Below are 225,529 nucleotides of genomic sequence, written 5' to 3'. Positions count from 1 at the left end.
CTCGCCCTTTCCGCGTTTCCTTCTCATGTCGGCGCGCCGGATCCGCGAAGCGGCATTCGCTGGTCGGCCAGGGCTAGTTCAGCGATCGAGTGTCGATGGCGAGGGCGTCGGGGTTCAATTCCTCGACCAAACGGTAGAGCAGACGGTGAATCGCGTCCTTGTCATCCGGGGAGAGTGGCGACGTCGTCTCCCGTTCGATCCGCCTAGCGATCGACGCGGCACGAGCGGCCGCCGAGTCTCCCTCGGCGGTCGCGAACAGGCGCATGCTGCGGCGGCTGGTCGGATGCGGCTCACGTCGCAGCAGTCCTCGCTCGACCAGCTGACTCACCGCGGCTCCCATGGACTGGGCCGTGATGCCAGAGCGGCGCGCGATCTCCGCGGCGGACACCCCCGGCGTCCAGAGGACCTGTTGCAGAGCGTTGTGCTGAGCCAACGTGAGATCCTCCGCGCGCAGCGCCCGCTCCAGTCGTCCCGCGATGATCTGGGAGAACTGCCAGGCTAGGTATCCGGTGGTGGGGAACGCGGCGTCGGTCACGGTCGCAGTCTACGAGGGCGAGGTGTGCTGCTACAGCGGGCGTGGGGGCACGGCGCTCGGCAGACTGACAGGTCAGTCGGCGGTCGCGCGCCGTGGTCCGCGGGCATCAAGCCAGAGAAGCACCATGGCGGCGGCGAGGGTCCACGCCACCAGGAGGACGACTCCCGCAGTGAGGCCGTCGTTGTTGAAGTGGGACAGTCCTTGGACGGCTCGTACGCCGACTCCCACCGGGAGGATCTCCGAGAGCGGATGCAGCCAAACCGGCAGGTAGGCGGTGGGCAGCGTGCCACCGCTCGTGCTGTTGCCGAAGGTCAGCAGGACCACGGCGGCCAGAGACATCCCGGCGCGGCCGAAGAGGCGCATGAACATCATGGTCGCGCTGCCGACGGCCGCGGCCATCAGTGCGATGACCCCCGCGATGCCCAGGAAGGGGCCAGGCAGCGCCGAGAAGCCCAGGCTGCCGGCCATCGCCGCCACGAGGACGCCGGCGAGGACGCTGAAGGAGGCCAGGCTGGCCAACCTCCACCGGTACTCCAGTCGCGGAGCCATCTGGTAGGTCATCATGCCGAACAGGAATCCAGCCAGCACGACGCCGAACCCGGCGTAGAACACAGACATACCTCGGGTGTCGCCCGCCGAGGCCGGCACCACGTCCTGCACGGTCAGCCGGTCTCCGCTCGCCTTGGCGACACCGGAGAAGGCACCGGTGACCGTCGAGGTCACCGAAGGGCCGTTGGCTCCGGCATACAGCAGCTTGGCGGATTTCCCGGGGCCGGCGACATAGGCGGCGTACACCTTTCGGTCCTGTAGCGCGTGGCGGGCCGCATTCGTGTCGGGGTAACGCTTCACCTCGAACCCGCCGGGGAGCCCGAGTTCCAGCCCGCCGGTGATCTGTTCGAGCCGTTGGGCCGTCCCGACTACGGCGACCGGTAGGTCGTGAGGCCGCGGGGCGTGAAATGCGGCCAGGAACACGCTGACGAAGATCGAGCCGATGGCCAGCACGATCGCTACGGGGAGCAGAACCCCCTTCACCCCGGTGGCGCCCTGCGGCGCTGGAGCGGCGTCCATCGCGTGGTGATGGTGCGCATGGCGCGGCTCGGCGGAAGTGGTCGGTGGCGTGGACATGGGAAGGGGCCCTCTCGCAGTTCTCTTTGTAAGGCACCTTCTAAGTTACCTTCTATTTGTATCATGTGAGTATCAGGTACCTTATTTTTGGAGTTGCTGATGGGGCGTCCTGACGCACAACCCTCGACGCGCATGGGCTACCTGGCGTGGCAGGTGGTGCACGTGATGGGGACGCGTCTTGAGAGAGCGTTGCGCTCGCTCAACCTCACGGCCGCCCAGCACAACGCTCTGCAGCACGTCGTCTGGACCCCGGGCATCTCCGCTGCGGAGATCGCGCGTCGGACCGGCTTCACTCCCCAGTCCATGGGCGCCGCTGTCAACGCGCTGGTCGACCGCGGCCTTCTGGCTCGCCGCGACCACCCTTCGAGCCGCAGGACCGTGCAGCTGACCATCACCGACAGCGGCGCGAAGCTCGCCGATCGGGCGCGGGGTGTGGTGGAACGTCTCGACGAGGACGCGCTTGCGGTCCTCGCCCCCGCCGAGCGGGCAGTCGTACACACCCTGCTGCTCCGGATGCTTGCCGAGCTCAATCCCGATGCTTTGCCGACGACGGATCTGCGTGGCACGAGCTGAGCGCGCCGTGCCCACATCCGGGTGAGGGTCAGGCAACGAAATCCCGCGGCAGGCGAAGGCATGATCGTCACCGTGCAAGCTTCCAGGGGGCGGCGGCCTTCGCGGCGACGCACGAAGTGCGCCGAGGTGTACTCGCGGGGGTCCATGAGACCCGCGCTGGAGGCTGGTGGCTACTCCCCGGCAAGGGCGGTGTCCGCGGTGAGCAAGGTGCCTCCAGGAGATCAGGGAGCTGGGCAACCCGCTGGTCCGCTATATCGACCAGGGCCGTGTCGAGGCCGACCGGCCCGCCCTCTCGCCCAGGGCCTGGCCCGCCACCTGCTCACCCGTCCCGACCGCCTCAAGGACCACCAGCGGGAACGTATCGAGGCCGCCCGCACTGCCTGCGACGAGATGACCGCTCTGGCCGACCTCATCCACCACTTCGCCGTGCTGCTGGATCCCGCCGACGCAATGCCACCCTGCTGAGCACCTGGATCTCCCCGAGGATCTGGTGGACATGGACACCGGTGCGGTGGGCAGTGCGTTCGGCGCCTCCCGGCTGCTGCACGGGGAGGTGCGCGCAACCGGGGCCGTTCAGGCTTCGCTCCCGTGCGGGGACTTGGCAGGTGCTGGCCGGTGTGCGAGTTCCCACAGCCTTGGCAGCGTTCAGTGCCGGCAACGCCGAAGCCCTTCTGGGACTGGCCTGATCATCGGGGTGCGCTGACGAGAGCAGCCGGGGCCGACAGGACAGCGGTGGCCGCATGTCAGGCCGGGATGGGGGTGGGACCGGCGGACGCCGTCGGTCCCACCCCCATCCCGTGGAGCAGGAAGCACCGGCCTTGGTCGGCCGGTTCCTGCGCGACGCTGACGCGAACAAGCGCACAGTGTTGTACCGCGGTACCACCTGATGGAGCGGGGTTCCTCCCGCGGTACCACGGTCTGCTCGACTGCCGCACCTAGCGTCCTCGAAGGGCACCGAACGGCGGTGGCCTGGTTCGAAGGATGAACAGATGATCAAGGCACGGCGACTTGCGAAACGCTTCGGGGACAGGACAGCCGTCGGCCGGCTGGACTTCTCGGTAAGGATGGTGACCGGGTTCCTCGGGCCGAGCGGTGCGGGCAGGTCGGTTCCCGGCGGTTTCACCTCTGCTGTCCCCGGCGGGCGTTCATGACCGAGACCAGCCAGGCGCGCCGTACCGGATACCCCTACGCCAAGGTTCCCGCGCTCACCGCGGTCTTCTGGGTCGCCAAGTTGCTCACGACCGGTCTGGGGGAGTCGGCCTCGGACTTCATGTTTCTGGGCGGGCACTGGATCACGCTGATCGTCGCCGCTGTCGCGGTCGTCGGGGCTTTCGTGTGGCAGTTCCGGACATCCCGGTACCGGGCGGTCCCGTATTGGACCGCGGTCCTGGGCGTCGCCGTGTTCGGCACCGCCGAAGCCGACATCGTGGCCTTCGTCGTCGGCGTACCTCTGCCGCTGGTGGCCGCCGGCTACGCCGCTGCCACCGCTGCCGTACTCGCACTCTGGTACCGGTCAGAAGGGACGCTCTCGGTTCACAGCATCACCACGCGGCGTCGCGAGACCTTCTACTGGCTGACCGTCATGTGCACCTTCGCTCTGGGCACCGCGGCGGGTGACCTGACAGCCAGCACCCTGGGACTCGGCTTTGTGGGCTCAATGGCGTTGTTCGGCGCCGCCATCGTGGTGCCGTGGATCCTCCACCGCCGCAGAACCCTCCATTCGGTCACGGCTTTCTGGGCGGCATACGTCCTCACCCGGCCGCTGGGTGCCTCGGTGGCCGACTGGCTCCTCAAGCCTGTCCACGACGACGGTGAAGGGGGCGGTGGTATCGGCCTCGGGTCAGGCTCTGTCACCTTCGGAGGGCTCCTGCTGTTCGTGGTCCTGGTCGCCTATCTCGCGATCAAGCGCCCTGACGTGCAGGATTCGATCGAGAGTGTCCACACCCAACGCGTCGCCTCTCCTACCGGGACGCCGAACGCCTGAGGGAAGTGCGGGACCAGCCGGCGCCGCTCGTGGTCATCGGTCCCATTGCCCAGGTGATCCGGGCGTCGCAGGCCAGGGTCCTGCGGGACGCCGACCGTATCGCTCGCCGCGATAGCCGCCCGCGCCCTCTCCGTCTCCGGAGTGGGCGACACTCACTGAGCGCACGGCTCGGCGTCCTTCGCGACCGCGCCCTGCTCATCACCACCGCTCCGGGGGATCGATGGAGTCAGCGGGAGGCCGGAGGCCTGCCGGCTCCGGGGACGTCTGCCTGCGGTAGGCGCAAGGTGAACGCCGCTCCCTTGTCCAGGCCGGCGGATTCCGCGGTGATGTCTCGGCCGTGGGCTTGGGCGATGCCCCGGGCGGTGGTCAGGCCGATGCCGCTGCCGCCGGCGGCAGCGGGTCGCCCGGGATGGTCAAGGCGCTCGAAGCGGTGGAAGATACGCTCCCGGTCGTGTTCGGCGATGCCGATGCCGTCGTCCGTGACGCGGACGATCACGTGGTGCGCGGGAGACGGTTCAGCGTGCACGGACAACGCCACATGTCCCTGCCGGTCGCACGCGGCCAGTGCGTTGCCGAGCAGGTTCACCAGGACCTGGGTGATCCGGTCCGGGTCGCAGGCCGGCGATCACCGGTCGGCTAGTGGAGCGGACCCGCGAGCAACGCCGCCGGCCCCGCCGCCGCGGCCCCCGCCCAGGTGAGCAGGCCGGCGGTTCCTCCATGCAGCGCGTCATCGTCGAGGTCGTGTCCAGAGGGCTCCACGTGCCTGGCCGACCCCAAGCCAAGGAACGCGCCGGTCATGACGGAACCGGACAGCGCGGTGCCGACCGCCGAAGTCAGGTGCCGCACAGCAGGGTGGTCAACGTTGTCCACCGGCGGGACGAGGAGTACGTGCATGACCGCCAGACAACAGCCGCCTCATAAAGCGCGTACCACTCAGCACATGAAGCCTCTATGAAGCCGATCGCCGGAGCGACGCCCGTACCTTCGAGAGCTTCGCACCGGTGCAGAGCCTCGCTCAGGTCGGTGGTCGACCACACCGGCTCGGCCAACCAGGGGTTGGGTGTGGAGTGGTGCCCGACAGCAGGCGGCGAGGCTCACTCGGCGGGGGTGGCGATGACGGGTTGACAGGAGTCCGGGTTCGCTGCCTGAACGCGGTTGTTCCCCTCCGTCAGGAGCTTTCGGTGACTGCTACCGGGAGTCCTGCGGTGTGTCGGCAGGCTGCAGCGTGGTGAGCCATTGGGCGACGACGGCGTCGATGAAGGCGTCGGTGACCTGGCCGCGGTCGAGGAAGAGCCGGGCGAGGACGGGCCCGTAGAGCAGGGTGAACTCGTCGTCGCTGATCTGGATGCCCGAAGGCTCCAGCAGCTTGTTGAAGCCGACGTAACGGTCTTCGCCGATGCGGACGAGCGCCCGCGCGCTGTCGGGGTCGTGGTCGGCCTGGGCGGTGACGGCCAGGGCAGCGGCTCGCACGGCCGGCACAGTGACGCCGGCGCGCAGGCTCTTCAGCCACGCGGTGGCCACCTCACGCACGTCGCTGCCCGGTTGGGGGTAGGTGCCGAGGTCGGGGCCTTCGAGGACGAGGTCGAAGAGCAGCGCGGCTCGGGTGGGCCAGTGCCGGTAGAGGGTCTGGCGGGTGACGTCCGACCGCTCGGCCAGCAGGGCGTAGGTCAGTCCGGCCGGTCCGACCTCAGGCAGCAGTTCCCGCGCGACCGCCAGCACGCGATTGCGGGTGCGCTGTACGCGTGGGTTGCCCGGAGTCGGCTGACGGCGGTGGAGGGGCTGCTTCATGCCGCCACCCTACCCGCACATCATACGACGTGTGTGATTGATGTCACAGGCGGCAATCATACGCACCGTGTGATAGATCTGAGGAAGTAAATCACACGCACTGGATGATTCTTGCGTGTCGACGATTCGAAAGGCAGACGCCCATGTCACCCCGCAACCTCACCGCACCCACATTCGCCCGCACTCGTCTCGGCTCCGGCCCCGGCCTGCTCCTCGCCCACGGCGCCGGCAGCAGCCTGGCCGGCACCTACGGCCCCGTCCTGGAAGCCCTCGCCGCCCGCCACACCGTCGTCGGCATCGACTACCCCGGCAGTGGCGACACCCCCCGCTCCACCGCCCCGCTGTCCGTCGACGACCTCGCCGACCAGCTCGTCGCCGCCGCCGATGCGGAGGGCCTCGACCGCTTCGCCGTGTCCGGTTACTCCCTCGGCGGCCCGGTCGCCATCCGCGCCGCCACCCGCCACCCCGAGCGCGTCACCTCACTCGTCCTGACCGCCGCCTTCCCGCACCGCGACAACCGGCTCGCTCTCGCCTCCTCGATCCAGAGCAAGATCGCCGCGTCCGGCGACCGCGAGCTGCTCGCCGAGTTCCAGCTCATGGTGGCCCTCGGCACCCAGGCGCTGGAGTCGATGCCGGCCGAGCAACTGCAGCAGACTCTTGGCTACGTCGCCGCCAGTACGGTCGACGGCAGCTCCGAACAGACCGACCTCGTCGGCCAGGTCGACGTCCGGGACGACCTCGCCGGCATCACGGTCCCCACCCTGGTCGTCTCGACCACCGACGACCGGCTCGTCTCCAGCGACCTGCACCGCCGGCTCGCCGAGACCATCCCCGGCGCCCAACTCGCGGAAATCGCCACCGGCCACCTGCCGATGCTGGAGCGGACCGAGGAGTGGCTGCAGCTCATCACCGACTTCCTCGACAAGCACCACGCCTGAACGCACACCACTGGCGGTGCCCCAGGGGCCAGGCCCCTCACCCGGACCGCCCCTTGATCACAACTCACCACACGCGTGTATATGGAGGAACCATGCTCAGTTTCGGCCAGCTCGACGAGTCCACCCACTTCCACGACCAGCAGAAGGAGGAGGCCGGCCCGGTCACCATCATCAACACCTTTGTTGCCCCGGAGGGCAAGGAGGACGAGGTGGTGGCCGCTTGGAAGGACGACGCGGAGTACATGAAGAGGTCGGGGAGCCTCCTCTCGGTGCAGCTGTACCGGGGCATAGCCGGCAGCCGGCTCTTCACCAACGTCGCGGTCTGGAAATCCACCGAGCACCTCCGTGCAGCGCTCGGCACGCCGGAGTTCGCCTCGCATCTGGCGAGCTACCCTGCCGGTACCGTGGCCTACCCGCACCTCTACCAGAAGTTCGCTGTAGAGGGCGTCTGCGACGGGGAATGACGACCGCCAGCCGAGTCCACGCCGCCGTTCGCCACGCGCGGACGTGGTAGCGACGTTCGGTTCCTGGTCAGCCGCGGGCTCGCGCCGACGCCGCCGATCCGCGTCCTCTGACCGACCGACTGGTGCTCGCAGTACTCGGCCGGGTCCGCGCAGAGAAGGGCTCAGCGGCGGGACGTACGAGAGGACGAATGCCGCTGGTCACCGGGTCGGGGGAGATCCCGCCGCTGGTCGGACGGTCGGGACACGGGGCGACGGCGATGGCGGTACCAGGAGCTGTTTCCCAGGTACCGCCAGAAGGCCGGCAAAGCCGATTGACTCCCTCCGGGGAAGGGAAGGTCACCGTGACGACGCCGGCCCGTTCGCCGCCGCGGCGAGCGCCGTCACACCGCCCCGACGGAGTCCGCCTTGCCACGGACGACATCCCGCAGACGCTTCTTGTCGATCTTGCCGACCTTTGTCAGCGGCAACTCCTCCACGACCAGCAGGTCTTCCGGAAGCTTGTATCGCGCCACCTGCATGGTGGTGAGGGCGGCACGGACCGATTCGAGGCTCAAGTGGGTCCCCGGCTCGACGACCACGACCGCGCACACCCGCTCCCCCAGGTCGGGGTCGGCCTTCGCGACGGCCGCGACGCGGGCGACACCGGGCAGGCGGTAGATCAGGTTCTCGACCTCCTCGGCGGAGATCTTCTCACCGCCCCGGTTGATGAGGTCCTTGTCTCGTCCTTCGACGACGAGATTGCCCGACGGGTGCAGCCGGACGACGTCACCGGTGCGGTACCAGCCGTCGGGGGTGAACGCTCGGGCGTTGTGTTCGGCGGCCCGGTAGTAGCCGCGTGGGGTGTACGGGCCACGGGTGAGCAGCGCGCCCATCTCGCCGGGCCGAACCGGCTCGTCGGAGGCGTCGACGACGAGGATCTCGTCGTCCGGGGACATGGGGCGCCCCTGCGTCTCGATCTTGATCTCGTCGGGGTCGTCAGGGCGCGTGTAGTTCAACAGTCCCTCTGCCATGCCGAACACCTGCTGGAGCGTGCCACCGAGCACGGGTTCGGCGCGGCGGGCGACCTCCGGCGCAAGGCGGGCGCCACCCACCTGCAACAGCCTGAGTGCGGGCGGGGCGGGGTGGCGGCCCGAGGCCACCGCGTCGATCCAGCGCTGGACGACGGCCGGTACGGCGGCGGTGACCGTCACGCCCTCGGCGGCCATCAGCGGCAGCACCTTGCCGGGTTCCGGGGTGCGGGCCAGGACGACCCGGCCGCCGTTCATGAGGGTGCCCAGGATGCCGGGACAGGCCAGGGGGAAGTTGTGTCCGGCGGGCAGCGCCACCAGGTAGACGGAGTCGGAGTCGAGGCCGCAGACCTCAGCGCTGCGCCGCGCGTTGTACTCGTAGTCGTCATGGGTGCGGGTAATGAGCTTCGGCAGTCCGGTTGTACCGCCGGAGAGCAGGAAGACGGCGATGTCGCCGCTGTCCGGAGAGATGTCGTCGAGCCGGGCCCGTGCGCCGGCCGGGTCGTCGGCCGGTTCGGCCAGGGCGCGCAGGTCCGTGGCGTCGGTACCGGCCGTGCCACCCGCAACGAGCAACAACCTTACACTTGGGGTGCCTTCGGCGACCTCCCGCCCCAGGGCCTTGTGGTCGAAGTCGCCGAGTCGGTCCGGTACGGCGATCGAGGTGACCTCGGCATGGGCGGCCAGGTAGCGCAGTTCGTGACCGCGGTGCGCGGGCATCGCCATCACGGGAGCGATTCCAGCCCGCAGGCAGGCGAGCGTGAGTGTGACGAACTCCCAGCCGTTGGGCAGCTGGACGAGCATCGCGTCCCCGGATCTGAGACCACTGTCCAGCAGGCGGCATGCCAATCCGTCTGCCCTGTCGACGAGTTGACGATAGGTCAGACGCGTATCGCCGTCCACTACAGCCACCGCGTCGCCGTAGGTCTCCGCCCATTCATGAAGGTATGAGCCGAGCGGCCTGCCACGCCAGTACCCGGCCTCGCGGTAGCGGTCGCCCGCCTCCTTGGGCCAGCGCACGAATCCCTCACGCGTCATCGGATCCTCCTTGATCCCGGGGGTCACGCAGCAGCAGTACGGCGTCGAGCGCGACGACGTCGCCGTCGGGCAGGACGCGCAAAGGGTTGATCTCGCACTCGGCCACGGTGTCGTCGGCGGCGAGGGAGGCCAGGGCGAGCAGCACGTGGGTGAGTCGCGCGCGGTCGACCGGGGTGGCGCCGCGCGCGCCGAGGAACAGCTGGCGGGTGGCGAGCTCGTCGAGCATCCCATGGGCCTCGTTCGCGGACAGAGGCGCGAGGCGCAGGGAGACGTCGCCGAGGATTTCGGCAGCCGTTCCCCCGGCGCCCAGAGCAAGCACGGGGCCGAAGACCGGGTCCCGGCGTACGCCGACGATGAGTTCGGGACCCGCGGGGGCCATCTGTTCCACCAGCAGCGCGGGGCTCGCGGGCATGCGGGCGAGGGCTTCGTCGAGCTCCTCGTGCGTGCGGATGCCGACCTGGACTCCGCCCACTTCCGTCTTGTGCAGGATGTCCGCGTCGAGGATCTTCACGACGACCGAGCCGCCGAGCTCGTCGAGAGCCGCGTGAGCCGCGGCGGGGTCGGCGCACACGCGCCGTACGGGCGTGTGGATGCCCAAGTCCGCGAGGACACCCTTGGCCGTGTGCTCGTCGACCGACCCCGGCGGGGGCAGGGTGGGGGCATCGGAGGCGGTGAGGACGGCCTCCAGTCGAGTGCGCGCAGCCGCGTCCTCGACGAGCGCGCGCACCATCGCCGATCCGGAGGCCGGCGTGGCCGCGCAGGGAATGCCGGCGTCGCCGAGTTCACGGCGGGTCCGTCGCGCCTGCTCCACGGGTCCGCCGACGACGGCGACGAGCGGGGTGGCCGTACGGGCGGCGGTCAGCGCGGCCGGGAGGTCCACGGTGGTGGGTTCCAACAGCCCGTAGACGGCGGTGACGTCGATACCAGGGTCCTCCGAGACCCGCTCCACGATCTGCGTGATCGTGGGCGAGGGCCGACCGGTGTCGACGGGGTTGTTCAGATAAGTGAGGGCCGGGAGCAGCTCGCGCAGCTCCTTCACCGTCCGTTCGACCATCGGGGGAACCTGGATGCCGTGGGAGCGCAGGTCGTCCGTGAGCAGCAGTCCGGGTCCAGCCTGGGCGGTGACCAGGCCGACGCCTGCACGGGGATGCGCGGGGAGTCGTACGCGGCTGAGCGCGGTGACAGCGTCGACGAGGTCGCGCTCGTCGTCGACGAGAACGGCTCCGGCCTGGCGCAGGGCCGTCCTGGTCACGCGCCAGGAGGTTGCCAGGGCACCGGTGTGGGAGCGGGCGAAGTCGCCGATGTCGCTGCGGCCCACGACCAGGGCCACCACGGGGACACGATCGGTCAGACGCCGTACCGCCTCGGTGAGGCGCCGGCCTTCCGCGGCGGTCTCCACGTGCAGGGCGACGGCCCGTACGCCGTCGTCCTCGGCAAGGTGGTCGAGGACGTCCGCCTGGGTGACATCCAGGCTGTTGCCCAGCCCGACCCCGAGGCGCAGGCCGACGCCGGCCTCGGCCAGGGCGAACGCCAACGCATGGTTCACGCCACCGCTCGCGGCTACGACCGCCACCGGACCCGGTTCCAGGCCGGGCGCGCCTGGTACGAAACTGGCCGTGAGCCGTCGGTGGGGGGCGAGGAAGCCCGAGGTGTTCGGCCCGAGGACACGGATGCCGGTGTCTCCAACCGCCTCGGCCAACGCCTGCTGGTGCAGCACCCCTTCGCCGCCGGATTCTGCGAAACCGCCCGCGCACACGAGCGCGGCGCGGGCGCCGACAGCTGCCGCCTCGCGTAGGGCGTCCGCGGTCACGGCGGCCGGAATGCAGGAGACGACCAGGTCGGGTGTGATGCCGTGGGCTGCGGCGGCCTCGCCGACGGTGGGGAAGAAGCCCCGGTCGGGGTCCGGGCGGCCGGAGTTGACCTTCATCACCGGCCCCGGGAAGGAAGCCAGGGAGTCGGCCATCGCCGCGCCGAGCTTCCCAGGCGTGGCCGATGCGCCGAGCACGGCAATGGCTCGGGGGGCGAACAGCGGTTCCAGGGTGGTCACTTGGTGCCTCCGACGAGGTCGGCCCGGCCGGAGAGGACGAGCGTGGTCGCGGTGTCGTCGTCGTACGCGCCGACGATCGCGGCGGGCAGGCTGTGCACGAGCCGGGCCTCCTCCGCGACCAGTACGCGGGTCAGCGCCGTACCGCCGCGTACACCGACGAGCAAGGCGCCAGCCTCTGCCGTCTCACGCACCTGATCAAGGGCGAGCGGCAGACCCTCCTCAGTGTCCGGGGCTTCGATCCATACGCCCGCCCCCGACGACTGACCGCTGAAGGGGACCATCGGGATGTCGGTGCCGTCGATGCCGGTCAGGACGTCGTCGTCGACCGTCACCCGCCGCGAGGGAAGTCGGTACGGCCCGCGCGGGAAAGGCGTCTGCAGGGGCCCCGCATCGTGACGGCCCCGCCACCATCCGTCGACGCGGTCCACGTACAACGCGTCGCGCACGGCGAGTTTGCCCCGCGGGATGCTGCGGGTGAGGAAGTGGAAGGCGAACTGCGTCGGGTCGTCGAGCGTACGGACGTAGCGGCCGAAGTGCTCCCACCAGGACAGGCTGGGCCGCGCCGAGTTCTGGATCTTCTCGACCTTGGGGCGGCGGCGCTCCTCGTAGATCTCCAGTGCCTCCGGCACGCTGTGCGACGCCTCCCCCAGGGCCTCGGCCAGCGCGACCGCGTCCTCCATGGCCATCTTGGTTCCGGACCCGACGGAGAAGTGCGCGGTGTGCGCGGCGTCGCCCAACAGCACCCACTTGCCCCGTCGCCACGAACGGGCCCTGCGGGTGGCGAAGTTGGCCCAGCGGGAGTTGTTGCCGACCAGCGGGTGCCCGTCGATCTGCTCGCGGAACAGGTCTTCCAGGTAGCTCTTGGTCGTCTCGTCGCTCATGCCCGGCGGGGTCGACGGATCGAAGGCGTCGAGACCGGCCCTGGTCCAGGAGTCCGCGTCGGTCTCGACGATGAAGGTGCTCAGCGAGTCACTGATCGGATAGGCGTGGGCGGCGAAGACACCGTGGGGGCCGTCCTGGTGGACGAACGTGAGCCCGTCGAACGCGTAGGTGGTGCCGAACCAGATGAACTTCGCGCTCGCCACCTCGGCGGTCGGTCCGAAGTCGTCGGCGAACAGGGTGCGGAAGCGGCTGTTGGCGCCGTCGCACACCACGACCAGGTCGAAGTCGTCCAGCTCGGAAGGGTCGCGGACCTCGTGCTGGAAGCGCATCTGCACGCCCTCGGCGCGGGCCCGCTCCTGCAGCAGGCTCAGCAGCGTCTTGCGTACGACAGCCGCCATGCCCATGCCGCCGACGCGCTCCCGAGCTCCGTGCACGCGGACCTCGATGTCGTCCCAGTGCCGACCGTGCTTCTCCAGCGCCTCGCTGAGGACGGGATCGGCGGCGTCAATGGCGTCGAGTGTGGCGTCCGAGAAGACCACTCCGAAGCCGAACGTGTCGTCCGGGCGGTTGCGTTCGAAGACCACGACCTCGGCGCCGGGCCGGCTCCGCTTGAGCAGTGTGGCGAAGAACAGTCCTCCGGGACCTGCGCCGATGCAGGCAACTTTCATCGTCTTTCCTTCGTGCTCACAGCCACGCGGGCAGCTTCGGCAGGGATCCCCCGCCGGTCGGGTACAACGGGCTGGGGACGGGGCGCCCGGTCGCGTAGGCGGCCAGGCTGGGCAGGTCACCGCTCACCACGACCGGCTTGACGTCGGCCGAGTCACCCAGCAGCCAGGTGTGCGCACTGTCCTCGGACCTCAGCCGGACGGAAAGATGGTCCGGCCGACCGGGGGAGGAGGCCGCCACGTCGTCGACGAGGCCCGCGCACACGTCGTGCGGCACGTCGTCGAAGCTGGTGTCGATGTTCAGGTCGACGGTGTGGACCCATACCTCGCGCACCCGCATCCAGGGCACCTGAGAGACGGGCACCTCACGGCCTCGCGCGGTGCGTACGGTCACCGCCCAGCACTCGTCGGGCAGCGCGGCGAACTCCTCGGCGAGACGGCCGTCGGCCGCGAGCAGCTCGGCACGCAGCTTCTCGGCCGGCTGCCGGGCGCCCTCCTCGATCTCGCGCGCACGCTGGTCGCCACTTGCGTACATGGGTGTCTCGACACCGGTACGCGCCCAGATCAGCAGGTTGACGAGTGCGTCGGCGTTGCGGGCGACGTGGGCGACGACGTGGGCGCGGCTCCAGCCCGGCAGGTACGAGGTCCTGGTGAATCCCGGATCGGTCAGCCGGTGCACGGCGGCTTCGAACGCCGCCGTGCCCTTGGTCACCCGCCCCAGCATCGCGGCCGGGCGTTCGCTCACCGTGTCTCCCGACGGCAGGTGTTGCGGGTCTCGCCGATCCCCTCGATCCGGGTGACGAGGAGTGATCCGTCCTGCAGATAGCGGGCGGGCTTGCGGGCATGGCCGACCCCGCCCGGAGTGCCCGTGGCGATCACGTCGCCGGGCACGAGGGTGACGACCTCGGACAGGTATGCGACCAGCGCGGCCGGGTCGAAGACGAGGTCACCGGTGTCGGCCTTCTGGACGGTGTCGCCGTCGACCTCACACGTCAGGTTCAGACCCTGTGCGGAGACCGCGGGGTCGTCGGCGGTCACCAGCCACGGTCCGATGGGCGTGGTGGCCTCGAAGTTCTTGCCCTGGTCCCACTGGGTGGTGCGGTACTGCCAGTCGCGGGCGGTGACATCGTTGAGCACGGTGTACCCGGCGATCGCGGCCCGCGCCTGCTCCGTGTCGGCGTGCCGGACCTCGGCACCGATGACGACGCCGAGCTCGGCCTCCCAGTCCATCTGCGTGGACCCGGCCGGCAGGGTCACGTCGTCGTACGCGCCGACCAGCACCCGCGCGAACTTGGAGAACAGCGTCGGGTGCGAGGGGAGTTCGCGGCCCATCTCAAGAATGTGGGTGCGGTAGTTGAGACCGACGCACACGACCTTCTCCGGGGCGACGACCACGGGGGCGTAGTCCAGTGGGCCTTCGTACGTCTCACCGTCGGCGTCCGCGGCACGCGTCGCCCAGTCACCGTGGCGCAGGAAGACCACCAGGTCGCTCTCGCCCAGGTCCACCGCCTTGTCGTCATCGATACGGACGGCGCGCGTGGTGCCGTTGACCCGGATGGTGGCGAGCTTCACTTGTGTTCTCCTCGGGAGGTACGGGCGAGGCCGAGCGCCTCGTAAACGGGCTCGTCACTGAAACGGAACAGGTCGACCTGGGTGCGGGCGGACAGCGAGACCTCGCACCAGGACGGGACCACGAACAGGTCGCCCTTGGCGATCTCGAAGACCTTGTCACCGACCTGCGCGACCGCCTCACCCTCGAACACCTGCCAGACCGCGGAGCCGACCGTGCGCACCGGGGTGGTCCGGGTGCCGGCCCTCAGACGGCGCATCTCGGTGCGCATCGTGACCAGGGCGTCCCTGCCAGTGGTGGGGTTCGAGAAGCGGACTCCGGCATGCCCGGGCTCGAGCACGCCGGGAACGCCCTCGTCCTCCAGTTCCAGCTGGGCGGTAAGAGCGGCATCGGTGTGCTCCCAGCGGTACGCGTTCAGCGGGGAGTTGGGCTGGTCAGGCCGGCTGATCGGGCGCAGCCCGGGGTGGCCCCACAGTCGCTGGCCGCGCGAGCGCTCGGGGGTTTCGCGGGTGGAGAGCTCGTCGGGACCGAATTCGAAGAAGCCGGCGTCCAGCTTGGAGACGAGCGGGATGTCGAGGCCGTCGAGCCAGGCCATCGGCTCATCGGTGACGTTCTGGTGCTCGTGGAAGGCCCAGCTCGGCGTGAGCAGCAGGTCACCCCGCCGCATCGCCACCGCGTCCCCGTCGACGTTGGTCCACACGCCCTCGCCTTCGACCACGAACCGGAAGGCTCCCTGGCTGTGCCGGTGCGAGGGTGCGACCTCGCGGGGTCCCAGGTACTGGATCGCGGTCCACAGGGTCGGGGTGGCGTAAGGCAGGCCCGGAAGGCCAGGGTTGGACAGGGCCATGGCGCGGCGCTCGCCGCCACGCCCCACCGGTACGAGCTCTCCTGAGCGCTGTGCGATGGGCAGCAGCTCCGCCCACCGCCACAGGTGCGGCACCGCAGCGGGCTGCGGCACCATCGGCATGAGGCCGTCCACCTGGGTCCACAGCGGGATCAGGCCCGCGTCCTCGAAATCCGCGTACAGCGCGTCGAGCAGCTTGCGCTCGGTCTGTTCGCTGGTGGTGTCGGTCACGGAAAACCTCCACGTCGTTTTGTACGGCGACCGCCGGAAGAAGCGCGCATCGTTCCGCGCCGTCTTTGACGCTACGCCGCGATTTCCCCTCTTCGGAATCCATGAGGGTTAGGATTCCGCTATGGAGAATTCAGGCAGTCTCTCGCCGAGCCCCTCGTATCCGGTGAGCGCCGCCGGCAACGCCCTGCACGTCGTCCGTCTGCTGCACGAGCTCGACGAGCTTCGGGTGATGGACGTCGCCGACCGGCTCGGCGTCGCGCGTTCGACCGCGCACCGCATCCTCGCGATGCTCGTCTTCGAGGGATTCGCCGTGCAGGACCGTCACAAGGTGTACCGGCCGGGGCCGGCTCTGCAGGCGATCAGGGGAAGCCAGGCGGCCCCTCCTCCGGACCTGATCACCATCGCCCACCCCCACCTGCAACGGCTGGCGGACGCGGTCCGAGAGACGACCCACCTGATGGTGCTCGAGGGCAACGGCAGCCGCTTCCTCGACGGCGTGGAAGGCCCACAGGCGCTGCGCGTCAGCTACCGCACCGGCACACTGCTGCCCGCCCACGTGACCTCGGGCGGCAAGGCCCTGCTCGCCGCACTGCCGGCTGACCGGCTCCGGGCCCTCTACCCCAACGGGCTCCCCGAGGACCGGGCCAAAGCTCCCAAGGACTTCGAGAGCCTGGTGAACGAGCTGGTGTCCGTGCGCCGCCACGGCTACGCCCTCAATTTTCAGGAGAGCGAGCGCGGAGTGCACGCCGTCGGCGCGTGTGTGCGCGACCGTACGGGCGCCGCCGTAGCCGCCGTGGTCGTGGCGGCTCCGTCCGTCCGCTGCACCCGCGCAAGGCTCGCTGAACTGTCCCAACCTCTGCTCGCGACCGCGCGGGACATCGGTCAGGGTCTGTGAACGGCAGCGGCGCACGCCACCGTCAAACCGCATGGTGGCGTGCGCCGTGGCGTCTTCGCGGCATGCCGTACGACCTCTGCGAAGGGCCTCCCGGTTCGGCAGGCAGCTGTAGTCGTCCTCCAGAGCGGCCCCGGCCCGCGCCGCCGACTCACCGGCTGGGCGCGAACGTCGTGCATCAGCGGGGGTGAGAGTTCGTCAGCGCTTGAGGTTCGTGACTCGTCATAGTCCCAGAACGCGCTCGGCGTTGCCGTGCGCGATGCTCGCGAGGTCGGTCGGCGCGTACGGTGCGGAGCGCAGGAATTCCACCGCCGCAGCGCTGGACTCGAACGGGTAGTCGATGGAGAACAGAACCCGGTCGACACCCACGGCATGAACGGCTCCCAGCAGCGCGGCATGCGACATGACCCCGCTGGTGGTGACGTACACGTTGTTCCGCAGGTAGTACGAGGGCAGGTGTTGCACCCTGTGCTCGGGGGGCACCTGGTCGTAGCGGCTGTCGAGCCTGGCCATCTGGAACGGCAGCAGCTCGCCCATGTGGCCCAACATCACCGACGCGCGCGGGAACTCGTCGAACACTCCGCCGTAGATCAGCCGGAGCGCATGGGCGCCCGTCGTCGCGGTCCATCCCCAGGAGGGTCCGACCAGCACGGGATACCCGTCGAAGACATGCCAGTTGTCGGCCGGAACGACAGCCGGATGCAGATACAACGTCACACCGAGACGCTCCAGTTCGGCCCATACGGGCCTGAACTGCGGCTCGTCAAGGTAGTGGCCGCGCACATGGTCGTTGTACAGCACGCCCTTGAAACCGAGCTCGGTCACCGCCCGGCGCAGCTCCACGACCGCGGCCTTGGGATCCTGCAGCGGAAGGGTGGCGAAGCCAGCGAAGCGGGTCGGGTGGGCGGCGATGGCCTGGGCGAGACAGTCGTTGATCCGCCGCGCGGCCGCCACGGCCTCCGCGGGATCCTCTATCACCTCCACGCCCGGTGTGGAGTACGAGAGGACCTGGACGTCGACGCCGTTCGCGTCCATGTCCGCCAGTCGCAGTTCGGTCAGATCGTCCAGGCGCCGGAACCACTCCTGTTTGATCGCCGCCGGCACGGCCATGTGCTGACGGATCTCTTCCTCCTGCCGGATGGCTCCGGGAACGGAGAACGCCTCTTCCACGGCCACAATGCGCATCTTGTCCTCCGAAGTGTTCCGATGGTCCTTCGAGCGGCCGCCTGCGGGCCGGGGCGGTGGACCTGACGTCGAGTGCTTGGGGTTGGCCCCACGGGGCCCGGTGACCCCAGTGGAGACACCGCTGTCGGACGCGGCCTCGGCGGCCCGCGCGGGCGACCCCGCGACCAGACCGCCGACCACAGCGGCTCCTGAAGCAGCGGCGGTCGCGGCGATGAATCTTCGTCGGGTGGCCTCAGCAGCAGGCTTGATGCGGAGCTCGGCGGGCGGAGTCACGGGTTGGAAGGGACGGTCGTCGGGCATGTCCACTCTCCCTCGAGGGCGCGCGGGTGATTGCCGGGGTCCTGTCATTGGCTGTTGCGCTCCGCGAGGGTGCGCGTCGTTCACGAGCGGTCCGACGGCCCTTCCAACCGCGGCCGCTGAAGGCATGGCGTCAGTCAGGGGGCTGGACCAGCCCGAAAGAGGTCAGGCTGGTTCTTGGCAAGTCGCTGGTGCTCATCCCTGCGTGCCACTTGACCATCAGCGTCTGAGCAGAGGAGGTGCTGGCTCATGCCGCTACAGAGCGCTCCTGCGTGGCGTGGGACTGCCGTCGTCCCTCTCTTGAACTGGAGCCAAGCTAGTTCTAGGGTACTTTCCAGTCAAGGCCAGTAAGAAAGCTGCGTAGGCTCGGCTTTTTCTCATGACCCGTAGCCAAGAATGTGGGCGGACTGTCAACGTGTGGCGGCTGCCTATGTGGCTGCGTCGGAGTGTCGAGCGTCGGGTGCGTCGGACTCGGTCGCTGTCGCGTTCGTGGTCCGGACCTGGTGAGCCGCCTGGCCGGGATCCGTTCGCTCACGGTGTCGCCGGGTCGGGTGAGGTGCGGGCGGCTGTGTGGAGCCTGCGGTGAATTGCGTAACGATCTGAAGGAACGTGAAGTGGAACAGACCATGATGGCGGTTCGCCTGTTCGAACACGGCGGCCCCGAGGTGCTCCAGTACATCAAGACGCCGATTCCCGAGATCGGACCGGACGACGTCTTGATGCGCGTACACGCCACGGCCGTCAACAGCTGGGACCTGCGCTACCGCTCGGGCAACCTGCCGCAGCCTCTCCCGGGACGCCCGCCGTGGCCCCTGCCCTTCCAGCTCGGCCGGGACGCGGCCGGTGAAATCGTCGCCACCGGCGAGAACGTCACCCGCTGGCGCCCCGGGGACAGGGCGGTACAGCTCCCGCACCCCCCGTGCCGCAACTGCGCCCTGTGCCTACGCGGACTCGAAAACCTGTGCATCGACACCGCCTACCCAGGACACCAGGTCTTCGGCGGATACGCCCAGTACGTCGCCCGCCGCCAGGACGCCATCCTGCCCATCCCCGACGGCGTCGACTACGAGACAGCCGCAGCCACCATGTGGACCTACACCACCCCCCTCAACTGCGCGCGCCAAGCACCCGTCGGCCCCGGCGACACCGTGGTCATCACCGGCGCCAGCGGCGGAATGGCCATCGCCTGCGCACAACTGGCAAAACTGAGCGGAGCCACCGTCATCGGCACCACCACCAAGGCGGACCGCGACGAAGCGCTCACCAAACTCGGCTACGACCACATCGTGCACTCCATCGATCCCCGAATGCCCGCACAGGTACGAGAGCTGACCCACGGCCTGGGCGCCGACGCCGTCTGGGACTGCGTCGGCGGCAACGACTTCTTCCAGCTCTCCCTCGCCTGCACACGACTCGGCGGCACCGTCATCGTCCTGGGCACACCGACCGACCAGGGATCCCGCCTCGAACTGGACGCACTCGCCCTCATCGGCCAGCAGGTGACCATCGCCAGCGTCCGCGGCGCCACCCTGCGCGACCAGCAACTATGCCTTCAACTGCTGGCAGACGAAAAGATCACCCCGATCATCGACCGCGCCTACCCCCTCGAACAAGCCGCCGAAGCCCACACCTACCTCGAAAGCCACCGACAGACCGGCAAAGTACTTCTCCTGCCCTAACACCCCGGAGCCGATCACTGACGAGGTGAAGGCGGCAGAACCCTGCCAGAGGTCGGTGGGACCGCTGTGGTCGTCCCACTTGCAGGCGTCCCGCTCGGTGACCGAGAGCTTGTCGACCCACCCCGGACCCGCGCGCCGGGGAGCCGGCTCACAGCGGGTGATGTCTCCTTGAACAGCGACGCCCAAGCCGCCATGTGCCCTCGCCGAATCCGGAATCCGCCCCCTTCTCTCTCCCCTCTTCCCTCCACGATTGAGGAACGCCTTCATGCGCATCGACACACACGCGCACGTCTACCCCAGCGACTACCTGGACTTCCTGGCCGACTCGGGCGTCACCACCACCGGCGGCCAGCGTGGGCTCGGGGCCGACGACACCGACAAGGAACTCGAGGCCCGCTTCTCCCTGATGGACCGGGCCGGTGTGGACCGGCAGGTGATCTCCGCTTCACCGCTGACGGGCGCCCTTCCGGATCCGGATCGGGCCGCTGCCGCCGCCCGCCTGATCAACGACCGGTACGTCTCCCTGGTGGACCGCCACCCCGACCGCTTCCTGGCCTTCGTCGTGCTTCCTCTGCCGCACGTCGACGCGGCCCTGGCGGAACTCGACCGCGTCCTCGACGCGCCGGGGGTGGTGGGCGTGGCCCTGACCACCTCGGCCGCGGGCCGGGCGCTGACCGACCCGGCCTTTGCCCCGGTGTGGCAGGAACTCGACCGCCGCGGCACCGTGATGTACCTCCACCCCGCAGGCGACGGCGTCGCCTCCCCGCAGATCACCGACCACCACCTCACCTGGATGGTCGGCGCGCCCGTGGAGGACACCGTCGTAGCGGCCCAGCTCATCACCCGCGGCTTCGTGACGCGCTACCCCCATGTGCGCATCCTCAACTCCCATTTCGGAGGGGCGTTGCCCATGCTGCTGGAGCGGTGGGACAACCTTGCCCACTTCGAGGCACCTGAGGCCCCCCTCCCGCCGAGCCAGGCGGCGCGCCGAATGTGGTACGACACGGTCGCCCACAGTTCCCAGACCGCGCTGCGGGCCGCGGTCCAGGCCGTCGGCGCAGACCGACTCGTCCTCGGCAGTGACTTCCCGTACCAGGGCGGCGAGCACTACCTCGACACCGTCGCCTACATCGAACGCGCAGGTCTCGACGCAGAGGACACCCAGGGCATCCTGGCCGGCAACGCCGAAGCCCTTCTGGGACTGGCCTGATCATCGGGGTGCGCTGACGAGGCCATCCGGGGCCGACAGGACAGCGGTGGCCGGATGTCAGGACGGCGTGGTGGTGGGCCCGGTGACGTCCGCCGGGCCCACCACCACACCTTGGAGCGGAAATCAGGCGCGCAGCATCCGGTCGGAGTGCGTCCCGGCTCCTCCTCCGTGGCGGAGACGTCCGGCAGGGTCTGGCCCCGCTCGCCGCTGCGCTCAGGTCACGTCACGCGGTTGGCCGATCATGGCCAGGGCGTTGTTTCCGGTGGCTGCCGACGGGAGGCTGGACGGTCTCTGCCTGTGCCGAGGCTGATCGCAAGGCGCTGTCCGCCGTGCACAGCCCGACGATGATCCTTTGGCTGCCTCCGTCGTCGCCGCTCAGCTTGGTCGCGCGCTCGCGCTGGGTGAGCGAAGGGGCGACTGGGGCGCCTGTCAGCGCGCGCTGAGAGGATGGGGGAGTGGCAGGTTATGTGTGCAGGGTGCGGGGTGAGCGTGTCGCCGCTGGAGATCTGATCGCGCAGGCCGCCGAAGCGTTCCGAGCGGGCGATGACGACGTGGTCATGGATGCAGGGCGACTTCGTCAGGGAGCCTTGGCGCTTCCCGCTGTCGTCGCAGCGGCAGGGTCAGGGTCGTCTTGGGAGAGCCGGCGCTGGTAAGACTTCCGTGCTGAAGCAGGTCACCCCGTGTCTTCGACACCTGGAGCGGAGACTCCGACTTCGTGGTCTTCGGTAGCTCGTGGACGTCGGCAGGCCCGTTCTCGCCGTGAGGAGCCTTCGCTCGCGATACGGATTCGTTCAGGGCGGCCATGAGGTTGAAGAGGTCTCCCAGTGTGGCCGGCGGTCCGGGCGCTGCTCACGGGCACGCGCGGGTCGCTGCGCTCATGAGCCGGCGGCTCGTGGGTTGATGTCCCTCGGCGCTATTTGGTCCGCGACTGGTCCGGCGGGATCTCCCTCGGATGCCAGACAGTAATGCGAAGAACCCAATCAATTACAGGGGGTACCTATAATGTCGGGTTGCCCGGAGCGCAACGATGCCTCCAGGCACCCGACTTCAGGCTCTAGAAGAAACCAAGCTTCTGAGGGCTGTAAGAACAAAGAATGTTCTTCGTCTGCTGGTAGTGCTCCAGCATCATCTTGTGTGTCTCGCGGCCGATTCCGGACTGCTTGTAGCCGCCGAACGCCGCGTGCGCCGGGTACGCGTGGTAGCAGTTCGTCCAGACGCGGCCCGCCTGGATCGCGCGGCCCGCACGGTACGCGATGGTGGCGTCGCGGGTCCACACGCCGGCACCGAGGCCGTACAGGGTGTCGTTGGCGATCTTGATGGCGTCGTCGAAGTCGTCGAAGGAGGTGACGGAGACGACCGGGCCGAAGATCTCCTCCTGGAAGATCCGCATGCGGTTGTCACCCTCGAAGATGGTCGGCTGGACGTAGTAGCCGCCCTTCAACTCCCCGTCATGCTCGATGCGTTCACCGCCGGTGAGGACCTTGGCGCCCTCCTGCCGGCCGACGTCGAGGTAGGAGAGGATCTTCTCCAGCTGGTCGTTGGAGGCCTGGGCGCCGATCATCGTGTCGGTGTCGAGGGGATGGCCGGGCTTGATCTGCCGGGTGCGGGCGACGGCGGCGTCGAGGAACTCGGCGTAGTTGCCGCGCTGGACGAGGGCGCGGGACGGGCAGGTGCACACCTCGCCCTGGTTGAGCGCGAACATGGTGAAGCCCTCGAGGGCCTTGTCCCGGAAGTCGTCGTCGTGGGCCCAGACGTCGTCGAAGAAGATGTTCGGTGACTTGCCGCCGAGTTCGAGTGTGACCGGTTTGATGTTCTCGGAGGCGTACTGCATGATCAGCCGCCCCGTGGTGGTCTCCCCGGTGAACGCGACCTTCGCCACGCGCGGGCTGGACGCGAGGGGCTTGCCCGCCTCCACGCCGAAGCCGTTGACGATGTTGACCACGCCCGCTGGCAGCAGGTCCGCGATCAGGCTCATCCAGTAGTGGATGGAGGCCGGGGTCTGTTCGGCGGGCTTGATGACGACCGCGTTGCCCGCCGTGAGCGCCGGGGCCAGCTTCCAGACCGCCATCAGGATCGGGAAGTTCCAGGGGATGATCTGTGCGACGACGCCGAGGGGCTCGTGGAAGTGGTACGCCACCGTGTCCTCGTCGATCTCGCCCAGCGAACCCTCCTGCGCGCGGATCGCACCGGCGAAGTACCGGAAGTGGTCGATGGCCAGCGGGATGTCGGCGGCCAGCGTCTCACGCACCGGCTTGCCGTTCTCCCAGCTCTCGGCGACCGCCAGCGGCTCGAGGTGGGCCTCCATACGGTCGGCGATCTTCAGCAGGATGTCGGAGCGCTCCGTGACCGACGTGCGCCCCCAGCCGGGCGCGGCCGCGTGCGCCGCGTCGAGTGCCCGCTCCACGTCCTCCGCGGTGCCGCGGGCGATCTCGGTGAACGGCTGCCCGTTGACCGGCGAGGGGTTCTCGAAGTACTGACCCCGGGCGGGCGGCACGTACTCGCCGCCGATGAAGTGGTCGTAGCGCGCCTGGTAGGAGACGATCGCGCCCTCGGTTCCGGGCGCCGCGTAACGGGTCATGCTGGTCTGCCTCCCGATGAAGCGCTGCCCGCCGTTGGGCAGCTTCCGGCGCGAGGTTAGGAACCGGAACGTTGCGATGACGTTGCGCGGCCGGTCAGCGCGCCGCCCGATGGGCCGGAGCCGCCGGTTCCGCCGTCAGTTCCGACTCCAGCGCCGTGAGCCGCGCCCGTACCGCAGCCGTCGGCCGCACCGCCGCGAGCGCCCGCCACACCTCGAGGTCCTCCTCGCCCCAGGGGGCGTGCGCCCAGTCGGCCAGCAGGTCGGGGTCGCGGCGGGCGACCAGCGCGGCCCGCAGCCCGTCGGCCAGGCGCCGCCTCAGCCGTACCACCGCAGGCGCCTGCGAGGCGGGCAGCAGCGGGCCCGCGTAGGCCGCCGCGGCCGCCGTCACCGAGCCCGCCCGCAGCCGCCGTTCGACGACGGTGACGTCCGACTCGACCGGCGCCGTCAGCCGGTACGGCCGGGACGCGAGCAGGCCTGGGCCGAGCAGCCTGCGCAGCCGGGCCAGTTCGGCGCGCAGTGTCACCGGCGGCACCGACTCGTCCTCGTACAGCGCGCACAGCAGTTCGTCACCGGTCAGCCCCTCTGGATGACGGGCCAGCAGCACCAGCAGTTCGCTGTGCCGGCGGGTGAGGACGATCCGGCGGCCGTCCAGCCGGAGCGCGGCCTCGTCCCGGCCCAGCGCGGTCAGCGCGGGCGCCTCGTCGGCGGGCCCGGGCGGCACGAGCAGGGCGAGCTGCGACTCGGCGGCGCGCGCCACCGCCTGTACGAAGCCCAGGCTGTGCGGATGTGCCAGCCCGTCCCCACCGGTGATGTCCACCGCGCCGAGCACCCGGCCGGTGTGCGGATCGTGCACCGGCGCGGCCGCGCAGGTCCACGGCTGGACCCGCCGGATGAAGTGCTCCGCCGCGAACACCTGCACCGGCCGGTCCACGGCGACCGCCGTGCCCGGCGCGTTCGTCCCGACCGCGGTCTCCGCCCAGCGCGCGCCCGGCACGAAGTTCATCCGGTCCGCCCGGCGCCGGGTCGCCGGGTGGCCCTCGACCCACAGCAGCCGGCCATGCGCGTCGCACACCGCCAGCAGATGCTCGCCGTCCGCGGCGAACGGCCCCATCAGCTCACGGACCAGCGGCATCACCCGGGCCAGCGGATGCTCCGCCCGGTAGGCGCCCAGGTCCCCGTCGGTCAGTTCGACACTGGCGGTGCCGTCCGGGCCGACGCCGGCCCGCGCGCTGCGCCGCCACGAGTCCGCCACCACCGACCGCACCGGCCGCGGCACGGTGCCCGCCGTGGTGAACGTCTCGTGCGCCCGGCGCAGCACCCGGACGCGCTCGGCGGGGTCGGCCCCCGGCTCGAGGGCCATCCACGGTTCGGTCAAGGGGGCCTCCCGGAACGATGCGGCTGGGGACATCGTCACTCGGGGTGGTGACCCGGACAACCGGTCAGGCGAAGTTGACCAGTCTGATGTAGCGGACCCAGTCCCAGTTCGGCCCCGGATCGGTGTGGTCGCTCCCCGGTACCTGGTAGTGACCGATGATGTGGGCCCGGTCCTTCGGGATGTCGTAGGTGTCGCAGACCGCCGCGGTCAGTTTCGCCGACTGCTCGTACAGGGCGTCGGTGAAGTAGGCGGGCTGGTCCACCCAGCCCTCGTGCTCGATGCCGATGCTGCGGGTGTTGTAGTCCCAGTTCCCGGCGTGCCAGGCGACGTTCGCCTCGCGCACGCACTGCGCGACGTGCCCGTCGGCGGAGCGCACCAGGTAGTGCGCGGACACCGCCTTCTGCGGGTTCTGGAAGATGGACAGGGTGTCGGTGTACGTCTCCTGGGTGACGTGGATGATCACGCGGTCGATCGTGTAGGTGCCGGGCCGGCCGGACACCGTGTAGTTGGAGCTGGTCGCCGGCTGCCACTCGGCGCTCGGATAGTCGACGGCCTCGGCCGCGGCACCGGCCTGCGCGGTGGGCAGCAGCGCGTAGGGGACGACGGCGAGGGCCGCGCCCTTGAGCAGGAGTCGTCTGGTGGGCAGTGGTCTGGTGGGCAGTGATCTGTGCCGGTCCATGCTGGGGTTGCCTTCCGGAGTGGGGGGGTGAGGGTGGGGGAGTGGGGCCGTGCGCGAACTGCGGCGCGTCCAGCTCAGCGAACCCGTAGTCAGGTACGGTACGGCGCTTGCCGGTTGGGCAGAAGGACGCCGGGCGGTTCCGTGGACGACGGGGGAATTGGGGACAACTCCGCCACTCGATCGAGTGAACTCGAACCAGGACTGCCAGGACTGCCAGGATCGTCAGGACTGGGCCGGTTCCGGCCCTGTGACGATCCTGTGACCGGAGGAGTGGCTTCCACCACAGCTCGCCGCGGCCGCCTACTGATCCACTCGGCGGATGCGCGCCGCCCCCGTCATCGTGTCGACCGCCGTCGCCGGAGTCCTGCTGCTGGCCACCTCGTGCTCCCGAGTCACCGGTCTCGCGGTCCCCTCCGACAGTCCCGCGTGCGGTGCGCAACCCTCCTGGCCCGCCGCGACCGCCGAGCCCTCCGCCGGGACGGCGGGCGATGTCCGGATCGCCGTCCCGAGCGGCGACGGCACGCACGACTGCGGCTGGTTCCAGGTCACCAACCACGCGACGAAACCGTTCACCTACACCCTCAGCTTCGCCTTCGCCTCCGACTTCGGGGCACCGTCGGCCGAGACCCAGCGGATCGTGCCGAACGTCGGGCCCGGCCGGACGCTGACCGGCACGGTCGGCACGAGCGACCTGCCGCCGGGTGTGCGGGGCTGGTCGGGGGTGCGTATCACGAAGGTGCGCAGTGTCCCCGTCGACGAGGCACCCGCTCCGGGCGGTCCCTGCCCGTCCTCAGGGCTGCGCTTGTACGCCGACGAGGGCGACGCCGCCATGGGCCTCCGCGCGGTGGGCCTGCACCTGGTGAACTGCGGGGCCCGGTCCCAACGCCTCACCGGCTACCCCCGGCTGAGCCTCCTGGACGAGGGCCACCGCCCGGTCGACGGGGTGCGCATTCTGCGGGGCGGTTCGGCCATCGCCTCCGGCACCGGCGCGGACGGCCCGGCCCACCCGCTCTCCCTGAAGCCGGGCCAGAGCGCGCACGCGGGGCTGGTGTGGCGCAACACCGTCCTGTCCGGCACCGCGGTGAACGTCCCCTACGTCAGGGTCTGGGCGAAGCCGGGTGCCTCGCCGGTGATGGTCACACCGGAGCTGGACCTGGGTACCACGGGGAAGGTCGCCGTCGGCCCTTGGAAGCGGGACGACTAGACGAGGGGCTCACCCCGGCGTGAGCGGCGTCCCGGCCAATTCGTCGACGGTGAACAGGCCGTAGCCGTCATGACTGTCGTCCGGCCGGGCCCGTACCGCGGGAGCCGCACGCGGTCGCGTCCGTCCGGTATCTCCTCAGCTTCGCTCCGCCACCGTCGCCGGATCGTCGAGGACGCCGCGTATCACCGAGTGCGCGGCGCCCAGCAGCGGCCCTTCCGGGCCCAGGCGGGACACCGACACCGGGCAGGCGGGGCCCGCGGTGCGGCTCGCCAGCTCGGCCTCCAGGGACGGCAGGAGCCAGGGCGACAGCCCCGCCAGCGCGCCGCCCAGGACGACGGAATCGGGATCGAGCAGGTTGACGGCCCCGGTCAGGGCTATGCCGAGGGCCGTACCGGCGTCGCGGAGCGCCCGCCGTACGTCCGCGTCCCCCTCCTCGGCCCGCCGGGCGAGCAGTCCGACCAGGTCCTCACCCGGTTCGAGTCCGGCCGCGCGCAGAACCGCTTCCTCACCGGCGTACTGCTCCAGGCAGCCCCGCCCGCCGCACGGGCACCGGGGTCCGTCCGGGCGGACCGGCACATGCCCCAGCTCACCCGCGAACCCCCGGGTCCCGCGCAGCAGCCCGCCGTCCACGACGACCGCGGCACCGATGCCGATCTCCGCCGACACGTGCAGGAAGTCGCCGGGGGTGTCCGCCCCGAGCCACAGCTCCGCCAGCGCACCGAAGTTGGCCTCGTTGTCCACGGTCAGCGGTATATCCGTGGGGAACAGGGCCCCGAGGTCGGTGTCGTGCCAGTCGAGGTTCGGGGCGCGTACGACCGTGCGGGCGTCCCGTGCCACCAGGCCGGGCACGGCGACCGCCAGCCCGGCGGGCCACAGCCCTTCCCCCTCCGCCTCCGTGACGACCCGGCGGACGAGCGCGTAGAGCTCCTCGAGCACGGGTTCGGGCGCTCGGCCACGGTTCGCGCGGTGCCGGACGGCCCGGGCCCGTACCTCGCCGCGCAGGTCGACCGCGCACACCGCGAGGTGGTCGACGCCGACCTCCGCCCCGATCCCGGCCGGTCCCCGCCCGCTCACCGCGAGCGCCGATCCCGGCCGGCCCACCCGGCCGGGGCGCTCGGGGCCCAGCTCGTGCAGCAGTCCCCACCGGACCAGCTCGTCCACCAGCGTCGACACCGCCGCCCGCGTGAGCCCGATGCGCGAGGCGACCGCGGCGCGCGAGAGCGGTCCCTCGGCGTTGACGGCGTGCATCACCCGGGCGAGGTTGCGGCGGCGCATGCCCTGCTGGGTGTCCGGCAGAGTCCGGCCAGGGCCGGCCGGGCGGGCCTCGTGCAGCGGTGCGCTCATGCCTCCCCCAGTCCTCGGTCCGTCATTCCGGTCAGTGCGTCAGTGCGTCGGTGCGTCATTGCTTCGGTGCGTCGAGCGGGCGGCCCGTCCTCGAGCCGTCGCGCTCCGGACGGCGGACGGTCAGCGGCCGTCCGTCCCCCGCTCCAGCAACGGCGCCGCGTCGGAGAGTACCCCGGCGATCCGGGCCAGCGTCTCCTCGTCCCGCTCCACGGCGTCCAGCACCGGTCCGGCCGTGGTGTTCCAGCGGCGGGCGACCGCGGCCGGGTCCTCGCCGGTCAGCAGCCCGGCCGCCTGCGCCGCGGCGCCGAGCGCGACCAGCTCCCTGGCCTCGGGCACCTGCACCGGCCGCCCCGACAGGCGCCGTACCGTCTGCTGCCAGGCCGCGCCCCGGGCCCCGCCGCCGATCAGCAGCAGCGGCGCCGTGCGGTCCGCATCCTGGTCGAGCACCAGGTCGAGCGCGCCCAGCAGGGAGTGCACGGCACCGTCGTACGCCGCCTGCAGGAGCTGTCCGGCGGTCGTGTCGTGGCGCAGGCCGTGCAGCAGGCCGGAGGCGTTCGGCAGGTTCGGGGTGCGCTCGCCGTCCAGGTAGGGCAGGAGCGTCACGGAGGTGCCGGGCTCCACGGCCTCACGGTCCAGGCCCAGCAGGGCCGCCACGCGGTCGACCGCGAGGGTGCAGTTCAGGGTGCAGGCCAGTGGCAGCCAGTCCCCGCGGGCGTCGGCGAATCCGGCGACGGTGCCGCTCGGGTCGGCCGGGCGGTGCCTGGAGACGGCGTACACCGTGCCCGACGTGCCCAGGCTGAGTACCGGCGTGCCCGGGCGCAGCCCCAGGCCCAGCGCCGCCGCCGCGTTGTCGCCGGTACCGGCGGCGACCAGGGTCCCCTTGGAGAACGGCAGGTCGTGGCTGTCGCGGACCGTCCCGGCCACCTCGCCCGGCCGCACCACCCGCGGCAGGAAGGCCGGGTCGAGGCCCACGCGCGCGAGGATCTCCTCGTCGTACGCCTCGGTCCCGGACGCCCACCAGCCCGTCCCCGAGGCGTCGCCGCGGTCGGTGGTGCCCTGCCCGGTCAGGTGCCCGGTGAGGTAGTCGTGGGGCAGCCGTACGGCCGCGGTGGCGCGGACCGCGTCCGGCTCGTGCTCGGCGAGCCAGGCCCACTTCGTGACCGTGAAGGAGGCGCCGGGCACGCTGCCGGTCCGCTCCGCCCAGGCCTTCGGACCGCCGAGCTCCTCCACGAGCCGGCGGGCCTGCGGCGCCGAGCGCACGTCGTTCCACAGCAGCGCCGGACGCACCGGCTCACCCCGGGCGTCCAGGGTGACCAGGCCGTGCTGCTGGCCGCCGATCGACACCGCGGCCGCCTCGTGGGCCGCGTCCCCGCACTGGTGCAGCGCCGTGCACAGGGCCTCCCACCACTGACGGGGATCGCTCTCCCGGCCGGCGCCGGAGGAGACCGTGTGCGGCGCCTGGCCGCTCGCCACGATCCGCCCGGTGGCCGCGTCGACGACCAGGACCTTGGTGGACTGGGTGGACGAGTCCACCCCGACGACGAGCGGACCCTCGGCTGCTGACATCGGGCTCTCCCTCTTTCCGCGGCTCGCGGGATCTGGTCTCGAGATCCGACCTCGAGAACATCTTGTCCCTTCCCAGGGACGCGCGTGCATACTAATTTGTAAATCGCCATGACGAAATAGTCGCAAGCGAGCCAAGCGAGCAAGGAGCCGCGGCATGAGCTACCAGCCCACCCCCGAGCACAGGTTCACCTTCGGCCTGTGGACCGTCGGCTGGCAGGGACGGGACCCGTTCGGCGACGCCACGCGCCGCGCCCTCGACCCGGTCGAGACGGTGCAGCGCCTGGCCGAACTGGGCGCCTACGGCGTGACGTTCCACGACGACGACCTGATCCCCTTCGGGTCCTTGGACACCGAGCGTGAGTCGCACATCAAGCGCTTCCGTCAGGCCCTGGACACGACCGGCATGACCGTGCCGATGGCCACCACCAACCTCTTCACGCACCCCGTCTTCAAGGACGGCGCGTTCACCGCCAACGACCGCGACGTGCGCCGTTACGCGCTGCGCAAGACCATCCGCAACATCGACCTGGCGGTCGAGCTGGGCGCGAAGACGTACGTGGCCTGGGGCGGCCGGGAGGGCGCCGAGTCCGGCGCCGCCAAGGACGTGCGCGTCGCCCTCGACCGTATGAAGGAGGCCTTCGACCTCCTCGGTGAGTACGTCACCTCGCAGGGCTACGACCTGCGCTTCGCCATCGAGCCCAAGCCGAACGAGCCGCGCGGCGACATCCTGCTGCCCACCGTCGGTCACGCGCTGGCGTTCATCGAGCGCCTGGAGCGCCCGGAGCTGTACGGCGTCAACCCCGAGGTCGGCCACGAGCAGATGGCCGGGCTGAACTTCCCGCACGGCATCGCGCAGGCCCTGTGGGCGGGCAAGCTCTTCCACATCGACCTCAACGGCCAGTCCGGCATCAAGTACGACCAGGACCTCCGCTTCGGCGCCGGTGACCTGCGAGCCGCGTTCTGGCTGGTCGACCTCCTGGAAAGCGCCGGTTACGACGGTCCCCGCCACTTCGACTTCAAGCCGCCGCGGACCGAGGACCTCGACGGCGTGTGGGCGTCGGCAGCCGGCTGCATGCGCAACTACCTCATCCTGAAGGAGCGTGCGGCGGCCTTCCGCGCCGACCCGGAGGTCCAGGAGGCCCTGCGCGCCTCGCGTCTGGACCAGCTGGCACAGCCCACCGCCGCGGACGGCCTGCAGGCGCTGCTCGCCGACCGTACGGCCTTCGAGGACTTCGACGCGGAGTCGGCCGCCGCGCGCGGGATGGCCTTCGAGCGTCTCGACCAGCTGGCCATGGACCACCTGCTGGGGGCGCGCGGCTGAACGCACGCACGCACGCACGCGCGCGTGCCGGTGAGGCGTACGCGCGCGTGGTGCCGACCTGCCCGCGCGCGGAATGCTCCGGAATCGTGCGGTCCACGGAGTGAGCCGGTATCAACTTCCGTGCGCCGGTCGCCCGATGAACCGCATGACGCGATGGTGGACGGTATGACCACACCATCCGTACCGCCTCCGCCGCCCGGACCACCGGGCGGCGGTTTCGGACCGCCTGCCGACGGGCCGGGCCCCGGCCCGCTGCGGCGCCGGGGTCCGCTCTTCGCCGTCCTGGTCGTGCTCGTGGCGGCCGTGGCCGTCCTGGTCGTGGTCGTGATGGCCTCCGGGGGTGACGGTTCCCCGGACGACCAGCGGCCGGAGAGCACCGCCAGTTCCAGCGGTTCCGCGCGGTCCTCGTTCGGTCTCCCGACCGAACTGCCCAGCAGTCTGCCGTCGGGCCTGCCCTCCGGTCTGCCGAGCGGTCTGCCGTCGGAGTTCCCCAGCGCGCTGCCGAGCGAGGTGCCGAGCGATCTGGAGTCGCTGATCACCTCGCTCCCGGAGCTGCCCTGAGACCGGCGCCGCCCGTCAGATGCCTTCGGGCAGCCGGACGTACGTCACCGTCGTCTCGACACCGCTGTCCACCAGCCGGCCCTGCGCGTCGAAGGCGCCCGCGCCGTCCGTCATCCCGAAGTCGTTGTCGTTGATGAGCGCCAGCGTGTCGTCGTCCACGCGCGCGATGCCCTCGATCTTCCCGGGCACCCCGGCGACCTTGCCCAGGTCGACGACGAGGCGCTTGGCGAGCACCGGGACGCCCTCGGCGGCCGGGTCGTCGAGCTGCTCCAGGGACGGAGACGTCGTGTCGTCGTCCCAGGGGCCACCGAGGATGTCCGACCTGCGCTGCAGTTTCACCAGCTGGAGCCGGGCCGCCTTGTCGGTGCGCTCCTCGACCAGGAGCCGGTCACGGCCCACGGCCACCACGGAGGAGATCTTGAGCTCCGAGGTGTCGTCCTCGCTCGGGTCGACCACGTTCACCGGGTCGAACCGGTAGGCGTACTCGGCGGTGACCGCCTTCCTCTTCGGCGAGAACCGCAGCAACCGGGTCGTCCGCGACGCGTCCCCGGCGCCCGCGTCCGGCAGCGAGAGCGGGCTCTGCAGCGCCATCACCAGATCGCCGCCGGGCAGCTGGGCCAGCCCCTCGAAGCCGCGGTTGGTCTTCCGGTGCAGCAGTACCGGCGGGAGCGCCTCCACGACCGGGTAGTCCGTGCCGGTGAGACCGAGCCCCCGGGGGACGTAGCGTGCGAGCACCTTCCCGCGCGCGGAGACGTGGACCAGGGACGGGCCGTACTCGTCGACGAGCCAGAAGGTGCCGTCCTCGGCCCGCACGATTCCCTCGGCGTCCAGGCCGTTCGGGTTGTACGGCAGCTGCGTGGCGGCGTTGTAGGTGTACGGCGCCTCGTCGCGGCCCTGCTGGTTCGGCAGCCCGGTGACGGGCTTCCCGGATGATGTGGTGATCGGGACGGAGTCGATCACCTTGACGGTGTCGCCGGACACCCGGATCTTCACGATCGCCGGGTCGAAGCCCGGCACCGGGAAGGTGCGGCGCTTCTGGCCGCTCACCTTGATCTGGCCGTTGGGGCCCCGGTCGGTCACCGTCCAGTACTCGCCCTTGCGGCCCGCCGGACAGATGTCGCTGCCGATGCCGCCGAGGTCGATGCCCCGGTCGTCGTCCACACTGCCGGGCAGCAGCCCGTTGCTGAAAGCGCCGAGGGGGAGGTCGCCGAGCGTGGCCGTGCGGGTGACGTGCGCATCCCCCGAGGGCGCCGCCGCGGCCGTACCGGCCGCCACGAGAGCGGCCGCCAGGGCCAGCGGCAGACCGGTCGCGGCAGTGCGGTGGACGCGGCGCCGACTGGTGGTGTGCGGGGACATCGTGCCTCCTGGTGGGCAATTTCGCTGACGCGGCCAGATTTGGGCCCACGGCGGAACCCTGCGCGGCCGAAAGGTGAACGCGGGGCGTCGCCCACTCGTCGGCTTCAGCGAGAAGGCACCGGCCAGGGGCTTTCCGGGGGCAGACACCGGTCCTCAGGGGTATGTAAGGGTCGAACCTCAGGGACGTCTCAGGGTCGCGGCTCGGAACCACGCGAGGCGCGGGCCCGTTTTCAGATCAGAGAGCGGCAGTGGCCGCGAAGGAGGCGACGCTCATGTCGAACAACGCGAAGATCGCCGCAGGAGGTGTGGCGGTCGGGCTCATCCTGCTGATTTGGCTGCCGTGGTGGGTCTCGTTCCTGATCGTCCTGGGAGTGCCGGCGGCCGCGTACCTCACGCTGGACCCCTCACAGCGACGCAGGCTGCGCCGCGTCGCGCGCAAGGAAGTCGGCCGCTGAGGCGGGTCGGCCACCGTGCCGCCCGCGGACCGGCCGACGGTCCGGTCCCGCGGGCGGCGATGGGCCCGCGGCCGTAAATTCGCTTGCGCCGTTGATCACCGGAGGACCACGATGACGGCCATGACGTATGGAAAGGAGGCCCAGCGACTCCACGGTGAGCGCTGATGGCCGGACACGAGGCGTCGCAGACGCCGTCCCGACAGCCCCTTGCCCCGCAGGCGCCGCTGACGCCCGCCTGGCTGAGGGCCCGCTTCGACCCCCTCCCGTTCCCGGAACGCATGAGTGCCCTGGCGCGCTACGCCCGCACTCTCACCCCGGACGCCTACACAACCCTGCACCACGCCCTCGACACCGGCGACCGCGACGAACGGCACACCGCGCTGTTCCTGGCCGTCGTACGACGTGACCTCGAACGAGTGGCCGATGCCCTCACGGATCCGCTGCTCGGGCGCCGGGCCCGTGCGGCCGCCATCCGGCTGCCGGTACCAGAACACGCCCTGGAACGACTGGCCCTGAGCGAGATCAGGGCCATCCGTCACGACACCTTCCGGCTGCTCAGGCTCAGCCGTCGGCACGCACTCGCCGCCCGGCTGCTCCCGAGCGTGCACGAGCGGCACGGGGTGCGTGACGCGGCCGCGTTGCTGCCCGCGTGCCCCGCCGAGACCGCGACGGCCTGGCTGAGCCGGCTCGACCCCTCCCAGGGGGTCCTCAACTCCCTAGCCCGCACCGCACCGAGAGCCCTGGCCGGGTATCTCGCCGCACAGTTCGAAGGGTGTCCGCAGCAGGCGAGGCACCGCTTCATGACGCGGTACCGCGCCGCCGCCTCGATCGCCGCCCACCGCGATCCCGGCACGGCACTCCTGCTCCTGGAACGGGCCCCGGCCCTGCTCACCCCCCGCGGGGTCCTCTCGGCGCTCCGACGGCCCGCCGAAGCGGCCGTCATCCTGCGCGCGGCGGAACCCGACGACGACGGCCGGATGCCCCACCATTCCGTACCCGCCGGGCCACTGCCGCCCTCCGTACGGCGAGCACTGCGCGAACTGCCCGCCGAGGAACTCGCGTTCCTGGCCGAGCGCTGCCCCGCCACCGGCAGCCGCATGCGCGGCCCGGAACGGCGTGAGGTCGCCCCCGACGGGCTGCTGGCGCTGCTGCCGGCGGCGGACCGGCGCAGTGTCGCCGAGCGCCGGTTCACCGGCGGCAGACGACTGTGGAGCGCCCCGCTCAGTCTGTTCGCCGCCCTCACCCCCGCCGACCGCGCGGAGATGATCAGGCCCCGGCTGGACCGCCACCGCAACCGACCCTGGACCCAGGCCAGGCTGGTCGCGGCCCTGCCGTTGGCCGAAGCCGAACCGGTGCTGCGGGAACTGACATCGAACCACCGGTCCCACCACCGGGCCCCGGCCTGGCCGGCGCTGCTGGCCTGCGCGGAACTCGAAGGGGATCCCGATGAGTTCGCCCGGATCGCGGCCGACTGCGAACGCGCCTGGCACGACCAGGCGGACGTACGCCGCTGGACCCTGGAGCAACTCGCCGGTGCCGCACCGCCCCTGCTGGCCGCCCTGCCCGAACGCGTACTGCGCGACGCCGTGCTCACCACCGTCCAGTCCCGGGACACGACACCGGCCTGCCTGGCCGCCGCCGAGCGGCTGCTGCGCCGCGTCGTCGATCAGGCCGCACGGACCGGCCGGCGCGACCGTGCCATTCACGTGGCCGGACTGCTGGGCCAGGTCGTGCTCGCGTCGCCGCACACCCGCGCGGCGGCCCCACTGAGCGTCGACGAGGAGGCGGCCCAGGCCATCTGGGCGGCCACCGAAGGGCTGGCGCGGAACCGGCCCGACGTCACCACGGCGCTCGCCGAACTCCTCGCCCACCGCCTCACCGCCCTGCCCGCCCTGGACTCCGCGGTCCGGGAGGCCGCGCTCACCTGCGACGACCCGGAACTCGCCGCCCGTGCCGCGGCGATCTGGGTCCGGCCGCCGCACCTGCGGGAGAGGCGCTGCGCCGAACTCGTCGCCCTGGACGCCACCTTCGCGACCCTGCCGGTCGTCCTGCGGACCCTCGCCGTCCGGCGCACGGATGTCCTGGACACCGTCCTCGCTGCCGCACGAGAACGGTTCACCGGGCGGCTGCGGCCCCGCCCGGTGCCCTGGGCGCCCAAGGTGCACCCCGGGTCCATGGGCCGGTGGCTGCCCGGCCAGCGGGACGCGTGGGCCGAGCACCTCGCCGGCGTCGCCACCGACGAAACCGCACCCCTGCGCACCCGGGCCGATGCCGCCGCCCTGCTGAGGGGCCCCCGGCGGCTGACCGCACTGGCGCGGGAGGCCCCGCAGCCCGTGGCCGCGGCGGCACTCACGGCCCTCGGGGAAGCCTCCGGCCAAGCCGGCGCGCCGGAGGCCGCCCGCGCAGAGCTGCGGGATCTCCTGCTGCGGCACGCCGCGACCGGAGGAGTGCGCGGACGGGCCGCCCTGGCCGCGCTGCGGCGGCTCCTTGAGCGGGTCCCCGACCGCGACGCCGTGGCCCTGCTGGCGCCCGTCGCGGCGGCCACCCAGGCGCCCGTGGGCATACGCAAGGAGGCCGTCCGCGCGCTGGGCGCCCTGGACGGCGCGTTCGAGGCTCTCCTGGCCGCCTGGGACGCTCCCGGACAGCACCCGGACGTACGGGCCGTGCTGGCCCGCGTGCTGCTGCCCGACATCGACCGCGCCGGCGTCTCGGACCGGCTGCGCTCGGCGGCCGACGAACCCGCCGTACGGGACGCCGTCGTACACGCGCGCGGGCAGGCGGTCCCCGGCACCAAGGACGAGCCGTACAGGGCGTTTCTCGTGCGGCTCGTCGAGGAGGGCGCCGAGGACACCGCGGTGGCCGCCTGCCAGGCGCTCGCGGGCCGGCTCACTCCGGAGGCCACCGACGCCCTCCGCGTGCTGTCCGAGGTGATGGCGGACCCGGACCGGCCCCACCGGGTCTGGCAGGCGGCGGCACAGCAGCTGACGTCCTTCCCGCCGGGGCCGGTCGCCGAAGCAGCCGCCCGCACCGCCTTCGACGCCATGGCCGAGCGGGCCCGCGCCGACGATCCGGAGGCACGCGTAGAGGCCTTGCGGCGCCTGCACCAGTGGTGCGAGGCCATACGGCCGGGCCTCGGACGCGGCAAGACCCTGCATCTCCTGGACGGTCTGGCCGGCACGCTGGAGTCCGTCGGGCTGCACGCCGACGCCGCACGCCTCAGCTGGGAGGCCGCACTGGAGGCCGTGCGCCACGGACTCCATGAGGAGCACCGGTGGAACCGCCTGGCGCGGCTGTGCGAAACGGGCCCGGGACGCGTCCCCGGCACCACCCACTACGTACCCGTGCACCTGGACCGGCCGCCCACGCGCGCGGCCCTGCTCGCCGCCGCTCGCAGCCTGCGCACACGTGCGACGGCCGCGTCCGGAGTGCTGGCCCTGGCCCTGGTCCGGGCCGGCGGCCACGGAACGGACTGGACGCAGCCGTGGCGGGCCGAACTGGAAGCGCTCAGAGCCCACGAGGACCCGGACATCGCGACGGAGGCACTCCTGATCGACCCGGACAGGAGCGGCTGACCCGCACCGCCGCCGGCGCCCGGCACGGCGCCGGCGGCGTCAGCTCGGCCGTACCGCCAGCTTGTCGAGCGCCTCCAGCAGGCCGGGCAGCTCCGGTCCCCGGCCCACCGGCAGCACCTCGCCCGGTTCCTCGTCGAGCAGTACGAACGCCATGTCGTCGGTGCGGGCCACCATCGACCAGCCCGGGCCGTCCGCGCGCAGCGTGCGGGCGTCCCCCGGGGCGAACGACGAACGGACCCTGCCGAGCGGCGGTGGCGTGTCCACGTACGCGCGAGCCTCGGCCAGGACGCGCCGGATGCCGCGGTGGCCTGGGGACGACGTGCCCGTCCCGCCGTCCTGCCGGTCCGCTCCGCCGTCCCGCGCGTCCGTCGAAACGTCCCTCTGGTCCGTCCCGCCGTCCTGCGCCGGGGCCGAGCCGCCCGGCGCACGGAAGTCGTCCTCGTTGATCTGCCCCCGCCACGTGGCCCACTGCGAGGCGATCTCGTCGGCGCCCAGACGCCGCTGGGCCGGACCCCAGGAGGTCGTGTCCGGCGGGGTCAGCGCCGGCCGGTCCGCCGCGTCGGGGCCGGGGTCGTGCGGCGCGGGCACGTTCGGAGCGGCGACGGCGACCGCCAGAGGCCAGCCGGGCAGGGCGGCGACGACCGTGCGCTCGTCGGGCGACAGCTCGTACTCCATGCCGCAGTCCCAGGACGCGATCGCGACGGCGACCAGCGAGACGTCGTCGATGACGACCGTCCAGCGAGCGCCGTCGCCGTCCTGGCCGAGCACCAGGCCGTAGCCGTCCGCGTACGGCGCGAGGCCGAGCGCGGCGCACGCCTCCGGATAGTCGTCGCCCAGCACGCTCGGAAACTGCGCCGGTGTCAGCAGCACAGCCGTGAGCACGTACAGCGCATCGTCCGCGGCGGCGACGGCCTCCTCTTCCGTCTCAGGCATCCCAGCCTCCCCAGTGGTTCGTCCAACGGCGCGCACCTTAGTGCGAGCGGAACACCGTTGTCACGACCGCCACCACGCGGAGCTGCAGGTATCCACCTGGACGGGGCGAAATGCCGCTCGCCGGAACCGGGTCAGGCCACGGGCAGCCCCAGGAGGTCACGGGCCACCTTCCGCGGTGACTCGTCACGTTCCCTGGCCAGCGCTATGACAGCCCGGCACGCCAGCTCGCTCACCCCGAACGACAGCGCTTCCGGCGACACCCAGGACGCGGCCTCGTCGATCCGGTCCTGGTCGTCCTCCGCGCGGGCCGACACATAGGAGGCCGCGGCATCGAACAAATTGTGCGTGCGCTTTTCACCGTCCCCGCCTGTCTCCCCGCGCCCCGAGACGGCCGGCCGGGCGATCTTCTCGCGGATCCTGCCCCACATACGGACCACCTTCCCCTTCGTGGCATCCCTCGTGATCGTCCATGTGTCGTTGCTCAACGTAGAGTTGAAGCCCCGGTGACAAAAGAGGGACGACGCGTGAAGCCGCCTTCCCCTCCCGGCGCACCCCGTTACGCGCGGCAGCCGCCGAGCTCGTCGAGTGACGCCAGGGTCTCGCGCAGCCAGGTGAGTTCCGCCCAGCTCGTGGCCCGGGCGACGGTGAGGATGCCGCGCCGGAACGGGTCGTCCAGCTCCTCCGCGCGCAGCGGCCGGTCGCCGTCGTAGAAGAAGCTGGCCGGCTCCTCCAGGAAGGCCAGCCGGCGCCGCAGCACCGCCGCCTGCGCGGCAGGGTCCTCGAGGTGCCGGAGAAAGGCGAGCACCGTGAACCAGCGGTTCTCGTCGGTGATGTCACGCGGGGCCGGTTCGGCGAGCCTGCGCCGCAGCTCACGCCTGCCCTCCTCGGTCAGCGTCAGCACATGGCGCGGCGCGGCCACGGAGCCCGGCTCGGTGGCACGGGCCAGCAGGCCGGCCTTCTCCAGGCGCTTGATCGCGGGGTACAGCGTGCTCTCGGCGATGGGCCGCACATGGCCCGTCAGTGCCGCGATGTGCTTGCGCAGGACGTAGCCGTGCAGTGGGGCGTCGTACAGGAATCCGAGGATGGCGAGCTCCAGCATGCCCGCATTCTCTCCCAGGCTCGCTGTACGTCGTAGCGCTCGTATATCGAGTTACATGTATATCTGTTCCGCAATACATCGTTGTCGAGGTATTGTCGGGTGTGCCGACCGCCGCCACGGCTGTGACCAAGGAGGACGTGATGAAGCACGCCGAGTTCGACGGCAAGGGAAGCCGCATCCGCTGGACCGAGACCCCGGGCGCCGAACCCGCGCGCGTGTACGTGCACGGGCTGGGGGCGGCCTCGACCGTGTACCACGCGCACATCGCGGCCCGGCCCGAAATCGCCGGCCGGCGCAGCCTGTTCGTCGACCTGCCGGGGCACGGTGTGAGCGACCGACCCGAGGACTTCGGTTACACCCTGGAGGAGCACGCCGACGCCGTGGCGGCCGCGCTGGACGCGTCGGGCGTGACCGGAGCCGAGCTGATCGCGCACAGCATGGGCGGCGCCGTCGCCATCGTGCTCGCCCACCGGCGGCCCGACCTGGTCTCCCGGCTCGTCCTCACGGAGGCCAATCTCGACGCCTTCCCCCCGGCCACCGCGGGCAGCAGCGGTATCGCCTCCTACAAGGAGGAAGAGTTCGTCGCGGGCGGGTACGCGCGCGTGCTGGAGACGGTCGGCCCCCTGTGGGCGTCGACCATGCGGCTGGCCGACCCGCGCGGACTGCACCGCAGTGCCGTCGGCCTCAGGAGGGGCTCGGACCCCGTCATGCGCACCATCCTGGAGGGACTGGAGATCGAGCGCGTGTACCTCCAGGGTGAGCTGAGCGGTGAACTGCCCGACGCGGAGCGCCTGGAGGCGTCCGGGGTTCGCGTGCGGACCGTGCCGGCCGCCGGACACAACATCATGTTCGACAACCCCGACGCGTTCGTGGCGGCCGTCGCGGGGGCGGACCGGTCCCGCGCCGCGGACTGAAGTCCGTCGGCAGCGGCTACCCCTCCCGGACCGCCAGCGCCAGGAAACGGGCGTCCTCGTCGACGTACGACGTCATGCGCCATCCGGAACCGGCCAGCAGTGGCCTCAGGTTGCCCTCTGCGCGCAGATTGTCCGGGGTGACGCGACGGCCCTGGCGGGCTGCCAGCGCGGCCCGCCCGATCGGGTGGAACAGCGCCAGGGTGCCGCCGGGCCGCACCACGCGTGCCAGCTCCCGGAGGTTCTCCGACGGGTGCGGCAGGTGCGCGATCAGGCCCGCGGCGAACACGGCGTCGAACGACCGGGGCCGCAAGGGCAGCGCGGCGACGTCGGCCAGGAGCAGCCGCCCGTGACGATCCCGGCCCGCCCGTACGGCGGCCTCCAGCATCGCCGGTGTCACGTCGGCCCCGATGACGATGCCGGACGGCCCCACGGCCGCGCGCAGCGGCGGCAGGGCGCGTCCCGTGCCGCAGCCGGCGTCGAGCACGCGGTCGCCGGGGCGCAGCCCGAGATCGGCCACGGCGGCCTCGAAGACCGGGCCGTCCTCCGGGAACTTGCTGTCCCAGTCGTCCGCCCGGGCGGTGAAGAACTCCTGGACGTGTGTGTGATCGTCGCTCATGGTGCGCATAATCTCTCACTCGTATGGGAGGGACGCCCTGCGCGCACGTTCGAACATGACGCGATCGTTCCAGCGCACGTCTGTGCCAGATTCCGACAGCTTTCGAAATGCGCCCCCTTGGCACGCCCTTGCCGGGGCTAGCGTCCCGGGGCCATGGGACACCTGGACCACGCCTCCCTGGGCTGGCTGACCCCCGCGCTGTCGTACGTGATGGCCTGCATCGGCGCCGCCCTGGGGCTGCGCTGCACCGTCCGCGCGCTCGGCACCACCGGCCGGGCACGCCGCAACTGGCTCGTCACCGCGGCCTCCGCGATCGGCACCGGCATCTGGACCATGCACTTCGTGGCCATGCTCGGCTTCAGCGTCAGCGGTACCGACATCCGCTACGACGTGCCGCTGACCATCCTCAGCCTCCTGGTCGCCATGGTCGTCGTCTGCGCCGGCGTCTTCGCAGTCGCCCACAGCCGTGATCGCGCCCGCGCCCTCCTGCTCGGCGGCCTCACGACCGGGCTGGGCGTGGCGAGCATGCACTACCTCGGTATGGCCGCGGTGCGGCTGCACGGTGACGTGACCTACGACCCGGTACTCGTCGGGGTCTCCGTCCTGATCGCAGTGGTGGCCGCGACCGCTGCCCTGTGGGCCGGTCTCAACATCAAGTCGCCCATCGCGGTCACCGTCGCCTCGCTCGTCATGGGAGCGGCCGTCAGCAGCATGCACTACACCGGCATGTTCGCGGTCCGCGTGCACGTCAACCCCTCCGGCGAGGTCCTGCCCGGGGCCACGGCGATGCAGTTCATCTTCCCCCTCGCCGTCGGCCTCGGGTCCTACCTGTTCATCACCTCGGCCTTCGTCGCCCTCTCGCCGACCGCGGGGGAACGCGAGGCATCCGCCTCAGCGCAGCGTCCGGTGCGGAACCCGGCCGGCTGACCCGCCTCCCGCCGCAGAGCGTGCCACGACCCACTTCCGAGCGAAGAAGGCCATGAGTACACCCCGTAGGACCACCCCAGGCGCTCAGACGCCGTCCCCGCCGCCCGCGCGCGGCCGTCGCGCCCATGCCGGACGACCCGCCGACGAGGACTCCGACGACACCCCCGGCCAGGCCCAGGACGGCACACCCACACGCGTGGGATGCCGTCGGCTCCGGCCCCGGACCGTACGGGCCAAGGTCGTCTGCCTGCTGATGGTGCCCGTCGTCTCCCTGCTCGCCCTGTGGGCGTACGCCACCGTCAGCACCGCCCAGGACGTGTCACGACTGCGCCGGTCGCAGCGCGTGGACGCCGAACTGCGCACCCCGCTCGCGGGCGCCGTCACCGCCCTCCAGGCCGAGCGCGCGGCCGCCGTGCGCTACGCGACCGATCCGGGCTCCGGACAGGGCGGCGACCTGCGAACCCTCGCCGGCCGCACCGACCGGTCCGTGGCCCGGCTGCGGCTCGGCGACGACAACACCGTCGCGGACAGCGAGGAACTGCCCCCCGGTGTCGCACAGCGCCTGAACGCCTTTGTCACCGGGGCCGAGCACCTGAGCACACTCCGCACGGCGGTGCTCGACCGGCGCGCCGGCTGGGAGGAGGTGTACGGGCAGTACACGCGGACCATCGGCACCGCCTTCGGGGTGGACGGCGCCCTCACCGGCATCCAGCAGGCCGACCTGGGCTCCGACGCGCGCGTACTCCTCGAGTTCTCCCGCGCGCAGGAGGCACTGGCGCAGGAGGACGTCGTGCTCGCCGGCGCCCGTCTCGCGGGCGGCCTCTCGGGCGAACGGCTGCGGCTGTTCACCGGCGCCGTCGACACGCGCCGCACGCTCACCGACACCGCCGTCGCCGATCTGCCCGACGCCCAGCGTGCCGCCTGGCAGAACCTCGCCGCGAGCGGCGCCTACACCGGCGTCGGCAACCTCGAGGACAAGGTCCTGGCCGCCGGCCCGGGCGTCCGCGCGGTCGACGCGGCCCCGGCAGCCACCTGGGAGACCGCCCACGCGCGCGTGCGGGACGGAATGCGGGCCATCGGAACCGACGCCGCGAGCACCGTCGCGGGCCGGGCCGAGCCGTACAGCCGCGGCCTGCTCACCCCGGCCGGCGCCGCCGTCCTCTTCGGCCTCGCCGCCGTCGCCGCCTCGCTCGTCATCTCCGTACGCATCGGACGCGCCCTCGTGGTCGAGCTGGTCAGCCTGCGCAACGGCGCACTGGACATCGCCCGCCGCAAACTTCCCGAGGCGATGCGGAGACTGCGTGCCGGAGAGGACATCGACATCCGGACCGAGGCCCCTTCGGAGCCGCCCGCCGAGGACGAGACCGGCCAGGTCGCCGAGGCCCTCAGGACAGTGCACCGCGCCGCCCTGCGCGCCGCCGTGGAGCGCGCCGAACTCGCCAGTGGCATCTCCGGGGTCTTCGTCAACCTCGCCCGCCGCAGCCAGATCCTGGTGCACCGCCAACTGAACCTGCTGGACAGCATGGAACGCCGCTCGGACGACCCCGGCGAACTCGGCGACCTCTTCCGGCTCGACCACCTCACCACCCGCATGCGACGCCACGCGGAAAGCCTGATCATCCTCTCCGGGGCGGCGCCGGGCCGGGCCTGGCGCATGCCCGTCTCCCTCACCGATGTCGTACGCGCGGCCGTCTCCGAAGTCGAGGACTACGCGCGCGTGGAGGTGAGGCAGCTCCCCGAGGCATCCGTGGTCGGCGCCGCCGTCGCCGACCTCACCCATCTGGTGGCCGAACTCGTGGAGAACGCCGCCCAGTTCTCACCGCCCCACACGCGCGTACGCGTCACGGGCGAACCCGTCGGCAACGGCTACGCCCTGGAGATCGAGGACCGCGGCCTGGGCATGGGCCCCGACACACTCGCCGAGGCCAACCGGCGCATCGAGCAGTCCGAGGCGCTCGACCTGTTCGACAGCGACCGCCTGGGCCTCTTCGTGGTCAGCAGGCTCGCGGCGCGCCACAGCATCAAGGTGCACCTGCGTACCTCCCCCTACGGTGGCACCACCGCCGTGGTCCTGTTGCCCACCGCCCTGCTGCACAGCGGCGCCGCGGAAGCCGCCGACCGCTCGGCGGCGGACCCGGAACGGGCCGAGCACCCGGCGTACGCGCGGGTGTCCGGTGCTCGCTCACCCCAGGAGGCCGTGGCCGCGTCCGCCGACCGCCCGGCCCTCGCGGCCACTGGCCGGCTCTCGGCAGAACCCGTGTCCGAAACCTCACCCCCGGGAGTCACCACCTTGCGGCTGCACCGCCCCCCGAACGACCCCGAGGGCTCCGACGAGCTCCCGCGCCGGATACGGCAGGCGAGTCTGGCGCCCCAACTGCGCGAACACCGCCCCGAGAAGCCGTCCCCGCCACCGGACGCGCACAGCGACGACCGGCGCACGCCCGAACTGGTGCGGGACCGCATGGCGGCCTACCGCGACGGCTGGACGCGCGGCGGCGGCAGGCGACCCGGCCGCGGCGCCACCCCTGATCCCGAAGCGGACAGCGACAGCAGTGAAGGAGACCCCGCATGATCGAGGACCCGAACATGAGGGCCGCCATGGGGATCCCCCCGCTCGAGCGAAGCCGAGAGCGGGGGAGGTCCGGCGAACTCGACTGGCTGCTGGACGACCTGGTGACCCGCGTGGGCGACGTACGGCACGCCGTGGTGCTGTCCAACGACGGCCTGGCCGTGGGCGCCTCCACCGGCCTCGAGCGCGCGGACGCCGAGCACCTCTCCGCCGTCGCCTCCGGCTTCCACAGCCTCGCCAAGGGCACCGGGCGGCACTTCGGGGCCGGCGGCGTCCGCCAGACCATGGTGGAGATGGACGACGCCTTCCTCTTCGTGGCCGCCGCCGGAGACGGTTCCTGCCTCGCCCTCCTCACCGCGGTCACGGCCGACATCGGACTCGTCGCGTACGAGATGGCACGGCTGGTAAGGCGCGTCGGCGAGCACCTCTACACGGCCCCCCGGGGCGCCGCGCGGCCGCCTGCCGCCGGGTGAACCGAGAGGGCGGCCGGCACAGATGACCGAGAACACCACAGACGCCCCGCGGGAGCAGGGCAGCCAGTGGTACGACGGCGAGGCCGGACCTCTCGTCCGTCCCTACGCCATGACCGGCGGCCGCACCAGACCCGGCCCCACCGGAGTGCGTTTCGACCTGATCGCACTCGTCACCCTCGCCCCCGGCGGCCTTCCCGCAGACGGTGATCCAGCGCTCGGCCCCGAGCACCACACGCTCGTCGACCTGTGCCGCACGGAAACCCAGTCGGTCGCCGAACTCGCCGCGGGCGCGGACCTTGCCGTGGGCGTGATCAGGGTGCTGCTGGGCGACCTGCTGGACCTGGGCTGCGTCACGATCAGCCGCCCGGTGCCCCCTGCGCAGCTGCCCGACGAACGCATTCTGCGCGAGGTCATCGCGGGATTGCGGGCGCTGTAGATGACATTCACCACCCCCGAGAGAAGTGATCATGGCCTCCGAGCAGTCCGACGCCACGGACGACGACACGTCCGCCCTGGCGCTGAAGATTCTGATCGCCGGCGGATTCGGCGTGGGCAAGACCACCCTGGTCGGCGCGGTCAGTGAGATCCGTCCGCTGCGCACCGAGGAACTGCTCAGCGAAGCCGGGCAGTTGGTCGACGACACCGACGGCGTGGACCAGAAGGTCACCACCACCGTGGCCATGGACTTCGGCCGCATCACCATCCGCTCCGGCCTGTCCCTGTACCTCTTCGGCACACCGGGCCAGGACCGCTTCTGGTTCCTGTGGGACGAGCTGTCACAGGGCGCCCTCGGAGCGGTGGTCCTGGCGGACACCCGGCGGCTGGAGGACTGCTTCCCGGCCGTGGACTACTTCGAGCACCGGCACATCCCGTTCGTCGTGGCCGTCAACTGCTTCGCCGGCGCCCGCGCCTACGGCGCCCACGACGTCTGCCGCGCCCTCGACCTCGACCAGGGCACGCCCGTCGTCCTCTGCGACGCCCGCGACCGGGACTCGGGAAAGGAGGTGCTGATCCGGCTCATCGAGTACGCCGGGCGGATGCACACCGCCCGGCTGCTCGACTCGGTGGGCTGACCCGCTGACGGCGGCCTCAGCCCGCCAGGTCCTTCACCGCCACCACGTGGTCCACGGTGACGCGCACCAGGAGCTCGCCCGGAACGCCGTTGCGGGCGCCGAACTCCTCGGCACGTTCCTCACCCATGTACCGTGCGGCGATCCGGGTCGCCCAGTCCCGGACCTCACCGAGATCCTCGGACAGCCGGGCGCGGCCGCTCAGCGTCACGAAGTGGAAGGGCGGCCGGTCGTCGTCCACGCAGAGCGCGACGCGCCCGTCACGGGCCAGGCTGCGCCCCTTCACGGTCTCCTTGCCCGTGTTGAAGACCACTTCGTCGCCGTCCAGCAGGAACCAGATCGGCGCCACGTGCGGGCTGCCGTCGGCGCGCACAGTGGACAGTTTGCCGGTGCGGGTGCCCTCCGAGACGAACGCCCGCCATTCCTCATCGGTCATCTTCTGTGCCATACCCCCATCCTCCTTGCCCGGACGGCGGTCGTGGGGAAGGCTGGCGGGAAGTTCCTCCAGCCAGGGGGAGACGTCACACGGGGAGAGACGGAAGATGGCGCAGAACCAGGGACTCGGGTGGCTCCTGGACGACCTGACCGGGCGCGTGGAACAGGTACGGCACGCGCTGGTCCTGTCGAACGACGGCCTGGTGACGGGCGCGAGCACCGGCCTCCGCCGCGAGGACGCGGAGCACCTGGCCGCCGTCGCGTCCGGACTGCACAGCCTGGCCAAGGGTTCCGGACGCCACTTCGGCGCGGGCAGAGTCCGCCAGACGATGATCGAGTACGACGACGCCGTACTGTTCGTCACCGCCGCCGGCAGCGGCAGCTGTCTGTGCGTGCTCAGCGGCGCCGAGGCCGACATCGGCCAGATCGCCTACGAGATGACACTGCTCGTCAACCGCGTCGGCGAGCACCTCGGCGTGGACGCCCGACAGCCCGGGCGTGAACCCAAAGAAGACCTCTGACCTGCGAGTTCGCTAGCCCGTACGGAGTTATCCACAGGCTCGCCCGGAAAATCGCCGGACCGGCTACGGTTTTTTTCACGGCGAGCGCGGACGGCGTGAGCCACCGGACTCCACGGGGGAGACGACCATGTCGGGCAACACCATCGAGGCACCGCATCACCTGACCTGCGCACCGAGCCGTGCCGCTCGCGAACTCGGCCTCAAACGCAGTGAATTCGAGCTCGCGGTACACCTCGGCCGGATCCGTACCGTGCCCGACGAGGGCGGAGGCGGGCGCCGCCGCGTGGACCGGGCCGAGATCGAGCGCCTGCGCGGCCAGGACGGATTCCCGGAATCACTTCGGGAGAGCGTCAGGGCCGTGGGCACCACGGAGGGCGCGGCTCTGATGGAGGTGTCAGCCGCCAGGTTCACCCGGCTCGCGCGCCTCGGCCTGGTCGTACCGGTCACGTTCTATCTGAACCGGTACCGCGCCGTGGTCTGGCTCTATCTGGCCGAGGAACTGCGGAAGTTCGCGGCGGACGAGCAGAACGCCCGCCTGCTGACCGGCCGTACCCCTCAGGCTCTGCGCGACCGACTGGGGGAGGGGCTGGACCTGCGGGCCCGCACCTGGCGCGGGCGTCACCTGGGCTTCCTGCTGCGCCAGGCCGGCGACCCCTGGGAGCGCGCGGGTGCCATGGCCGCCTTCCTGGACCCCGTGCACATCTCGGACGTGGTCAAGGACCCCTACGAACGGGCTCATGTGAACCGGTTCCGGCCGGGGCCGCCCGCACAGGGCGCCCCGGGCACGCCCTCGGCGGATCTCGCCGAGCGGATCATGACGGCGGACGACCCGGACGAGGTCGGCTGGCTCCGCGGCGATCTGGCGCAGACGGTGGACGAGGCCCGCGCTCACCGGCCCGCCCCGCGCCCGACGCCACGCGAGGCGACCGTGCCCGCACAACCCCCGGCCCCGCCCGCACCGGACGCGGCGTGCTCGCCGAAGCCCGTACGCGGCCCACGGAGCTGGCTGCGCCGCAGGAACACCCGGCCCGCGGATCACTGAGCAGTGGCTACCTCGGCTACAGCGACTGCAAGGACCTGAACAGCCCTTCCTGGACGACCGACACGAGGAGGCGCCCCCGCAGGTCGTAGATCCGCCCGCGGGCCAGACCCCGGCCTCCTATCGCGATCGGGGACTCCTGGTCGTACAGGAACCACTCGTCCGCGCGGAACGGCCGGTGGAACCACATCGCGTGATCCAGCGAGGCCATGTCGAAGTTCCGCGAACCCCACAGTGGCTCGACCGGGATGCGGACCGCGTCCAGGAGGGTCATGTCGCTGGCGTAGGTGAGCGCGCAGGTGTGCACCAGCGGGTCGTCGCCCAGCGGGCCGACCGCCCGCATCCACACCGCGCTGCGCGGCTCGGCGCCCTCGATCTCCTCGGCGTGCCAGCGCAGCCCGTCGGCGTAACGGATGTCGAAGGGCTGGCGGCGCGCCATCCGCTCCAGTCGCTCGGGCAGTGCGCCCAGGTGCTTGCGGATCTCCTCCGTCACCGTCGGCAGGGAATCGGGGTGCGGCACATCCCGGGCCGGCGGCAGCTGGTGCTCGAACGGTCCTTCCTCAGGCTTGTGAAAGGAGGCGGTCAGATTGAAGATCGTGCGGCCCTGCTGCACCGCGGTGACCCGGCGCGTCGTGAACGACCGGCCGTCCCGTACCCGTTCCACCTGGTACACGATCGGCACGCCCGGGCGGCCAGGGCGCAGGAAGTACGCGTGCAGCGAGTGCACCGGACGGTCGCCGTCCGTGGTGCGCCCGGCGGCGACCAGCGCCTGGCCCGCCACCTGCCCGCCGAAGACCCGCTGCAGGGACTCCTGCGGGCTCAGTCCACGGAAGATGTTGACCTCGATCTGCTCCAGGTCGAGCAGGTCGACGAGTCTCTCGGCCGGATTCGTCATGGGTGTCAGTCTCCCGTGCTCACAGCTGGCCGACATCGGTGACCCGGACGACCGCACGGCCCTCCGCGTCGGAGGCCGCGAGGTCGACCTCCGCGCTGATGCCCCAGTCGTGGTCGTCATTGGGGTCGTCGAAGATCTGGCGGACGCGCCAGAGCTTGTTCTGCGGCTCTTCCCGGATCACGAGCAGCTTCGGACCGCGGGCGTCGGGGCCGGTGCCGAGGTCGTCGTACTCGTCCCAGTACTTGTCCATCGACTCGCCCCAGGCCTGGGCGTCCCAGCCGGACTCGGCGTCCAGCTCGCCCAGTTCGTCGACCTGGTCGAGGGCGGCGAGCTCCACGCGGCGGAACATCGCGTTGCGGACCAGCACCCGGAAGGCACGCGCGTTGGTGGTGACGGGCTTGACCTCGTCGGCCTTCTCCTGAGCCTCCTCAGCGGTCATCTCCTCCGGGTTGGCCAGCTGCTCCCACTCGTCCAGCAGGCTGGAGTCGACCTGGCGCACCATCTCGCCGAGCCATTCGATCAGATCCTGCAAGTCCTCCGACTTGAGGTCGTCCGGAATGGTGTGGTCCAGGGTCTTGTAGGCACTCGCCAGGTAGCGCAGCACGATGCCCTCGGTGCGAGCCAGCTCGTAGAAGGACACCAACTCCGTGAAGGACATCGCCCGTTCGTACATGTCACGGATCACGGACTTCGGCGACAGCGGATGGTCGCCGACCCAGGGATGGCTCTTGCGGTACGTGTTGTACGCGTGGAAGAGCAACTCCTCCAGGGGCTTGGGGTAGGTGACGTCCTGGAGGCGCTCCATGCGCTCCTCGTACTCGACACCGTCCGCCTTCATCGCGGCCACGGCCTCGCCGCGCGCCTTGTTCTGCTGCGCGACGAGGATCTGCCGCGGATCGTCCAGGGTGGACTCCACGACCGACACCATGTCGAGGGCGTAGGACGGCGACTCCGGGTCCAGCAGTTCGAACGAGGCGAGCGCGAACGTGGACAGTGGCTGGTTGAGCGCGAAGTCCTGCTGGAGATCGACCGTGAGGCGGACGATGCGGCCCGTGGGGTCCGGCTCGTCCAGCTTCTCGACGATGCCGCCGTCCAGCAGCGAGCGGTAGATCGCGATCGCCCGCCGGATGTGCCTGAGCTGCTGCTTGCGCGGCTCGTGGTTGTCCTCCAGGAGGTGGCGCATCGCCTCGAAGGCATTGCCGGGCCGGGCGATCACCGACAGCAGCATCGTGTGCGTGACCCGGAACCGGGACGTCAGCGGCTCCGGCTCGGAGGAGATCAGCTTCTCGAAGGTGTTCTCCGTCCAGCCGACGAAGCCCTCCGGTGCCTTCTTGCGCACCACCTTGCGGCGCTTCTTCGGGTCGTCGCCCGCCTTGGCGAGTGCCTTCTCGTTCTCGATGACGTGCTCGGGTGCCTGCGCGACCACGAGCCCCGCCGTGTCGAAGCCGGCCCGGCCGGCCCGGCCCGCGATCTGGTGGAACTCACGGGCGCGCAGGGTACGCACACGGCTGCCGTCGTACTTGGTCAGAGCCGTGAACAGCACCGTGCGGATGGGCACGTTCACGCCGACACCGAGCGTGTCCGTGCCGCAGATGACCTTCAGCAGACCGGCCTGTGCCAGCTTCTCCACCAGCCGCCGGTACTTGGGCAGCATGCCGGCGTGGTGGACGCCGATCCCGTGGCGGACGTACCGGGAGAGGTTGCGGCCGAACTTCGTGGTGAAGCGGAAGTTGCCGATCAGCTCGGCGATCTGCTCCTTCTCCTCACGCGAGCACATGTTGATGCTCATCAGCGCCTGCGCCCGCTCCACGGCCTGCGCCTGGGTGAAGTGCACGATGTACACCGGCGCCTGCCTGGTCTGCAGCAGGTCGGTGAGCGTCTCCGTGAGCGGGGTGAACTTGTACTCGTAGGACAGGGGGACCGGGCGGGTCGCCGAGCGGACCACCGACGTGGGGCGGCCGGTGCGACGGGTGAGGTCCTTCTCGAAGAAGGAGACGTCGCCGAGCGTGGCGGACATCAGGACGAACTGCGCCTGCGGCAGTTCGAGCAGCGGGATCTGCCAGGCCCAGCCGCGGTCGCCCTCCGCGTAGAAGTGGAACTCGTCCATGACGACCTGGCCGACGTCCGCGTTCTTGCCGTCGCGCAGCGCGATGGAGGCGAGCACCTCGGCGGTGCAGCAGATGACGGGCGCGTCGGCGTTCACGGAGGCGTCGCCGGTGAGCATGCCGACGTTCTCGGTGCCGAACAGCTTGCACAGCTCGAAGAACTTCTCCGACACCAGCGCCTTGATCGGAGCTGTGTAGAAGGTGACCTCGTCCCGGGCCAGCGCGGCGAAGTGGGCGCCCGCGGCGATCATGGACTTGCCCGAGCCGGTGGGCGTCGACACGATCACGTTCGCACCCGAGACCGCCTCGATCAGCGCCTCCTCCTGGTGGGGGTAGAGCGTGAGACCGCGCTCCTGGGCCCACGACTCGAAGGCTTCGTACAGGGCGTCGGGGTCGGCGGTCGGCGGCAGCTGATCGATGAGGGTCACGCACCCATCTTGCCTGGCCTCCCGGCCGATGGGGGAATCGGCTGCGAGCAGGAAGATCACGGCAGCTACGCTGTGTCGCCGACGGAGCGTCAACGCACCCGGTCAACTGGACAGCGGCACACGAGGAATGGGGCGGGCAACGGCCATGATGGGACCAGCACACTCACTGTCGGGGGCCGCCGCCTGGCTCGGCGTCGGAGCGGCAGCCGCCGCGGCGGGCCACCCGATGCCCTGGCCGGTGCTCCTGGTCGGCGCGCTGATCTGCGCCGGCGCCGCGCTCGCCCCCGACCTCGACCACAAGGCGGCGACCATCTCGCGCGCCTTCGGACCGCTCTCCCGGTGGGTCTGCGAGATCGTGGACAAGCTGTCGTACGCCGTCTACAGGGCGACCAGAAAGCAGGGCGACCCGCGGCGCTCCGGCGGGCACCGGACGCTGACGCACACCTGGCTGTGGGCGGTCCTGATCGGCGGGGGCTGCTCGGCGGCGGCGATCACCGGGGGCCGGTGGGCGGTGCTGGCGATCCTGTTCGCGCACATGGTGCTGGCCATCGAGGGCCTGCTGTGGCGGGCGGCCCGCGGCTCGAGCAGCGATGTCCTGGTCTGGCTGCTGGCCGCGACCAGCGCGTGGATCCTGGCCGGCATCCTGGACAAGCCGGGCAACGGTTCCGGCTGGCTGTTCACCGCTCCCGGGCAGGAGTACCTGTGGCTGGGGCTGCCCGTCGTGCTGGGGGCGCTGGTGCACGACATCGGGGACGCGCTGACCGTCTCCGGCTGCCCGATCCTGTGGCCGATCCCCGTGGGCCGCAAGCGCTGGTACCCGCTGGGGCCGCCGAAGGCGATGCGGTTCCGGGCGGGCAGCTGGGTCGAGCTCAAGGTGCTGATGCCGGTGTTCATGCTGCTCGGCGGAGTGGGCTGCGCGGCGGCGCTCAACGTCATCTGACGGGCTCAGGTCATCCGACGGGCTCAGGCCGGCTCGCCACCCCCGCCCGGAGCGGATCCGCCGGTGGGCCCGCCGGTGGACCCGGCGTCCGCCCCGCCATACCGGCGCTCGAAACGCGCGACGCGCCCCTCGGTGTCGACCGTGCGGGCCTGGCCGGTGTAGAAGGGGTGGCTCTCCGAGGAGATCTCCACGTCGACGACGGGGTACGTCTCACCGTCGTCCCACTCGATGGTCCGGTCGCTGGTCGCGGTGGACCGGGTCAGGAAGGCGTACCCGGCGGCGCGGTCGCGGAAGACCACGGGGTGGTAGTCGGGGTGCTTGTCCTGCTGCATGGCGGCTCCTCGCACGGGGCGGTCGGCAGGCGTGCTGCGTCGGGCTCAGCCGTAGGTGTCCTCGTCCACGATGTGCATCGCGGCCTCCTCGGCGGAGGCGGCCGCGCCGTCGATGCCGACATCGGTGGCGACGAGGGCGGCCTCCTCGTCCTCGTGCGCCCCTTCGTCGGGGGCCACCAGACGGCCGGAGCGGAGGTCGCCGACCTCGTTGTCCAGGGGTTCGCCGTCGGTGTCCTCGGCGTCGCCGATACCGTCGCCGTCGGGGGCGGTGAGGTCGGGCAGCTCCTCGGCCAGGCGCTCGTCCAGGGACTCGCCCCGCCGGCGCTCGCCCGCCGTCACACCCGCGTGCTCCACCGCCCACGGCCGCTCGGGAGGGGACCAGCCGCGGTCCAGGGGGTCGTCGACACCGTCGTCGACGAGTGTGTCCTCCGCATCGAGCAGTCCCGCGTCGTCCTGGATCTCGGACGCATCGGGCTGGTATACGTCATCTCCCCATCCGTCGGTGCTGTCCACGGGTACCTCCAGCTGCTGGGCACGGCCCGTTCTCACCGCGTCCGTCGGCGGACCGCCGGGACGCGGGGCACAGGACTCACCCGGCGCGAACCGGACGGTGACCCGACGGTTCCCGGGCGCTCCCCAAGCCGGTGCCAGTCTCCAGCCTTCCACCCCGGTTCGGCACCGCGCAACGGCACGGGACCTGGCCCGGGAGTGCACACCCCGGCCCCGGCCCCGCACCGTCCGTCGGCAGCGCGCACGGCCCTTCCGGCCCCGCCCCAGGCCGCCCTGGCTCCCGCGGGATCACCCGTGCCAGGAACGCCACAGCGCCGCGTACGCGCCGTCCGCCCCGACCAGCTGATCGTGGCTGCCCAGCTCGCTGATGCGGCCGTTCTCCACGACGGCGATCACGTCGGCGTCGTGCGCGGTGTGCAGACGGTGGGCGATGGCCACCACGGTGCGACCGTCGAGGACGCGGGCCAGGGAGCGCTCGAGGTGCCGTGCCGCGCGCGGGTCCAGGAGCGAGGTCGCCTCGTCCAGGACCAGCGTGTGCGGGTCGGCCAGCACCAGCCGGGCCAGCGCGATCTGCTGGGCCTGGGCCGGGGTGAGCGCCAGCCCGCCCGAGCCGACCTCGGTGTCCAGGCCGTCGTCCAGCGCCCGCGCCCAGCCGTCGGCGTCGACCGCGCCCAGGGCGGCCCACAGCTCGGCGTCGGTGGCCCCGGTGCTGGCCAGCAGGAGGTTGTCGCGCAGGGAACCGACGAACACGTGGTGCTCCTGGTTGACCAGGGCGACGTGCGAGCGAACCTGCTCGGCGGGCATCCGGGAGAGTTCGGCACCGCCCAGGGTGATCCGGCCCTCCCGGGGAGCGTAGATACCGGCGAGCAGCCTGCCGAGCGTGGACTTGCCGGCCCCCGAGGGACCCACGAGAGCCAGCCGGGTGCCGGGCGCCACCTCCAGCGACACCCTGCGCAGGACGTCGACGCCCTCGCGGTAGCCGAAGTGCACCCGGTCCGCCTGAACGTCGCGCCCGTCCGGGCCCTGAGTGGCGTCCCCGGCGGCCGGCTCGATCTCGCGCACGCCGACCAGGCGGGCCAGCGACACCTGGGCGACCTGCACCTCGTCGTACCAGCGCAGGATGAGGTTGACCGGGTCGACGAGCATCTGCGCGATGAGAGCCCCCGTGGTGAGCTGCCCCACCCCGATCCAGCCGTGCAGCACGAAGAACCCGCCGACCATGAGGACCGAGCCGAGGACCGTGACATGAGTGGCGTTGATGACCGGGAAGAGCACGGACCGCAGCCAGAGCGTGTAGCGTTCCCAGGCCGTCCATTCCTTGATCCGGCGCTCCGACAGGGCGATGCGGCGCTCGCCGAGCCGGTGGGCCTCGACGGTGCGGCCGGCGTCCACGGTCTCGGCGAGCGCGGCGGCCACGGCGGCGTATCCGGCGGCCTCCGAGCGGTAGCCGGACGGAGCCCGCTTGAAGTACCAGCGGCACCCCGCCACCAGCAGCGGCACGGCCAGCAGCACGGCGGCCGCCAGCGGCGGTGCGGTGACCACGAGCCCGCCGAGCAGCAGCGCGGCCCACACGACCCCGATCGCCAGCTGCGGCACCGCCTCGCGCATGGCGTTGGCGAGCCGGTCGATGTCCGTGGTGATACGGGAGAGCAGGTCACCGGTGCCGGCCCGCTCCAGTACCCCCGGCGGCAGCCCGACCGACCGGACGAGGAAGTCCTCGCGCAGGTCGGCCAGCATCCGCTCGCCGAGCATCGCCCCGCGCAGCCGTACTTCGCGTACGAACACCGCCTGGACGATCAGCGCGAGCACGAACAGGCCGGTGGTCAGGCCCAGGTGCAGTTCGCGTGCCCCGTCGGAGACCCGCTCCACCAGCCCGCCCACCAGGTAGGGACCCGCCATGGAGGCCACCACGGCGACGGTGTTGACCGTGATCAGGATCCCGAAGGCACGGCGGTGCCGGCGGAACAGTTCGGCCACGTAGGCGCGTACGGTCGCCGAGGCGCCGACGGGCAGGGTGGTGGCCGTCGTCGGGGCCGCCGGGTCGTACGCCGGTGGCGCGACGCCGATCATGCGCTCTCCTCGATCTCTTCCAGCGCGCCCCGGAGGGCGGAGTGGTCGTCTTCCAGTGGTCCGGTCACGCGAGCCTCGTCGTCGGTCTCGCGGGTCACGACAGCCCGGTACCGGGGCTCGGTGTGCACCAGCTCGCGGTGCACGCCGACCGCCACGGCCTCGCCGTCGTGGACGAGGACGACCCGGTCCGCGCGGTCCAGGAGCAGTGGCGAGGAGGTGAACACCACCGTCGTGCGGCCGGTCCGCAGCGCGTGCACCCCGTCCGCGATCCGTGCCTCCGTGTGGGAGTCGACGGCGGACGTCGGCTCGTCCAGGACCAGTACCTCGGGGTCGGTGATCAGCGACCGGGCCAGTGCGAGCCGCTGGCGCTGGCCGCCCGAGAGCGAGCGACCGCGTTCGGTGATGCGGGCGTCCATCGGGTCGTTGGCGTCCAGCGAACCCTGGACGAGGGCCTCCAGGACATCCGCGCACTGCGCGGCTGCCAGCGCCGCCTCCGCCGCGACGGCACCGGACGCGGGCACGTCGAGCAGCTCACGCAGCGAACCGGACAGCAGTACCGGGTCCTTGTCCTGCACGAGGACGGCGGTGCGGGCGCTGTCCAGGGGCAGCTCGTCCAGCGGAACCCCGCCGAGCAGCACCGAGGGGCCCGGCTCGGTGGCGTGTCCGCCCAGCCGTTCGGCGAGCCGCCCGGCCGTGTCCGGGTCCCCGCAGACCACGGCGGTCAGCCGGCCGGAGGGAGCGAGCAGACCGGTCTCCGGGTCGTACAGCTCGCCGCCCGGCGTCTGCGCCGCGCGCGAGCCCCCGGCGTCCGTGGCGCGTTCCAGGGACAGCACGCGCGCGGCCCGTTTGGCGGACGGGCGCGAGAAGGAGTACGCCATGGCGATCTCCTCGAAGTGCCGCAGCGGATAGGCGAGGATCATCACCGAGCTGTAGGCGGTGACGAGTTCGCCGACGGTGATCCGGCCCGCGCGGGCCAGGTGGACGCCGTGCCAGACGACCGCGATCAGCAGCAGCCCGGGCAGCAGTACCTGGATCGCGGCGATCAGGGACCACATCCGGGCGCTGCGCACCGCCGCCCGCCGTACCTCCTGGGAGGCGCTGCGATAGCGGTCGAGGAACAACTCCTCGCCGCCGATGCCACGCAGCACGCGCAGACCGGCGACGGTGTCCGAGGCGAGTTCGGTGGCCCGGCCCGCCTTCTCGCGCTGCACGTCGGCGCGCCGCGTCGCGCGGGGCAGGAGCGGCAGCACGGCGAGCGCCACCACGGGCAGCCCCACCGCGAGCAGCACGCCGAGCGCGGGCTGGTAGACGAGCAGGGCGACGCAGACCACGACCACCGTCACCGCGGCCGCGGTGAAGCGCGAGACCGCCTCCACGAACCAGCCGATCTTCTCCACGTCACCCGTGGAGACGGCCACCACCTCGCCGGCGGCGACCCGCCGGGTCAGCGCGGAGCCCAGCTGTGCGGCCTTTCGGGCCAGCAGTTGCTGCACGCGGGCGGCCGCCGTGATCCAGTTGGTGACGGCGGTCCGGTGCAGGAAGGTGTCGCCGACGGCGATGCCCGCACCGCACAGCGCCATCAGCCCGCCGGTCAGGGCGAGGCGCGTGCCCGAGCGGTCGACGACGGCCTGCACGGCGAGCCCGACGCAGAACGGCAGTGCGGAGACGGAGACGAAGTGCAGCAGGCCCCAGGCCAGAGACTTCATCTGCCCGCCCAACTGGTTCCGCCCGAGCCACCACAGCAATCGGGGACCCGAACGCGCGTCGGGGACGCCCGGGTCGGGATACGGAAGGTCTTGAATCTGCATGGCGTATGACGTCCCAGGGGCTTGTGTCGGGGGGAGTCGGGAGTCCGGGGGAGTGAGACGGGGCAACAAACCGTGAAAGGTTCGCGTCGCAGCGTGGTCGAAAGCAAACGGTTTTCCAGGAGGGCGATGCGGGTGTGATGTCCGGAACCTTGTGCAATCAGACGGTACGGAGTGTCACCATGACCCGGTGCGGACGAACGGCGTACGGCGCGCGACGGCCCTGGCGGCGGCGCTCGGAACCCTGCTGACGGCCCTGACTGCCCTGGCTGCGCTGTCAGGGTGTGACTCGGCGGAGAACGGCGGAGCCCGGACCGCCGGGGAGCGCGGAGCCCCCGCCCGGGACCGGCACGGCAGCCCGGCCGCTGTCGGCACCACCCGCCTACCGGGCGTCGGCGAGGCCCTGCACCGGCGGATCCCCGCGGACTCCGGCCAGGTCGTGGTCGTCTACGGCCGGGGCGGCAACTCGGCCGACGCCACGCTGGTGCTGTACACCGAGCGGGGCACCGGCTGGGAACGGACCCGTAGTTGGCCGGCGCACAACGGAAAGAAGGGCTGGACCGTCGACCACCACATGGGGGACAACCGCAGCCCCGTCGGCGTGTACACGCTCTCCGACGCGGGCGGCGTGCTCGACGACCCCGGTGCCCGACTGCCGTACACCCGGGACGAGTCGTTCGCGGCCCCGCGCCAGTGGGCCGCGTCGCACTGGCACGACTTCGACTACGTCATCGCCATCGACTACAACCGGCTCAGGGGCACCCCGCCGAACGATCCGACCCGTCCCGAGGGCGAACACAGGGGCGGCGGCATCTGGTTGCACATGGACCACGGCAGCGGCACGTCGGCCTGCGTCAGCGTCTCGAAGGAGGCCATGGAGTACCTGCTGCGCACGCTCGACCCGGCCCGGCATCCGGTCATCGTCATGGGGGACCGGGCGCACCTGACGGCCTGATCCGCCCGGGCCTCATTGCGGCCGGGCCCAACTCCCCGTAGAACACCGGCCATGAGAAGCCGGATAGTCATGTCCATGCTCGCCGGACTCGCCCTCCTGGCGGGCGTCCTCCTGGGAGCGGCTCCCGCCCGGTCCGCCGACGTCCCCGCCGAGTTCGGCACCGACTGGCACGACCCCGTGACCGCCGCCCCGCCGGTCACCGCACCGCACACCAGGTCCTGCCGCGTCACCCTCGCCGAGGCGCAGTTCCGGGACTTCACCCCGTACAAGGGCACCTACACGCCCCCCGAGGGATGCGGCGACCGCTGGAGCAAGATCGTGCTGCGGCTCGACGGCAAGGTGAAGGGCCGCCAGTACGACCGGCTCGGCTATCTGCACGTCGGCGGCGTGGAGATCCTGCGCACCTCCACGCCGGAGCCGTCGCCGGACGGCATCGAATGGTCCGTGGCGAAGGACGTCACGCGCTACAGCTCCACCTTCCGCGACCCGCAGGCCGTCGACATGCTCATCGGAAACGTCGTCGACGACACGTACACGGGCGTCATCGACGTCAAGGTCACGCTGACCTTCTACGCGGGCCGTCCCGCCGCCACCGTCCCCGACCGCGTCCTCACCCTCACCGACACGGCCGCCGGGACCACTCTCACCACCCCGCGCAACAGCGAGCGGGTCGTCGCCGAGGTGTACGCCACCGGATCCGGCGGCGGTTGCGAGGAGTTCTGGTACCTCGCCGCCCCCGACCCGGCGCCGTACTCCTGCAAGGCGGCAGGCGGCCCGTACCGCGAGGTGCAGGTCAGGGTCGACGGCCAACTGGCCGGAATCGCCGCGCCGTTCCCGAACGTGTGGACCGGCGGCTGGTCCAACCCCTTCCTCTGGTACGTCGTCCCGGGCCCGCGCGCCTTCGACGTGCGGCCGGTCGAGTACGACCTCACGCCCTACGCGGGCATCCTCGACGACGGCCGTCCGCACCGCGTCGAGGTCTCCGTGGTCGGCGTCCCCGCGGGACAGACGGGCTGGAGCACTCCCGTCAACGTCCTGGTCTGGCAGGACGCGGGCCGGGCGCACGTCACCGGCGGGCTCACCGTGCACAAGGAGGGTGACGTCAGGAACTCCTCGACCTACACGCCCGGTTCGGACCACCGCGTGGACACCGGCGCCGGTCACCGGCTCACCGTCGCCGGATACGTCGACACCTCGCACGGCCGCGTGACGACCACCGTCAGCCGGACGCTGGCCAACACCTCCGCGCACCGGTGGACCGACGGCGAGACGACCGACGGACTCTACGCCACCTGGACGGACGACGAGTCGGTCACGATCGACGGTCGCGGACCCGCCCGGACGACGCACACGCACCGGACGTACACGATGAACGGCACCACCGCGATCGGTGCCGACGACCGGCTGCGTACCGTGCTCACGCTCGGCGACAGGGCTGCGGTGACCGAGATCCGCGGCGGCAGGCGCACGGCGTGGTCACGGCTCGACGACACGTACACCGGCGACGCCACGTACACCCTCGACGTCCCGCGCGACCAGCGCCACGCGGTCGCCACGACGAGCGAGCGCTACCGGCTCCGCGGCTCGGACGGCTGCTACGACCGCTCCCTGACGACCGTCCAGGGGGTGCTGACCGAGGACATCAGCCGCTGCTGAGCCACCGCCGGAGAACCGCGTTCAGCAACGCCCGGCCGTCGCCCCGTCCACGAGCGTGTCCAGCAGGTCGCCGAGCACCTCGCGCTGTTCGTCCGTCAACGGCGCGAGAATCTCCCGCGCGGCCGACCGGCGGGCGCCGCGCAACTCATCGAGGGCCTTGTGGCCGGCCTCCGTCAGCTCTATCCGGGTCACCCGCCGGTTCGTCGGGTCGGCCACCCGGCGCACCCTGCCGCTCGCCTCCAGCCCGTCGACCAGGGTGGTCACCGCGCGCGGTACCACCTCGAGGCGCTCGGCGAGGTCCGCCATCCGCGGCGGAGAGCCGTAGTGCGCCAGGGTGCGCAGCAGCCGCGACTGGGCCGGGGTGATGCCCAGGTCACGCTGTTCCAGATGGTGCTTCTGGATGCGGTGCACCCGTCGCGTCAGCCGCAGCAACTGCTCGGCGAGCAGGCCCTCGGGGTCGGGGGTGGTCATGCGGGAACAATATCAGGATGCCGTTCATTGTGAGTATAGGTAACAATGGCCCGAGACCCGATCCGCCGGCCGTCGTCGGCCGGTCCTGACCCGGTCTCGACACCGACGCCCGCTCACCTCCGTAGGAGCCCATGCATCCCGACCGTGAAGCCTCCTGGACCCCACCTGCCGACGCCAGGGAACAGCCCCGGCAGGTGCGCCGCATTCTGAAACTCTTCCGCCCCTACCGCGGCCGGCTCGCGGTCGTCGGCCTGCTGGTCGGCGCCTCGTCGCTGGTCTCGGTCGCCACGCCGTTCCTCCTCAAGGAGACCCTCGACGTCGCGATTCCCGACCGCCGCACCGGACTGCTGAGCCTGCTCGCGCTCGGCATGATCCTCAGCGCTGTTCTCAGCAGCGTCTTCGGCGTGCTGCAGACCCTGATCTCCACGACCGTCGGCCAGCGCGTCATGCACGACCTGCGCACCGCCGTCTACGGCCGTCTGCAGCGCATGTCGCTGGCCTTCTTCACCCGCACCCGCACCGGCGAGGTGCAGTCCCGCATAGCCAACGACATCGGCGGCATGCAGGCCACCGTGACCTCCACCGCCACCTCGCTGGTCTCCAACCTCACCAGCGTGGTCGCCACGATCGTCGCGATGGCCGCCCTCGACTGGCGCCTGACCCTCGTCTCGCTGCTCCTGCTGCCGGTGTTCGTGTGGATCAGCCGCCGCGTCGGCAACGAACGCAAGAAGATCACCACCCAGCGCCAGAAGCAGATGGCCGCGATGGCGGCCACGGTCACCGAGTCGCTCTCCGTCAGCGGCATCCTGCTCGGCCGCACGATGGGCCGCGCCGACTCTCTGACGGCCTCCTTCGCCGAGGAGTCCGAGCGGCTGGTCGACCTGGAGGTGAGGTCCAACATGGCCGGCCGCTGGCGGATGGCCGTCATCACCATCGTCATGGCCGCCATGCCCGCCGTCATCTACTGGACCGCCGGGGTGGCCCTCCAGATGGGCGGCCCGCAGACCTCGCTCGGCACGATCGTCGCCTTCGTCTCCCTCCAGCAGGGCCTGTTCCGCCCGGCCGTGAGCCTGCTGTCGACCGGCGTGCAGATCCAGACCTCGCTGGCGCTGTTCCAGCGCATCTTCGAGTACCTCGACCTGCCGATCGACATCACCGAACGGGAGCGGCCCGTCCACCTCGACCAGGTCAAGGGCGAGGTCCGCCTCGAAGACGTCGAGTTCCGCTACGACGGCAAGGGCAGCCCCGTCCTCGACGGCGTCGACATCACCGTCCCGGCCGGCGGCAGCCTGGCGATCGTCGGCCCGACCGGCGCGGGCAAGTCCTCGCTCGGCTACCTGGTGCCCCGGCTCTATGACGTCACCGGCGGCCGCGTGACCCTGGACGGCGTCGACGTCCGCGACCTCGACTTCGACACCCTGGCCCGCGCGGTCGGCGTCGTCTCCCAGGAGACCTATCTCTTCCACGCCTCGGTCGCCGACAACCTCCGCTTCGCCAAGCCGGACGCCACCGACGAGGAACTGCACGCGGCGGCGAAGGCGGCCCAGATCCACGACCACATAGCCGCGCTGCCGGACGGCTACGACACGGTCGTCGGCGAGCGCGGCCACCGCTTCTCCGGCGGCGAGAAGCAGCGGCTGGCCATCGCCCGCACCATCCTGCGCGACCCGCCGGTGCTCATCCTCGACGAGGCGACCAGCGCACTGGACACCCGTACGGAGGCCGCCGTCCAGGACGCCATCGACGCCCTCTCGGCCAATCGGACGACGCTCACCATCGCCCACCGCCTGTCCACCGTCCGGGCCGCCGACCAGATCGTGGTGCTGGACTCCGGACATGTGGCCGAGCGGGGAACGCACGAGGAACTGCTGGAGCTGGACGGCCGGTACGCGGCCCTGGTCCGCCGGGACGCGCAGTTGGAACCGACTAGCTGAAGATATGCCCGTATTAACCCATATATGCCGGGATTGTGACGGTATGCAAGCTACCGTGCCCGCATGCAGACGAACACTCCGCCACGGAGAACCACCCGACTGACACGCCGGGGCCGTATCGCCCTCGTCGTGACCGGCGCCGTCCTGGCCGGCACCGCCGTGGCGGTGCCGCTGCTCGTTCTGGACGACGAAGTCCCCGCCCGGACCATGACCCTGGTGATCCCGGAAGGCTCGCGCGCGAACCAGGTCTACGAGGCCGTCGACAAGGCCTTCGCCCTGCCCACAGGCACCACCAGGAAGTCCCTCGGCAAAGCCGGACTGAAGCTGCCGAACCAGGCCCAGGGCAACCCGGAGGGGTACCTCTACCCGGCGACCTACCCGATCGGCGAGAAGGCGACCCCGCAGTCACTGCTGCAGTCCATGGTCGACACCGCCAACCAGAAGTTCAACAGGGCGCCGGTCGCCGCCGGTGCGCAGCACCACGCCATGAACGTCTACCAGACGGTCGTCATCGCGAGCATCGTCCAGGCCGAGGCCGCCTCCAAGGCCGAGATGGGCAAGGTGGCCCGGGTCATCTTCAACCGGCTCCAGCGCGGCATGCCACTGCAGATGGACTCCACCATCAACTACGCCCTGGACCGCAGATGGGTCCGGCCGAGCACGGACGACACCCGTATCGAGAGCCCTTACAACTCCTACCAGCGCATGGGTCTGCCGCCCACCCCGATCGACAACCCCGGCCCGGAGGCGATGCGCGCGGCCACCAACCCGGTGCCGGGCGACTGGCTGTACTTCGTCACCGTCAAACCCGGCGACACCCGCTTCACCACCGACTACACCGAACACCAGCGCAATGTGGCCGAGTTCAACGCGATGCAGGAGGGCAAGGCGCAGCCATCGAGTCCGGGCCGCACCCCTCAGCCCTCGCCGAGCGTCCCCGCGCAGCAGCAGCAGCAGCAGCAGCAGCAGCAGCAGCAGCCCCAGCCCCAGCCCCAGCTTTCGCAGTCCCCCCAGTGAGCGGGCGCGCGTTCACGCGGCGACGGGCTCCGCGGTCAGCAGCCGCCTGATGTCCCGCACCGCCGCGCGTCCCGCCCGGTTGGCGCCGATGGTGCTGGCCGACGGCCCGTACCCGACCAGGTGAATACGCCGGTCACCGACCGCGCGCGTCCCCTCGACCCGGATCCCGCCGCCCGGCTCGCGCAGCCGCAGCGGCGCCAGATGCTCGAGGGCGGCGCGGAAGCCGGTCGCCCACAGGATGACGTCGGCGGCCACCTTCCGTCCGTCCCGCCACTCCACACCCTCGGGAGTGAAGCGGTCGAACATCGGCAGCCGGTCCAGGACGCCGTCCCGCAGCCCCTGCCGGATCGCGTCGTTGAGCGGCAGCCCCGTGACCGAGACCACGCTCCTGGGCGCCAGCCCCTGCCGCACCCGCTCCTCCACCAGCGCGACCGCGGCCCGGCCCGCTTCCTCTCCGAACGGCCCCTCACGGAAGACGGGCGGCCGACGGGTCACCCAGGTGGTGGCGGCCGCGTACGGCGCGATCTCCAGCAGGTGCTGGGTGCCAGAGGCGCCCCCGCCCACCACGACCACCCGCTGCCCGGCGAACTCCTCGGGTCCCGCGTACTGCGCGGTGTGCAACTGCCGTCCCCGGAAGCTCTCCTGACCGGGGTAGCGCGGCCAGAACGGCCGGTCCCAGGTGCCGGTGGCGTTGATCAGCGCCCGCGTCGACCACGTACCGTCCGAGGTCTCCACCAGCAGCCGCCCGCCCTCGCCCTCGCGCACGGCGCGTACGTGGACGGGCCGCCGCACCCGCAGGTCGAACATCCGCTCGTACCTGTCGAAGTACTCCCCGACGACGTCGGCCGACGGCCGCGCCGGATCGGCCTCCGTCAGCTCCATCCCCGGCAGGGAGTGCATCCCGTGCACCTTGCCGTACGTCAGCGACGGCCAACGGAACTGCCAGGCACCGCCCGGAGCGGGGGAGTGGTCGAGCACGACGAAGTCGCGGTCCGGCTCGAAGCCCGTGCGCCGCAGGTGATAGGCGCCGGCCAGACCAGCCTGGCCGGCGCCTATGACGACCACGTCGACCTCACGCGTGTTGTTCACGGTTGTACGAACATCGAGGCGGCCGGGGATCTTCCCGGGCGGGTGAGGTGGCGACCGGTGACGTGTGAAACCCGGCGTACGGGTCAGGATGGGGGCATGCCAGCCGCCTTCACCACACGAGTGCAGCACGTCGCCACCGGTTCCCGGGAGCGGGTCGTGGACCTCACCCGCGACTGCGAGGCCTTCCTCGCGGAGGTGGCGGCCGGCCGCGACGGCCTTCTGAACCTCTTCGTCCCGCACGCCACCGCCGGCATCGCCATCATCGAGACGGGTGCTGGCAGTGACGACGACCTCCTGGCCGCCCTGCACACCCTGCTCCCCGCCGACGACCGCTGGCAGCACCGCCACGGCAGCCCCGGCCATGGCCGCGACCACGTCCTCCCCGCGATCGTCCCCCCGCACGCGACCCTGCCGGTGATCGGCGGACGACTGGAACTGGGCACGTGGCAGTCGGTGTGCCTGGTGGACACCAACCGGGACAATCCAGACAGGAAGGTCCGCCTGTCGTTCCTGGGTTGAGGCGGTGGCAGACGTGCTCGTCCTGTGGATTGAAACAAATCGTGCTAAACTTACCGGCAGTTGCAGTTGTGGTTCCCGAAACTTCAAGTGCCTCGGCGACCGTATGTCGTCGGGCATTTTTGTATCTCCGGTGCTTATCCGGACGGGCTTCATTGTGGCAACGCAGGGGTCCGCATGGTGTGGGCCCGCGGGCACTGCCCCAAGGGGATATCGAAATGGCTACTGGCACTGTCAAGTGGTTCAACTCGGAAAAGGGCTTCGGTTTCATCGAGCAGGACGGCGGCGGCCCGGACGTCTTCGCCCACTACTCGAACATCGCCACCCAGGGCTACCGTGAGCTCCAGGAAGGTCAGAAGGTGAACTTCGACATCACGCAGGGCCAGAAGGGTCCGCAGGCGGAGAACATCACCCCCGCCTGACGTCGAAGCGTACGAGATATCTGGGGTCCTGCCTTGCGGCGGGGCCCCAGATATTTGTTTCTGTATTCCGCTGGAATTATTTCTGTCCTACATCTGGCTCGTTCTTGCGATTCATCCGGCTCGTTCCTGTCGGAAATTCCTCGATGCGCGCCCTGTCGAGGAAGGTTCTCCATGAGCCGCTCAGCTCGCACGAATGACCGCTTCCGTCCCCAGCAGGAGTTCGCGCTGCCGGACACCGTCACCCCGGCCCTGCCCGCGGTCGCGACCTTCGGTGAACTGGACATGCCGGTCGAGTTGCTGAAGATGCTCACCGGTCACGGCCTGAACGAGCCGTTCCCGATCCAGGCCGCCACGTTGCCGAACTCTCTCGCAGGGCGCGACGTCCTGGGCCGTGGGCGCACCGGATCGGGCAAGACGCTCGCCTTCGGCCTGGCGCTCCTCGTGCGCACGAGCGGGCAACGTGCCGAGGCGCGGAAGCCGCTGGCCCTGATCCTCGTCCCCACGCGCGAGCTGGCCCAGCAGGTCACCGAGGTGCTCGCCCCGTACGCCCGGTTGCTCAAGCTCCGGCTGGCCACCGTGGTCGGCGGCATGTCGATCGGCAGGCAGGCCGGCGCACTGCGTACGGGGGCCGAGGTGGTCGTCGCGACCCCCGGCCGCCTCGCGGATCTCGTCGAGCGCAAGGACTGCCGCCTGGACCGGGTGAAGATCACCGTCCTGGACGAGGCCGACCAGATGGCGGACATGGGTTTCCTGCCGCAGGTCACCGAGCTGCTGGACCAGGTGCGTCCGGACGGCCAGCGCATGCTGTTCTCGGCCACGCTGGACCGCAACATCGATCTCCTGGTCCGTCGTTACCTCCATGACCCGGTCGTCCATTCGGTCGACCCGTCGGCGGGCGCGGTCACCACGATGGAGCATCACGTGCTGCAGGTGCACGGCGCCGACAAGTACGCCACCGCCACAGAGATCGCTGCTCGCGAGGGGCGCGTGCTCATGTTCCTGGACACCAAGCACGCTGTCGACCAGTTCACCAAGCACCTGCTGAGCAGCGGCGTGAAGGCCGCGGCGCTGCACGGCGGCAAGTCGCAGCCCCAGCGCACCCGCACCCTGGAACAGTTCAGAACCGGCGACGTCACGACGCTGGTGGCCACCAACGTCGCGGCTCGGGGCATTCACGTCGACGACCTCGATCTCGTCGTCAACGTCGACCCGCCCAACGACCACAAGGACTACCTGCACCGCGGTGGCCGGACGGCCCGCGCCGGCGAGTCCGGCAGCGTCGTCACGCTGGTCCTGCCCGGCCAGCGCCGGGACATGGCCCGGCTCATGTCCGACGCGGGCATCAGGCCGCAGATCACGCGGGTCCGCTCCGGCGAGGCCGAGCTGAGCCGCATCACCGGCGCCCAGGCTCCCTCCGGTGTCCCCGTCGCCGGCAGCGGGCCGGCCGCGGAGCGCCCGAAGCGCGGCGGTGCTCCGTTCCGTGGCCTCGGCACCCGTCCGGGACGGGCCGACGGCGGTGGCGGGTCCCGCCGCTCCGCCGAGGCCCGCCAGATCGCCGAGGCCCGCAAGGCCGCCCGGGTCCGCCGTGGCGCGTAGGCCGGCCCGGCCCGTCCGACCGGGGCCGTACAGGAACGGCGTCGTCAGCGGCGCGGACGCTCCAGAGTGAGCAGCAGGCCCTCGACCGCACCAGGCCCTATGCGGCCCTTGACGTCCGCGGACGTGATCGCCTTGAGGGCCCAGCCGTCCTCGGCGTGCTTGTTCAGAACCTTCTCCAGCTTGTCGCTGTCCAGCGCGTCTCCGATCAGTGACTCGCGGAAGGTGACGACCTTGTATTCGAGTGCGTAGGGGTTGCTCATGGCTGGGGCCTTCCCGTGGATGGATCGCCTGACGGAACCGTTGCCTGACGGAACCGGGGACAGCCAATCACCGTTCGGCGGTGCCCCACACGGCGGGGTGGGGGTCATGTCGGGGAGGTGGGCCGGTACCGCGTCAGCCCTGCGCCGGCACGTCCCAGCGGACGCGCACAGCCGGGGGCTTGCGGAAGACCAGGCCGCTGGGCGCGGTGGGCGAGGCCGGATCGAGCCGCAGGCCCGGGAGGCGGTCGAGGAGCGCGCCGAGGCAGGCGCGGGTTTCCAGGCGGGCGAGGTGGGCGCCCAGACAGAAGTGCGGGCCGTGCGCGAAGGCCAGCTGGAGGCGGGAGTTGCCCCGTCGCAGGTCGAAGCTGTCGGGGTCCTGGAAGATCTCTGGGTCGCGGTTCGCGCCGGCGAGCGAGACGACCACCAGATCACCGCGCCGCACGTCGGCCCCGCCGATCGTCACATCGGCCGTCGCGTAGCGGTCCACGACCGCCGCGGCGGGTTCCAGGCGGAGCGATTCCTCGATCGCCGCGTCGATCAGGTCCGGATCGGCACGCACGAGGGCGAGTTGACCAGGGTGTGCCAGCAAGTGCAGTACGGCGTTCGCGATCATGCCCTCGGTGGTCTCGATGCCGCCGAACATCAGCACGGCGGCGTTGGCGACCACCTCCGGCAGTTTCAGGCGCTTGCTCTCGGCCGCCGTGACCAGCAGCGACGTGTCGCCTCCCGCCGCGACCGTCGCCTCGACGCTTCCTCGCAGCTGCTTGAACGCCGTGGCCCCGGCGGGGTTCGCCGGCAGCCCGGCGGTGATGTCGGAGACGGCACTCACGATGGCGTCGTACCAGGAGAGCACCGCCTCGGCGTCCGCGCCGACCAGGCCCAGCGACTCGGCGACGACGGCGACGGCCAGCGGCCCGGCCACCTCCCGGCGCAGTTCGGCGCTGCCACGGGGCTGGATGCCTGCCACGAGCCGGGCGGCCTCCTGTTCCACGAACCCGGTGAACCGGTCGTGTACATCGTGCGCGCGGAACGGGTCGGTGAAGGGGGCGCGGTGCCGCTTGTGCTCGGCGCCCTCCAGGGAGAGCATGCTCGGACCGACCACCCGGGCGGTGGAGAAGCGGGGATCGTCCACCGTGAAGGTCGCCGCGTCGCGCATCACGCGCAGTGCGAGATCACGCCGGGTCACCAGCCAGCCGCCCAGCACGGGCAGCCACGAAACCGGTTCGCGGGCGCGCAGCAGGGCCAGCCGCGGGTGGGGGTCGTCCGCCAGCTCCGTGAGCGTGGTCGCGGAGCCGAGCGGAAACCGGCGCGCCGTCACCATGGAAGCTCCCCCTGTCCCCGTTCCTGGAATTCCGGTCTCCCCGGAGCCCACTCAGAGCGTATGCGTCCGCGGCTGTCCCTGGTGTGGGCGAAGCGACCCCCGGTGTTATTCAATGAGGTGTGCGGTCAGGGATCTCGGGGCCCCGTCGCACGAGTCCGAGTACGGTCCCGGCGCTGTGCCGGGGACTGCTGAGAGAACCGCATGGACTCCACACCCTCCCCTTCGTCCTCCTCGCCGTTCGACCTGGTCAGCAGCGCCCTGGGGCGCTACATACCGCGCGGTGGAGCGGCGGCGGCCGCCGGTCCCGCCGAGGCGCAGGGCGACCGCGCCCCCCGCCGGCGCATACCCGACGACCTGGCGGTCGGCCGTCAGGACCAGATTCTCGGCGCGGTCAACCTGGACAGGGATCTGAGGATCACCCGCCGTAATCTGGACGCCCCTGTGTTCGCGGGTCTGGACCCCGTGGTCGGGAGTCCCTTCGTCGATCTCCTGCCCCCCAGGGACGTACCGCCGGTCACACGGCGGTTGCGGCAGGTCCTGGAGACCGGTGAGGCGCACGTCGCCCGGATCCAGCGCCTGCGGCGCGGCGACGGGTCGGAGCTGGTGGTCTCGCTGAGCATCCTGCCCGCCGCGGTGCCTCAGGAGGGCCTGACCGTCTCCGTGATCGCCATGGCCAGGAGGCTGCACCTGTACGCCGCCGAGACCGCGATCGGCACCTCGCTGGACATCGGCGAGACCGCGCAGTCGCTGGCGCAGTCCCTGCTGGCCTGGGGAGACGTGGCCGCCGTCGATCTCGACTTCGCCGTGTGGACGGGCGAGGGAGTCTCCGGGCGGGGGCAGGGGCGCATCCGGCTGCGGCGGGCGGCCCTGGTGCCGGACCGGGCGTGGCCCGAGGGCTACGTGACTCCGGGCGGCGATCTTCCCAGCGACGCGAGTCGCCTGCTGGCGCAGGCGGTACGGCGGGACGACGCCCCGCAGGCCATCGTCATACCCGACCGGGAGGCGGTCGAGCGGGTGCTCGGCAGTGCACGGGTGACGCGTGCCCTGGTGCCCGGTGACCCGTCGGCGGGTGTGGCGTGCATACCGCTGGTCCTGGACGGCGCGCCGCCCGTCGTGCTGGGCCTGGCGGAGGTGTGGCGGCGGGCGGACTGCCCCTTCCGCGACAACGAACTGTTCGACCTCCAGGAACTGGTGGCCAGGACCGCCCATCACGTCGACCTGGCCCGTCAGCACCAGCGGGAGCACACACAGGTGCTGGCGTTGCAGCGCCGGCTGCTGCCCCGGACCGGCGGCGACACCGTCGAGATCGCCAGCGTCTACCAGCCCGCCACGCCCGACAGCGCGGGCGTCGGCGGCGACTGGGTGAACAGCTTTCCGCTGCCGGACGGCCGTACCGCGCTGGTGGTCGGTGACGTCGTCGGGCACGGCCTGGGAGCCGCGGCGACCATGGGCCAGCTGAGTATGGAGGCCCGCGCGCTGCTGTCCGCGGGGCTGGCGCCCGACGAGGTGCTGGAGCACCTGGACGAGACCGTGACGCTGCTGGACGACGCGGAGTCCGGGCTGGCGGCCGGCTACAGCGCCCTCGGATCGACCTGCTGTATCGCCCTCTACGACCCCGTCGGCCACCATGTGACGCTGTCCAGCGCCGGCCACCTCCCCCCGGTCCTGGTCTCCCCGGACGGGCACGCGGGGCCGCTCCCGGTCCGCCCTCATCCCGGCCTGGGAGCCGAGTTCGCGCTGCGGGAGCCGTTCGACGTGTACACGTTCGGCGCACCCCCGGGCTCGCTGCTCGCCCTCTTCACCGACGGCCTGGTGGAGGATCCGGCCGTGTCGATCGACGAGGGCATCGGCGGGCTGGCGGACGCCGTGTCCACGGTGCACCCCTGGGACTCCCTGCAGCAGGCGGCACGGCACGTCGTCTCCGCGCTGGCACCGGTGCCCCAGCGCGACGATGTGACCTTGCTGCTCGCGCGGATGATCGGCTACCGCAAGGGGGACACCGCGACCTGGCGGCTGCCCGCCCGCGACGACGCCCCCGCCCGTGCCCGCGCGCACGTCTCCGCGCTGCTGCGGCACTGGCGCATCAGGGACGCCACCCGGGACAACGTGCTCCTGCTGGTCAGCGAGCTGGTCACGAACGCCGTGCGCTTCGCCACCGGTCCCATCACGGTACGGCTGATCAGGTCCGGTCACGGCCTGCTGTGCGAGGTGGGCGACACCGGCAACGGCAGGCCGCGTCTGGGCCAGGGCGGCCTCCTCGACGACGGCGGCCGTGGCCTGCACATCGTGCACAGGCTCACCACCCGGTGGGGGGTGCGGTGGACGGACACCGGCAAGGTGGTCTGGGCGGAAGTCGCGAGGTGACGCGGCTGCGGGCGGGGGCGCGGCGGCGTGGGGGAGCGGCGCGTTCGCCGGCACGGGTTAGAGCCACTCCCCTTCCAGGGCGGTGGCGGTCAGGCCCGGTGCCGCCGCGTACAGGACGGCGCGACTGCCCGGCTTCTGCCCGGCGTCGTGCGCCCGGCGCATGATGTCGAACACGGCGGCGCCTCCGCGGTTGCCGCTGGTGTAGCTGTCCCGGCTGTGGTCCAGCAGCCCCGACGGCCACGCCTCGGGCATCGTCTGCTCCATGTACTCCAGCACCCGGGTCCCGCCGGGGTGCGCGAGCAGCACGTCGGGGTGCCAGGAGTCGGGGTCGTCCTGGTATCGGACGCGCAGCCACTCCCACATCGCGGTGACCGTCTCCTGTACGGCGCGCGGCCCGCGCCGGTCCATCACGAAATGGGTGCCGTCCGCCCGCGTCTCCAAACGGTGCAGGTCCTGGGTGCCGGGCAGGGTGTGGTGCCAGGCGGAGTCCAGCCGCAGTACCGACTCGCGCCGCGGGCGGCCCGTGACCACCGCGGCGACCGCGGTGTCCGCGAACAGCAACCGGACGATCAGGGACTCGAGGGTGTCGTCCGCGGGCTGGTAGGTCGTGCTCAGCGCCTCCGCGATCACGACCAGGACCACCCGGTCGGGATCCGAGGCCACGAGATCCGCCGCCAGTGCCAGGGAGCGGGTCCCCGCTATGCAGGCCCACTGCGTGGCCGGCAGCAGCATCACGTCGCTGCGGAGCGGAAGCCTGTTGGCCAGGGCGATGTCCAGACCCGGCAGTGCCGGGGTGGTGGAGTGACTGGTGATCAGGCAGTCGACGTCCGCGACGTCCAGCCCGGCGATCTGCAGGGCCCCGCGCGCCGCGTGCTCCCCGTAGGCCTGTACGGCCTCCCAGGCCGGCGCGGTGCGCTCCTGGACGGTCTGCGGCGCGGGTATCGCCTCAAGTGCGGCGATCACGCGGTCCGTATCCTGCTGGGTGAACCCGTCGCGCGCCAACGCCTCTTGGGCCGCCCCGATGCCGACAGCCCGCAGGCCACCGCCGTCGCCGGGTGCCACGGCGGCCTCCAGCGGCAGCATCCACCCGCGGGTCTCGATGCCCGTGCCGGCCGCGATGCCGTCGATCCGCGGCGCCCACGCCGCATGCGGATGCCGGTCGCGCACCTCCGCCACGATCTGGCTTGTCTCCACGGCGTGCTTGCCGTGTATCACGGCAGGAGGACAGAGGTAAGCGGCCATAGTGTGGCACCTTTCCGGAGGAAATAAGCAGGAATGTCACGAGTGATGTGGCATGGGTCACTCTGGGACGTCGAACCCAAGGGGTTGCCGACGGACTCCACTTCGGGAGCCGGTATGCGCGTCGAGCATGGACGCTAAATGGACATTTCCGCTGTGATGCAGACAACTTAGGCGCACTTTGGGGCGCGTGACACGGCACACACCACCGAGGCAGCGCTCCGCAGAGCGGCTACGCAAGCCTTACCTGACTTACGGTCAGCCAGGACGTGTCTCCCCGGGAGTGCGGCTCAGCGGCCCGATGTCGTCTTCGGGCCGGGCCGTGGTTCAGTCGCTGAGGTAGGCCAGTTCGGGGAAGTGGTGCTGGTAGGCGTCCAGCAGGCGTTTCGCGACGGTGTACGAGTCGATCAGTGGGTGGATCGTCAGTGCCCTGAGCGCGTGGGCGCGGTCGGTGGTGGTGGCGGCGTGGATCACCGCTCGCTCGGCGGCTTTGACCGCGTGGACCAGGCCCTGGCCGTGGTCCGGCAGGGGGGCTCCGGTGATGGGCCGGGCGCCGTTGGCGTCCACGTGGCAGGGGACCTCGATGACGGCGTCGTCGTCCAGGGCGGGGATCCGGCCGCAGTTGCGGACGTTGAGCACCAGGGTGGTGCGCTCGTCCAGGGCGATGGCCCGCATGAGCGAGAGGGCGACCTGCTCGTATCCGCCGGATTCCAGGTCGCACGAGTCCCGTTCGCCCATGCCGACGGCGTCGCGGTTCTCGGCCATGTAGGTGGTTTCGCGCTCCAGGCGGGTGGCGTCCCACGCGTTCCAGGCGGCGCGGGGAGCGGGCGAGCCGACGGCGACGGTGCCCAGGGACTCGTAGAAGCGCTGCTGCTGTGAGTGGAGGAAGGCTCCGCGCGTCTGGTCGGCGGCCCGCGCGGAGCCGACCGACTCCCGGTGGAAGTAGTAGTAGTGCAGGTACTCGTTGGGCAGCGCGCCCAGCGTGCGCAGCAGGTCGGCGCCGAAGAGCTTGCCCTCCTCGAACGAGGTCAGCGCGGCCTCGTCCGCGAACAGGGACGGCAGCAGATCCCGGCCGTCGGCGTACAGGCCGCACAGCCAGCCCAGGTGGTTCAGGCCCACGTAGTCCAGGCGGGTGCGGGCCGGGTCGACGCCGAGCGCGCCGGCCACGCGCCGGCCGAGGCCCACGGGAGAGTCGCAGATCCCGATCACACGGTCGCCCAGGCGGGCGGTCATCGCCTCGGTGACCATGCCGGCGGGGTTGGTGAAGTTGATGACCCAGGCGTCGGGCGCCAGGGCGGCGATGCGACGGGCGATCCCGAGCGCCACCGGGATGGTGCGCAGCCCGTAGGAGATACCGCCCGCGCCGACGGTCTCCTGGCCCAGCACGCCTTCCGCCAGGGCGATCCGCTCGTCCGCCGCCCGGCCGGCGAGCCCGCCCACGCGGATGGCGGAGAACACGAAGTCGGCCCCGGTGACCGCCTCGTCCAGGTCGGTGGTGACGGTGACCGCGGGCGGGTCGGGGCACCCGGCCGCCTGGTCGGTGAGGACCCTGCTGATGGTCGTCAGCCGGGAGGCGTGCAGGTCGTACAGGGTCACCTCGGTGACGCGTCCTTCACCACGGTCGCCCAGCAGCGCCCGGTAGACGAGCGGGACCCTAAAGCCCCCGCCGCCCAGGATCGTGAGTCTCATACTTCGACCACCTCAACTCCCGCCTCGCGCAGCCGATTGCAGGTCTTCTCGTCCCCCGGGGCGTTGGTCACCACGATGTCGAGCTCCTCCGGACCGCACACCCGGGCCATGCCGGTGCCGGGGAACTTGCCCGCGTCCGCCAGCAGGACCACCTGGGCGCTGGCGGCGATCATCGCCCGCTTGACGGGGACCTCGACGGCGGTGGTGTCCAGTACCTGTCCGTCGGGCCGTATCCCGCTGGTGCCGAGGAACAGCCGGTCGGCGTGCACCTGACGCAGGTTGTCCTCGGTGAGGAAGCCGACCAGCGAGCGGTACTCGCGCCGGACCACGCCGCCCAGCAGGATCAACTGGACGTCCTTGTCGTCCTGGAGTTCCTCGTAGACGGCCAGGTTGCTGGTCAGCACCGTCAGGGACCGGCCGTGCAGATGGCGGGCCACGCGGTGGGCCGTGGTGCCGATGTCGAGCAGCACGGTCTCCCCGTCCATGACGAGTTCTGCGCACCAGGCGGCCAGGGCGTCCTTCGCCTCGACGCGGATGCCGGCCACGTCGGCGAACGGGTCGTCCTCACCCACGGCGGGGGCGGCGCCGCCGTAGACCCGCTTGAGCAGCCCCTCGTCCTCCAGTTGCGCCAGGTCCCGCCGGATCGTGGCCTGACTGGCCCCGACCCGCTCGGCCAGGGCGACCACCGTGGTGGGCCCGTCCGCGCGCAGGACACGCAGGATCAGCTGATGTCTCCGGTCAGCGAGCATGCGGCTGACCATACTCGCGAACTCGCCAAACTCAAGCAAAGTCGCGCATGAATGTCTCGATACCTGCTTGACCCTTGTCAAACCCGCGCACCGGGTGCACTCTCTTGCGTAATTCGGAACCCAGGTCCGGACCCCACTCCGGTCAACCGAAGCGGACGAACGGCGCATTGCGCCGGAGCGGACGCGTCGGCACCGTCCGGGAGGACCAGGTCACACACCCCGGGTGGCTGAAGAGTTCCCACCACGCCGATGCTCTTCAGCCACCCGGCCCCCGCCGCGCCCCCTCCGCGGCCCACGACTCACAGGTCCTGTCGGACATGCCGGACACGCCGAACCCGCCGAAATCTAGGAGAAGATCGTGGACCTTTCCCGCAGACGATTCCTTCAGGCCGCCGCGCTGACAGCCGCCGCGGCGGGCGCCACCGCGGCGTGCGGCGGCGCCTCCGGATCCAGCGGCAGCAAGCACAGCAAGAACCTGACCCTCTGGTACTGGTCCGGAGGCCTGAGCGACAAGGTCGTCGCCGACGCCAAGAAGCACTTCTCCGACATCACCCTCAAGGCGGCCGTGGTCGGCGGCGACTTCAAGACCAAGCTGCTCACCGGCCTGCGGGCCGCTCAGTCAGCCCCGGACATCACCGGCATCAAGGGCGAGGACATCGCCTCCTTCCTGCCCAACGCCAACCGCTTCATCGACCTGAACACCCTCGGCGCGGACAAGGTGGCCCCGCAGTACCTGTCATGGAAGCTGAAGCAGGCCACCACGCAGGACGGCAAGCTCATCGGCTTCCCGATCGACATCGGCCCGTGCGCCACGTTCTACCGCGAGGACCTCTTCAAGAAGGCGGGACTGCCCACCGACCCGGCCAAGGTCTCCTCCGAACTGTCCACCTGGGAGGACTACTTCAAGGCCGGTGTCGAACTGCACAAGGCCGTGCCCAAGACCTACCTGATCAACAACATCGGCTCGGTGTTCTCGATGATCATCGGCCAGGGCACCCAGCGGTTCATCGACGAGAACGACAAGTTCATCGGCGACCAGGACCACATCCGCACCGCCTGGACCACAGCCGTGAAGCCCTACACCCTCGGCATCGACGCCAAGATCAACGACAACACCTGGAACGCGGCCATCAGCGGCGGCACCCTGGGCACCGAGCTCGGCGCCGCCTGGCACGCCCTGGACATCAGCAACGCCGCGCCGGGCGGCAAGGGCAAGTGGCGGGTGGCGACCCTGCCCGGCGGGCCGTCCAACCTCGGCGGGTCCTTCCTGGCCATCCCCGCGACCAGCGGCAACCCCGAAGAGGCCTTCAAGATCATCAGCTGGATCCTCAGCCCCGAGAACGAGGCCAGGGGCTTCACCGACGCGGCCCTCTTCCCGACCGCCCCGGCCGCGTACAAGCTGCCGGCGCTGACCGGAGGCGACCCCTACTTCGGCGGCCAGAAGACCATCGAGATCTTCGGCCCGGCGGCGCAGAAGATCCCCTCCGCCTACGAGGCCCCGGCCGACGCGGCGGTGTCCGCGCCCTACTTCAGCGAGCTGACCAGCATCGAGGCCAAGGGCAAGGACCCGGACAAGGCCTGGAAGGACGCGGTCAGCCAGGCCAAGCAGATCGCCCAGCGGCAGGGAGTGAAGTGAGATGTCGTCAAGCCCGGTAGCCGGCCCGGCCCCCACCGGACCGACCTCCGGATCCGGCACCGGAACCGCCGGAGTCAGCGGAGTGGCCCGAGCCGTCGGAGTCACCGGCCGATCGGTTTCCGACCGCCGCACGGGCGGTCCGGGGCGGCACCGCCGCCGGATCCGCCCGGTATCGGCCGGAACCCGGCCCGGGCCGCGGCGGCGGGTCGCCAGGCACTGGCCGCAGTACCTGGCCATCTCGCCGTACTACCTGATCTTCACGGTCTTCATGCTCTTCCCGGTGATCTACACCGTGTATCTGGCGTTCCAGAAGTGGGACGGCATCGGGGAGATGCACTTCGTCGGGTTCCAGCAGTTCCGCTTCCTCTGGGACGACCCGGTGTTCTGGCTGTCCGTCCGCAACACCCTCGTCATCTGGGTGCTGTCCACGGTGCCGATGCTCTTCCTCGCGCTGGTGCTGGCGGTGCTGGTGAACTCCACCAAGCGGTTCACCGCCTTCTACCGGGTCGCTCTGTTCATCCCCAGCATCACCTCGCTGGTGGCCATCGCGATCTTCTTCGGCGCGATCTTCAGCAACAACTTCGGCCTGATCAACGCCATCCTCAGGAGCCTGCACCTGTCGGCCGTGCCCTGGATGAGCAACGAGTGGACGATCAAGCTGGTGATCGCTGCGCTGATGACCTGGCAGTGGACCGGCTACAACGCCATCATCTACCTCGCCGGCCTGCAGGCGATCCCCTCGGAGGTCTACGAGGCCGCCACGATGGACGGGGCCGGCCCGGCGAGGGTCTTCTTCTCCATCACGATCCCGCTGCTGCGGCCCATCATCCTGTTCACCGTGGTGATCTCCACGGTGACCGGCCTGCAGAGCTTCACCGAACCGCAGGTGCTGTTCGGCAGCGAGGCGGCGACCAACCCCAACTCCGGCGGCCCTGGCCAGGCCGGTCTGACCACGCTGCTGTACTTCTACCACCAGGCCTTCGACAACAACGACTTCGGCTACGGGGCCGCGATCGTCTGGGCCTTCTTCCTGCTGATCCTGCTCATCGTCGTCATCAACTGGCGCCTGGTGCAGCGTAAGGAGCGACGGTCGTGAAAAGCCTGAACAGCTTGAACCGGAAGCGCCTGCGAGGGCTCAGCCTCCATGCCGTCCTGATGACCGGTGTTCTCGTCTCGGTGTTCCCGTTCTACTGGATCGTCGTCATGGCCACGAACACCTCGCAGGACATCTACCGCTATCCCCCCAAGCTGTGGTTCGGCGACAACCTGCTGACCAACCTCCATCACCTGTTCGACAGGATGAACTTCTTCGGATCGCTGTTCAACACGGTGATCGTCGCGGTCTGTACGACGGTGCTGGTGCTGTTCTTCGACTCCCTCGCGGCCTTCGCCTTCGCCAAGTACGACTTCCCCGCCAAGAAGTTCCTGTTCGCTGTCCTGCTGTCGATGTACATTCTGCCGACCCAGCTGGCGATCATCCCGCAGTACGAGATCATGGCGCAGCTGGGCTGGCTGGGCACGCTCAAGGCGCTCATCGTGCCGGCCGCCGCCAACGCCTTCGGCATCTTCTGGATGCGCCAGTACACCGGCAGCTCAGTCCCCGACGAACTGCTGGACGCCGCCCGTATCGAGGGCGCCGGGTTCTTCCGCCTCTACTGGCACGTGGTGCTGCCGTGCGTCCGGCCGGCCCTGGCGTTCCTCGGCATCTACACCTTCATCGCCGCCTGGAACGACTACATCCTGCCGTTGGTGATGCTCGTCAACCCCGACCGCCTCACCCTCCAGGTGGCGCTGGCCCAGCTGTACGCCGGGCACTCCACCGACTACAGCATGGTGATGTCCGGGGTGCTCCTGTCGGTCATCCCGCTGGTGCTGGTGTTCACCTTCTTCGCCCGCGGTTTCATCGCGGACGCCACCAAGGGCGCCTTGCGCTGAGGCGGGACCAGTGCCCGGTCTCACGCACCCCACGCGGCGGCGCACAGTGCCCGGTCCACCTCCTCGGTGTAGAGGGCGGCGGCCAGCCAGGCGCGGGCGAAGCGGGCCGTGTCGGCCGGGAGGAGGCGGCCGAACGGGTCGCGGGTGCGGTCCGCGGCGGCGGACCGGAGCTCGTCGAGCAGGTCGCCCGCGGTCGGCAGGCCGTGGCGGCTCAGGCGTCGCCCGTCGCCGTCGCCTTCCCCTGGGAAGGCCAGCACGCGGCGCCCACCGGAGGCCGCCTGGTGGACACGGCGGCGCAGCAGGTGGAGGGGGGCTTCGTCCGGGGCGGGGACGCCGGGTCCGGCGGACGGGGGCGCCCCTGCGGGCAGGTCGGCCTGCTGGAGGCGGTCGAGGCCGAGGTCCACGTGTGTGCCCGGACGCGTGGGGTGTTCGGCGGCGAGCAGCAGGGCGCGGGGCTGCGGGGACGGCGTGAGGCGGGCGACGATCCGAAGGCGGCTGCCCCGGGCCGCGGCCAGCAGGCGGAGGTTGTCGCGGTGGGGGAGCGCGGGGTGGTCGTGGGCGGCGGCCAGCCGGAGCACGCGGCCGTCGCAGTCGGCCAGCAGGCAGTCGCCCGCGGCCTCGCGGACCGTTCCTTCGAGGGTGACGTCGAGGAAGAGCAGGCCGTGTTCGTCGTTCAGGGCCCGCTCGACCTGTTCGGAGACGGGCACGGTCCAGAGCCGGTTCAAGGGCTCGTCGCTCCAGCCGGCGCCGGACGCGCGGACCGCCCGTACTCCGGCACCCGCGCCCAGCCGTCCCGTCGGCGAGACGGTGGCCCCGGAGACCGCGAGGCCCGCCCGTGACAGCTCGCGGTGGGTCAGGGCCGTGTCGCCGATGCGCACGGTACGGTCCGCCGCGCCCACGGCCCGCCCCGAACCGCCCGGGGCGACGTCCGGCACCGTGTAGAGACGGCCGTCGGCGTCGGCGGTCCAGGTGACGGCGCCCGCGTAGCCGGTCGCGGTCAGGACGGGTTCGGAGAAGAGGCCGTACAGGCGCAGCGAACCGTCCGGCACGTACGGCTGTCGTACGGTGCCGCGCAGGGCCACCAGGTCCGGGCCGGTGGCGGACGGCAGGCGGTGTGCGACGGACAGCGCCTCGCGCAGCGCGGCGACGAGGTCGGTGAGCCGGTACGCGGGATCGGCCGAGCGGGCCGCGCGCACCGCCGTGACCGCGGAGACCGCCGAGGCGGCGGCCCGGGGCAGGCCCGCCAGCCGTGCGGTGTGCGCGGCGCGCAGCAGTTCCGCCTGGAGTACCGCGCCCGCGCCGTCCGTGCCCGCGTCCAGCACGGCCGCGGACGCGTCGTGCACCGCGCGAGCGGCGGCGCGTTGGCCGGCGGTGGCCGTTTCCGGTTCGGCGAGAGTGTCCGATCCGGCGAGAGTGTCCGATCCGGCGGGGACGTTCGGTGCGGCGGTGACGGAGGCCGGTTCTTCAGCGAGGTCGGCCGAGTCGGTGGCGCCGGCGACAGGTGCCGCCGACGCCGCCGCGGCGCGGTGCAGGCAGTCGGGAGCCAGCAGGCATCCGCAGCGGATCGCGTCCGCGTTGGTCACCGAGCCGCCGGGGGCGTGGAGTTCGAGGTGTGTGTCGTCGTCGACGGCGATGCGCACGGTGTCGCCGTCGACGACGGTGGGCCGGGCGGCGAGCTTGGTGACGCCCGCGTCGAGCCGCTTGCGCAGCCGGGGCGACAGCGCACCGACGAGCTCGGCGGTCACGGCCGGGGCGACCGGCGGGAGGTCCGGGTTCATGCGATCTTCTCCCCTACCCAGCGGGCGAGTTCGAGCGGGCTGAGGGCGGCGACGGGCATCCCCGCGGCGACGAGCTGTCCCGCGACACCGGTGGAGTACCTGGGCCGGCCGGTGTCGTCGAGGCTCGCGCAGCCCAGGACGTGGCAGCCGGCCCCGACCAGGGCGCGGACCTCGGCGAGCAGTCCGCCGAGCGGGTAGCCCTCCTCGAAGTCGCTGACGACCACGACGAGGGTGCGGGACGGCACGGTCACCAGTTCGCGGGCGTGCCGGAGCCCCGCCGCGATGTGCGTGCCGCCGCCCACGCTCACCTCGAGCAGCAGCGACAGCGGGTCCTCGACCCGGTCGGTGAGGTCGATGACCTCGGTGGAGAACGCCAGGAAGTGCGTGGACAGGGTGGGCACCCCGGCCAGCACGGAGGCCGTGAGGGCGGCCCAGACCGTGGACGCCTCCATGGACCCGGACACGTCGGTGACCAGGATCAGCCGCCAGTCGGCGGCCCGCCGGGCGCGCGTGCGGAATACGGGCCGCTCAGGGACGACCCGCACCGTGCCGTCCGGTCCGCGCCGCGCGGTCGCCAGGTTGGCCCGCAGCGTACGGGGCAGGTCGAGACCGCCGCCCGGGCGCCGGCTGGGCCGGGGCAGGGCCGTGCCGTGCAGGGCGGGGCGCAGCCGCGTGGCCAGCTGCCGGGTCAGGGCGTCGACCAGGCGCCGCACGAGCGGACGCAGCGCGGCCAGCCGGGCCTCGGGCAGCCCGCCCGCATGCCGCAGCACACTGCGCAACAGATCGACCGAGGGCCGTACGGCGTCGGGGTCGAGCTCGGCGAACACGTCCCGTCGGCCCGCCGCGGCGGCCGCCGCCAGCACCTCCTCCCGGATGCCCGGCCCGAACAGCGCCGCCAGTTCCTCCGACCACTCCCGCACCCCGGGATACGGCGTCTCCCGTCCGCCCCGGCTCCCGCCGCCGGTGAGATCGCCCCGGCTGCCCTCGCCGCGTCCGCTGCCGTACAGCTCGTCCAGCGCGGTGGCCAGGGCGGCGGCCTCTCGGGGCAGTCGGTCCTTGGCGCGGCCCAGCAGCAGGCGCCAGCGGTCGGCGGGGGCGAGCCGGTTCGGCTCACCGGACGTGTCGGGGGAGGCGGCCGTTGCGGTGACGGGCCCGCCCTCCTCCCGTCGGCTCGCGGGCGGCGGAAGCAGGCCCGTCGTCCGCAGCAGCTCGCGGGCCGCCAGGTCCGCGCGGGTCCAGGTGGCGAGGGCAGCGGGGTCGATGTCGCCGGTGTCCGCCAGGTGGCCGGTGTCCAGCCGCTCTTCGACGGCGGCCAGCAGGCGGTCGCGGGCGGCCGGGCCGAGCGTGTCGAACCCGCCCCGCAGCGCGGGCAGCCGGTCGAGGAAGTCCTGGTCGCCGAGGTCCGACACACGGGCGAGCAGGGGCTCCAGAGCGGGCGGCGCGGCCTCCAGCAGCTGGCCGGCGGCGGTCAGCAGCCCGGTGAGCCGGGCGGCCAGCGCGGACCGGGACTCCGGATCGCAGGCGGTGTTCACCCAGGAGGCCACGCGCCCGCCGAGCGCCCGCGCGTCTTCGTACCCGAGAAGCACGCGTACGGCGCCGGCGGCGCCGCGCATCAGCGGGGAACCGTCCGCGGCCAGGCGGGCGAGGGCGTCGGTGAGCCGGATTCCGCCCAACTGGTCGGCGCGGTGTGCCAGGGCCAGCAGGGCGTGGGCGTCGGCGGGGTCCTCCGAGCCGGTGAGCCCGTCCACCTGGCGCACCGCGGCGGCGGTGAGCAGCTCGGCCACGGCCGCCGCCCGGGCCGTGCGCCCCTCGTCAGTGCCGAGCCCGGCGATGTGCCCGGATCGCCACCGGTCCAACAGGGCGAGGCCGGCGAGGAGTTCGGGCAGGGTGCCGGTCTGCGGCAGCACCTCGGCGGTGTCGGCGAGCCGCTCGTCCGCGAGGCCGGGCAGCCCGCATTCCGCCGCCTGCTCCAGACCGTGCAGGGCCTGCGCGGCGGTGGGCCCGCCCTCGTCCCGCTCGGCGTGCCGCCGCTCGCGCAGCAGACCTTCGGCGGCCTGGGCCGGGGTGACCCCGCGCACTCCGGCCGTGGCCAGCATGGCCGCGGTGGCAGGCGTCCAGCGCACCTCCCAGCGGGAGGTCAGCGCCTCGGCGCCGCCCGCGCCGACGACGTCCTTCGGCTCCGCGTACGGCACACGGCACACCGTCAGGCGGCGCAGCAGGAGTTCGCGGCGGCGGTCCAGATCGGAGCGCAGCGGGTCGAGGCGCAGATCCCGGGGCGCGCCGGACGCGCCGGCCTCCGGCCCGGGCAGGCCCAGCGCCGACAGCTCCGCCTCCACGGCGGGGGCGAGTCCGCTGCGCGGCGCGCCGGGCGCGGGGCGCCCGCCGCGCGTGCCGACGAGCACCCGCTCCATCGCCCGGGCGACGGCCCGGCCCCTGCCGTACGGCTCGCCCTGCGCCAGCACCGTCTGCACCGCCTCGACCAGCTCGCCCCGGCCCGCGGCGGGCAGACCGCGCAACCGCGCGAGGTCTCCGGCGAGCCGGCTGATCTCCCGCGCGTCGGCGGGCCCCGACGGATGACCGAGGGCACGCAGCTCGGCGCACACCCGTACGGCCGCCCGGGTCAGCGCCTCCTCCAGTGCGGCCGGGTCGCCCGCCGCCCCGAGGACCATGTGCTGCCACTCCGGATCGCGGATGCCGGCCGGGTAGCCGGAGCGTTCGTCCAGCAGGGCGTAGGTGTAGGGGATGAGCGAGGTGGTCCAGGCGGGCCCGTCACCGCTCTCGACCGGGGCGCTGGGGTCCGGGCCGGTCTCCTCCAGCGAGGGCGCCAACGCCGGTGCGTGGAAGGCACCGACGACCACGGCCGCCCGCTCGCCCCGCGCCGTGGCCTCGGCCAGCCGGGCACGCATCCACCGCTCGCGCCGCAGGTCCACCTGGGGGACCCCGCCCGAGGCCGCCGCGTCCTCGCGCAGCGCCCACCCCGTGAGCAGTGCGGCCCGGCGCACCGCCTCGGGCGGCGAGCCCGGCGCGGTGGCCTCGACGAGACGGTCCCACAGGTCGTCGCCGGGGCGGCCGGTCAGCCGCGACCGCAGGGCCACGGCGAGGCCCGGCCCGCCGGCCGCCGGTCCCGGGCCACGCCGTTCCTCGCCCCACGCCCGGTCGGCCAGCGGCAGATCGCAGGCGAGGACCGGGATCTCGTGGCGGGCCGCCCAGCGGACGGCGGCCAGCTCGGGGGAGAAGTCGGCGAAGGGGTAGAAGGCCGGCCCGCCGCCTCCGCCGCCGGGCGCGGCGGCGAGGGCGACCGGGGCCCGGGTCTCCTCATGGCCGAGCCAGGGCAGCCACTCCTGGAGCTCGGCGGGGAGTTCGACGAGCAGCACGTCCGGCTTCGCGGCGTCCAGCAGCGCCGGCACGACCGCGGCGAGGGAGGGCGCGTGGTGCCTTACACCGATGAGGTAGGGCGCCGCCGGGTCGGTGAGAGCCGCGACGGCCTCATCGGGGGAGACGGCCGCACCGGGGGCGGGGGAGACGGGCACGGCTGTCAGCCCTCCAGGACCGTGCGCAGGTCCCACAGGGTGCGCCAGGTGGCGGAGCCCTGCTCGGCGCGGCGCCGCACGGGGCCGTCCCAGTAACCGCGCAGCCGGGCCGCGTCGGCCGGGTCGTCCTTGCGGACCACGCCGAGCAGATGTCCGGGCAGCAGTCCGAGCACGTCGCGGTCCCCCGGGAAGTAGGCGGCGGCCAGCCCCAGCGCGCCCGCGACGGACACCGCTTCGGCGGTGCTCATCACCGTGGAGGGCCGCTCCACCTCCCAGCCCTCCGCCGACCGGCCCTCGCGCAGGTCACGGAAGGCGGTGACGAGGGCCTCCAGGACGGCGTCGTCCACCTGGAAGGGCGCACCGGCCCGCTCGACGGCGGCCCGCGCCTGCCTTCGCACCAGCGCGGTCTCGGCGTCGAGGTCCGGGATCGGGCCCACCGTCTCGAAGTTGAAACGCCGCTTGAGCGCGGCGGACATCTCGGAGACGCCCTTGTCCCGCAGGTTGGCGGTGGCGATGAGGTTGAAGCCCGGCGCGGCGTGCGCGAGGGCGTCCTCGGTGCCCGTCAGCTCGGGGACCGCGATGCGCCGCTCGGAGAGCAACGACACCAGCGAGTCCTGTACTTCGGGCAGGCACCGGGTGACCTCCTCGACCCGTCCGATGGCGCCCCGGCGCATCGCGGCAAGCACGGGCGAGGGCACGAGCGCCTCCCGGCTGGGCCCCTTGGCGAGCAACAGGGCATAGTTCCAGCCGTACTTGAGCTGGTCCTCGGTCGTGCCCGCGGTGCCCTGCACGACCAGGCCGCTGGTGCCGCACACAGCGGCGGACAGCAGCTCCGACAGCATGGACTTGGCGGTGCCGGGCTCGCCGACGAGCAGCAGGCCGCGCTCACCGGCGAGCGTGACCACGCACCGCTCGACCAGCGCGCGGTCGCCGACGAACTTGCCCTCCACCACCAGCCGGCGCGGCACGCCCGCGGGCGCCTCCGCGTCGTCGGGCAGCCGCAGCGCCCGCCCGTCGCTGCCCATGACGAACGTGACGACGGCACGCGGGGTGAGCCGCCAGGCGGGCGGGCGCGGCCCGTCGTCGTACGCGGTGAGGAAGGCCAGCTCGGTGGCGTACCGCTCCTCGGGCGGGACGATCTGCCGGGTGGTGTCGGGGACGAGGGTGGTGGTCATCGGCGGCGGTCCTCAGGTGCGGTGGTCGAGGGAGTCGTGGTGCTGGGGCTGCTCATCGGCGGCGCCCCCTGCGCGTCGCCCGCGTGGTCAGCTCCTCGTACGTCGGAGCGTCTCCGGCGCGTACGCGGTCCCAGGCGCGGGCGAACAGCTCGGGTACCGGCAGCGGAGGTACGGCACGGCCGTGGCGGGAGACCGGGTAGAGGCCTTCCTTCCAGGTCTCCACCGGCAGCGCTGGGGACTTGAGGTCGTGCCAGCCGCACGGCAGGAACAGGGTGCGTCCGGCGCGCGGCCGCTTGGCCTCCACCACCAGGTCGGTCCCGGCCAGTTCGGCGCGGGCCTTCCGCAGCCGGGCGGGCTTCCAGCCGGTCCAGCGGGCGCAGTCGCGGTCCGTGGGGTCGGGCAGGGCCAGCAGTTGCAGGTAGAGCGCCGCCGCGTCCTCGCTCAGCCCCTGTGCCCGGGCGACCTCGGCGACCAGCGCGGGCACGCTGAGGGTGGGGTCCTGGGCGTGGCCGGCCGGTCCGTCCGCCGCGACACCGGCCTTGAGCGCCCGGTCGAGCTCGTCGCCGAGGATCGTCCGCAAGGTCCGCAGGCCGTCGCCCCGCCCGGCGCCGACCAGGCCTTCGAGGAGCAGCAGGACGTCGTCGTCCGGGCCGGTGAGCCCGGCCGGGCGGACCAGGACGCTCTCGCTGTCGCCGTACCAGGGGCGCAGGACGAGTGCCTCGCCGACCCGGGTGCGCCCGTACGCGTCCGCGCCGCCGGTGGCGGGCAGCCCGTACGCCTTGCGGAGTTCGACGGCGGTCGGACCGCCCTTCTCCGCCCAGGCGACGTCCAGATCGAGCAGCAGCTCCGGGTCGGTGAGCCGGCGGCGCAGCGCGGCCAGGGCGTCCGGCAGGGCGGCGCGCAGCGGATGACCGTACGGCAGGTGGTAGGCGAGCGTGGCCAGGGCGGCGACGGCGCCGGTCAGGTCGTACCGGCTCGGGATCGCCGTCGGGTCGGCCCAGGCCGGCTGGCCGTCCTTGTCGGGGCGCAGGACGGTGGTGCGGCTCAGCCAGGGCGTGCGCCCGGGGTTGAGCACCGCCTCGGCGGCGCCGGCGCCCACGGGAAGCTCGGCGGCGAGCTCCTCGGTCAGGCGGACGAGCGAGCCGTGGCGCTCGGCCCACACCCGGCCGACGGCCTCGATGTCCGGGCCCGAAGTCCACAGGTCGGCCGGGTCCTCGGGCAGCAGCGCGGCGACGAGCGCGGCACGGCCGTCCGCGCCGAGCGGGGCCAGCATGCGGTTGCCGAAGTCCACCTGACGCGACTTCAGCCCCATGATGGCCAGCACCTCGGTGTCGGGATGGTCCGGCAGACCGGCGAGCAGCACGGTGGCCTGCACGGGGCCCAGACCCTGGCGCGTGGCGGCGGCGAGCGCGGCGGGTGCCTCGGGCCGCCAGGGCGCGGCGCCCTTGTCCCGGATCAGCCGGGTGACGCCGGCCAGCCGATCGGTGGAGATCTCCGGCGTGTGCCGGGTCTCCCTGTCCAGCGCGAAGTGGGCGACGGCGCCGAACGCGCCGGTCGGGTCGTGGTCGAGGGCCAGCCAGTTGACCCGGTCGTGCTGGGCGTCGATGCTCTGGCAGCCGAGGACGACCACGGTGCGGCCCTCGCGGCGCAGCACCTGCCCGGCCCGCTGCTGCTTCTCGTGCGGTTCGCTCAGCACGACCTCGCGGAGCGTGTCCCCGCAGGCGGTGACGAGCGGGCCCTCGGTCATCGCCTCGAACAGCAGGAGCAGCGCCTCCCGCTCGGTGCCGGGCAGGGCGGTCGAGGCGGCGCGGTGGGCGAGGGGGCGCAGCGCGGACAGCAGAGGTGTCCACACCATGCCGATGCCGGGGATGGTGTGCTCGTCGCCGCGCCAGCCGTCGCCGAGCGCGGCCGTCTTTTCGCGGTCGGGCAGCGGCTTGCCGTCGGCGGGCTTGCCGGACAGCACGTGGTTCACGGACCGGACCTGACGGAGCACGCTCCACCGCTGTCCGCCCCACCACGAGCCCAGGCGGGCGAGGCCGGCGGTGGCCGTGTGCAGCGCCTGGTCGTCGCCGAGTTCGGGGCCGTAGTCGGCGAACATGCCCTCGGTCCGCCGGATGTCCGGCCGCGTCCGCTCCACGGGTGGGGCCGCGAAGGCGGCGGCCGACTCGGCGATCCGCAGCGCGGTACGGACGAGGGCGGCGACGCCGATGAGCATCCGCTCGTCGGCGAGGCCGGGCAGGGCGCGGGACACGGCCTCGCGGGCGACCTCTTCGGCGCTCGGCACGCCGAGGCCGCCGCCGGTGTCCGGGCCATGGATGATGCTCTTCCGGGCCGCGGCCTCCCGCTCCCGCCGCTCGGCCAGCGCCGTGGCCGTGACCCGCTGCACCTCGGCGACCTGCTCGTCGGTCAGCGCGCGCAGCACGGCCGACGACCGTTCGTCGCGGGGGCGCAGGGCGTGCCAGAAGGCGACCGGCGGCACGAACCGGGTGCCGGCGGCGTACTCACCGCCCTGCTCGTTCACGGTCACCCGGCCGAGCGACCCCGCTTCCGACGTGTCCTCACCCGAGCACAACCCGACGATCAGGTGAGTCCGGGTGACCACGGGCTCGGCGCCGCCGGGCAGCCGCAGCGTGCCGAGCGGAAGGCGGCGCCCGAGCCCGGAGCCGGTGGTGGGCAGCGTGACGGTCCGGCCGTCCGGGGTGCCCGCGGTCGTCACCTGCTCCGGGCCCTGGCCCTCGCTGCGCACCCAGCGGCCGAGTACCGTCCCGTCCGTGCCGAACGGGCTGTTCTCCAGGCCCGGTTGCAGTGGCAGGACCTCGCAGTGGTCGACGAGCAGGGACGCGTCCTCGCGGATGCCCGACTGGAGGAAGGCGGGCAGCGAGGCCCGGCCGTGGTCGCCGGTGGCGGGGTCGTACTCGAGCCACACCGTCTTCCGGCCCTGCCTGCCCTGCCGCCAGTACGTGGTGCCGTCTCCGATGACGGCACGGCCGGCCGGCAGAACGGTGTCTCCGGCGTGCAGCGTGCGCCCTCCGGTGGCCCGGCCGCCGCCGGGCAGCGGGATCGAGGCCGTGCCGGTGTCGTGGACGGACCAGTAGCCGGGCAGCTGCTCGCCGGCGAGCGGGAACACCTCGGACGGCCTGGCGGACCAGTAGCCGAACTGCTTGCTGCCCTGCCGCCACATCACCAGCAGTTCGCCGTCGGTGTAGCGGAAGCGGGGGCGCTGCCAGCGGTCGAGGTCGCCGGGCAGGCGCAGCTCGTGCTCGAGCAGGATCCCCTCGGGGCCGACGACGACCGCCTTGTGCTTACGGGCGAGGATCAGCCCGGGCCAGGCCTCGGTGACGGACAGCGTGTTGTCCTCGCCCTTCCTGGGCTTGCCGTCGAGCAGCCGCAGCCCCTCCTCCAGGGCGGGCCACCCGAGTTCGTCGAGGATGCCCGTGCGCAGCGTCCGGCCGAGCAGCGGCGCGACCGCGTGGCGCGCGATCCGGGCGACGGCCTCGGGGCTGACCTCGCGGGCGACCACGCGGAAGGGGCGCATCCGGTCGAGGGCCGCGCGGGCGCCGGGCAGGCCCACCGCGCGGGTGAACTCACCGGTCGCCTCGTCCAGCCACTCACGCAGCACGTCACGGAGCACGGGGTGGGCGGCGAGGGCGGCCAGCACCTCGGGCGTCGCCCGCTGCCCGTTTCCCAGCGTGCCGACGGCCCGGTGCAACAGGTCCCGCAGGCGCGGGTCCGCGGCGGCGGCGACCAGATCGCGCCGGCCCGGCAGGGTGGTGTCGGGCAGCCAGCGTTCCAGGGCGAGGTACACGTTCACGTCGGCGCCGGGCACGGCGAGCGCGATGCCCTCCGCCGCGCACAGGTCCAGCAGGTCGAGGTCGGCACCGGCGGACCAGCGCCCGGCGAACAGGTCGACGGGCCGCCCGGCGGCGCGCAGCCTAGGCGCCATCCGCTCGACGAGCGCCAGGGTGGCCGGGGAGCGGCGGGAGTAGGCGCTGCCGTGCTTGCGGTGCAGCGCCCAGCGGCTCAGCCAGTCGGCGGCGTCGACACCGGGCCCCGCGTCGACATCGAGCCCGGCGCCGGCCGTGTCAGCGGTGTCAGCCGTGTCATCGGCATCTCCGGTCAGCAACCGGTCCGCGCCGCTCTCCGCCAGCAGCGTCAGCCAGAACTCGTCGTCCTCCACATCCCGGCCCAGCCCGGCCGGCATGATCTCCAGGAGCCGGGCCCGGATCGCCGGCCGCTGTTCGGCGAGGACCGGCAGGGTGGCGCGGTAGGCGGTCCAGAAGGAGGCGGGTGCGCGGACGGCGGCGGGCGAGGCGATCAGGTCGGCGAGGAGGGCGCACTCCTCGGTGACGCGGGGCAGCCCGGCCGCCTTGATCAGAACGCGCGCGTCCTGCGGCAGCGAGGCGTACGGCGGCATCCCGGCCGCGCAGCGCTCGACCGTCAGCTGCCGGAACTGCGCCCACGCCTCGGCCGGGTCGAGCCGCCGCGCGAGGTCCTTCACATGCTCCTTGAGTGCCTTGACGGTCAGCGCCCCGGCGAAGGCGAACTCCAGGAACACCGCCCGCTGCCGCTCCTCGTCGACGGTCAGCGCGTGCACCCGCTCGGCCTCGCGGGCCTTGCCGAAGAAGGCGGCGGCGTACGTGGTGTTCTCGTGCTGGAGGAAGACCCGGGCGGCCTGCTCGTAGAAGGTCGGCAGGAAGTGCGGCACGGCCCGGCCGAGCCGTACGCCGAGCGCCTCGAAGCCGTCCTTGGCGTTGCCCGGGCGGGACTTGGCCTGGCGGGCGAGCCGCTCCACGTCCTTGACCAGGGCCAGCGCGTGGTGCCCGTTCGCCGGGTCGTTGACCAGCGCCCAGGCGGGGAAGCCCAGCGTCTCCCGGCGCACCTGCCCGACCTCGGGCGTCTCCGGCTCCCGGGTCAGGCCGAGGAACTCGAGCGCCAGGTCCTCGGCCTCGCCGAGGGTGCCCGGCACGAGCCGGACCACCTGACGGTCGTCCAGGGCGGGGTGGATGTACGTGCGGACGGTCAGGGTGTCGGCGTCCTCGCGGACGGTGCTGCCCGGGGGCAGGACGGCGCCGGAGTCCAGCAGCGCGGCGACGGTGGTCTCGTCGTAGGTCGTCATGCCGCCCGCTCCTCGTCCTCGATGTCGCGTCCGGCGTACAGCGCGGCCGCCATGCGCATGCCCTCCGACCAGGCGACCGGCCCGACCTGACCGAGCTTCAGTGCCCGGCCGCCGGTGCCGGTCCACATCAGCGGTCCGGTCTCGGTCTCCTGGTAGCCGTCGTAGTCGCCGATCCACACCCGGGCCTCGGTCCCGCGGCCGTCCTCCAGCACGGAGCACACGGCGTTGCCCCCGCGGACGCGGTAGCCGAGCTGGGTGGCCCGGCCGTGCAGGAAGCGCAGCTCCTTGAACGATCCGCCCGCGTACGTCTCGACCTGCGTCCCCTCGGCGTCGACGACGACCGGGCGGGGGAACACCTCGCGGAAGAGCTGCTGGGCCCGCTGCTCCACGCCGAGTTCGACGGCGAACTCGCGCAGCTCCTCGAGGTCGTCGAGGAGCACGGGGTGCGGGACGCGGACGAGGCCGGGGGCCATGCGCACGGTGTCGCCGTCGAGGTCGACGAGGCCGAGGCCGCGCTCGGGGTCGGCGTCCCGCAGGAATCCCGCGACCGTGCCGTCGGCGCCGGTGACCACCAGGTCGCGCAGGGCGGCCTGCCAGGCGGGGTCGGGCCACACCCGGGCGATGACGGCGAGCGGCACGGGAAGCGAGCGCACCATCCACTTCTCGACGTCGGCCAGGCACTGCCGCTCGTGCCGCTCGAGCCACTCGACGAGCTGCCGCAGCCCCACCACCGCCGGCTCGTCGGCGAGCTTGGCGGGGACGGACTTCAGCCGCCGGCCGGACGCGTTGCGGCACACCACCTTTCCGGCTTCCAGGGCGACCTCGTAGTCGCCCGCCCGCACCCACCCCATACGTGCCTCCCCGCACCGCAGTGATCAAGTGACGGGAACTCTAGGACAGGCCACTGACAACGCCGCGCGGGTGGAGAGGCGGGGAGGCGGAGAGCGGGGAGGCGGGGAGTCACCAGCGCGGCAGCAGCAGCTCGTACTCCGGGTGGAACCTGCGCATGTACCCGGTGTCGTCACGGCTGCGTACGCCGGAGTCCACGTACAGCCGGTGCAGCCGGTCCAGGGCGTCGTGGTCGAGCTCCACCCCGAGGCCCGGGCCGGTGGGGACCTTGATCTCGCCGTCGCGCAGTTCCAGGGCGCCGGGGAGGATCACGTCGTCGGCCGAGTTCCACGGGTAGTGCGTGTCGCAGGAGTGGTCCAGGTTGGGGATCGCGGCGGCGACGTGGGTCATGGCGGCGAGGCTGATGCCCAGGTGCGAGTTGGAGTGCATGGACAGGGCGATGCCGAACGCCTCGCAGACGGCGGCCAGTTCGCGGGTGCGGCGCAGTCCGCCCCAGTAGTGGTGGTCGGTGAGCAGGACCTGGACCGCGTCCTGTTCGATGGCCGGCCTGAGGTGCTCCCAGGCGATCACGCACATGTTGGTGGCGAGCGGCAGCGGCGACTCACGCGCGACCTCGGCCATGCCCGGGATGCCGCGGGTCGGGTCCTCCAAGTACTCCAGGACGCCGTCGAGTTCGCGGGCGACGTACTTCGAGGTCTCCACCGTCCAGGCCACGTTGGGGTCGAGGCGCAGCGGCTGCCGGGGGAAGGCCTGAGCCAGCGCCCTGATCGCGGCGATCTCCTCGTCGGGCGGGAAGACACCGCCCTTCAGCTTGAACGAGCGGAACCCGTACCGCTGTTGCATCAGCCGGGCCTGCTCGACGATCCCCGCCGGGTCGAGGGCCTCGCCCCAGTCGTCCCGGACGGCGGGGCGGCCGTCGAGGGCGGGATGTTCGCCCCACTTGTAGAAGAGGTAAGCGGCGAAGGGCACGGAGTCGCGGACCGTGCCGCCGAGCAGGTCGACGACCGGGCGTCCGAGGAGCTTGCCCTGCGCGTCCAGGCAGGCCACCTCGACGGCCGAGGTGGTCCAGCCGCGCTCGTGGGAGCTGGGCACGGTGGGCAGCAGGGCGGTGTCGATCGCGGCGGCCACGGCGGTCGTGTCGAAGACGTCCATGCCGACGACGGTCTTCGCGGCTGCCTGCAGCCGCTCCAGGCGGGCCTCGCCGCCCGGGGACTCGCCGAGTCCCACGGTGCCGTCCTCCAGCACCAGTTGGAGGATGATGCGCAACGCCAGGGGTTCGTGCACCCCGTTGGAGTTGAGCAGCGGCGGGTCGCGGAAGGCGATCGGGGTGACGATCAGTTCGCGGATGCGGGTCGTCCCAGTGGTCATGCCCGCACCACCTCCAGTCCGTGGTCGATGAGTTTCGCGAGCCGGGCGACGTGCTCGGGGGTGGGGTCCAGCAGAGGGGCCCGTACGCCGCCGACGTCGAGTCCGCGGAGGGTCACTCCGGCCTTGACGAGAGACACGGCGTATCCGGGTACCTCGTCGCGGAGTTCGACGAGCGGCCCGTAGAACTCGTCGAGGAGCGTGTGCACCAGCGGCGTCCGGTTCTCGGCGAGCGCCTGGTGGAACGCGAGGGCGATCTCGGGCGCGAACGCGAACACCGCGGAGGAGTAGAGCTCGACGCCGATGCCCCGGTAGGCGGGCGCGGTCATCTCGGCGGTGGGCAGGCCGTTGAAGAACTGGAAGTCCGCGCGTACGGCCCGCACGGCACGGACCACGCGGTGCATCCGCTCGATGTCGCCGGTGCCGTCCTTGAGGCCGACCACCCCGGGCAGCGCGGCGAGTTCGGCGGCCGTGGACTCGGTGAGCCGTGCGGTGCCGCGCTGGTAGAAGACGACCGGCAGCGAGGTCGCGGCGGTGACCTCCCCGACGTACCGCAGCAGGCCCTGCTGCGGCGCGCTCACGAGATAGGGCGGCAGCAGCAGGATGCCGTCGGCGCCCGCCCGTTCGACGCGTCCGGCCTGGTCGCGGGCGACCGGTACCGGACCGCCGGCCGCGGCGAACACCGGTACCCGGCCGGCGGTCGTCTCCACCGCGACCCGCGTGGCCCGTTCGATCTCCCCGGCCGTCAGCGCGTGGAACTCACCGGTGCCGCAGGCGACGAACACGCCGCCCGCGCCCGCGGCGACCCCCGACTCGATGTGCCGGGCCAGCCGTTCCTCGTCCAGCGAGCCGTCCGCGGTGAACGGCGTGACCGGGAAGAACAGCACTCCTTGGAACTTCATGTCTCCCTCGTACTTACGGTTCAGCCCTTGGTGGCCCCGGCCGCGATGCCGGTGACCAGCGAGCGCTGGAGGAGCAGATAGACGATCAGGCTCGGGACGAGCGCGATGACCGCACCGGCCAGCACCACCCCGGAGCCGACCTCGGGGTCGGTGCGCAGGATGGACAGGGCGACGGTGACCGTGTAGTCGGTGGGGTCCTTGGCGGCGATCAGGGGCAGCAGGTACTGGTCCCAGATCATGATGAAGCCGAGCACACCGGCCACGCCGAGCGCAGGCTTGCACAGCGGCAGGACGACCTGCCACAGCATCCGCAGTTCGCCGACGCCGTCGAGCCGGGCCGCCTCCTCGATCTCGGACGGGATGTCCTTCATGAACTCGGTCAGCAGCATCACCGAGAAGCCCCAGGCGCCGAGCGGCAGGATCACCGCCCAGACGGTTCCCTTCAAGTCCACGCCCACGACCGGGACATGGCCGAGGACCAGGGACAGCGGGATGGCGATGACCTCCTCGGGCAGCATCATCGTCAGCATGAACAGGGTCAGCACCAGGGCCTGGCCGCGGAACCGGTGCCGGGCCAGGGCGTACGCGGCGAGCACCGAGACGGCCAGCTGGAGCAGCAGCCCGCCGCCCGCGATGACCAGCGAGTTGCCGAAGTAGTCCCAGATGCCGCGCTCGCCCGCCACCCGTATGTTCAGCAGGGTCGGGTGGTGCGGGAGGAACGACAGGGACGAGCCGCTGGGGTTGGTGCTCAGGGCGCCGGCGAGGATCGTCAGGAACGGCGCGGCGAACAGCGCCAGGGCGATCACGCAGAGCAGGATCCTCAGGGCCCAGGCCGGACCCGGCCTGTCGCTCCAGCCGAGCGCGGTGTCGAAGCGGGCCGGAGTGGTACGGGTCTGCCGGCCGCGCGGCTTCGTGGGGGAGGCGGCGACCTTGCCGGACGGGGTGTGGACGGGGTCGAGGGCGGGGGCGCTCATCACACGTCTCCCCTCTTGCGGAGGTAGTTGACCGTGACGGTGAGCAGCAGCGTCACGCAGAGCAGGACGACGGAGGCCGCGGAGGCACCGCCGATGTCGTTGCGGGTGAAGCCGAGGGTGTAGGCGCGGGTCATCCAGACGTCCGTGGAACCGGCCGGGCCGCCGCCGGTGAGGACGTACACCTCCGTGAACACACGCAGTCCGCGGATGGCGGCGAGCGTGAGGACGATGCCCATGGCGGGCCGGATCGCGGGCAGGGTCACATGCCGCAGCCGCTGCCACAGCGAGACGCCGTCCATCGCGGCGGCCTCGTACAGGGTGCGGTCCACGCCGGCCAGTCCGGCGAGGATGATGACCATGTTGTAGGGGGCGGCCATCCAGATGCCCATGACCATCGTCGACCACAGGGCGGTGCCGGGGTTGTCGAGGAACGGCACGGGGCCGATGCCGAGCAGGCTCAGGGCGTGGTTGATCAGGCCGTCGGAGGTCGGGTAGTACATCAGCCGCCACAGCTCGCCGACCACCGCGGTCGCGGTGACGACGGGCAGGAAGACGGCGGTCCGTACGATCCGTAGCGAACGGGCCTGGCCCTCGAGGAGCAGGGCGAGGGCGAAGCCGACGACGATGGCGCCCAGCGACTGCCCGATGCCGAGCACCAGCGTGTGCCCGATCGCGTCCTGGAAGCGGTGGTCGGTCAGCACCCGGGTGTAGTTGTCGAGGCCGACCCACTTGTCGCCGAGGAAGGGCCGCACCTTGAAGAAGCTGAGCCAGACGCCCTTGCCCATCGGCAGGAACTTGAAGACGAGGGCGAGCAGCAGGCCGGGGGCGAGGAACAGCCAGGGCAGGACGGCCTTCCGGCCGGTCCCTCTGCGCCGCGCGGGCGCGGTGACGGTAGCGGTCATTTCAACAGGTCCTGGTCCTTGAGGTCACCGGCGAGGGTGTCGCCCAGCTCCTTCAGGCCGGAGCGGACGTCACTGCCGCAGTACGTGAACAGCGCGTTGAGGCTGTCGGCCGTGTCCTGCTTGATCGGGGCGAAGTCGGGGGCGTTGGGGAACTGCTGGGAGGCGGTCTCGTACGCCTTCTGCACGACGCTCCAGCGCGCGTCGCCCCGTACCTCGGCCGCGTCCAGCGTGGTGTTGGTGGGGATGCGGACGACGGGCTGGTGGCCGCCGGCGCTGGTCATGGCGATCTTCTGGCCCTGGCGGGAGACCAGGAACGCGGCGAGTGCCTGTTCCTGCTCGGCCTTCCCGGTCCTGGCGCCGAAGTAGACGTTCTCGCCGTCGGCCAGCACGTCCGGGCCGGCCGGGCCCGCGGGGGCGGGCACGACCTCGTACTTGTTCTTGCCGAGGGTCCCGTCGTAGGTGGTCATGTTGTACGGGCCGGTCATGTACATACCGGCGTTGCCGTCCTGGAAGTTGGTGGCGGTACCGGTGACAGCGGTGACGGCCCCGGGCTGGACGACACCCTTCACGCCGCAGAAGAGGTTGTCCTTCATCCAGGTGACGGTGCGTACGGCGGCCGCCGAGTCCATGGTGGGGCGGTAGCCGCCCTTGCCGTCCGGCTCGATGATCTTCGCGCCGCCCTGCCACAGGAAGCTGGACCCCCACATCGCCGCGTAGCCGTTCTGCGCGCTGGCCGGCGCGACGATGCCGTAGGTGTCCTTCTTGCCGTCCCCGTCCGGGTCGCGGGTCGCGAAGGCCTCGGCGACGTCGAGCATCTGCTGCCAGGTCGTCGGCGCCTTCAGCCCGAGCTTCTTCAGCCAGTCCTTGCGGATCATCAGGGTCTGCGCCTGGCGGGAGTAAGGGATGCCGTAGTGCCTGCCGTCCAGGCCCACGGTGGAGGACCAGGACTGCTTGCTGATCTGATCGTGGTCCGCGATGGAGCCGGGATCGATCGGCTTGAGCAGCCCCTGGCTCTGGTAACTGCCCATCAGAGCCGTGTCGTTGATCATGACGTCGGGCAGGTCCTTGGTGGAGGCCCGGGCCTGCAACTGCTGGTCGAAGTTGATGACCGGCTGATAGTCGATCTTGATGCCGGTCTTCTTGGTGAAGGCGGCGAACACGCGGTCGTAGGTGGCGGCGTCATCCGGATCGCTCCGGGTCCACACCTCCAGGGTGTTCGGGTCACCTGCCGTGGCGCTGCCGGAACCGGCGCCGCAGGCGGCCGTCACGGACATCAGCGCTGCGACGAGGAGCGCGGCGGCCGGGCGGTGACTTCGTCGGCGGACCCCCATGGGCACCTCCATTCATGTGCGTGAACGAGCTTCACACATCTAAATGATCGGCCAAGCTACGGATTGCTTCATCCGTATGTCAAGACATGGCCGGAAGGTTTCACGGGGGTCACACGGACAGCACGACGCCCCCACCGCCGGGTGATCGGCGATGGGGGCGTCGGTGAGCGGGAGAGCCGCAGCGCCCGGTCTCAGGGGCGCGGGCGCTCGGCGTCAGGGGCGCTCGGCGTGTCCGGTGTCAGGGGCGCTCGGCGCGTTCGGCGTTCTTCTTCTTGATCCGCGTCGTCTCCTTGCGGACCTCGGCCTGGGTGGCGCGCTCCTTCTCCAGCCACTCGGGGCCGGCCTGCTTCAGCGCCTCGATCTGCTCGGTGGTGAGTGCCTCGGTGACCCCGCCGCGCGCGAGACCCGCGATGGACACGCCCAGCTTCGCCGCGACCACCGGGCGCGGGTGCGGGCCGGTGCGGCGCAGCTCCCGCAGCCACTCGGGCGGATCGGCCTGGAGCTGGTTCAGCTCGGCGCGCGTGACCACACCCTCCTGGAACTCGGCGGGGGTGGCGGGGAGGTACACACCCAGCTTCTTCGCCGCCGTGGCGGGCTTCATCGTCTGGGTGGTCTGCTGCGACTTCATGAGGTCAAGGGTATCGGCCGGGTGGGGGACGTCCGAACACGGCCGGTAACCTGGCGGACGTGACAGACTCGCAGGAATCACCGTCGTTCCGGCTCGCGTACGTCCCCGGAGTGACCCCCGCCAAATGGGTGCGGATCTGGAACGAGCGCCTGCCCGACGTCCCGCTCGACCTCCTCCAGGTGACGGCCACCGAGGCGTCCGACGCGCTGCGGACGGGCGCGGCGGACGCGGGATTCGTACGGCTGCCGGTGGACCGTACGGTCTTCAGCGCGATCCCCCTCTACACCGAGACCACGGTGGTCGTGGTCCCGAAGGACCACCTGATCACGGCGGCGGAGGAGGTGACCCTGGCCGACCTCGCCGACGAGGTCCTCTTCCACCCCCTCGACGACGTGTTCGACTGGGACAGCCCGCCCGGCGAGCCCGCCTTCGAGCGCCCCGCGACGACCGAGGACGCCGTCGAACTCGTCGCCGCCGGCGTCGGCCTCCTCGTCGTCCCCCAGTCGCTGGCCCGCCTGCACCACCGCCGTGACCTCACCTACCGGCCGGTCGTGGACGCCCCCCGGTCGAGCATCGCCCTGTCCTGGCCGGAGGAGGCCACCACCGACCTCGTCGAGGACTTCATCGGCATCGTCCGCGGCCGCACCGTGAACAGCACCCGCGGCCGCACCGCGCAGCCCGAGACCCCGCCGGGGCGCAAGCGCCCGGACCCGGCCGCCGCCCGGCAGAAGCCCGCCGCCGGCAAGGCGGCCGGCCGCAACCCGAAGAGCCGCTCCGGCGGTGCGAAGACCCCGAAACGGGGGAAGCCACGACGGCGGTCGTGACCGGCGAGCCCCACAGCCGTTCGTCCGCGCGAGCGGCTCAACGGCCCGCGGAACGCTCGCCCTCCCACAGATCCGCCATGGCCAGCACCAGCGCGATCAGCACGAACCCGAGAGCGGTGGCAAGACCCAGCTCCAGCGCCCCGGCGACCGGCCCGTGGCCCGCGAGGTGGGCGAAGTACACCGCGCCCACGGCGGCGATACCGGCCGCGGAGCCGATCCGCTGGCCCGTCTGCAGCACACCCCCGGCGGCCCCGGCGCGGCGGACCGGGACGCGGCCGAGGGTGAGCGTGGTGTTGGGGGAGACGGTCAGCCCCGAACCGACCCCGGCGACGAGCAGCGGCAGCGCGGCGGCCCAGGCCACGTCCCGTTCCGGGAGGAACTCCACGGCGGCGACGGCCCCGAGCAGCCCCAGCGCCACGGCGCACAACCCGTGGACCACCAGCATGCGGCCGTAACGGACGACCAGCCGCCCACCGGCGAGGGCCGCGACCGCCGAGCCGGCCGCGAACGGCGTCGCCGCCGCCCCGGCCGCGAGCGCGCTGTATCCGAGGCTGTTCTGCAGGAACAGTGTGTAGACGAAGAAGACCGAGGTGAAGCCCGCGAAGTACACGAGGCTGAGCAGCGCCCCCAGGGAGAACGACCGCCGGTTGAACAGCCGCAGATCCACCAGCGGCGCCCGCCCGAGCCGCCCCTGCCGCCGCTCCCACGCCCAGAACGCCAGCAGCAGGAGCACGGCCACGGGCACCAACGCCCACTTGCGCCGTCCGGGCCACTGCTGTTCCTGCACCAGGGGCAGCATCAGCGCGAGCGCACCGGAACCCAGCAGCAGCACGCCGGGCATGTCGAACCCCTCCTGCGGGCCCACCCGCGGCGGGGTCCGGGGCAGCAGCCGCAGCGCCGCGGCGAACACCGCCACGCCGATGGGCAGGTTGACGTAGAACACCCAGCGCCAGGCGTCGTCGCCGCCGGACGCCTGGATCAGCAGACCGCCCGTCAGCGGACCGACCGCGGTGGAGACGGCGACGACACTGCCGAACATGGCGAACGCCCGGGCCCGCTCGGCGCCCTGGAACATCTGCTGGATCAGCCCCGAGCTCTGCGGCGCGATCATGCCCCCGGCCATGCCCTGGAGCAGCCGGAACACCACCAGCCAGTCGGCGGCCGAGGACAGCCCGCACGCGGCCGAGGCCAGCGTGAACAGCGCCACCCCGACGAGGAAGGTCTCCCTGCGGCCCCGCAGGTCACCCAGCCGGCCCGCCGGCACCAGCATCAGCCCGTACGTCAGCGCGTACCCGGAGGCCACCCACGACAGGTCGGCCTGATCGGCCCCCAGCCCCCGCTGCATCGATGGCAGGGCCACGTTCACGATCGACGTGTCCAGGAGGGTCATGAACCCGGCGGTGAGGCACACCCCGAGCGCCAGCCAGCGCCGGTCATCGACGCTCGGCTCGGACGACCGTGCCTGGACTGTGGTCATGGCGCCACGCTGGCATGCCCGGCCGTCCACCGCACGAGGAGCGCGGCCGGTCAGGCGGTCATGGCCCGCCTCGCGAGCCACGCGTAGGCGGACCGCGCCGTGAACTCCGCCTGGCCGCCACGCACGAGCAGCGCGGCGGTGGCGAACTCCGGCGCGTCGGCCTGCGCGGCGACGTAGGGGACCGCGACGCACCGCATCCCGGCCGCGTGGGCGGCGGCCGCGCCGGGCGCCGAGTCCTCCACGACCACACAGTCCGCCGGGGCCGACCCGAGCCGCCGGGCCGCCTCCAGGAAGACGTCCGGGGCGGGCTTGCCGCGGGACACCTCGTCGGCCGAGACGACGGTACGCAGCCGGCCGTCCAGGCCCGTGCCCGCCAGGATCGCCTCGATCGCCTCGGGGGAGGAGCCGGAGGCCACGGCCATCGGGACGCCCTCGGCGGCCAGCAGCTCCACGAACTCCCGCATCTCGGGATACACGCGCGTGCGGGTCCGGGCCAGCTCCAGATAGCGCCGGTCGGTCGCGGCGAACAGCTCCGTCACCGGGGCGCTCAGGCCGTACCGCTCCCGCCAGAGGGCGACCGTCTCCAGGGTGCTGACACCGACATAGCTCTCGTGGTCCGCCCAGGTGAAGTCCCGGACGCCGTGCTCGGCCAGGGTCAGCCGGCCCGCTTCGTAGTAGTTCGGCTCGCTGTCCACGAGCGTTCCGTCGAGATCGAAGATGACCGAGAGATTTCCGCCGATGCTCATGGCGTCCAGGATGCCGCGCCGCAACAGGCCCTAGGCGCGGGTGGCCCTGCCGACCGCCTCCACCAGCGGCAGCAGCCGGTGCGGGACGCGCTCGCGCAGGGCCACCTCCGTGCGGGTGCGCACCACACCGGGCAGGCTGATCAGCTTCTGGATCACGTCCTCCAGGTGCTCGTTGTCCCGCGCCACGACCCGGGTCAGCAGGTCCCCGCCGCCCGTGATCGAGAACGCCTCCACGATCTCCGGTACGGCGGCCAGCGCGTCCCCGACATCGTCCAGATGCCCCTGGGTGACCTCGATGTGCACGAACGCCAGCACCGGGTGGCCGAGCGCGGCGGGGGAGAGGGACGGGCCCGTCCCGGTGATCACGCCGTCCCGCTCCAGACGGTCCAGGCGGGCCTGGAGCGTGCCGCGGGCGACACCGAGGACGCGGGCGTACTCGCGCACACTGGTGCGCGGCTGCTCCAGCAGCAGCCGCAGGATCCGGGTGTCGAGTTCGTCCACGGTCATGACGTACGACTGTACCAATGGCTCAGCGATGCTCGATCGGCGTGTACCGCGCGACCTGCGCCGTTGGCCTCCCGGCGAGCGCATTCAAGGAATCCGTGGTGTGCCAATGGCTCAGTGATGCGGTCGACACTTGAGCCAGTGACCTGGTTGATGCTCTCATGGACGCGTCGATGGCGCTGCGGATCCCCGCGGCGCCTTTTGTGTGCCGGTGCGTCATGGGGTGGGAAGCAGTGCTGAAGAGGGTGTTCATGGCTCCGGACCCGGGGCGGTCGCGGCTCAGGTTCGCCGCGCGGGCCGTGCTCGGCATCGGACTGGCGGTCGTGGTCTGCGGCCTCGCCGGACACTCCCTCGTGGGCGCGGTCACCGGCGGGTTGGCCGCGCTGCTCGCCCTGTTCACCGTCACCGACGCCACCGTGCGGGGGCAGGCGGTCACGACGGCGCTGCTGCCCGCCGTGGGCCTGCCGGTGCTCGCCGCGGCGGCCGGGCTGCACGACCACCCCGTGGCGCGGGACCTGGCCTTCCTCGCCGTGGTCGGGGCGGGCGTGTACGCGCGCCGCTGGGGGCCGCGCGGCCACAGCCTCGGCGTGTTCGCCTTCATGACGTTCTTCGTGGCCCAGTTCCTGCACGCGACCGCGGCGCAGCTGCCCGAGCTGTACGCCGCCGTCCTGCTGTCCGTGCTCACCGCGGCGGCGGTGCGCTTCGGGCTGTGGTGCTACGAGCGGCGGCGGCCCCCGGCCCCGGTGCCCGCCGCGCCCGCCGGCGGCGGACTGGCCCGTGTGACCACCCGGCAGGCGATCCAGGCGACCGCCGGCTCCGCCTTCGCCCTCGTCCTGGGCCAGCTGGTGTCCGGGCAGCGCTGGTACTGGGCCGTCGGCGCCACCTGGTGGATCTTCGTGAACACCGCCTCGCGCGGTGAGACGCTGGTCCGCGGCTTCCGCCGGGTCCTCGGCACGGTCATCGGCATCGCCCTGGGGCTGCTGGTCGTCGTCCCGCTGCACGGGGCGCCGCTCGCCACCGCCGTCCTCGTCGCCGCGTCGGTCTTCGGCATCTTCTACACCGCCGCCGTGTCCTACACCTGGATGATGCTCTGGGTGACACTGCTCGCCGAGCTCCTCTACGGCCTCCTCGGCGTCCTCAGCCCCGGCCTGCTCGCCCTGCGGCTGGCGGAGACCGGCGTCGGCGCCGTCGGTGCCGCGCTGGCCGTCCTGCTCGTGCTGCCCGTCACCACCCACACGACCACCGACGCCTGGATCCAGCGCGCCCTGCGCTGCGTGCACGCCTGCACGGCTCAGGCCGCGGCCCGCCTCGCGGGTGACGGGACGGCCGACCCGGCACTCCGCGTGGCCGAACTGGAGCAGCTCCTCGGCCGGGTACGGCTCTCCGTCGCGCCGCTCGTGCACCCCCTGAACCCCATGCTCGGCCGCAAGCGGCGCGCCCGCCGGGTGCTCGCCCTGCTCGACGACTGCGCCCGGGAGATCCGCGGCCTGGTCGCGGTCGCCGCGGACCCGGAGGCCTCCCACGACGCCCGGCTGGCCGCCGCCTGCTGGCGTGTGGAGGCGGCCGTCGAGGCGCTCACCGAGGGCGGCACCGGCCACGTCACCCACCCCGCCGAACCGCCCGCCGAGCCCGCCCTGGCCCACCTGCACGGCCTGGAACGCGCCCTGTCCGACCTGGCCGAGCCCCTGCGGAACCCTCCGGGGGCGGGGCTGGCAAGGGCCTGAAGGCTGCTTCGGGGCTGGGCGGCGCGGGGTGCGGGGGCCCAGCCCCGCAAGGGGGGCAGAACGGAACCCCGCGGGGGTCCTGGGGGCGGTGTGCCCCGGCGGGGTGCGGGGGCCCGCGGGGTCCCTGGGGGCGGTAGCCCCTGGTGGGGTTCCTGAGCGGAGCCCCGGCGGGGGTCCTCGGGGTGGCAGCCTCCGGCGGGGCGCAGGGCGGCAGCCTCCGGTGGGGTTCCTGGGCGGAGCCCCGTGGGGGTCCTGGGGCGATAGCCCCGGTGGGGGTGCAGGGGCGGAGCCTCGGTGGGGGTCCTGGGGGCGGCAGCCCCCGGCGGGGTACAGGGGCGGAGCCCCGTGGGGGTTCGGGGGCGCAGCCCCCGGCGGGGCTGAAGGGGCGGAGCCCCTGGGGACGGGAAGGGTAGGGGCGGCGGGGGCGAGGAAACGGTTCGCCGGCACCCCCCGTGCCATGCCTGGTCTAGACCGACCTTGATCGCTGCTACCGTCGGGCCGAGGCACGCGCGGACGCGGCGAGAAAGGGGCAGCGGTGGCAGAGGGCGGCGGCACGCGGCGGCGGAGGGCGTTCATCGGGTCGTTCACGGCGGCGGGCGGCCCCGGGATCGTGATGGCGGCGGTTCATCCGGAGAGCGGCGCGCTGAGCCTGCTCGGCAGCATCGGCGGCGTTCCCGACCCGTCGTACCTGGCTCTCTCACCGGGCGGGGACACGCTCTACGCGGTCAGCGAGACCGCCGACGGCGCGGTTGCCGCCTACCGGGTGCACGGCGAGCGGCCCGAACTCGCGGGTTCCCCGGTGCCGGTCGGCGGCAGCGGGCCCACGCACCTCAGCGTCCACGACGGGCACGTCCTGACCGCGAACTACGGTTCGGGCAGTGTCACCGTCGTCCCCCTGCGCGCCGACGGCAGCCTCGAGGCCGCGCCCTCCGGCCACCTCCAGCACACCGGTTCCGGCCCGCACCACAAGCGCCAGCGGGGACCGCACGTCCACCAGGTGCAGCCCGCCCCCGGCGGCCGCTGGGCCCTCAGCGTCGACCTCGGCACGGACTCGGTCCGGGTGTGCACGCTTCGGCGGGGCACCCCGGCCGTGCACCGCGAGTTCGCGCTGCGCCCCGGATCCGGCCCCCGCCACCTGGCCTTCCACCCGGACGGCCGGTACGCCTACGTCGTCAACGAACTCACCCCGACCGTCACCGTCTGCCGCTGGGAGGGCGACAGCGGTTCCCTGCAGCCGCTGGCCGAGACCCCGGTCCTGCCGGGCGCCCCGGCCGGGGACGCCTACCCCTCCGGCATCGTCGTCTCGCCCGACGGCCGCTACGTGTGGATCGCCACGCGCGGCGAGGACGTACTGACCGTGTTCGCCGTCGACGGCGAGGTCCTGCGGCTGATCGGCACGGTCCCGTGCGGCGGCCACTGGCCGCGCGCGCTCGCCGAGTCCCGAGGGGTCCTCTACGCGGCCAACGAACGCTCCGGGGACGTCACCTGGTTCGCGGTCGACCAGGCGACCGGGATGCCGCGCTACGAGGGCGTGGTCGAGGTTCCCGCGGCCTCCTGCGTGGTCCTCGACTGACGCGGTCCCGCCCGGGCACGGCAATGGGCCCGCACCCCGGGAGGTGCGGGCCCTTCGCCGTCCGTCCGGTGTTTCCCGGGGCGGTGGCCGGTGCCTCAGCGGACCGGCGTGCCCTGCGCCTGCTGGGGGGCGATCCCGAGCGCCGTCGTGTACTTGGCCAGCGCCAGCTTGCCGATCGCCGGGTACGGGCCGAGCGGCTCCGCGATGGCGCAGTCCGCCTCCGTGGCGGCCGCCTCCAGCAGGCCGGCGTCGATCTCGGGGCCGATCAGGTACGGCGCCAGCGCCAGCTGCTGCGAGCCCGAGTTGCGCAGCTGGTCGGCGACGGACGAGATCGAGCCCTCCTGGTCCAGGGCCGCCGCCATCACCGGCACGGCGAGGCGCGCGGCGAGCAGCATGCCGGTGATCCCGGCCGCCTGCACGGCCTCGTCGCCGCCGACGGAGGCCAGGATGATGCCGTCCGCGGCGGTCGCCACGGTGAACAGCCGGGCCCGGTCGGCGCGGGCCAGACCCGCCTCGGACAGACGCACGTGCAGCGCCTCCGCGAGCAGCGGGTGCGGGCCGAGGACGTCGGTCAGCTCGGCGGCGACCCGGCTGTCCATGAGGGCCTGCCGGACCCGGCGCAGCAGCGCGCTGTCCGGGCCGGCCAGCAGCGGAACGACGACGGCCACCGGGCCGTCGGGCGCCTTGACGTCGACCCCCGCGGCGCGGGCCTGCTCGAAGCGGGCCGTGCGCTCGTCGGCGGCGTAGGCGAGGACGGACCTCAGGGTCGGGAACTCCGCGTCGTCCCCGTCCAGGTAGCCGATCAGGGCATCCAGGCCGGGCAGCTCGGAGCGGGCGATGCTCACGACCTCCTCGGCGAGGCTACGCGTGGCGGCGCTGGGCGTGCCGGGCACAGCGAGGACGAGCGCGGGCGCGCCCTCGGGAGCCACCAGCGGTTCAGGGCGGCGGTGCCGCCCGGGCTGGCGGGGTCGCGGCATTCGTACTGGCAGGCCGGACGCGGGCCCAGTGGGGGAGCTCATGGCGCCGCATGTTACTGGTTTCCTGGGCTTCTCTGTTCGGGGAGGGTGCAGGTGAGCGGTATCCGTCCTGTTTTGTCTGATGAGTTACGGACGGATCGGAAGTGATCACTTCACGTTTCGGTCACTTACTGGACACTTCCTTCACCGACGGGATCAATCCCGTTTTGTGGTCACCACGTACAACATCGCCTCCGCACCCGGAAGTGTGAGCCGCCCTGCCGCCAACTCGGCCGCCAGCCGCACCGCGCCGTGCAGCGGATCCCCGTCGGGCGGGACATGACGGGCGTGCGGCAGCCGCCGCGCCAACTCCTCGGCCAGCGGTACGAGAAGTGGCGCGCCCAGCTTGACCAGACCCCCGGTCACAGCCACTTGGGGCTCCTCTCCGGTCGGGCAGACCGCGGCGGCGGATTCGGCCATGTGCCGGGCCGCGGCGCGCAGGATGCCGGCCGCGACGGGATCGCTCGCGGCACAGGCGGCCACCTGGGGTGCGAAGGAGGCGAGGACGGCGGGGCGGTCGGAGCGCGGGTAGAGCGCGCCGGGCAGCCCCGCGGCCGGCCCGAACCGCTCCTCGGCGCACGCCAGCAGCGGGGCGGAGCCGCCGTCGCGTCCGTCATGGGCGCGCAGCGCCGCCTCGAGCCCGGCCCGCCCGATCCAGGCGCCGCCGCCGCAGTCGCCCAGCAGATGGCCCCAGCCGTCCGCCCGCCGCCAGCTCGTCAGATCGGTACCGAGCGCGATCAGTCCCGTGCCCCCGGCGACCACGGCCCCGGCCCGTGGTCCCAGCGCACCCACGTACGCGGTGACGGCGTCGGCGGCGAGCGCGACGGCCCGCACCCCCAGCTCCCGGGCAAGGGCGCCCGGCAGCTCGGCACGCAGCGCCCCGCCCAGGGACGCGAACCCGGCGGCACCGACCACGGCCGTGTCCAACCCACCGACCCCGGCCTCCGTCACCAACGACCGGACCATGGGGACGAGTTGCTCCATCAGATGGACGGGGTCGATCCCCCGCGTCCCCGTACGCACCGGCTCCCGCGACTGCCCCTGCGCGGACGGACCGCGCCCGGCCGTCCCGACGACGACCCGCAGGCCGGAGCCTCCCGAGTCGACGGCCAGGAAGCCGGGTCCGGCCCCCACGCCGGTCACGGCAGGCGCCGGTCCACGCGATGGCCATGGCGGAGTGGCCTGATCACTGGTCGCAACGGGCTCTTCTCCTTCGCGGTGACCGGCCGCACGAGCCGCTGGACCGGCTCGATGGCCTTGATGAGGAGGAAGGGTAGCGCCGGGGACGGCGTGCGCGCGGGCTTCCGCGTTTGTGCGGAACGTCGGTGTGTGCCAGTAGGGTGACGCGCTGTGGCACCACGACCCTTGTATGAACTTGTCGAAGCAGGCTGGGCGAAGGCCCTTGAACCCGCGGCCGAACGTATCGCCGCGATGGGGGACTTCCTCCGGGCCGAGATCGCGGCCGGCCGGACCTACCTTCCCTCCGGAGCGAATGTCCTGCGGGCTTTCCAGCAGCCCTTCGACGACGTTCGCGTCCTGATCGTCGGCCAGGATCCCTATCCCACGCCGGGGATGGCCATCGGGTTGAGCTTCGCGGTCTCGCCCGAGGTGCGTTCGTTGCCGGGGAGCCTGGAGAACATCTTCCGGGAGATGCACTCCGACCTGGGGCTGTCCAGGCCGTCGAACGGCGATCTGACGCCGTGGACCCAGCAGGGGGTGCTGCTGTTGAACAGGGCGCTGACGACGGCGCCCCGCAAGCCGGCGGCGCATCGTGGCAAGGGCTGGGAAGAGGTCACCGAGCAGGCCATCCGGGCGCTGGCGGCGCGCGGCAAGCCGCTGGTGTCCATCCTGTGGGGGCGGGACGCCCGTAATCTGCGGCCGCTGCTCGGGGATCTCCCGGCGATCGAGTCCGCTCACCCCTCGCCGATGTCGGCGGATCGCGGCTTCTTCGGCTCGCGCCCGTTCAGCCGTGCCAACGACCTGCTCGTCCAGCAGGGTGCCCAGCCGGTGGACTGGCGCCTGCCCTGAAGCCTGTCGTGAAGGTCCCGGCGTCCGCCCGAAGGGCGGGCCCGGCGTCCGGTGCGGCGAGAGCACCTGCTGGGCGTCGCCGGGCTGGGGGAGGGACTTTCGCAGGCCCTGGAGCACGGCCGTGGCAACAGCGGGTTTCCTTGTCCGGATCTCGCCGGGGATCTTGTTGCATCCCCCGACTCACCGTCCCGCGTTCCGGACTCCGCAGGTCGCGCAGATTCCCGCCCGCCTCGCCGAATCGGTGAAGCACCGGTGAAAACTCTGTGGAACCGGTGTCGGTGGGGCCGTTTACGCTGCCCCGGACGATCACGCGGGACCAGGGGAGGGCGCGGCATGTTACGCAAGCTGTTCGGCAGGGGTGCGGAGAGACCGGCGGCGCATCCGTATGCCCTGCCCGTGCCGCGCAGACAGAGGAACGGGACGTACCCGCTGTACGCGCTCGGGGACACGCGGGTGCTCGCGCTGGTGCACGCCGCCGAGGCCGGTGACTGGGAAGCGGTCAGGGCGGGGCTGGCCCCCTTCGATCTCGGCCGCGAACACCAGGTCCTCGGTGAGCTGGCCGAGGTGGACGGTGTGCAGGACTGGATCGGCCGGGCCGTGGAGGAGGACAAGGACCACCGGGCGACCGCCCTGCTGATATCCGGGACGCGCCACATCATCTGGGGCTGGGAGGCCCGCACCGCCGCGCGTGCCGTGAACGTCACGCGGGAGCAGTGGCGGGTCTTCCACGAGCGGCTCCACATCGCCGAAGAACAGCTGCTCGAGGCCGCCGAGCTGCGGCCGGACTGGGTCGCTCCGTGGCGCCGTCTCCTCACCTCGGGCCGTGGCATGTCGCTCGGCCGCGCCGTCAACGAGGCCCGGCTCGACGCCGCCCTGCGCCGCGACCCCCTCGACCTGGAGACCCACATCGAGTGGGTGTCGCATTTGCAGCCCCGCTGGAGCGGCGAGCCGGGGCAGGCCCTGGCGTTCGCCCAGGACGCGTTCTCCCGCGCCCCGCAGGGACACCGGCTCGGCTGTGTGATCGCCATGGCGTACATCGAGGAGTGGGTCGAGTCGGATCGCCAGGACTACCTCGAAACCGCCGAGATCCAGGCGCGGTTGCGGGAAGCGGCCGAGCACAGCATCCTGCACCCCGCCTACTCCCGGCGCCCGGGCTGGCAGAAGGACTTCAACATGTTCGCCATGGCCCTGTCGCTGGCCGGCGAACGCCACACGGCCCGGCGCGTCTTCCACACGCTGGACGGCGCCTGCACCGAGCGGCCATGGGACTACCTCGGTGAGCCCGAGAAGCAGTTCGCCCGCTGTCACAGCCGTGCCTGAGCACCCGCCGGCCCCGGTACCGCCCGCCCGCCACCCTTCGTCTCCTCAACTCCGGACTGCCCGATGACGCTTCCCGACACCGCCGTCGACCCGGCCGGCGCCGACCGCACCTTCCAGGTGGATCTGCGCGGCCTCGTCGACCTCCTCTCCCACCACCTCTACTCCAGCCCTCGCGTCTACCTGCGGGAACTGATGCAGAACGCGGTGGACGCGCTGACCGCCCGGCGAGACCTCGAACCCGCCGCACCCGCCGACGCCTTCGGCATCCGCCTCCACGCCGACGGTTCCGTGGTCCGCGTCGAGGACGACGGCGTCGGCCTCACCGAGGCCGACGTGCACACCTTCCTCGCCACGATCGGCCGCAGCAGCAAACGCGCCGAGGGCATCGCCGAGCAACGCGGCGACTTCATCGGCCAGTTCGGCATCGGCCTGCTCTCCTGCTTCCTGGTCGCGGACGAGATCCACGTCCTGAGCCGCTCCGCCCGCACCCCCGACGCCCCCGCGGTGGAGTGGCGGGGACGCGGCGACGGCAGCTACACGGTCCGCACCCTGCCCGCCTCCGCCCGCCGCCGGCCCGGCACCACCGTCACTCTGACGCCGCGCGCCGACGCGGGCGAATGGACCCGCCCGGCGCAGGTGCACGCACTGGCCCGGCACTTCGGCTCCCTGCTGCGCCACCCCGTGACCTTCGACGACGGCACCGGCGGCCCGGGCGCGGCCGTCAACCCCGAGAGCGCACCCTGGGCGCGTACGTACCCCACGCCGGGAGCCCGTTCCCGTGCGCTGGCCGCGTACGGCGCGGACGTCTTCGGATTCACACCGCTGGACACCATCGAGCTGGACCTGCCGGCCGTGGGCCTCAAGGGCATCGCGTGTGTGCTCCCCGAGGCGGTGCCGGCCGGGCGCCGCCACGGGCACCGCGTGCACGTCAAGGGGATGCTGCTGTCCGAGCAGGCCGAGGAGATCCTGCCCGAGTGGGCCTTCTTCGTCCGCTGCGTCGTCGACGCCGAGAGCCTGCGCCCGACGGCGTCCCGGGAGTCCCTGTACGAGGACGACACCCTCGCCGCGGTCCGCGACGCCCTCGCCGAGCGGCTGCGCGCGTGGATGGCCCGGGCCGCCGCCAGCGACCCGGACCTGCTCGCCCGCTTCCTCCAGGCCCACCACCTGGCCGTGAAGTCGCTCGCGGTGCACGACGACGAGATAATGCGGATGCTGCTGCCCTGGCTGCCGTTCGAGACCACCGACGGACACGCCACCCTCGACGAGTTCGCGCGCACCCACCGCACCGTCCTCGTGACGTCGAGCGTGGAGGAGTTCCGGCAGGTCGCGGCGATCGCCTCGGCCGCCGGGCTCGGCGTCGTCAACGGCGGCTACACCTACGACCGTGAACTGGTCCACCGACTGCCCGAGATCAGGCCCGAGACCGTCGTCGCCGACCTCGACCCGGCGACCCTCACCGCCCACCTCGACCCCGTCGACCGGGAGACGGAACTCGCCGCAGCCGCCTACCTCGCCCTGGCCCGCGACGCCCTCGCCGTCTTCGACTGCGATGTCGCGCTGCGCACCTTCCAGCCCGCGTCCGCCCCCGCCCTCCTCGTCGACAGCCGCGAGGCCCGGCACGAGCGCACCCGCTCCCAGCTCGCCCGTGAGCAGGACGGCGGCCTGTGGGGCGACATCCTCGGCGCCCTGCGCCAGGAGGCGCCACGGGCCCAGCTGATCCTCAACCAGCTCAACCCGCTGGTCCGCACCGCCGTCACCATCGACGAGCCCGAACTCGCCCGCACCAGCGCCGAAGCCCTCTACGGGCAGGCCGCGATGCTGTCCCGGCGACCGCTGAGGCCGGCCGAATCGAGCCTCATCAACCGCTCCTTCCTCGACCTGCTCGCCCACGCCCTCCGCAAGGACAGCTGACGATGCCGACCGCACCCGCACCCCGGACCACCGACGAGTTGTTCCAGGCGCTCCAGGAGAACGACCGGCGTCCCTACGGCCGCACCCGCACCCTCACCGCCGAGGAACTCGTCGACGCCGCCGAGCAGTTCGCGGAGCCCGCCCCCCTCGTCCACGCGCTCCTCGAACTCCAGGAGGCGTACACCTACGGCTCCGAACCCCGCAAGTCACCCGTCGTCTTCGCCCGCCTGCTGACCCTTTTCGACGAGCAGCCCGATGTTTTCGACGAGCGCTTGCGGCACATGCTGTTCTGGCGGTTCAAGTGGGTGGCCAACGCCCTGCGCGCGCTGCCCGAGATGCCGCTGGCGAGCCTGCGCCAGTGGCTGACGGAGATGCGTGACCGGTACGAGAAGGCCGGTCAGGGCCTCCAGCCCTACTACGGACAGGCGTACCAGCTGGCCGCCCACGTCGGCGAGGACACCACCCCCGCCTACGAGCTCTGGGCGGGCCGCACCCGCACCCGGCTCAGCGACTGCGAGGCCTGCGAAACCTGCGAGCGCGCTCTGTACCACCTCATGGCGGGCGACGACGAGCGGGCGCTGCGGACCTGGGAGCCCGTCCTGGCCGGGAAGGAATCCTGCCAGGAGGAGCCGGCCCGCTCCGTCTCGTACGCGCTGCTGCCCCTGCTGCGCGCCGGCCACACCGAACGGGCCCGTGAACTGCACCTCGCCGGCTACCGCAGCTGCCGCCGCAACCCCTCGATGTCCCAGGAGGCCGGCCGGCACCTGGAGTTCTGCGCGCTCACCGGCAACGAGGCACGCGGCCTGGAACTGCTCGCCGAGAACCGGAGCCTGTTCGACGAGGTCGACTCGCCGCTGGACCTGCTCGGCTTCCTCACCGGCGTGGAGGTCCTCCTCCAGCGCGTCGAGCTCCTCGGCCACGGCGAACTGCCCGCCGCCGGGTACGCGGGCCGCACCTGGACGGTGGCCGGCCTGCGCGCCGAGGTGCGCGTCCGCGCCGACGACCTCGCCGCCCGCTTCGACGCCCGCAACGGAACCACGGCCCACACCGACCGCCGCAGGGCCCGCCTCGACCGTGCCCCGCTCGTGGACGCACTGGAGCTGACCCTGCGCACCCGCAGCCTCGACGAAGCGGTTCCGGCGGCGCCGGTCGCCGCGCCCCCCGCGCGGGCAGCCGACGCCGTCCCCGACCCGCTGCCCGAACTCATCCTCCGGGCAAGGGCCTTGGGCGAGCAGGGGCACCCGGACGCACTGGCCTGCTGGGCGCGGCTGCGCACCCTCGTCGCAGCCCGCGACTACGTCCACCCCGACGACCCGGCCGTGGGCCCGCTCGGACAACTGCGCGCGGACCTGCTGGAGGAGGAGGCCAGCCGGGCGGGCGAGAAGGACGAGTTCGCCGACGCCGCCGCCCTCCACGAGGAGGCCGCGGCCCTGTACGACGACGCCGGACTGCCCGCACACGCGGCGCTCGCCCGGGCCTGCGCCCTGTTCCCCGCCGCCGAGGCCCTCGCGCAGGGCGCCGGCGGAGTCGAGGCGAAGGCCGCCGCCCTCACCGCCGCCCACGCGGCCACGGTCCGCCTGCACGAGGAGACGGCCGGCCTCGCGCCGTTCCAGGAGGCCCGCCTGCTGCGGTTGCGGGCGACCGCCCTCGGCCTGTACCTGCAGACGTCGGGGAGCGAGGCGCACGTCGCGAAGGTCCTCGCCGAGGTGGATCTGCTGCACGCGTTCGCCACCCGGCACGACCTCGACGGGCAGATCTCCGGTGCCCTGCTGCTGCGGGCCAGCACGTACGCCGTCTCCGGCGACCTGCCCGCGGCGGTCACGGAGACCGACGCCCTCCTCGACCGGCTCAAGGCACACGGCCCCGCCTGGCACCTGCCCCGCACACTCGGACTGCGCGGCCGGCTTCAGCTCCTCCTCCAGGACGCGCAGACCGCGCACGCGAACCTGGCCGAAGCGCTGCGACTGGCCGCCGACTGGCCGGCCGACGCGGTCGACACCGCCCGGCTGCACGGCGATCTGGCCGAGGCATGCCTGCACCTGGGCCGACCCGACGAGGCACTGCGGCACCTGACGCGCTCCGCGGAGCGGGAACTTCGCCGCGGCAGCCGGACCGACGGGTTCCGCACGTACAGCGGCGTGGCCCGGCTCAGCCTCGACCTGGGACGCGTCGAGGACTGCATCGCTCTGCTCGACTCCCTGCTGGCGGAACCGGACGTCGGCGCCGGAGAGCTGGGCGACCGGCTCGTCGCCCAGCTGCGGCTGACCCGCGCCCGCGCGCTGCACACGGGGGACGACCTCAAGGCCGCCACCGCGGAGTTCGTCGCCCTCGCGGCCGAGTCGGCAGGCTGGGACGACGACCCGGAAAGCCATGTCATGATCGCTGCGGAGACGGCCGCCCTCCTGGGCGAGTCGGGCGAGTTCGGCCGGGCCCGAGAGGCAGTGGACCAGGCACTCGCCGCCCACGCCACGGCGCCGGGCTACGAGCAGCTCAGCACCTGCCTGCGCGAACTCGCCCGTCTCCAGGCCCAGCAGCAGGGCCCCGACGGCCTGGCCCACGCCCTCGCCTTCCTCGCCGACGCCGGCCGGATCGCCGACGAGGCCCGCGCCGCCGGGCACGAGGCCCACGGCCGCCCCCTGGACACCGCTCTGGCCTACGAACACGGACGGGTCAACGCCCACGCCGGCGAGTACGAGGCCGCCCTGACCGCCCTGGAGAAGGCCCTCACACTGCTCGGCGAGCCGGGACCGGACGACGACCGCGCCGGCGAGTGGGCCGAGTGCGTCCGCCTCGCGGGTGCCGTGGAGGGCCTCTACCTGGAACGCCCCGCACCCGCCCTCACCCGCCTCGACGCGGCGGTCTCCCACCTGACCGCCTTGGGCCACACCGAGGAGACCGAGCCGCTGGTCTCCCTGGCGGCCCGGCTGCGCGACGAGGAGTGACACGTCGGTGCCGGGGCGACGACTCGCCCCGGCACCGGAGCCCGTTCCTTTCGCGCCTCCTCAGCCCACGACCGCCGCCCGCACGCACAGCACGTCCGGCAGATGGGAGGCCAGCAGCTGCCAGCTGTCGCCGTCGTCGCCCGAGGCGTACACCTCGCCGTTGCGATTGCCGAAGTAGACGCCGGCCGGGTCCGCGTCGTCCGTGCGGAGCGCGTCGCGCAGCACCGTGCCGTAGTGGTCCTCCTGGGGGAGCCCGGCGGTCAGCGGCTCCCAGGTCCTGCCCGCGTCCTCCGTGCGAAAGACCCGGCAGCGACGGTCGGCGGGCACCCGGTCGGCGTCGGCGTTGATCGGGAAGACGTACGCTGTGTCGCCGCGGTGCGGGTGGGCGGCCACCGCGAAGCCGAAGGTGGACGGCAGGTCCGCGCCGATGTCCGTCCAGTGCGCGCCCGTGTCGTCGCTGCGGTACACACCCCAGTGGTTCTGGAGGTAGAGCCGGTCCGGGTTCGCCGAATCCTGCGCGACCTTGTGCACGCACTGGCCGAACTCCGGGTTCGGGTCCGGCAGGAACACCGCGGACACACCGGAGTTGGACGGTGTCCAGCTCGCGCCGCCGTCCGTGGTGCGGAACACCCCGGCCGTCGAGACCGCGACGGTCACCGCCCGCGGGTCGCGGTGGTCGGTCACCACGGTGTGCAGCCCCTCACCGCCGCCGCCGGGCACCCACCGCGAGCGCGTGGGGTGCTCCCACAGCGGGCGCACCAGCTCGAAGCTCTCCCCGCGGTCCTCCGAGCGGTACAGCGCGGCCGGCTCCGTGCCCGCGTACACCACGTCCGGCTCGGCGGCGGCCGGGTGCAGCTGCCAGACCCGCTCCAGGGAGGCGCCCGTGTCCTTGGGGAACTTCACGGCCGGCCGGGCCGGTTCGGTCCAGGTGCGGCCCAGGTCGTCGGAGTGGAACACCGACGGGCCCCAGTGCGCGCTGTCGCCTCCGGCCAGCAGCCGCGGGGTGCCGCCGCGAGTGTCCACGGCGACCGAGTACACCGCCTGGGCATTGAAACAGGGACTTTCGTCGAACTCCCAGGCGCCACCTCGCCGCCGCCCGATGAACAAACCCTTCCGGGTACCCACGGCGAGCAGGACCTCGCTCATGCCGACCACCTCCGGGACATCTTCGTCACGTGAGTTTTCAGACATCGGCCAGTCTGCACCCCGGCACTGACAGTCACCTATGGACATGGCATCGCCGCAGGTCAGGATGGCTGTGTCGGCTTGCCTCGAAGATCGGTGGGGCGTCTTCCCGTCAGACGCCTGCGCGAACCGGCGCTGTCGTGCGACCGTCGAGTCGGGGGCTCGCCCTGAGCAGGACGGGGACATCCCCCGTATGGGAAGGCGGTCGGGAAGGCGGCCGGTCTGTCCGTGCGCTCGTGAGGAGGATGCCTTTGAAGGCGTTCCGTGGTCCGAAGGTCTGGCTGTGGCGCTGGCGGCGCAACCCGCTCAAACGCCGTGCCGACACGGTGGAGGCCTGGCTGGTGCTGGGCGTCTGGCTGCTCACCGTACTGACCGGGGTCCTGTCGGGACTCGCGGCGGCCGACTCCGTCGAGCACGGGCTGGCCCGGGAGCGCGTCGAGTGGCGCCCGACCGTGGCCCAGGTCACCGAGAAGGCCCCGGGGACGGCGAACTCCGGCGAGCGGGTGTGGGCCAAGGTCCGCTGGACCACGGTGGACGGCGCCACGCACACCGGCCAGGCCCGCGTCGAGCCCGGCAGCAAGGCGGGCAGCCCGGTCACCGTGTGGACCGACCCGCAGGGCCAGCTGGTCAGCCGTCCCGCTTCGGTCTCCCAGGCCCACCTGCGCGCCGACCTGATCGGCACCCTGGTGGGCCTCAGCGCCGCCGCCGTCCCCCTCGTCTCCGGCCTGGCCCTGCGCGGCCGGCTGGAACGCCGCCGCATGGCCGACTGGGACGCCGAGTGGGCCCGGCTGGGCCCGCAGTGGGGGCGCATGACCGGCTGACGCGGCCGGCCGCGGAGCGCGGGGGCCGCCGCCACCGGCAAGTGGCCGGACGGCCCCTCACCCTCCCGCCAGCACCCTCCGGCACACCCGGAGCAGTTCCTCGTCCTTCTGTATGTCATGGCTCCCGTACCCGCCCACCCGTGCGGTGTGGCGCCGGGGGCCGGTCACCTCGGCCCGCAGGAGGTCCCGCAGCGGGTCGCCCGCCGGTCCCATGCGGGCGAGGCAGGCGGCGATCGTGCCGCGGGTGTGGGGATTGCCGGCCCAGGCCGCGCGGAACACCGGCAGGACGTCTTCCGGGTCCTGGGCGATCCGCCACAGCGCCGCCGCGGCCGAGACCCGTTCCCACACCCCGCTCGCCCCCCTCATACGGCGCAGCGCGGGCAGCGCGGGACGGCCCGCGGGCCCCAGCCGGGCCAGCTCCAGGGCGGCCGGACGGCGGCGCCCGGACTGTACATGCGTCAACTCCCGCAGCAGTACGGGAAGTACGACGGACACGTCCTCGCCCGTCGACCACAGTGCCCCCGCGGCCGCCGCCGCGTGCGCGGTGTCCAGCAGCCCCCGCAGCACCGGCGCGGCCTCCCGCGCGGCGGGTCCGAACGCGTCCAGAGCGCGGATCGCGCCCCCGACGGCGGTGCCGCACGGCCCAGGGGCACCCGTTACGGCACCCAGCAGGCGCAGGACCTCCGGCAGGGCCGCCACATCGGCCAGGACCGTGAGCGCCGACAGGAGCGGCACGGCACGGTCGGCGGTCTCGGGCGAGTCGAGGCGTATCTGCCCGAGCCGGCGCCGCAGCGCCGGGGCGAGCGGGGCCGCGGCAGACCCGAGGTGCACGACCGCATGCCCCAGGTCGTCCGGCGGAAGCGGTCCGGCCAGCAGTTGGGCGAGAACGGGCACCGCCCTGGCGTCCCCGCTGCGGGCGAGGGCCTTGAGCGGGCCGCCCAGCGCCGGCGCCCCGCGCTCCCACCGGCGCACCCACAGGTCGGGCCGTGCGGTCACCAGGGCGTGGAGGTGACCGGCGGCGGGGGCGGCCAGGCCGAACAACTCGGCCAGCACCGACACCGCCGCGTCCCGTAACGGGTCCTGCTCCTGGGCGACCTGGGTGCCGAGCAGCGCCACGAGCCCGGCGTAGTCGGCGCGCCACTCGCGCAGCAGCCCCGCCGCCATCCACACCGCGTTGCGCCGGTCCACCGGGGCCGGGCTGGTCAACTGCCCGCTGAGCAGGGTGATCCGGTCCGCTGTCCGGCCGTCCAGGGCGGTGTGGAGGGTCCGCAGCAGGTACGCGCCCTCCTCGTCCGAGGGGCGCAGCCGCCGTATCCGGCCGACCAGCGTGTCCGTGCCCGGGCGGTCCGGCTCGTCCGGCCGCCCGCCGGCCAGCTGCTCGGACCTGTCCCGGAGCAACCGGACCGCCGTGGGCACCAGATCGGCCGGGAGCCGGTCGGGCGCCCCCAGCGCGAGCTGACCGAGGGCCGCGAGCCGCAGCCCGGGCCCGTACGGCGGCACGCTCTGCGCGGCCAGGAGGTCCACCGCCGCGGCGGCGTGCGCCGGATGCCGCCGTACGAAGAGGCCCAGGCTCTCGGTGAGGGCCAGCAGGACCCGGTCGTCCCGCTCGACCGTGATCCGGTCCCGCAACAGACCCAGCACACGCCCCGGATCGTCGAGGAACCGCACCAGCGCGGCCGGCGCCGCGCGCCGCACCCAGGGATCCGGATCCGCGGCCAGCCCGACGAACGCCCCGGCACCCGACCGCACCGCGGCGCCCTCGCCCTCCATCCCGATGCTCACCAGCAACTCGACTATGCCGCCCCGGTCCGGAACCTCCGCGCGGGCCGCGAGCGCGAACAGGAACGGAACGCAGGCGAGCGTCGAGTCGTACACGTTCCCCTGGTGGTGCACCGAGCCGTACATCCCGTCCAGCGCGCCCTCCCGCTCGTCCCGGTCCGCGGACGCCAGCCCCCGCAGCAGTCCGGGCACGTCCTCGGCGCTGCCGTACGCATGCCGCAGCGAGGCCCAGTCGACATCGTCGATCCCCGTGAACACGTTGTCCTCCCCAGGCGATTGCCACCTGATCGCGAGTCTGCACCACGGCACTGACAACGAAGCGGAATCGCACGGCGACTGTGTGCGATCCGTCGGCACGGACCGGCCACGAACCGCGCCCACGGTCCGGAGGGATCAATTCCCCCCGGATGGCGTGCGCATGCCGCCCCGGCGAACCACAAAGACAGCCCGTCCGGCGTTTGAGGGCACGGCAGTTCAGGCCGATGGGGCCGGGGGCGGAGCCCCGGCAGGCAGGGGCCCGCCGGGGGTGCAGGAGGCGGTAGCCCCGGGCGGGGGTGCAGGGGCGGGCCCCCGTGGAGGTTCTGGGGCGCGGTAGCCCCTGGCGGGTCGCAGGGGCCGGAGCCCTGTGAGGGTTCTGGGGGCGGTAGCCCCCGGCGGGGTGCAGGGGCGGAGCCCCGTAGGGGGTTCAGGGGGCGGAGCCCCCTGGCGGGGTCGAAGGGGCGGAGCCCCTGGAGGTCGGGAAGGGTAGGGGCGGCGGGGGCGAGCACCCCCCACCGCCAACCCCGGCGTAGCCGCCCGCACGGCCGGACGTCAGTTCGCGACAGGCACCGCCCGCCCCAGGATCCCGTCCACGTCCGCCGACCCCGGCAGCGTGCCGAACGCATGCCCCCAGTCCCCGCCGAGCCGCGTGGCGCAGAAGGCGTCGGCGACCGCCGGCGGCGCGTGCCGGACCAGGAGGGAGGCCTGCAGGGCCAGAGCCATCTCCTCCACCAGACGCCGGGCCCCCGCCGGTTCGGCCGCGGCCAGGCGGTCCTTCAGCCGGCCCACGGCCGCGTCCAGCCGGGCGTCCGCCCCGCGGGCCAGGGCGAACTCGGCGAACAGAGCCTCGGCCGTGTCCGGCTCCCGCCCCAACGCCCGCAGTACATCGAGCGCGTTGACGTTCCCCGAGCCCTCCCAGATCGACAGCAGAGGCGCCTCCCGGTAATGGCGGGGCATCCCCGACTCCTCCACGTACCCGTTGCCGCCGAGGCACTCCAGCGCCTCCGCAGTGAAGGCCGGCCCCCGCTTGGTCACCCAGTACTTGCCGGCGGCGGTCGCGATCCGCCGGAACGCCTGTTCCCCGGCGTCCCCGCGCACCGCCCGGTCCGCCGCCCCCGCCAGCCGGAGGGTCAGCGTCGTCGCGGCTTCCGACTCCAGCGCGAGATCGGCCAGCACATTGCGCATCAGCGGCTGGTCGACGAGCCGCGCGCCGAACGCGCTGCGGTGCCGCACGTGGTGGCCGGCCTCGACGAGCGTCTTGCGCATCAGCGCCGCCGACATCATCACGCAGTCCAGCCGGGTGCAGTTGACCATCTCGATGATCGTCTTCACACCCCGCCCCTCCGCCCCGACCAGCCAGGCCACGGTCCCGTCGAACTCCGGCTCGGAGGAGGCGTTGGACCGGTTGCCCAGCTTGTCCTTCAGCCGCTGGACACGGAAGGTGTTGCGGGTGCCGTCGGGCAGCACACGGGGGACGAGGAAGCAGGACAGGCCGCCCGGAGCCTGGGCCAGCACCAGGAACACGTCACACATCGGCGCCGACGTGAACCACTTGTGCCCGCGCAGCGTGTACACGCCCGGTTCGGCGGTGGGCGTGGCCGCGGTCGTGTTCGTCCGGACGTCGGAGCCGCCCTGCTTCTCGGTCATGCCCATCCCGGCCAGCAGCCCCGGCTTCTCGGTGGGGACGCGCAACTCCGGGTCGTACTCCCTGCCGGTGAGCAGCGGCTCGTAGACCTTCGCCAGCTCCGGCTGGGCGCGCAGCGCGGGGACGGCGGCGTACGTCATCGACGTCGGGCAGCCGTGCCCGGCCTCCGTGTGCCCCCAGACCAGCCCGCCAGCGCTGCGGGCGACATGCGCGCCGGGCCGGCCGTCGGCCCAGGGCGCGCCCGCCAGCCCCGCGGCGACCGCTGCCCGCATCAGATGGTGCCAGCTCGGGTGGAACTCGACCTCGTCGATCCGGTTGCCGTACCGGTCATGCGTACGCAGCTCCGGCTCGTGCCGGTTGGCCAGTGCGGCCCACTCCTGCGCCTCCGCGCTCCCCGCCCGCGCTCCCAGCCGCCGGATGTCCTCCTCGGCCCAGCCCGCGCCCTCCCGGCGCAGCCCCTCCAGCAGGGCGACGTCCTCGGACGCGTCGTAGGGGGCCAGGGGAGGGGGCTGGTTGGTGACGTCGTGCGTGGTGTGCCGTGGCGGCTGCGGGTGCGCGAAGGTGTCGGCCATACCAGCAGTGTTGCACTATTTCTACGAACGCAGCAATATTGCAACAACGCCCGGCCCCCGTACAGTACGTCCCCATGCACGAAGACACGGCCGGGAACGCGGCCGGGAACACGGCCGGAAACGCGACGGCCCGCCCCCCGGAGCCAGAGCTGCGCCCCCTGTCCGCCCGGTCGGTGGTCCTCAGCCTGCTGCTGGGCGCGCACCCGCCCGAGCTGCCGGTGAAGGACCTGGTGCGCGCGGTCGAGCCGCTCGGCGTCGGCGGATCCACCCTGCGGGCCGCGCTCAGCCGGATGGTGGCCGCCGGTGATCTGCGGCGCACGGACGCCGTCTACCGGCTCAGCGACCGCCTGCTCAGCCGCCGGCGGCGGCAGGACGAGGCCGTGCATCCGGAGACCCGCCCCTGGGACGGTGACTGGGAGATGGTGGTCGTCACCACGACCGGCCGCGGCCCCGCCGAACGCGCCGAACTCCGTGCCCGGCTGGCCGCCCGCAGACTCGCCGAACTCCGCGAGGGCGTCTGGCTGCGGCCCGCCAATCTGCGCCGCGCGGACCCCGACGGCCTCGGCGAGGTGGTCCGGCGCTTCACCGCGCGGCCCGAGGAACCGGCCCGTGACCTGGCCGCGGGGCTGTGGCCGCTGGACGTCTGGGCGGACACCGCCAGGGCGCTGCTCGCCCACGTCGCGGCGACCGCGGCCGACCGCCCGGCCGACCGCTTCACCGCCCTCGCGGCCGTCGTGCGCCACCTCCTGGCCGACCCCGTGCTGCCCGCCGAACTCCTGCCCGCCGACTGGCCGGGCCCGGACCTGCGCGCCGCCTACACCGGCTATCAGCGGGAGTTGACGGATGCGATGCTCGGCAGGACGACGTAGACAGTCGTGGACAGTGGTGAGCGGTCGTACGAAGCACCGTCAGGTGCGCCTCGTACGACCGCTGTCGTGGGGGAGTGGGGGGAGTGTTCCCTTACCTGTAGGTGATGTCGGAGGTCGCGTACTTGCAGTTGGTCCCGTCAGGGCCGCTGCCGTTCTTGGGCGGCTCCGCGCCCGTGTTGTTGCCGATGTACTTCTGGCAGGGCACGATCTTCTTGCTGCTGTCCCCGACGATCGTGATCTTCTTCAGCGTCGCGCTGTCGCCGTAGTTGGTGTTGATACCGACGAGCGCGCTGCCCTTGTAGGTCGCCTCGATGGTGTTGAGGTTGATCGTCCGCTTGTACTGTGTCCTGCAGTTGCCGCAGGAACGGACCAGCTTGCCGAAGTTCTTGACCGCGAAGTTCGAGACGTTGAGCGTTCCGGCGCCGTTGAACTGGAACACCTTGTCGCTGGCCTCCTTCGCGCCACCGCCGGAGACGGTGTACACGTTGGACGACGAGGAGCCGAGGAACGTCGCCGCGTCCTCGCCGACGTCCTCCCACCAGACGTTCTGGAGCGTGCAACTGCCCAGACAGTGGATGCCGTCCGCCGCGGGGGCGCCGATGATGACGTTCTTCACCACGGCGCCGGGGGCCAGTTCGAGGATCGGGTCCTGGTCCTCGTTCTGTCCGCCGGTGCCCAGGTCTCCGCTGCCGTACAGGCGCTTCATCCCGTAATCCTTGGTGCCGGAGACGGAGATGGTCGAGGTGACCGCCTGGCTGCCGTTGGGGGTGGGCCAGGTGGCCGCGCTCGCCGGCGTCAGCGCCCCGTCTGTCATGATCATGACAGCCGAGAGCCCGACGGCGGCCAGTGCGCCGGTCAGGGCGCGCCTGCGGGCGCGCGGTCGTGCCGAAGAAGTCATGTCCCGATTCCTTCTTCCTTGTCGGGGTGTACCTGCGGGTGCGCCCCTTCGTGGGGGTGTGATGCCGCGCATGGGGTCATTGACATGAACGGCATACGCGATGTTGAACCATGTGCGCGAGAAGATGCCCATATAGGGGGCAATATCAGCCCCCTCGGTCATGTGTCTGAACGGGACCGTAGGATGCAAGCGCTTTCTAGTCAACGCTTCGCGCAGAACCCGGCAGGGCTTGTTCAAGCCATCGGGAAGTCGCGTGGGAGCGCTTCCATGGGGACCATGTCCATGCCACGATGCCCCACATGCCCCCCACAGTGCCTTTACGACGCCCCCTGACCGCACTCCTCGCGGCGCTGCTCCCGCTGCTCGCGGCGGTGTTCCTCACCGCGCCGCCGGCCGCCGCCCGCACCGGTGCTCCCGCCGCCCTGCCCACGGCGACGCTCACCGAGGTCACCGGCTTCGGCGACAACCCCAGCAACCTCCAGATGTACATGTACGTACCGAGCGCCGTCACCGCGCACCCGGCGGTCGTGGTGGCCGTCCACTGGTGCGGCGGCTCCGCGTCCGCCATGTACTCCGGCACCGAATGGGCCCAACTGGCCGACCAGTACGGGTTCGTCGTCGTGTACCCGTCGGTGACCCGGGCCAGCAAGTGCTTCGACGTCTCTTCCGCACAGGCCCTGCGCCACGGCGGCGGCAGCGATCCGGTCGGTATCAGGTCGATGGTGGACTGGGCGACCCGCACCTACTCGGCCGACACCGGCAAGGTGTTCGTCACCGGCATCTCCTCCGGCGCGATGATGACGAACGTCCTGCTCGGTGACTACCCGGACGTGTTCGCCGCGGGCGCCGCGTTCTCCGGTGTGCCCTTCGGCTGCTTCGCCACCACCGACGGCTCCGAGTGGAACAGCACCTGCTCCGGCGGCAACCTCACCCACACCCCGCAGGAGTGGGGCGACCTGGTCCGCGCCGCCTACCCCGGCTACAGCGGCCCCCGGCCACGGATGCAGCTGTGGCACGGCACCGAGGACGACGTGCTGCGCTACCCCAACTTCGGGGAGGCGATCAAGCAGTGGACCAATGTCCTCGGCGTGAGCCAGACACCCGCCGCCACCGACTCGCCCCAGTCCGGCTGGACCCGCACCCGCTACGGCTCCACCGGTGACCAGGCGCCCGTCGAGGCCATCAGCCTCCAGGGCGTCGGCCACAACCTGTACACCTACGGCATGGCGGCCCGCGCGCTGCACTTCTTCGGCCTCGACGGCGGCGGCACCGTGCCCCCGACCCCCGCCGGGGCCTGCAAGGTGACGGTCACCACCAACGCCTGGAGCACCGGCCTGACCGCCTCCGTGACCATCACCAACACCGGGACGACAACGGTCAACGGCTGGAAAGTGGGCTTCACCCTGCCCTCCGGCCAGACCATCACCAACGGCTGGAACGCCACCTACAGCCCGTCCTCCGGAGCGGTGACGGCCACCAACGCCTCCTACAACGGCACCATCGCGCCGAACACGAGCGTCAGCATCGGCTACCAGGCCACGCACACCGGCAACAGTGCCGCCCCCACCGCCTACACCCTCAACGGAACGGCCTGCACGGTCAGTTGACAGACCCGGGTGCGCGCCGGAGGGGAGTCCGCCGCGCACCCGCCTCCCGACCCCTCGTTCAGGAAGGGCCCTGTGAAGCCGCACAGACGTGTCCCGCTCGCCACCCTGATCAGCACCTGCGTCCTCGCGCTCGCCCTCGTGGTGACCTCGTCGGCGCTCACAGCCCTGGTCAGGAACTCCAGGCCCACCGCACCGGGGGCCTTGGCACACAAGCCCTCCGGCCGGCACTGGGTGAACACCTGGACCGCGATGCCGCAGCTCACCGAACCCGCCAACCTGCCGCCCGCGCCCTTCACCGGCGCCAAGTCCGTCCTGGCCGACACCACCCTGCGGCAGACCCTGCGTGTGTCCACCGGCGGCCACCGCATCCGGCTGCGCTTCTCCAACGCCTACGGCGACACCCCGCTGCCCCTCACCGCGGTGACGGTGGCGCTGCCGCAGGGCGGACAGGCCGGAGCCGCCGCGGTCGAGCTCGGCAGCACCCACCCGGTGACCTTCTCCGGGCGCGCCTGGGCGACCGTCCCGGTCGGCGCCGAAGTGGTCTCCGATCCCCTGGACTTCGACCTGGCGACAGGATCCACCCTGACCGTCACGGCGTACCTCGCACAGGGCCAGCCGTCCCTCGCGCTCACCTCGCACCCGGGCTCGCGCACGACCTCGTACCTGATCAGCGGCGACCACACCCAGGACCAGGACCTTCCGGGCGCGACCCCGGTCAACCACTGGTACCTGCTGAGCGACGTGGAGGTCCTGTCACCCGGGGCCGCCGAGGCCCTCGCGATCCTGGGCGACTCGCTGACCGACGGCCGCGGCTCCACCACCAACGGCAACGACCGCTGGCCCGACCAGTTCTTCGACCGCCTCCAGACCCGGGCCGCCACCTCCGGCATCGCCGTCCTCAACCAGGCGGCGGGCGGCAACCGGGTCCTCAACGACGGGCTCGGCCCCAACGTCCTCGCCCGCCTCGACCGCGACGTCCTCTCCCGCAGCGGCGTTTCCCGGCTGATCGTCTTCGAGGGCGTCAACGACATCGGCACCGCCGACGCCACCCCCGACGCCCAGCGCCGGCTCACCGACGACCTGATCGCCGCCTACCGGCAGATCATCGTCCGCGCCCACGCCCAGGACATCCGCGTCTACGGCGCCACCCTGACACCCTTCGGCGGCAGCACCCTCTACGACGACCCCGCAGGCGAGCGCGAGGCCTCCCGGCAGCGCGTCAACGCCTGGATCCGCACCCCCGGCCACTTCGACGCGGTCATCGACTTCGACGGCGCGGTACGGGACCCGGACAACCCCCGCCGCCTCCGCCCTGACCTGCACGACGGTGACTGGCTGCACCTGAACCCGACGGGGTACGGGAAGCTGGCCGCGGCGGTGCCCACGGGGCTGTTCCGCGGGAAGTGAACCCCCGAAGACGAACGGAACGACCCAGCCGCCGCTAAGGGGCCGCCGTCCGTGCCGCCGTCCGTGCCGCCGTCAACAGGGAATCCCAGTCGGCCAGTTTGACCACGCTCCGCCCGAGCGAGGCCCCGAGTTCCGCCTCGGCCCGCTCGATCGCCTGCCAGCCCGCCCAGGGCACCGGATCGATCCCGGCGGCCCGCAGTGCCGTGACGGGATCGTCCGGGGCGGGCCTTCGGGCGAGCACCGGGGCGTCGGCGAGCAGGGAGGTAGCCGTCTCCTTGGCGCACGGGCGGTTGGTGCCGATGACACCCGTCGGGCCGCGCTTGATCCAGCCGGCCACGTACTCGCCCGCCGACACGGCGGAGCCGCGCACCACCCGGCCCTCGACGTTCGGCACCGTGCCGCTCGCCGCGTCGAACGGCAACCCCTCCAGCGGCACTCCGCGATAGCCGACCGAGCGCAGCACCAACTGCGCCTCGACGTCCTCGAACCGGCCGGTGCCCGTGACGCCGCCCTGCCCGTCCGGCACGGTCCGTTCGAAGCGCACCGCGCCCACGCGCCCGCCTTCGGCGAGGAGTTCGACGGGGCGCAGAAAGAAGTGCAGCCGGATGTGGTGCGACGCCTCCGCGGACGGCTGCGCCGCCCAGCCGCGCAGCACCTCCACATTGCGCCGCCGCGGGGCGGGCAGCCCGGACGGGTCGACGTACTCCGGGTCGAGCGCCAGTTCGGCCGGGTCCACGGTGACCTCGGTGCCGGGCAGTCCGCCCAGCTCGCGCAGCTCCTTGGTGGTGAAACGGGCCTGCGAGGGGCCGCGCCGGCCCACCATCCTGACCTCCCGCACCCCGCTCGCCGCCAGTGTGGTGAGCGCCGCCTGCGGCATGTCGGTCGGGCTCAGCTCCGCCGCGCCGCGGGCCAGCATCCGGGTGACGTCCACGGCGACATTGCCGACGCCGATGACCACGGCCGACCGGGCGCCGACCAGGAAACCGGCCTCGACCGCGTCGGGATGCGCGCTGTACCAGGACACGAACTCGGTCGCCGACCAGCTGCCCGGCAGCTCCTCACCCGGAATGCCGAGGTGGCGGTCGGTCGCGGCGCCCACGCAGTACACGACCGCGTGGTACAGCTGCCTCAGCCGCTCGACGGACACCCCGCCGGGGCCGCCGACCCGCACGCCCCCGAGGAACCGCACCCGGTCGTGCTCCAGCACCGTGCGCAGGCTGCCCTGCAGCGACTTGATCTTCTCGTGGTCCGGGGCCACGCCGTAGCGCACCAGGCCGTACGGGCACGGCAGTCGGTCCACTACGTCGACGACCACCTCGGAATCCAGCTGGACCAGGCTCTGGGCGGTGTAACACCCGCTCGGCCCGGAGCCGACGACGGCGACACGCATGACTCCAGCATCGCACCGCGGCGGCTCCGCTGACAGGGGCCGGAGGGGTGACGTGCCGCCGCTACCGGGCGCCCCGCTGGTCCCCCGACCGCTCCTCCGTGGCGAAGAACCGCGACAGGTCCTTCTCGCACTGCTCCTGAGCCGCTCCCGTCCCGGGCGGGACGCCCAGCTCCCAGTCGAGGCCGTAGCGCCGGAACAGTTCGTCCCGCAGCTTCGGGACCGGCATCGGCACGCCGGGCACCAGCGCCGCGTACACCGCGCCCATCAGCACGGCGCGCAGCAGGGGGTAGTCGGCCTGGACGTCCTGCGAGCCGTACCTGGCGACCGTGTCGCCGAGCAGCTCGGACAGGCGGCGCTGCTCCGGGCACTGGACGAAGCCCTCGGCCTGGAGGAGCCCGGCCATGTGCTGGCGCATCAGCACGGGCCGGTCCCGGGCCAGGCCCAGGATCGCGTCGATGGCCCGGGCCAGCCGCTCCCGCCCGTCGTCGGTGCGCGGCTCGCGCTCCAGTGCCTCCTCCAGCGTGCGGTGCATCAGCCGGTGCACGGCGGACTGCACGAGCTGGCGTTTGCCGGGGAAGTAGTACGACACCAGGCCGCGCGCCGAGCCGGCCCGGTCCGCGATGTCACCCAAGGTCGTGGCCTCGTACCCGTGCTCGCCCACCAGCTCCACCGCGGCTTGCAGGAGCCGCTCCCGGGAACGCCGCCGCAACTCTTCATTGACCGAGGCGCTGCGCGGGGACATCCTGTAACTCCTGCGTTGACTGGCTGCCAGCCAACTATAATCGACGCGCCAGGCACCGCTTCGACCGGGGCCTGCTCAGGGCTGCCGTCCGTCTGGGGCGACGCGGGGGATCGTCTCAGACGGGCGGCTTCGCGGAAGAGTGGCGCAGGGGCTCCGGCGGGCTCAGCCCACCAGGTCCAGCACCGGCAGCAGCGCGTCCGGCCGCTCGGACACCGGCAGGTGGTCCACGAAGTGCACCCGGCACCCCAGGGCCGCCGCACCCCCGTCCGCGGGCCGGCTGTCGCCGACCATCAGCGCGTCCCGGGGCTCGACGCCGAGCGCCGCGCAGGCCGTGGCGAACAGGCGGGGGTCCGGCTTCTGGACGCCGTGTTCGTACGACAGCACGTACGCGTCCACATACTCGTCGAGCCCGTGCGCGCGGAAGACCGGGCGCAGGTCCCAGCCGATGTTGCTGACCACGCCCACCCCGATCCCGCGCTCGCGCAGGGTGCCGAGCACCTTCGCGGCGTCGGGGTACGGGGACCAGGCCCGCGGGGACATGTGCCGCTCGTACAGCGCCTCGTGCAGCCCCGGATCGGGCAGCGGAACCCGGCGGGACAGCCCGGTGTACGCGGCCCGGTGCAACGCGGCGCTCTCGTCCCGGACCGCCCACACCTCCGCCAGCTCCGCGGGCAGCTCGACCGGCGCAGCCCCGCCGGGCAGTGCCCCGGCGGCCTCCAGCGCGCATGCCGCCTCGGTCAGTTCCCGCTCGGACAGCTCCAGCACCGACTCGGCCAGTACGGCCCGCAGCCAGGACTCGGTGGACTCGATCCGGAACAGGGTCCCGGAGAAGTCGAAGAGGACGGCAGCCATGCGCTGGACTGTACCCGGCGCTCTGCCCGGCGCGGGGCCGCCACCGGCGGGCATCAGTTCAGCGGGGAGGGGCGGGGTGCCGTAGAAGGTGACGGAGGGCCGGCCCCGCTTGACGAAGAAGTCGTTGAGCAGGTTGGCGATCTGCTCAAGGAGCGATGCGGCCGGCCACCGGGGCGACCTCCAGGAAGCGTCGACGTCGGCGATGCCGGAGTGCCCGCTGGGTGGACACCGTCTCCGCCCGCGCCTCCTGGGCCTGGGCCGCCTGCTTCGAGGTTCGGGTGGGGCTGAACGGGACCGTCCGTCAGTGAGAGCGTGCCCGGGCGCCCCACGGCGACTCGTACGCCATGACCGCCACCGCGACCACCAGCCCCCCGAGCAGCCAGCCACCGACCACGTCCGACAGCCAGTGCACGCCCAGCCACACCCTGGTCAGGCCGACGCCCAGCACGGACACGACGGCCACCGCCAGGGCCGTACGCCGCAGGACGCGACCGGCGCCGAAGCGGGGGAGCAGCCACAGCAGGAGGCCGCACACCACCGTGGCGGTCATGGCGTGGCCCGAGGGGAAGGCCGCGTAGTGCGCGGAGTCGACCGGGTCCGGCCAGACCGGGCGCGGGCGGTCGACGGCCGCCTTCAGCACCTGCTGCACGATCGTGGTCACCGCGACGGTCACCGCCAGCCACACGGCCGTCCACCACGCCGACCGGCGCCACACCAGCCACACCGCGGCCGCCGCGCACACCAGGCGCATCGTCAGCGGGTCCCAGACCCAGTCGGTGAGGATGCGGAAGGTGTGCGTCAGGCCGTGTTCCCCGACCGCCCAGCGGTGGGTCGTGCGGGACACGTCGCCGTCCACGGTGATCAGGGGGTGCCATCTGGTCGCGACCAGCGCCAGCAGCAGCGCGGCACACAGCGCGAGGAGCGCGGCCGCGACTGCTGCCGCGCGGGACTGCTTCGGGCGGGGCGGCGAGTCGACGGACGGGTGGCGCATGATGCGATCTTCGCCGAAGCATGGGGCGGGAGGCCAGCCCCGGGCCTGAAGGGGCGGCCCCTACCCCAGTGCCCGCAGCCCCGGCACCAGCGCCACCAGCACCGGGATCACCGGCACCACCGCCGCCGCGGCGGTCAGGCGCAGGCGGTGCATCGCGGTCAGGCGGTCCGGGGGTGTGAGCAGCCGGTGTACACGTTGGGGGACGTGGGCGTGCGGGGTGGAGCCGGGGCCGAAGACGCCGCGGTCCTCGTTGAGTTCCACCAGCGCCAGCGCGGTCGTCAGCCGGCCGAAGCGGCGGGAGGCCATGTCGTCGGCGGCCAGTTCGACCAGCCGGTGCATCTCGTCGCGGAACGCGGCGAACACCGGCACCTGCGGAAAGCCACCCGCCAGCGCGGCGGAGCAGTGCAGCAACCAGTCGTGGCGCGCCTGCGCGTGTCCCTGCTCGTGGGCCAGGACCGCATCCAGCTGCCGTCCCTTCAGACGGCTCAACGCAGCGGTGGTGACGACGAGTCGGGGCGTGGCCCCGGACAGCCACCAGGCGTCAGGCCGCCCGCCCTCCAGTACGACCAGACGGCCGCCCGCGGGCTCCTCCCCGGGCAACAGCGGTGCCCGCACCAGGAGTTCGGCCCGCCGACGGCGCCGTCGCGAGCGGGCCCGGGCCACCTCGCGGACCAGCATCGCCACGCTCCACAACCCGCCGCAGGCCAGCGTCACCGCGGTCGTCGCCGCCCAGGGCCCGGCCGTGCCGAGGGCGTACGCGTCCACGACCGCCCGTGGTGCCGAGCCGAACACATGCCCGCGCACCGCCTGCCAGGCCGCCGCCGCGCTGAGTGTCATCGACAGCGCGCAGCACATCAGGACGGCCGCGACGACGCACTGCCACGCCCACAGGGCGACCACCGGTTCACGGTCCGGCCAGTCGGCCCGGGCGAGCAGCCGGGGAGCGACGACGGCGGTCAGGGCGCCGAGCAGCAGCAGTGCCGCGGGGACCATCATGGGCAGCACCCTATGAGCGGTGGCTACCGAGGGGTACGGTCTGCCGCGGCAAAGTGACGCAGGCAACGCCCCCGCCCGGCATGTCCGGGGCACCCCGCCCGCCGGCCGGCTTCTCAGAGCGTCAGCAGCATCGCCACCATGCCGATCCCCATCGACAGCCGGCACGCCCGCGCCAGCTCCGGCCGGTCACCCCACCGGACGGCGCCCGTGCCGGCCGCGACGGCGGCGGGGACCAGCCGGACGCCGGAGAGCAGCACGTACCCGGTGAAGTAGAGGAGCAGCGCGCCCGTCAGCGGCGGCGCCCCCGCGCCGCCGTGGGCGTGGTGCGTTCCGGTTCCGGGGGAGGCGGCCATCACGACCGCCATATAGACCATGGCCGCACTGCCCACCAGATGGTGCAGGTGGTGCGGGCTGTCGCGCGCGCCCCACAGGGCACGCAGTGCCGCCGCGCCGAACACGGCGGCGTAGAGCGGCCAGGTCCACGGCGGCGGGCTGAACACCGTGCCGGGCACCGCCATCGCGGCCATGCCGAAGCCCATGAGCGCCTCGCCGCCCGCGGCGCGCCGCTGCTCCTCGACCCTGCTGCGCATCCGCAGCAGGCAGTACGCCCCGGTCCCGGCGCACAGCGCGACCAGCAGCCAGCCGGGCGAAGTCGGTCCGTGCACGCGAAGTTCCCCCCTCCACGGTGGGTCGAGGGATGCGATGCCCGGTCCGTGCGGTGCGCACGCGAGCGCAAGGGGGTGCACGGGAGCATTTGGTGGTGCACGGCAGGTGGGAGATCCCGCGAGGGCTCCTCCCCGGAATGATTTACGAGTAAAACACATGCTAAGTTTATTGGTATGAGCCGTGCGACCCCTCACCGCCTTCCCCTCACCGGCGTCCTCCGCCTCGGCCGACCGTCCGACATCTGGTTCAAGCCCGCGCTGAGCGTGGTCGCCGCGGTCGCCCCGCCCAATCTGGCCCTGCTCGCGCTCGGCCGTCTGGACCTCGCGATGTACACGATGGCCGGATCGCTGTGCGCGCTCTACGGCCACAACCGTCCGTACGCCGCCCGGGCCCGCACCCTGGCGTGGGTGGTGCTCGGCATGGTCGCCGGGCTCGCCGTCGCCCTGCTCACGGCCTCGCTCACCACCGACGCCGTCGTCCTGGTCACCGTCGGCGCCCTCCTGGCCGCCGCACAGAAGGCGGTGTGCGACGCCACCCGCGTCGGCCCGCCCGGAAACGTGGTGCCGGCCTTCATCAGCTCCGCGTCCCTGTTCGTGCCGCAGACCCTCGGCCAGGTCCCCGGCCACCTGGCGCTGGCCGTGGGCGCGGGCGCCTGGGCCTGGCTGGTCGGCATGGCGCCCGGCCTGCTGCGCCCGCACGGCCCCGAGCGCCGCGCCACCGCCCAGGCCCTGAACGCCGCCGCCGCGTACGCCGCCACGCGCGGCACCGGCGACGGCCACACCCGCACCCGTGCCGCCGCGGCCGCCGCCGTGCACGCCGCCTGGCAGTCGCTGCTGTCCACCGGCGCCCGCACCGACCGCACCCGCCGCGCCCTCGAACGCCTGCTCGTCCGCGCCGAGGTCGCCCTCGCCGCCCCCGCCGACACCGACCCGGAGCGGCTGCGCGGCTGGGCCCGGGCCCTGCGCGGCACCGGCCGCGTCCCTGGGACCGGCCTCCCGGACGCCGGCCCCGACGAACTCCTCGGTGTGGATGCCGAACGCGCCGCCCCGCACCCCGCCTGGTGGCGCGCCCTCGGCCCGCTCGCCCCGATCGCCGCCCGCACCGCGATCGGCTGCGCGCTCGCCGGATACGCCTCCCTCGCCCTCGGGATCGGCAGGCCCTACTGGGCCGTCGTCACCGCCGCCTCCCTGTACCAGGCCAACGTCACCCTCACCTGGAGCCGGGGCGTGCAGCGCGTCGTCGGCAACCTGGTCGGCGTCATGCTCTTCGCCGCGCTCGTCCCGGTGGCCCACCTGCACCCCGTGGCACTGGTGCTGTGCTGCCTGGCCCTCAACTTCGGCGCCGAGGCGCTGATGGGCCGCAACTACTGGCTCGGCAGTGTCTGCGTCACCCCGATGGCGCTGCTGATCACCGAGTTCGCCCGGACGCAGGACTCCTCCGCGCTGATCACCGAGCGGGTCGTGGACACCCTGGTCGGCGCGCTCACCGGGTTCGTCGCCGCCGTCGCCGTCACCAACCGGCGGGCAGGCGACCGCCTCGGACACGCCCTGACCACGGCCGAACGGGCCCGCGAACGCGCCGCCCGCCTGCTCGCCGAGCCCCGCCCGGAGCCCCGCGCCCTGGAAACGGCCCGCCGTTCGCTGGCCGCCGCCCTGGTCGAACTGCGCGCCACGGCCGACGCCGCGTCCGGCGAGTGGTGGCAACGCGCCCTGCCCGAGGAGCGGGTCGTGCTCGCCGAGCAGTCCGGACACCGTACGCTCGCCGCGACGGTACGACGCCAGGGGCCGCGCCCCTCGGCAGGGACGAGGACTACGGAGGACGTACGGCCATGACGGGGACGAACGGACGACCGGCGGCCGACGGCGACGCGGCGCGGGGGGACACGGTCGCCGCGGTGGTCCGGCAGTGGCGGGACGTCCACCCCGAGCTGGACACCGGGCCCATGGAGGTCATCGGCCGCATCAACCGCTGCGCGGCCCTCCTGCAACAGGCCGAGGACGCCCCGCTGCGCCGCGCCGGGCTCAGCCGCGCCGAGTTCGACCTGCTGGGCGCCCTGCGCCGCACCGGCCACGAACTGACCCCGAGCGAGCTGGCCCGCGAGACCTTCTCCTCCGGCGCGGCCGTCACCAAGCGCCTCAAGCAGCTCACCGAGCGCGGCCTGGTCGAGCGCCGCGGCGACTCCCGTGACCGCCGGGTCGCCCATCTGCGCCTCACCGAAGCGGGCCGCGCCCTCGTGGACGGCATCCTCCCCGAGCAGCTCGCCTACGAGACGGCCGTCCTGTCCGTCCTGGCCCCGAAGGGCCAGGGCGAGCTGGCCGGCCTGCTCGCCGAGCTGCTGACCCGGCTGGAGGGACGGATGGGCGCCCTGCGCGGGTGAGCGGCGCCCGCCGCCACCGTTGACGGGGACCGGAGGTGATCCTTACGGTCATCCCGTTCGGCTTGCCGACTGTTCTACGAAATCACGAACAACGAACAGGGATGGTGTCGTGACCGCCGCAGACCCCGCCGCCCAGACGCTCACCGTCGATCTCGGCACCGACACCGGTCCCGTCCACGGCGGCGCGAGCGGCACGCTGTACGGGCTCTACGGCGACGGCGTGCCCAGCCGCAACGTCGTCGAGGGCATGTACGTCCGTACGGTCTCCACCAAGGCACAGGACGGCACCCAGCACCCGGGCGCCGACGCCCTGGAGATCCTGCCCTCCTTCGTCGAGGCGGGCGGCCGGGACGTGTACGTCTACATGACCGACATCTACCGCGGCTTCCCCTACGAGTGGCCCGGCGCCACGGGCGAGGAACGGCTCGCCGGCTTCCGGGCCCGGGTCCGCCGCCAGGTCGAGCAGGTGCTCACGCTCGGCCCGCTCGCGTCCCATGTCGTGTACGTGCCCTTCAACGAGCCCGAGGGCAACATGTTCGGCACGGGGGAGTTCAGCTACGACACCGTCTCCTGGCGGGACGACCCGGCCCGCTACTTCGCCGCCTGGCAGGACCTGACCGGCCTCATCCGGGAACTGCACCCCGGCGCGCGCATCGCCGGGCCCAACACCTGCATCCTGTACGAGGAGGTCCGGGGCTTCCTGGAGTTCGCCCGCGACCACGGCGTCCTCCCCGACGTGGTCACCTGGCACGAGCTGTCGTCACCGGACGAGATCCGCCGGAATGTCGCCAAGTACCGCGTTCTGGAGCGGGAGCTGGGGATCGGTCCGCTGCCGGTCAACATCAACGAGTACGCGCACAACTTCCATCTGTCCGTGCCCGGCCAGATGATCCAGTGGATCGCCGCCCTGGAGGAGTGCAAGGTCGACGCCGACATGGCGTACTGGAACATCGACGGCAACCTCAACGACTCCGCGGTGGAGGCCAACAAGGGCAACGGCCAGTGGTGGCTGTTCAACGCCTACGGACAGCTGACCGGCAACACCGTGCGGGTCACCGCGCCGCATCCCAACGTGCAGTACACCCTCCAGGGTGTCGCCGCCCTCGACCGGGACAAACGCCAGGCACGGGTGCTCCTCGGCGGCGGTGGCGGCGGCGCCGGCCTCGTCCTCGAGGGCGTCGACCCGGAGGTGTTCGGCACCGTCGTGCACGTACGGGTGCAGGAGATTCCCTGGACGGGTCAACTCGGCGCCTCCGCCGAGCCGTTGCGGCTGGCCGACCTGGAACTGCCTGTCGTGGACGGCAAGGTGACGGTGCGCCTGCCCGGTCTCGAGGAGATGTCCGCCTACCAGGTGATCATGTCGCCCGGCGGCAACGGGGCCGCTCCGGTGCCGCCCTCGGTCGGCTGGCGGTGGACGTACGAGGCCGAGGACGCGGCGTACACCGGGGAGGCGTACGTCGTGCACGGGCCCGAGGGATCCCCGGCCGACGTGGAGAAGTTCGCCACCTCCGGCGGCCATCACGTCGGCGGCCTGCGCACCGGCTCCGACCTGGTCCTCGCCTTCGACGTCGAGGTCCCGCGCGACGGGACGTACGACGTCGCCGTCTTCGCGAACTCCCACAACCTCGCCGAGGGCGTGCGCGAACAGGGCCCCGCCAACGTCTTCCTCCGCGTCGACGGCGAACGGCCGCGGGAACTGCGGCTGCCCCTCGGCTACAAGTGGGCGGTCTGGGGCCGCACCGACACCCGGGTGGAGCTGACCGCCGGCCGCCACACACTCACCCTGGCGGCCCACGACGCCGACCTGGGCGTGACCCGCGGCGACGCGGTCGTCGACCGGCTCGACCTCGCCCTGCGCGACGAGCACGTGAGCGCGCCCGCGCTGTACGACGCCGAGTACGCCTCGCTCGGGAACGGTGCGCGGGTGAGCTACGCGCATCGCGGTTCCTCCGGACCCGGCGCGGTCGTCCTGCCGCGCGGTGGCACCGCCACCTTCTGGGTACACGCGTCCGCCGACGGCGAGGCGAGCGTCACCGTCGACCTCATCGGACCGGGCGAGGGCCTGCTCACGGTCAACGGCGAGGAGCTCGGGCCCGTGGAGCGCGACGCCGTACCCGTATTCCTGGCCGGCGGCATCAACAAGATCACGGTCACCGGGGCGTCGGACCGCCTCGTCCTGGACCGGCTGCTGACCGGACCGCCCCGCGGCCTGCTGCCCTCCGCCACGTACCAGGCGGAGGACGGCGTCCTGACCGGCCGGGCACACGTCACCGGCGCCCATACCTTCGCCACCGGCGGCAAGGCGGTGGACGGCATCGGAGCCGGACCGGCGAACGCGCTCACCCTGACCGTCCAGGCCGAGCGCGCCGGACGGCACGCTCTGACCATCCGCTACTCCAACGGCGAACAGGCGCCCGCCACCCACTACAACCCCGACCCGGTCTGCCGCCACGCCGACATCTCCGTCAACGGAGCCGGCCCGCGCCGTGTGCTGTTCCCGACCACCTTCCACTTCAACAACTTCTTCGAGCTCTCCGTCCCCGTCACCCTCCGCCGCGGCGCCAACACGGTCGCCCTCACCGCCGACGAACTTCCCGACTTCGACGGCACCGGCCGCAACGCCCACGGCCAGCGCTCGGCGCACGCCCCGGTCATCGACCGCGTGACGGTGACACCGCTGAGGTGACCGGTCCGCAGGGGCTCAGCTCGCCTCGCCCGGCCGGTACACCCCGAAGGCCGCCCCCTGCGGATCCCGCAGCACCGCGAGACGCCGGCCGCCGGGCATGGAGGACGGCTCCATGACGACATCGCCGCCCGCCCGCCCCGTCACCTCCGCCGTCGCGTCCACGTCCGCCACGGCGAAGTACGGCATCCAGTGCGCGGGCAGCTCCGGCGGGAACCGGTCGCCCATCGCCGCCATCCCGCCGAAGTCGGCGCCGTCGACGCCCCACTGCGTGTACCACTCGGAGGCGTTGATGCTCCAGCCGAAGACCGTGGTGTAGAAGTCCTGGGCCCGATCGGTGTCACGGGTCGCCAGCTCCACCCAGCCCAGTGAGCCCGGCGCGTTGAACAGCCCGGCGCCCGGGAAGGCGCGCGCCTGCCACAGCTGGAAGGCCGCTCCGGTCGGGTCGAGGGCGACGGCGAAGCGGCCGGCGTCGAAGACGTCCATCGGGCCGAGGATCACCGTCCCGCCCGCCTCCTCCACGCGCCGTGCCGACGCGTCGGCGTCGGACACCGCGAACGACACGTTCCAGGCGACCGGTTGGGACTCCTGGTACAGCGGGGTGAGCGCGGCCACCGCCGCGTCCCCCAGGTGCGCGACCGTGTAGCCGCCCGCCTCCTGCCGCGGGTCCGTCTCGGGACGCCAGCCGAACAGTTCGGCGTAGAACCGCTTGGCCCCCTCCAGGTCGCTGGTCCCCAGCTCCGTCCAGCAGGGTCCGCCGGTCACCGGCCCGTCGAGCTTCATGGCAGCACGCTAGCCCCGCCAACGGTGCGCGGCCATCCGAAAGCCTCTCGCTTACGCCGCCGGCACCGGCGTACGCTGCTGCCGTACCGCATCGCATGGCGGCCTTCCGATCACGCTCCGGACCGGAGGTCACGCATGTCCCAGGTACGCCCCTTCCACCGCGACGACCGCGACCAGCTGACCGAGCTGGTCAACGCCCATGTCGCCGCCGTCGTCCCCGGTGTCTCCGTCTCCGTGAACACCGTGCTCGGCAGCCTGGAGCGGCAGCCCGACGAGTTCGTCACCGACCCATGGGTGACGGAGCGGGTCACACTCGTCGCCGAGCTGCGCCGGCACGTCGTGGCCGCGGCCCATCTCCTGCGCTACCGGGCCGACGCCGAGGTCGGCGCCGGTTACCGGGACGCCGGTGAGATCGCCTGGTTCCTGTGGCATCCGCCGGCCCCGTTCCGGCCGGACACCGACAAGGCCGCCGATCTGCTCATGGCCGCCTGCCTCGCCCAGTTCGCCCGCTGGCAGGTCCGCGTCCGGCTCGCATCAGGCGATCTGCCCGCCCCCGCCGTATACGGACTGCCCCGTAACTGGCCCCATGTGCGCTCCGTCTACGAGCGCGCCGGTTTCCGGCACACCGGGCGCACCGAGGTGATCCTCCTCGCCCAGGTGTCCGACCTGCCCCGCCCCGAGCCCCGGCCCGGCCTCACCGTCGAGCGCACGCTCGGACAGTGCGGCACCCGCCTCACCGCGTACGCGGACGGACAGCGCGTCGGCTTCGTCGAGGTCGACACCGTCCTGGCCCGCCCCGAGCGCCACGCCCGTCCCGCCGGGCTCGCCGACATCGGCAACCTGCGCATCGACCCCGAGTGGCACCCGGGCGGCTGGGAGCACCGGCTCCTGGCCCACGCCGCCGACTGGCTCGTGCTGTCCGGCGTCGACCGCCTCCTCGCCTACGAACTCGCCGACGACCACGGCGCTCTCGACACGCTGCGCACCGCGGGCTTTTGCGAACTGACCCGTACGGACCGCGGCTGGGAGCACCGGCCGGAGACCTGAAGCCGTCGTCAGATACCCGGCCGGTACCGCATCGGATGATCGGCCGGTACCTCCACCAGCACGATCGGCACCCCGTCCGGATCCGCGACCCACATCTCCACCAGTCCCCAGGGCTCCTTCACCGGCGGCCGGACGATCTCGACGTCCCGCGCGAGGAGTTCCTCGTGGGCCGCGGCCAGGTCCGGGACCTGGAGCCACAGCCGCAGCGCCGGGGACGGCGGGGTCTCGGACCGGCCGGAGAGCTCGAGGAAACCGCCGCCGAGGAAGTAGACGGTGCCCCGGTCCGGGCCCGTGCCGAACTCGCGGTAGACGGCGAGCCCGAGCCGCTCGCCGTAGAAGGACCGGGACCGTTCGGGGTCGGTGGGGCGCAGGAGTGTCCGGCTGCTGAGTACGTGCACCATGCACCCGGAGGGTAGTGGCAGGGTTAGCCTCGTGCTGCCCTGCCGCGCCAGAGAAGAGATCGGAGACGTTTCCTCCATGGACACCGCCGCTGCCGTACCGACCGCTGCCACACCGACCTTCCGCGACGCCACCGACGCCGACGTGGACGCCCTGGTCGCGCTGATCGAGTCGGCCTACCGGGGCGACGACAGCCGGGCCGGATGGACCACCGAGGCGGACATCCTTCAGGGGCAGCGGACGGACCCGGAGGGCGTGCTGCAGGTCATCGAGTCGCCGGACAGCCGGCTGCTGACGGTCGAGCGGGGCGGCCGGATCGTCGCCTGCTGCCAGCTCGAACACCGCGGCGACCACGCCTACTTCGGCATGTTCGCGGTCAGCCCCGCGCTCCAGGGCGCCGGCCTCGGCAAGGTGATCATCGCGGAGGCGGAGCGGCAGGCCCGCGAGAGCTGGGGTGTCACGGAGATGCACATGACAGTGATCTCCGTACGCGACGACCTGATCGCCTGGTACGAGCGCCGCGGCTACCGCCGTACGGGACGGATGACGCCCTTCCCGTACGGCGACGAGCGCTTCGGCATCCCGCAGCGCGACGACCTCCAGTTCGAGCTGCTGGTCAAGCCGCTCGCCTGACCGTCACGGCGCGGCCGTCACGCCGTGAAGCGGCCGGTGCGCTTGATCTCGGGGTAGTCGGTGGTCGCCCCGTCCAGACCGAGGGCCCGCACGAGCCGCAGGTGGTCCTGGGTGTTGACCACCCAGCCGATGATCCGCAGGTCCGCCTTGCGGGCGTGCTCGACGACCTCCAGGGTGAGGCGGCGGATGTTGAGGCAGACGGTCGCGGCGCCGGCCGCCACGGCCCGGTCCACCACGTCGGGGCCGTAGCGGCTGGCGATGAGTGCCGTCCGGACACCGGGGATCAGCCGGGCGATCTCGACGATCGCCTCGTCGTGGAAGGAGGACACCTCCACCCGGGAGACCAGGTCCCGCTGTCGCATCACCTCGGCCAGCGCCCGGGCCGCGGCGACATCCTTGATCTCGGCCTGGAGCGGCGCCTTCACGGCGTCCAGGACCTCCTCGAACACCGGCACCCGTTCGCCCCGGCCCGCGTCCAGGGCGCGCAGCTCGGCGAGGGTCTTCTCGGCGATCGCACCGTTGCCGTCGGTCGTGCGGTCCACGTCCGCGTCGTGCATGACGACCAGGGCGCCGTCCTTGCTCAGGTGCAGATCGAGTTCGATCAGGTCGAGGCCGGCCTGCTGGGCGGCGACGAAGGAACGGAGGGTGTTCTCGGGCTCCACACCCATGATCCCGCGGTGACCGATGGTAAGGAAGTTCAAGGTTCAACTCTCTTCCGTCGACGGCGGCTCGGCACGCGCGCGGACCGGACGGACGTCGCTGTCCACGCGGCAGGCTCGCAGCCTAATGGCCGGGTCTCGGGTTGAACCCGCACGTACACGCGCGTTTGGGGTGATGGCCGGTCCTGACGATTGACCGGCTGGATCCGTACGGCTGTTCCTCCTACCCCCGTCCGCGCCGCCCATGCCTGTGACTAAAGCGGAAGTGTGCGTCCATGCGATGCTGGGCAGGAAAAAGAGCGGTGACCATGGCGTCACGCAGGATAATTTTCGGAGACGCTACTTGCTGGGAGAAACGCCGTATGCCTACGGTGTGCCTACGCGAGGTTTTGCTGTGAAGGATGGGACATGACGGAGATTCTTGTGCAGGTGGGTTCGGAGGAGCAGGTTCCTCCTGCGGTCAGGGTCGTTGAGCACCCTGCGTGGCCTGCGCTCAAGGATGCCGTGGAGCAGATCCGGCCATGGCAGTCCAAGGACGGATCGATCGACTTCGACGCCGACGGCGCCCCGGACCCGGCCGAGGCCGAGTTCGCCGTCCGCCGCGTGGTCGACGCCGTCGTCGAGCTGTCCCCGCTGCTGCCGCACGACGCCGCCTACCACGAGGCCCTCGTGGCCGACCTGCGCCGCTGGGCCGACGCCGGCTTCCAGGTGCCGGACTTCCTGGACTCGCTGCTCGCCTTCCAGCCCGCCGCGCACCGCGCCGACGGCCTGCAGCACCTGGTCGTCTTCCCGATGTACACGCAGAACGGCAACCCCGACCGCAACCTCGAGGCGGTCGTGCTGCGCATGGTCTGGCCGGACTGGCTGGCCGAGCTGGAGCGCACCCGCTACGACAACCCGCTGTTCTGCGGCATCACCTTCGAGGACTTCACGGCCGGGTACGACACCAACTCCGCCGTCCTGTTCCCGGAGACCATCGCCGTCCGCGAGGCGCCGGAACGTTTCTCCTGGGGTGGCATCTTCTGCGACCGCGAGGCCGCCCGCTTCCGCCGGGTCACCGACGCCGCCGTCGGCATCCTGGGCCTGGAACTGCCCGAGGACATCGCCGCGATGGTCCACGACCAGAAGCGCTGCGAAGAGGCCTTCGTGCTCTGGGACATGGTCCACGACCGCACCCACAGCCACGGCGACCTGCCCTTCGACCCGTTCATGATCAAGCAGCGCCAGCCGTTCTGGATGTACGGCCTGGAGGAGCTGCGCTGTGACCTCACCGCCTTCAAGGAGGCCGTGAAGCTCCAGGCGGACGGTGTCCCGCAGGCCCGTGACGTGCAGTACGCCGTGCTGTTCGACCGGATGTTCCGCTTCCCGGTCACCGGTGAGCGCGTCCGCAACTACGACGGCCTCGGCGGCCAGCTGCTTTTCGCCTACCTCCACAAGCACGACGTCGTGCGCTGGACCGACAACCGGCTCGCCATCGACTGGGAGCGCGCCCCGCAGGTCACCAACCAGCTGTGCGCCGAGATAGAGAAGCTCTACCGGGACGGCATCGACCGCCCGAAGCTCGTGCACTGGTTCGCCGGGTACGAACTGGTCTCCACCTACCTCTCCCCGCACCCGGGCTCCCGGTGGGCCAAGGGTCCCGACGCCCTGGACCTCACGCAGCCGCCGCGCAAGCTGGTGGATGACGTGCTTCCGGACGAGTTTCCGCTGAGCATGTTCTATGAGGCACTGTCCAAGAAGCTGAAGAACGTGATCGCCTCCACCAAGGGCATCACGGCGGACGGCGCCCAGAAGGTGGCCGCGTGAGCGACCGTACGAACACCGCTCAGCAGGAGGCGAAAATGGGGAACGGGGCTCTCGACGGAGCGGTGATCGCGGTCGCCGGCGCGGGCGGACCCGCCGGCCGTGCGACGCTGCGCAGGCTGGCCGAGGCGGGCGCGACCGTCGTCGGCGCGGACAACGACCCGCAGCGGCTGTCGGAGGCCGTGGACGCGGCCCGCTACGCCGGCGGCGGCGCCACCGTCACCGGGGACACGGTGGACCTGCTCGACCTCCAGTCCACCCGCGACTGGGCCACGCACATCGAGAAGGACTTCGGCCGCGTCGACGGCCTCGTCCACCTCGTCGGCGGCTGGCGCGGCAGCGAGACCTTCACCAAGACCAGCCTCGACGACTGGGACTTCCTGGAGCTGCTGCTCGTCAAGACCGTGCAGCACACCTCCCTGGCCTTCCACGAGGCGCTCCAGCGCAGCGAACGCGGCCGGTACCTGCTGATCAGCGCCGAGGGCGCCAGCAAGCCCACCGCCGGCAACGCCGCCTACGCCTCGGCCAAGGCCGCCGCCGAGGCCTGGACGCTGGCTCTGGCCGACTACTTCAAGAAGGCCGGGGGCGCCGAGGGCCCCACGTCGGCGGCTGCCATCCTGGTGGTGAAGGCGCTGGTGCACGACGCGATGCGCGCCGAACGCCCCAACGCGAAGTTCGCGGGCTTCACCGACGTCAAGGACCTGGCGGAGGCCATCACCGGCGTCTGGAGCAAGCCCGCCGCCGAAGTGAACGGACACCGCCTGTGGCTGACCGAGAAGCCGTGAACCCCCCGAAGACCGATGCCCGTCGCCATCACGACCCGCAGGTCCGCGGTTTCGCCAGTGACAACTACGCGGGCGTGCACCCCGAGGTGCTCGCCGCCATAGCCCTGGCCAACGGCGGTCACCAGGTCGCGTACGGCGAGGACGACTACACCGAGCACCTCCAGCAGATCATCCGCAGCCACTTCGGCGCCACGGCGGAGGCGTTCCCGGTCTTCAACGGCACCGGCGCGAACGTCGTCGCGCTCCAGGCGGTCACCGACCGCTGGGGCGCGGTGATCTGCGCCGAGAGCGCGCACATCCAGGTCGACGAGGGCGGCGCCCCCGAACGCATGGCCGGCCTCAAGCTGCTCACCGTGCCCACCCCGGACGGCAAGCTCACCCCCGAGCTGATCGACCGGCAGGCGTACGGCTGGGAGGACGAGCACCGGGCCATGCCGCAGGTGGTGTCGATCACCCAGAGCACGGAGCTGGGCACCGTCTACACGCCGGACGAGATCCGCGCGGTCTGCGAGCACGCCCACGCCCACGGCATGAGGGTGCACCTGGACGGCTCCCGGCTGGCCAACGCGGCCGCCTCCCTGGACGTCCCGATGCGGACGTTCACCAACGCGGTCGGCGTCGACATCCTCTCGCTGGGCGGCACGAAGAACGGCGCGCTGTTCGGCGAGGCGGTCGTGGTCATCAACCAGGACGCCGTGCGTCGGATGAAGCACATCCGCAAGATGTCCATGCAGCTCGCCTCCAAGATGCGCTTCGTGTCGGTGCAGTTCGAGGCCCTTCTGACCAGGGACCTGTGGCTGCGCAACGCCCGCCACGCCAACGAGATGGCCGAGCGGCTGGCGGAGGGCGTGCGGGCGGTGCACGGGGTGGAGCTCCTCTACCCGGTGCAGGCCAACGGGGTCTTCGCCCGGCTCCCGCACGACGTGAGCGAGCGCCTCCAGAAGCGGTTCCGGTTCTACTTCTGGGACGAGGCCGCGGGTGTCGTCCGGTGGATGTGCGCCTTCGACACCACCGAGGAGGACGTGGACGCGTTCGTGGCGGCGGTCAAGGAGGAGATGGCGCGCTGAAGCGCCAACCTCGATAGATGCATAGATATGCGGTCACCTGAAAAGTAATTGACTCTCGGGTGATCGCATTCCTATGCTCTGCGGGCATGGAGCTGATCCAGGAGACACCCGACCTGTCCGCCTATCTGGCCGCCGACGAGGTCATCGACCACCATCACCCGGTGGTCCGGAAAACGGCCGCGCGTCTCGCGCAGGACGCCGACGACTCGTATTCCTATGCACGCCTCGCATTCGAGTTCGTGCGCGACACCATCCCGCACTCCCAGGACTTTGGCGACCCGCGCGTCACCTGGCGCGCCTCGGACGTACTGGAGCAGGGCACCGGCATCTGCTACGCCAAGGCCCACGCCCTGGCCGCGCTGCTACGGGCCGAGGACATCCCGACCGCGCTCTGCTACCAGAAGTTCGACGTGGTGCACGGCCTGGTCGCCGTGCGCTTCAACGGCGCCTGGCACCGGCAGGACCCGCGCGGCAACAAGCCGGGCGTGGACGCGCGGTTCTCCCTGGACGGGGAGCGGCTGGCCTTCGAGCCCGACGCAGAGTCGGGCGAACTGGATTATCCGGACCTCTACGCCGAACCTCACCCGGTCGTGCTCGCGGCGCTGAAGGCCGCGCCCGACCGCCCGTACCTGTGGCGGACGCTCCCCGCCGCACTCTGAGGCGACGGGGACCGGCGGTGCTCGGGGCGGGGTGTCAGTGGGCCTCGGCGGCCTTGAGCTGTTCCTGGGTCGGGGCCGTGCCGCCCAGGTGGGCGGGGAGCCACCAGGAGTCCTCCGGGCCCTTGGGGCGGACCGGGTAGGCGCGCTGGGCCGTGTCCAGAAGCTCCTGGACGCGTTCGCGCAGCCGGCGGGTGATGGCGCCCGCGTACTGCTCGCGGGAGGCCTCGAGCGCCTCGCCGACGCGGATGGTGACCGGGGTGTGGCTGCGCTTGAAGTTGCGCGGCTGCCCCTTGGTCCACAGCCGCTGCGTGCCCCACACCGCCATGGGGACCAGCGGCACGCCCGCCTCCTGGGCCAGGCGCGCGGCGCCGGACTTGAAGCTCTTCAGCGTGAAGGACTGCGAGATGGTCGCCTCGGGGAAGACCCCGATGATCTCACCGGACTTCAGCGAGTCCAGCGCGTGCGCGTACGCCGCCTCGCCCTGGTTGCGGTCCACCGGGATGTGCTTCATACCGCGCATCAGCGGTCCGGAGATCTTGTGGCGGAAGACGGACTCCTTCGCCATGAAGCGCACCAGCCGCTTCTGCGGAAGCGCCGCCAGGCCGTTGAAGATGAAGTCCAGGTAACTGATGTGATTGCTCACCAGGACCGCGCCACCCGAGCGGGGGATGTTCTCCGAACCCTTGCAGTCGATCTTCAGGTCCCAGGCCTTGAACATCGTCAGGGCGAGACCGATGACGGGACGGTAGACCAGCTCTGCCATGGTCGGGGTGGACCCTTTCTGCTCAGCCTGGGAAAGGGGCTCCCGGCGGGAAAGTTACGCAGCCGTAGGTTTACGGCGTCTCGCAGATCGTGCCCGAAGAACGGGCGGGGAGCCAGTCCTGGTGCCCCGCCACGGCGAGATCCTCGTCACGTCGGCCTATTCTCCACCTCGGTGTCTTAAGACTGCTTTAGTGCGCGATTACCGCGTACGTACCGTCACCCGCCGGACCAGCAGGAACAACTCGCAGCCCAGGCAGTATCCGAACGCCGCGTTCAGGAAGGCGGCGGCGAGCGCCGCCCCCGTCGCCGCGAGCCCCAGCCACTCGGGTCCGAGCGTGTAACCGGCCAGGCCGAGCCCGGCGAAGACAAGCCCCACCGCCTGCGCGAAGCGCGGCGGTTCGGGCGACTCGAACCCGGCCGGCGGGCCGAGCCGCGGGCGCACCGCCTTCCGGAACAGCCAGCCGTACGGTGACGGCCCACACCCCCGGCCGCCCCCAGCGCGAACGCCAGGGTCTGCCAGGCGAGCAGCCACGCGCTCCCGGTGACCAGTACCGCCGCCAGCACGACCGTCGTCACGGCCGCCCCGAAGCGCGGCCCCCTCACATCGATGTCCATGAATCAAGCATTCCGGATAGGACACCCCCCTGGGAGGCGGGAATCTTTGCGGTCTCGTGAATGCTTGTGCGGATGATGACCGGAGTGATGGTGTGCGTGGCGGTGCTCGCCGTGGCGAGCGCCTACGGAGTGCTGCAACGGCGGCGGAGCGGGAGAGTACGGGTGCGCGGGCGGGACGACGGCAAGCGGCTCGGGGCGGCCGAACTGGGCGGCGAACTCGGCGAGCGGGCCACCCTCGTGCAGTTCTCCAGCGCCTTCTGCGCGCCCTGCAGGGCGACCCGGCGGGTGCTCGGCGAGGTCGCCGGGATGGTACCCGGCGTCACCCACGTCGAGATCGACGCCGAGGACCACCTCGACCTCGTGCGCGAACTCGAGATCCTCAAAACCCCCACCGTGCTGGTCCTCGACGCCCAGGGGCGGGTGGTGCGGCGTGCCACCGGCCAGCCGCGCAAGGCCGATGTCATCGCGGCGCTCGGAGAGGCCGTGTGAGGGAGGTGCCGGTGACGGTGAGGCAGCTCCCAGATCGCGGAACGTACTTGACTGGGCGCACCACGCATCGTCAGCCTGACCGTATGCCTTCGGAACTCCTGCTCCACGGACGGGTCCACGTCGACCTGGTCCGCACCGCGAGCGCGCGCTGTCCCGGCTCTTGAGCAGCTACGGACATCCCCGCCACCTCCCGGAGAAGGACAACTCCATGACGGCCACGCCCGATCTCGGCACCTTCCAGCTCGCCTCCCCCGACCTCCTGCGCTCCGCCTTCCGCCGGCACGCCGCGGGTGTCGCGGTGATCACCGCCCGCGGTGACGCCGGCCCGGTCGGCTTCACCGCCACCTCCCTCACCTCCGTCTCCGCCGAGCCCCCGCTGCTCTCCTTCGGCATCAGCACCGGCGCCTCGAGCTGGCCCGCGATAGCGGAGTCCGACCACGTCGGCGTCCACATACTCGGCGAACACCAGCGGGAGCTGGCCGCCACCTTCGCCCGCAGCGGCGCCGACCGCTTCGGCCCGCCCACGGCCTGGCGCGACGGCCCGGAAGGCGTTCCGGTACTGGACGAGGTGCTGGCCTGGCTGGTCTGCCGGGTCGTCGGGCGGGTCCCCGCCGGGGAGCACCGCATCGTGCTCGCCGAAGTCGTCCTCGGCGACCCCACCGGCACCGGGCGCCCCCTGCTCTACCACCAGGGCCGCTTCGGCGGTCTGCGGGATTGATCACGCGCCGCCTCTCCTGCGGGGTGGTCCGATTCCGGTTACGCTGCGTTGCGAAGGTCACAGTTCAAAGCGCTTGCTTAGCGGGAACGAACTGGGTGTACTGACGAGTAATATTTCGTTCGGAGCGCGCGGTCGCCCCGACCGGGATCGGCCGCTTGAGGCGCCTATGCTGCCTGCAAGAGGCAGACCGGAAAAGACGATGCAGTAGGAGAGCCGGCGTGAGCTTGAGGATCGTTGTCACTGTGAAGTACGTGCCCGACGCCACTGGCGACAGGCACTTCGCCGATGACCTGACCGTCGACCGGGACGACGTGGACGGTCTGCTCTCCGAGCTGGACGAGTACGCGGTCGAGCAGGCGCTCCAGATCGCCGATGACGCTGACGACGCCGAGGTCACCGTGCTGACCATCGGCCCGGAGGACGCCAAGGACGCGCTGCGCAAGGCGCTGTCCATGGGTGCCGACAAGGCGATCCACGTCGAGGACGACGACCTGCACGGCACCGACGCCATCGGCACCTCCCTGGTGCTGGCCAAGGCCATCGAGAAGGCCGGCTACGACCTGGTGATCTCCGGCATGGCCTCCACCGACGGCACCATGGGTGTCGTACCGGCGCTGGTGGCCGAGCGCCTCGGTGTCCCGCAGGTCACCCTGCTGTCCGAGGTCTCGGTCGAGGACGGCACCGTGAAGGGCCGCCGCGACGGCGACGCCGCCAGTGAGCAGCTCGAGGCGCAGCTCCCGGCCGTCGTGTCCGTCACCGACCAGTCGGGCGAGGCGCGCTACCCGTCCTTCAAGGGCATCATGGCCGCCAAGAAGAAGCCGGTTCAGTCCTGGGACCTGTCCGACCTCGACATCGAGGCGGAGGAGGTCGGCCTGGACGGCGCGTTCACCAAGGTCGAGGCCGCGAACGCGCGCCCGGCGCGCACGGCCGGCACCATCGTCAAGGACGAGGGCGAGGGCGGCAAGCAGCTCGCTGAGTTCCTCGCGGGCCAGAAGTTCATCTAAGGCCCCGCAGTCGCTGACCGCCCCTCAACTTCGTTTCGCAGGAGAGCAATCCCATGGCTGAAGTCCTCGTCTACGTCGACCACGTGGACGGTGCCGTCCGCAAGCCGACCCTGGAGCTGCTGACGCTGGCCCGCCGTATCGGCGAGCCCGTCGCGGTCGCGCTGGGCAACGGCGCCGCCGACACCGCCGCCACCCTCGCCGAGCACGGCGCGGTGAAGGTCCTCACCCACGACGCCTCGGAGTACGCCGAGTACCTGGTCGTCCCGAAGGTGGACGCGCTCCAGGCCGCCGTCGAGGCCGTCTCCCCGGCCGCCGTGCTGGTCCCGTCCTCCGCCGAGGGCAAGGAGATCGCCGCCCGTCTGGCGCTGCGCATCGGCTCCGGCATCATCACCGACGCCGTCGACCTCGAGGCCGGCGACGAGGGCCCGGTGGCCACCCAGTCGGTGTTCGCCGCGTCCTTCACCACCAAGTCCCGTGTCATCAAGGGCACCCCGGTCATCACGGTCAAGCCGAACTCGGCCGCCGTCGAGGCCGCCCCGGCCGCAGGCAGCGTCGAGGCCCTGTCCGTGTCCTTCTCCGACAAGGCCACCGGCACCAAGGTCACCGGCCGCACCGCCCGTGAGTCGACGGGCCGTCCGGAGCTGACCGAGGCCGCGATCGTGGTCTCCGGCGGCCGTGGCGTCAACGGCGCCGAGAACTTCTCGATCATCGAGGCGCTGGCCGACTCCCTCGGCGCGGCTGTCGGTGCCTCGCGTGCCGCGGTGGACGCCGGCTGGTACCCGCACACCAACCAGGTCGGCCAGACCGGCAAGTCGGTCTCGCCGCAGCTCTACATCGCCAACGGCATCTCCGGCGCCATCCAGCACCGCGCCGGTATGCAGACCTCGAAGACGATCGTGGCCGTCAACAAGGACGCCGAGGCCCCGATCTTCGACCTGGTCGACTACGGCGTCGTCGGCGACCTGTTCGACGTCGTCCCGCAGCTCACCGAGGAGATCAAGACCCGCAAGGGCTGATCGCCACCGGGCTGAACGAGGCCCCCGTGACCACGCCGGTCACGGGGGCCTCGCCTCATCCCAGGGTCACGGACGCCTGTACGGGCAGGTGGTCGCTGGGGAACTGGCCGTCCCGCGCGTAGGTGTTGACGGTGGCCCGGTGCGTCGTGACGCCCGGGCCGGCCAGGATCCAGTCGATGCGGTCGCCGTCCGGAACGAGCGGCTGGTAGCCGTGGAAGGTCGCGTACAGCTTGCTCCGCTCGGCCGCCGCGTCCCAGGTGTCGACGAGTCCGGCGTCCAGCAGGGTGTCGTAGGCCGGGTTGTCGTGGGCCGCCGAGTTGAAGTCGCCGGTCACGAGGAACGGCCGGGAGAGGCCGAGTTCCGCGATCCGCCGGCCGATGAGCGCCGCGGCCCGTTCGCGGGCGTACTGGGCGCGGTGGTCGAGGTGGGTGTTGAGGAGGTGGAACTCGCGCCCGTCGTCGTGCAGATCGCGGAACCGGACCCAGGTGGCGATGCGGGGGAGCGCGGCGCCCCAGGTGTTCGAAGCGATCACCTTCGGCGTGTCGGAGAGCCAGAAGGTGTCGTGCTCGACCGGAGCCAGGCGCCGGTTGTTGTAGAAGACCGCCACGGCCTCGTCGTGGCTGCCGCCCTTGCGGCCGGTGCCGATCCAGTCGTAGTGCGGTCCGAGGTCGGCGTGGATGTCGCGCAGTTGCTGGTAGAGGCCTTCCTGGGTACCGAGGACATCGGGCGCCTCATGGCGTAACAGCGCCCGCATGACCGGGCGGCGCACGGCCCAGCTGTTGGGCCCGGTGGTGCCCGCGAAGCGCAGATTGAACGTCATGACGCCCAGGCGCCGGCCGGTCGGCCCGGCGACGGAGGCCGGTTCCGCCGCGGGGGCCGTTCTGGCGGCCGGGGCCGTCACCGTGGCGAGCAGTGGCGCGGTGATCGCGGTGGCCAGCGCCGTCCTCAGGCCCCTGCGGCGGGTCATTCTGGTGGTGTCCGGCATGTGGTTCCCTCCCGACTGATCAGGATGAAGGGGCGAACCGTCGTGCGAAAGAGGGCCCAGGGGTTCTTGGCACGAGGGGTGAACACGGCGGCTCGGGCTGGGGACGGGGTGTTGACCAGCGGGAAGCCGCACGGATAACTTCGTTCTACGGATTGTTGATTCCGTACAGCGGAAAGCCTGCGGAAGGTGTGGAATGAGCCAGGGCCGGCAGGAGAAGGTGTCGACGAGCCTCGCGGGCACCGTCAGCGAGGAGATCAGTGCCTCCCTCGCCCCGGTCGACGCCGAACTGGAGCGCCGCTACCCCGGCGACCCCGGCACCCGCCAGCCCGTGCACACCGTCTATGTCCCCGGCGACGTCTTCGCCGCCGGCACCATCCGCTCCTGGGGCGACCGGGCCCTTGCGGCCCTGGACGAACACGCCCCGGACGCCGCCTCCTTCGCCGCCGTCCTCGGCCTCGGTGACGACCTCGCCGAGCCGGTCCACTCCCGGGTCCGCGCCAAACTGGAGCACGAGCCGGTCGAAGACCTGCGCGTCGACTTCGAGGACGGCTACGGCCGCCGCCCCGACGCGGAGGAGGACGAGGCGGCGGCCCGCGCGGCCCGCCTCATCGCCGAGGCGTACGAGAAGGGCACCGCGGCCCCGTACATGGGCATTCGGACGAAGTGCATGGAGGCGCCGGTGCGTGACCGGGGCATCCGCACCCTCGACATCTTCCTCACCGGCCTCATGGAGGCCGGCGGTCTGCCCGACGGGCTCGTGCTGACGCTGCCCAAGGTGACGTACGCCGAGCAGGTCACCGCCATGGTCCGCCTCCTCGAGGCCTTCGAACGGGCGCGTGGCCTGGAGCCCGGCCGGATCGGCTTCGAGATCCAGATCGAGACCAGCCAGGCCGTCCTGGCCACCGACGGCACCGCCACCGTCGCCCGCATGATCCAGGCCGCCGAGGGCCGCGCCACCGGACTGCACTACGGCACCTTCGACTACAGCGCCTGCCTCGGCGTCTCGGCCGCCCACCAGGCACCCGACCACCCCGCCGCCGACCACGCCAAGGCGATCATGCAGGTGGCGGCGGCCGGCACCGGCGTACGCCTCTCGGACGGCTCGACGAACGTCCTCCCGGTCGGCCCCACGGAGAAGGTCCACGACGCCTGGCGGCTGCACTACGGCCTCACCCGCCGCGCCCTGGGTCGCGCCTACTACCAGGGCTGGGACATGCACCCCGGCCATCTCCCCACCCGCTACGCGGCCGTCTTCGCCTTCTACCGGGAGGGCTTCGAACAGGCGGCGGCCCGGCTGGCCCGGTACGCCGACCGGACGGGCGGCGACGTCCTGGACGAACCCGCCACCGCCAAGGCCCTCAGCGGCTATCTGCTGCGCGGCCTGGACTGCGGCGCCCTCGACCTCGCCGAGGTGGCCCGGCTGACCGGACTGGCCCGGGCCGGCCTGGAGGGCTTCGCGGCGCCGGCCGGATAACGGGCCGGCCCGGGGGCCGCCCGCCTCAGGCGACGTACGCTTCCAGCCCGGACGCCGTCACCCACTTCCGCTCGGCGAACAACCGCGTGCCCCGCGCGCACAGTTCGACGTCGGCGCGCGCCCGCGCGCAGAACTGCTCGGGCGTGACACCGAACAGTTCCCGCAACTCGGCCGACCTCGACAGCAGTTCGCCGATCAGGGCCCGCTGCCCGGGGTGCGCGCGGGGTGCGCCGTCGCCGTCGTGCAGGACCCCGTGCCGGTTGACGTACGCGTACGCGCCGGGCAGCGTCGAGCCGTCGGCCAGCCCGATCCGCACGTGCGGCGTGGGCAGCCAGGCACGGTCGAAGTTGAGCTCACTGGCGTCGATCACGGCCAGCTGCTCCGCGTCCGGCCAGATGACGAACAACTCCCGGGACACCCCGGGCGCGCCCACAGGAGAGGCGGACACATAACCCATGCGGCTGACGTGCGCGGAGACGCCCACGTCGAGCCCCCGCACCCGGGCCCGCACCATCGGCAGGGCCGAGGTGATCCCGAACCCGGCCAGCTTGTGGCGCAGTTGGGCGGGGCAGGCGTTGGAGCCGACCGCCACGACCGGCGTCCGGTCCTCGTGCACCAGGCGGTCCAGCGGCAGCATCCGGTCCCCGAGCAGCAGCCCGGAGTCGGCGGGCCGGGCGCCCGGGTAGCTCAGCGGGTTCTCGCGCGGCGCCTCGGCGAGCCCGAGTTCTTCCAGTGTGCGGCCTGTCATGGGCGGCTCAGTCCGCCGGTGGCAGCTCGCCCGAGCCGCGGGTGATCAGCCGGGTCGGCAGCTCGATGCGCTCCGGGGCGACGAGGGCGCCGTCCAGCTGGCGGAAGAGGCGTTCGGCGGCGGTACGGCCGAGGGCGGCCGAGTCCTGGGCGACGACCGTGACGCCCGGCTGGAGCAGGTCGGCGAGCTCGAAGTCGTCGAAGCCGACGAGGGCCACGCGGCGGCGGTGCTCGGCGAGGACGCGGATCACGGTCACCGTCACGCGGTTGTTGCCCGCGAGGACGGCCGTGACGGGGGAGGGCCCGGAGAGCATCTCCTCGGCCGCCCGGCGCACCCGCTGCGGATCGGTGACGCCCAGGGACATCCAGGACTGCGCCACGGGTATTCCCGCGTCCTCCATGGCCGCCCGGTAGCCGCGCAGCCGCTCGGCCGCGGTGTGGATGCGGGGCATGTCGCCGATGAACCCGATCCGGCGGTGGCCTTGGGCGATGAGGTGGGCGACGCCGGAGCGGGCGCCACCGAAGTTGTCGGACAGCACCACGTCGGCGTCGATGTTCCCGGCCGGACGGTCCACGAACACGGTCGCGACGCCCGCCTTGATCTCCGGTTCCAGATACCGGTGGTCGTCCCCGGCCGGGATGATCACCAGCCCGTCCACGCGCCGCGCGCACAACGCCAGCGCCAGCTCCTGCTCGCGCTCCGGGTCCTCCGCGCTGGAGCCGTTGATCAGCAGGGCGCCGTGGGCCCGGGCCACCTCCTCCACCGCGCGGCTGAGGGGACCGTAGAACGGGTCGGCGAGGTCCTCCAGGACCAGGCCGATGCTCGCGGTGCGGCCCTTGCGCAGTACCCGGGCGCTGTCGTTGCGGCGGAAGCCCAGCGCGTCGATGGCCTCCTGGACCCGGCGTTCCGTGTCCGGGGTGACGCCCGGCTCGCCGTTGACCACGCGGGAGACCGTCTTCAGGCCGACGCCGGCCCGTGCGGCCACGTCCTTCATGGTCGGACGGTTTCCGTAGCGGCTCCCGGAGTGGCGGTCTGCTCGGCGGATGGTCTCGGGCACGATGCGCTGTCCTGTCCTGTCGGGCTTGTTGTCCAGAGGGTGATGCATCGGTCATCGGTTTGTATGAGGATGTGGCGTCGAGCATAGAGCCTGGACAACGTTGTCATGCCCGCGAGAGACTGTCCATCGCAATCTCCGGCCCGCGCCCCCACCGCGACCGGCCACCCCTTTTTGACCTGGTTGACGGGGAGATATCACTCTGATGCAGACCGACCTCGTGGCCGCGCTCGACATCGGCGGCACCAAGATCGCCGGAGCGCTGGTGGACGCCCACGGCTCCATCCTGGTGCGAGCGCAGCGCGCGACGCCCGCGCAGGAGGACGGCGACACCATCATGCGGGCCGTTCAGGAGGTGCTCGGCGATCTGACCGGGTCGCCCCTGTGGGCACGCGCGGGCGCCGTCGGCATCGGCAGCGCCGGCCCGGTGAACGCCGCCACCGGCACGGTGAGCCCGGTGAACGTGCCGGGCTGGCGTGACTTCCCGCTGGTCGACCGGGTGCGTGCGGTCACCGGTGGGCTGCCGGTGGAACTGATCGGCGACGGTGTGGCGATCGCCGCCGCCGAGCACTGGCAGGGCGCCGCCCGGGGCCACGACAACGCCCTGTGCATGGTCGTCTCGACCGGGGTCGGCGGCGGCCTGATCCTGAACGGGCGGCTGCACCCGGGACCGACCGGCAACGCGGGCCACATCGGCCACATCAGCGTCGGCCTCGACGGCGACCTGTGCCCCTGCGGCTCGCGCGGCTGCGTGGAGCGGATCGCGAGCGGCCCGAACATCGCCCGGCGCGCGCTGGAGAACGGCTGGCGGCCGGGCCCGGACGGCGACACCTCCGCCGCCGCGGTGGCCGCCGCCGCCCGCGCCGGCGACCCGGTCGCCGTGGCGTCCTTCGAACGCGCCGCGCAGGCCCTGGCCGCCGGGATCGCGGCCACCGCCACCCTGGTCGAGATCGACGTCGCGGTGATCGGCGGGGGCGTCGGCAAGGCGGGCGACATCCTCTTCGAGCCGCTCCGCAAGGCCCTCGCCGACTACGCCACGCTCTCCTTCGTCCAGGGGCTCACCGTGACGCCCGCCCAGATGGGCACGGACGCCGGCCTGGTGGGCGCCGCCGCGGCCGCCCTGGCCCTGCGGCCGGACACGACCGCGGCGGGGGTGTGACGGGACCGAGCAGGAACGTTCAGTCCCTGAGCGGACCGGGCCGCCGGCCGAGGCGGCCTCCGTGTCGTCCGTGTGCGCCCCGAGCCCCTTGGCGTATCCCCATAGGCCGAAGGTGATCGGGTGCCCCGCGTCCACCGCGCTCTCGTTCGCTGGTGTCGCGCTCCACCGGTCCCGGCCGTCGGCGGCCGTGAGCCACGGCCGGTCACCGAGGTACGGGCAGCCGTCCGATCCGGCCGGCCTCCCCGAAGGCGCGGTCACCGTCCACCGGTGGCCGACGTCCGGCCCGGGGGCCGCACGGGTGCGTGTGGCGGTGACCCGGGCCGCACGGTCCAGCCCTCGGGGTGGTGTTCGGGCGGCTCAGCGGAACTCGTGGACCACCTCGATCGTGCCCACGATGTGGGTGTTGAACTCGTCCAGCTCCTCCGCGGGCACCCAGAGCTCCAGGATCGTCTCGCCGCCCGCCTGACGGACCGGGTAGCGGCTCAGGAAGGCGGAGTCGACCGCGAAGCGGGTCACGAAGCCGGCGCCGTCGTGCTTGACGTTCCAGTCGCGGGCGATCCTGATCGCATAGTCCTCGTTGAGGACCGGGTAGAAGATCGGCTGCTCGGGCAGCCGGGGCGGCCAGGCCCGCCAGTCCAGTTCGCGGACCAGCTCCAGCTCCTTGGGGCCGGTGGGGCGCCAGAGGGTGGTAGTGGGTCGCGGGCCGGTCATGGCGGTCGCCTTCGGGGTCGGGGCCGCCGCGGTTCCGGCAGGCCGTGACCTCGGACGATAGCGGTGAAACGATCACCCGGCCACGGGATTCGGCGCCAGCCGCGTGACCCCGGCCCGCTTACGCAGTTGATCCGGGCATGAAGAAGCGCAGCATGCTCGCCATCGCCTCCCTCGCCACCGGCTTCGTCGTGGCCGCCATCACCCCGTCGCACGCGACGCGTCACGAGGTCGTCGGGGACCCGCACGTCTCCGGAACCGTCGACTCCGCGGACGGTGTCATCGGCGAGGAGGGCCTCGCCCGCGACGACGAGACGCCGGCCCAGCGGTAGCACGCCGGCCCGTCCAACGCGGTGCCGTTGCCCCGTCACAAGGGGCGGCGGCACCGCGTGGGCGCGCCCTCTCCTGGGAGTGGTTTCCGTGGCAGTGTGGAGCGGGCAAGCCACAGGGGGCCAACAGAAGAGGGGGAGTCCGTGACCGTCGTCTGGATCAACGGCGCTTTCGGTGCGGGGAAGACCACGACCGCACGGGAGCTGATCGAGCTGATCCCGAACAGCACGCTCTTCGACCCCGAGGTCATCGGCGGAGCGCTCTCGTACCTGCTGCCGCCCAAGCGCCTCGCCGAGGCCGGCGACTTCCAGGACCTGCCGATCTGGCGACGGCTCGTGATCGACACGGCGGCCGCGATGCTCGCCGAGCTCGGCGGGACCCTCGTGGTTCCCATGACCCTGCTGCGCCAGGAGTACCGCGACGAGATCTTCGGCGGCCTCGCCGCCCGCCGCATCGCGGTACGGCATGTCCTCCTCGCTCCGGCCGAAACGATCCTGCGTGAGCGAATAGCCGGGCGGGACGTGCCGGACCTTCCCGACGGCGAGATGCGGGTGCGGCAGTGGTCGTACGACCACATCGAGCCCTATCGCGCCGCCCTGGCCTCATGGCTCATGGCGGACGCCCATCCGGTCGACACCAGCGACCTCACCCCGTACGAGACGGCCGTCCGGCTCGCCGAGGCCGTCGGCAGCGGGGCGGTGCCGGTCTGCGACATCGTGCAGACCCCGGAGCCCACGGCCGAGACCGTCGCCGCCGGCGTCCTGCTCTTCGACGAGCGGGACCGGGTGCTGCTGGTCGACCCCACCTACAAGGCCGGGTGGGAGTTCCCCGGCGGGGTCGTGGAAAGCGGCGAGGCACCCGCCCGGGCCGGCGTGCGCGAGGTCGCCGAGGAGACCGGGATACGGCTGGACGGCGTACCACGGCTGCTCGTCGTGGACTGGGAGCGGCCCGTGCCCCCCGGTTACGGCGGGCTGCGGTTCCTGTTCGACGGCGGACGGCTGGACTCCGCCGAGACCGGCCGGCTGCTGCTGCCGGGACCCGAGCTGCGCGGCTGGCGCTTCGTCACCGAGCAGGAGGCCGCCGACATGCTGCCGCCGGTCCGCTACGAACGGCTGCGGTGGGCGTTGCGGGCGCGGGAGCGGGGCGCGGCCCTGTACCTGGAGGCCGGTGTTCCGATCGGCTGATGCCACGTCATGGACGCGATTTGGCGATACTGGCGGGAATTTTGCCGTTACGGGGTCGAGAACAACCGACTTTGCACGCCTGGGGAGGTTCTGAGGGGAAAGCGAGGGTTAACTGACCGTCGTCAGGCGCGCCTAGCGCGTCAAGCCCGCTACCGCAAGGTAGGCGGGAATCTCCCGGCTTCAGCCGGGAGAGCACTTCAAACGGTCGGCTACCCGCACGAGATGTCCGCCGGCACCCCCGAGGAGGACTCCGCATGAGCGCCCCCACGCAGACCACCTCCGCACCCCTGCCCCCGCTGCCCGACCCGCGCAAGGAACGCAGCCGGCAGCGCATCATCGTGCAGGGAGACGTGCCGAGCCCGGTCTGCCCGCCGAGCGGCTGCCGCTTCCGTACCCGCTGCCCCAAGTTCGCGAACCGGCTCAGCGAGACCCAGCGCACGGCCTGCGTCGAGGAGGTGCCCGTGCTGATCGACCGGGGCGGCGGCAACCCGGTCGCCTGCCACTACGCGGAGAGCCTGCAACTGCTGTAGAGGCGGTCCAGCTCGGCATGGGGGAAGGGTGTGTGCCTGCTCTCCCGCTCCAGGCCGCGGCAGAAGTCGTCCATGGCCACGGCGAGCGGCGCGTGGCGTTCGATCAGCGCGGCAGCGGCCCGGGGGACAGACTCGATCTCCTCGGGCCGCGTTCCGTCGGCGCAGGCGCGCAGGAACACCCCGCGTTCCTCGCGGCCGTACCCGTACAGGGCGGTGACCAGCCAGATGACCAGGTAGTACGTGGTGTAGACACGGTCGTACGCGCGGTGCCGGTCCAGGAACGCGCGCTCGTCCCCGGCGAGCCGGAACCGCGGGCTGAGCGAGAGACCGAAGTCGGTGAGGTAGAGCTGCCGGCCGTCGGTGAGGATGTTCCGGAAGTGTGCGTCCAGGTGCAGCAGCCCGCGCTCGTGGAGGAAGTCCGTGAGCGCCGCCAGGCCCGCCGCCGCCGTGGCGCACGCGGCGTCGGCCGATCCGGTACGCAGCCGGGCGTCGAGCCAGTCGTGCAAGGTGTACGGGATGTGCTCCAGGAACAGGGTCAGGCTCGCGGAGGCCGTGCGCAGGCCGTCGATGCGCTCGGCGATGCCCGCGCTGCCACCCCAGTAGGCGACGGCCCGGTCCACGTCGGCCAGTTCGTCCGGCAGCGATCGGGTGTCGGGCAGTACCCGCCAGTGGTGCAGCAGGGGGAAGCCCGGGAAGTGCCCGGCCAGCACCCAGTTCGTCGTCATGGTGTGCAGGGCGAGCTCCCGCCAGGCGCCGAAGCCGGGGCTGCCGATGGCGCCGATGCCGTAGTGGAGTTGCGGGGGCAGGCCGAAGAGGTTCGCCGTGGACCGTACGTGGTCCGGCCGCCGTTCGAGGTCGGTCAGCGGCACCCGCTTCACGAAGACCTCTTGGCCCTCGACCGCGATCCGGACGGCTCTCCCGCCGATCCCGGTGCCGAGCGGCGCCCCCGCCGCCACCCGCCCGGCCAGTTCCCGGTCGCTGAGGAGGTCCAGGGAGGTGGCGACGGCGGTGTGGGCGGCGAGGCGTTGAGGGAGGGACATGCCGCCATGGTCAGCCCGGCACTCCGTATCCGTCCGCCGCTTTGCGCAGAACAGCCGAAGCCCGCCCGGCGACCGGATCGCCGTGGCCGAAGCAGGCCACGTCCGCGTCGAGATCCGCCAACCGCTGGAAGGACGCGAGGGTCCGCGCCCGGTCGAGGTTGAACACGCCGGGAAGCACCGTCCCGGTGACCGGCGCCGCGGCCACCGCGTCCCCGGTGAACAGCACACGGTGCTCGGGGAGATGGACGGCGATGCTGCCGTGGGTGTGACCGGGGGCGTGGACGATGCGGGCGCCACCGCCGAAGTCGAGGACGTCACCGTCGTCCAGTTCGGTGACCTGCTCCGGCGCGACGGGCTCGCCCGGTGGCAGCTTCCGCACGGCTTCCGCGTGGATCGGCCGCTCCCAGTCCTCGAACACCGGTGGCGGGCCGGGCAGTTCGCCCCGGATGACCGGCGCGTCCAGACGGTGCGCCAGTACCTCGGCCCCGCTCAGCGCGGCGAACTCGCCCGCCCCGCCCGCGTGGTCCTCGTGGAAGTGCGTCAGCACGATCCGCCGCACGGCCGACGGCTCCCGCCCGAGGGCCGGCACGGCATCCGCGATCACCCCGCCGGAGCCGACCGCTCCCGCGTCGATCAGCGTCAACTCGTCGCCGTCACGCCAGAGATAGGCCTGTCCGACCGGGAAGCGCAGCAGGTGCAGACGGGGAAGCAGCTCGATGACATCCATACACCGACGGTAGGCAGGGCCCCCGCCCTGGGGCGAGGGCACTCTGCTGCGGGCAGAGCGGTTCAGCCGGCTGCGTACAGCGCTGTCGCTCGTGGTCGGCTGGTCGGTCGCACGGCCGGTGGGTTGTGGCCGGGGCCCGTGGCCGCTCCGGTGATTGTGGTGCCGGAGTCGGCCGTTCGGGTGTCGGTCGGGGTCGGCTCGTCGCCGTCTCGGGTAGGGCGGTCAGCCGGCTGCGTACAGCGTGAGGAAGTGGGCCTCGGCCACCGCCAGGCGCTCCAGTTCGTCCGGGGAGACGCTCTCGTTGACCGCGTGGATCTGGGCCTCCGGCTCACTCAGGCCGATGAGCAGGATCTCGGCCTGCGGGTAGAGGGCGGCGAGGGTGTTGCACAGCGGGATGGAGCCGCCCTGCCCGGCGTACTGCATCTCCTGGCCCGGGTAGGCGACCGCCATCGCGTCGGCCATCGCCTGGTACGCCGGGCTGGTGGTGTCGGCGCGGAAGGCCTGGCCCTGGCCGACCTGCTCGACCTGCACCCGCGCGCCCCACGGCGTGTGCGCCTCCACGTGGGCCTGGAGCAGCTTGGCCGCCTCGGCCGCGTCCACGCCCGGCGGCACCCGCAGGCTGATCAGGGCGCGGGCACTGGCCTGCACGGACGGGGTGGCACCGACGACCGGCGGGCAGTCGATGCCGAGCACGGTCACGGCCGGGCGGGCCCAGATGCGGTCGGCGACCGTACCGTCACCGATCAGGCCGACCCCGTCCAGCACCTTGGCGTCGGCACGGAACTGCTCCTCGTCGTACTGCAGCCCCTCCCAGCGGGTCTCGGGCTCGAGCCCGTCCACGGTGGTCGAGCCGTCCTCGGCGCGCAGCGAGTCCAGGACGCGGATCAGCGCGGCCAGCGCGTCGGGGGCGGCGCCGCCGAACTGGCCGGAGTGGAGGTTGCCCCCGAGGGTGTCGATCCGCACGCGGACCAGGGTCATGCCGCGCAGGGTGGTGGTGACGGTCGGCAGGCCGACGCGGAAGTTGCCCGCGTCGCCGATCACGATCGTGTCCGCCGCCAGCAGCTCGGGGTGCTGCTCCGCGTACCGCTCCAGACCGCCCGTGCCCTGCTCCTCGGAGCCCTCGGCGATCACCTTGACGTGCACCGGGACGCCGCCGTTCGCCTTCAGCGCGCGCAGCGCGAGCAGGTGCATGATCACGCCGCCCTTGCAGTCGGCGGCCCCGCGGCCGTACCAGCGTCCGTCACGCTCGGTCAGCTCGAAGGGCGGCGTGGTCCAGGCGGCCTCGTCCAGCGGCGGCTGCACGTCGTAGTGGGCGTAGAGCAGAACCGTTTTCGCACCCTCAGGGCCCGGCAGGTACCCGTACACCGACTGCGTGCCGTCCGGGGTGTCGAGCAGCGCCACGTCCTCGAAGCCCTCGGCGCGCAGCGCGTCGGCGACCCAGTTCGCGGCGCCCTCGCTCTCGCTCCGGGAGAACTGGCCGAAGTCGGCGACCGACTTGAAGGCCACCAGCTCGGTGAGCTCCGCCTTGGCCCTGGGCATCAGGGCGGCGACGGTCTCGGCGAGCGGATTCGACGACATGGGCACGCTCCTCGTGGGTGCGACGTTGTACCGGTGAGTGCACCGATCCTCCCACAGCAACCTGCGGCGACGTCCGCCGTAGGATGCGGGGGACAGGTGCGGCAGACGGCTTGATCGGAGCAGCGGACCATCGTGAGCGGCGAGAACTCTTCGGCGGACGACGTGCAGCGGGTGTGGGACGTCGTCGTGGTGGGCGCGGGGCCCGCGGGGGCCTCGGCCGCCTACGCGGCGGCGGTCGCGGGGCGGCGCGTACTGCTGCTGGAGAAGGCGGAGCTGCCGCGCTACAAGACCTGCGGCGGCGGCATCATCGGCCCCTCGCGCGACGCCCTGCCCCCCGGCTTCGAGCTGCCCTTGCAGGACCGGGTGCACGCGGTCACCTTCTCCCACAACGGACGCTTCACGCGCACCCGCCGCTCCAGGCAGATGCTGTTCGGGCTGATCAACCGGCCCGAGTTCGACCAGCAGCTGGTCGAGCACGCGCAGAAGGCCGGCGCCGAGCTGCGCACCGGCGTCACCGTGACGCGGGTCGAACAGCACGGCTCGGCGGTGCCGGACCGTCGTACCGTCGCCGTCGTCCTCCAGGGCGGCGAGACGCTGCTGGCCCGCGCGGTGGTCGGCGCCGACGGCAGCGCGAGCCGCATAGGAGCGCACGTCGGGGTGAAGCTGGAGCAGGTCGACCTCGGCCTGGAGGCGGAGATCCCGGTGCCGGAGACGGTCGCCGAGGACTGGAAGGGCCGGGTCCTGATCGACTGGGGGCCGATGCCCGGCAGTTACGGCTGGGTCTTCCCCAAGGGCGACACCCTGACGGTCGGCGTGATCTCGGCCCGCGGCGAAGGCGCCGCCACCAAGCGGTACTTGGAGGACTTCGTCGCCCGCCTCGGGCTGGCCGGCTTCGAGCCGAGCATCTCCTCCGGGCACCTGACGCGTTGCCGCGCCGACGACTCCCCGCTCTCGCGCGGCCGGGTCCTCGTCTGCGGGGACGCGGCGGGACTGCTGGAGCCGTGGACCCGGGAGGGCATCTCCTTCGCCCTGCGGTCGGGGCGGCTCGCGGGGGAGTGGGCGGTCCGGATCGCCGAGGCGCACGACGCCGTGGACACCCGTCGGCAGGCGCTGAACTACGCGTTCGCGATCAAGGCGGGGCTCGGCGTCGAGATGAGCGTGGGCAAGCGGATGCTGGCCGCTTTCGAGCGCCGCCCCGGCCTGTTCCACGCGGCCCTCACCGGCTTCAGGCCCGCCTGGCGGGCCTTCAAGGAGATCACGCAGGGCTCCACCTCGCTGGGCGAGCTCGTCCGTACGCATCCGATGGCCCAGCGTGCCCTGACCGCGATGGACCGGCGGACCTCCGCGGCCGGAGACGCCGTCAGTTCGTGACGGTGATCCTGAAGACCGGGTGGTCGGGGGCGATGCGGCGCATCTCGTCGTCGGGGGAGTCGGGACCGACTCCGTCGAAGAAGACGCCGACCTCGGCCTTCCAGCGCTTGAGGTAGGCGCGCAGCAGCGGGACCTTCTCCTCGTCGCCGACCTCGACCGCGGTGAACACGTCCACGTTCTGGCCCAGCCGCAGTTCGCCGCCGCCGGCCGCGCGCATGTTGTGCGTCCACTGGACGTGACCGCGCGGGGCGAGCAGATACTGCTGTCCGTCCACGGTCAGCAGGTTCACCGGGGTGGTACGCCATTCGCCGCTCTTGCGGCCGCGGACCGCCAGGACCCGGGAGCCCCACACGCTGACGCCGCGACGGGTCAGCCATGCGACGAAGCGGTTGAAGACGTTGACGGTGAACCAGCCCGGCTTCTTGACGTGCGTGGACATGAGACCCCCTGCGTATGGGAGAGCGGGTGCTCTCGCTATTGGGAGAGCGGTGCTCTCGCTCGAGAAGAGTGTGCACGACTTCGGCGCCCCGAGCAAGAGCGGTGCTCTCTTTTGTGTGCAGCGCTCTCGTTCCATGGCACACTGAGAAGCATGAGCACCGCACAGGGCGCCCGCGCGCGGGCCAGGATCGAAGTCACTGCGGCCATCAAGGACGAGGCGCGCAGACAACTCGCCGCCGAGGGCGCGGCCAAGCTCTCACTGCGCGCGGTGGCCCGCGAACTCGGCATGGTCTCCTCCGCGCTCTACCGCTACTTCCCCAGCCGCGACGACCTGCTGACCGCGCTCATCATCGACGCCTACGACTCCCTCGGCGAGGCCGCCGAGAAGGCCCATGACACCGCCTCCGACGCCCCCGTGACCCGCTGGACGGCGGTGTGCGAGGCGGTGCGCGGCTGGGCGCTCGCCCACCCGCACGAGTACGCGCTGATCTACGGCTCGCCCGTGCCCGGCTACTCCGCCCCCGAGACCACCGTCCGGGCCGCCTCCCGCGTCGGCCTCCTCCTCATCGGCATCGTCCGGGACACCCACCAGGGCCCCGGCCTCGCCGACCTGCCGCTCCCCGCCGAACTGCGCCCCGAGGCCGAACGCATGGTCGCCGATTTCGCCCCCGCCCTGCCCCCCGAGGCGGCCACCGCGCTGGTGGCGGCCTGGGCCCAGCTGTTCGGGCTGGTCGGGTTCGAGCTGTTCGGGCAGTTCCACCGGGTGGTGGAGGACCGGGAGACGTTCTTCCGGCACGCGGTGACCGGGCTGGCGCACGGAGTGGGGCTGCGGTAGGTCCCTGTACGGCGGGGCGCCGTACTTCCAGGGGAGTACGCGTGATCACCTCGCCCGGCGGACGCCGACGCGGGCCGGCCGCGTCTAGCGTGGCCGTCATGGAAGAGCAGTACGGACGCCGGGTCCGGTCGCGGCGGGGGGACCGGCCGGCACGGGGGTACCGGCCGCGAGGGTGGCACGAGCGCCGGCGGTGGCACGGGCGGCGGTGGCACGGGCCGTACGGGCACGGGCCGTACTGGCATGATCCGGACGCCGCCGAGGTGCGGGGCCCGTACTGGCCGTGGCGTTCCACCGTGCTGATCACCGCCTTCGTGGTGATCGGCTCCCACTTCGCCGCACACCAGCAGCCGGGCCGCGAGCCGCTGGATGTCCCCGGACGTGCGCTGCTGCTCCTGGCCTCCGGTCTGCTGCTGTGGCGGCAGCGGCACCCGGTGGTCGTCGCGTTCGGCACCGCTGCGGCCGCCCTGGTCTACCTGGCCGCAGGTTATCCGTACGGGCCGGTCTTCCTGGCCGTCGCCGTGAGCTCCTTCAGCGCGGTCGTCACCGGGCACCGCCGGGCCGCCTGGGCGGCGCTGGGGCTGCTGTGGGCCGGGCACGTGATGGTGGCGCTCTGGCTGTACCGCTGGCTGCCGCCGCCGCACGACAAGGGCGCGAGCGTCGGTGCGGAGATCGTCGTCGCCACCTGGGTGCTGGCCGTCGTCGCGCTGGCGGAGCCGGTCCGGGTACGGCGCGAGCAGTGGGCCCGGGAGCGTGCCGACCGCGCCCAGGCGGCTCGGCGGCGCGCCGACGAGGAGCGGCTGCGCATCGCCCGCGAACTGCACGACGTCCTCGCGCACAGCATCTCCGTCATCAACGTGCAGGCGGGCGTCGGCCTCGCCCTCCTGGACAGCGACCCCGAGCAGGCGCGGGTGGCGCTCACCACCATCAAGGACGCCAGCAAGGAGGCGCTCGGCGAGGTACGCCAGGTCCTCGACACCCTGCGTACCCCCGGAGACGCGCCGCGCACCCCCGCGCCTGGCCTCGACCGGCTGCCCGAACTGGCGGAACAGGCGGCGAGCGCGGGCCTCACCGTCGAGGTCGACGGGGAGCCGCCGCGGCTGCCGCCGGGCGCCGACCTGGCCGCCTTCCGTATCGTCCAGGAGGCCCTCACCAACGTCGTACGGCACTCCGGTTCGCGGCACGCGCGCGTGCGCCTCGCACACGAAGGCGGCGCGCTGCGGCTCATGATCGACGACGACGGTCCCGCGACCGGCGCGGACGCGGGCGGCAGCGGGAACGGCCTGGCCGGAATGCGGGAGCGGGCCGCCGCGCTGGGTGGCACGATCGAGGCCGGCCCGCGCCCCGACGGAGGTTTCCGGGTGCTCGCCGTACTGCCTTTGCACTCCAGGGAGGATCAGTGATCCGGGTACTGCTCGCCGACGACCAGTCGCTGGTGCGGGCCGGTTTCAGGGCGCTGCTCGACGCGCAGCGGGACATCGAGGTGGCCGGGGAGGCGGCGGACGGCGAGCAGGCCGTCGGCAAGGTGCGCGAACTGCGCCCGGACGTCGTCCTGATGGACATCCGCATGCCCCTGCTGGACGGCCTGGCCGCGACCCGCCGCATCACCGGCGACGCGGGCCTGAAGGACGTCAAGGTGGTCATGCTCACCACCTTCGAGCTCGACGAGTACGTCTTCGAGGCGATCCGCTCGGGCGCCTCCGGCTTTCTGGTCAAGGACACCGAGCCGGAGGAACTCCTGCGCGCCGTACGGGCCGTGGTCGACGGCGACGCGCTGCTGTCGCCCGGTGTGACCCGCCGGCTGATCGCCGAGTTCGCGGCCCGCTCTAAGGAGCCCGCGGCCGCCGACGCCCTCGCCGCGCTCACCGAGCGGGAACGGGAGGTGATGGCGCTGGTCGGCATCGGCCTGTCCAACGACGAGATCGCCCGCCGCCTGGTGGTCAGCCCGCTCACCGCGAAGACCCACGTGAGCCGCACGATGGTCAAGCTGGGCGCCCGGGACCGGGCCCAACTGGTCGTACTGGCCTACGAGTCGGGGTTGGTACGGCCGGGCTGGCTGGGGTGAGTCCCCTGCCGGAAGCTCACCAGCACGCCTACCACCCGGGCCACGAAGGCGACGGCCGCCAGCGTGCCGCCGACGCGCAGCAGCACCGCCGAGAGCATGCGTGGCAGATCGAAGAGCAACGCCGGCCCGCCGACGGCCCCGAACGCGAGCGCCGCCACGAACACCGCGCTGACCAGCGCGTACCCGATCTCGACGGTCCAGGCGTCCTGCTCGGCCTTGGTCCGCCGTCCCCCGTACCCGTCCATCCCCCCAGTCTCACAGGCGTGCGCCCGGCGGAGCAACCAACTCCGGCCGGGCGCACGCGGGGAGGCGTCCCCCGTCAGTCGCGGACCGCCACGCGCTCCACGTCCGCCTCCCTCTCCACGGTGGACCTGGCGACCACGACGGTCTGCTGCGCGGCAGACCGGCCACGCAGTCCCGTGAGGGTGATGAGGAGCCCGGCGAGGGCGATGCCCGTCACCACGAGCAGCCCCGGACGGTAGCTGTCGAGTACGGCCTGCGGGGTCGCGTGGGCCGGGGCGTGGGCGGTGACCACCGCCGTGACGACGGCCAGGAAGATCGCGCCGCCCACCTGGACCGAGGTGTTGAGCAGACCGGAGACCATGCCCTGCTCGTGGTCCTCGACCCCGTTGGTGGCCTGGATGTTGAGCGAGGGGAAGACCAGCGCGCAGGCCGCGCCGATCAGCAGCATCGACGGCAGGATGACCGCCGCGTACACCGGGTGGAGGTCCACGCGCAGGAACAGCGCGTACCCGGCGACCATCAGCGCGAAGCCCGCCGCGATCAGCCGTGCGGTGCCGAACCGGTCCACGATCGAGCCGACCTTGGTCGAGGACACCGCCACCAGCGCACCGGCGGGCAGGAAGGCGAGCGCCGTGTGCAGCGCCGACCAGCCCAGCAGGGACTGCATGTACAGCGTCACCAGGAACTGGAAGCCGACGTAACTGCCGAAGAACGCCATCGCGCCGAGCTGCGCCCGTACCTGGTGACCCGAGCGCAGCACGCCGAGCCGGATCAGCGGGCCGGGTGAGCGCCGCTCGACGGCGACGAACACGGTCAGCAGCGCGGCGACGGCCAGGAACGACAGCAGGGTACGGGCCGACGCCCAGCCGGCCTCCGGCGCCTGCACGACGGTGAAGACCAGCAGCAGCATGGAGGCGGTGCCGAGCACGGCGCCGGGAATGTCGTACCCGTCGTGGTCCTTCTCGCGTGTGCTGCGCGGCAGCAGCTTCAGTCCCGCGAGCAGCGCCACCAGCGCGATGGGGGCGGGAAGCAGCATGGTCAGACGCCAACTGGCCTCGGTGAGCAGGCCGGAGAGCACCAGGCCCATCGAGAAGCCGGTGGCCGCGCAGGTGGTGTAGATCGACAGCGCACGGTTGCGCAGCGGGCCCTCGGCGAAGGTCGTGGTGATGATGGACAGGCCCGCGGGCGCGGTGAACGCGGCGCTCAGACCCTTGATGAAACGGCTGGCGATCAGCAGCGGCCCCGAGTCGACCAGTCCGCCGAGCAGCGACGCGAGGGCGAACACGCCGAGGGCCACCAGGAACACCTGGCGCCGGCCGAGCAGGTCGGCGGTCCGGCCGCCGAGGAGGAGCAGTCCGCCGTATCCCAGGATGTAGCCGCTGACGATCCATTGCAGCGTCGACGTGGACAGGTGGAGGTCGGAGCCGATGGAGGGCAGGGCCACGCCGACCATCGACACGTCGAGCGCGTCCAGGAACATGGCGGCGCACAGCACCAGCAGGGTGCCCCACAGCCGGGGCGTCCAGCGGACCGCCGGGGACGGGGCCGCGGGGGTGGTGAGCGGAGAGGTCATGCGGAAGACAATACATGCGCATGCATGAGATGCAAGCGCATTTAATTACGATGCAACAATTGGATTTCTCTGCTACGGTGCGCTCATGGCGGCGAAGAAGGCCGAGCAGGAGCTCGTGAACCAGTGGCGGGACATCCTGGCGCTGCACGCCCGCACCCAGTGCGAACTCGACCGCGCCCTGCATGGACACGGCCTGTGCGCAAGCGACTTCGAGGTCCTCGACCTGCTCTCCGAGGACTCCGCGGCGGACGGCGGCTGCGCCTACCGCGTACAGGAGATCGCCGACCGCATCCACCTCAGCCAGAGCGCCCTGTCCCGCCTGATCGCCCGCCTGGAGAAGGACGGACTCCTCCAGCGGGCCATGTGCCCCGAAGACCGCCGGGGCGTCCGCGTGGGACTCACGGAGAAGGGGCGCGCGCTGCACGGCGAGGTTCGGCCGGTGCAGCGCGCGGTGCTGACCCGGATGCTGACCGACTCAGCCGATCGCTGAGGTCTCGCGCCACAGCGCGGCCAGCGCGGCGTCTCCGGTCACCTGGGGCACGGGCAGCCGGTTCCACAGCGCGAGGTACAACTGATCGGCCGGACCGGCCAGTTCGGCTTCCGCGTCCCCGGACGCGGCCCTGCTGGTGACGGGCGGCCCGTCGGACAGCCTTACGGTCCACACTGCGTCCGCGTCCAGGGCCCGCACCCCGAGGACGCGCGCCGACCCGGTCCGGACCCGGCTCCTCGGACGGGCGTGGAAGCCGCGCAGCAACTCGTCGATGCCGTCCACGGCGAAGTCGGTGGCGATCGGGGACGCCGCGCCGCCGGCCGCCGACTCCGCGTCGTACCGGTGCACCGTCGTCTCGTGCGCCTGCCGTCGGGTCCAGAAGGCCAACGGCGAGGCGCAGGGCGCCGGATGGAAGGTCCAGCACGCCACGTCGGCCGGCGCGGCGGCCAGGGTGTCGACGAGCCGCCGGTGACTGTCCCGGTACCAGCTCACCAGCTCGTCCCCGTCGAGATCGGGCCCCTCGTCCAGCGGTCGCGGCTCGCCGTGCCCGTCGGCGACGAACCCCGCCGCCCAGCGGTGCACCGCGCCCGTGTGCCGCAGCAGGTCCCGCACCTGCCACTCCGGGCAGGCCGGCACCTTGGCAGCGGTCCCCGCCTCGGTGGCGGCCGCGGCGAGCAGGCGGCCTTCGCGGTCCAGGGTCTGCAGGTGGTCGGCTGTGTCCATGAGGTGAGTGTGCCTGATGGGCCGGGCGGGGTGGCACCGCATTTCGCCGGCCGTCCGTCGGGGCTGTCGGTGATCCGTAGGCGATGTGTCGGTGGCCGCTGGGAGTTTGGGCGGCGAGCCGCTCCCTCGGGAGTGATCTCGCCCCTCTCCGCCCTCCAGCAGCAAGGGAGCCTGCCGTCATGCCGTCCGAATCCTCCGCCGCGCCCTGGGACGTACGGCACCTGCCCCGTGCCGACGGCAGGGTCTTCCTGATCACCGGGGGCAACGCCGGCATCGGCTACTTCGCCGCCGAGCAGCTGTCGGCGACCGGGGCCGGCGTGGTGCTGGGCAGCCGCGATCCCGCGAGGGCCGAGGCCGCCCTGGCCGCGATCCGCGCGCGTGTGCCCGGCGCACGGGTGCGTGCCGTACGGCTGGACCTCGCCGACCTGTCGACGCTCGGAGCGGCCGTGGAATCCCTGAGTACGGACCGCCTGGACGCGGTGGTCCACAACGCCGGAGTGGCGCTCGACGCTCCACCGCGCAGGGGGACCGCCGACGGCCACGAGCTCATGTTCGGCACGAACCACCTTGGCCACTTCGCGCTCACCCACCACCTGCTTCCTCTGCTCTCGGCCGCACCGGCCGCCCGCGTCGTGACCGTGGGCAGCTTCGCGGCGAAGTCCGAACGGCTCGACCTCGACGACCTCCAGTCCCGGCGGGACTACCGGCCGAAGCGCACCTACGGGCGTTCCAAGCTGGCGCAGATGTACTTCGGACTCGAACTCGACCGCCGTCTGCGGGCCGTCGGCAGCACGATGACGAGCGTCGTGGCCCACCCCGGCGGCGCCCTGGACTCCCTCACCCCGTCGCGGCCCCCGGTGCATGTGCGGACCGCCGGCGAGGGGCTGCGTGCGGCACCCGCCGCCCTCCTCGTCCAGGGCAAGGACGCCGGCGCGTGGCCGGTGGTGCGAGCGGTGCTGGACCCGGCCGTGCGCGGCGGGGAGGTATGGGGACCGCGGATGTTCGGCCTGCGCGGCAAGCCCCGCCGTGAACCGGTGTGGAGTCATCTCGCCGACAACTCGGTCGCGGCGCGGCTGTGGGACGTCAGTCGTCACTTGACCGGCGTCGATCTCGACGCCCTCTGAGGACGACCGCGGTGGCCGCCGCGACCGAAGGGGCGTCACCCCCCGGCCGACCGCCGCGTCACGAAACCGATCAGCGCCGCCACGGCCGCCAGCACGGCCACACTCGTGAGCGCGGCCGGCAGCGAGAACCAGTCGGCCATGAACCCGATCGCGGGCGGCCCGAGGAGCATGCCGCCGTAGCCGAGGGTGGAGGCGGCGGCGACGCCGGAGGGACCGGCCAGGCTGCCCGCGCGCTCGACGGCGACCGGGAAGAGGTTGGCCAGCCCGAGCCCCGTGACGGCGAAGCCGATCAGTGCTGCCCAGACATCGGGGGCGAGTGAGCCGAGCAGCATCCCGGCGGCCGCGGTGCCGCCCCCGGCGATCACGGTCCGGGTCCGGCCGAGGCGTTCCAGCAGGGCCGTGCCGGTCAGCCGGCCGAGGGTCATGGCGAGCGCGAAGCACGAGTAGCCGACCGCCGCCAACCCGGCAGAGGCGTCCAGGTCCTGCTGGAGATGGAGCGCGCCCCAGTCGGCCATGGCTCCCTCGCCGTACGCGGTGCACAGCGCGATCAGGCCGAAGACGGCGACGAGACCGCGGGTGCGGCGGTCGGGGCGGTGGGGGTGTCGCGGGGTGCCTTCGTCGGACGCCGGGCGATCGTCGGCCACCAGTGGCACCTGCCGTACCGGAGGCTCGAGTCGCAGCAACGTACGCCCTGCCACGGCCGTGACCAGCAGACCGATCACGGTCAGACCGAGCAGGTGCCGGGTGGGGGAGAGGTACCCCGCGACCAGCCCGCCGAGCCCGGCGCCGAGCATGCCGCCCAGGCTGAACGCCGCGTGGAAGCTGGGCATCACCGGTCGCCGCAGCGCGCTCACCAGATCGACGGCGGCGCTGTTGAAGGCGACGTTGATGCCACCGTACGCCGCCCCGAACACCACCAGTACGGCCCCCAGCGCGGGCGCCGAGTGGGCCAGCGGCGGCAGCGAGACGCTGAGGGAGAGCAGCACGGCGCAGACCACGGTGACGGGATGGCTGCCGTAACGGCGGCACAGACGCCCGATGAGCATCATCGTGACGACCGCCCCCGCGGACACCCCGAGCAGAGCGAGCCCCAGGGAGCTGGCCGAGGCATGCGTCTGGTGCTTGATGGCGGGGATCCGGACGACCCACCCGGCGAAGATGAAGCCGTCCAGCGCGAAGAAGACGGTCAGCGTGATACGGAGCCGCGTGAGCGGGTTGGCGTGGCCGTCGCCCGGCACGGCGTTGTGCGTTCGGGTTTTGTTTATTTGCGGCACAAAGGCAGGGTAGGAGGGCGGACCGCACGGAGCAAGGGGCCTCGGGACGGCGCCAGGGCACTTGCCCCCGGCGCGATCACCACACGGCAAGCCGGTCCCGTAGGGTGCCCGGGTGATCGACGCCATCGTGTTCGACGCGGCGAGACGATCACCCGAGAGGATCGGTACTGGGCGAGCTGGACCGACCGGCCCGGTGTGCCCCGCCATACTCTCTCGGCACTCGTGGGCGCGGTCGTCGCCCGAGGGCAGGACAACGCCGAAGCCCTACGCCTCGTGCGCCCGGGCATCGACGCCGCCGCCGAGTACGATGCGCGTGAGGCAACCCGAGCGACCTGATCGTCGGAGAGCAGGGGCTTTGGGCCGTCGACTGGGCGTGGCCGACGCGCGGCGCGGGGTTCATCGATCCGTGTCGGTACGTCGTGCCTGGTGGCAGCCGGACACAGCGCCCGGGACACCGAGGCATCGGCGTCCGACTGCACGGCATGGGTGAGAGCGGACCCGAGGGCGATCGATGCTTTCCCGGCCGACACCTTGCGTATGTACAAGCTGTTCGCCAGGCGGAGGCCTGGCACGCCGTGGCGGGAGGCGATGGTGGAAGCTGCCGAAACGTGGGTCAGCCATCGGCGCGTGCCCGCGCGGTGAGGGCGTGTGGGGCGCCTGAGGACCACCATCCACGGTCCGAAAATCAGGCACGGCGTTTTCGGGGTCCGCATAGGCTCTGGGGGCGCGCGAAGACCGGGGCGCGTCGGGCCTGTGCCCGAGGAGTCGGACGAATGGAGCGTTCCGCTGGTGACGCCTGCTCACGAGGAAGAAGTCCTGGCCCGGATCGCCAAGGGGCTCGTCTACACAGAGTCAGAGGCGGCCTTCCAGGCCCCTCGGCGCCGCACCGAGCAGATCTTCGAGTACAACCACACACCACCGAGCGAACCGGAGAAGCGCCGATCGCTGCTTGTCGCGATCTTCGGCTCGGTCGGTGAACGCACGGTGCTGCTGCCGCCGTTCCACGCCGGATTCGGCAGCAACGTCTACATCGGCGACGACTTCTTCGGGAACGTGAACCTCACGTTCGTCGACGACGTGGACATCCGCATAGGCAACGATGTCATGATCGCTCCCAGCGTGACGCTGACCACGACCGGACACCCGGTGCATCCCTCGCGACGCGCTGACTTCGGACGATTCTCGGAGCCGATCGTGATCGAGGACAAGGTGTGGATCGGCAGCAACGCGGTGGTCCTGCCCGGCGTCCGTATCGGATACGGGTCGGTCATCGGCGCCGGCAGCGTCGTCAGCCGCAGCATCCCCCCGATGACCGTCGCGCTCGGAACCCCTTGCCGGGTGGTCCGCCCCATCACTGACGAGGACCTCGCCACGCGTACTGCCGGACATTAGGCCGGTACCGGCGTCGCTCGCGGGGCGGCCGGGACGGAGCACCGCGCATCGTCGCGCAGGTCAACGTCGCTCGCGGCCCGGAAGACGTGCAGGACGCCCGGGTCAACATGCACGCCTCCTACACGTTCACCGGCTTCGCCGACCTCGGCGCCGACGAGGTCATGCTGTACTGCTACGGCCTCGACCCGGACCAGGTGGACCGCCTCGCCGATGTCCTGTGACGGGGGCCTGCCTGTGACCGGCAGGCCGGACCGCCTCCAGGTCACCCCGGCGGCGCCCCCGTGCTCCGCCGCACCACCAGACTCGTCGGTACGAGGTCCGTCCCGGCCCGCGACCCCCCGCCGGTCCGGATCTGCTCCAGCACCTTGCCGACGCAGCGCCGGCCCACCTCCGCGAAGTCCTGGTGGACGGTGGTCAGGGGCGGGACGAAGAACGCGGCGTCGGGGATGTCGTCGAAGCCGACGACGCTGATGTCCCCGGGCACCGGGCGGCCGAGTTCGTGGAAGGCGCGCAGCAGGCCGAGGGCCATCTGGTCGTTGGAGGCGAACACGGCGGTGCAGTCCGGCTCCTGGGCGAGCACGAGGCCCGCCGCGTAGCCCGACTCGGCCGACCAGTCGCCGTGCAGGGGCGGTGGCACCGGGCGCCCGGCCTGCTCCAGGACCGCACGCCAGGCCTGGGTGCGGCGCTGGGCGGCGAAGGACGTCCGGGGACCCGTCAGGTGCCACACGGTCCGGTGGCCCAGGTCGAGCAGATGCCGGACGGCCTTCCGGGCGCCGTCCGCCTGGTCGGTGTCGACCACGCTGTAGCGGTCGCCGGCGTCGGAGTCCACGACGACGACGTGCACGCCGGGCGGCAGGCGCACCGTGCCGGTGTCGAGGAGGTGGATCTCCATGATGACGATGACGGCGTCGACGGCCAGCTCTCCCATCCGGGTGAAGGCCCCCCGGACGTTGTCCTGGGTCGGGACGTCGATGGGGATGAGCGTGATCGCGTACCCCTCGGCCGCCGCGTGCGTGGCGATCGCCTCCACCGTACGGCTGTTGCCCGTCGAGGACAGACTGAAGAGGATCACGCCTATGGTGTTGAACTGGCCGTACCTGAGGGCGCGCGCCGCGCTGTTGGGCCGGTAGCCCAGCTCCCGCATCGCCGCGAGCACCTGCTCCCGGGTCGAACTGACAACCCCGGGATGGCCGTTGGAGACCCGGGAGACCGTCTGGGACGAGACCCCGGCGAGCTTGGCGACGTCGGCCATGGAGACACGCTGCTTGCGACGTCCGCCGGGCACGCCCGAGCCGCCCCGCTCCACCACTCGTGCCTCCCTCGACCCGGCCCCGGGCCCTGTTACGCGATCCACCAGATGTTACGCGTGAGGAACCTTGACGCCCGCTGGGGTGGATGCCACGATTCCGGCGCCGCCGAGTTTACGTAAACATCCCCTGCGACGGGAGGTCATGTTTACGTAAACATGTGAGGCGCCGAGTCGCCACCTCTGGAAAGGGCACGTCGATGAGCAAGACCCCCGCCAGCAACCGCCTCACCCCCCGACTGCGCGCCGCCTGCGTGGCGGTCGCGATCACCGCGGTGAGCGGTGCGACCCTGGCCGGCAGCCCCGCGGCCTCCGCCGCGTCCGCCGCCTCCGCCGCGCCGAGCGGAACGAGCCAGTTCAGGGGCGTCAACTGGGCGGACCCGCGTGACAACTACGCCGACGACTACCTCCAGTTGTCCGGCCTGTCGACCTCCGACAACTACGCCCGGACCTACGCCAAGGCGACCCGGATCATCTCGGCGTTCCGCGCCAACCTCGGCGCCAACACCGTCCGGCTGCCCATCAACCCGTACACGGTCAACGGCGCGTACTGGAAGTCGTACCGCGCGGTCATCGACGCGGCCTCGGACAAGGGCTTCAAGGTCATCCTGTCCTACTGGGAGGGCACGGGCGCCAAGAAGGACGGCTTCATCGACGACGAGGCCACCTACTGGCCCATGTGGAACACCGTGGTGAAGGCCTACAAGAACGACAAGCACGTCTACTTCGAGCCGATGAACGAGCCCCACGGCTACACCGACACCGCATGGGCCGACATAGCCGCGAAGTGGCTCGACACCTACTCCTCCGTCCCCCGCAACCGGGTGTTCGTCAGCGGCGCCGGCTACAACGACCATGTCACCTCGGTCTGCGCCGACCCGCGGCTGAAGGGCACCTACCTGTCGCTGCACCACTACGGGTTCTGGAAGGACTACGCCACCTACGACCAGTGGGCGGCCGACCTCAAGGAGCGCCTCGGTGACTGCGCGAACCGCACCGTCGCCGACGAGTTCGGTGCCCCGATGACCACGGGCCTCGACTACGACCACCCGGCCGCCGACAACAACTTCATCAACTTCATCCAGGCCGACACCGACACCTTCCGCAAGCTCGGGATGGGGTCCGTGTACTGGCCCGGCCTGCGCACCGACGACATCTACTCGATGCAGAAGCTCGTCGGCGACGCCTCCCGGCCCTGGCTGGAGACCACCAACCAGACCGGCGCCGACCGGCTCGCCTGGGGCTGGGGACGCGGGAAGCCCGTCAAGCCCTGACCCCGCCGGAGGTCTGGCTGTTTCGCCCCGTCGATCGTGTGCTCGGCGGGGCGGACCTCACGGATGTCCCGTCATCCCTCCCAGTCGCCGCCGAAGCCGGAGTTCAGCTGGGCGGAGCAGATGTTGTAACCCCCGGAGGCGTGGCCGGTCTTCGTCGTCCCTGCGATGGTGACGGAGCAGTGGATGTCCCCGGAGCCCGCCAGCTGCGCCGTCAGGCTGTAGTACAGGGCTTCCTTGTGCAGCGGCAGCGTCGCGGTGAACCCGTCCTGTTTCCAGTGCCCTTGCCGGTTGTCGCTGTCCGAGCCGTAGGTGATGTCGAGCGGGCCGGCCGCGCCGCTCGGTGCGGTTCCCCACACCTTGAAGACGACGGTGTCCGCCGCCTTGTCCGCCTGGGAGCCGCCGGACCTGGCGTGACTGCCGCTGTTCTTCTGCGACGTGGCGGTCGCGCCGCTGCCGCTCTTGCCGGATCCCCCGGCGGCGGCGATGGCGATGATGACGAACAGGGCGACCACGCCGAGGCAGCCCAAGCCCACGATTTTGCCCGTGCTGCCCTTCTTCTTCGGCTGGTGTGGGTACTGCTGGCTCATTCGTCCCCCTTGGTGACGCTTACTTCTGTGACGGGTGAATGTAGCCGTTGTGAGTCCGGAGTGAAGGTGCGGCTGGAGACCCATGACACGAACGAGGTACAAGAGGTGCGGCCCGCTGATGATCGCCGACTTGATCCGGGGTGCAGAAGGCGCGAGTTCGGACAAGTCGCTGATACGGAGCGGTTAATACTCGCTCACGCGCTGGTTGCGGGAGGGTGAGCACGCCATGATGGGCCCATGACGTTGGCCTCGCGCGCGCTTGCGCAACTGGCGACCTGGCCGGACCTGAGACAGGCGGCGCCGAGCTGCGGCCTGGGGCAGGCGGTGAGTTCGGCCGGGGGCGAGATCGCCCACTTCCACTCGGACCGGGATGTCGATCTGCGGCTGACGGCCCGCGCCATCCGGCATTTCGCCAAGAACCTCAAGGGCTCGGGGGCGATCCGTATCGTCCCGGGTTCGCAGTGGGTGACCATCCGTCTCGACGCCGCGAGCGACGTGGACCTGCTGCTGACGCTGGTGAGTGTCGCCCTGCAGGCCCAGCAGACCTGGCCGGACCCGGGTGACCGGCCGGCGCTCGGCTGCAACGACCAGCGGGGTGCCGGGTTCGTGCGGGCGGCCCCCGGCGGGATCTGACGGCGGGCCGGGTGGCCCCACGTCCGGGAGCCGGGGTCACACCGCGACGACCCGCACCCCCGCCTCCTCGAACCGGCGCACGGTCTCCTGGTCCACCTCCGTGTCCGTGACCAGTGTGTTCACCGAATCGGCCGCACAGATCCGGGCGAAGGCCCGCTGGCCCAGTTTGCTGGAGTCGGCGGCGACGACCACCCGCTCCGCGCGCTCGCACAGCAGCCGGTTGATCGCGGCTTCCGCCTCGTCGTGCGCCGCCGCGCCGTGCTCGACGTCGAAGGCGACCACTCCGAGCACCGCCACGTCGAGGGTGATCTGGCCGAGCACGCCGTCGGCGAGCGGACCGACGAGTTCGTACGACTGCGGGCGGGCCACCCCGCCGGTCACCACGATCTTGAACTGGGGCCGCACGGCGAGCTCGTTGGCGATGTTGAGCGCGTTGGTGACCACGGTCAGCGCGGGTGAGCCCGAGGCGAGGTCGCCGCGCACGGCCAGCGCGCGGGCCACCTCGGTGGTGGTCGTGCCACCGGTCAGGCCCACCGCCTCGCCCGGCGCGACGAGAGCCGCGACCGCCTCGGCGATGCGCTGCTTCTGAGAGGCGTGGCGGGCCGTCTTGTAGCGCAACGGCAGTTCGTACGACACCCCGTGCACCACCGCCCCGCCCCGGGTGCGCACCAGCATCTGCTGCTCGGCGAGCCGGTCGAAGTCCCGGCGGATCGTCGCGGGCGACACCTCCAGCTCGGCCGCCGCCTCCTCGACCTCCAGGCGGCCGCGTTCGACGAGCAGCTCCAGCAGCGCCTTCCAGCGGGCGTCGCGTGACATCAGCGGCCTCCGTTTCCCGATATGCCGCGACCCTAGCGCACCCCGGCCGGAACCAAATGCTTGATTATGCTCGAAAGCTGGCATTAACTTGCAAGAAAAAGCAAGCGTGGCTCGCCCGTACCCGCTGCTGGGTCAGGCCCGTTTCACGGCCTTGAGCACCACGAACTTCGGGTCGCTCGCGACCAGTCGGCTGTTGCCGAACAGACGGCGCAGCTGCACGTGGTAGCCCAGGTGCCGGTTGCCGATCACCCACAGCTCGCCGCCCGGCCGCAGCGCGTGCCGCGCCCCGGTGAACATGCGCCGGGCGGTCGCGTCCGTCGTCGCCTGGTGGGAGTGGAACGGCGGGTTGTTCAGAACGACGTCCACGCTGCCGGGGGCCACCCCGGCCAGTCCGTCCCCGACGCGGAACTCGGCGTGCCCGGGCACCCCGTTGGCCTTGTACGTGGCCTCCGCCGACGCCACCGCCTGGTACGACTCGTCGACGAACAGCACCTCGGTGGCCGGGTCGGCCAGCGCCACCGCCGTACCGACGACGCCGTTGCCGCAGCCGAGGTCCACCACCCGGCGCGGCCCGTCGGCGCCCGGCAGGTGCTGGAGGAAGAACCGGGTGCCGATGTCGAGCCGGTCCGCGCAGAACACGCCCGCGTGGTTGACGACCGTACGCCCGGAGGCCACGCCGATGCCGTCGGGCAGGTCGTAGCTGTACGGCCAAGGGTTGGCCGGGCGCTCCAGCGCCGGGTCCGGGGTGCAGAAGATCAGCCGGGCCTTCTGCCGCGCCAGTGAGGTCCTGGTCGGGCCGAGGATCCGCTCGAACAGCCGCAGGGTCGAGGTGTGGATCTCCTTCACCATGCCGGTGCCGACGACGACCGTGCCCTCGTGCACGGCGGGCGCCAGCCGCAGCAACTGGTCCTCCAGGAGCGCCAGGCTCTTCGGCACCCGGACCAGCAGGACGTCGATGCGCCCGGGCGGCGGATCCTGGGTGGTCAGCAGGCGCACCGCGCCGGCTTCCGCACCGGCTTGGGCGAGGTTCGCGCGGGTCGCCTCCTGGCTGAGGTACGAGTCGGTGATCTGCGCCGGCCGGTGCGCCGCGAGTGCCGTGACCAGGGCGCCCCAGCGGTCCCCGACGACCACGACCGCGCCGGACAGGGGGATCCGCTCCTCGGCCAGATGCCGGAGCAGATACGCGTCGGAGGCGTCCCAGGCCCGCAGCCTGTCGCGCGGATCCTCGGGGTGGCGGGACAGCTCGAACTCGCCCCACGGAGTCGTCATACGGTCGTTCATCGTGCGTCCAGGCTAGCCGAGCCGCAGCTCAGGGCCCGTCGGGCAGGATGGGGGTATGGAGGCGGAGCTGTTTCCCAGGGGGCGCACCCACGTCGTGCCGGGCGCCGTGCACGTCCCGGACTGGCTGGACGCCGGCGCACAGCGCGAGCTGCTGGCCGCCTGCCGGGAATGGGCCCGCCCGCCGGCCGGCCTGCGCACCGTCCGCACGCCCGGCGGCGGCACGATGACCGCCCGGCAGGTCTGTCTGGGCCGGCACTGGTACCCGTACGCCTACGCCCGCACGGTCGTCGACGGCGACGGCACCCCCGTGAAGCCCTTCCCCGCCTGGCTGGGCGAGCTGGGCCGCCGCGCGGTCGCCGACGCGCTCGGCCCGGAGGCCGCCACGGGGGCGGAGTACGACATCGCCCTGATCAACTTCTACGACGGCGACGCCCGCATGGGCATGCACCGCGACAGCGACGAGACCTCCGGCGCGCCGGTGGTCTCGCTCAGCCTCGGCGACACCTGCGTGTTCCGCTTCGGCAACACCGAGACCCGGGCCAGGCCCTACACCGACGTCGAACTGCGCAGCGGCGACCTGTTCGTCTTCGGCGGCCCGTCCAGGCTCGCCTACCACGGCGTGCCCCGGGTGCACGCCGGAACGGCACCGCCCGCGCTCGGGCTGACCGGGCGGCTCAACATCACCCTGCGGGTGAGCGGTTTCTAGTACGCCGACAGGCGACGTTCGCCCCGTCGCGACGCCCGGCACGCTCTCCCACTGCCTCAAGGGCGTGGGAGGTGCCCCCACTCGCCGCACCGGCCGAAAGCCCAAGTACGTCCGGCCCGTCGACGGGGCCTTCCGGCCGGCACGGCGAGAGCACGCACCGGACGCCGCTCCTTGACGGGCGAACGTCGCCTGCCGGGGCACTGGCTCGCGGCGCCGACCGTGCGGTCAACGGATCATGGGAGACTCGCCCTCATGAGCGGCAAGGCGGACCCCCGGGCAGCGGGGGATGGGACCACCTCGAGGACGCGGCTGGACCGGGGGCGCGGTGCGCTCGGGCCCGCGTTGGAGCTCGTGCACACCGGGCGGGCGCCGACCCGGGCCGTCCTCACCGCCGAACTGGGCGTCACCCGGGCGACGGCCGGCGCGGTCGCCGCCGAACTGGAGGCGCTCGGCCTGATCCGGGTCGACGCCCGGCCCGGCGCGGCGGCCGGTTCCCAGGGGCGTCCCTCGCACCGGCTGGAGGTCGCCGGGGACGGGCCCGTCGCGCTGGCCGCGCAGGTCCACGCCGACGGGTTCCGGGCGGCGCTGGTCGGGCTCGGCGGCCGGATCGTGGCGACCGCGCCCGGCTGCGAGACCGTCGACGCCGACCCGGCGAAGGTGCTCGGCTCCGTCGTGGAGGCGGGCGCCGAGTTGCTGCGCCGTACCGGCCGGCGCTGTGTCGGCGCAGGGCTCGCCGTGCCGTCGGCGGTGGCCGAACCGGACGGCCTGGCCCTCAATCCGCTGCACCTGGCCTGGCCCGTGGGCGCGCCGGTGCGCCGGATCTTCGACGAGTGCGTGCGCGCGGCCGGGATCACCGGGCCCGCCTTCGCCGGCAACGACGTGAACCTCGCCGCGCTCGCCGAACACCGGCACGGCGCCGGCCGGGGCGCCCGGGACCTGCTGTGCGTGGCCACCGGCCACCGGGGCGTCGGCGGCGCCCTGGTGCTGGACGGCCGCCTGCACACGGGCAGTTCGGGACTCGCCCTGGAGGTCGGCCACCTCACCGTCAACCCCGAGGGCCGCCCCTGCCACTGCGGCAGCCGCGGCTGTCTCGACGTCGAGGCGGACCCGCTGGCCCTGCTCATCGAGGCGGGCCGCGACCCGGGCCCCGAAATGTCCCTGCTCCAGCAGGCCATCGACCTGGTCGGCCACCACTACGCCGACCCGACGGTCCGCACCGCCGCCGAGGCGCTGATCGACCGCCTCGGCCTGGGCCTGGCGGGCCTGGTGAACATCCTCAACCCCGACCGCATCATCCTCGGCGGCCTGCACCGCACCCTGCTCGACGCCGACCCCGACCGGCTCCGCGCGGTCGTCGCCGACCGCAGCCTGTGGGGCCAGAGCGGCGGCGTCCCCATCCTGCCCTGCACCCTCGACCACAACAGCCTGGTCGGCGCGGCCGAGCTGGCCTGGCAGCCGGTGCTCGACGATCCACTGGGGGCGCTGCGATGACCGAGCCGCCTGCCGTCGAACTCCTGCGGGCGCGGGACATCCGGCTGGTCGAGACGCCGCCGCCCGAGCTGTCCCCGGGGGAACGCTCGGCGATGGACCGCGTGTGGGAGGAGGCGGTCCGGGCCAATCCGGCCCTGTTCGACGGTCCCTTGGCGGCCCTCACGGGACTGGCCGTGGAAGAACCGCACGCCCTGGTCCTGTCCTGGACCCGCACCACATACCGGTCGCGCGCCCTGCGCAGGGTCCCGGGAGCCCCCGCCTGGCTGCCGTCCCTCTTCGTGTCCGTCGCGCAGCCGGCCGACGACGGGAGCCTGCTGGTGGGCCGGATGGCGCCGTGGACCGCCGCCCCGGGCCGCTGGCAGCTGCCGGGCGGCAACGTCGAACCGCCGGGTTCCGGGGAGGACTTGGACGTGGCCGCCCTGCGCCGGCACGCGGCCCGTGAACTGGCCGAGGAGATCGGCTCGGACACCGTGCCGGAGGCGTTGACCCTGCGGCTCGCCACCCGTGGGAGCAACGGGTCCGTCGGTGTCCTGTTCCTCGCCCCACCGTGCCCCGCCGCGCTGCTGCACGAGCGGTACGCGGCCCTGGCCGCCACGGAGAAGGCCGAGGGCCACGATCCCGAGTTCGACCGGATCACTCTGCTCCGCTCACCTGACGAACTGACCGCCCTGGACGGCCCGCTCGTCGACTACCTGGAGCCGGTCGTCCGGCACTTGACGGAGACGAGCGCCTGACCCGTCCGGGGGAGGCGACTCACCGCCAGTCGACGGCGAACGCCAGCCCGGGGTTGTCGGCGAGGATCGCCCGCACCGGCTCCGGGCCGAGCACGGCCTCCAGGCGCGGCCGTACCTGGCGCAGCAGATACGGCATCCCCGGCCCGCCGTCGACCGATCGTCCCCCGGCGACCACCGTGTCCCCGCCGAGCAGCAGCCGGTGCCCGAACCCGGCCTCGGCCAGGGCCTGTACGGCATCCGGCATCCGCCAGTCGGTGGCGTGATGGGCACGGGACGGCCCGTCGAACGCCAGCCAGCAGCCGGAGTCCGCGGCCTGCCGCTGCACCACGGGGTCGGGGGAGCGGTTGAGGTGCCCGAGGATCACCCGGTGCGGCGGCACGCCCAACTCGCCGCACAGCAGGTCCAGTACGTCGAGCGCACCGGTGCCCAGCTCCAGGTGTACGGCGATCGGCGCGCCCGTCGCGTGGTGCGCCTCGGCCGCGGCGGTCATCGTCCAGCGGGCGTGCGCGTCGAGGGCGTGGAAGCCGCCCGCCACCTTGATCAGTCCGGCGCGGACCCCGGACGTGCCGATGCCCTCGGTCAGTTCGGCGACGAACACGGCGGCGAGCCGGCCGCGCAGCCCGGCGAGCGACTCCGGGGTGTAGTGCGCCGCTTGGTGCAGCCCCGTGGCGCACACCAGACGCACCCCGGCGGCCCGGGACAGTGGCGGCAGGTCGGCGGCCCGGCGGCCCATTCCGTACGGCGTCCACTGCACCACGCTCGCCCCGCCCGCCGCGCGGAACGCGTCCAGTTCGGCGCGCGCGGCGGCGGCGTCGTTCAGCTCCTGCCCGGGCAACCGGGGGCTGCTCAGGAAGAGGTGGTCGTGCGCGTCGCACACGCCCAGGTCCTCGGGTCGGATGTCGCCGAGCACCGTACGGACGGTGGCGCTCCCCACTGCCGTCACCACTGCCGTCCGCGGGGCAGCCGTTCCCTCCCGGGTGCCGACAGGTGCAGCACCTGGAAGACGTCCCCGGGCGCCTTGGGTGTGTCGTGCTCCCAGAGCGAGAAGTGGACCAGCTCCCAGTGGTGCGTGTCCACGGCGGCCGCCGCCAGCACGGCACCGTCCTCGGCGGCCAGCCGTCCGGTCTCACGCACCGCCTCCGCCATCACCCCGGTCAACTCGGCCCCGTCCGGCACCGGTTCGCGCCGGCGCACGGCGACGACGGCCCGGGAGCCCGCGGCGGCTCCCTCCTCGTACGCCAGCCCCGACCACCGCCGTGCCACCGGCCGCCCGAAATCGTCGACGAGCCCCTGGAAGGCACCGCCCCACAGGAAGCGGTTCATGCCCTCGACGGTGTTCCACAGGTAGAACGGCGCGTACTGGTTGACCGGCGATCCGTGCGCCCCGCGCGCACGCATCAGATACGCCTTGAGGCCGAGGCCCTCCCAGTCGTCGAGCCGGTGCCCGATGCGGGCCACCCGGGAGCGGATGATCTCCATGTCGTGGTCGGCGGGGAACGTCAGCTCGTACTGCAGCGCGTGCATGCCGGGATCCTTCCTCAGGCCGGGTAGTCGTCGGGGGCCACGCGCGCGTCCCACTCGGTGGTGGTCCCGTCGTCGGCGGCCTCGACGACCGCGAGGTGCGTCATGAAGGTGCGGGGCGCCGCGCCGTGCCAGTGCCACTCGCCCGGCTCGATCCACACCGTGTCGCCGGCCCGGATCGCCTCGACGGGGCCGCCCCTGCGCCGGACCAGTCCCTCGCCCTCCAGGACGTGCAGCACCTGGCCGTGCGGGTGCCGGTGCCAGGCGGTGTGCGCGCCGGGCGCGAAGTGCACGTTGAACATCCGCAGCCGGGAGGGGGATTCGGGCGCGGCCACCTCGTCGAGCCACACCGTGCCGGTGAAGTTCTCCGCCGGACCCTGCTGTGTGTCGGGGCGTTTCCTCGTGATGCGCACGTGGGCTCCTATCGCGGGGCGAGGAGGGACAGCAGCCCTCGGACGCCGGCGTCGAAGGCAGTGGGGGAGCCGGAGGCACGGGCGAGGACATAGCCGCCCTGGACGGTGGCCAGGACCGTCGCCGCGATCTCCTCGCCGTCCAGCGAAGGCGCGAACTGGCCCTGCTCCTTGCCCTCCTCGACGATTCCGGCGATCAGCTCACGGATCGCGTCGAGCGTCTCGTCGACCGGTGCGCGCAGCTCGTCGCTCGCGATGACGTCCGGATCCATCGTCAGCCGCCCGACCGGGCAGCCGCGCAGCACGTCGCGCTCGCGGCGCAGGTACGCCTCGATGCGCTCGTACGGCGTCCCCGGCCCGGCGAGTACTCCCTCGGCGGTGGCCCGCAGCTCGTCGGCCGTCCGCCGGATCGCCGCCAGCGCGAGGTCGGGCTTTCCCTTGAAGTGGTGGTACATGCTGCCCTGTCCGGCGCCCGCGCGCTCCAGGATCGCCTTCGGGCTGGTGCCCACGTAACCGCGCTCCCACAACAGCTCACGGGTGGACTCGATGAGTCGGTCCGAAGTGCTCATGCCCCTACTGTACATACTAGTAGTTACAGGTGTCGAGGCCTTTGTGGAGCAGCGCGAAGGGATGCTCGTACTCCCCAGGAGGTACGCGCACTGCCGCTGGCCGTACGACGACCCGGACCCCTCCCCGGAGCCAGTCTCGAAGCGTCACCGAACACACGCTTTCCGACTGGGGAGATGAACCGAGATGCAGACGCTGGCGAACTGGGACGGCGGGCCCGGCCCGTGGATCCTCTTCTTCCCGCTGATCTGGGCGGCCGTCGTCATCGGCGTCGTGACCTTCCTGCGCCACACCGTCCGGCGCGGGCGCGGCGGACCCTGGCGCGGGACGGACGGCGGACGCCCGGCGGGCGACGCGCCGATCGCCGTCCTCGGCCGCCGTTTCGCCTCCGGCGAGATCGACGAGGACGAGTACTGGCGCCGGCTCTCCGTCCTGGAGGAGCACTTCGGCCGGATCGGCAAGGGCGGTGCGGCATGAGCGCCCTGTGACCCGGCCGAGCCGCCCGCCCGGGCTCCCGCCCGGTCAACCCGCGACGGTCGACCGGACGGGAGCGTGGACCGGGACAGGGGTGCAGGCCGCGGGTTCCACTGCGACCGGCTCGAAACGGCGTGCGGGTGCCTCGGTGGTCACGCGTCGCGGGGGACGGGCCGGCTGCCGCTCGGTCGCGGAGGGTGCGGGCAGCGTGAACCACACGACCTTGCCCTTCTCGCCGTCCGGCCGCGCGCCCCAGCTCTCGCTCACCGCGGCCACCATCGCGAGCCCGCGCCCGCAGGTGGCCAGCGGTCCGAGGTCCGCGATGTCCCCGGCCACGGGCAGGCGCGGATCGTGGTCGCGCACCGACACCATGAGCCGGTCGAGGACCAGCTCCATCTCCACCGTGCACAACTTGTCCGGCTGGGCGTGCCGGTGAACATTGCTCAGCAACTCGGTCACACCGAGCGAGGCCCGGTCTATCAACGCGTCCAGATGCCAGTAGCGCAACTGCGCAGATACGATTCTGCGGACCTGGCCGATCCGCGACGGCAGGGCTTGGAGCTCCACCGTGCAGTGCTTTGGATGACTGATCACGGCTGCGACTCCCCGATGTGAGGTCCGGTCGAACCCGGAGGAACACGGAGAACACGGAGAACAGATCCAGCAGGGTGCTTGCGTCCAAACGTCCGCCTGCTGTCGTGGCCGGCGGGCTGGTTCGCAGCGTTATCGCCGGTAAACCCAGAGTGACGTGGAACCAGAGTGACGCAAGGGGTGCGGTCCCGCAACTCGCCGCGCTCAGCCGCCGTGTCCGGCGGCCCGGCGCACGGCCTCGATGAACCGGCGTGCCCCGGGCGGCCCCGGCTCGCCCGGGGCGGGGTCGTGCTCACCCAGGGTCAGCAGGTACCGCTTCCCGTTGAGGTCCGCGAGGGCCCGGTCCTCCGGGGCGAACCAGGGCTTGGAGGCGCGCACCGCCTGCACCGGCGCGCTGTCGATCTCGCTGCCGTAGCTGGTGAGCAACTCCAGCCTGCCGTCGTTGATCCGGACCTGTCCGGCCCGGGTCAGCGAACGCAGCCGCTTTCCGATCCGCACGCCCGTGGCCGTGAACTCCGGCTCCGCCATCCCTCGCCGCCCCCTTGCGCGTCGCCGGCCGGACCCGAGCCCTTCCGGGTCGTGATCCAGCCCTGCCCTTCGTACATCCGTGTGATCCAGTGTGCGCCCCCGTCCCGTCGGTGCAGTCTGCCCGCGTGTGCCGCCGAGCACCAGTCCGCGGGGCGTGCGTGCGACCGGCGCCCGGAGCACTCGCATGAATGCGCCCCCTGCGGTTCGCACATGGTCCGAACCAGCCTGCCCCAGGGGCGCCTTTGAGTCGCCCAAAGATGCGTTTATGCAGGTGGGAAGCGGTGCGGAAGGTGCTTATGATCGGTCTGTAGGCCGCGCGAGGCGCCGTCGGAGCGAAGCGTAAGGAGTCCCGCCGTGAGTACCACCCCACAGACCCGGACCGGCGCCACCCTCGACGTCGACCGAAGTGACACCACGTACCGCGACTGGCTGAAAGAGGCCGTCCGCAAAGTGCAGGCCGACGCCAACCGCTCGGCCGACACGCACCTGCTGCGCTTCCCGCTGCCCGAGCAGTGGGGCGTCGACCTGTACCTGAAGGACGAGTCGACTCATCCGACCGGCAGCCTCAAGCACCGCCTCGCCCGGTCCCTGTTCCTCTACGGCCTGTGCAATGGCTGGATCCGTCCGGGTCGCCCGGTGATCGAGGCGTCCAGCGGCTCGACGGCCGTCTCCGAGGCGTACTTCGCCAAGCTGATCGGCGTGCCCTTCATCGCGGTGATGCCCCGCACGACGAGCGCCGAGAAGTGCCGCCTCATCGAGTTCCACGGCGGCCGGTGTCACTTCGTGGACGACTCCCGGAAGATGTACGAGGAGTCCGCCCGCCTCGCGGGGGAGACCGGCGGCCACTACATGGACCAGTTCACCTACGCCGAACGGGCCACGGACTGGCGCGGCAACAACAACATCGCCGAATCCATCTTCCGGCAGCTGCGGTTGGAGCGGTTCCCGGAGCCGGCGTGGATCGTCGCCACGGCGGGCACCGGCGGCACCTCGGCGACCCTCGCGCGCTACGTCCACTACATGCAATATGACACCCGCATTTGTGTCGCCGATCCGGAGAACTCGTGTTTCTTCGAGGGCTGGACCACCGGCGATCCGGACGTCACCTGCGACTGCGGTTCCCGCATCGAGGGCATCGGCCGCCCCCGCATGGAGCCCAGCTTCGTGCCCGGCGCCGTCGACCGCATGATGAAGGTCCCCGACGCCGCCAGCGTCGCCGCCGTACGTGCGCTGGAGCGGTCCATCGGCCGCAAGGCGGGCGGCTCCACCGGCACCGGCCTGTGGAGCGCCCTGAAGATCGTCTCCGAGATGGTGGCCGAGGGGCGCACGGGCAGCGTGGTCACCCTGCTCTGCGACCCCGGCGACCGCTACCTCGACAAGTACTACTCCGACGCGTGGCTGGCGGAGCAGGGCCTGGACATCACCCCGTACGCCGCGGCGATCGACTCACTCCTGCTGACGGGCGTGTGGCCGGCCTGACCCGCCCCGGCGGTCCAGGAGCGACTCCCCCTAGGGCCGGCCCGTTTCCGAGTACCACGGTTGGATCACGGTCCGGGAGAGCGTCGGCGACGACGAGGTCCGGCTGAGACGGATCGTCGACGGGCTCCGGGCCCATGTGGGACCCGTCGCCCCCGGGTCCTACGACTCGTCCACATCCGCGATGACGAGGACCCCGGCCACGGGAACGAGGTCCGCGTTCTCCGGCTCGTCCGGGGCGCGGTGAGCGAGCACACGGAGCCGCTGCTGTCGCCATGCGTCCCGACACTGGAGGACCCCTTCGGCATCGAGGAGTCCTAGGCCAGGCGCCGGTCCAGTGCCGCTACCGCCCTGCGGAACGCCCGGCCCACGCCCGGGCGGGCCAGGGACCACATCAGGCGGAAGGGGGGCGTGCCGTCGAGGGCGAAGGTCATCCGTACCCGGGTGCCGGTGCCGGCCGGGGTGAGTCGCCACTCCTCGGCCCAGGCCCGGGCGCCGGGAACGTTCGTCACGTCGACGCGGTAGGCGTACACCTCCGGGGGCTCGGCGAGCAGGACCGACTCCTCGAAGCGGGTGCCGCCCCGCAGCCGGATCCGGCGTCCGGTCTCGGTCGGCCGGGCGGACACCACCGCCGAGAACCACTGCTGCCAGCCGGGCACGTCCTCGGCGAGCGCGCGGAAGACCGCCTCGGGCGCCGCGGCCATCTCCCGGGCGAACACCAGCCGGACGGGGGCGGTCCCGGTGAAGTCGATCCCCACCGGGCGCAGACGGTGAGACATGGGTGACAGACCCCCTCGTGGGAACCTGGTGGGCAGCGGACGCTCGGCCGGTCACCCTAGCTGACGGGTCGTCAGATGTCTGCACCCTCGTCGGGTTCGCCCGCCACCACCAGTCGCCGCAGGTGCTCGGCGATCTCCGACCGTGCCTCGGCGGGCAGCCCCGCGTCCGTCACCAGCGTGTCGACCTGCTCCAGCGCGGCGAAGGAGCTCAGCCCCACGGTCCCCCACTTGGTGTGGTCGGCGACCACCACGACGCGCCGCGCGGACTGCACCAGCCGGCGGTTGGTCTCCGCCTCCGCCAGGTTCGGCGTCGACAGCCCGGCCTCCACCGATATCCCGTGCACCCCCAGGAACAGCATGTCGAAGTGGAGCGCCGCGATCGCCTGGTCGGCGACCGGCCCCACCAGGGAGTCGGACGGGGTGCGCACCCCGCCGGTCAGCACCACCGTGGCCGCGCCCTGCCGCTGCCCCGAGGAGCGCTGCGCCGCGTGGAAGACGTCCGCGACCCGTACCGAGTTCGTCACCACGGTCAGGTCGGGTACCTCGACCAGGTGGTGGGCCAGCGCATACGTCGTCGTGCCGCCCGACAGTGCGATCGCCGTGCCCGGCGTGACCAGCTCCGCGGCGGACCGCGCGATGTCCTCCTTGGCGGTCAGCTCAAGCCCCGACTTGGCCTCGAAGCCGGGTTCGTGCGTGCTCGCCTCGACGACCGGCACCGCGCCGCCGTGCACCTTCTCCAGCACCCCCTGGCGGGCCAGGGCGTCCAGATCACGGCGCACGGTCATGTCCGACACGCCGAGCTTGCGGGTCAGTTCGTTGACCCGCACGCCGCCGCGGCGCCGGACCTCATCGAGGATCAGGGCGCGCCGCTGCTCCGCGAGGAGGTTCTGATTCTCGCTCACGTACGCTCCGGTCCTTTCGCCTCAGCCGCCCGCCTCGCTTCGCACCTGCTCCGACCAGGACGTTCCGTCCGTCCCCGGTGCGCGGGCGTCTCATCTTGTCACGTGCGGGCCCCGGTGGCGCCACTGCCGCGTCGACGCGCACATGTCATTCGGACATCACATGTACCGCCGCTCTTCATGCGGATCGGGGAGATTCCATGATGAGTGGTGTAGGTCACAGTGCAACGGGTGATCCTGGTACATGCGCGGACACAAGCCATCGGCGCGTCACGGGGGAAGTGCGAACAGTGGAACGTGCACAGGAACGTGCCGTCGCGGGCGGCGCGCACGGCCTCGCCACGCGGCCGGAGGACACCGGAGCCGCCCTGGAACTCCTGGTCCACGGGGTCGGGGGCACCACACCGGAGAAGATGCTCGGCGATCCGCGCACGGTACGGGTCACCGGCGACGACACGGCGGCCGTGTTCCGGCGAGCCGAGGACGTCGATGCCGGGGAGACCGACGGAGGGGAGAGACCCGGCGGCCACCGTGCCGGACCCGTGCCGGAGGCGTACGTCTGGTGCAACCTGACCTCCGGCAACGGCGCACGCGCCCTGTGGCTGTTGCTGCTGCCGTTCATGGTCGTCAACCTCGCCCACTGGATGCGCCCCGCCGCGCCCGGCCGGCCCCGCACGGCGCGGCTGTACGGGCTGCTGGTGCGGCTGGCCGGGCTCACGCTGACCGTCCTGCTGGTCGCGGCGGCCTGCGAGGTCGCCCTCGACCTGGCGGCCTGGCAGTGCGCGGGCACCGGCCCCTGCGCCCGCCGGCACTCCTGGCTGGGCTTCCTCTCACCCGCCGGGTCCGGCGCGGGCTGGTGGAGCCGGCCCGGGCGGCGGCTCGCCGTGGCCGCCCTGGTACCGGCCGCCCTCACCGCCCTCCTCTGGTACCTCTCGCACCGCACCTGGAGCGCGTACGAATCCCAGAAGCCGCTCGACCGCGCGCCCGAGCCCGACGAGGAGACCGGCCCCACCTCGCTGGGCCGCCCCGGCTTCTGGTACGGCCGCCGCCTGGTGGCCCGGCTGCGCGCCGCCCACACCGCCGCGGGCCTGCTCACGGTCGCCGCGGCGGTGCTGATCCCGGTGGCCGGCTTCGACCGCCGGCCCGGCGGGCCCGCCGCCCTGGACACCCTGGGCCGGCTGCTGGCGGTGGCGCTGCTCGCCTGGGCGGCCGTCACGGTGGCCGTGGTGTGCCGTCGGGGCCGCAGCGAGAACCGCCTCGACCAGGAGCTCGACGAGCACCTCGTACGACGGCTGCCGCTCGGCGCCCTCCTCCTGCTCGGCCTCGTCATGCTGTACGCCGGCTGGTCGCGGCCGGGCTGGTACTCCGCCGGTCGCCTGCCCGGCGACACGGCCTTCGCGGGCCTCGCCCTCGTCCAGGGGCTGCTGGCCGTCGTGCTCGGCGTGGTGGCGCACCTGCTGCACCGCTCGGCCCCCGATCCGCGCGCGGCGATGCGCGGGCTCGGCGGACCTGCGGTCGTACTCCTCGCCTGCGCGCTCGGCGGTGTGATGTCGGGCGGTGTCGCGCAGCGCGTGGCCGACTGGCTGGACGGCACCGGCGCCGCCATCGACGGCCCGCCGGTGCTGCTGACCTGGCAGGCGTCCATGATCCCGCCCCTGCTCCTGGTGCTGCTGGCGATGGCGGCCCGGCTGGCCCGGCGCACCCACCGGCTCGCCCGCGCCGAGCGGCGCCGGGTCGAGCGCGAGCACCGGGGCGAACCCGAGGACCCGGCACGCAGCCGCCGAATCGCCCGCGCCCGCGCCATGGCCGCCCTCACCGACCGCGGGCCACTGATCGTCGGTGTCCTCGCCGCCGCCACCCTGTTGCTCGGCGCGGGGGCCCTGGCCGGTGCCCGGGCGACCCACCGGGCCCCGGGCGAGGCCGCCCGGCGGACCCACGATGTTGTCCGGGGTGCCGCCGAGGCCTCGCAGGCGCTGGGGTCCTGGCTGGTCGGCCTCGGCTTCCTACTGTTCGTCACCTGGGGCCGGCGCGCCTACAAGGACGCCTCGGCCCGGCGCACCATCGGCATCCTGTGGGACGTCGGCACCTTCTGGCCGCGCGCCGCGCACCCCTTCGCACCACCCTGCTACGCCGAGCGCGCCGTACCGGACCTCACCTGGCGGATGGCCACCTGGACGCGGCGCACCGGCGGACGTCTGGTGCTGTCCGGGCACTCCCAGGGCAGTGTGCTCGCGGCCGCCGCGGCCTGGCAGCTCACGCCCGCCGTGCGCGGCAGGGTCGCCCTGCTGACGTACGGCTCCCCACTCGAACGTCTGTACGGTCGTTGGTTCCCGGCCCACTTCGGCCCGGCCGCGCTCGCCTCGCTGCACCGGGAGGTCGCCTGCTGGCGCAACCTCTACCGGCTCACCGACCCCATCGGCGGCCCGATCCGCCTGCCCGGCGACTGCGGCCCCGCGGTGGACCACACCCCGCTCGCGGACCCGCTGGCGTACGGCCGCACCGCCGCGCACCCGCTGCCCGCGCCCCTGCTCGGCCACTCCGACTACCAGGCCGACCCGGTGTTCGCCGAGGAGCGGGCACGTCTGCTGGCCCGGCTGTGCCCCGGTCTGCCGGGCCCGCGGCACGTGCACGGCGAACCTCAGGGCAGCTCGGGCAGGTCCTCGGCGTAGAGCAGGGTCAGGTCGTCCGTGGTCGGCTCGGCGAGCTGCGCGACCCGGCTCGCGTGCCGCTCCACCATGGCCTCGAAGGTCTGGCGCGCCGTACGGCCGTTGCCGAACGCGGGGCCCTTGGGAATGGCCGTGAAGTACTTCAGCAGGGCCTCCGACGCGCCCGCGGCCAGCCGGTACTCGTGCTCGTCCGCCTGCTGCCGCACGATCCGCAGCAGCTCCTCGGGGCCGTAGTCACCGAAGGTGATGGTCCGGGAGAAGCGGGAGGCCACACCGGGGTTGACGGAAAGGAACCGCTCCATCTCCGCCGTGTAGCCGGCGACGATCACCACCACCGCGTCCCGGTGGTCCTCCATCAGCTTCACGAGGGTGTCGATGGCCTCCTTGCCGAAGTCACGGCCGGCGTCCTCGGGCGACAGCGCGTACGCCTCGTCGATGAACAGCACACCGCCGCGCGCCCGTTCGAAGGCCTCCTGGGTGCGGATCGCCGTGGAGCCGATGTGCTCGCCGACCAGGTCGACCCGGGACACCTCGACGAGATGCCCCTTGTCCAGCACCCCGAGGGAGGCGAGGATCTCGCCGTAGAGGCGGGCGACCGTGGTCTTGCCGGTGCCGGGGGAGCCGGTGAAGACCAGATGCCGCTTGACGGAGGCGGCCTTCAGACCCGCCCGCTGCCGGCGCCGGCCCACCTCGATCATGTCGGTGAGGGCGCGGACCTCCCGCTTGACGCTCTCCAGGCCGACCAGCGCGTCCAGTTCACCGAGCACGTCCTTGGACGTCCGGGACGGCTGTTCCGGCGTGACGGGGACAGCGGCCGGGGTCTGCGGGGCGTCGGCCCGCTGATCGGGCATCAGGCCCAGCAGGCCGGGGGATCCGTTCGTCGCCTGCACGGCCGTCTCGCGCGCCGCGGACAGTCTCGGACCGCCGCTCTCGTCGCTCGTGCAGTCCTCCACGACCGGACCGCTGCCGGGCGCCGCGTCCGGCCCGCCGTCCGCGAACTCGTAGCCGCCGCGCGCACACCGCTCTGTACGGCACTTCCGCAAGGTCGTACGGCAGCCGTCGATGACGTGGAAACCGTACCCGCCGCTGCCGGTCACCCGGCAGCCGAGGAAACTGCCCCGGCCGCCCGCCGACACGTAGAAACCCGCCTCCGCGGGGGAGTCGACCGTGCACCGCTCGATGACGGGGTCGGCGCCCTTGGTGACGATCACGCCCGTCTGGGTGCCGTCCACGGTGCAGTTGCTGAGCGTGCCGCCGCTGCCGTGGTCACGGAACCAGGCACCGGTCGCCGCCTCCCGGATCCGGCAGTCGTCGAGCTGGGCGGTCGCCCCGTCGCTCACCGACACGGCCGTGTTGCGTACCTGGGTGAGATCGCTGTCGACCACGTCCGCGCGCGAGCCACGGTCCAGTACGAACAGCGCGTCCGGCACGTCGTGCACCCGGCAGGAGTCGAGCACCGCGGTGGCGCCGTCGCTCACCCACACCGCCGGATAGTCGCCCGTGCTGTCGAAGATCTCGCACTGGTTGGCGTCCACACGGGTGCCCGGGTCCCACACCGACAGGCCGTTGCGCCCGAACTGACGCACCGTCGTCCGGGTCAGGGTCAGCACCGAGCGGGAGCGCAGGTCGACCGCGTTCTCCGGGATGTCGTGGATACGGCAGTCGGCGAGCGTGAGCACGGCGTCCGTGTCGAGGGTGACACCGTCCGCGGTGGTGCGGTGCACATCGCAGTCGGTCAGGTGGGCGGTGGCCCGCGCGCTGACCTGCACCCCGGACCCCCGGACCTCGTACACCTCGCACCCCACCGCCTCCAGCGCGGAGTTCTCGCCGGTCACGCTCAGACCCGAGCCCGACGAGTGGTGCACCCGGCAGCGCTCCAGCCGGGGGTGCCCGCTGCCGCTGACCGCCACACCGGACTGGCCGGCCGCGACCACCTCGCACTCCTCGAACACCCCGCCCCCGCCGTCCAGCACGGCGATGCCGACGCCGGCCGGATTGTCGACGGTGCAGCGGCGCACGGTCGGACGGGCGCCCCCGCGGACCTCGATGCCCGCGGCGGACCGGGTGACGACTCGCACGTCCATCAGCTCCGGCGTACCCTCCTCGACGAGCAGGGCGGGAGAGGCCGCGTCCTGACCCTCGACGTGCAGGTCCCGCACCACCGCCGAGGCACGCACCGTCAACGGCACCCCGTCCGGGGGCGCGATGCGTACGGAGCCGGGCGAGCCCTCGGGGCCGCGCAGCGTCACCGCCCGCTGGACGACGAGGTTCTCCCGGTACGTGCCCGGGGCGACGGTGAGGACGTCTCCGTCGGCCGCGGCCTCCAGAGCGGCGGCGAGCGAAACGTACTCACCCGTGCGGCGCCGCCACCGCGATGTGCCGGTGTGCGTCACCTGGACCGTGCCCTGTGCCATGGCGTTGCTGTGCCCCCACCTCGTCGTATTGCAGGCTTGTTCGCCTTCGGGGCGCGCCCCTGCGGCTCGCTCGCGCGCGGGTTGATTGCCGAAGGGTTCGGCCGGACCACCGTAGCGTGCGGGCGGGCGGTGGGTTGACCAGAGCCGCAAGGCCGTCAGCTGCCGGTGCCGGCCTTGCCCCAGTCCGGACCCGCCCGGTCCCAGGCCTGGTCCCAACGCGCGTACCGGTGGCGGACCATGCGCCAGACGACCAGGCGTCTGCCGCCCTCGACCGCGCCCGCGGCCAGCATCGCCGCGCCGAACCCGGCGAGCACGGCGTGGGTCGTGGCCGTCGCCGAGTCCAGTGGGCGGGCGGCCATGTGCCCGTGCTGGTCGGTCCAGAGCCGGAAGTGGTCACCGGGGTGCGGGGACTTGAGGGGTATCAGGACCGTGTCGAGCTGCCGGGTGCCGTCGGGGGCTGTCCAGGTGGCCAGGACCCGGTTGCGGGTGTCGTGCGCGGTGGTGTCGGGCTCGGGGTCCAGCGGGGCGGGGTCCAGCTTGCGCGTCACCGTGGCCGTCACCAGGTGACGGGAGTCGTGCTGGGCCCGGACCGACCGCTGCAGGGAGTCCTGGGCCACGGCGCCGACGAGTGAGCCGATCACGGGAGCGGCCACCACGATCAGCAGCAGGGTCACGAGGGCCAGCCACGCCTCGACCAGATCGGTCGTGCGGCGCAGCGGATTGTTCCGCCAGCGCCAGAGTCCGCCGATTGCCCGCACCGTCCCGCACCCCCCTTCCCGCTCCGTGATAACCCCCGCCGGAGCCGTTCGCCCGCAAGTTTGGTCGAAGAGAGAGCCACATCACCTCCGACCGGGACCGGGACCTCTCATCAACCTCTCACGCCCTGCCAACGACCGGCCCCGGCCCTCCGGTTCCCGTCCGGCGGCGCGAGCTGAGCGCTGTTCGAGGAGCGCTACTCGAGGACGCGCACCGGGTCCCCCACCCGGACGGTGCCGGGGGACTCGGGCACCAGGTTCTGCCCGAAGATCAGCCCGCCGCCGAAACGGCGGTGGCGCGCCAGGGTGCGCAGGGGTTCCCGGCCGCGTTCGGCGGTCTCCTGGTCGGTCGTGGTCACGACGCACCGCCCGCAGACCTTGGCGACGCGGAAGACCACCTCACCGACACAGACGCGCGACCAGTCGTCCTCGGCCCAGGGCTCCGTGCCCGCCACGACCAGATTCGGCCGGAAGCGGTTCATGGGCAGCGGCCCTTCGTGGGCGTGGTCGCCCCGCGCGATGAGGGAGTTCAGGGCGGCGAGGGAGCCCGTGGTGGTGACCAGCAGCGGAAAACCGTCGGCGAAGCTCACGGTCTCGCCGGGAAGCGCGTAGTCCGGATCCACCGGGCGGCGGGTGCCCGGGTCGTCCATGTGGACGAGGCGGACGGAGGTTCCCAGATACTCGGTGCACCAGGCGGCAGCGGCCTCCTCGGCCGGGACGGCCTCCACCTTGGTGCCGAAGATCTCCATCGTGACCGTGCCCGCCGGCCGTGGCACGGGGACCGTGAGCGGCGCCCGGCCGGGTGCGGACAGACGAATGCCGCCGCCGGACACGAGTTCGGCAGCGGCCGGCGCGAGGCGCGGCTGTTCGCGCTGTGTGACGACCTTTCCCCCGTCGTCGATCAGTGCCCAGCGCCGGTCTCCGGCCAGCCCCCAGGGCTCCACCACGGCTTCCCGGGGCGAGAAGCCCCGGAGCGCCTTGACCGGATGGACGTGGATCGACTGCAGCTCGGCGTTCCCCATGACGTCATCGTGCCAGTTGGCGGCGACAACTGGGGACGCCGGTCAGTAGCCGCGGTACTGCTGGTTGTTGTACGGCTCCTGGTAGGGAGCCGCGGGCCGCGGGGCCGCGGGGCGCATCGCCTCGTAGCCGGTGCCCTGCGCCATGGGCCGGGGCTGCTGCGGCTGCGGGCCGGGGTAGCCGCGCGGCGCGGTGGCCTGCTGCGGGATGTACGCGGTGGGCGCCTGCTGCAGCGGGGCCGGCTGTTGCGCCTGCGGATAGCCGTAGACGGGGGCCTGCTGGGAGGGGCCCGACGGGAGCGCGGGCAGTGCCGACGGCAGCGCGGGCAGGTGGCTGCCCGAGTCGTACGCGGCGGGGACCCGGATCGGGGCGATCTGCGGGGTGCCCCGCTCGGCCACGAGCGAGTCGTAGATCGGGGTGTCCGGGAAGGAGGCGGAGTAGTAGCCGCCACCATAAGTGGAGCGGGGGGAGGTCATGGCACATAAGTTAAGCCCACAGTGTGCTGGTTGGGGAGACCGATAAGAGGGTTGTTTTCCGTGTCGGCGGTGACCAGGGATCCCTAATCCGAGCGAACTTGGCAAAAATGGACGTTACTCAAGGCCTCGATCCTGTAAAGGCCGAGTTCCGGGCGGGTTACCGAGGGTTGGCCGCGATCTTCCTGTGCCCTTCACGGGCGTTCGCCAGGCCCCGCGAATAGGTTGTCCGGGTAGGCATGAGGCAGGCCTGAGTCAGGACATGACTCAGGACATGAGTCAGGGATGACGAGGACGGACCGGGTGCGACCCGGCGGCGACCCGCGATGGGGGCGGACATGACAATGTCGAAAGGATCCAATACGCCGGTGCCCACGACGGCCCTGCGCGTCGAATTGGGCTGGCGCCCCGGACCCGGTGTCCCCGACGCGGACGCCTCGGCGTTGCTCCTGGCATCCGGAAAGGTCCGCTCCGACGGGGACTTCGTCTTCTACAACCAGCCCGCGCATTCCTCCGGCGCGGTCCGGCACGAGGGCAAGCGGAACGCCGGAGAGCGGGTGACCGACACGCTTGTGGTGGATCTCGCGCGCGTGGAGGGCGTGATCGAGCGGGTGGTCCTCGCCGCCTCCGCGGACGGCGGTGCTTTCGGCCAGGTGCCGGGCCTGTACATCGAGGTCAGGGACGCCGCCCGGGACACCGTCGTCGCCCGCTTCGACAGCCCGGGCGCGACCGTCGAGACGGCTTTCGTCCTCGGGGAGCTCTACCGGCGCCAGGGCGCCTGGAAGTTCCGTGCCGTGGGCCAGGGCTACAGCACCGGACTGGAGGGCCTGGCCACCGACTTCGGCATCACGGTGGACGAGCCGCAGCATCCGGCGCCGCCTGCCACCCTGGCGCCTCCAGCCGCCCTGGCTCCGGCCGCCGCCCCCGCCCCGCCTCGTCACCTGACGCCTCCCCCCGCCCCGCCGATGCCCACCAGCCCGCCCGTGACCGCGCCGGTCACCGCGCCACCGCCTCCGGCCCCCGCCGCCACGCCCGTGCGCCTCACCAAGGTGACGCTCACCAAGGCCGCCCCCACCGTGTCCCTGGCCAAGCAGGGCGGCACGTCCGGCGCCTTGCGGGTCAACCTCAACTGGCAGACGCGCAAACGGTCCCCCGGCTGGGGCGGACGGCGCGGCGCGGCGGACCTCGACCTCGACCTGTGCGCCCTGTACGAACTCGCCGACGGCCGCAAGGGAGTCGTACAGGCCCTCGGCAACGCCTTCGGCTCGCTGCACCGGCCGCCGTACATCCACCTCGACGGCGACGACCGCACCGGTGGCGTCGCGAGCGGAGAGAACCTCACCGTCAACCTCGACCACCAGCACGACTTCCGGCGCATCCTCGTCTTCGTCACCGTCTACGAGGGCGCCGACTCGTTCGCCGACCTGCACGCCACCGTCACCCTCCAGCCCCAGCACGGCGCCCCGATCGACTTCTCGCTCGACGAGTGCACGGTCCAGTCGACCGTGTGCGCGCTCGCGCTGATCACCAACACCGGCGGTGACCTGCTTGTCCGGCGCGAGGCGCGCTACCTCGTCCCGGAGCACGGGGTGAGCCCGCAGCGGACGGTCGACCGCGCCTACGGGTGGGGCATGAACTGGACCCCCGGCCGGAAGTAGCGGCCCCGGCCGGGGTCAGCCCTCGTCCGGCACGGCGTCCGGCCGGGCGTACGTACGGCCCTTCCAGGCCGCCCCGCGCCCCCGGTAGTGCTGCACCGCGGAATCGACCGTCATGAGGAGGTACAGGGAAGCGGTGAGCGGGAGCAGCGGAGCGAGCCACAGCGGCTGCCGGTAGTAGCGGAGCATCGGGACGTACGTCACCGTCATCACCGACCACGCCGCCGCTCCGGTGGCCACGGCGGCCGCGTTGCCCGCCGCCGCGCCCGACAGCACGGCCGCGGGCGGCACCAGATAGACCAGGACGAGCCCGGCGACCGTACCGAGCAGCAGCAGCGGGTTGTGCCGCAGCTGCGCGTAGGCGCTGCGCGAGACCATCCGCCACAGGTCGTGCAGCCGCGGATAGGGGCGCACGCTGTCCACCCGGTCGGCCAGGCCCAGCCAGATGTGACCGCCGTCCGCCTTCACCGCGCGCGCGAGTGCCACGTCGTCGATGACCGCGTGCCGGATGGCGTCCGGGATCCGTGCCCGCCCGGCCGTCTCCGCGCGCAGCAGGACGCAGCCGCCCGCCGCGGCCGCCGTGCGCGCCCCGCGCACACCGATCCGGCGGAACGGATACAGCTGCGCGAAGAAGTAGACGAACGCCGGCACCACCAGCCGCTCCCACAGGCTCTCCACCCGCAGCCGGGCCATCTGGGAGACGACGTCGAAGCCGCCGGTGCGCGCCGCCGCGACGAGCTCCCGCAGGCTGTCCGGCGCGTGCGCGATGTCCGCGTCCGTCAGCAGCAGATATTCGGGGTCGCGCGCGCGTGCCAGGGCGATGCCGTGGCGTACGGCCCAGAGCTTGCCCGTCCAGCCCGCGGGCGGCGCACCGGGGGAGTCCACGGTGAGCGGCAGTCCGCCGTGGCGCCGGGACAGCTCGCGGGCCAGTTCACCGGTGCCGTCCGTACTGCCGTCGTCGACGAGGAAGACCTCCGCCCGCCCCGGATAGTCCTGCGCCAGCAGCGACGGCAGGCTCGCGGGCAGGACGGCGGCCTCGTCCCGGGCCGGCACGACGACGCAGACCGAGGGCCACGTCCCGGGGTCCCGGCGCGGCGGCATCCGGACATCCGTGCGCCAGAAGAAGCCCTGACACAGCAGCAGCCACAGCCATGCGGCGAGGGACAGGGAGGCGGTCCACACGATGGCGCTCACGCGCGCAGTCTGCCCCACCGGGGCGGCCCTCAAGGGCACATCGTCTATCGTGGCCGGGTGAAGATCGCGCTCATGGACTCAGGGATCGGACTGCTTCCCGCCGCCGCCGCGGCACGCCGTCTGCGGCCGGACGCCGATCTCGTCCTGTCCTGGGACCCTGACGGCATGCCCTGGGGGCCGCGTACCCCTCAGGACATCACCGAACGCGCCCTGGCCGTCGCCACGGCCGCCGCCGCGCACCGTCCCGACGTCCTGATCGTCGCCTGCAACACCGCGTCCGTGCACTCCCTGCCCCAGCTGCGGGCTCGCCTGGAGCCCGGTATTCCCGTCATCGGCACGGTCCCGGCGATCAAGCCCGCCGCCGCGGGCGGCGGGCCCGTCGCGATCTGGGCGACGCCCGCCACCACCGGGAGCTCCTACCAGCGCGGGCTGATCGAGATGTTCGCGGCGGGCGTGGACGTCGCCGAGGTGCCCTGCCCGGGGCTCGCCGACGCCGTGCACCACGCCGACGACGCGGCGATCGAGGCAGCGGTCGCCGCGGCCGCGGCACGCACCCCCGACGACATCACGACCCTGGTCCTGGGCTGCACCAACTACGAACTCGTCGCCGACCGCATCCGTGCGGCCGTGCAGAAGCCGGGCCGCGCCCCGCTCATCCTGCACGGCACCGCCGGAGCGGTCGTGGCGCAGGCACTGCGCAGGATGGGCGAGCCGCCCGCTCCCGACGCGTCCGCCGACGGCTCCCTCACGGTGCTGCTCAGCGGCCGGGAGGCCGAGCTGCCCGACACCGCGCTGCGCTACGAGGAAGGCCGGCTGCTCGCGGCCGCCACTCCGGCCCGCTGAGCCGGGGCCGGCAGCGCCGCCCGTCACCGTGACCCTCCGCGACGCGGTACCCGCGCAGCGAAACCTGAGTAGTCTCATAGATATGAGGCACCACATCCACGACGAGAGCGCGCCCCACGCCGACGTGTGGACCGGACGCGCCACGAACCGTGTCCAGTGGCTGCTGGCGCTGGCCGGTGCGGCCTGCGTGGCGCTCGGCGTCGAGCTGGCCGTCGACTCCGCCTGGACGTCCGGCGTCGCCCCGCTGGTGATGTCCGTCGTCGGGTGCATCGCGGCAGGTCTGCTGGTTCTCTTCGGCACCCTCGCGTTCGTGCATGTCGGCCTGAAGGTCGACCAGGAGTGCCTCGAGGTGCGCTGCGGCCACGTCGGTGTGCCGCGCCGCCGCATCCCCCTCTCCCATGTGGCGGGCGCCGATTTCGATCCGAACGTCACCCCGCGCCACTGGGGTGGCTGGGGCTATCGCTGGCGGCCCGAGAAGGGCACCGCGGTCGTCGTGCGCCGGGGCGAGGGCATCGTGCTGCGGCTGTGGGACGGCCATACGTTCACGATCACGGTGGACAACGCGGAGTCGGCGGTGCGCGTCATCCGGGAACGGCTGCGCACGGTCACCCAGGGCACGGCTCACTGAGCCGGTCGCCTCAGCTCACGAAGCTGTCGCGTACGGGAGTTCTCCCGTCGCCCGCCGGTCCGTCGGGCGTGAGCGGCCGGGCCGTGGCCAGCCCGGCCAGCAGTCCGGCGCCCGCCGACACCGTGGTGAAGCTCAGCGCGTCGCCCACCGCGGCGATCGCGGCGAGCCCGGTCAGGGCCGCGCCCGCGGTGAGCGCGACCGGCGTGGAGCGGGGCGAGCGCCACAGGGCGTACAGGAACCAGCAGAACGCCGCGGCCAGGAGCAGTACGCCGACGAGCCCCTGCTCCGCGGCCTGCTGCAACGGCGCCGAGTGCGGCTTGCCGTCGGGCCACGGCGCCTGGGCCGCGGTGGAGCTCAGCTCGCCGAACCGGCCGGGGCCCACGCCCAGAGCCGGCTCCCGGTGGGCCAGGTGCAGTGCGTCCTGCCACAGCTGGATGCGGCGCGGGGTGAGCCGGCCCCCGAGGGACGTGGTGAGCCCGGCCGGCAGGACCTTCCCGGCCACCGCCCACACCGTCCCGGTGACCAGCGTCGCCGCCAGGGCAAGGCCCGCGACGGCGAGGCCGCGTGGGCGCATCCGGCCGGCGGCGAGCGAGCACAGCAGGACGGTGCCGCCGATGGCGCACCCGGTGGCCGATCCCATGACGGCCGCGGTCACCGCGATCCCGGCGGCCAGCAGCCGCAGGGCGAACCGCGGTGCCGGAGCGGACGTGGCCCAGGCCGCGCAGCAGGCGGCTCCGGCGGCCAGGGTGAACAGCGCGGCACAGGCGCCGGCGTGTCCGAGCGGAGTGGTGACCTGGGGCCCCGCGCCGAGATACGGCAGGGCCACCGCCAGCCCGAGCCCGGCCAGGGCCCCCGCGCAGGGTGCCGCGACCGGCAGCAGCGAGCCGGAGATCCGGCCCGAGGCGTATCCGGCGGCCACCGCGAGCACCGCGAGGAGGACACCCTCCGGGCGGCCGTCGTGCGCCGCCGCGCTGATCAGGGACCAGACGGCGCAGGCCCCGAGCACGATGACGCCCATCACGTCAGAAACGTTTCGTCTGTCGCTGTCCGGCTCCGCGCGCGCCGCGGACGCCGTCCGTGTGGATCCCACCCCGCCGCCCCCCGTACCCGGTCCCCCGACCTGTGGCAGCCCCCGCCGCCCACGCCCTGGCCGGCCGCATGACAGAAGCTGGGCACACCGTAACGGTTGATGACCGTTTTGTGGACGAGTTGCGCAGGAAAGGTGCGGTTCCTGACCGTAGGAGTGCTGTATGTAGCCCTCATGTCGCGCTCCGGACCGTCCTGCCAAGGCCGGCGTCGCCCGCCGTACACTCCCGGAGTGACCGTCACCGCAACTTCCGTGGACCAGTCCGACCAGCTGCAGCCGCGGACCCCGCCCACCGGGCTCGGCAACCGGCTGGCCCGGCTGATCCCGGCCGCCGCCGCCGCGCTCTGCGGAGTAGTGCTGTACTTCAGCTTTCCGCCGCGCACCGTGTGGTGGCTGGCGCTGCCCGCCTTCGCCGGCTTCGCCTGGGTCCTGCGCGACCGCAGCTGGAAGGCCGCGCTCGGCCTCGGCTACCTCTTCGGGCTGGGCTTCCTGCTGCCGCTGCTGGTGTGGACAGGCGTGGAGGTCGGCCCCGGCCCCTGGCTCGCACTGGTCGCCATCGAGGCGATCTTCGTCGCGCTGGTCGGCGTCGGCGTGGCCGCCGTCTCCAAGCTGCCCGCCTGGCCGGTCTGGGCGGCCGCCGTATGGATAGCGGGCGAGGCGGTACGCGCGCGCGTGCCCTTCCGCGGCTTCCCCTGGGGCAAGATCGCGTTCGGGCAGGCGGACGGCGTCTTCCTGCCGCTCGCCGCCGTGGGCGGCACCCCGGTGCTCGGTTTCGCGGTCGTGCTGTGCGGCTTCGGGCTGTACGAGGCCGGGCGCCTCGTCGTCGAGGGGCGCCGCACCCGGGCCGTGCGGCGCGGGGCCGCTGCCGCCGCCCTGCTGAGCGTCGCCGTTCCCGTCGCGGGAGCGGTCGCCGCCCGGCCGCTGGTGAGCGACAAGGCCGAGAACGGCACCGCGACCGTCGCCGTCATCCAGGGCAACGTGCCGCGCTCCGGCCTGGAGTTCAACGCCCAGCGGCGCGCCGTGCTCGACTACCACGCGCGCGAGACCAAGAAGCTGGCCGCCGACGTCAGGGCCGGCAAGGTGCCCAAGCCGGACTTCGTCCTGTGGCCGGAGAACTCCTCCGACATCGACCCCTTCGCCAACGCCGACGCGGCCATCGTCATCGACGAGGCGGCCCGGGCCGTCGGCGTGCCCATCTCGGTCGGCGGAGTCGTCGAGCGCGACGGCAAGCTGTACAACGAGCAGATCCTGTGGGACCCGGCCAAGGGCCCCACACAGACGTACGACAAGCGGCAGATCCAGCCGTTCGGCGAGTACCTCCCGCTGCGGTCCATGCTCGGGGCCATCAACAAGAACTGGACCACCATGGTCCGCCAGGACTTCAGCCGGGGCACCAAGCCCGGCGTGTTCGACCTCGACGGTGCCAAGGTCGGCCTCGTCACCTGCTACGAGGCCGCCTTCGACTGGGCCGTGCGGTCCGAGGTCACCGACGGCGCGCAGATGATCTCCGTGCCGAGCAACAACGCGACCTTCGACCGCAGCGAGATGACCTACCAGCAGCTCGCGATGTCCCGCATCCGCGCCGTCGAGCACAGCCGGACCGTGACCGTGCCGGTCACCAGCGGCGTCAGCGCGGTCATCATGCCCGACGGGAGGATCACCCAGAAGACCGGCATGTTCGTGCCCGCCTACCTGGTCCAGAAGGTGCCGCTGCGCACCTCCGAGACGCCCGCCACCCGGCTGGGCATCCTGCCCGAGATGGCCCTGGTGCTCGTCGCCGCGGGCGGACTCGGCTGGGCGATCGGGTCCGGCCTGCGCCGTAGGCGCGCTGCCGACGCGTAGCCGTACGCGGGTCGTGCGCCCTGCCGAGTTCACGGGAGTGGCCGAACCGGCCCGTTAGGGTCGGTCCATGGCAACTCCTGACTTCATCCGTACGATCCGCGCTTCCGCGGGACACCAGTTGCTGTGGCTCCCGGGAGTCACCGCCATCGTCTTCGACGACGAGGGCCGAGTGCTGCTGGGCCGCCGGTCCGACACCCGCAGATGGTCGGTGATCGGCGGCATCCCGGAGCCCGGTGAGCAGCCGGCGGTCTGCGCCGTACGGGAGGTCCACGAGGAGACCGCGGTGCACTGCGTGGTCGAGCGGGTGGTCCTCGTCCAGGCGCTGGACCCCGTCACCTACGAAAACGGCGACGTCTGCCAGTACATGGACATCACCTTCCGCTGCCGGGCCGTCGGCGGCCGGGCGCGGGTGAACGACGACGAGTCGCTCGAGGTGGGCTGGTTCGAGGTGGACGCCCTGCCCGAACTCAACGAGTTCGCGGTGTTCCGGATCAAGCAGGCCATGTCCGACGCACCCACCTGGTTCGACCCCATGGGATCCGACGCCACTACTCCCCGCTGAAGTATGTGTCCGGCCCATATGCGGTGGGGGCTGGACGCTGCCTAGGGTGGTCGGCATGACCTCGCCCAGCGTCCCGCCCGGCCCGCACGCCCTCTCCCTCGACCTCGGCGGCCGCACCGCCCTCGTCACCGGCGCCGCCGGCGGCATCGGCCGCGCCTGCGCGCTGCGGCTGGCGGCCGCCGGAGCCAAGGTGAGAGCCGTCGACCGGGACGCGGCGGGCCTGGACGCGCTGGCCGAGCGGGCCCGGGACCTGGCGGGCACCGTCGAGGCGCAGGTACTGGACCTCACCGATCTGGACGCCGCCGAACACGCCGCCGCCGGCACCGACGTGCTGGTCAACAACGCCGGGCTGCAACTGGTACGGCCCATCGAGGACTTCCCGCCCGATGTCTTCCACACCGTCCTGACCGTGATGCTGGAGGCGCCGTTCCGCCTCATCCGCGGCGCTCTGCCACACATGTACGGGCAGGGCTGGGGCCGGATCGTCAACGTGTCCTCCGTCCACGGCCTGCGCGCCTCCGCCTACAAGTCGGCGTATGTGGCCGCCAAACACGGCCTGGAAGGACTGTCCAAGACGGCCGCCCTGGAAGGCGCCCCCCACGGCGTCACCTCGAACTGCGTGAACCCCGCCTACGTGCGCACCCCACTGGTCGAGAAGCAGCTCGCCGACCAGGCGCAGGCGCACGGCGTTCCCGAAGAGCGCGTGTTGTCCGAAGTGCTCCTCCAGGACAGCGCCGTCAAGCGGCTCATCGAACCGGACGAGGTCGCCGAGGCCGTGGCGTACCTGTGCAGCCCGCAGGCGTCCTTCGTCACCGGCACCTCGCTGGTGCTCGACGGCGGCTGGACGGCCCACTGAACGGCCCGGCGTCCCCGGGCGGGGAAGTTTTCCACAGGCCTGACGGGACGGCCGGACGATACGGAATCCTGTGAGCATGTCCCGCGATCACGTGCAGTCCGCCGAGCGCCCCGCCACCGCCGCCGGGGCGCCGGCCGGTGCCGCCGCCCCGCCCGACGGCGGCACGGAGGCGCCCTTCCTCGAACTGCTGGCCCGCGGCGCCTCGGCGGACGCGTACGAGCAGCCCGTACTGCTCGCCCGCGCCGAAGGCCGTCCGGCCGACCGGATCGCCGCGCTGGAGGAGGCCAAGGCCCTCGCCCTGCGGGTCCGGGCGGAACTGGAAGGACGGCGCAGACGCGAGGCGGAGCTGTCCGCGCTCTTCGAGACCGCGCACGACCTGGCGGGCCTGAGGGACCTGGACGCCGTCCTCCGGGCGATCGTGCAGCGCGCCCGCTCACTGCTCGGCACGGACGTCGCCTACCTCAGCCTCAACGACCCGGCCAGGGGCGACACCTACATGCGCGTGACCGAGGGCTCGGTCGCGGCCCGCTTCCAGCAGCTGCGGCTGGGCATGGGGGAGGGCCTCGGCGGGCTCGTCGCCCAGACCGCCCGGCCGTACGTCACCGAGGACTACTTCCACGACGCGCGCTTCCAGCACACGCACACCATCGACGCGGGTGTGCGCGACGAGGGCCTGGTCTCCATCCTCGGGGTGCCGCTGATGCTCGGCCCGCACGTCATCGGCGTGCTGTTCGCCGCGGACCGGCGGGCGCGGGTCTTCGAGCGCGAGCAGATCGCCCTGCTCGGCTCCTTCGCCGCCCTCGCCGCCGCCGCGATCGACACCGCCAACCTGCTCACCGAGACCCGCGCGGCCCTCGCCGGACTGGAACGGGCCAACGAGATCATCCGGGACCGCAGCGCGGTCATCGAACGTGCCTCGGACGTCCACGACCGGCTCGCCGAACTCGTCCTGCGCGGCGGCGGGGTCCATGACGTGGCCGCCGCGGTCTCCGAGGTCCTGGACGGCAGGGTCGAGTTCGCCGATGCCCTCGCGGCACCGCCGCAGGCCCTGGAGGGCTCCCGCGCCGAAGGACACGCCGTCCGGCACGGCGACGACTGGATCGCCGCGGTCGCCGCCGGGGACGAACTCCTCGGCGCGCTCGTCCTGTACGGCCACCCCGGCCTCGACCCCGTCGACCAGCGCACCCTGGAACGTGCCGCCATGGTCACCTCCCTGCTGCTGCTCGCCCGCCGCTCCGCCGCCGAGGCCGAACAGCGCGTCCGCGGTGAACTCCTCGACGACCTCCTCGACGCCCGCGACCGCGATCCCCGCCTGCTGCGCGACCGCGCCTCCCGGCTGCACGCCGACCTCGACGCCACCCACGTCGTCCTGGCCGCCCGCCTCGACGGTCCGGCCGCCGACGCCGACCAGGAGGCCGACGCCCGACGCCGCCTGTGGGCCGCCGCGTCCCACCTCGCCGCGACCCGCCAGGGCCTCGCCGCCGCCCGCGACGGCGGGACCGTCCTGCTGCTGCCCCTCGCCCCCGGCGACACCGCCACGGACCTCGCCCGCCGCACCGCCCACCAGCTCGGCACGGCCGTCCACGAACCGGTCACCGTCGGCGCCTCAGCCCCCGCCGCCGACCTCGCCGCACACCCCGGCCAGGTGACCTCCGCCTATGCCGAGAGCCGCCGCTGCCTCGACGCACTGCGCCTCCTCGGCCGCCCGGGAGACGGCGCCGCCGCCGCGGACTTCGGCTTCCTCGGCCTGCTCCTCGCGGGCGAGCGGGACGTCACCGGCTTCGTCGAGCGCACCATCGGCCCGGTGGTGGCCTACGACGAGCGGCGCGGTACGGAGCTGCTGCGCACCCTCGACGCGTACTTCGCCTGCGGTATGAGCCCGGCGCGCACCAAGGACGAACTGCACGTCCACGTGAACACGGTCGCCCAGCGACTGGAGCGGGTCGGCCGCCTCCTCGGCGACGACTGGCAGGACCCCGCTCGGACCCTGGAGATACAACTGGCCCTGCGCCTGCACCGGTTCGCGGCACCGGCACGGCACTGACCCCCGTACGGAGGGCCGTACGGGGGCCGGTCGGGGCATGCCGGAAGCCGATCAGACGCTGCGCGCGCCGGCCGCCCGGCTCGTGACGGCCTCGGTGCCGACCGCGTCCGCGTCCCCCACCTCCGCGAGATCCCGGTGCCGCGTCTCCCTGGCCACGCCCACGGCGACCAGCGTCACCAGCGCCGCCGCGATCACGTACAACGCGATCGGGGTCGCACTGCCGTAGTCCGCCAGCAGGGCCGTGGCGATGAGCGGCGCGGCCGCACCGGCGGCGACGGAGGCGAACTGGGCGCCGATGGAGGCGCCGGAGTAGCGCATCCGGGTCGCGAACATCTCGGCGAAGAACGCGGCCTGGGGCGCGTACATCGCGCCGTGCAGCACCAGCCCGACGGTCACGGCGAGGACGAGGCTGCCGAACGTTCCCGTGTCGACGAGCGAGAAGAACGGGAACATCCACAGTCCGACCCCGGCCGCGCCCAGCAGATAGACCGGCCGGCGGCCGACGCGGTCGGACAGCGCGCCCCAGGCCGGGATGACGGCGAAGTGCACGGCGGAGCCGATGAGCACGGCGTTCAGCGCCGTCTGCTTGGAGACGCCGGCCGACGTGGTGGCGTAGACGAGGATGAACGCCGTGATCACGTAGTAGCTGATGTTCTCCGCCATGCGCGCGCCCATCGCCACGAGAATGTCGCGCCAGTGGTGCCGCAGCACGGACACCAGCGGCGGCTTGTCGGCATCGTCCCCGCGGGTGGCTTTGCGCGCCTCGGCCCGCTCCAGCGCCTCCCGGAAGACGGGCGACTCGTCGACGGACAGCCGGATCCACAACCCGACCACGACCAGTACCCCGGACAGCAGGAACGGGATCCGCCAGCCCCAGCTGCCGAAGGCGTCGTCCGACAGGAGGGCGGTGAGCAGCGACAGCACACCGGTCGCCAGCAACTGCCCGGCCGGCGCCCCCGTCTGCGGCCACGACGCCCAGAACCCGCGCCGCCGCGCGTCCCCGTGCTCGGACACCAGCAGCACGGCCCCGCCCCACTCACCACCGAGCGCGAACCCCTGCACCAGCCGCAGCGCCGTCAGCAGCACGGGCGCGGCGGCCCCGACACTCGCATGGGTCGGCAGCAATCCGATCGCGAACGTCGCCCCGCCCATCATCAGCAGGCTCAGCACCAGCAGCCTCTTGCGCCCCAGCCGGTCACCGTAGTGCCCGAACACCAGGGCCCCCAGCGGCCGGGCCGCGAACCCCACCGCGTACGTCAGGAACGACAGCAGCGTCCCGACGAGCGGATCGGAGTCCGGAAAGAACAGCTTGTTGAACACCAGCGCGGCGGCCGAGCCGTACAGAAAGAAGTCGTACCACTCGATGGTCGTGCCGATCAGGCTCGCGGCGACGATACGGGGGAGGCTCGCGGGGGGTGGGGGAGCGGTGGTTCCGGAGGCCATGTGCGCCACTTCCTCGTGTGCGGTGGGGACGGGTACGTGTCGGCACACGGTAGGAAGATGCAGGTCAGGGGCCCATGTGGTGGGGCACCATAGTTCGAGGGTTGTCTATGCGTGTGGCGCCCATGCCGACTCGGGAAGAGCGGCTCAGGGGCTCGCGAGTGATCGAAACCAGCGCCGTCCGGGACGCGTAGTTCAGGTTGATCAAGGTCACAACGGCCCCTTCTACTCCGTCGACACCAAGGGCCAGAAGCCGCAGTTCAGCTGGAACGAGGCCGACGTGCTGAACTGGAGCACCAAGAAGCCGTACGACTTCTGACGGTGACCGAAGAACTCGGCGCCGGGATCGTGAACGAGATCGTCGGCTCGGTCCGGGGCGGCTTCCTGGCCAACCGGTACGACCGCGTCCGCGTCTCCCGCTGGTCCTGCTCGCCGCAGCAGCACGACAAGACGCGTGACGGCTGCACCACGCACATGACCCACCAGGCGGAAAGGACTTGCCTGATCATGGATCTCGCCGTGCGCCGGAGCGAGTCGACGAGTGCGGCGTGGGAGCGGACAGTGTCCTTGCTGCCGGGCGTTGATGGGCGGGGGCGTCCGTGGTGGGATCACCGGCAGGTGATCAACGGCGTGCTGTGGCGGCTGCGGACCGGGGCACCCTGGCGGGACCTGTCCGAGCGCTGTGGTCCGTGGCAGACCCTCTAGGAACGCTTCGCTCGCTGGGAGGCAGACGGGGCCTGGGCGTAAGTGCTTGAGCGCGTCCAGGTGCGCGACGACGCGAGGGGCCCGGTGAAACGGACAGTGTCGGTGGGCTCCACCATCGCACGCGCCCACCGGCATGCCGTCGGGGCTCGTAAAGAGAGGGAGTCAGCGGGGGACGAACCGGAAGATGCGGCACGCGCGGCGGCCGGCCAAGCGCTCGGCCGGTCACGCCGCGGGTTGATCACCAAGCTTCACCTCGCCTGTGACAGCAGGGGCCCGCCCCTGGCTATTGCCGTGACACCGGCAACGTCTCCCGGAACGGGCGGACCAGAAGGCCAACCGCCTACCACGCGGACAGTCCGGCGGCAGACCGCCGACCTTCGACCGCGGCCTCTGCAAGGACCGCAACCGCCTCCAACAGTTCCGCGCGATCGCTGTGCCGCAGGTCGCACTACGGTGCGTCGTCGTACCGATGGTCGTGCCGATCAGACTGGCGGCGACGATACGGGGAGGCCTGCGGGGGACGCGGGAGCGGTGGTTCCGGAGGCCATGTGCGCCACTTCCTCGTGTGCGGTGGGCCGGGTGCGTGTCGGTACACGGTATGAAGGCGCACGTCAGGGCACATGTGGTGGGACAACACAGTTCAGGGGCGGCTGTGCGTGCGGCCGCCATGTGTCACTTCGCGGTGTGCCCGCGGACCGTGTCGCGGAAGGCGATCGGGGTCTGGCCGGTGCGGTGGTGGAAGTACTTGCTGAAGTGGGTCGCGCTGGCGAAGCCGAGACGGTCGGAGATGCGGGCGGCGCTCTGGTCGCTGTGGGCCAGGAGGCGCTTGGCCTCCAGGACGACGCGGCGGTCGATGAATTCCTTGGCACCGAGTCCGGCGGCGGCGAGCGTGGCGCGGGAGAGGGTGCGGGCCGCGTAGCCGAGCGTTTCGGCGTAGTCCTCCACCCGGCGGGTGCGCGCGAAGTCCCTTTCCACGGCATCGCGGAAGCGCAGGTAGGTGGCGCCGGGTCCGGGGGCGGGGCGGCCGGCGGGTGCGGTGAGGTGGGCCAGCCGCAGGACGAGGACCGCGAGCAGGTGGCGCAGGGCTGCGGTGTGGATCTCCAGGGGCAGGTGTCCGAGGGCGTGGAACTCGGTGGTGAGGTGATCGGCGGCCAGCCGCAGGGCCGCTTCGTCGTCGGGCAGGGGGCGGCGCAGGATCGGGGCGTGCGGGTCTTCGGTGCGGGCGCTGTGCGTGGTGGCCGGGTCGAGGAAGTCCTGGCGGAACAGGATCACGGTGCCGTCGGCGTCGGTGAGGTCGCCCCACTGGTGGACCTGCCCGGGGCGTACCCAGAGCCAGGAGCCGGGGTCGAGGGCGTAGGCGGTGAAGTCGACCGTGTGCCGCAGGGTCCCGCCGGTGAGGGCGATCAGGTGGTGGAAGTCCGGGCGCCGGGGGGCCACGAGCCGCTCCGCGGGGACCCGGTGGCGCAGGTCGGCGAGGGACAGCACCTCCACGCTGGCGGGGGTGCCGGCGGGCGCCGCAAAGGAGATCTCCGGGATGCCGCGATCGGCAACGTGTCGCTTTTTGACCATCGTGGGTCGCCAGCGTATCTGATTCGGCCAGTTCATCTCCCCTAGCGTGAAGGTGCCGGCCGCTCCCGGAGTCGAGCCGATGTCGGAAAGCAGTAAGCCACCTCGTGAGGAGAACCGTCATGAGCAACGCCAGGAACACCGTCCTGACCGCGGCCGCCGAGCTGTTCGGAAAGCAGGACCCGAGCGCGGTGGACCGCTGGGTCGCCGCCGACTACCGCCAGCACAGCGCCCTGGCCGCCGACGGCCCCGAGGCTCTGCGCCGACTGGTCGCCGGCCTGCCGGAGGGCTTCCGGTACGAGGGCGCCCGGGTGATCACCGACGGCGACCTGGTCGCCCTGCACGGCACCTACCACGGCTTCGGCCCCGACCCGCTGGTCGCCTTCGACATCTTCCGCGTCGACGCCGACGGCAAGCTCGCCGAGCACTGGGACGCACTGACCCCGCTGGTCGAGGACACCGCCTCCGGCCGCTCCCAGACCGACGGCCCCACCGAGCCGGCCGGCCTGGACGGGACCGAGGCCAACCGCGCCCTGGTGGGGGAGTTCGCCGAGAAGGTCCTCAAGGGCGCCGACTACTCGGTACTGGCCGACTACATCTCGACCGAGTCCTACCACCAGCACAACCCGGAAGCGGCCGACGGCCTCGACGGCTTCGGCGCCGCCGCCGCGAAGTGGGCCGAGCAAGGCAAGAACCTCGTCTACAAGACCGTCCACAAGGTCATCGCCGAGGGCGACTTCGTACTGCTCCAGTCCGAGGGCGAGTTCGGCGTCCCCGCCGCGTACTACGACCTCTTCCGCGTTGAGGACGGCAAGATCGTCGAGCACTGGGACATCGTCGCCCCCGTACCCGCAGAGCTCCCGCACTCCAACGGCCTGTTCTGACAGCGGACCGGCACCCACCTCAGCAACCCCGGATTACCGGCGCCAGACCCTACGGAGACACCATGAGCGACCCGGAGAAGAACAAGGCCACGGCCAAGGCGTTCTACCACCTGATGTTCAATCAGTGCCGCCCGGCAGAGGCCATCGACCGGTTCGCCGGTGACACCTACATCCAGCACAACCCGCACGTCGCCGACGGCAAGCAGGCGTTCATCGACTACTTCGAGCGCATGGCCGCCGAATACCCCGGCAAGCGCGTCGAATTCAAGCGCGCCTTCGCCGAAGGCGACCACGTCATCCTGCACTGCCATCAGATCTGGCCCGACGAGGAGTACGCGGGCATCGACGTCTTCCGCTTCGATGCGGGCGGCAAGATCGTCGAACACTGGGACGTCCTCCAGGTCGTCCCGCCCACCTCCAAGAACGACAACACCATGTTCTGAGCGATGCCGGGCTCGCATCACCCATAACCAGGGGACCTCACCCGCCCTGCTCCGTTAGCATGTTCGAATTCACGACGATCGCCCCCCATATCCGTCCTGCACTGAAAGGCATCGTGGGTGTTTTCGCGAGAAAACGGGATGATTGCGTCCGCCGTGTGGCGTCAGCCACGGGCGATGCTGTGTGCCACGGCGGGTGTAGCCGTCCTCGGATTCCTCATCGCGCTGGAGGTGGCCGCACGCCGCTACGGCTTACCGGGGCCGATCGCCAGCCAGGCGAGAGAGGTTATATTCCTCCCCAAATCGGGCTTTCTGTTGTACGCCAGTATGGCGTTGATGATGGTGGTGCTCACCCGGCGGGAGCGATTCATCGCGGCTGGTGCCGCGGTCGGCATCGACATCGTGTTCTTGCTGGTGCGGTGGGCGGTCGGCGCCAAGCTGACCGGAGGCCACCCCTTCGGCAACGGCGCGCTGTGGGTGATCCTGGGCTATGCGGTCATCGCTGTCACGCGCCGCACCGGCCAGGAACGGATACTGCTGCTGAAGGGCGTGGGTCTGGCCCTGTTGCTGGTGGCCGGCCGTAAGACCGGCGACACCTGGCTGCTCATCACCTCCAAGACCCGCCCCGCGGTGCTCGACCAGTACGTGGCGACGGCCGATCACGCGCTGGGCGATCCGTCGTGGGTGGTGGGCCGGCTTGTCAGGGCAAGCGGTCCGGTCGGCGCCCATCTCCTCGACTACGTCTACACGCAGCTGCCGGTGGCCGCGGTCGTCGTCGCCATGTACCAGTTGCGCAACGTGGCGGCCGAGCGCCGCTTTCCGCGCCATCATCTGGTACGCACCTTTCTGGCGATCGGCCTCCTCGGGCCGGCCGTCTACATGATCTTCCCGGTGGTCGGACCGGTCTTCGCCTACGGCGCCGACGGCGGGCACTGGGCGGTGGCCAACCTGTGGCCCGACACGCCGCCGCCGGTCAACACCCCGCACCCGATGTCATTCGACGAGATCACACCGCGCAACTGCATGCCCAGCCTGCACACGGCGTGGGCCACCGCGATCTTCATCCACTCCCGCAGGGGTCCGCGCGTTCTGCGCTTCGCGGGCGCGCTCTGGCTGGTCGCCACGCTCTGCGCGACGCTGGGCTTCGGCCTCCACTACGGCGCGGATCTCGTGGCCGGCGCGGTGTTCACGCTCACGATCGAGGCAGCTCTGCGCTCGCACGAACGGGGCTGGGACCGTTCGGGAATCCAGCTGGTCGCCCATGGTACGACGGTGTTCGCCGCACTCCTGGTGTCGTACCGCTTTCTGCCGACGGAGATGGCGGGACATCCATGGGTGTCCGGCCCCCTTCTCATTCTGGCTATGAGCTCAGTGGTCCACGGCTACATACGTGCCACCAGACAATGGGAACCGACGGCCGCACCGGCGGGGCGATCGGAGCCGACACCGCAACGCGAACTGGTGTGAACGAGGTGCATCGGTTGGAGGTGCTCGTCCGTCAGGGCAAGGGCCGAGTGAGGTTCTCGGGCCGCAGGATCGCGTCCAGTTGGTCGATGGTGAGCAAACCGGCTTCGGCGGCGAGATCCTTGATGGTGCGGCCGGTGGTGAGGGCCTGGCGGGCGAGGGCGGTGCCGGCGGCGTAGCCGATGTGCGGGGCGAGCGTGGTCACCAGGCCGACGGAGCGGTTGACCGTGTCCCGGAGGTGTTCGCGGTTGGCGGTGATGCCGGGGACGCAGCGGGTGGCCAGTGTGCCGCAGGCCGCGCGCAAATGGGTCAGGGAGCGCAGCAGGCTGTAGGCGATGACAGGTTCGAAGGCGTTGAGCTGCAGCTGTCCGGCTTCGGCGGCCATGGTGACGGTCAGGTCGTTGCCGATGACCTCGAAGGCGACCTGGTTGACGACTTCGGGGATCACCGGGTTGACCTTGCCGGGCATGATCGACGAACCCGCCTGCACCGGGGGCAGATTGATCTCGCTCAGTCCGGCGGTGGGGCCGGACGAGGCCAGGCGGAGGTCGTTGCATGTCTTGGAGAGTTTGACGGCGACGCGCTTGAGGACACCGGAGAGCTGGACGAAGGCGCCGCAGTCCTGGGTGGCCTCGATGAAGTCGCCCGCGGGCCGGACGCGTTCGCCGCTGATCTGCGCGAGGTACGCGCAGGCGAGTTCGGCGTAGCGGGGATGGCCGTTGATGCCGGTGCCGATCGCGGTGCCGCCGAGGTTGGACTCCAGCAGCAGGGCGGCGGCCTCGTCCAGGCGTTGTCGGTCTTCCTCGATCATGACGGCGTAGGTGGTGAACTCCTGGGCCAGCGTCATGGGGACGGCGTCCTGGAGTTGGGTGCGGCCCATCTTGAGGACGTCGGTGAATTCCCCCGCCTTCGCGCCGAAGGCATCGGCCAGCACATTCATGGAGCCGTCGAGCCCGCGCAGTGAGGTGACCAGGGCCAGCCGGACGGCGGTGGGATAGACGTCGTTGGTGCTCTGGCCGAGGTTGACGTGGTCGAGTGGGTGGATCACGTCGTAGCAGCCACGCGGATGGCCCAGGATCTCCAGGGCCCGGTTGGCGATGACCTCGTTGGCGTTCATGTTCGTCGAGGTGCCGGCCCCGCCCTGGACGGGGTCGACGACGAATTGGCCGGTCAGCCCTCCGGCGCGGATCTCCTGGCATGCGACGGTGATCACTTCGGCGATGTCCGGCGGCAGCAGGCCCAGGTCGCGGTTGGCCTGCGCGGCCGCCTGCTTCACCGCGGCCAGCGACGTGATCAGGTCGGGGAACCGGGCGATGGTCGATCCGGTGATCGCGAAGTTCTCCACGGCCCGCACGGTGTGCACGCCGTAGTAGGCGTCGGCGGGGACCTCCTTGTCTCCCACCAGGTCGTGCTCCATGCGTGTGGCCTGCGTCATCTGATGCTCCTTGTCATTACCGACGGACGTGAGCCGGGTGCCGGTGCGTGCCCCCTTGACAGGCGACCGCTCCAGGGCCCAGTGTTACCGCCCAACATGCAGAACGCAATATATTGCACATGGCAGGAGCATCCATGAACACTGCACCCACCGGCCTCACCAGCGCAGACACCCCACCGAGCCGTCGGCCTTCAGGGTTCTGGCGGCGTTGTCTGAAGATGCCGATCGGCATCCAGTCGGTCATCGCCGTCGGCCTCGGAGCCCTCGTCGGATCCCTCGCCCCGGCCGCGGGCGAGCAGATGAAGATCCTCGGGGATGTGTTCCTGAACCTCGTGCAGGTCGTCGTCCTGCCCCTGGTCTTCCCGCTGATCGTGCTGGGCATCGCCCGCATGGAGTCGGTCAAGAAGGTCGGCCGGATCGCCGGCAAGGCCATCCTCTACTTCGAGCTCGTCACCACCGTCATCCTGCTGATCGCGGTGGGTCTGGCCAAGCTCACGGGCATCGGCAAGGGCGCCCCCGTCCGTGGGGCCGACGCCAAGGGCCTGGACGGCCTGAGCCAGGGCATCGACTTCCACGAGCTGGTCCTGCACGCCGTGCCGAAGAACATCTTCGCCGCGTTCGGCGAGGGCAACCTGCTCGGCGCGATCGTCTTCGCCCTCCTCGTAGGTGTCGCCATGGCCGCGATCGGGGAGAAGGCCCAGCCCTTCGCCTCGGTGCTGGAGTCCGTCGCCGCGGTGATGTTCAAGGTCGTCGGCTACGTCATCCGGGTCGCACCGCTGGGCGTGCTCGGCTTCATCTCCTACGACGTCGCCCACTACGGCTTCGGCAACCTGCGCAGCCTGCTCGGCTTCGTCGCCGTCGTCTACGCGGGCCTGGCCATCGTCGTCGGCGTGCTCTTCCCGCTCATCGCCACGATCTACCGCATCCGCTACGTCGAGTTGCTGAAGTCGATCGCGGGGCTCGCCGGGATCGCCTTCGTCACCCGCAGCTCAGAGTCGGTGCTGGCCCCGCTGATGGGCAGGCTCGAGGCGTTCGGTGTCAGCCGCTCGACGACCTCGTTCGTCGTCCCGCTCGGCTACTCCTTCAACACCGACGGCTCCGTCCTCTACCAGGCCGCCGCCCTGGTCTTCCTCGCCAACGCCTATGGCGCCGACACGTCCCTGCCCGCCCTGCTGCTCATGGTCGGCGTGCTGGTGATCCTCTCCAAGGGCATGGCCGGTGTCGCCTCCGCCTCCCTCGTCGTCCTCATCGCCGCCGGCAATTCCATGGGCCTGCCCGCCGAGGGAATCGCTCTGCTCCTCGGCGTGGACTTCATCGTCGACATGGCCCGCACCGGTGTGAACGTCATCGGCAACTCGCTGGCCGCCGCCGTCGTCGACAGCTCGGAGAACCGGCGTGAGGCCAAGCGCGGCAGCCGCGACACCGTCCACACACCGACCGCGCCCAAGGCCACGGCCCTGCAGAAGGAGACCGCACGGTGAGCACCCCCGCCCCCACCACCGAGGTCATCGGCATCCTGGGCGGGATGGGCCCGGCGGCCACCGCCGACTTCTACGCCAAGCTCGTGGCGACCACCCCCGGCTCCAGCGACCAGGACCACCTCCGGACGGTCATCTGGTCCGACCCCACCATCCCCGACCGCACCGAGGCCCTGCTGGGCGACGGACCCGACCCCACCCCCTGGCTCGTCGACGGCAGCCGCGTCCTGCGCGAGGCCGGCGCCACCCTCATCGCGATTCCCTGCAACACCGCACATGCCTTCGTGCCGCGCATCGCCGGCCACGTCGGTCTGCCCATCGTCCACATGATCGGCGAAGTCGCCCGGCACCTGACCACGCTGAGCCCGCGCATCCACACCGCCGGACTGCTGGCCACCACCGGCACCGTCCGTGCCGGCCTGTACCAGGAGTGGCTGGACCGCTCCGGGATCCGCCTCGTACTGCCTGACACCACCAGCCAGGACCAGGAGGTCATGCCGGCCATCCGCGCGGTGAAGGCCGGCATCCGCGACGACACGTCGAGCGCGCTCCTGGCCCGCGCCGCGGAGCGCCTGACCGGACAAGGCGCGCAGGCGGTCATCGCGGGCTGCACCGAGATCCCCCTCGGACTGCCCGGCGATGCCGTGGACGTCCCCCTGATCGACCCCGCGCTCATCCTCGCCCAGGCCCTGGTTCGCCGGGTCAGAGCCCGGAATGCAGCCGACTAGGCAGAGGAGAGCGATGTATTGTACGCAATATGTCACTCGACCGCCCTGTTTCCCGTCGACTCCTCAGTGACGAGGTCTTCGACCGCCTGCGCGACTCCATCGTGCGCGGCGAACTCGTCCCCGGCGAGAAGGTCAAGGACGGCGAACTCGCCGAGCGCCTCGGCCTCAGCCGCACCCCGGTGCGCGAGGCGCTCGCCCGGCTCGCCGACATCGGCCTGGTCGAAGCCAAACCCGGCGTCTACACCCGCGTCACGACGCTCAACCGCCGTGACGTCGAGAAGACCCTCGCCGTCCTGCGCTCCCTCGACCAGCTCGCCGTCGAGACGGCCGTCCCGGTCATGACCGAGCAGGACCTGCGGCGCATGCGCGAGGCCAACCGCGACTTCGAACGGGCCGTCGCCGCCAACGACACCACCGCCGCGCTCGCCGCCGACGACCATTTCCACGCCGTCCCCATCACGGCCGCGGACAATCCCGTGCTCAGCCGGATCGTGGAGCAGCTCCACCCCCAGATCCACCGCATCCTCTACCGCAAGTTCTCCACCTTGCTCGGCGGCCGCAACACCATCGAACACCACGACCAGCTCATCGACGTATGCGCCGGCGGCGACGCCCGCGCCGCCGCCGAACTCTCCGGACACCACTGGTCCGAACTCGGCGGACATATCAACCAGCTCTTCGACACCAACCAGTTCGCCGAGGCAGCCACCGGTCAGGACGCCGGCCCCTGTCGGTGAGAGCCGTCCGGGGTGAGCCGCGTCGCATCGGCGCGGACGGGCTTGCTGTGCAACGAGTTGCATAGCAAGATCGGCGTCGTGGCGCTCGAACACGCGATTTTGGTGTCGCTTCTGGAGAAGCCGGGATCAGGCTATGAGCTGGCCCGGCGCTTCGAGCGGTCCATCGGCTACTTCTGGACCGCGAGACACCAGCAGATCTACCGCGTGCTCAAGCGCATGGAGGACGACGGCTGGGTCGACGTCCGGGACGTCCCGCAGCAGGGCCGGCCGGACAAGAAGGAGTACAGCGTCGCCGACCTCGGCCGGGCCGCGCTGTCCTCCTGGTTGCGCGATCCGATCGAACCGGAGAGCGTCCGCCACGACCTGGCCGTGAAGATCCGGGGCGCCGCCTTCGACGACCCGGCCGCACTGATCCACGAGGTGGAACGGCACCGGCAGGCGCACCGTGACCGGCTGGCGCACTATCTCGCAGGAGAGGCAAGGGACTTCACGGGGCCCGAGGCGAGCGCGGCCGGTCCGCAGGTGCCGCTCGACGCGGAGCGGGAACTCCAGCACGTCGTACTGCGCGGCGGCATCGCGTACGAGCGGATGATGATCGACTGGCTGGACGACGTGCTCGCCACGCTGGCCCGGTTCGGTCCGGGCCGCTGATCGCCGCCGCACCCTTGGCCGGTCCTCCCGGCTCCCACCCGCCCACCAGCCGAAAGGCGTCATCACCATGGCTGACCAGCTGCTGTTCAACCCGCGGACGTACGACCCCGCACACTTCGACCCCGAGACGCGCCGCCTGCTGCGTGCCACCGTCGACTGGTTCGAGGAGCGTGGGAAGGGGCGGCTGATCGAGGACTACAGGACCCGCGCGTGGCTTGCCGACTTCCTCGCCTTCGCAGCGAAGGAGAACCTGTTCGCCACCTTCCTGACGCCGTCGTCCGCCGCGGGGGAGGGGGAGCCGGACAAGCGGTGGGACACGGCCCGGATCGCCGCGCTCAACGAAATCCTGGGCTTCTACGGCCTGGACTACTGGTACGCCTGGCAGGTCACGATCCTCGGCCTCGGACCGGTCTGGCAGAGCGACAACGCCGCCGCCCGCACCCGCGCCGCGGAACTCCTCTCCCAGGGAGAGGTGTTCGCGTTCGGCCTGTCCGAGAAGGCCCACGGCGCCGACATCTACTCCACCGACATGCTGCTCGAGCCCGACGGCGACGGCGGCTTCCGGGCCACCGGCTCCAAGTACTACATCGGCAACGGCAACGCCGCCGGACTCGTCTCCGTCTTCGGCCGCCGCAGCGACGTCGAGGGGCCCGACGGCTACGTGTTCTTCGCCGCCGACAGCCGGCACCCGGCCTACCACCTGGTCAAGAACGTCGTCGACTCCTCGAAGTTCGTCAGCGAGTTCCGCCTGGAGGACTATCCCGTAGCGGCCGGGGACATCCTGCACACAGGCCGCGCGGCCTTCGACGCCGCCCTCAACACCGTCAACGTCGGCAAGTTCAACCTGTGCACCGCCTCGATCGGCATCTGCGAGCACGCGATGTACGAGGCCGTCACCCACGCCCACAACCGCGTCCTCTACGGCCGCCCCGTCACCGGTTTCCCGCACGTGCGGCGCGAGCTGACCGACGCGTACGTCAGGCTCGTCGGCATGAAGCTCTTCAGCGACCGCGCTGTCGACTACTTCCGCTCCGCCGGCCCGGACGACCGACGCTATCTGCTGTTCAACCCGATGACGAAGATGAAGGTGACCACGGAGGGTGAGAAGGTCATCGACCTGATGTGGGACGTCATCGCGGCCAAGGGCTTCGAGAAGGACAACTACTTCGGCCAGGCCGCCGTGGAGATCCGCGGTCTGCCGAAGCTCGAGGGCACGGTCCACGTCAACCTGGCGCTGATCCTGAAGTTCATGCGCAGCCACCTCCTCGACCCGGTCGACTACCCCGGCGTGCCGACCCGCCTCGACGCGGCCGACGACGACTTCCTGTTCCGGCAGGGACCGGCCCGCGGCCTCGGCTCGGTACGCTTCCACGACTGGCGGCCCGCCTTCGACGCGTACGCGCACCTGCCCAACGTGTCCCGCTTGCGTGAACAGGCCGACGCACTCTGCGAGTTCGTCGCCACGGCTGCCCCCGACGCGGAGCAGAGCCGCGACCTCGACCTCGTCCTCGCGGTCGGTCAGCTCTTCGCCCTCGTCGTACACGGGCAGCTCGTCCTGGAGCAGGCCGCCCTGACCGGACTCGACGAGGACGTGCTCGACGAGCTCTTCGCCGTCCTCATACGCGACTTCTGCGCGCACGCCGTCGAGCTGCACGGCAAGGACTCGGCGACCGAAGAGCAGCAGACCTGGGCCCTGGGTGCGCTCCGGCGGCCGGTCGTCGACGAGGCGCGCACGGAGCGGGTCTGGCAGCGGGTCGAGGCGTTGTCCGGCGCGTACGAGATGGCTCCGTAGGCGCGCCTGTGCGTCACCGGTGGCCGGGCCGCGTGGGGCCGGCCACCGGTGGGCAACCGATGGTCATCACAGCTCAGGGACAGGCCTTGAGGAATTCGATGAGGGCCGCGTTCACTTCGTGCGGGCGTTCCTGCTGGGTCCAGTGTCCGCAGCCCGCCAGTTCGAGCGGCCCGCGCCGGAGGCTGGGCATCAGTTCGGGGAGTTTCTCGATGAGTTCGGGTGTGCCGGGGAAGGCGGGGACGGGGTCGCGGTCGCCGTAGATGTACAGGGCGGGGCGGGTGATGACCGCGCCGTGCCACGGAGCGGTGAGTTCCCAGTTGCGGTCGAGGTTGCGGTACCAGTTGAGGGCCCCGGTGAAGCCCTGGGAGAAGCTTTCGGTGAGTGCGTCGAGGTCGTCCTCGGTGAGCCACTCCGGCAGTACCCCGGGGTCCGGCATGCTCGCGAGCCAGCCCTGCCCGGGGTGGACCAGGGGCTGCTTGACCTCGCCGGAGCGGGCCGCGTCGCCGGAGGCCGAGAAGAGGAACTTACGCAGCGCGGTGCGGGTGTCCGCGGCGAACTCGGCGTCGGCGACGCCGGGGCGGTTGAAGTAGTTCCAGTAGAACCGGCCGCCGAACCTCTCCTCCATGGCGGCCAGCGGAGCCCGTGTCCCCCGGAACGGGGGCGGCACGCTCAGGCCGGCCACCCCGAGCACCATGTCCGGCCGCAGCAGCGCGGTGTGCCAGGCGACCGGCGCGCCCCAGTCGTGCCCGACGACGTACGCCTTCTCCTCGCCCAGGGCCTGGACCAGCCCGACGACGTCGCCCACCAGGTGGAGGATGGTGTACGCGTCGACATCGCCGGGGTGATCGCTGCGTCCGTACCCCCGTTGATCCGGGGCTACCACGCGGAAGCCCGCGTCGGCGAGAGGGCCGAACTGGTGCTGCCAGGAGTGCCATGACTCGGGGAAGCCGTGCAGGAGCACCACCAGCGGGCCGTCGCCCTGCTCGGCGATGTGCAGCCGAACGCCGTTCACGTCCACCATTCGATGCTCAACCATGCTCACGAGCCTACGTGCCTCGCCCTGCGGTCGCCGGGAGGCGGTCCGGCCGCTGGCTGTCCGAACGAGCTGGTGCTGTGACCGCGAAAGTTCACCGGGTTCGCTGGCCGCTGCGACCGCTGGACTGGTTGGATTACGGCAGACAATGAGGTGTTCGGTCCGGGGCGTGCAAGGTTCCCCCGCGATCCTGCGTCGGGAGGGCACATGCAGCGCGGCGAGGTCTGGTTGGCGGACTTTGACGAGCGGCGGCCGGTAGTACTGCTGTCAGGAGACGAAGCGTCCGGGTTCCGAGCGATCCAGGTCGTCGCTCCTGCGGGGACCGAGATCAGCGGTGTGGCCGTCGAGGTGGCAGTGGGGGCGCCCGAGGGGCTGCCTCTCGAGGGCGTCCTTCGAGTGGCGCTGCCACGTCCCGGTCTTGTCCCGTGCACTTGGCTGGTCACGCTGGCCCAGGAAGATCTGACCGAGCAGGTGGGAGTCTTGTCGTCGGCGAAGCTCGGCGAGATCGAGGATGCCCTCCGTGCCGGTGGACTCGAGCAGGCGGCGCACTAGGCGAATCCGCCGTTGCTCTTGAGAAGTTGTCCGTTGATCCACTGACCCTCCGGTGAGCAGAGGAAGTCGACGAGGTGGGCGGTGTCCTGCGGGGTGCCGAGACGGCCCAGCGGCGTCTGGCGCAGCAGGAACGCGCGCCCTTCGTCCGTCATCCAACCGGTGTCCACCGGCCCCGGGTTGATGACGTTGGCGGTGATGCCGAGGTGAGCGAGTTCGTGCGCGGCGGCCAGGGTGATGCGGTCCAGTGCGCCCTTGCTCGCGCCATAGGGAAGATTGCCGACGGTGTGGTCGCTGGTGAGCGCGATGATCCGGCCGCTGCCCGGGGCGGCGGCGAAGCGACGGCCGTACTCGCGGATCAGCAGCCAGGTGGCGCGGGCATTGACCGCGAAGTGCCGGTCGAAGCTCTCGACAGTGGTGTCGAGCAGACCTGAGTCGACCGACTCGCAGTGGCACATCACCAGGGCGGTGACGCTGCCCAGACTGCGTTCGACCTCGTCGAAGACACGGGCCGGAGTGTCCGGGTCGGCAAGGTCCGCCTCGACGGCCGTGGTGGCGGCACCGTGTTCGGTGAGGGCGTCGGTGATCGCCCTGGTCGCGCCGGGCTCGCGGCCCCAGGTCATGCGCTCGTCGTATGGGGTCCAGTAGGTGAAGGCGACGTCCCAGCCGGCGGCGGACAACCGGCGGGCGATACCCGCGCCGATGCCGACGGTGCGCCCCACCCCGGTGATGAGGGCGACCGGGCGCGCCGAGGGGTGGGCCTGACGGGGAGCGGGGTGTCCTTGGGGATTGTTCGTTGTCACGGTCCGAGATCGTCCATGATGAGAACCGGCGGAGCAACCGCCTTTTCGGCAGCCGGAGTCCGGGGCGGCGGTGCCGTTCTGGCTCCGTGAGTGTCCTCAGGCCGGGTACGCGTGTGTCTGGGTCGCCTTGACCGTCGCCCAGACCGTGGCTCCTGGGCGGAGGTCGAGTTCGGCGGCGGCGACCGTGGTGAGGTCGGCGACCAGGGACAGGTCGCCGGTCAGCGCGGCGCGGATCTGGTCGCCGTGGGTCTCCAGTCCGGTGACCTCGCAGCGCCAGAGATTGCGGGCGCTGGAGCCGGTGGGGCGGTCGCGGTGGAGGGTGACCGCGCTGGGCGGGAAGGCGACGAAGACCGGGCCGGTGAGATCTTCCGTGCCGGTGATCCCGGCGCCGCCGTCGATGCGGACCGTGTGCCCTTCGGCCTGGCCCCGGTAGAGGTTGAGGCCCACCAGGTGGGCGATGTAGTCGGTGCGCGGGCGGCGTCCGATGTCTGAGGGCGTGCCCTGCTGGACGATACGGCCGTCCTCTATGACGACGAGGTGGTCGGCAAGGACCATGGCGTCCAGCGGGTCGTGTGTGACGAGCACGGCCACGGCCTCGAACTCGGCCAGATGGCGGCGGAGTTGGGCGCGGACGTCGAGACGGGTGCGGGCGTCGAGCGCGGCGAGGGGCTCGTCCAGGAGCAGCAGGCGCGGGCGGGTGGCCAGGGCGCGGGCGAGGGCGACGCGCTGGGCCTGGCCGCCGGAGAGGCGGCGGGGCCTGGCGCCGGCGTGGGCGGCGAGGCCCATGCGGTCCAGCCACTCGGCGGCCTGGGTACGGGCCTCCGCCTTGGTGGCGCCGTGGCAGCGCGGGCCGAACGCGACGTTGTCCAGGGCGGTGAGGTGCGGGAAGAGCAGGTAGTCCTGGAAGACGACGCCGACCCGGCGGGACTCCGGGGGAGTACGGTCCAGCTCCGCGCCGTCGAGCCGCAGATGGCCGCCCGTGAGCGGGACGAGACCGGCGAGCGCCCGCAGGGCGGTCGTCTTTCCCGCGCCGTTGGGCCCGAGGAGCGCGACGACGTCACCCGGCGCCGCGGTCAGTGCCACGTCGAGGCGGAAGGAGCCGCGCGCGACCACCAGCCGGGCGTCGAGCCCCTCACCGGCCGGGGCGTGGGCGGCGGCGTCCCGCATGGGCTTCGTGGTCTTCTCCGTGCCGGTCATGAGGCGGTCATCCAGCGGTCGCGCAGGCCGGCCAGCACCGCGATGGACACGGTCAGCAGGACCAGGCTGAGGGCGATGGCCGTCTCCGGGTCGTTCTGGAGGGCGAGGTAGACGGCGAGGGGCATCGTCTGCGTACGGCCGGGGAAGTTGCCGGCGAAGGTGATCGTCGCGCCGAACTCGCCGAGCGCGCGGGCCCAGGCCAGAACGGCACCGGCGGCCACGCCGGGGGCGATGAGCGGCAGCGTGACCCGGCGGAACGCGGTGAACCGGGAGGCGCCCAGGGTGGTCGCGGCCTCCTCGTAGCGCGGGTCGGCCGCCCGCAGCGTGCCCTCCACACTGATGACGAGGAACGGCATCGCCACGAACGCCTCGGCCACCACGACCCCGGCCGTGGTGAACGGCAGCGTGACCCCGAACCAGGCGTCCAGCCACTGCCCCACGACCCCGTTGCGGCCGAGCGCCATCAGCAGCGCCACACCGCCGACCACCGGCGGCAGCACGAGCGGCAGGGTGACCAACGCCCGGACGAGCCCGCGTCCCGGGAACTCGACCCGTGCCAGCAGCCAGGCCAGCGGCACCCCGAGCACCAGACTCACCGCGGTCGCGGCCGTCGCGCACACCAGGGACAGCCGCAGCGCCTGCCACACCTCGGCGCTGGTCAGCAGGTCGGGCATGCTCCGCCAGGGAGCCCGGAGCAGCAGGGCGACGAGCGGGAGGACCAGGAACGCCAGGCCGATCAGCGCGGGCAGCAGGAGGGGCAGCGGGGCGCCCCCGCGGACGCGCCGCTGCCGCGGGCCACCGGTGAGGGTGTCCGCGGCGTCGGCGTGGTCCGTGGAAGGAGAGGTCACGGCTTGAGGAACCCGGCTTCGGTCAGGACCTTCTGGCCCTCGGCGGACTGCACCAGGGCCATGAACGCCTTGGCGGTGCCGGCGTTCTTCGAGTCCTTGAGCAGGGTGATCGGGTAGTCGTTGACGGCCTTGGCCGATTCGGGGAACTCCACGCCCTCCACCTTGTCACCCGCGGCCTTCACATCGGTCTTGTAGACGACCGCGGCGTCCGCTTCCTTCAGCACCACCTTGTTCAGGGCGGCCTTGACGTCCTGCTCGTAGGAGACCGGGGTGAGCTTGAGCTTGCTGGCCTCCAGGGCCTTCTGGGCGGCGGCACCGCACGGCACCGTCTTGTCGCACAGTACGGCCTTCAGGCCGGACTTGGTGAGGTCCTTCAGGGAGGCGACCTTGTCGGGGTTGCCCGGCAGGGTGGCGATCTCCAGCTGGTTGCGCACGAAGGTGGCGGGCGTGCCGGCCGCGTCACCCTTGTCCGTGACGATCTTCATCGTCTTCGGGCTCGCCGAGGCGAACACATCGGCCGGGGCGCCAGCGGTGATCTGGGCGGCGAGGGTGTCGCTGCCGCCGAAGCTGAAGGTGACCTTCGTGCCCGGGTGCTCCTTCTCGAACTCCTTGCCCAGCGTCGTGAAGCTCTCCTTCAGCGAGGCCGCGGCGAACACGGTCACCGTGCCGGACAGCTTGTCGGACGAGGACGCCGAAGCGGAGGAGTCCGACTTCGTGGAGGAGTCCGAGTCGGACGACGAGCAGGCGCTCAGCGCCAGCAGGGCGGCGGCGCCTGCGCCGGTCGCCTGAAGCATGCGGCGGGTCCGGCGCGCGGAACGGGTCATCACGGGTCCACTCCCTCAAGGTCCTGACGGACTCATCTACGGTCTTTCGACGACCACGTCGGTCGACTTGGTCACGGCAACCGCCGCAACACCGCTCACGTCTCGCGGGCGTGACCCGGGAGGGCCGGCCCGGGGACGATCCGGCGGAATGCGTCGATCATAGCGCCGCAGCTGCGGGCTGATAGGGCCCTGTTCCATGGCATCAGCAGGGCCAATGGTCCCTGGTGCTGGTATATGCGTTTGTGTGGCAGGCGTGTGCGGGTACGGTCATGCGGGAGGTGGTAGCCCGTGAGCCAGTCCCTCGCAGCGGCCGGTACGGCCGCCGGCCCGATGGCGGAACTCGCCCTCACCGGTGATCTGGACCGCCCGGCCCGGCTGACCGTCCCCGACCTCCTCGCCTGGCCCCAGCACCGGGCAGAGGTCGCGTTCGAGTGCGCCACCAGCGGCGTCCAGCACCACCGCTTCACCGGACCACTCCTGCACGACGTCCTCATGGACGCGGGCCCCGTCTTCGACCCCGCCCGCCGCAAGGACCGCCTGCGCTTCCTGATCGCCGTACGCGGCGCGGACGGCCACCACGCCCTGCTGTCCTGGGCGGAGATCGACCCCGACTTCGGCCGGGCCCCGGTCCTGCTCGCGGTCACGCTCGACGGCACCCCGCTCGACCGCGCCGGTTCCCAGCTGGTGCTGCCCCAGGACCGCTGCGGCGCCCGCTACATCAGCGGGATCGAGGCGATACGCGTGGACGGCGGATACGCCGCGTGGGCCTGACCGCGATGCCCAGCCGGGTACGCCGCGAAGACCGGAGTGGACCTGTGGATGTCCGTATCGCCATACGGGCAAGTAACCCAAGGTGAGACGTGTAATCCATAACGATGTCGGCTCGGGGCTTGTGTGATTCCTCGTCCCCTTTAGCTTCCCGTCATGGCCATTCTTTCAAGTCGTCGCAGAAGGTCCCGCCTTGCCCCGGAACTCGACGACCGGGACCTGGGCAAGCTGCTGAAGTCCCTGCGGGCGATCACGAGGTCGGGGACGATCGCGACGACGGACCTGTGCGTGGCGCAGATCTCCCGTCTGCTGGAGCGGGACCCGGGCGACTGGGACCGCCGGGCGCACCGCATGGGAGTCCTGGCGGAGTTCCTGGCCGGATCGCATCTGCCGCGCTCCTGGGCCAAGCGCGAGCCGCGCAGCGCGGACGCACTCGTGCTGTACGCGTGGAGCGAGGTGGTCCGAGCCCGCTCCCAGGGGAGCCTGGAGGACACGGCCGGCGTGATCGACAGCTGTTTCCGGGCCGCCGAGCTCGCCCCGGAGGACCCCACCCCCTGGGTGGTCGCCCTGGCGGCGGCCCGCCTGGAACGCTGGGAGCAGCCGCAGGTGTTCGGGGTGTGGAACGAGGTCCTCGTGCGCGACCGCTGGAACCGCGAGGCCTACCAGCACATGCTGGGCTATCTCACCCCGGAGGAAGCGGGGTCGCGCCTGCAGGTTCTGGAGTTCGTGGACGCCCTGCGCGCGCGCATGCCCGCGAACGTGCCCTGCGTGGCGACGGAACTCACCGCCCAGGTCTTCCAGTACCACTCCGTCCTCGGCCGGGGAGGCTTCGAAGCGCTGGTGGCGCGGAACCACTGGTCCCAGATGATGGCCGCCCAGGCCCTCGACCACGTGGCCCACGCCTGGGTGCAGCCGGGACTGCTCCGGCACGCCAAGGCACTCGCCGACCTCAACACCCTGGCCTACGCGCTGATGGCCGCCGACCGGCGCCACGAGGCCCGTGCGGCCTTCGAGGCACTCGGCGGCGTCGTCACCCCCTGGCCCTGGCGGGTGGGCGGCGACCCGCTGGACGAGTTCGAGCAGGCGCAGCGCAGAGCGTTGGCCGGCGGGTGATCACGCCTTCCGGTGAACGGCCCGCGCGTGAGCGGACGGTGAAGAAATCGGCACGGATAATTCGGGGCTGTTCCTTGGTGATTCAACCAGCGTGAAGCGCTGCACGTTTGCGCGCGGGTTGCTTCGTATGTGCGTGAATCCTGTGGAGATCGATCATTCGTGAGCCGTCATGCCCACATCCAGGGATTGATCTGCTCGCGACAAGTCGGCACTCTCCTGAGCACGCGCAGCGCTGCCGTTCGAACGCGAACCCCCCACTCCACTTCACGAGGAGACCCCTCTTGACGGCGCATCACCAACGCATGGGCAAGGCCAAGACCGCAACCGCGATCGCGGCCGCCGCAACCGTCGCCGGTACCGCCTTCTACGTGTCCCCCGTCGCCCAGGCGGGACAGCCCGCGGAGGGCACGGTCTACGGGCTGAACGCCGAAGGAGCCGTGGCCGGCAGCTACATCGTCCTTCTGGACGAGAAGGCGTCCCCGGCGGCCGAACGGGACCTGGCCACCGAGTACGGCGGCGAGATCAGCCGCACCTACGGCTCGGCGGTCAACGGCTTCTCCGCCGGCAGCCTCACCGAGACGGAGGCCAAGCGCCTCGCCGCGGACCCCGCGGTGGCCACGGTGGTCCAGAACAAGAAGTTCCACATCGATGCCACCCAGGACAACCCGCCGTCCTGGGGTCTGGACCGCATCGACCAGAAGGACACGGCCGGCGACGGCAAGTACACCTACCCGGACAAGGCCGGGGAAGGTGTGACCGCCTACGTCATCGACACCGGCGTACGCATCAGCCACAAGGACTTCGAAGGCCGCGCCGGTTACGGGTACGACGCCGTCGACAAGGACAACACCGCCGACGACGGCAACGGCCACGGCACCCACGTGGCCGGCACCATCGCCGGCGCCGCCCACGGGGTGGCCAAGAAGGCCAAGATAGTGGCGGTCAGAGTCCTCGACGACAACGGCTCCGGGACCACCGAGCAGGTCGTCGCCGGCATCGACTGGGTGACCAAGAACCACCACGGCCCCTCGGTGGCCAACATGAGCCTCGGCGGAGGCGCGGACCCCGCTCTCGACGAGGCGGTCAAGAAGGCCATCGCCTCTGGTGTCACCTTCGCGGTCGCCGCCGGCAACGAGACGGCGGACGCGGGGCAGAGTTCACCGGCCCGCGTGCCCGAGGCCATCACGGTCGCCTCCAGCACCAAGGACGACGCCCAGTCGGACTTCTCCAACTTCGGCAAGGCCGTGGACCTGTACGCGCCCGGCTCGGACATCACCTCCGACTGGAACGACAGCGACCAGGGGACCAAGACGATCTCCGGCACCTCCATGGCCACCCCCCACGTCACCGGAGCCGCCGCCGTCTACCTGGCCGGACACCCGGACGCCACGCCCGCCCAGGTCGCCACCGCGCTCACCGGCGGGGCGACCAGCGACAAGATCACCAACCCGGGCGGCGGAACGCCCAACAAACTGCTGAAGGTGACCGAGTAGGCTCACGAGGACACCACAGCCCGGCGGGGGGGCCCCGGGGGGGCGGGGGGGCCCCCCCCCCCCGGGGGCCCCCCCCCCGGGCACGGTTGCCGGGGGGGGGTCTAAGAAGGGTGTACGGGGGGAACCGCAGGCGCAGAACCCCC

Annotated in this window: 200 protein-coding genes and 4 pseudogenes; 99 read left to right on the top strand and 105 right to left on the bottom strand. The window is 72.2% G+C overall.

From position 1 onward, the window contains the following. Window positions 1-73: 73 nt before the first annotated feature. Together ACH45E_RS02850 and ACH45E_RS02845 are read right to left on the bottom strand one after the other, a co-directional pair. Window positions 74-535 carry a MarR family transcriptional regulator gene (locus ACH45E_RS02850; protein ID WP_361435857.1) on the bottom strand — a complete coding sequence of 154 codons (462 nt, stop codon included), beginning with the start codon at window positions 533-535 and terminating at the stop codon, window positions 74-76. Window positions 536-607: 72 nt separating this feature from the next. Further along, entirely contained in the window at window positions 608-1,603 is a 996-nt protein-coding gene (locus ACH45E_RS02845) for an ABC transporter permease (protein WP_361435859.1), read from the bottom strand. Between the two features lie 189 nt (window positions 1,604-1,792). Here ACH45E_RS02845 and ACH45E_RS02840 point away from each other — a divergent pair, with 189 nt between their 5' ends. Both ACH45E_RS02840 and ACH45E_RS02835 read left to right on the top strand, forming a co-directional pair. Beyond that, window positions 1,793-2,233, top strand: coding sequence for a MarR family transcriptional regulator (locus ACH45E_RS02840; RefSeq protein ID WP_361435861.1), 441 nt, complete (start codon window positions 1,793-1,795; stop codon window positions 2,231-2,233). Between the two features lie 1,147 nt (window positions 2,234-3,380). Further along, entirely contained in the window at window positions 3,381-4,217 is an 837-nt protein-coding gene (locus ACH45E_RS02835; RefSeq protein WP_361435863.1) for a hypothetical protein, read from the top strand. A 226-nt stretch (window positions 4,218-4,443) separates the two neighbouring features. Here ACH45E_RS02835 and ACH45E_RS02830 read toward each other — a convergent pair whose 3' ends face one another. The 3 genes from ACH45E_RS02830 to ACH45E_RS02820 form a co-directional block, all read right to left on the bottom strand. Continuing rightward, window positions 4,444-4,818 (bottom strand): ATP-binding protein, encoded by a 375-nt coding sequence (locus tag ACH45E_RS02830; protein ID WP_361436837.1) that lies wholly within the window; start codon window positions 4,816-4,818, stop codon window positions 4,444-4,446. A gap of 35 nt (window positions 4,819-4,853) precedes the next feature. Beyond that, window positions 4,854-5,111 (bottom strand): hypothetical protein, encoded by a 258-nt coding sequence (locus ACH45E_RS02825; RefSeq protein ID WP_361435865.1) that lies wholly within the window; start codon window positions 5,109-5,111, stop codon window positions 4,854-4,856. 294 nt (window positions 5,112-5,405) lie between these two features. Then, window positions 5,406-6,005, bottom strand: coding sequence for a TetR/AcrR family transcriptional regulator (locus ACH45E_RS02820; RefSeq protein WP_361435867.1), 600 nt, complete (start codon window positions 6,003-6,005; stop codon window positions 5,406-5,408). 143 nt (window positions 6,006-6,148) lie between these two features. Between ACH45E_RS02820 and ACH45E_RS02815 the strand changes: the two genes are divergently transcribed. Continuing rightward, window positions 6,149-6,943 carry an alpha/beta fold hydrolase gene (locus ACH45E_RS02815; protein WP_361435869.1) on the top strand — a complete coding sequence of 265 codons (795 nt, stop codon included), beginning with the start codon at window positions 6,149-6,151 and terminating at the stop codon, window positions 6,941-6,943. A 92-nt stretch (window positions 6,944-7,035) separates the two neighbouring features. Then, window positions 7,036-7,407, top strand: a complete 372-nt coding sequence (locus ACH45E_RS02810; RefSeq protein WP_361435871.1) for an antibiotic biosynthesis monooxygenase family protein — start codon at window positions 7,036-7,038, stop codon at window positions 7,405-7,407. Between the two features lie 380 nt (window positions 7,408-7,787). Here ACH45E_RS02810 and ACH45E_RS02805 read toward each other — a convergent pair whose 3' ends face one another. The 6 genes from ACH45E_RS02805 to ACH45E_RS02780 are packed head-to-tail and all read right to left on the bottom strand — an operon-like array spanning window position 7,788 to window position 15,688. Continuing rightward, window positions 7,788-9,449 carry a (2,3-dihydroxybenzoyl)adenylate synthase gene (locus ACH45E_RS02805; RefSeq protein WP_361435873.1) on the bottom strand — a complete coding sequence of 554 codons (1,662 nt, stop codon included), beginning with the start codon at window positions 9,447-9,449 and terminating at the stop codon, window positions 7,788-7,790. Further along, a complete protein-coding gene (locus ACH45E_RS02800; protein WP_361435875.1) occupies window positions 9,439-11,496 on the bottom strand; it encodes an acetate--CoA ligase family protein in 2,058 nt (685 codons plus the stop codon). The genes ACH45E_RS02805 and ACH45E_RS02800 overlap by 11 nt, the downstream gene beginning before the upstream one ends. Next, complete coding sequence (locus ACH45E_RS02795; RefSeq protein ID WP_361435877.1) at window positions 11,493-13,046, bottom strand: FAD-dependent monooxygenase; 1,554 nt, start codon at window positions 13,044-13,046, stop codon at window positions 11,493-11,495. Before ACH45E_RS02795 ends, ACH45E_RS02800 begins: the two co-directional genes overlap by 4 nt. Window positions 13,047-13,062: 16 nt before the next feature. After that, complete coding sequence (locus tag ACH45E_RS02790) at window positions 13,063-13,788, bottom strand: maleylpyruvate isomerase family mycothiol-dependent enzyme (protein WP_361435879.1); 726 nt, start codon at window positions 13,786-13,788, stop codon at window positions 13,063-13,065. Continuing rightward, window positions 13,785-14,615, bottom strand: a complete 831-nt coding sequence (locus ACH45E_RS02785; RefSeq protein ID WP_361435881.1) for a fumarylacetoacetate hydrolase family protein — start codon at window positions 14,613-14,615, stop codon at window positions 13,785-13,787. The genes ACH45E_RS02790 and ACH45E_RS02785 overlap by 4 nt, the downstream gene beginning before the upstream one ends. Further along, window positions 14,612-15,688 carry a cupin domain-containing protein gene (locus ACH45E_RS02780; protein WP_399039821.1) on the bottom strand — a complete coding sequence of 359 codons (1,077 nt, stop codon included), beginning with the start codon at window positions 15,686-15,688 and terminating at the stop codon, window positions 14,612-14,614. Before ACH45E_RS02780 ends, ACH45E_RS02785 begins: the two co-directional genes overlap by 4 nt. Window positions 15,689-15,809: 121 nt before the next feature. Between ACH45E_RS02780 and ACH45E_RS02775 the strand changes: the two genes are divergently transcribed. Continuing rightward, window positions 15,810-16,583, top strand: coding sequence for an IclR family transcriptional regulator (locus ACH45E_RS02775; protein ID WP_361435882.1), 774 nt, complete (start codon window positions 15,810-15,812; stop codon window positions 16,581-16,583). 219 nt (window positions 16,584-16,802) lie between these two features. Here ACH45E_RS02775 and ACH45E_RS02770 read toward each other — a convergent pair whose 3' ends face one another. Next, a complete protein-coding gene (locus ACH45E_RS02770) occupies window positions 16,803-17,765 on the bottom strand; it encodes an amidohydrolase family protein (protein ID WP_361435883.1) in 963 nt (320 codons plus the stop codon). Window positions 17,766-18,676: 911 nt separating this feature from the next. On the opposite strand from ACH45E_RS02770, the gene ACH45E_RS02765 reads away from it, so the two are divergent. Then, on the top strand, window positions 18,677-19,741 hold the full coding sequence (locus ACH45E_RS02765) for an alcohol dehydrogenase catalytic domain-containing protein (protein ID WP_361435884.1): 1,065 nt from the start codon (window positions 18,677-18,679) through the stop codon (window positions 19,739-19,741). A 265-nt stretch (window positions 19,742-20,006) separates the two neighbouring features. Beyond that, window positions 20,007-20,951, top strand: a complete 945-nt coding sequence (locus tag ACH45E_RS02760) for an amidohydrolase family protein (protein WP_361435886.1) — start codon at window positions 20,007-20,009, stop codon at window positions 20,949-20,951. Between the two features lie 1,054 nt (window positions 20,952-22,005). On the opposite strand, the gene ACH45E_RS02755 is transcribed toward ACH45E_RS02760, so the two are convergent. The 3 genes from ACH45E_RS02755 to ACH45E_RS02745 form a co-directional block, all read right to left on the bottom strand. Continuing rightward, window positions 22,006-23,529: an aldehyde dehydrogenase family protein gene (locus ACH45E_RS02755; RefSeq protein WP_361435888.1), complete on the bottom strand. Its 1,524-nt coding sequence runs from the start codon at window positions 23,527-23,529 to the stop codon at window positions 22,006-22,008. 94 nt (window positions 23,530-23,623) lie between these two features. Next, window positions 23,624-24,904 carry a GAF domain-containing protein gene (locus tag ACH45E_RS02750; protein WP_361435890.1) on the bottom strand — a complete coding sequence of 427 codons (1,281 nt, stop codon included), beginning with the start codon at window positions 24,902-24,904 and terminating at the stop codon, window positions 23,624-23,626. Between the two features lie 64 nt (window positions 24,905-24,968). Beyond that, on the bottom strand, window positions 24,969-25,583 hold the full coding sequence (locus ACH45E_RS02745) for an N-acetylmuramoyl-L-alanine amidase (RefSeq protein ID WP_361435892.1): 615 nt from the start codon (window positions 25,581-25,583) through the stop codon (window positions 24,969-24,971). 319 nt (window positions 25,584-25,902) lie between these two features. Here ACH45E_RS02745 and ACH45E_RS02740 point away from each other — a divergent pair, with 319 nt between their 5' ends. Next, window positions 25,903-26,787 carry a DUF4232 domain-containing protein gene (locus ACH45E_RS02740; protein WP_361435894.1) on the top strand — a complete coding sequence of 295 codons (885 nt, stop codon included), beginning with the start codon at window positions 25,903-25,905 and terminating at the stop codon, window positions 26,785-26,787. Between the two features lie 135 nt (window positions 26,788-26,922). Here ACH45E_RS02740 and ACH45E_RS02735 read toward each other — a convergent pair whose 3' ends face one another. Together ACH45E_RS02735 and xylB are read right to left on the bottom strand one after the other, a co-directional pair. Continuing rightward, on the bottom strand, window positions 26,923-28,131 hold the full coding sequence (locus tag ACH45E_RS02735; RefSeq protein ID WP_361435896.1) for an ROK family transcriptional regulator: 1,209 nt from the start codon (window positions 28,129-28,131) through the stop codon (window positions 26,923-26,925). A 120-nt stretch (window positions 28,132-28,251) separates the two neighbouring features. Further along, window positions 28,252-29,697 carry a xylulokinase gene (gene xylB, locus ACH45E_RS02730; RefSeq protein ID WP_361435898.1) on the bottom strand — a complete coding sequence of 482 codons (1,446 nt, stop codon included), beginning with the start codon at window positions 29,695-29,697 and terminating at the stop codon, window positions 28,252-28,254. Window positions 29,698-29,851: 154 nt separating this feature from the next. Between xylB and xylA the strand changes: the two genes are divergently transcribed. Together xylA and ACH45E_RS02720 are read left to right on the top strand one after the other, a co-directional pair. Continuing rightward, entirely contained in the window at window positions 29,852-31,018 is a 1,167-nt protein-coding gene (gene xylA, locus ACH45E_RS02725; protein WP_361435901.1) for a xylose isomerase, read from the top strand. 165 nt (window positions 31,019-31,183) lie between these two features. Further along, window positions 31,184-31,579: a hypothetical protein gene (locus ACH45E_RS02720; protein ID WP_361435903.1), complete on the top strand. Its 396-nt coding sequence runs from the start codon at window positions 31,184-31,186 to the stop codon at window positions 31,577-31,579. A gap of 15 nt (window positions 31,580-31,594) precedes the next feature. On the opposite strand, the gene ACH45E_RS02715 is transcribed toward ACH45E_RS02720, so the two are convergent. Then, on the bottom strand, window positions 31,595-32,935 hold the full coding sequence (locus ACH45E_RS02715) for an esterase-like activity of phytase family protein (RefSeq protein ID WP_361435905.1): 1,341 nt from the start codon (window positions 32,933-32,935) through the stop codon (window positions 31,595-31,597). Between the two features lie 272 nt (window positions 32,936-33,207). Between ACH45E_RS02715 and ACH45E_RS02710 the strand changes: the two genes are divergently transcribed. Beyond that, window positions 33,208-33,390, top strand: coding sequence for a hypothetical protein (locus ACH45E_RS02710; protein ID WP_361435908.1), 183 nt, complete (start codon window positions 33,208-33,210; stop codon window positions 33,388-33,390). 164 nt (window positions 33,391-33,554) lie between these two features. Further along, a complete protein-coding gene (locus ACH45E_RS02705; RefSeq protein ID WP_361435911.1) occupies window positions 33,555-36,962 on the top strand; it encodes a hypothetical protein in 3,408 nt (1,135 codons plus the stop codon). 39 nt (window positions 36,963-37,001) lie between these two features. Here ACH45E_RS02705 and ACH45E_RS02700 read toward each other — a convergent pair whose 3' ends face one another. The 3 genes from ACH45E_RS02700 to ACH45E_RS02690 all read right to left on the bottom strand — a co-directional run bounded on the left by ACH45E_RS02700 (window position 37,002) and on the right by ACH45E_RS02690 (window position 38,994). Further along, window positions 37,002-37,895 carry a hypothetical protein gene (locus ACH45E_RS02700; protein WP_361435913.1) on the bottom strand — a complete coding sequence of 298 codons (894 nt, stop codon included), beginning with the start codon at window positions 37,893-37,895 and terminating at the stop codon, window positions 37,002-37,004. Between the two features lie 131 nt (window positions 37,896-38,026). Next, window positions 38,027-38,323, bottom strand: a complete 297-nt coding sequence (locus tag ACH45E_RS02695) for a hypothetical protein (RefSeq protein WP_361435915.1) — start codon at window positions 38,321-38,323, stop codon at window positions 38,027-38,029. Window positions 38,324-38,451: 128 nt separating this feature from the next. Continuing rightward, window positions 38,452-38,994: a PadR family transcriptional regulator gene (locus ACH45E_RS02690; RefSeq protein WP_361435917.1), complete on the bottom strand. Its 543-nt coding sequence runs from the start codon at window positions 38,992-38,994 to the stop codon at window positions 38,452-38,454. Window positions 38,995-39,134: 140 nt separating this feature from the next. Between ACH45E_RS02690 and ACH45E_RS02685 the strand changes: the two genes are divergently transcribed. Next, on the top strand, window positions 39,135-39,908 hold the full coding sequence (locus ACH45E_RS02685) for an alpha/beta hydrolase (protein WP_361435920.1): 774 nt from the start codon (window positions 39,135-39,137) through the stop codon (window positions 39,906-39,908). Window positions 39,909-39,924: 16 nt separating this feature from the next. On the opposite strand, the gene ACH45E_RS02680 is transcribed toward ACH45E_RS02685, so the two are convergent. Then, window positions 39,925-40,524 carry a methyltransferase domain-containing protein gene (locus tag ACH45E_RS02680; RefSeq protein ID WP_361435923.1) on the bottom strand — a complete coding sequence of 200 codons (600 nt, stop codon included), beginning with the start codon at window positions 40,522-40,524 and terminating at the stop codon, window positions 39,925-39,927. Window positions 40,525-40,677: 153 nt separating this feature from the next. Between ACH45E_RS02680 and ACH45E_RS02675 the strand changes: the two genes are divergently transcribed. Genes ACH45E_RS02675 through ACH45E_RS02655 form a run of 5 tightly spaced genes read left to right on the top strand, consistent with a single transcriptional unit; the run spans window position 40,678 to window position 45,566 of the window. After that, a complete protein-coding gene (locus ACH45E_RS02675) occupies window positions 40,678-41,451 on the top strand; it encodes an MHYT domain-containing protein (RefSeq protein ID WP_361435925.1) in 774 nt (257 codons plus the stop codon). 52 nt (window positions 41,452-41,503) lie between these two features. Beyond that, window positions 41,504-44,023 carry a sensor histidine kinase gene (locus tag ACH45E_RS02670; protein WP_361435928.1) on the top strand — a complete coding sequence of 840 codons (2,520 nt, stop codon included), beginning with the start codon at window positions 41,504-41,506 and terminating at the stop codon, window positions 44,021-44,023. Beyond that, a complete protein-coding gene (locus tag ACH45E_RS02665; RefSeq protein WP_361435930.1) occupies window positions 44,020-44,493 on the top strand; it encodes a roadblock/LC7 domain-containing protein in 474 nt (157 codons plus the stop codon). Before ACH45E_RS02670 ends, ACH45E_RS02665 begins: the two co-directional genes overlap by 4 nt. 22 nt (window positions 44,494-44,515) lie before the next feature. Then, complete coding sequence (locus ACH45E_RS02660) at window positions 44,516-44,929, top strand: DUF742 domain-containing protein (protein WP_361435932.1); 414 nt, start codon at window positions 44,516-44,518, stop codon at window positions 44,927-44,929. Window positions 44,930-44,960: 31 nt separating this feature from the next. Then, complete coding sequence (locus ACH45E_RS02655; RefSeq protein ID WP_361435934.1) at window positions 44,961-45,566, top strand: ATP/GTP-binding protein; 606 nt, start codon at window positions 44,961-44,963, stop codon at window positions 45,564-45,566. Between the two features lie 16 nt (window positions 45,567-45,582). On the opposite strand, the gene ACH45E_RS02650 is transcribed toward ACH45E_RS02655, so the two are convergent. Next, on the bottom strand, window positions 45,583-46,011 hold the full coding sequence (locus ACH45E_RS02650; protein ID WP_361435936.1) for a PPOX class F420-dependent oxidoreductase: 429 nt from the start codon (window positions 46,009-46,011) through the stop codon (window positions 45,583-45,585). Window positions 46,012-46,105: 94 nt separating this feature from the next. Between ACH45E_RS02650 and ACH45E_RS02645 the strand changes: the two genes are divergently transcribed. Both ACH45E_RS02645 and ACH45E_RS02640 read left to right on the top strand, forming a co-directional pair. Next, window positions 46,106-46,519 (top strand): roadblock/LC7 domain-containing protein, encoded by a 414-nt coding sequence (locus tag ACH45E_RS02645; RefSeq protein ID WP_132854825.1) that lies wholly within the window; start codon window positions 46,106-46,108, stop codon window positions 46,517-46,519. Window positions 46,520-46,646: 127 nt separating this feature from the next. Then, window positions 46,647-47,561: a DUF6397 family protein gene (locus ACH45E_RS02640; RefSeq protein WP_361435938.1), complete on the top strand. Its 915-nt coding sequence runs from the start codon at window positions 46,647-46,649 to the stop codon at window positions 47,559-47,561. A 16-nt stretch (window positions 47,562-47,577) separates the two neighbouring features. On the opposite strand, the gene ACH45E_RS02635 is transcribed toward ACH45E_RS02640, so the two are convergent. Beyond that, window positions 47,578-48,453, bottom strand: a complete 876-nt coding sequence (locus ACH45E_RS02635; protein WP_361435940.1) for an acyl-CoA thioesterase II — start codon at window positions 48,451-48,453, stop codon at window positions 47,578-47,580. A 19-nt stretch (window positions 48,454-48,472) separates the two neighbouring features. Continuing rightward, on the bottom strand, window positions 48,473-50,986 hold the full coding sequence (locus ACH45E_RS02630; RefSeq protein WP_361435942.1) for a DUF3516 domain-containing protein: 2,514 nt from the start codon (window positions 50,984-50,986) through the stop codon (window positions 48,473-48,475). Window positions 50,987-51,131: 145 nt separating this feature from the next. Between ACH45E_RS02630 and ACH45E_RS02625 the strand changes: the two genes are divergently transcribed. Beyond that, the gene (locus ACH45E_RS02625) at window positions 51,132-51,926 is read left to right on the top strand and encodes a metal-dependent hydrolase (protein WP_361435944.1); all 795 of its coding nucleotides are present in this window, start codon (window positions 51,132-51,134) and stop codon (window positions 51,924-51,926) included. Between the two features lie 23 nt (window positions 51,927-51,949). Here the strand turns inward: ACH45E_RS02625 and ACH45E_RS02620 are convergent, their stop codons facing one another. From ACH45E_RS02620 to ACH45E_RS02605, 4 genes are all read right to left on the bottom strand, one after another. After that, window positions 51,950-52,258: a type B 50S ribosomal protein L31 gene (locus tag ACH45E_RS02620; RefSeq protein ID WP_361435946.1), complete on the bottom strand. Its 309-nt coding sequence runs from the start codon at window positions 52,256-52,258 to the stop codon at window positions 51,950-51,952. 45 nt (window positions 52,259-52,303) lie between these two features. Next, window positions 52,304-52,771 carry a DUF5709 domain-containing protein gene (locus ACH45E_RS02615; RefSeq protein ID WP_361435948.1) on the bottom strand — a complete coding sequence of 156 codons (468 nt, stop codon included), beginning with the start codon at window positions 52,769-52,771 and terminating at the stop codon, window positions 52,304-52,306. Between the two features lie 285 nt (window positions 52,772-53,056). After that, complete coding sequence (locus tag ACH45E_RS02610; protein WP_361435950.1) at window positions 53,057-54,838, bottom strand: ABC transporter ATP-binding protein; 1,782 nt, start codon at window positions 54,836-54,838, stop codon at window positions 53,057-53,059. Continuing rightward, window positions 54,835-56,646 (bottom strand): ABC transporter ATP-binding protein, encoded by a 1,812-nt coding sequence (locus tag ACH45E_RS02605; protein ID WP_361435952.1) that lies wholly within the window; start codon window positions 56,644-56,646, stop codon window positions 54,835-54,837. The genes ACH45E_RS02610 and ACH45E_RS02605 overlap by 4 nt, the downstream gene beginning before the upstream one ends. A 187-nt stretch (window positions 56,647-56,833) precedes the next feature. Here ACH45E_RS02605 and ACH45E_RS02600 point away from each other — a divergent pair, with 187 nt between their 5' ends. Together ACH45E_RS02600 and ACH45E_RS02595 are read left to right on the top strand one after the other, a co-directional pair. Then, window positions 56,834-57,598 carry a L,D-transpeptidase family protein gene (locus ACH45E_RS02600; protein ID WP_361435954.1) on the top strand — a complete coding sequence of 255 codons (765 nt, stop codon included), beginning with the start codon at window positions 56,834-56,836 and terminating at the stop codon, window positions 57,596-57,598. A 51-nt stretch (window positions 57,599-57,649) separates the two neighbouring features. After that, a complete protein-coding gene (locus tag ACH45E_RS02595; RefSeq protein ID WP_361435957.1) occupies window positions 57,650-59,254 on the top strand; it encodes a peptide-N4-asparagine amidase in 1,605 nt (534 codons plus the stop codon). Between the two features lie 21 nt (window positions 59,255-59,275). On the opposite strand, the gene ACH45E_RS02590 is transcribed toward ACH45E_RS02595, so the two are convergent. After that, on the bottom strand, window positions 59,276-59,725 hold the full coding sequence (locus ACH45E_RS02590; protein ID WP_361435960.1) for a MarR family transcriptional regulator: 450 nt from the start codon (window positions 59,723-59,725) through the stop codon (window positions 59,276-59,278). Window positions 59,726-59,856: 131 nt separating this feature from the next. Here ACH45E_RS02590 and ACH45E_RS02585 point away from each other — a divergent pair, with 131 nt between their 5' ends. Next, a complete protein-coding gene (locus ACH45E_RS02585; protein WP_361435962.1) occupies window positions 59,857-61,659 on the top strand; it encodes an ABC transporter ATP-binding protein in 1,803 nt (600 codons plus the stop codon). A gap of 63 nt (window positions 61,660-61,722) precedes the next feature. Beyond that, window positions 61,723-62,676: an endolytic transglycosylase MltG gene (gene mltG, locus ACH45E_RS02580; protein ID WP_361435965.1), complete on the top strand. Its 954-nt coding sequence runs from the start codon at window positions 61,723-61,725 to the stop codon at window positions 62,674-62,676. A 12-nt stretch (window positions 62,677-62,688) separates the two neighbouring features. Here mltG and ACH45E_RS02575 read toward each other — a convergent pair whose 3' ends face one another. Then, window positions 62,689-63,765, bottom strand: coding sequence for an NAD(P)-binding domain-containing protein (locus ACH45E_RS02575; protein ID WP_361435967.1), 1,077 nt, complete (start codon window positions 63,763-63,765; stop codon window positions 62,689-62,691). A gap of 96 nt (window positions 63,766-63,861) precedes the next feature. On the opposite strand from ACH45E_RS02575, the gene ACH45E_RS02570 reads away from it, so the two are divergent. From ACH45E_RS02570 to ACH45E_RS02560, 3 genes are all read left to right on the top strand, one after another. After that, window positions 63,862-64,284 carry a secondary thiamine-phosphate synthase enzyme YjbQ gene (locus tag ACH45E_RS02570; protein ID WP_361435969.1) on the top strand — a complete coding sequence of 141 codons (423 nt, stop codon included), beginning with the start codon at window positions 63,862-63,864 and terminating at the stop codon, window positions 64,282-64,284. A 215-nt stretch (window positions 64,285-64,499) separates the two neighbouring features. After that, entirely contained in the window at window positions 64,500-64,703 is a 204-nt protein-coding gene (locus ACH45E_RS02565) for a cold-shock protein (protein WP_361435971.1), read from the top strand. A gap of 171 nt (window positions 64,704-64,874) precedes the next feature. Further along, complete coding sequence (locus ACH45E_RS02560; RefSeq protein ID WP_361435973.1) at window positions 64,875-66,299, top strand: DEAD/DEAH box helicase; 1,425 nt, start codon at window positions 64,875-64,877, stop codon at window positions 66,297-66,299. 44 nt (window positions 66,300-66,343) lie between these two features. On the opposite strand, the gene ACH45E_RS02555 is transcribed toward ACH45E_RS02560, so the two are convergent. Both ACH45E_RS02555 and ACH45E_RS02550 read right to left on the bottom strand, forming a co-directional pair. Further along, window positions 66,344-66,559, bottom strand: coding sequence for a DUF4177 domain-containing protein (locus ACH45E_RS02555; RefSeq protein ID WP_053666946.1), 216 nt, complete (start codon window positions 66,557-66,559; stop codon window positions 66,344-66,346). A gap of 133 nt (window positions 66,560-66,692) precedes the next feature. Further along, window positions 66,693-67,880, bottom strand: a complete 1,188-nt coding sequence (locus ACH45E_RS02550) for a cytochrome P450 (protein ID WP_361435975.1) — start codon at window positions 67,878-67,880, stop codon at window positions 66,693-66,695. Window positions 67,881-68,081: 201 nt separating this feature from the next. On the opposite strand from ACH45E_RS02550, the gene ACH45E_RS02545 reads away from it, so the two are divergent. After that, window positions 68,082-70,244, top strand: a complete 2,163-nt coding sequence (locus tag ACH45E_RS02545) for a SpoIIE family protein phosphatase (RefSeq protein WP_361435977.1) — start codon at window positions 68,082-68,084, stop codon at window positions 70,242-70,244. A 57-nt stretch (window positions 70,245-70,301) separates the two neighbouring features. On the opposite strand, the gene ACH45E_RS02540 is transcribed toward ACH45E_RS02545, so the two are convergent. The 3 genes from ACH45E_RS02540 to ACH45E_RS02530 all read right to left on the bottom strand — a co-directional run bounded on the left by ACH45E_RS02540 (window position 70,302) and on the right by ACH45E_RS02530 (window position 73,921). Then, on the bottom strand, window positions 70,302-71,486 hold the full coding sequence (locus ACH45E_RS02540; protein WP_361435979.1) for a type III polyketide synthase: 1,185 nt from the start codon (window positions 71,484-71,486) through the stop codon (window positions 70,302-70,304). 324 nt (window positions 71,487-71,810) lie between these two features. Then, window positions 71,811-73,172 (bottom strand): 6-phospho-beta-glucosidase, encoded by a 1,362-nt coding sequence (locus ACH45E_RS02535; RefSeq protein WP_361435981.1) that lies wholly within the window; start codon window positions 73,170-73,172, stop codon window positions 71,811-71,813. Continuing rightward, entirely contained in the window at window positions 73,169-73,921 is a 753-nt protein-coding gene (locus tag ACH45E_RS02530) for a DeoR/GlpR family DNA-binding transcription regulator (RefSeq protein WP_361435983.1), read from the bottom strand. The genes ACH45E_RS02535 and ACH45E_RS02530 overlap by 4 nt, the downstream gene beginning before the upstream one ends. Before the next feature lie 358 nt (window positions 73,922-74,279). Here ACH45E_RS02530 and ACH45E_RS02525 point away from each other — a divergent pair, with 358 nt between their 5' ends. From ACH45E_RS02525 to ACH45E_RS02515, 3 genes are all read left to right on the top strand, one after another. Further along, window positions 74,280-75,557 (top strand): extracellular solute-binding protein, encoded by a 1,278-nt coding sequence (locus tag ACH45E_RS02525; protein WP_361435985.1) that lies wholly within the window; start codon window positions 74,280-74,282, stop codon window positions 75,555-75,557. Between the two features lie 160 nt (window positions 75,558-75,717). After that, complete coding sequence (locus ACH45E_RS02520; RefSeq protein WP_361436843.1) at window positions 75,718-76,653, top strand: sugar ABC transporter permease; 936 nt, start codon at window positions 75,718-75,720, stop codon at window positions 76,651-76,653. Window positions 76,654-76,712: 59 nt separating this feature from the next. Then, a complete protein-coding gene (locus ACH45E_RS02515) occupies window positions 76,713-77,492 on the top strand; it encodes a carbohydrate ABC transporter permease (RefSeq protein WP_361436846.1) in 780 nt (259 codons plus the stop codon). A 20-nt stretch (window positions 77,493-77,512) separates the two neighbouring features. Here the strand turns inward: ACH45E_RS02515 and ACH45E_RS02510 are convergent, their stop codons facing one another. The 11 genes from ACH45E_RS02510 to ACH45E_RS02460 all read right to left on the bottom strand — a co-directional run bounded on the left by ACH45E_RS02510 (window position 77,513) and on the right by ACH45E_RS02460 (window position 96,042). After that, window positions 77,513-79,270: a hypothetical protein gene (locus ACH45E_RS02510; RefSeq protein WP_361435987.1), complete on the bottom strand. Its 1,758-nt coding sequence runs from the start codon at window positions 79,268-79,270 to the stop codon at window positions 77,513-77,515. Continuing rightward, entirely contained in the window at window positions 79,267-82,800 is a 3,534-nt protein-coding gene (locus ACH45E_RS02505) for a DUF5682 family protein (protein WP_361435989.1), read from the bottom strand. Before ACH45E_RS02505 ends, ACH45E_RS02510 begins: the two co-directional genes overlap by 4 nt. Window positions 82,801-82,805: 5 nt before the next feature. Then, window positions 82,806-83,975, bottom strand: a complete 1,170-nt coding sequence (locus ACH45E_RS02500) for an AAA family ATPase (protein WP_361435991.1) — start codon at window positions 83,973-83,975, stop codon at window positions 82,806-82,808. A gap of 52 nt (window positions 83,976-84,027) precedes the next feature. Next, window positions 84,028-89,091, bottom strand: a complete 5,064-nt coding sequence (locus ACH45E_RS02495; RefSeq protein WP_361435993.1) for a hypothetical protein — start codon at window positions 89,089-89,091, stop codon at window positions 84,028-84,030. Next, on the bottom strand, window positions 89,088-89,942 hold the full coding sequence (locus tag ACH45E_RS02490; RefSeq protein ID WP_361435995.1) for a DUF4132 domain-containing protein: 855 nt from the start codon (window positions 89,940-89,942) through the stop codon (window positions 89,088-89,090). Before ACH45E_RS02490 ends, ACH45E_RS02495 begins: the two co-directional genes overlap by 4 nt. A 109-nt stretch (window positions 89,943-90,051) precedes the next feature. Then, window positions 90,052-91,308: a glucarate dehydratase family protein gene (locus tag ACH45E_RS02485; RefSeq protein ID WP_361435997.1), complete on the bottom strand. Its 1,257-nt coding sequence runs from the start codon at window positions 91,306-91,308 to the stop codon at window positions 90,052-90,054. Next, entirely contained in the window at window positions 91,305-92,207 is a 903-nt protein-coding gene (locus ACH45E_RS02480) for a 5-dehydro-4-deoxyglucarate dehydratase (protein WP_361435999.1), read from the bottom strand. Before ACH45E_RS02480 ends, ACH45E_RS02485 begins: the two co-directional genes overlap by 4 nt. Before the next feature lie 20 nt (window positions 92,208-92,227). After that, window positions 92,228-93,181: a carbohydrate ABC transporter permease gene (locus ACH45E_RS02475; protein ID WP_361436001.1), complete on the bottom strand. Its 954-nt coding sequence runs from the start codon at window positions 93,179-93,181 to the stop codon at window positions 92,228-92,230. Continuing rightward, complete coding sequence (locus ACH45E_RS02470) at window positions 93,181-94,083, bottom strand: sugar ABC transporter permease (RefSeq protein ID WP_361436003.1); 903 nt, start codon at window positions 94,081-94,083, stop codon at window positions 93,181-93,183. The genes ACH45E_RS02475 and ACH45E_RS02470 overlap by 1 nt, the downstream gene beginning before the upstream one ends. Beyond that, entirely contained in the window at window positions 94,080-95,414 is a 1,335-nt protein-coding gene (locus tag ACH45E_RS02465; RefSeq protein WP_361436005.1) for a sugar ABC transporter substrate-binding protein, read from the bottom strand. Before ACH45E_RS02465 ends, ACH45E_RS02470 begins: the two co-directional genes overlap by 4 nt. A gap of 238 nt (window positions 95,415-95,652) precedes the next feature. Then, window positions 95,653-96,042, bottom strand: a complete 390-nt coding sequence (locus tag ACH45E_RS02460) for a DUF5997 family protein (RefSeq protein ID WP_361436007.1) — start codon at window positions 96,040-96,042, stop codon at window positions 95,653-95,655. Between the two features lie 59 nt (window positions 96,043-96,101). On the opposite strand from ACH45E_RS02460, the gene ACH45E_RS02455 reads away from it, so the two are divergent. Beyond that, window positions 96,102-96,866: a LysR family substrate-binding domain-containing protein gene (locus ACH45E_RS02455; protein ID WP_361436009.1), complete on the top strand. Its 765-nt coding sequence runs from the start codon at window positions 96,102-96,104 to the stop codon at window positions 96,864-96,866. A gap of 37 nt (window positions 96,867-96,903) precedes the next feature. Here ACH45E_RS02455 and ACH45E_RS02450 read toward each other — a convergent pair whose 3' ends face one another. The 3 genes from ACH45E_RS02450 to ACH45E_RS02440 are packed head-to-tail and all read right to left on the bottom strand — an operon-like array spanning window position 96,904 to window position 99,596. After that, window positions 96,904-98,343 (bottom strand): MFS transporter, encoded by a 1,440-nt coding sequence (locus tag ACH45E_RS02450; protein WP_361436011.1) that lies wholly within the window; start codon window positions 98,341-98,343, stop codon window positions 96,904-96,906. Window positions 98,344-98,393: 50 nt separating this feature from the next. Further along, window positions 98,394-99,089, bottom strand: a complete 696-nt coding sequence (locus tag ACH45E_RS02445; RefSeq protein WP_361436013.1) for an HAD family phosphatase — start codon at window positions 99,087-99,089, stop codon at window positions 98,394-98,396. 30 nt (window positions 99,090-99,119) lie between these two features. Continuing rightward, window positions 99,120-99,596 (bottom strand): Lrp/AsnC family transcriptional regulator, encoded by a 477-nt coding sequence (locus tag ACH45E_RS02440; protein WP_361436015.1) that lies wholly within the window; start codon window positions 99,594-99,596, stop codon window positions 99,120-99,122. A 230-nt stretch (window positions 99,597-99,826) separates the two neighbouring features. Between ACH45E_RS02440 and ACH45E_RS02435 the strand changes: the two genes are divergently transcribed. Together ACH45E_RS02435 and ACH45E_RS02430 are read left to right on the top strand one after the other, a co-directional pair. After that, window positions 99,827-101,317 carry an FUSC family protein gene (locus ACH45E_RS02435; RefSeq protein WP_361436017.1) on the top strand — a complete coding sequence of 497 codons (1,491 nt, stop codon included), beginning with the start codon at window positions 99,827-99,829 and terminating at the stop codon, window positions 101,315-101,317. Window positions 101,318-101,852: 535 nt separating this feature from the next. After that, on the top strand, window positions 101,853-102,890 hold the full coding sequence (locus tag ACH45E_RS02430) for a lactonase family protein (RefSeq protein ID WP_361436019.1): 1,038 nt from the start codon (window positions 101,853-101,855) through the stop codon (window positions 102,888-102,890). 95 nt (window positions 102,891-102,985) lie between these two features. On the opposite strand, the gene ACH45E_RS02425 is transcribed toward ACH45E_RS02430, so the two are convergent. Both ACH45E_RS02425 and ACH45E_RS02420 read right to left on the bottom strand, forming a co-directional pair. Further along, a complete protein-coding gene (locus ACH45E_RS02425; protein WP_361436021.1) occupies window positions 102,986-103,909 on the bottom strand; it encodes a hypothetical protein in 924 nt (307 codons plus the stop codon). 153 nt (window positions 103,910-104,062) lie between these two features. Further along, complete coding sequence (locus ACH45E_RS02420) at window positions 104,063-105,049, bottom strand: BadF/BadG/BcrA/BcrD ATPase family protein (protein WP_361436023.1); 987 nt, start codon at window positions 105,047-105,049, stop codon at window positions 104,063-104,065. Window positions 105,050-105,256: 207 nt separating this feature from the next. Between ACH45E_RS02420 and ACH45E_RS02415 the strand changes: the two genes are divergently transcribed. The 4 genes from ACH45E_RS02415 (at window position 105,257) to ACH45E_RS02400 (ending at window position 112,107) form a co-directional block, all read left to right on the top strand. Then, a complete protein-coding gene (locus tag ACH45E_RS02415; protein WP_361436025.1) occupies window positions 105,257-105,934 on the top strand; it encodes a uracil-DNA glycosylase in 678 nt (225 codons plus the stop codon). A gap of 333 nt (window positions 105,935-106,267) precedes the next feature. Next, complete coding sequence (locus ACH45E_RS02410; RefSeq protein ID WP_361436027.1) at window positions 106,268-107,254, top strand: hypothetical protein; 987 nt, start codon at window positions 106,268-106,270, stop codon at window positions 107,252-107,254. 63 nt (window positions 107,255-107,317) lie between these two features. Then, window positions 107,318-109,165, top strand: coding sequence for an HSP90 family protein (locus tag ACH45E_RS02405; protein ID WP_361436029.1), 1,848 nt, complete (start codon window positions 107,318-107,320; stop codon window positions 109,163-109,165). A 2-nt stretch (window positions 109,166-109,167) separates the two neighbouring features. Then, window positions 109,168-112,107 (top strand): hypothetical protein, encoded by a 2,940-nt coding sequence (locus ACH45E_RS02400; protein ID WP_361436031.1) that lies wholly within the window; start codon window positions 109,168-109,170, stop codon window positions 112,105-112,107. Window positions 112,108-112,167: 60 nt separating this feature from the next. Here ACH45E_RS02400 and ACH45E_RS02395 read toward each other — a convergent pair whose 3' ends face one another. Further along, window positions 112,168-113,253 carry an exo-alpha-sialidase gene (locus ACH45E_RS02395; RefSeq protein WP_361436033.1) on the bottom strand — a complete coding sequence of 362 codons (1,086 nt, stop codon included), beginning with the start codon at window positions 113,251-113,253 and terminating at the stop codon, window positions 112,168-112,170. Between the two features lie 284 nt (window positions 113,254-113,537). Between ACH45E_RS02395 and ACH45E_RS02390 the strand changes: the two genes are divergently transcribed. Beyond that, on the top strand, window positions 113,538-114,113 hold the full coding sequence (locus ACH45E_RS02390) for a hypothetical protein (RefSeq protein ID WP_361436035.1): 576 nt from the start codon (window positions 113,538-113,540) through the stop codon (window positions 114,111-114,113). Window positions 114,114-114,170: 57 nt separating this feature from the next. Here ACH45E_RS02390 and ACH45E_RS02385 read toward each other — a convergent pair whose 3' ends face one another. Together ACH45E_RS02385 and ACH45E_RS02380 are read right to left on the bottom strand one after the other, a co-directional pair. Then, window positions 114,171-116,150 (bottom strand): HEAT repeat domain-containing protein, encoded by a 1,980-nt coding sequence (locus tag ACH45E_RS02385; protein WP_361436037.1) that lies wholly within the window; start codon window positions 116,148-116,150, stop codon window positions 114,171-114,173. A 552-nt stretch (window positions 116,151-116,702) separates the two neighbouring features. After that, on the bottom strand, window positions 116,703-118,367 hold the full coding sequence (locus tag ACH45E_RS02380) for an acyl-CoA dehydrogenase family protein (protein ID WP_361436039.1): 1,665 nt from the start codon (window positions 118,365-118,367) through the stop codon (window positions 116,703-116,705). A gap of 74 nt (window positions 118,368-118,441) precedes the next feature. On the opposite strand from ACH45E_RS02380, the gene ACH45E_RS02375 reads away from it, so the two are divergent. Continuing rightward, window positions 118,442-119,236: a PaaX family transcriptional regulator C-terminal domain-containing protein gene (locus tag ACH45E_RS02375; RefSeq protein WP_361436041.1), complete on the top strand. Its 795-nt coding sequence runs from the start codon at window positions 118,442-118,444 to the stop codon at window positions 119,234-119,236. A 91-nt stretch (window positions 119,237-119,327) separates the two neighbouring features. Here ACH45E_RS02375 and ACH45E_RS02370 read toward each other — a convergent pair whose 3' ends face one another. Further along, window positions 119,328-120,134: a pectate lyase gene (locus ACH45E_RS02370; RefSeq protein WP_361436043.1), complete on the bottom strand. Its 807-nt coding sequence runs from the start codon at window positions 120,132-120,134 to the stop codon at window positions 119,328-119,330. A 299-nt stretch (window positions 120,135-120,433) separates the two neighbouring features. Here ACH45E_RS02370 and ACH45E_RS02365 point away from each other — a divergent pair, with 299 nt between their 5' ends. Continuing rightward, window positions 120,434-121,741 (top strand): PHB depolymerase family esterase, encoded by a 1,308-nt coding sequence (locus tag ACH45E_RS02365; protein WP_361436045.1) that lies wholly within the window; start codon window positions 120,434-120,436, stop codon window positions 121,739-121,741. A 105-nt stretch (window positions 121,742-121,846) separates the two neighbouring features. Further along, window positions 121,847-123,148, top strand: a complete 1,302-nt coding sequence (locus tag ACH45E_RS02360) for an SGNH/GDSL hydrolase family protein (protein ID WP_399039946.1) — start codon at window positions 121,847-121,849, stop codon at window positions 123,146-123,148. Window positions 123,149-123,182: 34 nt separating this feature from the next. On the opposite strand, the gene ACH45E_RS02355 is transcribed toward ACH45E_RS02360, so the two are convergent. The 6 genes from ACH45E_RS02355 to ACH45E_RS02330 form a co-directional block, all read right to left on the bottom strand. Further along, on the bottom strand, window positions 123,183-124,538 hold the full coding sequence (locus ACH45E_RS02355; RefSeq protein ID WP_361436049.1) for an FAD-dependent oxidoreductase: 1,356 nt from the start codon (window positions 124,536-124,538) through the stop codon (window positions 123,183-123,185). A 61-nt stretch (window positions 124,539-124,599) separates the two neighbouring features. Continuing rightward, on the bottom strand, window positions 124,600-125,280 hold the full coding sequence (locus ACH45E_RS02350) for a helix-turn-helix domain-containing protein (protein ID WP_361436051.1): 681 nt from the start codon (window positions 125,278-125,280) through the stop codon (window positions 124,600-124,602). A 162-nt stretch (window positions 125,281-125,442) separates the two neighbouring features. Further along, window positions 125,443-126,132 carry an HAD-IA family hydrolase gene (locus ACH45E_RS02345; RefSeq protein WP_361436053.1) on the bottom strand — a complete coding sequence of 230 codons (690 nt, stop codon included), beginning with the start codon at window positions 126,130-126,132 and terminating at the stop codon, window positions 125,443-125,445. Window positions 126,133-126,433: 301 nt separating this feature from the next. Next, window positions 126,434-127,123 (bottom strand): phosphatase PAP2 family protein, encoded by a 690-nt coding sequence (locus ACH45E_RS02340; protein ID WP_361436055.1) that lies wholly within the window; start codon window positions 127,121-127,123, stop codon window positions 126,434-126,436. Between the two features lie 60 nt (window positions 127,124-127,183). After that, window positions 127,184-128,119, bottom strand: coding sequence for a M56 family metallopeptidase (locus ACH45E_RS02335; protein WP_361436058.1), 936 nt, complete (start codon window positions 128,117-128,119; stop codon window positions 127,184-127,186). A 113-nt stretch (window positions 128,120-128,232) separates the two neighbouring features. Further along, window positions 128,233-128,784, bottom strand: a complete 552-nt coding sequence (locus ACH45E_RS02330; RefSeq protein WP_361436060.1) for a DUF5134 domain-containing protein — start codon at window positions 128,782-128,784, stop codon at window positions 128,233-128,235. A gap of 174 nt (window positions 128,785-128,958) precedes the next feature. On the opposite strand from ACH45E_RS02330, the gene ACH45E_RS02325 reads away from it, so the two are divergent. The 3 genes from ACH45E_RS02325 (at window position 128,959) to ACH45E_RS02315 (ending at window position 133,848) form a co-directional block, all read left to right on the top strand. Continuing rightward, on the top strand, window positions 128,959-130,617 hold the full coding sequence (locus ACH45E_RS02325; protein ID WP_361436062.1) for an FUSC family protein: 1,659 nt from the start codon (window positions 128,959-128,961) through the stop codon (window positions 130,615-130,617). After that, complete coding sequence (locus ACH45E_RS02320; RefSeq protein WP_361436064.1) at window positions 130,614-131,162, top strand: MarR family transcriptional regulator; 549 nt, start codon at window positions 130,614-130,616, stop codon at window positions 131,160-131,162. The genes ACH45E_RS02325 and ACH45E_RS02320 overlap by 4 nt, the downstream gene beginning before the upstream one ends. A gap of 109 nt (window positions 131,163-131,271) precedes the next feature. Continuing rightward, window positions 131,272-133,848, top strand: coding sequence for a cellulosome protein (locus ACH45E_RS02315; RefSeq protein ID WP_361436066.1), 2,577 nt, complete (start codon window positions 131,272-131,274; stop codon window positions 133,846-133,848). A gap of 15 nt (window positions 133,849-133,863) precedes the next feature. Here the strand turns inward: ACH45E_RS02315 and ACH45E_RS02310 are convergent, their stop codons facing one another. After that, window positions 133,864-134,628 (bottom strand): VOC family protein, encoded by a 765-nt coding sequence (locus ACH45E_RS02310; RefSeq protein WP_361436068.1) that lies wholly within the window; start codon window positions 134,626-134,628, stop codon window positions 133,864-133,866. Window positions 134,629-134,763: 135 nt separating this feature from the next. Here ACH45E_RS02310 and ACH45E_RS02305 point away from each other — a divergent pair, with 135 nt between their 5' ends. Continuing rightward, window positions 134,764-135,675, top strand: a complete 912-nt coding sequence (locus ACH45E_RS02305; RefSeq protein WP_361436070.1) for an N-acetyltransferase — start codon at window positions 134,764-134,766, stop codon at window positions 135,673-135,675. 8 nt (window positions 135,676-135,683) lie between these two features. Here ACH45E_RS02305 and ACH45E_RS02300 read toward each other — a convergent pair whose 3' ends face one another. Next, window positions 135,684-136,076: a VOC family protein gene (locus ACH45E_RS02300; RefSeq protein WP_361436072.1), complete on the bottom strand. Its 393-nt coding sequence runs from the start codon at window positions 136,074-136,076 to the stop codon at window positions 135,684-135,686. 76 nt (window positions 136,077-136,152) lie between these two features. Here ACH45E_RS02300 and ACH45E_RS02295 point away from each other — a divergent pair, with 76 nt between their 5' ends. Further along, window positions 136,153-136,707 carry a GNAT family N-acetyltransferase gene (locus ACH45E_RS02295; RefSeq protein WP_361436074.1) on the top strand — a complete coding sequence of 185 codons (555 nt, stop codon included), beginning with the start codon at window positions 136,153-136,155 and terminating at the stop codon, window positions 136,705-136,707. A 17-nt stretch (window positions 136,708-136,724) separates the two neighbouring features. Here the strand turns inward: ACH45E_RS02295 and ACH45E_RS02290 are convergent, their stop codons facing one another. Continuing rightward, window positions 136,725-137,408, bottom strand: a complete 684-nt coding sequence (locus tag ACH45E_RS02290; RefSeq protein WP_361436076.1) for a glycerophosphodiester phosphodiesterase family protein — start codon at window positions 137,406-137,408, stop codon at window positions 136,725-136,727. A 366-nt stretch (window positions 137,409-137,774) separates the two neighbouring features. Here ACH45E_RS02290 and ACH45E_RS02285 point away from each other — a divergent pair, with 366 nt between their 5' ends. From ACH45E_RS02285 to ACH45E_RS02270, 4 genes are all read left to right on the top strand, one after another. Next, the gene (locus ACH45E_RS02285) at window positions 137,775-139,172 is read left to right on the top strand and encodes a DUF6421 family protein (RefSeq protein WP_361436078.1); all 1,398 of its coding nucleotides are present in this window, start codon (window positions 137,775-137,777) and stop codon (window positions 139,170-139,172) included. 35 nt (window positions 139,173-139,207) lie between these two features. Next, entirely contained in the window at window positions 139,208-139,954 is a 747-nt protein-coding gene (locus ACH45E_RS02280; protein ID WP_361436849.1) for an SDR family oxidoreductase, read from the top strand. After that, window positions 139,951-141,021, top strand: coding sequence for a low specificity L-threonine aldolase (locus ACH45E_RS02275; protein WP_361436080.1), 1,071 nt, complete (start codon window positions 139,951-139,953; stop codon window positions 141,019-141,021). Before ACH45E_RS02280 ends, ACH45E_RS02275 begins: the two co-directional genes overlap by 4 nt. Window positions 141,022-141,107: 86 nt before the next feature. Continuing rightward, entirely contained in the window at window positions 141,108-141,680 is a 573-nt protein-coding gene (locus tag ACH45E_RS02270) for a transglutaminase domain-containing protein (RefSeq protein ID WP_361436082.1), read from the top strand. A 34-nt stretch (window positions 141,681-141,714) separates the two neighbouring features. On the opposite strand, the gene ACH45E_RS02265 is transcribed toward ACH45E_RS02270, so the two are convergent. Both ACH45E_RS02265 and ACH45E_RS02260 read right to left on the bottom strand, forming a co-directional pair. Then, the gene (locus ACH45E_RS02265; RefSeq protein ID WP_361436084.1) at window positions 141,715-142,443 is read right to left on the bottom strand and encodes a lysophospholipid acyltransferase family protein; all 729 of its coding nucleotides are present in this window, start codon (window positions 142,441-142,443) and stop codon (window positions 141,715-141,717) included. 198 nt (window positions 142,444-142,641) lie between these two features. After that, window positions 142,642-143,057 (bottom strand): annotated as a pseudogene (locus ACH45E_RS02260) (DUF4395 domain-containing protein). Window positions 143,058-143,132: 75 nt separating this feature from the next. Between ACH45E_RS02260 and ACH45E_RS02255 the strand changes: the two are divergent. The 4 genes from ACH45E_RS02255 to ACH45E_RS02240 all read left to right on the top strand — a co-directional run bounded on the left by ACH45E_RS02255 (window position 143,133) and on the right by ACH45E_RS02240 (window position 146,284). Next, the gene (locus tag ACH45E_RS02255) at window positions 143,133-143,546 is read left to right on the top strand and encodes a thioredoxin family protein (RefSeq protein ID WP_361436852.1); all 414 of its coding nucleotides are present in this window, start codon (window positions 143,133-143,135) and stop codon (window positions 143,544-143,546) included. 208 nt (window positions 143,547-143,754) lie between these two features. Next, the gene (locus ACH45E_RS02250) at window positions 143,755-144,264 is read left to right on the top strand and encodes a flavin reductase family protein (protein ID WP_361436086.1); all 510 of its coding nucleotides are present in this window, start codon (window positions 143,755-143,757) and stop codon (window positions 144,262-144,264) included. Window positions 144,265-144,482: 218 nt separating this feature from the next. Continuing rightward, window positions 144,483-145,268: an electron transfer flavoprotein subunit beta/FixA family protein gene (locus ACH45E_RS02245; protein ID WP_361436088.1), complete on the top strand. Its 786-nt coding sequence runs from the start codon at window positions 144,483-144,485 to the stop codon at window positions 145,266-145,268. Window positions 145,269-145,321: 53 nt separating this feature from the next. Next, a complete protein-coding gene (locus tag ACH45E_RS02240) occupies window positions 145,322-146,284 on the top strand; it encodes an electron transfer flavoprotein subunit alpha/FixB family protein (RefSeq protein WP_361436090.1) in 963 nt (320 codons plus the stop codon). 55 nt (window positions 146,285-146,339) lie between these two features. Here ACH45E_RS02240 and ACH45E_RS02235 read toward each other — a convergent pair whose 3' ends face one another. Continuing rightward, entirely contained in the window at window positions 146,340-147,269 is a 930-nt protein-coding gene (locus tag ACH45E_RS02235) for an endonuclease/exonuclease/phosphatase family protein (RefSeq protein ID WP_361436093.1), read from the bottom strand. A 193-nt stretch (window positions 147,270-147,462) separates the two neighbouring features. Between ACH45E_RS02235 and ACH45E_RS02230 the strand changes: the two genes are divergently transcribed. Beyond that, window positions 147,463-148,743 (top strand): DUF6986 family protein, encoded by a 1,281-nt coding sequence (locus ACH45E_RS02230; RefSeq protein WP_361436096.1) that lies wholly within the window; start codon window positions 147,463-147,465, stop codon window positions 148,741-148,743. 25 nt (window positions 148,744-148,768) lie between these two features. On the opposite strand, the gene ACH45E_RS02225 is transcribed toward ACH45E_RS02230, so the two are convergent. Next, entirely contained in the window at window positions 148,769-149,491 is a 723-nt protein-coding gene (locus ACH45E_RS02225; protein ID WP_361436098.1) for a hypothetical protein, read from the bottom strand. Window positions 149,492-149,498: 7 nt separating this feature from the next. Then, window positions 149,499-150,596, bottom strand: a complete 1,098-nt coding sequence (locus ACH45E_RS02220) for a LacI family DNA-binding transcriptional regulator (RefSeq protein WP_361436100.1) — start codon at window positions 150,594-150,596, stop codon at window positions 149,499-149,501. A 154-nt stretch (window positions 150,597-150,750) separates the two neighbouring features. Between ACH45E_RS02220 and ACH45E_RS02215 the strand changes: the two genes are divergently transcribed. Then, window positions 150,751-151,704, top strand: coding sequence for an ROK family protein (locus ACH45E_RS02215; protein WP_361436102.1), 954 nt, complete (start codon window positions 150,751-150,753; stop codon window positions 151,702-151,704). 357 nt (window positions 151,705-152,061) lie between these two features. On the opposite strand, the gene ACH45E_RS02210 is transcribed toward ACH45E_RS02215, so the two are convergent. After that, entirely contained in the window at window positions 152,062-152,415 is a 354-nt protein-coding gene (locus tag ACH45E_RS02210) for a hypothetical protein (RefSeq protein WP_361436104.1), read from the bottom strand. A 137-nt stretch (window positions 152,416-152,552) separates the two neighbouring features. Between ACH45E_RS02210 and ACH45E_RS02205 the strand changes: the two genes are divergently transcribed. The 3 genes from ACH45E_RS02205 to ACH45E_RS02195 all read left to right on the top strand — a co-directional run bounded on the left by ACH45E_RS02205 (window position 152,553) and on the right by ACH45E_RS02195 (window position 154,456). After that, entirely contained in the window at window positions 152,553-152,744 is a 192-nt protein-coding gene (locus ACH45E_RS02205) for a hypothetical protein (protein ID WP_361436106.1), read from the top strand. A 141-nt stretch (window positions 152,745-152,885) separates the two neighbouring features. Continuing rightward, window positions 152,886-153,926, top strand: coding sequence for an NUDIX domain-containing protein (locus ACH45E_RS02200; protein WP_361436108.1), 1,041 nt, complete (start codon window positions 152,886-152,888; stop codon window positions 153,924-153,926). A 254-nt stretch (window positions 153,927-154,180) separates the two neighbouring features. Continuing rightward, a complete protein-coding gene (locus ACH45E_RS02195; RefSeq protein ID WP_361436110.1) occupies window positions 154,181-154,456 on the top strand; it encodes a hypothetical protein in 276 nt (91 codons plus the stop codon). On the opposite strand, the gene ACH45E_RS02190 is transcribed toward ACH45E_RS02195, so the two are convergent. From ACH45E_RS02190 to ACH45E_RS02180, 3 genes are all read right to left on the bottom strand, one after another. Then, on the bottom strand, window positions 154,429-155,496 hold the full coding sequence (locus ACH45E_RS02190) for a protein kinase family protein (RefSeq protein ID WP_361436112.1): 1,068 nt from the start codon (window positions 155,494-155,496) through the stop codon (window positions 154,429-154,431). The two genes, ACH45E_RS02195 and ACH45E_RS02190, sit on opposite strands and share 28 nt — an antisense overlap. Before the next feature lie 10 nt (window positions 155,497-155,506). Then, the gene (locus ACH45E_RS02185; protein ID WP_361436114.1) at window positions 155,507-156,223 is read right to left on the bottom strand and encodes an MBL fold metallo-hydrolase; all 717 of its coding nucleotides are present in this window, start codon (window positions 156,221-156,223) and stop codon (window positions 155,507-155,509) included. Window positions 156,224-156,445: 222 nt separating this feature from the next. Next, on the bottom strand, window positions 156,446-157,801 hold the full coding sequence (locus ACH45E_RS02180; RefSeq protein WP_361436116.1) for a dipeptidase: 1,356 nt from the start codon (window positions 157,799-157,801) through the stop codon (window positions 156,446-156,448). A gap of 132 nt (window positions 157,802-157,933) precedes the next feature. On the opposite strand from ACH45E_RS02180, the gene ACH45E_RS02175 reads away from it, so the two are divergent. Beyond that, window positions 157,934-159,172 carry a geranylgeranyl reductase family protein gene (locus tag ACH45E_RS02175; RefSeq protein ID WP_361436118.1) on the top strand — a complete coding sequence of 413 codons (1,239 nt, stop codon included), beginning with the start codon at window positions 157,934-157,936 and terminating at the stop codon, window positions 159,170-159,172. Here the strand turns inward: ACH45E_RS02175 and ACH45E_RS02170 are convergent. Next, complete coding sequence (locus tag ACH45E_RS02170) at window positions 159,162-159,611, bottom strand: nitroreductase family deazaflavin-dependent oxidoreductase (RefSeq protein WP_361436121.1); 450 nt, start codon at window positions 159,609-159,611, stop codon at window positions 159,162-159,164. The two genes, ACH45E_RS02175 and ACH45E_RS02170, sit on opposite strands and share 11 nt — an antisense overlap. A gap of 150 nt (window positions 159,612-159,761) precedes the next feature. Here ACH45E_RS02170 and ACH45E_RS02165 point away from each other — a divergent pair, with 150 nt between their 5' ends. The 3 genes from ACH45E_RS02165 to ACH45E_RS02155 all read left to right on the top strand — a co-directional run bounded on the left by ACH45E_RS02165 (window position 159,762) and on the right by ACH45E_RS02155 (window position 162,507). After that, complete coding sequence (locus tag ACH45E_RS02165; RefSeq protein ID WP_361436124.1) at window positions 159,762-160,445, top strand: TetR/AcrR family transcriptional regulator; 684 nt, start codon at window positions 159,762-159,764, stop codon at window positions 160,443-160,445. Between the two features lie 98 nt (window positions 160,446-160,543). After that, entirely contained in the window at window positions 160,544-161,845 is a 1,302-nt protein-coding gene (locus ACH45E_RS02160) for a sensor histidine kinase (protein ID WP_361436126.1), read from the top strand. Then, on the top strand, window positions 161,842-162,507 hold the full coding sequence (locus tag ACH45E_RS02155) for a response regulator transcription factor (RefSeq protein WP_361436129.1): 666 nt from the start codon (window positions 161,842-161,844) through the stop codon (window positions 162,505-162,507). Before ACH45E_RS02160 ends, ACH45E_RS02155 begins: the two co-directional genes overlap by 4 nt. On the opposite strand, the gene ACH45E_RS02150 is transcribed toward ACH45E_RS02155, so the two are convergent. Next, window positions 162,468-162,752 (bottom strand): DUF6332 family protein, encoded by a 285-nt coding sequence (locus ACH45E_RS02150; protein ID WP_361436131.1) that lies wholly within the window; start codon window positions 162,750-162,752, stop codon window positions 162,468-162,470. The genes ACH45E_RS02155 and ACH45E_RS02150 overlap by 40 nt on opposite strands. A 74-nt stretch (window positions 162,753-162,826) precedes the next feature. Next, window positions 162,827-164,323 carry an MFS transporter gene (locus ACH45E_RS02145; protein WP_361436133.1) on the bottom strand — a complete coding sequence of 499 codons (1,497 nt, stop codon included), beginning with the start codon at window positions 164,321-164,323 and terminating at the stop codon, window positions 162,827-162,829. A gap of 85 nt (window positions 164,324-164,408) precedes the next feature. On the opposite strand from ACH45E_RS02145, the gene ACH45E_RS02140 reads away from it, so the two are divergent. Then, window positions 164,409-164,813, top strand: a complete 405-nt coding sequence (locus ACH45E_RS02140; RefSeq protein ID WP_361436136.1) for a MarR family transcriptional regulator — start codon at window positions 164,409-164,411, stop codon at window positions 164,811-164,813. Here the strand turns inward: ACH45E_RS02140 and ACH45E_RS02135 are convergent. Continuing rightward, window positions 164,799-165,536, bottom strand: a complete 738-nt coding sequence (locus tag ACH45E_RS02135; protein WP_361436138.1) for a maleylpyruvate isomerase family mycothiol-dependent enzyme — start codon at window positions 165,534-165,536, stop codon at window positions 164,799-164,801. The genes ACH45E_RS02140 and ACH45E_RS02135 overlap by 15 nt on opposite strands. 179 nt (window positions 165,537-165,715) lie before the next feature. Here ACH45E_RS02135 and ACH45E_RS02130 point away from each other — a divergent pair, with 179 nt between their 5' ends. Then, window positions 165,716-166,660 carry an SDR family NAD(P)-dependent oxidoreductase gene (locus tag ACH45E_RS02130; RefSeq protein WP_361436140.1) on the top strand — a complete coding sequence of 315 codons (945 nt, stop codon included), beginning with the start codon at window positions 165,716-165,718 and terminating at the stop codon, window positions 166,658-166,660. A gap of 35 nt (window positions 166,661-166,695) precedes the next feature. Here ACH45E_RS02130 and ACH45E_RS02125 read toward each other — a convergent pair whose 3' ends face one another. Continuing rightward, the gene (locus ACH45E_RS02125; RefSeq protein ID WP_399039784.1) at window positions 166,696-167,934 is read right to left on the bottom strand and encodes an MFS transporter; all 1,239 of its coding nucleotides are present in this window, start codon (window positions 167,932-167,934) and stop codon (window positions 166,696-166,698) included. Window positions 167,935-168,046: 112 nt separating this feature from the next. On the opposite strand from ACH45E_RS02125, the pseudogene ACH45E_RS02120 reads away from it, so the two are divergent. The 3 genes and pseudogenes from ACH45E_RS02120 to ACH45E_RS02110 all read left to right on the top strand — a co-directional run. Next, window positions 168,047-168,255: pseudogene (locus ACH45E_RS02120) on the top strand (HAD family hydrolase); the annotation flags it as partial. Window positions 168,256-168,723: 468 nt separating this feature from the next. Beyond that, a complete protein-coding gene (locus ACH45E_RS02115) occupies window positions 168,724-169,326 on the top strand; it encodes a sugar O-acetyltransferase (protein WP_361436142.1) in 603 nt (200 codons plus the stop codon). A gap of 26 nt (window positions 169,327-169,352) precedes the next feature. Continuing rightward, window positions 169,353-169,547 (top strand): annotated as a pseudogene (locus ACH45E_RS02110) (LLM class flavin-dependent oxidoreductase); the annotation flags it as partial. A gap of 41 nt (window positions 169,548-169,588) precedes the next feature. Here ACH45E_RS02110 and ACH45E_RS02105 read toward each other — a convergent pair. Beyond that, window positions 169,589-170,578 carry a LacI family DNA-binding transcriptional regulator gene (locus ACH45E_RS02105; RefSeq protein WP_399039782.1) on the bottom strand — a complete coding sequence of 330 codons (990 nt, stop codon included), beginning with the start codon at window positions 170,576-170,578 and terminating at the stop codon, window positions 169,589-169,591. Between the two features lie 254 nt (window positions 170,579-170,832). On the opposite strand from ACH45E_RS02105, the gene ACH45E_RS02100 reads away from it, so the two are divergent. Beyond that, window positions 170,833-171,906: a cellulase family glycosylhydrolase gene (locus ACH45E_RS02100; protein ID WP_361436147.1), complete on the top strand. Its 1,074-nt coding sequence runs from the start codon at window positions 170,833-170,835 to the stop codon at window positions 171,904-171,906. 71 nt (window positions 171,907-171,977) lie between these two features. Here the strand turns inward: ACH45E_RS02100 and ACH45E_RS02095 are convergent, their stop codons facing one another. Beyond that, window positions 171,978-172,493: a hypothetical protein gene (locus tag ACH45E_RS02095; RefSeq protein WP_361436149.1), complete on the bottom strand. Its 516-nt coding sequence runs from the start codon at window positions 172,491-172,493 to the stop codon at window positions 171,978-171,980. A gap of 237 nt (window positions 172,494-172,730) precedes the next feature. Here ACH45E_RS02095 and ACH45E_RS02090 point away from each other — a divergent pair, with 237 nt between their 5' ends. Beyond that, on the top strand, window positions 172,731-173,126 hold the full coding sequence (locus tag ACH45E_RS02090) for a luciferase family protein (protein ID WP_361436151.1): 396 nt from the start codon (window positions 172,731-172,733) through the stop codon (window positions 173,124-173,126). Window positions 173,127-173,162: 36 nt separating this feature from the next. Here ACH45E_RS02090 and ACH45E_RS02085 read toward each other — a convergent pair whose 3' ends face one another. Both ACH45E_RS02085 and ACH45E_RS02080 read right to left on the bottom strand, forming a co-directional pair. Further along, window positions 173,163-173,942: a DeoR/GlpR family DNA-binding transcription regulator gene (locus tag ACH45E_RS02085; protein ID WP_361436153.1), complete on the bottom strand. Its 780-nt coding sequence runs from the start codon at window positions 173,940-173,942 to the stop codon at window positions 173,163-173,165. Window positions 173,943-174,074: 132 nt separating this feature from the next. Further along, window positions 174,075-175,211 (bottom strand): methyltransferase, encoded by a 1,137-nt coding sequence (locus tag ACH45E_RS02080; RefSeq protein WP_361436858.1) that lies wholly within the window; start codon window positions 175,209-175,211, stop codon window positions 174,075-174,077. Between the two features lie 67 nt (window positions 175,212-175,278). On the opposite strand from ACH45E_RS02080, the gene ACH45E_RS02075 reads away from it, so the two are divergent. From ACH45E_RS02075 to ACH45E_RS02065, 3 genes are all read left to right on the top strand, one after another. Continuing rightward, the gene (locus ACH45E_RS02075) at window positions 175,279-175,929 is read left to right on the top strand and encodes an alpha-ketoglutarate-dependent dioxygenase AlkB (protein ID WP_361436155.1); all 651 of its coding nucleotides are present in this window, start codon (window positions 175,279-175,281) and stop codon (window positions 175,927-175,929) included. A gap of 252 nt (window positions 175,930-176,181) precedes the next feature. Then, window positions 176,182-177,420 (top strand): ROK family protein, encoded by a 1,239-nt coding sequence (locus ACH45E_RS02070; protein ID WP_361436158.1) that lies wholly within the window; start codon window positions 176,182-176,184, stop codon window positions 177,418-177,420. Next, window positions 177,417-178,154, top strand: a complete 738-nt coding sequence (locus ACH45E_RS02065; RefSeq protein ID WP_361436161.1) for an NUDIX domain-containing protein — start codon at window positions 177,417-177,419, stop codon at window positions 178,152-178,154. The genes ACH45E_RS02070 and ACH45E_RS02065 overlap by 4 nt, the downstream gene beginning before the upstream one ends. Window positions 178,155-178,173: 19 nt before the next feature. Here ACH45E_RS02065 and ACH45E_RS02060 read toward each other — a convergent pair whose 3' ends face one another. From ACH45E_RS02060 to ACH45E_RS02045, 4 genes are read right to left on the bottom strand one after another with little or no spacing between them, the layout of a single operon-like run. Then, window positions 178,174-179,088 carry a phosphotriesterase gene (locus ACH45E_RS02060; protein WP_361436861.1) on the bottom strand — a complete coding sequence of 305 codons (915 nt, stop codon included), beginning with the start codon at window positions 179,086-179,088 and terminating at the stop codon, window positions 178,174-178,176. A gap of 5 nt (window positions 179,089-179,093) precedes the next feature. After that, window positions 179,094-179,678: a DUF4865 family protein gene (locus ACH45E_RS02055; protein WP_361436164.1), complete on the bottom strand. Its 585-nt coding sequence runs from the start codon at window positions 179,676-179,678 to the stop codon at window positions 179,094-179,096. A 14-nt stretch (window positions 179,679-179,692) separates the two neighbouring features. Then, a complete protein-coding gene (locus ACH45E_RS02050; protein ID WP_361436167.1) occupies window positions 179,693-180,088 on the bottom strand; it encodes a cupin domain-containing protein in 396 nt (131 codons plus the stop codon). An 8-nt stretch (window positions 180,089-180,096) separates the two neighbouring features. Then, window positions 180,097-180,654 (bottom strand): TetR/AcrR family transcriptional regulator, encoded by a 558-nt coding sequence (locus ACH45E_RS02045; RefSeq protein WP_361436169.1) that lies wholly within the window; start codon window positions 180,652-180,654, stop codon window positions 180,097-180,099. A 184-nt stretch (window positions 180,655-180,838) separates the two neighbouring features. On the opposite strand from ACH45E_RS02045, the gene ACH45E_RS02040 reads away from it, so the two are divergent. Then, a complete protein-coding gene (locus ACH45E_RS02040; RefSeq protein ID WP_361436172.1) occupies window positions 180,839-181,129 on the top strand; it encodes an SHOCT domain-containing protein in 291 nt (96 codons plus the stop codon). Between the two features lie 45 nt (window positions 181,130-181,174). Here ACH45E_RS02040 and ACH45E_RS02035 read toward each other — a convergent pair whose 3' ends face one another. Both ACH45E_RS02035 and ACH45E_RS02030 read right to left on the bottom strand, forming a co-directional pair. After that, window positions 181,175-181,720, bottom strand: coding sequence for an ATP-binding protein (locus ACH45E_RS02035; RefSeq protein WP_361436174.1), 546 nt, complete (start codon window positions 181,718-181,720; stop codon window positions 181,175-181,177). 201 nt (window positions 181,721-181,921) lie between these two features. Then, window positions 181,922-182,245 carry a hypothetical protein gene (locus ACH45E_RS02030; protein WP_361436176.1) on the bottom strand — a complete coding sequence of 108 codons (324 nt, stop codon included), beginning with the start codon at window positions 182,243-182,245 and terminating at the stop codon, window positions 181,922-181,924. A gap of 354 nt (window positions 182,246-182,599) precedes the next feature. Between ACH45E_RS02030 and ACH45E_RS02025 the strand changes: the two genes are divergently transcribed. Both ACH45E_RS02025 and ACH45E_RS02020 read left to right on the top strand, forming a co-directional pair. After that, window positions 182,600-183,724, top strand: a complete 1,125-nt coding sequence (locus ACH45E_RS02025; protein ID WP_361436178.1) for a PLP-dependent cysteine synthase family protein — start codon at window positions 182,600-182,602, stop codon at window positions 183,722-183,724. A gap of 60 nt (window positions 183,725-183,784) precedes the next feature. Then, window positions 183,785-184,042: an Imm7 family immunity protein gene (locus tag ACH45E_RS02020; RefSeq protein ID WP_361436180.1), complete on the top strand. Its 258-nt coding sequence runs from the start codon at window positions 183,785-183,787 to the stop codon at window positions 184,040-184,042. Here ACH45E_RS02020 and ACH45E_RS02015 read toward each other — a convergent pair. Both ACH45E_RS02015 and ACH45E_RS02010 read right to left on the bottom strand, forming a co-directional pair. Beyond that, entirely contained in the window at window positions 184,039-184,500 is a 462-nt protein-coding gene (locus ACH45E_RS02015; protein ID WP_361436182.1) for an SRPBCC family protein, read from the bottom strand. The genes ACH45E_RS02020 and ACH45E_RS02015 overlap by 4 nt on opposite strands. Before the next feature lie 71 nt (window positions 184,501-184,571). Next, complete coding sequence (locus ACH45E_RS02010) at window positions 184,572-185,402, bottom strand: DeoR/GlpR family DNA-binding transcription regulator (protein WP_361436185.1); 831 nt, start codon at window positions 185,400-185,402, stop codon at window positions 184,572-184,574. A 287-nt stretch (window positions 185,403-185,689) separates the two neighbouring features. Here ACH45E_RS02010 and ACH45E_RS02005 point away from each other — a divergent pair, with 287 nt between their 5' ends. Next, window positions 185,690-188,068 carry a hypothetical protein gene (locus tag ACH45E_RS02005; RefSeq protein WP_361436187.1) on the top strand — a complete coding sequence of 793 codons (2,379 nt, stop codon included), beginning with the start codon at window positions 185,690-185,692 and terminating at the stop codon, window positions 188,066-188,068. Here ACH45E_RS02005 and ACH45E_RS02000 read toward each other — a convergent pair. The 4 genes from ACH45E_RS02000 to ACH45E_RS01985 form a co-directional block, all read right to left on the bottom strand. Beyond that, window positions 188,038-190,479: a right-handed parallel beta-helix repeat-containing protein gene (locus ACH45E_RS02000; RefSeq protein WP_361436189.1), complete on the bottom strand. Its 2,442-nt coding sequence runs from the start codon at window positions 190,477-190,479 to the stop codon at window positions 188,038-188,040. The two genes, ACH45E_RS02005 and ACH45E_RS02000, sit on opposite strands and share 31 nt — an antisense overlap. A gap of 155 nt (window positions 190,480-190,634) precedes the next feature. Beyond that, window positions 190,635-191,237 carry a hypothetical protein gene (locus ACH45E_RS01995; RefSeq protein ID WP_361436191.1) on the bottom strand — a complete coding sequence of 201 codons (603 nt, stop codon included), beginning with the start codon at window positions 191,235-191,237 and terminating at the stop codon, window positions 190,635-190,637. 194 nt (window positions 191,238-191,431) lie between these two features. Then, entirely contained in the window at window positions 191,432-192,256 is an 825-nt protein-coding gene (locus tag ACH45E_RS01990) for an MOSC N-terminal beta barrel domain-containing protein (RefSeq protein ID WP_361436193.1), read from the bottom strand. 42 nt (window positions 192,257-192,298) lie between these two features. Next, window positions 192,299-192,730: a DUF6643 family protein gene (locus tag ACH45E_RS01985; protein WP_361436195.1), complete on the bottom strand. Its 432-nt coding sequence runs from the start codon at window positions 192,728-192,730 to the stop codon at window positions 192,299-192,301. A 341-nt stretch (window positions 192,731-193,071) separates the two neighbouring features. Here ACH45E_RS01985 and ACH45E_RS01980 point away from each other — a divergent pair, with 341 nt between their 5' ends. Then, window positions 193,072-194,385, top strand: coding sequence for a TerD family protein (locus ACH45E_RS01980; RefSeq protein WP_361436864.1), 1,314 nt, complete (start codon window positions 193,072-193,074; stop codon window positions 194,383-194,385). 15 nt (window positions 194,386-194,400) lie between these two features. Here ACH45E_RS01980 and ACH45E_RS01975 read toward each other — a convergent pair whose 3' ends face one another. Further along, window positions 194,401-195,576: a glycosyltransferase gene (locus ACH45E_RS01975; RefSeq protein ID WP_361436197.1), complete on the bottom strand. Its 1,176-nt coding sequence runs from the start codon at window positions 195,574-195,576 to the stop codon at window positions 194,401-194,403. A gap of 57 nt (window positions 195,577-195,633) precedes the next feature. Between ACH45E_RS01975 and ACH45E_RS01970 the strand changes: the two genes are divergently transcribed. Both ACH45E_RS01970 and ACH45E_RS01965 read left to right on the top strand, forming a co-directional pair. Next, window positions 195,634-196,419 carry an aspartate/glutamate racemase family protein gene (locus ACH45E_RS01970; protein WP_361436199.1) on the top strand — a complete coding sequence of 262 codons (786 nt, stop codon included), beginning with the start codon at window positions 195,634-195,636 and terminating at the stop codon, window positions 196,417-196,419. 82 nt (window positions 196,420-196,501) lie between these two features. Beyond that, entirely contained in the window at window positions 196,502-197,047 is a 546-nt protein-coding gene (locus ACH45E_RS01965; protein WP_361436200.1) for a hypothetical protein, read from the top strand. Between the two features lie 10 nt (window positions 197,048-197,057). Here ACH45E_RS01965 and ACH45E_RS01960 read toward each other — a convergent pair whose 3' ends face one another. Continuing rightward, window positions 197,058-198,065, bottom strand: coding sequence for an O-antigen ligase family protein (locus ACH45E_RS01960; protein WP_361436867.1), 1,008 nt, complete (start codon window positions 198,063-198,065; stop codon window positions 197,058-197,060). 300 nt (window positions 198,066-198,365) lie between these two features. On the opposite strand from ACH45E_RS01960, the gene lnt reads away from it, so the two are divergent. The 4 genes from lnt (at window position 198,366) to ACH45E_RS01940 (ending at window position 203,438) form a co-directional block, all read left to right on the top strand. Further along, window positions 198,366-199,976, top strand: coding sequence for an apolipoprotein N-acyltransferase (gene lnt / locus ACH45E_RS01955; protein ID WP_361436203.1), 1,611 nt, complete (start codon window positions 198,366-198,368; stop codon window positions 199,974-199,976). Window positions 199,977-200,043: 67 nt separating this feature from the next. Beyond that, a complete protein-coding gene (locus ACH45E_RS01950; RefSeq protein WP_361436205.1) occupies window positions 200,044-200,538 on the top strand; it encodes an NUDIX domain-containing protein in 495 nt (164 codons plus the stop codon). 55 nt (window positions 200,539-200,593) lie between these two features. Continuing rightward, window positions 200,594-201,394 (top strand): 3-hydroxybutyrate dehydrogenase, encoded by an 801-nt coding sequence (locus ACH45E_RS01945; protein ID WP_361436207.1) that lies wholly within the window; start codon window positions 200,594-200,596, stop codon window positions 201,392-201,394. Between the two features lie 76 nt (window positions 201,395-201,470). Beyond that, complete coding sequence (locus ACH45E_RS01940; RefSeq protein WP_361436209.1) at window positions 201,471-203,438, top strand: GAF domain-containing protein; 1,968 nt, start codon at window positions 201,471-201,473, stop codon at window positions 203,436-203,438. A gap of 51 nt (window positions 203,439-203,489) precedes the next feature. Here ACH45E_RS01940 and ACH45E_RS01935 read toward each other — a convergent pair whose 3' ends face one another. After that, window positions 203,490-204,881: an MFS transporter gene (locus ACH45E_RS01935; RefSeq protein WP_361436211.1), complete on the bottom strand. Its 1,392-nt coding sequence runs from the start codon at window positions 204,879-204,881 to the stop codon at window positions 203,490-203,492. 504 nt (window positions 204,882-205,385) lie between these two features. Here ACH45E_RS01935 and ACH45E_RS01930 point away from each other — a divergent pair. Then, window positions 205,386-206,016, top strand: a pseudogene (locus tag ACH45E_RS01930) (IS5 family transposase); the annotation flags it as partial. Window positions 206,017-206,255: 239 nt separating this feature from the next. On the opposite strand, the gene ACH45E_RS01925 reads toward ACH45E_RS01930, so the two are convergent. Beyond that, window positions 206,256-207,152, bottom strand: coding sequence for an AraC family transcriptional regulator (locus ACH45E_RS01925; RefSeq protein WP_361436870.1), 897 nt, complete (start codon window positions 207,150-207,152; stop codon window positions 206,256-206,258). 119 nt (window positions 207,153-207,271) lie between these two features. Here ACH45E_RS01925 and ACH45E_RS01920 point away from each other — a divergent pair, with 119 nt between their 5' ends. The 3 genes from ACH45E_RS01920 (at window position 207,272) to ACH45E_RS01910 (ending at window position 209,940) form a co-directional block, all read left to right on the top strand. Then, window positions 207,272-208,033, top strand: a complete 762-nt coding sequence (locus ACH45E_RS01920; protein ID WP_361436213.1) for a nuclear transport factor 2 family protein — start codon at window positions 207,272-207,274, stop codon at window positions 208,031-208,033. A gap of 62 nt (window positions 208,034-208,095) precedes the next feature. Further along, window positions 208,096-208,476, top strand: coding sequence for a nuclear transport factor 2 family protein (locus tag ACH45E_RS01915; RefSeq protein WP_361436215.1), 381 nt, complete (start codon window positions 208,096-208,098; stop codon window positions 208,474-208,476). Window positions 208,477-208,614: 138 nt separating this feature from the next. After that, entirely contained in the window at window positions 208,615-209,940 is a 1,326-nt protein-coding gene (locus tag ACH45E_RS01910; protein WP_361436217.1) for a phosphatase PAP2 family protein, read from the top strand. A 31-nt stretch (window positions 209,941-209,971) separates the two neighbouring features. Here the strand turns inward: ACH45E_RS01910 and ACH45E_RS01905 are convergent, their stop codons facing one another. Then, window positions 209,972-211,372 carry an aspartate ammonia-lyase gene (locus ACH45E_RS01905; protein WP_361436220.1) on the bottom strand — a complete coding sequence of 467 codons (1,401 nt, stop codon included), beginning with the start codon at window positions 211,370-211,372 and terminating at the stop codon, window positions 209,972-209,974. A 134-nt stretch (window positions 211,373-211,506) separates the two neighbouring features. Between ACH45E_RS01905 and ACH45E_RS01900 the strand changes: the two genes are divergently transcribed. The 5 genes from ACH45E_RS01900 to ACH45E_RS01880 all read left to right on the top strand — a co-directional run bounded on the left by ACH45E_RS01900 (window position 211,507) and on the right by ACH45E_RS01880 (window position 216,758). Further along, complete coding sequence (locus ACH45E_RS01900) at window positions 211,507-212,853, top strand: dicarboxylate/amino acid:cation symporter (RefSeq protein ID WP_361436222.1); 1,347 nt, start codon at window positions 211,507-211,509, stop codon at window positions 212,851-212,853. Further along, window positions 212,850-213,578 (top strand): amino acid racemase, encoded by a 729-nt coding sequence (locus ACH45E_RS01895; RefSeq protein ID WP_361436224.1) that lies wholly within the window; start codon window positions 212,850-212,852, stop codon window positions 213,576-213,578. The genes ACH45E_RS01900 and ACH45E_RS01895 overlap by 4 nt, the downstream gene beginning before the upstream one ends. Window positions 213,579-213,607: 29 nt before the next feature. Beyond that, window positions 213,608-214,315: a GntR family transcriptional regulator gene (locus tag ACH45E_RS01890; protein WP_361436226.1), complete on the top strand. Its 708-nt coding sequence runs from the start codon at window positions 213,608-213,610 to the stop codon at window positions 214,313-214,315. A gap of 78 nt (window positions 214,316-214,393) precedes the next feature. Then, complete coding sequence (locus ACH45E_RS01885; protein ID WP_361436228.1) at window positions 214,394-214,966, top strand: PadR family transcriptional regulator; 573 nt, start codon at window positions 214,394-214,396, stop codon at window positions 214,964-214,966. A 67-nt stretch (window positions 214,967-215,033) separates the two neighbouring features. Next, on the top strand, window positions 215,034-216,758 hold the full coding sequence (locus ACH45E_RS01880) for an acyl-CoA dehydrogenase family protein (RefSeq protein WP_361436230.1): 1,725 nt from the start codon (window positions 215,034-215,036) through the stop codon (window positions 216,756-216,758). 73 nt (window positions 216,759-216,831) lie between these two features. On the opposite strand, the gene ACH45E_RS01875 is transcribed toward ACH45E_RS01880, so the two are convergent. After that, window positions 216,832-217,779 (bottom strand): alpha/beta hydrolase, encoded by a 948-nt coding sequence (locus ACH45E_RS01875; protein ID WP_361436873.1) that lies wholly within the window; start codon window positions 217,777-217,779, stop codon window positions 216,832-216,834. 219 nt (window positions 217,780-217,998) lie between these two features. Between ACH45E_RS01875 and ACH45E_RS01870 the strand changes: the two genes are divergently transcribed. Next, window positions 217,999-218,343 (top strand): type II toxin-antitoxin system PemK/MazF family toxin, encoded by a 345-nt coding sequence (locus ACH45E_RS01870; RefSeq protein ID WP_361436233.1) that lies wholly within the window; start codon window positions 217,999-218,001, stop codon window positions 218,341-218,343. Here the strand turns inward: ACH45E_RS01870 and ACH45E_RS01865 are convergent. The 4 genes from ACH45E_RS01865 to modA form a co-directional block, all read right to left on the bottom strand. Then, on the bottom strand, window positions 218,340-219,143 hold the full coding sequence (locus ACH45E_RS01865; RefSeq protein ID WP_361436235.1) for an SDR family oxidoreductase: 804 nt from the start codon (window positions 219,141-219,143) through the stop codon (window positions 218,340-218,342). The genes ACH45E_RS01870 and ACH45E_RS01865 overlap by 4 nt on opposite strands. A 96-nt stretch (window positions 219,144-219,239) precedes the next feature. Beyond that, window positions 219,240-220,340 carry an ABC transporter ATP-binding protein gene (locus ACH45E_RS01860; protein ID WP_399039764.1) on the bottom strand — a complete coding sequence of 367 codons (1,101 nt, stop codon included), beginning with the start codon at window positions 220,338-220,340 and terminating at the stop codon, window positions 219,240-219,242. Then, a complete protein-coding gene (gene modB, locus ACH45E_RS01855) occupies window positions 220,337-221,188 on the bottom strand; it encodes a molybdate ABC transporter permease subunit (protein ID WP_361436237.1) in 852 nt (283 codons plus the stop codon). The genes ACH45E_RS01860 and modB overlap by 4 nt, the downstream gene beginning before the upstream one ends. Then, the gene (modA, locus tag ACH45E_RS01850) at window positions 221,185-222,012 is read right to left on the bottom strand and encodes a molybdate ABC transporter substrate-binding protein (protein ID WP_361436239.1); all 828 of its coding nucleotides are present in this window, start codon (window positions 222,010-222,012) and stop codon (window positions 221,185-221,187) included. The genes modB and modA overlap by 4 nt, the downstream gene beginning before the upstream one ends. A gap of 288 nt (window positions 222,013-222,300) precedes the next feature. Between modA and ACH45E_RS01845 the strand changes: the two genes are divergently transcribed. From ACH45E_RS01845 to ACH45E_RS01835, 3 genes are all read left to right on the top strand, one after another. Beyond that, on the top strand, window positions 222,301-222,783 hold the full coding sequence (locus tag ACH45E_RS01845) for a molybdopterin-dependent oxidoreductase (protein ID WP_361436241.1): 483 nt from the start codon (window positions 222,301-222,303) through the stop codon (window positions 222,781-222,783). A gap of 153 nt (window positions 222,784-222,936) precedes the next feature. After that, entirely contained in the window at window positions 222,937-223,893 is a 957-nt protein-coding gene (locus ACH45E_RS01840) for a hypothetical protein (RefSeq protein ID WP_361436244.1), read from the top strand. Between the two features lie 302 nt (window positions 223,894-224,195). Then, window positions 224,196-225,386, top strand: coding sequence for a S8 family peptidase (locus ACH45E_RS01835; RefSeq protein ID WP_399039942.1), 1,191 nt, complete (start codon window positions 224,196-224,198; stop codon window positions 225,384-225,386). The last annotated feature ends 143 nt before the right edge of the window (window positions 225,387-225,529 follow it).

This window comes from Streptomyces sp. NPDC020299 (assembly GCF_044387825.1).
In the GTDB taxonomy this organism is placed as follows: Bacteria; Actinomycetota; Actinomycetes; order Streptomycetales; family Streptomycetaceae; genus Streptomyces.
Note: the sequence above shows the minus strand (reverse complement) of the source record. Positions and strands in the feature narration are given on the sequence as shown.

Excerpts from the sequence above, each read along its gene's own strand:
- ACH45E_RS02845 (WP_361435859.1), bottom strand. The coding sequence starts at position 1,603 with ATGGACGCCGCTCCAGCGCCGCAGGGCGCCACCGGGGTGAAGGGGGTT.
- ACH45E_RS02840 (WP_361435861.1), top strand. The coding sequence starts at position 1,793 with ATGGGCTACCTGGCGTGGCAGGTGGTGCACGTGATGGGGACGCGTCTT.
- ACH45E_RS02835 (WP_361435863.1), top strand. The coding sequence starts at position 3,381 with ATGACCGAGACCAGCCAGGCGCGCCGTACCGGATACCCCTACGCCAAG.
- ACH45E_RS02825 (WP_361435865.1), bottom strand. The coding sequence starts at position 5,111 with ATGCACGTACTCCTCGTCCCGCCGGTGGACAACGTTGACCACCCTGCT.
- ACH45E_RS02820 (WP_361435867.1), bottom strand. The coding sequence starts at position 6,005 with ATGAAGCAGCCCCTCCACCGCCGTCAGCCGACTCCGGGCAACCCACGC.
- ACH45E_RS02815 (WP_361435869.1), top strand. The coding sequence starts at position 6,149 with ATGTCACCCCGCAACCTCACCGCACCCACATTCGCCCGCACTCGTCTC.
- ACH45E_RS02810 (WP_361435871.1), top strand. The coding sequence starts at position 7,036 with ATGCTCAGTTTCGGCCAGCTCGACGAGTCCACCCACTTCCACGACCAG.
- ACH45E_RS02805 (WP_361435873.1), bottom strand. The coding sequence starts at position 9,449 with ATGACGCGTGAGGGATTCGTGCGCTGGCCCAAGGAGGCGGGCGACCGC.
- ACH45E_RS02795 (WP_361435877.1), bottom strand. The coding sequence starts at position 13,046 with ATGAAAGTTGCCTGCATCGGCGCAGGTCCCGGAGGACTGTTCTTCGCC.
- ACH45E_RS02775 (WP_361435882.1), top strand. The coding sequence starts at position 15,810 with ATGGAGAATTCAGGCAGTCTCTCGCCGAGCCCCTCGTATCCGGTGAGC.
- ACH45E_RS02770 (WP_361435883.1), bottom strand. The coding sequence starts at position 17,765 with ATGCGCATTGTGGCCGTGGAAGAGGCGTTCTCCGTTCCCGGAGCCATC.
- ACH45E_RS02760 (WP_361435886.1), top strand. The coding sequence starts at position 20,007 with ATGCGCATCGACACACACGCGCACGTCTACCCCAGCGACTACCTGGAC.
- ACH45E_RS02755 (WP_361435888.1), bottom strand. The coding sequence starts at position 23,529 with ATGACCCGTTACGCGGCGCCCGGAACCGAGGGCGCGATCGTCTCCTAC.
- ACH45E_RS02745 (WP_361435892.1), bottom strand. The coding sequence starts at position 25,583 with ATGGACCGGCACAGATCACTGCCCACCAGACCACTGCCCACCAGACGA.
- ACH45E_RS02740 (WP_361435894.1), top strand. The coding sequence starts at position 25,903 with ATGCGCGCCGCCCCCGTCATCGTGTCGACCGCCGTCGCCGGAGTCCTG.
- ACH45E_RS02735 (WP_361435896.1), bottom strand. The coding sequence starts at position 28,131 with ATGAGCGCACCGCTGCACGAGGCCCGCCCGGCCGGCCCTGGCCGGACT.
- xylB (WP_361435898.1), bottom strand. The coding sequence starts at position 29,697 with ATGTCAGCAGCCGAGGGTCCGCTCGTCGTCGGGGTGGACTCGTCCACC.
- xylA (WP_361435901.1), top strand. The coding sequence starts at position 29,852 with ATGAGCTACCAGCCCACCCCCGAGCACAGGTTCACCTTCGGCCTGTGG.
- ACH45E_RS02720 (WP_361435903.1), top strand. The coding sequence starts at position 31,184 with ATGACCACACCATCCGTACCGCCTCCGCCGCCCGGACCACCGGGCGGC.
- ACH45E_RS02715 (WP_361435905.1), bottom strand. The coding sequence starts at position 32,935 with ATGTCCCCGCACACCACCAGTCGGCGCCGCGTCCACCGCACTGCCGCG.
- ACH45E_RS02710 (WP_361435908.1), top strand. The coding sequence starts at position 33,208 with ATGTCGAACAACGCGAAGATCGCCGCAGGAGGTGTGGCGGTCGGGCTC.
- ACH45E_RS02705 (WP_361435911.1), top strand. The coding sequence starts at position 33,555 with ATGGCCGGACACGAGGCGTCGCAGACGCCGTCCCGACAGCCCCTTGCC.
- ACH45E_RS02700 (WP_361435913.1), bottom strand. The coding sequence starts at position 37,895 with ATGCCTGAGACGGAAGAGGAGGCCGTCGCCGCCGCGGACGATGCGCTG.
- ACH45E_RS02695 (WP_361435915.1), bottom strand. The coding sequence starts at position 38,323 with ATGTGGGGCAGGATCCGCGAGAAGATCGCCCGGCCGGCCGTCTCGGGG.
- ACH45E_RS02690 (WP_361435917.1), bottom strand. The coding sequence starts at position 38,994 with ATGCTGGAGCTCGCCATCCTCGGATTCCTGTACGACGCCCCACTGCAC.
- ACH45E_RS02685 (WP_361435920.1), top strand. The coding sequence starts at position 39,135 with ATGAAGCACGCCGAGTTCGACGGCAAGGGAAGCCGCATCCGCTGGACC.
- ACH45E_RS02680 (WP_361435923.1), bottom strand. The coding sequence starts at position 40,524 with ATGAGCGACGATCACACACACGTCCAGGAGTTCTTCACCGCCCGGGCG.
- ACH45E_RS02675 (WP_361435925.1), top strand. The coding sequence starts at position 40,678 with ATGGGACACCTGGACCACGCCTCCCTGGGCTGGCTGACCCCCGCGCTG.
- ACH45E_RS02670 (WP_361435928.1), top strand. The coding sequence starts at position 41,504 with ATGAGTACACCCCGTAGGACCACCCCAGGCGCTCAGACGCCGTCCCCG.
- ACH45E_RS02665 (WP_361435930.1), top strand. The coding sequence starts at position 44,020 with ATGATCGAGGACCCGAACATGAGGGCCGCCATGGGGATCCCCCCGCTC.
- ACH45E_RS02660 (WP_361435932.1), top strand. The coding sequence starts at position 44,516 with ATGACCGAGAACACCACAGACGCCCCGCGGGAGCAGGGCAGCCAGTGG.
- ACH45E_RS02655 (WP_361435934.1), top strand. The coding sequence starts at position 44,961 with ATGGCCTCCGAGCAGTCCGACGCCACGGACGACGACACGTCCGCCCTG.
- ACH45E_RS02650 (WP_361435936.1), bottom strand. The coding sequence starts at position 46,011 with ATGGCACAGAAGATGACCGATGAGGAATGGCGGGCGTTCGTCTCGGAG.
- ACH45E_RS02645 (WP_132854825.1), top strand. The coding sequence starts at position 46,106 with ATGGCGCAGAACCAGGGACTCGGGTGGCTCCTGGACGACCTGACCGGG.
- ACH45E_RS02640 (WP_361435938.1), top strand. The coding sequence starts at position 46,647 with ATGTCGGGCAACACCATCGAGGCACCGCATCACCTGACCTGCGCACCG.
- ACH45E_RS02635 (WP_361435940.1), bottom strand. The coding sequence starts at position 48,453 with ATGACGAATCCGGCCGAGAGACTCGTCGACCTGCTCGACCTGGAGCAG.
- ACH45E_RS02625 (WP_361435944.1), top strand. The coding sequence starts at position 51,132 with ATGATGGGACCAGCACACTCACTGTCGGGGGCCGCCGCCTGGCTCGGC.
- ACH45E_RS02620 (WP_361435946.1), bottom strand. The coding sequence starts at position 52,258 with ATGCAGCAGGACAAGCACCCCGACTACCACCCCGTGGTCTTCCGCGAC.
- ACH45E_RS02610 (WP_361435950.1), bottom strand. The coding sequence starts at position 54,838 with ATGATCGGCGTCGCGCCACCGGCGTACGACCCGGCGGCCCCGACGACG.
- ACH45E_RS02605 (WP_361435952.1), bottom strand. The coding sequence starts at position 56,646 with ATGCAGATTCAAGACCTTCCGTATCCCGACCCGGGCGTCCCCGACGCG.
- ACH45E_RS02595 (WP_361435957.1), top strand. The coding sequence starts at position 57,650 with ATGAGAAGCCGGATAGTCATGTCCATGCTCGCCGGACTCGCCCTCCTG.
- ACH45E_RS02590 (WP_361435960.1), bottom strand. The coding sequence starts at position 59,725 with ATGACCACCCCCGACCCCGAGGGCCTGCTCGCCGAGCAGTTGCTGCGG.
- ACH45E_RS02585 (WP_361435962.1), top strand. The coding sequence starts at position 59,857 with ATGCATCCCGACCGTGAAGCCTCCTGGACCCCACCTGCCGACGCCAGG.
- mltG (WP_361435965.1), top strand. The coding sequence starts at position 61,723 with ATGCAGACGAACACTCCGCCACGGAGAACCACCCGACTGACACGCCGG.
- ACH45E_RS02570 (WP_361435969.1), top strand. The coding sequence starts at position 63,862 with ATGCCAGCCGCCTTCACCACACGAGTGCAGCACGTCGCCACCGGTTCC.
- ACH45E_RS02565 (WP_361435971.1), top strand. The coding sequence starts at position 64,500 with ATGGCTACTGGCACTGTCAAGTGGTTCAACTCGGAAAAGGGCTTCGGT.
- ACH45E_RS02560 (WP_361435973.1), top strand. The coding sequence starts at position 64,875 with ATGAGCCGCTCAGCTCGCACGAATGACCGCTTCCGTCCCCAGCAGGAG.
- ACH45E_RS02555 (WP_053666946.1), bottom strand. The coding sequence starts at position 66,559 with ATGAGCAACCCCTACGCACTCGAATACAAGGTCGTCACCTTCCGCGAG.
- ACH45E_RS02550 (WP_361435975.1), bottom strand. The coding sequence starts at position 67,880 with ATGGTGACGGCGCGCCGGTTTCCGCTCGGCTCCGCGACCACGCTCACG.
- ACH45E_RS02545 (WP_361435977.1), top strand. The coding sequence starts at position 68,082 with ATGGACTCCACACCCTCCCCTTCGTCCTCCTCGCCGTTCGACCTGGTC.
- ACH45E_RS02540 (WP_361435979.1), bottom strand. The coding sequence starts at position 71,486 with ATGGCCGCTTACCTCTGTCCTCCTGCCGTGATACACGGCAAGCACGCC.
- ACH45E_RS02535 (WP_361435981.1), bottom strand. The coding sequence starts at position 73,172 with ATGAGACTCACGATCCTGGGCGGCGGGGGCTTTAGGGTCCCGCTCGTC.
- ACH45E_RS02530 (WP_361435983.1), bottom strand. The coding sequence starts at position 73,921 with ATGCTCGCTGACCGGAGACATCAGCTGATCCTGCGTGTCCTGCGCGCG.
- ACH45E_RS02515 (WP_361436846.1), top strand. The coding sequence starts at position 76,713 with ATGACCGGTGTTCTCGTCTCGGTGTTCCCGTTCTACTGGATCGTCGTC.
- ACH45E_RS02510 (WP_361435987.1), bottom strand. The coding sequence starts at position 79,270 with ATGAACCCGGACCTCCCGCCGGTCGCCCCGGCCGTGACCGCCGAGCTC.
- ACH45E_RS02500 (WP_361435991.1), bottom strand. The coding sequence starts at position 83,975 with ATGACCACCACCCTCGTCCCCGACACCACCCGGCAGATCGTCCCGCCC.
- ACH45E_RS02495 (WP_361435993.1), bottom strand. The coding sequence starts at position 89,091 with ATGACGACCTACGACGAGACCACCGTCGCCGCGCTGCTGGACTCCGGC.
- ACH45E_RS02490 (WP_361435995.1), bottom strand. The coding sequence starts at position 89,942 with ATGGGGTGGGTGCGGGCGGGCGACTACGAGGTCGCCCTGGAAGCCGGA.
- ACH45E_RS02485 (WP_361435997.1), bottom strand. The coding sequence starts at position 91,308 with ATGACCACTGGGACGACCCGCATCCGCGAACTGATCGTCACCCCGATC.
- ACH45E_RS02480 (WP_361435999.1), bottom strand. The coding sequence starts at position 92,207 with ATGAAGTTCCAAGGAGTGCTGTTCTTCCCGGTCACGCCGTTCACCGCG.
- ACH45E_RS02475 (WP_361436001.1), bottom strand. The coding sequence starts at position 93,181 with ATGAGCGCCCCCGCCCTCGACCCCGTCCACACCCCGTCCGGCAAGGTC.
- ACH45E_RS02470 (WP_361436003.1), bottom strand. The coding sequence starts at position 94,083 with ATGACCGCTACCGTCACCGCGCCCGCGCGGCGCAGAGGGACCGGCCGG.
- ACH45E_RS02465 (WP_361436005.1), bottom strand. The coding sequence starts at position 95,414 with ATGGGGGTCCGCCGACGAAGTCACCGCCCGGCCGCCGCGCTCCTCGTC.
- ACH45E_RS02460 (WP_361436007.1), bottom strand. The coding sequence starts at position 96,042 with ATGAAGTCGCAGCAGACCACCCAGACGATGAAGCCCGCCACGGCGGCG.
- ACH45E_RS02450 (WP_361436011.1), bottom strand. The coding sequence starts at position 98,343 with ATGACCACAGTCCAGGCACGGTCGTCCGAGCCGAGCGTCGATGACCGG.
- ACH45E_RS02445 (WP_361436013.1), bottom strand. The coding sequence starts at position 99,089 with ATGAGCATCGGCGGAAATCTCTCGGTCATCTTCGATCTCGACGGAACG.
- ACH45E_RS02440 (WP_361436015.1), bottom strand. The coding sequence starts at position 99,596 with ATGACCGTGGACGAACTCGACACCCGGATCCTGCGGCTGCTGCTGGAG.
- ACH45E_RS02425 (WP_361436021.1), bottom strand. The coding sequence starts at position 103,909 with ATGAGCTCCCCCACTGGGCCCGCGTCCGGCCTGCCAGTACGAATGCCG.
- ACH45E_RS02410 (WP_361436027.1), top strand. The coding sequence starts at position 106,268 with ATGTTACGCAAGCTGTTCGGCAGGGGTGCGGAGAGACCGGCGGCGCAT.
- ACH45E_RS02405 (WP_361436029.1), top strand. The coding sequence starts at position 107,318 with ATGACGCTTCCCGACACCGCCGTCGACCCGGCCGGCGCCGACCGCACC.
- ACH45E_RS02400 (WP_361436031.1), top strand. The coding sequence starts at position 109,168 with ATGCCGACCGCACCCGCACCCCGGACCACCGACGAGTTGTTCCAGGCG.
- ACH45E_RS02395 (WP_361436033.1), bottom strand. The coding sequence starts at position 113,253 with ATGAGCGAGGTCCTGCTCGCCGTGGGTACCCGGAAGGGTTTGTTCATC.
- ACH45E_RS02390 (WP_361436035.1), top strand. The coding sequence starts at position 113,538 with ATGCCTTTGAAGGCGTTCCGTGGTCCGAAGGTCTGGCTGTGGCGCTGG.
- ACH45E_RS02380 (WP_361436039.1), bottom strand. The coding sequence starts at position 118,367 with ATGGCCGACACCTTCGCGCACCCGCAGCCGCCACGGCACACCACGCAC.
- ACH45E_RS02375 (WP_361436041.1), top strand. The coding sequence starts at position 118,442 with ATGCACGAAGACACGGCCGGGAACGCGGCCGGGAACACGGCCGGAAAC.
- ACH45E_RS02370 (WP_361436043.1), bottom strand. The coding sequence starts at position 120,134 with ATGACTTCTTCGGCACGACCGCGCGCCCGCAGGCGCGCCCTGACCGGC.
- ACH45E_RS02365 (WP_361436045.1), top strand. The coding sequence starts at position 120,434 with ATGCCCCCCACAGTGCCTTTACGACGCCCCCTGACCGCACTCCTCGCG.
- ACH45E_RS02355 (WP_361436049.1), bottom strand. The coding sequence starts at position 124,538 with ATGCGTGTCGCCGTCGTCGGCTCCGGGCCGAGCGGGTGTTACACCGCC.
- ACH45E_RS02350 (WP_361436051.1), bottom strand. The coding sequence starts at position 125,280 with ATGTCCCCGCGCAGCGCCTCGGTCAATGAAGAGTTGCGGCGGCGTTCC.
- ACH45E_RS02345 (WP_361436053.1), bottom strand. The coding sequence starts at position 126,132 with ATGGCTGCCGTCCTCTTCGACTTCTCCGGGACCCTGTTCCGGATCGAG.
- ACH45E_RS02340 (WP_361436055.1), bottom strand. The coding sequence starts at position 127,123 with ATGCGCCACCCGTCCGTCGACTCGCCGCCCCGCCCGAAGCAGTCCCGC.
- ACH45E_RS02335 (WP_361436058.1), bottom strand. The coding sequence starts at position 128,119 with ATGATGGTCCCCGCGGCACTGCTGCTGCTCGGCGCCCTGACCGCCGTC.
- ACH45E_RS02325 (WP_361436062.1), top strand. The coding sequence starts at position 128,959 with ATGAGCCGTGCGACCCCTCACCGCCTTCCCCTCACCGGCGTCCTCCGC.
- ACH45E_RS02320 (WP_361436064.1), top strand. The coding sequence starts at position 130,614 with ATGACGGGGACGAACGGACGACCGGCGGCCGACGGCGACGCGGCGCGG.
- ACH45E_RS02310 (WP_361436068.1), bottom strand. The coding sequence starts at position 134,628 with ATGAAGCTCGACGGGCCGGTGACCGGCGGACCCTGCTGGACGGAGCTG.
- ACH45E_RS02305 (WP_361436070.1), top strand. The coding sequence starts at position 134,764 with ATGTCCCAGGTACGCCCCTTCCACCGCGACGACCGCGACCAGCTGACC.
- ACH45E_RS02300 (WP_361436072.1), bottom strand. The coding sequence starts at position 136,076 with ATGGTGCACGTACTCAGCAGCCGGACACTCCTGCGCCCCACCGACCCC.
- ACH45E_RS02295 (WP_361436074.1), top strand. The coding sequence starts at position 136,153 with ATGGACACCGCCGCTGCCGTACCGACCGCTGCCACACCGACCTTCCGC.
- ACH45E_RS02285 (WP_361436078.1), top strand. The coding sequence starts at position 137,775 with ATGACGGAGATTCTTGTGCAGGTGGGTTCGGAGGAGCAGGTTCCTCCT.
- ACH45E_RS02280 (WP_361436849.1), top strand. The coding sequence starts at position 139,208 with ATGGGGAACGGGGCTCTCGACGGAGCGGTGATCGCGGTCGCCGGCGCG.
- ACH45E_RS02270 (WP_361436082.1), top strand. The coding sequence starts at position 141,108 with ATGGAGCTGATCCAGGAGACACCCGACCTGTCCGCCTATCTGGCCGCC.
- ACH45E_RS02265 (WP_361436084.1), bottom strand. The coding sequence starts at position 142,443 with ATGGCAGAGCTGGTCTACCGTCCCGTCATCGGTCTCGCCCTGACGATG.
- ACH45E_RS02255 (WP_361436852.1), top strand. The coding sequence starts at position 143,133 with ATGACCGGAGTGATGGTGTGCGTGGCGGTGCTCGCCGTGGCGAGCGCC.
- ACH45E_RS02250 (WP_361436086.1), top strand. The coding sequence starts at position 143,755 with ATGACGGCCACGCCCGATCTCGGCACCTTCCAGCTCGCCTCCCCCGAC.
- ACH45E_RS02240 (WP_361436090.1), top strand. The coding sequence starts at position 145,322 with ATGGCTGAAGTCCTCGTCTACGTCGACCACGTGGACGGTGCCGTCCGC.
- ACH45E_RS02235 (WP_361436093.1), bottom strand. The coding sequence starts at position 147,269 with ATGCCGGACACCACCAGAATGACCCGCCGCAGGGGCCTGAGGACGGCG.
- ACH45E_RS02230 (WP_361436096.1), top strand. The coding sequence starts at position 147,463 with ATGAGCCAGGGCCGGCAGGAGAAGGTGTCGACGAGCCTCGCGGGCACC.
- ACH45E_RS02225 (WP_361436098.1), bottom strand. The coding sequence starts at position 149,491 with ATGACAGGCCGCACACTGGAAGAACTCGGGCTCGCCGAGGCGCCGCGC.
- ACH45E_RS02220 (WP_361436100.1), bottom strand. The coding sequence starts at position 150,596 with ATGCATCACCCTCTGGACAACAAGCCCGACAGGACAGGACAGCGCATC.
- ACH45E_RS02215 (WP_361436102.1), top strand. The coding sequence starts at position 150,751 with ATGCAGACCGACCTCGTGGCCGCGCTCGACATCGGCGGCACCAAGATC.
- ACH45E_RS02210 (WP_361436104.1), bottom strand. The coding sequence starts at position 152,415 with ATGACCGGCCCGCGACCCACTACCACCCTCTGGCGCCCCACCGGCCCC.
- ACH45E_RS02205 (WP_361436106.1), top strand. The coding sequence starts at position 152,553 with ATGAAGAAGCGCAGCATGCTCGCCATCGCCTCCCTCGCCACCGGCTTC.
- ACH45E_RS02195 (WP_361436110.1), top strand. The coding sequence starts at position 154,181 with ATGAGCGCCCCCACGCAGACCACCTCCGCACCCCTGCCCCCGCTGCCC.
- ACH45E_RS02190 (WP_361436112.1), bottom strand. The coding sequence starts at position 155,496 with ATGTCCCTCCCTCAACGCCTCGCCGCCCACACCGCCGTCGCCACCTCC.
- ACH45E_RS02185 (WP_361436114.1), bottom strand. The coding sequence starts at position 156,223 with ATGGATGTCATCGAGCTGCTTCCCCGTCTGCACCTGCTGCGCTTCCCG.
- ACH45E_RS02180 (WP_361436116.1), bottom strand. The coding sequence starts at position 157,801 with ATGTCGTCGAATCCGCTCGCCGAGACCGTCGCCGCCCTGATGCCCAGG.
- ACH45E_RS02170 (WP_361436121.1), bottom strand. The coding sequence starts at position 159,611 with ATGTCCACGCACGTCAAGAAGCCGGGCTGGTTCACCGTCAACGTCTTC.
- ACH45E_RS02165 (WP_361436124.1), top strand. The coding sequence starts at position 159,762 with ATGAGCACCGCACAGGGCGCCCGCGCGCGGGCCAGGATCGAAGTCACT.
- ACH45E_RS02160 (WP_361436126.1), top strand. The coding sequence starts at position 160,544 with ATGGAAGAGCAGTACGGACGCCGGGTCCGGTCGCGGCGGGGGGACCGG.
- ACH45E_RS02150 (WP_361436131.1), bottom strand. The coding sequence starts at position 162,752 with ATGGACGGGTACGGGGGACGGCGGACCAAGGCCGAGCAGGACGCCTGG.
- ACH45E_RS02145 (WP_361436133.1), bottom strand. The coding sequence starts at position 164,323 with ATGACCTCTCCGCTCACCACCCCCGCGGCCCCGTCCCCGGCGGTCCGC.
- ACH45E_RS02140 (WP_361436136.1), top strand. The coding sequence starts at position 164,409 with ATGGCGGCGAAGAAGGCCGAGCAGGAGCTCGTGAACCAGTGGCGGGAC.
- ACH45E_RS02135 (WP_361436138.1), bottom strand. The coding sequence starts at position 165,536 with ATGGACACAGCCGACCACCTGCAGACCCTGGACCGCGAAGGCCGCCTG.
- ACH45E_RS02130 (WP_361436140.1), top strand. The coding sequence starts at position 165,716 with ATGCCGTCCGAATCCTCCGCCGCGCCCTGGGACGTACGGCACCTGCCC.
- ACH45E_RS02105 (WP_399039782.1), bottom strand. The coding sequence starts at position 170,578 with ATGGCCGACGTCGCCAAGCTCGCCGGGGTCTCGTCCCAGACGGTCTCC.
- ACH45E_RS02100 (WP_361436147.1), top strand. The coding sequence starts at position 170,833 with ATGAGCAAGACCCCCGCCAGCAACCGCCTCACCCCCCGACTGCGCGCC.
- ACH45E_RS02095 (WP_361436149.1), bottom strand. The coding sequence starts at position 172,493 with ATGAGCCAGCAGTACCCACACCAGCCGAAGAAGAAGGGCAGCACGGGC.
- ACH45E_RS02090 (WP_361436151.1), top strand. The coding sequence starts at position 172,731 with ATGACGTTGGCCTCGCGCGCGCTTGCGCAACTGGCGACCTGGCCGGAC.
- ACH45E_RS02085 (WP_361436153.1), bottom strand. The coding sequence starts at position 173,942 with ATGTCACGCGACGCCCGCTGGAAGGCGCTGCTGGAGCTGCTCGTCGAA.
- ACH45E_RS02080 (WP_361436858.1), bottom strand. The coding sequence starts at position 175,211 with ATGACGACTCCGTGGGGCGAGTTCGAGCTGTCCCGCCACCCCGAGGAT.
- ACH45E_RS02075 (WP_361436155.1), top strand. The coding sequence starts at position 175,279 with ATGGAGGCGGAGCTGTTTCCCAGGGGGCGCACCCACGTCGTGCCGGGC.
- ACH45E_RS02070 (WP_361436158.1), top strand. The coding sequence starts at position 176,182 with ATGAGCGGCAAGGCGGACCCCCGGGCAGCGGGGGATGGGACCACCTCG.
- ACH45E_RS02065 (WP_361436161.1), top strand. The coding sequence starts at position 177,417 with ATGACCGAGCCGCCTGCCGTCGAACTCCTGCGGGCGCGGGACATCCGG.
- ACH45E_RS02055 (WP_361436164.1), bottom strand. The coding sequence starts at position 179,678 with ATGCACGCGCTGCAGTACGAGCTGACGTTCCCCGCCGACCACGACATG.
- ACH45E_RS02045 (WP_361436169.1), bottom strand. The coding sequence starts at position 180,654 with ATGAGCACTTCGGACCGACTCATCGAGTCCACCCGTGAGCTGTTGTGG.
- ACH45E_RS02040 (WP_361436172.1), top strand. The coding sequence starts at position 180,839 with ATGCAGACGCTGGCGAACTGGGACGGCGGGCCCGGCCCGTGGATCCTC.
- ACH45E_RS02030 (WP_361436176.1), bottom strand. The coding sequence starts at position 182,245 with ATGGCGGAGCCGGAGTTCACGGCCACGGGCGTGCGGATCGGAAAGCGG.
- ACH45E_RS02015 (WP_361436182.1), bottom strand. The coding sequence starts at position 184,500 with ATGTCTCACCGTCTGCGCCCGGTGGGGATCGACTTCACCGGGACCGCC.
- ACH45E_RS02000 (WP_361436189.1), bottom strand. The coding sequence starts at position 190,479 with ATGGCACAGGGCACGGTCCAGGTGACGCACACCGGCACATCGCGGTGG.
- ACH45E_RS01990 (WP_361436193.1), bottom strand. The coding sequence starts at position 192,256 with ATGGGGAACGCCGAGCTGCAGTCGATCCACGTCCATCCGGTCAAGGCG.
- ACH45E_RS01985 (WP_361436195.1), bottom strand. The coding sequence starts at position 192,730 with ATGACCTCCCCCCGCTCCACTTATGGTGGCGGCTACTACTCCGCCTCC.
- ACH45E_RS01980 (WP_361436864.1), top strand. The coding sequence starts at position 193,072 with ATGTCGAAAGGATCCAATACGCCGGTGCCCACGACGGCCCTGCGCGTC.
- ACH45E_RS01965 (WP_361436200.1), top strand. The coding sequence starts at position 196,502 with ATGAGGCACCACATCCACGACGAGAGCGCGCCCCACGCCGACGTGTGG.
- ACH45E_RS01960 (WP_361436867.1), bottom strand. The coding sequence starts at position 198,065 with ATGGGCGTCATCGTGCTCGGGGCCTGCGCCGTCTGGTCCCTGATCAGC.
- ACH45E_RS01950 (WP_361436205.1), top strand. The coding sequence starts at position 200,044 with ATGGCAACTCCTGACTTCATCCGTACGATCCGCGCTTCCGCGGGACAC.
- ACH45E_RS01945 (WP_361436207.1), top strand. The coding sequence starts at position 200,594 with ATGACCTCGCCCAGCGTCCCGCCCGGCCCGCACGCCCTCTCCCTCGAC.
- ACH45E_RS01940 (WP_361436209.1), top strand. The coding sequence starts at position 201,471 with ATGTCCCGCGATCACGTGCAGTCCGCCGAGCGCCCCGCCACCGCCGCC.
- ACH45E_RS01935 (WP_361436211.1), bottom strand. The coding sequence starts at position 204,881 with ATGGCCTCCGGAACCACCGCTCCCCCACCCCCCGCGAGCCTCCCCCGT.
- ACH45E_RS01925 (WP_361436870.1), bottom strand. The coding sequence starts at position 207,152 with ATGGTCAAAAAGCGACACGTTGCCGATCGCGGCATCCCGGAGATCTCC.
- ACH45E_RS01920 (WP_361436213.1), top strand. The coding sequence starts at position 207,272 with ATGAGCAACGCCAGGAACACCGTCCTGACCGCGGCCGCCGAGCTGTTC.
- ACH45E_RS01915 (WP_361436215.1), top strand. The coding sequence starts at position 208,096 with ATGAGCGACCCGGAGAAGAACAAGGCCACGGCCAAGGCGTTCTACCAC.
- ACH45E_RS01910 (WP_361436217.1), top strand. The coding sequence starts at position 208,615 with ATGATTGCGTCCGCCGTGTGGCGTCAGCCACGGGCGATGCTGTGTGCC.
- ACH45E_RS01905 (WP_361436220.1), bottom strand. The coding sequence starts at position 211,372 with ATGACGCAGGCCACACGCATGGAGCACGACCTGGTGGGAGACAAGGAG.
- ACH45E_RS01900 (WP_361436222.1), top strand. The coding sequence starts at position 211,507 with ATGAACACTGCACCCACCGGCCTCACCAGCGCAGACACCCCACCGAGC.
- ACH45E_RS01890 (WP_361436226.1), top strand. The coding sequence starts at position 213,608 with ATGTCACTCGACCGCCCTGTTTCCCGTCGACTCCTCAGTGACGAGGTC.
- ACH45E_RS01880 (WP_361436230.1), top strand. The coding sequence starts at position 215,034 with ATGGCTGACCAGCTGCTGTTCAACCCGCGGACGTACGACCCCGCACAC.
- ACH45E_RS01875 (WP_361436873.1), bottom strand. The coding sequence starts at position 217,779 with ATGGTGGACGTGAACGGCGTTCGGCTGCACATCGCCGAGCAGGGCGAC.
- ACH45E_RS01870 (WP_361436233.1), top strand. The coding sequence starts at position 217,999 with ATGCAGCGCGGCGAGGTCTGGTTGGCGGACTTTGACGAGCGGCGGCCG.
- ACH45E_RS01860 (WP_399039764.1), bottom strand. The coding sequence starts at position 220,340 with ATGACCGGCACGGAGAAGACCACGAAGCCCATGCGGGACGCCGCCGCC.
- modA (WP_361436239.1), bottom strand. The coding sequence starts at position 222,012 with ATGACCCGTTCCGCGCGCCGGACCCGCCGCATGCTTCAGGCGACCGGC.
- ACH45E_RS01840 (WP_361436244.1), top strand. The coding sequence starts at position 222,937 with ATGGCCATTCTTTCAAGTCGTCGCAGAAGGTCCCGCCTTGCCCCGGAA.
- ACH45E_RS01835 (WP_399039942.1), top strand. The coding sequence starts at position 224,196 with ATGGGCAAGGCCAAGACCGCAACCGCGATCGCGGCCGCCGCAACCGTC.